We start from the raw sequence: 222306 nt of genomic DNA on the forward strand, positions 1-222306 counted from the left end.
GTTCGCCTTCGTGGTTGCCGCCGCGGACGTACTCCGCGTAGGCGAGCAGTGCGCCACAGGCTCGAATCTCGGTCTCGCTCGCGAGCAAGGCGTCGGGGTTTCGAACGTATCTCGAGAGGGTGTCACCCGCGCGCTCACGGTCGAACGCGGCCGCGTCGAACGGCGTCACCATACAGTGCTTGTCGAAGACGTCGGCCGGTGCGTCCGGACCCACGACTGCCTCCGACGGCTCGAAGCGGCTAATCTCGTCGGCGATGGCGTCGCTCGAGTCCGAACTCGTCGCCAGAAAGTCGCCCGTCGAGACGTCGAGTAAGGCGAGTGCGAGTTCGTCAGTGTCGCGTCCACGAGCCAGCGCCGCGACGAAGTTGTTGTCATCGTTGGCGAGCAGTTCGTCCTCGGTGAGCGTCCCGGGCGTGATGACGCGCGTGACGGCGCGCTCGACGACTCCCGGTGACTCGCCGGGCGCTTCGACCTGATCCGCGACGGCAACCCGATACCCCGCCTCGAGCAGCGTCTCGATGTACGATTCGGCGTTGTCGATCGGAATCCCGGCCATCGGATACTCGCCGGTGGAGTCCTCGCGGCTGGTCAAGGCAATCTCGAGCAGCCGTGCGGTCCGTTCGGCGGCTCCACAGAACGTCTCGTAGAAGTCCCCCACCTGAAAGAGCACGATCGCGTCATCGTAGCGCGCACAGAGATCGTGATACTGCGCCATCATTGGCGTCAGCTCGTCGCGTTTCTCGGCCATCGCTGCAGGCGGGCCAAGCGCCGGATCCATATGGGGAACCCACCTTCGAACGCGGAAATAGCTTGCTGGATCGACCGCGGCTGGAGCCCCGGTGAAACTGTTCTAATTGTGTTATTGTCACGAAACGAGAAACATGTATTACGCTCGACTGCAGAAAGGGACCTGCGTAGTATGAGTTACCGTTCGTCGGCCACGAGCCGGATTGTCGTGTGCCTCGTGACTGTGCTGCTCGTCGGTGTCGGGATGGCAGGTGTCGTGACAGCGGCGACACCAGCTAACGGCTCGATAGCCCTAGAGACAGACACCGACTCGGTCGAGGACACAGTCGACGGACCGACTGGTGCGCTCGAGAACACGACGAACGACACGACTGCGGATCTCAAAGAGGCGGTCGATGAAACGAGTGGCGATCTCGAGAAGACGACAGACGGTCTCGAGGCCACAACCGACCGGACGACGGACACGCTCGAGAACACCACCAACACGACCGACACCCTCGATGGGACAGTCACTGAAACGACGAACACGGTCGAGAACACCACCAACACGACTGTTACTGGCCTCGAGCGCGACCGTGGAGCATCGACCACGATCGACGCGCCAGTTGTCGGACTCGAGGCCAGCGTCGACCGTTCGATGAGCGACACACCCGGGAGAGCGGATGCCGCCGAGGCTGCAGCCGACAATGGTGCTGACGGGATGCCAGCCGGTGGAACCACACCCGCGACGGATGCCGTCCTCGTCGGTCTATTGGGTGCGATCACCGCCGCTAGTGCTGGCGCTGGTGCCGGCGCGTCTGCAGGCGCCAGCACGTCGGCCGGAGCGGCTGGCGCTGGCGGTCTGAGCGGGCTGGTGGCCAACTGGCTCACTCACTCGAGTGGGCTCCGTCTGCTCCGGCGTGTCGGCTCGGTCGTTCCCTGGGAGCTCGCCCCCATCTTCAAATACAGCCGGTACGACGATTCGGACCCGCTCGAGAACGAGCATCGTCGAGCCGTCTACGAAACGATCGCATCCCAACCGGGTGTGTACCTCTCGCAGGTAAGCGACGACAGCGGCGTCGCCCTCTCGACGGTCCGCCATCACGTCCGTATCCTCGAAGCTGAGGGACTGGTCGCTACGGCCAAAGTACACGGCAAGCGCCGATACTATCTCGAGGCCGACGGCGAGAGAACAGTCACAACTCCTGATGGCACCGTCGGTGTCGAACTCCACGCTGCCCTCGCAGAACCCGCAAAGCGCGAGTTGCTCGAGACGCTCGCGGCCCTCGGCCCGGTCTCTAACGGCCGACTCGCCGACGAACTCGAGTGCGACCCGAGCACTGTCTCACACCACCTCGCTGCGCTCGCAGCCGACGACCTGATCGTCCGTGAGCAAGACGGACGATCGGTCAGCAACGACCTCACGCCCGATGTCGAGACGGTGGTTCGTGATCCAGAACACGCACTCGAGGACGACTCGGGTGGCACGTCGGAAGTGCCGGCAGACGACTGAGACAGGCATGGATGCTGCTGCTGTCGGTGTTCGTCGCGTCGAAAAAATCGGTGTCGTCGTTGTCTGCGCTTAGTCGTCCGTGGCGACGTCTTCTTCGTCGACGTCGACCGCGGTCGCTTCCTCTTCGGCGACTTCTTCGGGGTGTGCCTCGAGTGTCGTCTTCTGGATCTCGACGCGGCGCAGCGGGTAGATCGTCTTGGCTTCGCCGTAGATGCCCGAGGAGAGTCGTCCCTCGACAACGCTGTCGATGAGTTCCTCGAAGGAGCGCTCGGCGGCGGCCTCTTCGATCATCTGGACCATCGTCTCGCGGATGGCTTTCTCCTGGCTTGCGTCGGCCTTTTTCGTCGTGAAGGCGACGGGCTGGATCTGAACACGGTAGTCGTCCGTCGTCAGGACGGTGACGTAGGCTTCGATCTTCGAGGCACCGCGGCGGACCAGCGAGCGAAGGTAGTCACGGGTCAGGGAGTGTTCCTTGAACTCCGTGTAGGCGCTGTCGCTGCCGACGTCGGTGATTTTGAAGGTCAGCTTGGTGTTGTTCTCGCTGGCGTTGTTGTTCAGTTCGCCAAGCGTCGTTTCGATGGTTCGGTCGTAGACTTTCTCCGGTTCGTCAGCGGGGGTTTCGCCGAGTTCCTGCCGGTCGAACTGCTCCGGTGCCAGGACGGTGTACCACCGCTTTTCCTGTTTTGCGCGTGAAACTGATCGTTCACTCATTGTTTGGTAGTGTCTCTTGATCGCTGTCGGACACAGGGCCCGTGTCCGTCGGTTGGTCGTGCTGTCCCGCTCGCGTCTGCTCGATGACGTCGACTGCGACCTCGAGATTGACGACGTAGTCGTCGACCGTCGAGTGAAGTCCGCCAGTGGTCTCGCGGTCGATCCGCGTGACGACGGCCTCACCATCGTCGGAGACGACAGTCTCCATCTCGTCTGTGTTGTCCGGGTCTATTGCCCGCACAACGAGTTCCGGCTCGTCGTGAGCCGTTCGAATGGTCGCGTGTCGGCTCATCGTAACTCCCTCACTGCCTCGATGATCGTCGCGTTATCCCTGGCTGAATCGTACCGAAGGTAGCCACGCCGATGGCCGATATCGTACTCGGCCCTCGAGTCGCCCTCGTCGCCGAGTTCCCGGGCAACACCCTCGACAGTCGCGCCGAGCGGGTCGTCGCCCCGGGTCACGATCGCTGCCTCGTTGCTGTCGGCATCGGCCGACTGCTGCCGTCCCTCGCCGATCGCGAGGACGGTCGGCTCCGGCGAGCGACACGCTGCGGCGATCTGTGCGACTGCTTCGACTGGCCCGTCGTCGATCTCGACGACGAACAGTCCGTTATAACGACTCGTCGACGCCGTCTCGAGTGCCGTGTGAGCGCGACGGCCGTACTCGCGCCAGGCTGCAAGCGCCGGCTCGTGGACCTCGTGGCCCAGTGCGAGCGCAGCGCCCGTCCCTGGATCGGTCCGGGCCGTCGCCTCGAGCACGTCGGCGTAGCCGCCGACCGTCTCGAACGTGTGATCTGGCGTCGCATACGGGCGAAGCGCCCGCTGGACCGTCTCTGCGGTCGCTGCAGTCGCCGCTTCAGCACCGACGACGTCGAGTGCGACACTCGAGCCAATCGCTCGATGGTCGTCGGCCGTGAGCGTCTCGGGAGCGTCGAGGTCGATGCCGAGTCGCGAAAGCGCGTCGCGCGTCGCGTCTGGAGTACCCGACCACGATGCGTGCAACCGCGTCGTGTGGGCGAGCCCGTCGACTGGGTCTGCGGTCGGAACTGCAACCCCTGGTCGGCGGGACACGAGCCCGCGCTCTTGGGCGGTCTCGAGCACCCATTCGCTCTCGCCGGCACCCGGCTCGATATCGGCGGCGACGAGGCCGGCGAGTGCAAGCACGGGCTCCGGATCGGTCCCGAGTTCGCGAACACAGTCGAGTGCCGCGAGCGTGGCTGGTCGGTCGGCCGTCTCGAGTCGCGTCACGTCCGTATCGATCGCACCGATTGCGATCGTGACGTCGTCTGCTGTCGGCGTTCGGTCGCGAACGCGTGCCGTCCGCGCCGCGACGGTCCGGTCAACGCTCACCTGAAACGGCGTCCCGTGCTCGGCCAGTGCCCTCGTGAGGAGGCCACTCGCCGCGAGCGCGTCGCCGTCGGCTCGCGCGACGATGTGGACGAAGCCCGCGCTCTCGAGTGTCCTCGAGACGGGGGCAGACGCCGATTCGACGGACCGACCTTCGGTTGCCATGGAGCGAGTGCTTACTCTTCGATGAGTTCGACGGCGACGTCGTAGGAGTACGTGAAGTCAGGCTCGATCTCGTCACCACGGTAGTAGTCGACGAGGCGGCGAACCTTCGATTCCGTGTTCTGCAGGGCGCGTTTGTTCTGGTAGTCCTGCTGGTTCTGCTGGATGTGCTCGCGCAGGCGCACGGCACGTTCCATCAGGTTGTAGAGGTCCTCGGGAATGTCCGACTTCGCGTCGTTCTCCTCGAGAATCTCGGTGAGCTTCTTGCCGGTCGCCAGCTTGACGTCCGGAATCGGCGTGCCCGTGACACCTTCGTCACGCAGCTTCATGCCGATCTGGCTTGGCTCGTAGCCCTGCTCTGCTAGTTCGACGACTCGGTCTTCGATCTTGTCCGAGTCGACGTCGCTCCACTCCGGCGGTTCGTCTGCCGCTGGCTTGTCCGATCCGGACGAGCCACGACGGCGGGTGTGCATTCGTGCCATTGGTCGAGGATAGGAACCGCACTGACCGCTCCGTACGCAACAGTCGGGTCGGCCGACTGCCGGTGCACTTCCGCAATCCCAAGCCATCCGAAACAGTGGATGGCACAGTCGGATTTGCGGCCGTGCGCTTCCCATGCCTGCTTTCCGTCGAACGGACTAAAGGGTTTCTAGACCGGGCTCGCGACCACGACTCTGCCGTCGACAGCTCTCGGCTGGACGCTCGCGTTCGGTTCCAGCTGGCCTGTGGCCTCGCGTCGTTTCGGCGATGACCGCCGATCGTCTCGTATGTGTGGTAACGACAGGGTTGGCTCGAGCGTTTCGAGGGGTTTATCTATTCCCCGGAGAAACGATTGAATGCGAACGAGGGCTCGTAGATCAGGGGTAGATCACTCCCTTGGCATGGGAGAGGCCCCGGGTTCAAATCCCGGCGAGTCCACTTCTCTCCGCTCGCTTCACTTGCTCCGATCAGTAAACTCGCCGAACATCGCAAAAGTGGTTGCTCAATCCCGGCGAGTCCACCATTCTTGTAGCGCGAACAACCCAGTAAGCACTGCTTTTCCGATTCGGTAGTGGCCTGTTTCGACGTATTCAGTGAGTCGAATGGTCACGCTACTCGAGTCTCGAGCCAGCTGCAGTTGATCTGTACGAGTGTTTCGACACCCTGATCGGAGACCACATCGCACGGATGCTGACCGGCAGCTCGTGGCGATGCACCGCAACGGTTCGGGCGACGTCGAACGGGTACTCGAGGCAGCTCTGGATTCGAGCTCGGTGTCTCCGGCGGCGGTGATGGAGACGATTCCGACTGTGGCCGACCGCGAGCAAAAATCGTGATCGGGCTAACAGTAGTACACCCAGAAGGAATGTTCATCCGTACATTCGACTTTCGTGTACTCACCAAATGCAGCGACATACGGGCTCACTTTCAGTTCCACGTCCGCTCCAGGGACGGTGAGACTGATGGTCTCTCCACATTTCGGGCACGCAACGTCCTGTGTCTCTGTTAGTTGTGTCATGGTTCCACTGCTGGGGCTGGTTTGTCGGCACGCATCGAGATGCCCATCAGACGGTATTTCTGACAGGCGTTCACCGCCTGGTCCGAAATGGACTCGTGGTTCTCGATGCCTACGCCGCGGGTGATGTGCTGGTCGAGACTCATTGGTCTGTCATTCCCCATCAACGGTTGCTACGAGAAGGTGGGTAAGGTAGCTATCTGATGACAGTTCAGCAGTTGCTGCCGTTCGTGCACCTGTTGCACACGTGTCACCAGCTGATCGATGGCTCGTGCGTGAGACCAACCGTACCGAGAGCCAAGATCCAGATCGAAAGTGAGGACCCGACCAGTGTAAGCCGACACGAACATCGCCGGAAGTCAGTCCACGATGCGGGCTGCTGTGAGTGGGCGAGCGTCGTCCCGGCCGGACGAACACTCCGATTTGGCCCACGCTCGAGTGACCGGCATGGCGGTCACGACTACCACTTGAACCGCCCCGCTATCGGCGTCGTAGCCACTGATTACGATCCGGTCGTCCAGCAGGTCGACGCTGTACGGCGGCCGCTTGGTGTGGGCCGAGATGGAGAAGGGGCACTCGAGAGCCCCGGAAAATGGTCCTGATTGATCGCGTGACTGTCTTTCACGACGCATTGTGATATCGATGAGTGCCGTCTGCATCCCTGCGTTGATCGACACGCAGCCCCGGTGGCGTCGCCTGTGTGGAGTTTCCATGGACGATTGGCCTGTGATCCGACCAGTCGGACGCCTTCCTCCGTCGAGGTCCGCCTATCGCAAGCGTGGATCACAAAACAGCTGTTGACAGGCCGCGAGCGCTCACTCGTCGTCTCGAGTCGCTTGCGCCCGCTCCCGTGCTGTTTCGATCTGTTCGTCCAGTTTCTTCGCGACAGTGTATTTGAATTCGTCGGGCATCTGGCCGTACTCGACGTCGACGGTCACCATCGCATCGCAGTCGTCGACGATTTCCGGAGCCCACTTCCCACGTGCGAGTTTCGACTCCTCCGTGACGACTGCGGTGCCGTCCTCGAGATCGATGAAGGCGGTCACTGTGTTCCAGATCTTGGGGTTGCTCGTGGTTGCCTCATCAAACAATCCCTCGAGTCGTGATTCTTTGATCGGCTCGGCTGCGACCTCATCGCGCAACTCCTCGAGGGCGTCGGCAAGCGCCTCGTACTCGGCTGCGGTCCCCTCGGAATCGTCGAGAATCATCGACGCCACCCCGCGTCGTTGGTGCTGGTCTGCATCTGTGTGAGACGGTTGTGGCTGGATCCCCAAGACTCCCGCCTTTCGGTCGACAGCCGCGCGTGACCGATTGGACAGTCACTGCACACCGCATCCCACGACAGCGATGGTCTGTTACTCGGTTCAGTTGGCACTCGTCTGCGTGCCGGAAGACAAGACGAGCGTCACGCCGTACAACATATCGTATTCCATGAACGTAAATCGTGTCACACAGAACTTCCCTCAGAACAGAATTTATTGAAACGAACCGGTCAGGTACACCGTACGCAAACGACGCGTGTACCGCCGGGTAAGTAGTGACAACGTAGTTAATAGTGGTCCGCCCAACGAGAGAGAATATACTCGCAGCCACGACAACAGAGTTCGTCATGAATCCATCTCACTCGAGGTCGACTCGAACGGTAGCGGCACAGCACGGGCAAGATTGCCTGATCGTCGATGTGGTCGAGGCGTTGGCCGAGGCAGATCGGCTTGACCCCTACGAGGTCGAGTACACCCTCTATGAGTACATCAACCCGGAGGTCCTGACACAGTTAGCTGGTGACGAAGGTAACACATGGGAGTTTACCTTTGACGTCGCCGACCACGAGGTGACGATCACAAGCGATGGCCAGCTGTTTGTCGACGGTGTTCTCTGTCGAACCGACCTGACACTGCATCAGTCGACGGCGACGTGCACCTGCGGCTAACACGGCAACCCGGCGCAGGCGGTGAGTCAGACGGCGACTCACAGCAGCAGCGACAGGACTGCGAGGATGAGAAAGAGCACCACCAGCCACTTGGCGATGGACATGGTGACACCCGCGACGTTGGTCGCGCCGAGTGCGCCGGCGATGATTGCGATCACGAAGAACGCTATTGCGAGTTCTAACATAGCTACTGTAAGACGCGTTCGACGGAAGTGAATTCGGCCTGAATACGCCAAATTGGATGCGTATTGGTCCGACCGCGGTGTTGTCACATCTGGTTCGATGGCGACACGCAACGCAGGACTGTCGTGTGAACAGGGCTGTTCAACCGCTGGTTGTCACCATATGGGCGCTGCCGGAGTGCACACACGACCGTGGAGAACACCGTCGGAACTCTCTGCGGGTAACGCGAAGGCGAGAACCAACTGCGTGTTCACCTGCTGTGACGCCCGTTGTCTGTCGGCTGTGGCTCGTCACTCACTGAGATGTGATCGGTACCCTTTCGGTTCGAATCCACGCCGACAGATAACTCGTTTCCGGCCGACAGAGATCGCACTGATCTGTCCGTCGTCTTCCATCCGGTTGATGACCTCCGCCAGGTGCTCGTCCGACCAGCCAGTTGCTTCTCGAACAGTCGACTGATCGACACGGCCGCCACGTTTGACCAACAGCCTGAGAATTTTGTCCTCGTCCGGCAGGTCCTGTTCATCGACACCGTACTCGATCTCCTCTGCATAACTCAGTGTTTCGTCACCAGTTTCGTCGTCTGACTTCTCGGCCGTGGACTCGTCGTCCGCCGCTTCGTCCGTCGAATCCGACGACCAGAGAGACGAAAGCCGGGCCCAGAGTGCATTGAATACCATTGTTGATCACTTTCCGTCGAAACGATCGCTACTCGAACGCGTCTCTACGTTAATTTCGTGTTTCATATATTATCTATCCCTGTCGCTGGCGGTTACGGTATGAGTATCGTAATGCTTCTGTCGGCGAATAGCGACGGCCTTGCGACCCGCAAGTCAGTTATCACATCACCGATTCGACACACGCGGTGAGTCGGTATCGCGCTCACGATCGATCACGAATCTGATCGACGTCCTCGTCGACGATAGACGTGTCTTTTTGTGTGGTAACGACGACGTCGCTGTCGACTCGACCGCTGAAGACGCCGTGGACACCGGTCGCAGGTGTAACTGCCTCGAGGTGGTCGCCAATCGCCGACAGGCGCGCGTACTGGCGCCTCTCGGTCTGCTCGAGAGACCCACACGACACGCAGTGTTCGAGTTCGACGCTCGTCATAGCTGAGGATTCACCATCCCAATACAAATCAGTTCGGTCGCGAATTCCGTTCTCGTGTCGGTGAACAAGCAGCTTAGTGCTCGACGGCCGCCGGATACGTTTCTGCGAGTGCAGTCAGTGCCTCGTGATGGTTCGTCGAGTGGGGTGCTGTAAGCGGAGAGACGCTGATCCGTCCCTCGACGACGGCCCGACGATCAGTCCCGTCGGGGTCGGGCAGCGTTTCGGGATCCATCTGTTCCCAGACGCGGTCCTTGAGATGCACCCGATTCCCGTCGCGTTCGGCGTCCATCTCGTACCGTTTCGAGGGTCGCGTAACCTCGAAGGGAGCGGGCTCGCCGTCGGCAAGCGGGACGTTGACGTTGAGATACGCGGCATGGTCGAAGACGCCAGCTCCGAGGGCGTGGTCGACGAGGTAGCTCGTCACGCGAGTGGCTTCGGCATAATCGTCGACGTCGAGATCGATATCGCGCAGCGACGTCCCGGGGGCGGGAACGTACATCGAGGTGGCGATGGCAGGGACGTCGAAAAAGGCAGCCTCGACGGCGGCGCTGATCGTCCCCGACCGGCCAAGGACGTACTCGCCCAGATTCGCCCCCTTGTTACAGCCCGCGACGACGATATCCGGAACCGGGCCGAGTTCGGCCAACCCAGCGACGACGCAGTCGGCGGGTGTCCCATGGACGGCATACCCCAGCTCGTGGTCGCTGACGTCGACCTCGTGTGAGATCGAGCGCCCGCAAGCGCTGTGGTCGTTTGCGGGAGCGACGACGGTTACGTTGGCGTGTTCAGAGAGCACATCGTGTAGCGCCCGGATGCCGGTACTGTCGATCCCGTCGTCGTTCGTCAGCAGGATCTCGAGGGGGTCGCTCATATCACCGGGTTGGTGTCTAGTGCGAAAAGCCCACCGCTTTTGGGAGTCAGCGGTCCGAAAACTGGGCCGTGATCGTCGAACGACGTCGGCAATGTGACGACCGGGTGAGTTGAGGTGGCGTCAGCCGAGCTGGTCGACGATCGTGTTCTCGTCGACGACCAGATTGTACGCCCCCTCGTCGTCGTTCCAGAGGGCGAGAATCTGTTCGAACGAACAGAGGTCGCCGTAATCGGCCTCGAGGAGCGGTCGATTGAGCTCGGTTTCGTTCGTCAGCACGGCGTAGTGGTCGATCGCCTCGCTCCCGTCGCTGATCTTGAACAGTGGGTTCGATCTGCTGGACCGCCCGCTGTAGTCGTCATCGCTCTCGCTTAGCGAGCGACTGAGCTTCGCCGCGACGATGTCGATCCGGTTGGTGACGTGGCGTTCCATCTCGGCCATCGTCGCCCAGTCGCTGGTCTCGAGTGCGACATCGAACCGTCGCTGGCCATCGAGACGTAACTGCGAGTACGAGAACTGGACGTCGACGTTGACGAACTCGCCGGGGGCGTGCTCGTCGTCGCTTTCTGGCGTCGCCGCGTCGAGTTTGCGCTGGAAGCGCGGCACCTCGAGGTCGGGTCTGACGTCGAACGACCAGCCACGATCTGAGGGGCGCTCGTTCGGCCAGAGGCGGACGGTTGGTCCGTAGACGGTCACGCGGCCGTGTCGGCCATCAGCGCTGTCCCCATCGGCGAGTCCCAGTTCGTCGGGCTCCCACAGCCGCTCGTCCTCGAGATCGCGTTCGACCGCACGAAGCCCGACGCTGGTGTTTTTATCGGCGGGAGCCATCGCGAGGGCCGTCCCGTCCGGGGCGAGCAGTTCGAGCGCCGAGCGAAGCACGGCCGTCGGGTCGTCGACCTCGCTCAACACGTTACAGGCGAGGATGAGGTCGAAGCCGTCGTCGGGAGCCGTTGGATCGAAGCCGTCGCTGTTGTCGTCGGTGACGGCAGCCGGATCGAACGCTTCTGCGGTCGTCCGGTGGATCGTCGAGTGAACGTTTTGTCCTGTCTCGTCGAGGAGTTCCTCAAGGATGTCCGCGGCGGCGCTGGGTTCGACGGCGTGGTACTCGAGCAAGGAGTCGTCGGGGAGATATTCACAGAGCCCGAGCGCTGGCCCGCCGACGCCAGCGCCGATGTCGAGGACGCGCATGCTGCGATCTAACAGCCCGCGCTCGGCGAGGTCGTCCAGTGCGTACTGGACGGCGGCGTAGTAGCCCGGCAGGTGGTAGATCGCGTAGCCCGCAGCGACGTCGTCGTCGTACTCGACCGGTCGTCCCTCGAGGTAGTGAGATTTGAATCGGCGGACGGTCGACCGTAGGAGGTCGCCGGTTGCGTCTTCGTGCCAGTTGACGCCGTAGCGGTCGGCCAACAGGTCATCGAGTCGGCGTTCGTACGATGTGGGGAGCTGTGTGACTGGCCCGTGCCGCGGCGACACCGGCTCGTCCGAAACGGGGACGAACGTGCCGTCGTCGCGCTCGAGCAAGCCGAGATCGACCGCCATCTCTCGGAGATGCTGGCGAACGACTGCCGGGTGAGGCGAGCCCTCGATGTAGTCACAGATCTCCTCGGGATCGATCGGTCTGACGTTGCGGAGATATTTAGCGTTCGAGCGGACGGCGTCGCGGTGATCACTCATTCAGTAGGTCCTCCATCTGTCTCGTCGGCAACGGGTTCTCGGTCCATGGTGTCGGCGTCGCAACGGGTCCCAACGCGGTCGCTCTCGCAGTCGTCAGCGGTGTGGTCCTCGCCGTGCCACTGTTGGGCAGCGTCTCGGTACAGCGACTCGAGTGTCGCCGGGTCGGCGTCGGCGATCGCCGATGCGGCGTCGGCGACCCTGTCGGCTCCATCGAACGTCTGCTGGATATCAGCGTAGACACGCGGCGTCCCGCCGGTTACTTGCTTGGTCAGCTGCCGGAGTCCCTGATAAATCGGTGTCTCGAATCCGTCCGGCACCGACTCGGCAGCGAGAGCAAACGAGAGCACGGCTGCGTGGGTTGCCGCTTGCACCGTCTCCATCGCCTCGTCGTGTTCGGTTGCCGTCGTCTCGAGTGGGTCGTTGCCACGCGCGACGAGCGACTCGAGCAGCGCATCGATCGCTGGGCCTGGCTTGTCGCTGGCGACCGCGATCGATCCGGGGGCCCGCTCGGGGGCAAACAGCGGGTGAAAACTCGCTCGCTCGAGGTCGGGTGCGTGGGTCGCCATCGCCTCGAGCGGTGGTTCCATCACGCCCGAGACGTCGACGATTGCGCGTTCGGCCCGGCCAGCGTGGTCGGCGATCGCGTCGACGACGTGACCCATCGGGACAGCGATACAGACGACGTCGTAGCTCTCAGTTCCATCGAGAGCGGTGGTTTCGGCGTCGTCCCCAACTGCACCGGCGGCTGCGACGGCAGCGTCTTCGTCCACGTCGGCGAACGTGACCGTGGCGTCCGTGGCCTGCCCGAACCACGTCCCCATCTCGCCCGCGCCGACGATCAGTACGTCCATCGACGCCACCTACCTCCCGACGTTGCAAAAGCCGTTCGATCGATCGTCTCGCGGGACCGTCTGCTTGCTCGAGCCGTTGGCGACGAGGCAAACACCTCTCTCGAATGCGAACGATCGTGGTTATTGATATCATCACCCAATATCTAAGTCACTAGTCTGCATACGAGCCGTATGGGAGCGACCGAACGGCCAACGTTTACATCAGACGCCAAGCGGCGTCTCTATGAGTACGTCGAGCGCAACGGGACCGTCAAGCGACACAAGCTCCTGGACGTCGTGTCGCTCTCGTCAGACGAGTTCCAGACACATCTCGAGGGGTTGAAAGCTGACGGCTATCTGCAAGAAGAGGGCGGAACGCTTCAGATCGCACTCGAGTTCGGGGCGGTGACGAAACACGAACGGGACGGTGTCGAGTTCGTCATCCGGCCGGGCCGACAGTCCGACTTCGACGGGCTCATCGAGACGATCCGGGACGTCACGTCGGAGGAGACGTACGTCGTCGCAGAGACCATCGCCGAGGAACTGCTCTATGAAGACACCGTCACGAGACACAACACCGTCAAATCCAGAGTGTTCTTCGTCGCGACGATTGACGGGGAGGTCGTCGGCTGGACCCATCTCGATCTGCCACAGATCGAACAGATGCACGGCACTGCCCAGCAGACAGTCGGCGTCCGCGAGGCCCACCGCGGCCACGGGATCGGCAGCAAACTCCTGAGTCGCGGCCTCGAGTGGGCCGAAGCCAACGGCTACCGGAAACTGTACAACAGCGTGCCGATCACCAACGATCGTGCCCTCGAGTTTCTGACCCATCACGGCTGGGATACCGAAGCGATCCGCCGAGATCACTACGCAATCGACGGCGAACTCGTCGATGAAGTGATGATGGCCCGCGAACTCTAACACACACCGCCACACGTCGCCGTTTGCCAACGCCGGCAAGCGACACAGGCTGGGCCGAACTACTTGGGAGGGGAGCCCTGAGTAGCAGCTATGACACGGATCGGGATCGTCGGTGCTGGTGTCGCCGCCGCGGCCGCAGCGGACACGATCGAAACGACACACGAAGACGCGTCGATCACAGTCTTCGAGAAATCTCGCGGCCTCTGTGGTCGCGCGGCCACGCGACGCCGTGACGGCATCAGGTACGACTACGGCGCGAACTACGTCAAAGACGCCGACGAGCGCGTGGTCGAGTTGCTCACGGAGACGCTCGAGACCGATGGGCTCGTCGATATCACGGAGCCGGTCTGGACGTTCGACAGCGAGGGCAGCGTTTCTGAGGGCCGGGCTGCAGACGAGCACAAGTGGACCTACCGCACGGGGTTGACCCAGCTCGCAAAACGGCTTTTCGGCCGCACCAACGCGACGATCCATCGCGAGACACGCATCGAGACGCTCCGGCGAGACGACGAGATGTGGCATCTCGAGGACACTGATGGCGACCAGTGGGGTCCCTTCGACATCGTGCTCTTGAACCCGCCAGCGCCACAGACAGCCGACCTGTTGCGGTCGGCCGAGTGGGACAGTGACCGACGCGGGCCGCTGCTCGAGGCCGTCGACGCCGTCCCCTACCGAACGATCTGGACCGGCGTTTTGCACTACCCGTTCGATCTCGAGGTGCCCTACTATGGACTGGTGAACACGGACAAAGAACACGAGATCGGCTGGATCTCACGCGAGGAGTGCAAGCCGGGCCACGTCCCCGACGGCCAGTCCCTGCTGATCGTCCAGGCCAACCACGAGTGGTCCGTCGACCACTACGACACAGACCCCGAGGCGAACCTCGAGGAACTGGCGTCGCTGACTGCGGCTGTATTCGACGACGAGCGCCTGCTCGAGCCGGATTGGACGGACCATCAGGGCTGGCGCTACGCTCAGCCCGAGGCCGCAGTCGACCGGGAGCCGCTCCGGGAAGCCGAAGCCGAGGGGCTGTACTGTCTCGGCGACTGGGTCGCCGGCGAGGCGCGAGTTCACGCTGCGTTGCGCAATGGGCTCGAGGTCGGCGATCGCGTTGTGAGTGATGAGTAAGACGTGGACTGTCACGTTGGGCGACGACGAGCCACTGGCTCGCACACACCGGAACCACTGATTGCCACGTCCTCCCCAACCGATTCGCGCTCCGCTGTCGCTCGCTCATCCCTCGCACAGTGTCGGACCACGATTCGCTCGTCGCTCACCGTGGTCCAGCGCGCGCCACCGCAGCAGTCAACGTCGAACCCGCTTCGTACTCGGTAGTTGGCTCGAGGCCCGCGCTACTCAGCAGTTGGCTCGAGGCCCACGCTACTCGGTAGTTGGCTCGAGGTCCACGCGGTAGTCGGTCAGATTCTCGTAGCCGTCCTCAGTGACGACGACCAGATCCTCGATCCGGACACCGCCAACGTCGGGGTCGTAGAGGCCGGGTTCGATCGTGATCACGTGGCCGGCTTTGAGTTCCCCTCCAGCGGGCGAGACGCTCGGAGCCTCGTGAATATCGAGGCCGACGCCGTGGCCCGTGCCGTGGATGAAGCCAGTCTCGGCGCTGGGATCGCTCCGGAGGGTGTCGTAGCCGGCGTCTTCGATTACATCACAGACGACGTCGTGGACGTCTGCGCCGGTGACACCCGCCTCGACGGCCTCGAGGGCGGCCTCGTAAGCCGTTTTGGTCACCTCATACCGTCGTCGGGCCTCCTCGCCCGGGTCGCCGCGGGCGAAGGTGCGGGTCATATCCGCGAAGTAGCCAGTCTCTTTGTCCCGCGGGAAGATGTCGACGACGATCAGTTCGTCGGCCTCGAGCGGCCCACTCCCTCGGTTGTGCGGGTCTGCGCCGTCGGCGCCGCAGGCGACGATGGTGTCGTCGAGGCTACAGCCCTGGCGAAGCAGTGTCACCTCGATTTCGGTCTTGACACGCTCGCTGGTGAGTGGCTCGCCGTCGTGGACGAGCACGCCGTCCTCGATGTCGGCAGTCGCGATCAGTGCCTCGGCGGTCGCCATCGCGGCCTCGTTGGCACGCTGGCTTGCCTGGATCTGCTCGCGTTCCCACTCGGTTTTCGTCGCCCGAACGCCTTCGATGATCCCCTCGGGTTCGACCGTGACCTCGAGGCCCTGTGCTCGCAGCCCGTCCGCGGTTCCCGTCGGGAACGATCGCGGGACAGCGAGCGAGTCGACGCCGTGGTCGGCACAGAACGCTGCGACCATGCGACATTTCCCTTCGTAGGGGCCGTGGTCGGCGACGAGTTGCTGGTAGTCGTAGGCCGACCGGCGCGTCACCGAGTCGGCGCTCGCGTCTGCCTTCGCACGACCGTACTCAAGACCGGAGACGAGCAGGTGGACGCCCTCGGCCGTGACGAGCGTCTGGTAGGGATCCGGTGCGGTGAAGCCGGAGACGTACCGCTGGTCCGAGTCGGTCCCGTCGGCGTCGATACTGTACCCGTCGATGGCTTCGGCCTCGAGATACTCGCGCAGCGACGAGAGGTCGACGTCTACGTTCATGGGCGGGTGTCTAACGGGCGGCCACATATACTGTTCGCTGTCGTCGGTCACAGAGCCCAGTTCGAGGGCGGACACCATGGTTCGATTCAAACCCATATTCTTATCAACAAATGCGATTATCTGGCGTACATGAACCGTCGACGGGTCCTCGCAGCAGGGGCCGTGGCTGCACTGGCTGGCTGTGTGAGCTACACTGCCGATGGCGATGACTCACCCAGCAGCGATGAACTCGTTCAGGACGCAATCGAGACACGAAAGCGGATGACTGACCTCACAGCCCGTCGGACGATGACGGTCGAAACGCCCGACAAGACGACTGAACGGACGGAGGCCGTCGCACGGCAGCCGCCGGCCAAACAGCGAATCGAGGTGCTCGAGTCGACCGATCCGAGCGTCCCGAGTGGCTCGGTCACGGTGACGAATCGCGCGGAAACGTGGGAGTACAATCCCGAGACTGAGACGGTCGACAAACAGTATCACCCGAACAAGGTCGACACCGATCGAACGCGACTCGTCCTCGAGGCCGTCCTCGAGAACAACCGACTCGGATACGAGGGCACGGCGACTGTCGATGGACGCGACGCACATATTATCGAAACGAAGCCGCCGGTCGACGATATCGGGCCGACGATCGACCTCGTCGTCGGGGACACGACGTTCGTCGTGCCGCTGCGAGCGACGGGGGATCTCGAGGAACTCGACGTCTCCCGGACCATCTGGATTGACGACGAGTATCGGTATCCGATCAAGGAGGAAAACACGATCAGCGACGACGGCGAGACGCGCCACCGCGTTGCCGTCACCTACGAGGAGTTAGCGATCGATACGGGACTCGAGCCGGAAACGTTCACCTACGAGCCGCCGGCGGACGCGACCGTCGTCACCGACGGCCCCGAACCCGAGGGGGTCTTCGAGACTCGCGCGGCTGCCGAGAAGATCCTTCCGTACAGCCTGCCGGAGCCGGACGTGCCGGATTCCTATGTGCTCGACCGAATCACCGTCGTCAAAAAAGGCGAGGGATTCGGGACCACCACGACGCTGTGGTATAACGACCCGAACGTAATCGCTCGCGAACTGTTCGTCGTCGTTCGTACCGTCCAGCGGTTCAACCCGGACGCCCTCGAGGAGACCGAGATCGACGGCCGAACGGCCTACCGTCGAGACGGACGAATCCAGAGCGTCTTCTGGGCCTGTGAGGAGCTGAACTACGAGGTCTCGAGTCTGACCGACGACACACCGTTGCTCGAGATCGCGGCCTCGATCGGCTGTCCGTAAGCGCCTGATCGGTCCGCAACGAGTGTGCGGATCGGTACCGGTAAGGCAGGCCCATCCCACAGACAGAGCATGAACGTCACGATCACACCCTCGAGCCTGCAGGGTACGGCACAGGCACCGCCATCGAAGAGCTACACCCACCGAGCGATCCTCGCGTCGGGGTATGCGGGCCAGACGACAGTCCGCGACGCACTCTGGAGTGCCGACACGCAAGCGACCGCGCGGGCCGTCGATCTCTTTGGTGGGTCCGTTTCGCGGGCCGACGACGGCACGCTCGAAATTGAGGGCTTCGACGGCCAGCCCGACATCCCCGCGGACGTCATCAACTGCGACAACAGCGGGACGACGATGCGGCTGGTCACGGCCGCCGCCGCCCTCGCCGACGGCACCACCGTCCTCACGGGCGACGAGTCGCTGCGCTCGCGTCCACAGGGTCCGCTGCTCGAGGCGATCGCCGACCTCGGTGGCGAGGCGAAAAGCACGCGCGGGAACGGCCAGGCCCCGCTGGTCGTCACCGGCCCCATCGCCGGCGGCGAGGTCGCGATTCCGGGCGACGTCTCCTCGCAGTACATCACTGCCCTGTTGATGGCCGGCGCCGTCACCGACGACGGGATCGATGTCGTCCTCGAGACCGAACTCAAGTCCGCGCCGTACGTCGACATCACGCTCGAGGTGCTCGAGGCCTTCGGCGTCGACGCACGCCAGACGGCCGACGGGTTCTCGGTCGAGGGCGGCCAGTCATACGATCCGGTGGGCGGCGAGTACGCCGTTCCCGGCGACTTCTCGTCGATCTCCTACCCGCTCGCCGCGGGGGCGATCGCCAGCGAGGACGGCATCCGCATCGAGGGTGCCAACCCGAGCGCACAGGGTGATACGGCCATCGTCGACATCGTCGACCGGATGGGAGCTGACGTCGACTGGGACCGCGAGGCGGGGACCATCGACGTCTCGAGTGCCCCGCTGTCGGGGATCGAGGTTTCCGTCGAAGACACGCCGGACCTGCTGCCGACGATCGCAACCCTCGGGGCCGTCGCCGACGGTGACACCCACATCACGAACGCCGAACACGTCCGCTACAAGGAGACCGATCGCGTGAGCGCGATGGCCGAGGAGTTGGGCACAATGGGCGTCGCGACGACCGAAGAGCACGACTCGCTGACGATCCACGGCAGCGACTCGACGCTCGAGGGTGCGACCGTCTCCGGCCGGGCCGACCACCGGATCATCATGGCACTCGCGCTCGCGGGGCTCGTCGCCGACGGCGAGACCACCGTCGAAGGCGCTGACCACGTCGACGTCTCGTTCCCCGGCTTCTTCGGCCTGCTCGAGGCGCTTGGGTGTTCGCTCGAGCGCCAGTCCTGACTCTTCCGTTCGCTCGAGTCGCGATTCAGTAGGTACGTGTGTCAACTGAGTGTTAAAGCTTATTTTACTATTAAATCAACCAATATTATGACCGACGTGAATAGAGTTCAGTTAGTTGTAGTCTTCGGAATTGCTCTCCTTGGTATCGGGTTGGTCTTTAATCCGTTTTATTTGTATCCGAACGGCGGGGGTGAGTGGGAGAGGACGTATCACGTTACGCCGATAGAAAACGAAACGATGGCCTCCCAAGCGCTAGGTCTCTCCGGAGAGGTGCTGGGATGTCCGAGTGACCGACCGTGTGTGTTAGAGCAGCAGATTCTTGAGGACGGTTCCGTGGAATCCGACGTTCCAGTGTACGGAGACGAGTCGCCGTGGTACACCGTCGTACGAACCGCGAACGGAACGTACGTTCCGGAGCGGGGAGTGGAGGAGAACGAAACCGTGCTAACGCTAGAAGAGGTTACTCCGATGGAAGCCGTCGAAGAAATTGCCGTCCCTACCGATGAACGACCGGAAGAAGTCCGCGAAGCCGTTACAACCGGATCGGTCACCGTCTACAGTGAGACGGTTGAAACGTTCGAACGAAATGAGGTACTCGAGCACGACGGAGAATACTATTACCAGACGCGAACAAGGGGCAGCTCGCACTGGACGGGCGATGGCAGCCTCGCTCAAGTCAGAGCCCTCCTCTTTCTCATCGGGGGCGGATTAGTCGCCTATGCCGGGTGGCGGTTCAAAGAACTGTCTGACTGATAAGAGGCGATTCTTGATTGATAACTATGGTTCCTGAACTTTTGTTATTTTCACACGTTAATATAAATAAAGAGGTCGTATTACCAATAGCTGCTAACAGTGGTCGGCCTCGGATTCGGTTGTCGCCTCAAAGCCGTCCTCGAGGACGAACAGCTCCGTTGCCGGACAGGGGTCATCGAACGATTCGGCCTCGATGTCGGGGGCGTCGACGGCCGTGTCGTCGACGGTGACGGTCACGTCGAACTCGTTTCGCCCGTGGAGGAAGACGGCGACGTGGGCCTCGGGGGCGAGGTCATAAGAGCCGCCGGTGGAGATCGAGCCGTCGGTGGAATCGATCTCGAGGCTGACGGCGTGGCGCTCGTCATCCAGATTCCAGAGTCGGACGCGATGGGGTGGATCGTCGCTCGACTGCGTGCCGATGACCGAGCGTCCGACCGGGTCGTCCGGGTCGGCGGGCGGTTCGACGGTCGTCTCGCCGGTTCCGTCGCCGGTAGTCTCGGACTCCCGATCGCCGTCAGTTCGGTCGTCACCCGTTCCGTCGGCGGCGTTCTGTTCGTCCGACGACTCGTCGAGGGAGAAACAGCCCGCGAACGCGATAGTGATACTCGAGACACCGACGCCAGCGAGCAACGATCGACGGTTCATGTTGTGCCCCGTCAGACAGGGGTCAGCATAAAGGACGTTGGGCAGGCCAATGCCGGTGTGGGAAGTGCCCGTGGGCGCTCGAGTGTGTACCGTGGTGTCCGACAGTATGAATCCTGCACCGCTAAGTGTCCCCGTCACTGAGAGTGCCGTAATGAACGGCAACCGCTTCGGTCGCCTCTTCCAGGTGACCACGTTCGGCGAGAGCCACGGGGAGGCGATGGGCTGTACAATCTCGGGCTGTCCCGCCGGCCTCGAGTTGACAGAAGAAGACATTCAGAAAGACCTCGATCGGCGCAAGCCGGGTCAGTCGATGATCACGACCAGCCGCGGCGAACCCGACGACGTCTCGATCAAATCGGGGATTCAGGACGGCTACACGACGGGGACGCCGATCGGATTAGTTATCCAGAACAAAGACGCCCGCTCGGGCAAGTACGAGCCTTTTATCACCGCGCCGCGACCGAGCCACGGCGACTTCACGTACTCGGCCAAGTTCGGGACGCGAAACTGGGGCGGCGGCGGTCGCTCCTCCGCACGTGAGACGGTCAACTGGGTCGCCGCAGGTGCGATCGCGAAGAAACTCCTCGAGCGAGAGGGGATCGAACTCAAGGCCCACGTCAACCAGATCGGCGACGTCGAGGCCCCTGACGTGAGCTTCGAGGAGATGCTCGAGCACTCGGAAGAAAACGACGTCCGATGTGCCCACCCCGAATCAGCCGCGGAGATGCAGAACCTGATCGCGGAGTATCAGGAGGAAGGCGATTCCATCGGTGGCAGCATCGAGTTCGAGGCTCGAGGCGTTCCCGTCGGCCTCGGGGCACCGCGCTTTGACTCGCTTTCCGCACGACTCGGGCAGGCGATGATGGCCGTTCCGGCGGCGACCGCCTTCGAGTTCGGCATCGGCACGGAGGCTGCCGAGTGGACCGGCAAGGAGCGAAACGACGACTGGGAGTTCGACGACGAGGGCAACCCCGTCCCGGTCGAGAACGACCACGGCGGCATTCAGGGCGGCATCTCGAGCGGCGAGCCGATATACGGCGAAGTCACGCTCCATGCACCCACCTCGATCCCGAAGACCCAGCAGACGGCCGACTGGGAAACGGGCGAACTCAAAGAGGAGAAAGTCATCGGTCGCCACGATCCCGTGCTCCCGCCACGAGGCGTCCCCGTCGTCGAGGCGATGCTTGCGCTCACCCTCGTCGACTTCATGCTGCTGTCGGGACGACTTAACCCCGACCGCGTCGACGGCCAGCCCGGCACGTACGACACGGACTACCACCCGAGCAACCCGCGAAACGAGTGAACGGCCGCGCCAACACGACACGCAGCAGGGGTCGGTGGCCTGACAGCTAGTCGTACCGTGTCCGTGTCGCGGCGCTGTTAGGCTTCTCGAGCGACCACGTCTTTCAGTTCTCTTCTCCCGGTCGCTCATTTTCACGACGAACGTTTTGGATAGAGATACAATTTCGTTGTACCACGGTGTGGTAATTGGTAGCATTTATATTAGGGATTGTGGTACGGTATTATGCATCATGGCCGATTTCGACTTAGCAAGCCAGGAGGGCCGACTCGAGGCGCTGCGACGGATGGTAACCATCCGGGCGTTCGACGAGGAGGCGGGGGATCGATTCGCAGACGGCGAGATACCGGGGTTCGTCCACCTGTATATCGGCGAGGAGGCGGTCGGGGTCGGCACCTGTGCCGCCCTCGATCCGGACGACTACATCGCGAGCACTCATCGCGGCCACGGCCACTGTATCGCGAAAGGGCTTGATCCGCAGTATATGATGGCCGAGCTCTATGGCAAGGCCGATGGCTACTGTAACGGTAAGGGTGGCTCGATGCACATCGCAGACGTCGACGCTGGGATGCTCGGCGCGAACGGCATCGTCGGCGCGGGGCCACCGATGGCGACTGGCGCGGCGCTGTCGATCGACTATCAGGACCGCGACCAGATCGCGGTCGGCTTCCTTGGCGACGGGGCCGTCGCGCAGGGACAGGTCCACGAGGCGATCAACATCGCGGCGACGTGGGACCTGCCTGCCGTCTTCGTCATCGAGAACAACCACTACGGCGAGGGGACGCCAGTTGAGGACCAGCACAACCTCGACAACCTGAGCGACACGGCACAGGCCTACGACATTCCCGGGCTGACCGTCGACGGGATGGATATTACCGCCGTCGCCGAAGCCGTCTCGGAGGCTCGAGACCGCGCCAGAGCCGGCGACGGGCCGACGATCGTCGAGGCCGAGACCTACCGCTACCGCGGCCACTACGAAGGCGACGAAGAACCGTACCGCGACGACGCGGAGATCGAACGCTGGCAAGAGCGCGACCCGATAGAGTCGTTCAGAGATCGACTGATCGACCGCGGCGAACTCACCGGCGAGGAGTTCGACGAGTTGCAGGCCGACATCGAGGCCGAAATCGATGCCGCGATCGAGTTCGCCCAGGACGCTCCAGCGCCAGAACCGCACGAGGCCTACGAAGACATGTTCGCGGAAATGCCACCGGAGATCGAACGCTTTGCCAGCGCCGCCCGCACGGACGGCGGCCGGCCAGGAGGTGACCGATAATGACTGCACAGGTAGAATCCGAACTCGAGACTGAAACCGAGGAACTGACCGTCAGAGAAGCGATCCGACAGGCGATGCGCGAGGAACTCGAGCGCGACGAGGACGTTTTCCTCATCGGCGAGGATATCGGCGTCTTCGGCGGCGTGCTCGAGGTCACGGGCGATCTCTACGAGGATTTCGGCTCGGAGCGGATCAAGGACACGCCGATCAGCGAAGCCGGCTTCATGGGGGCAGCGACGGGTGCGGCGGCAACCGGCACGCGGCCGGTCGTCGAACTCATGTTCTCGGACTTCGCCGGCGTTGCGATGGAACAGATTATGAACCAGATGGCGAAGATGCGGTATATGTTCGGCGGCAAAGCGGAGATGCCGGTCACCGTCCGCACCACCGAAGGCGGCGGCATGGGTGCAGCGAGCCAGCACTCGGGGACGGTCCACTCCTGGATCGCTCACTTCCCCGGCCTGAAAGCCGTCGCCCCCGGCACTGCGGCCTCGGCAAAGGGCCTGACGAAAGCCGCCATCCGCTCGGACGACCCCGTCTTCGTCTTCGAAAATAAGATGATCTACGAGCAACGAGGCGCGGTGCCGACCGACGAGGACTTCACCATCCCGATCGGCGAGGCCGCCATCGAACGCGAGGGTGAGGACGTCACCGTCGTCGCGACCCAACGGCTCGTCGGCGAGTCGCTCGAGACGGCCGAAAACATGGCTGACGACACGAGCGTCGAAGTGATCGATCCACGGTCGCTGTACCCGCTCGACATCGACACCATCGTCGAGAGCGTAAAAAAGACCGGCCGACTCATCGTCGCCGACGAGAGCCCGCTGTCCTACGGCACCCACGCTGAAATCGTCGCTCGCGTCCAAGAGGAGGCTTTCTTCAGCCTCGACGCACCGATCCAGCGCGTCGGCACGCCCGACACGCACATCCCGTTCAGTCCACCACTCGAGCAGGAAGTGCTGCCTTCCGGCGACGACGTCCGTGAGGCGATCCGGCGGGTGACATAGCCATCGTGAGCCGCGTCGGACTGATCGTCAACCCCGCTGCGGGCCGCGACATCCGGCGGCTCACCGGTGGCGCGAGCGTCGTCGACAACTACGCGAAGCGTCGGGTTGCGACCTGTGTCCTCGAGGGGCTGACAGCGGTTTCCGAGCCGCCGGACGCGCTGGTTATGCCCGACAGACGAGGAATCTCCGACCACGTCCTCGAGGAGGCTCCCGACGACCTCACTGTCGAGACACTCGAGATGCTCGTCGAGAGCACCGCAGCCGACACACGCCGGGCAGCCACCCGGTTTCGCGAGGATGATGTCGACGTCGTCGTCGCGCTCGGCGGTGACGGAACGACTCGCGATGTCGCCTGCGAGATCGGTGACGTGCCCGTCGTCGCCGTCTCGACCGGAACGAACAACGTCGTGCCGACGGCCGTCGACGGCACCGTCGCGGGCGTCGCTGCGGCACTCCTCGCGACGGGTGCAGTCCCGGCGGCCGACGCGACCACGCGCCACGGGATGATCGAGGCCCGCGCGGAGACCGCAGGCGGCACACAGCGGCTCTCGGCGCTCGCGGCCGCCGAGGTGTCCACACAGTCGTTCATCGGAACGCGGGCGCTGCTCGATCCCAGTGATCTCCGCGGTGGCGTCGTCTCGAGGGCTCATCCGGCCGATATCGGCCTCGCCGCCATCGCAGGGGCCGTCGAGTGCCTCGAGCCGACCGAACCGGGCGGTGTCGCCGTTCGATTAACTGAGCCCGACGACGCCGCGCGGACCGTCCGTGCAGTGCTCGCTCCGGGGGTCACTGCGACCGTCGGCATCGAGTCACTCGAGCGACTCGAGTGGAACGAGCCCGCCGCGTTCGACGTTCCCGACGGCGTCGTCGGGGCCGACGGCGAGCGCGAACTCGAACTCACCGAGACAACGGTCGAACTCACGCCCGTCCCCGACGGCCCGCGACTCGTCGACGTCGATGCGACGCTTTCAGCCGGTGTCGAGGGCGGCGCACTCGAGCACGCCGGTCGGCTGCAGTCGACCGAGGACTGATCGCTGACCGAACGGTTCACTCGCTCGAGAGTACTGGAAACACTATTTTGCCCGGTGTGGACAGCCAACTATGGTTGGCAATTCCATACCACAGTTAGACGTCGAGATCCCAGAGCTCTCACAGGTCGCGTTTGTCGTCGAAGACCTCGAGGATGGGATGGATCGTTTCGAGGGACTGCTCGGAGTCGGCCCGTGGCAGGTGTACCGGTTCGAGCCGCCGGCGCTGACCGACCGCTCCTTCCGCGGGGAGTCCCACGAGTACTCGATGCGGCTGGCGCTGGCCCAACTCGGCGAGACGATGCTCGAGTTGATCGAACCCCTCGAGGGACCGAGCATCTACACCGAACACCTCGACGAGCATGGCGAGGGCTTACATCACGTCGCCTGCTTCGCGTTCGACGATCCACACGCCGTCGTCGAGACGTTCGAAGACGCCGGCATGCCCGTGATCCAGAGCGGCAACTTCGACGGCGTCGAGTACTGGTACTTCGACACCGCCGACGAACTCAACGGGACGATCTTCGAAACCGCGGCGAACGTCGATTCGATTCCCGAGCCGGAGATGACCTACCCCGAGTGAGCGGACGACGGCGTCAGACTCGCTCCCAGCTGATCTCGACCTCGAGGTCGTCTCTGACCACCTGCGAGACGTGACAGCCCCGTTCGCCGATATCGACGAGTCGGTCGAGCGTGTCGTCGTCAGCGTCGGACTCGAGGCTGACCGTCGCCTCGAGCTGTTCGATCGAGCCGTGTTCGGGCTCGGCGGTCGTCGTGACGTCGATCCCGTCGATCGGTGTGTCGCGTTTGCCGGCCTGGAAGCGGATGCTCAGTGAGAGACAGGCAGCGAGCGAGCCGAGGAAGACGTCGACCGGCGTTGGCCCCGTTTCGGTGCCGCCGGCTTCCTCGGGTTCGTCGTATCCCCACTCGAACGAGCCAGCCTCGATCGTGCCGGCCATGCCCTCGGGGTTGTGTGCCGTGACCGTACGCTCGGGCATCTCCGTTTGTGCGCTGACTCCTGCGTCGGCACTGATTTCATCGGGCAGCAGCGCCCACGGCTCCTCGAGGTGTTCGACGAGGCTCTCGAGGAAGCGGGCGGCGTCAGCCCCGTCGACGATGCGGTGGTCGAAAGAGAGATCGAGTGGAAGTTGTCGTCGCCACTCCACCTCGTCGTTCGACCCACGTGTGGGGGCCTCCGAAATCGCGTTGACGCCGAGGATAGCGACCTGCGGCGGGTTGATAACCGGGTCGAACGACTCCACGCCGAGGACGCCGAGGTTCGTCACGGTGAAGGTCCCCCCCTGCAGGTCGTCCATCGTGTACTCGCCCTCGAGGGCCGAGCCAACGAGGTCGCGCCGTTCGTCGGCGATCGTCTCGAGCGACTTGCTCCCGACGTCGCCCAACACGGGCGCGATCAGCCCGTGTTCGACGTCGACGGCGAGGCCGACGTTGTGTTCGGCCCAGAGCGTGTGGACTTCGTCCTCGAACGTCGCGTTGAATTCGGGATGGTCCTCGAGCGTCGCCGAAATGGCGAGTACGAGCAGGTCCTGAATCGAGACGTCGGTCTCGAGGGCGTCGTCCGCGGCGTCGGTGGCGTCGAACAGCGCCTCGGCATCTGCCTTGCGGTGGACCGTCACGTGAACGGCTTCCCGATAGCTCTCTCCGAGGCGGGCGGCGATCGTTTGGCGCATCCCGCTGAAGGGGCGTGTTTCGACCGGCGTTCGATCGCCGCTGCCGGCCGCATCTTCCACATCGTCTTCAGTAATTGAGCCCTGATACCCGGTCCCTTCGACGGCTGCGAGATCCACACCGAGTTCCTCGGCGCGCTTGCGTGCTCGCGGCGAGGCGTTGACGTCCGCCTCGGCGGCCCCACCCGATTCGGCGGCCGCTTCGACGTCGTCTTCGGTAATCGAGCCCTGATACCCCGTTCCCTCGACGGTCGAGAGGTCGACCTCGAGTTCGGCGGCGCGCTCGCGGGCCCGCGGCGAGGCCTGAACCTCCCCGTCGGCCGTGTCCGTCGCGGCTGCCGTCTCGCTCACTGCACCGCTGTCGGCGCTTTCGGTCGCCGTATCGTCGGCTGCTGGCTCCTCGGCCGCCGAGTCACCCGTCGCCTCCTCGATGTCGGCCGACGCCTCCGCCTCGAGGTCGCCGATATCGGCGTCTTCGGGCGCGACGATTCCGATCGGCGTGCCGGGTGGAACTGTCCCACCCTCCTCGAGATACGTCTCCCTAAGGACGCCGTTCTCTCGCGCCTCGACCTCGGCGATGCTCTTTTCGGATTCGACTTCCGCGATCACCTCACCCTCCTCGACGGTCGCGCCCGCGTCGATCCGCCACTCGAGCAGTTCGCCTCGCTCCATCTCCAATCCCAGCTTTGGCATCCTGACGATATAAGCCATGAAATACCATACCATAACAGTCACATAAAGCGTGCCGGTAGCTCCGTGTCGTGAGACAGTCCGGGCGGCGCTGGTCAAACTGGCCAGTATGGACCCGACACTCGGTTATCGAATACGCATGATTCTGCATGATCTTTTCATAAGGTTCACGCAGTCGTGCCGGGTACTGGATGATTGTTCATTCTTCACGATAGATATATGGTAATGTATAGCAAAGGCTTTAGGTTCAGTAGGGCAAAATTCCGGTACGGTTGGCCCACAGGCCACTGATTTACCTATGAGCGACGACGAACTCATCTGGCGAATCGCAGGCGGTTCCGGAGACGGAATCGACTCGACGAGCCAGAACTTCGCAAAAGCGCTGATGCGCTCGGGGCTCGACATCTTTACTCACCGCCACTATCCGTCGCGGATCCGCGGTGGCCACACGTACGTCGAGATTCGGGCCGCAGACCACGAGGTACAGTCACGCGGGGACGGCTACAACTTCCTGCTCTCGCTGGGCGACTCCTTCGCCCGCAACCCGCAGGAAGAGGCCTATTACGGCAACGAAGAGATCAAGCCGCTCTCGGAGAACCTCGACGAACTCCGAGAGGGCGGGATCATCGTCTACGACGAGGGCCTCATCAGCGAGGACGACGTCGAGGCGATCAACCTCGAGGAGCGTGCCGAGGAGAACAACTGGCACGTCTTCCCGGTCGACCTTCGTGGCCTCGCCAAAGAACACGGCCGCGAAGTCATGCGTAACACCGCTGGAGTCGGTGTCACGGCCGCACTGCTCGACATGGAACTCGAGCACATCGAGAATCTGATGTCGGACGCGATGAGCGAAGACATCCTCGAGTCGAACCTCGAGATTCTCCACGAGGCCTACGAGATGACCAAGGAGGAGTACGACTTCGAGCACGAGCTGCGTGCCCCCGAAGGCTCCCACGAGACCGAACAGGCGCTGCTGTCGGGCTCGAACGCGATCGCCTACGGTGCGATCGACGGCGGCTGTCGGTTCATCTCCGGCTACCCGATGACGCCGTGGACGGACGTCTTCACCATCCTCAGCCAGAACTTCCCCGACATGGGCGGGATCTCCGAACAGGTCGAAGACGAGATCGCGGCCGCCGCACTGGCCGTCGGTGCCAGCCACGCTGGCGTCAAGGCCATGTCCGGCTCTTCCGGCGGTGGCTTCGCGCTGATGTCCGAGCCGCTCGGCCTCGCCGAGATGACCGAGACGCCGCTCGTGCTCGTCGAGTCGATGCGTGCCGGTCCCTCGACCGGGATGCCGACCAAGCCCGAACAGGGCGACCTCGAGTTCGTGCTCTACACGAGCCAGGGCGACTCCTCGCGCGTCGTCTTCGCACCCGGCACCATCGAGGAGGCCTACGAGCAGACACGACTCGCCTTCGACATCGCCTGGGAGTACCAGATCCCGACGATCATCATCTACGACCAGAAGCTCTCCGGCGAGAACACGAACGTCGACGTCGAGTTCTTCGACCGCGAGCCCGAACCCGGACTGGGCACGACGCTGACCGAGGACGAACTCCTCGAGGCCGCCCACGACGCCTCCGGCAAGTTCGAACGCTTCGGCTACGATGACAACGAGAAGAACGTGAGTAAACGGTCGCTGCCCGGCCAGAAGGGCGGGCGCTACCTTGCGACCGGGAACGAACACTCGCCCGTTGGCCACATCAGCGAAGATGCGGACAACCGGGTCTACCAGATGACGCGCCGTATCGAGAAACTCGACACCATCCGCGAGGAACTCGACGAGGAACATCCCTCGAACCAGACCTACTACGGCGACGAGACGGCCGACTACGGCATCATCACGTGGGGCTCGAGCCACGGTGCCGTCGCAGAAGCCGTCGAGCGCCTGAACGATGACGGTCACTCGGTCAAAGGTATCACCGTCTCCGACATGATGCCGTTCCCCGAGCAAGAGATGACCGAATTCCTCGAGAGCGTCGACGAGGCGATGGTCGTCGAGATGAACGCCACGGCCCAGTTCCGCGGCCTCATCCAGAAGGAACTCGGCCGCTTCGGCGAGAAACTGACCAGCCTCCTCAAGTACAACGGCAACCCGTTCGAACCTGCCGAGGTCGTCGAGGGGTACGAGGTCAACGTCGCCGAGGAGGAGCGTGAACCGACTGCACAGGTCCGAATCGAACCCGCAGCAGGTGACTAACCATGAGTGCATTCAACGCAATCGGAGAGGAGCGAGAGATCGACCGGGACGAGTTCACTCCCGGTGTCGAACCACAGCCGACCTGGTGTCCGGGCTGTGGTGACTTCGGCGTCCTGAAGTCGCTGAAGCAGGCCCTCCCGGAAGTCGGTAAGACGCCGGAGGAAGTGCTGACGGTGACCGGGATCGGCTGTTCGGGCAAGCTGAACAGCTATCTCGACACGTACGGGTTCCACACCATCCACGGCCGTTCGCTGCCCGTGGCCCGTGCCGCCAAACTCGCCAACCCCGAACTCGAGGTCATCGCCGCTGGCGGTGACGGTGACGGGTACGGCATCGGTGGCAACCACTGGATCCACACGGCCCGTGAGAACCACGATATGACCTACATCGTGTTCAACAACGAGATCTTCGGCCTGACGAAGGGCCAGACCTCGCCAACGAGCCCGAAAGGCCACAAGTCGAAGACCCAGCCATCCGGCAGCGCGAAGACGCCGCTTCGTCCACTGTCGATGTCGCTGAACGCCGGTGCGAGCTACGTCGCCCGCACCGCCGCGGTCAACCCGAACCAGGCCAAAGAGATCATCAAGGAAGCCATCGAACACGACGGCTTCGCCCACGTCGACTTCCTGACCCAGTGTCCAACCTGGAACAAGGACGCCCGAGAGTACGTTCCGTACATCGACGTCCAGGAGTCCGACGACTACGACTTCGACATTACGGACCGTCGTGAGGCCGCTGAGATGATGCGCGAGACCGAGGACGTCCTCAACGAGGGCACCGTCCTGACCGGCCGGTACTACGTCGACGAGGACCGTCCGTCCTACACCGAAGAGAAGAAGGCCATCGGCGAACTGCCCGACCAGCCACTCGCTGAGCGCTACTTCGACGACGACGCCGAGTGGGAGCGCAGCTACGACCTGCTCGACCGTCACAAGTAACCGTCGGCAGTACCCTCACTGGAGGTTCCATTTTTCGCGATGTTGGCTGCTCGAGCGAGCAGAGAGTGACAACTGAGATAGTCGTGTCCAGCAGCCTTGATCGGGTGCTTCCCACGGCGACAGCTGCAGGCGACGGTACGGATCGGTGGTGCTTATGCAACTCCTCGTTGCAAAGCGAACCATGACGGAGCGGACCTCCCCACGACGTATCAAGACATACATCCGAAATCGGCTGTTGTTGCTGGGAGTGTTCACCGTTCTTATCGTGCTCTTTCGCTGGATCGACGTGTTTGGCTGGATTCCCTCGGTCGGCTGGATTGGGTCCTCCCACTGGCGAGAGTTCGGTGTCCTGCTTATCGCCGCGCTAACGACCCTCGTATGGATTATCGCCGGCGCGTTCGGTCTCATCCGACTCTATTACTGGATGCAGGAAAACTAGTGTGACCAGCAGTCCACCGCGACAGTCAACACTCGAAGCCAAGCGACTCACCAACGACAATCGCATCCTCCGCGTCACCGACAGCGTCGCTGACGAACACCGAGTAGTACAGCCCGTCACACGACCACTGCAGTTCCGTCCCCTGCTCGGTGGCCTCGAGCGTGCCCGTCGTCTCACCGACGCTGACCGAGTCGCCGTCGGTCGCGAACGCTCGAGGCCCGTCGCTCGTCGTCACGGCGACCGACTCGCCAGCCTCGCTGCGATAGAACAGTGACACCTGTCTGCGGTCTTTGTCGTGGAACTCGTAGCTGCTCGCGCCGTCGAAGGAAACGGCGTCCGGCAGCGCGTCGGCTGACGGCTCGGCGACCGCGAACGGCGCTGCCGCCTCGGCGTCGGCGACCGTGTCGTACTGGTCGATCGTTGGGAAGACGAACTCGGTTTCGTCGGTGTCGTTGTCCGCGGCCGTCGGTGGCTCGAACAGGTCGTCTGCGAGGCCGCCGTTGATCGAGAGATTTCGATACGTCGTCGTCAGTTCGATGCCGTCGCCAGCGATGGTGTGTTTGACGGGGAACAGCGTCTCCTGCTCGAGCCAGAGTTCGACTCGGTCGGCGCTTCGCTCGTCGGGGTCGGCTTCGGTTGTCTCGAGTGGGAAGACGTACTCCGTCTGGGCGACCTGAACGCCAACTGAGCGCTCGATCGTTTCGTTCGCTGGTGGCTCGAACTCGACGCGATAAGCGTCCTGACCGTCGAACTGCACCTCCTCGAGAGCGGTCACGTCGTAGGCGTCGAGGTATCGGTCGGGCTGAGCGGAGAGCCCCTCGAGCAACGATTTCGCGTTCGGATCGCGTTCGTAGCTGCGGATGGCGTCGCGCTCGAGGTCGTGAATGTATCGGTCGGTGCCATCGCTGACGATGACTTGCTCGCTGCCGTTTGTGGTGGTCTCGATCCGACTGGTGCCGTCCGCACGGAGCCAGACCGTTTCGGTACGCTGGCTCGTCTCCCCGTCGATCGTTTCGCTGATTTCGACGGTTGCTGAGAGCTCGTCCGGCGGCTCGGTGTCGTTGAGTTGATCCTCGAGGGAGTCCTGTGAGAGACCGGCGTCCGGAACGGCAACACAGCCGGCGAGCACTACAGTGAGGAACAACGCAGCGGCGACGCGGAGAGGAACGTGATCGGGAGCGGAGACGCGCATATCAGTAACAAGCACAGTCAATCCCTATTATGTCATCGGCTCGAGATCGACAGGCCGATCACGCCAACGAGCGCCTCAGCCGTCGTACTCGCCGCGGTAGCCGACACCACGTGCGAACAGTTTCGTCAGGTAACTCAAGACGAGCAGCGAGACGAGCAGCCCACCGAGCGCAAAGGGGTGAAAGCCGTAGATCATCTCACGGATTGCATAAACGACGACGAGCACACCCATGAGCAAAGCGGTGCCGCCAGCCCACCGGGAGACGTACGCCGGATCAACCGATTCGTCGTAGTTGGCGTGGAGGTCAGCGCGTCCGCGGATGGCGATCACGTAGCCGAGATACAAGATTGCGAGGCCACAGAGCAACCAGACGGTCCCGCTGATGATGTTCGCATCGACCATGTCGTTCTCCCGAAACTGGGGTCACTGAGCGAATAAGTCCGACGGTCTCGCAAGCGCGAACTCGAGCAGATGCACAGACCGCTTGATCCCGGCGTATCCCGGCGCTTCCGTCGGGTTACCGGTCGTTTTCGTATACAAAAGATATTTTTCCGTCCGAGCAAAAGAGAGTAGCATGAGTACACAGGCGACAGAAGATCGCATCCTCGAGGTGCTCGAGGAGGATGCCCAGGCGTCTTACGCCGAGATCGCCGATCGGGCGAATGTCTCGAAACCAACAGTTCGAAAGTATATCAATCAACTCGAAGATGAAGGCGTTATCGTGGGCTACTCGGCGGATATCGATCCGAAAAAGCTCTCGAGCAAGACGATCGCGCTGGTCGGCTTCGACGTCGCAAGCGAACGCTACGTCGAGGCGACGAAAACGCTCAGAGCGCTCGATGAGGTCGAAGCGCTGTACAGTTCCAGCGGCGATCACATGTTGATGGCAGAGGTTCGCGCCGAAGACGGCGACGAGCTGGGCGAGATCATCTCGGAGACGCTGCTCGAGATCGAGGGAATCACGGCCGCGCATCCCTCGTTCTTACAGGAGCGGCTGAAGTGAGCCCGATCGAAAAGCGTTGATCGCGAAACGGCTGGATTCTGAGACCGTGTATGGCAGTCCCGTTTTGACGCCAGCCGCCGTAACGATGGGTAATGGCAACGTACGAACGCCGGACAACAGTCGATGCGCCGCTCGAAGACGTCTGGCAGTTTCACTCGCGGATCAGTGGCCTCGAGGCATTGACGCCGGATTGGATGGGGTTGCGCGTCGAGTCGGTGATCGGCCCTGACGGAACACTGGATCCGGATCTGCTCGAGGAGGGAGCCGAAATCTCGCTCTCGATGCGGCCGTTTGGCGTCGGTCCACGCCAGTACTGGACATCGCTGATCACGGAGCGCGAGCGAGCCGACGGGAGTGCGTTCTTTCGCGATGAGATGGTTCACGGCCCGTTCGACCACTGGGAGCACACACACTCGTTTTACGCCGACGGCGATCAGACGCTCCTTCAGGATCGCGTCGAGTACGAACTGCCACGTGGCGGGCTCGAGGGAGTCACCTGTGTCGGCGACGGGATTACAGCGGCCTCGAAGCTCGGCTTCGAAACCATGTTCCGGACGCGCCATCGGATGACGAAAGCGCGCCTCGAGTAGCCGATACTGCCGGCCAACACGATTCATGCACTGTTCGCGTCTCACGGCTTGTTGCCTTTGGCGACGACTGGGCGCGTTCGGCCGTTCACTGACTGCTGTCTGGCAGTATGAACCACGTTCGTTTTGCCGATCGCGCCAGTACGAATAGCTATGGCGAAACTCGATGGACGACCCATCGGACGGCGGGGCCTCCTTGGCACGCTTGTGGCAGGCACAGCAGCCGGTGTTGCGGGCTGTCTGAACGGGGATAGTGACGATGGCGATGACCATGTCGACGGCGAAACCGCTGACATCTCCTATGACCCAAACATTGACGAGCACCCGGGCGACGATCCGATCGAGTTCGAGTCGTCCCACAGCTGTGCCATCTGTAACATGGCGACGACCGACTACCCTCGGTGGCAGAGCCAGCTCGCACACGAAGACGGGACAGGCGCTGTCTTCGATACACCGGGGTGTCTATTTGCCTACCTCGTCGCAACGTCGTCTGACTCGTCGGTCGCTGGGGCGTGGGCCACGGAACACGAGACGACAGAACTCGTCGACGCGACCGATGCACACTTCGTCCTCGTCACTGACGCGGACGCGGCCGACGATCCCATGGAGATCAACCCGCGCGTGTTCGCTGACCACGACGACGCCGTCGCCTACCTCGAGGAGTGGGATGCAGAGGACCTGACCGAAGACGACATCGTCGGCCTCGAGGACGTCGACCTCGAGATCGCGTCGATCTATCGCGGCAACCGGCTCTGAGGCGGGCCGTCGGGTGGTTGTTGCTGAACTCGTCTCACAGAGGCCTTTCGCAAGGGGTTTGAGTCGCTCCATCGTGTGCTGGTGACGTGTACGCGTCCGATCTCGAGGTAACGCCGGCTGTCGCCCTTGCCGGTGCGGTGTTTGCGGCGAGTACCAGCGCGATCTTGGTTCGCTGGAGCACTGCCCCGAGTTCGGTCGCGGCCTTCTACCGAGTGCTGTTTACGACGGCGATCGTCGCCCCTGTCGCGTTGCTATGGTATCGTGAGGAGTTTGCCCGCCTCTCGCGGCGTGATCTCGGCGTTGCAGTCGTGGCCGGTGTCGCGCTGGCGATTCATTTTGCCTCGTGGTTCGAAAGTCTCAATCATACGAGCGTCGCGGCGAGTGTGACCATCGTCCAGTCCCAACCCATCTTCGTCGCACTTGGAGCCGGCCTCGTCCTCGGCGAACGGATCAGCCGCGAGACCGTGGTGGGGATCACCGTCGCGATCGGCGGCGCAGCCGCGATGTCGCTCGGTGATGCCGGTCAGGCACCCATCTCCGATGCAACCCTGTACGGGAACGCGCTGGCCCTGCTCGGCGCGATCACCGTCGCGGGCTACGTGCTTGCCGGCCGGTCGATTCGCCAGCGTGTTTCGCTGTTTCCCTACGTGACTGTCGTCTACACCGCCTGTGCGCTGACGCTGTTCGTCCTCGTCGGCACGCAGGGCCACGCGTACGTCGCCTACCCGGCTCGTGAGTGGCTGCTCTTTCTCGGGATGGCGATCGGCCCCGGCGTTTTCGGCCACACCGTCGTCAACTGGGTGTTGAAACACCTCGAGTCGGTCGTGGTCAGCGTCGCCTGGCTGGGCGAACCCGTTGGCGCGACGCTACTCGCGCTCGTCTTGCTCGCGGAGGTACCAGACACAGTGACGGTGGTCGGTGGATTGGTCGTCCTCACGGGCATCTACGTAACGACGATCGAGCGAGAACGACGCAGGCCGACAGATTGATACGGTCTGCTGTACCGATGTACCGCCACACACCAGCGGCGGGTCGGTGATCGGAGGACGTGACGACAGCAGTCCGTATGATCCGACGACTGGTGTCAGGAGCCGCTACCCGAGCGCGTCGAGAGATGTGCTTTGCCGGCCGCAGTGATCGCGTACACGCCGCTCGAAACCTGGCGAACGTAGCCGTCCGCGTGCAGTTCGCGACACGCCGTTCGCACCGTCAGTGGATGAACTCCGAGCGCTGCCGCCAGCGATGAGGTGTCGACTGGCCCACGCTCATCGAGGATGGACAGGAGTTTTTGGCTCGAGCACGAGCACATCGTGGGAGCAAATAACACGATAACAGTTGGCGTAATGCTTTCGGTGGAGACGACTCCGAAACCGTGGCGTCGTGACTCTGCAATACGACACCGTACTGTCCAGTAAGGATCCGTTCTTTACCACGCAACATGTACAAACTGATATGAAAACCCGTGAGTCGACACTGCATAGGCGACTATGTTGCGTGTGCACAGGAAACATACTACGGCAGCCGTTCGATGGGCTATGAGACGGCGTGAACTCCTCGCTGCGACAGCGGGCATATCGGTGCTGGCGGGCTGTCTCGACGATGGATCGGAGCCCGCTGACCAGCTGGACGACACCGACGAGAGCGACCCACCGTTCGAGATCCGGACCGTCGATGCGCCCGGAAGCGAGGCAGGGACAGTCCAGATCCCACAGGCGGGACGGGTCATGCTGCTCAACTTCACCCGAACGCGCTGTCCGACCAGCGAGGGGTTGTTGTCGGCTGTCGGGGATGCAAGAGATGACCTCCGAAGAGCCGACGTCGACGTTATCTCTGTCACCGACGGGAGCGCTGGCCCCCAACCGTCACCGGCGGAACTGGCCGATTGGTGGCGCGAACACGACGGAAGTTGGACGATCGGAATCGACGAAGACGGGTTGCTCAACGACTATTACGAGATCCGTGGCTTTCCAGTCGTCATGGCTATCGATGGCGCTGGCGAGGTTCACTGGCGCAACGACGGCCCGACGGCAGCAAACAACATGGTATCCGGCGTCCGGACGGCACTCGAGGCACAGGAGACAGAACGGCTACTGCTGTGACGATGGCGACAGCTCACGCCCCGTGAGCTTCGGATACGACTGTGCACCACCGCTTGAGTTCCGTGCTACGAGCGTCGCGACCGCAGCGGTTCCGCCGATAACTGGCCGTCGTCGCTCTTCGTAGGAGAGAATCGTCAGGTCGAGACACGCCCGAAGGAGGTCGTTCGATCGGTACCGATACCGATCACTCGAGGGGCCGACCTCGAGGGGGTCGCTCGATCGCAGATGGTGTTCGTAAACGAGCACACCGCCCGGTGTAAGCGCCTCCTTGAGCGCCGGCAGATGCTCGAGTGCAGCGAAGAAACTCACCGTAATCACGTCATACTCGCCGACGGGCCAGTCGAACTCGTCCAGGTCCGCTCGCATCCAGTCCACCTCGACACCGCGCTCATCGGCACGGCGTCGTGCCTGCTCGAGGGCAACGTCTGAGATGTCGATCGCGTCGACGTCGTAGCCATGCTCGGCGAGAAAGAGCGCGTTTCGCCCGTTGCCAGTCGCGACATCCAGCGCACGGCCATCTGGCAGGGTCGGGAGTCGTCGCTTGAGTTCCGGGATCGGGTCGTCGGGGAGTTCGAAGTCGACACCGCTGTACTTCTCGTTCCATCGGTCGCGGTCGTCGGCCATAGCGGTATGCACGGGCGAGACCTATTTGATCATTGGCACCTCGAGACGCGCTCCCAACATCGTCCTCTGTGGTTCAGACGTCGCATTCGTTCGTCCATTCCACGAATGAACCAGTGAACCCTTTGGCGTTGAGGACGTCTCTCTCTGTATGCAACGTCTCTCGCCACACTGGCCTGAAACAGGCTGTCGATGGGCAGCGGTGGTGATCCGATGAACCGGCGTGAACTCATCGCCGGAATCGGCAGTCTTGGCGTTCTCGGCGGTGCCGGTGCCGTCCTCTGGAACGGGCTCCCGTCGTTCGGGGACAACAGCCCGGGGTCAGCCGACGACGAGAGCACTGGCGACCCACTCGAGGTCGAAACGATCGATGCGCAGGGAAGTGAGGCGGGCTCGATCACTGTCCCAGACGACTCGGTTATGGCCATTATGTTCTTCTCGACTGGCTGTGGCAGCTGTCAGACGCAGATGCAAGAACTCGGCCCGGCTCGCGAGGAGCTCGCCGACCAGTATGGCGATGCCGTCCGGGTCATGTCGGTCACCTACCAGACGCCCGAAACGAAACCCGAAGACGAACTCCGCGAGTGGTGGACTACCCACGACGGGGACTGGCACATCGGCTACGACTCGGGACTTGCCACTTCGTACAACGTCGTTGGCTTTCCCGTGACGATCGTCGTCGATACGAACGGCGAAAAACAGTGGGAGGAAAACGGCGTCCAGAGCGCCGATCAGATCGTCGGGGCCGTCGAATCCGTCCTCGAGGCGGAGGCGGAAGCCGAAGCTGAGGCGGCTGACGAAGACCCGGACACCGACTCTGACGAGACGGGTGACGGGACTGCAGCCACGATTACGAGCGCGTAGGAACGCCCTCGAACGGAGCCGACTCAGGCTTTTGCCTGCCAGGTTCGGATTCGATCGGCGCTGACGCCGTCGACGTCGTCGGCGACGGCGTCGGGATCAGCCTCGCTCAGATCGTCGATACTCTCGATGCCTGCGTTCGCGAGCTTTTCGACCGTTTTGGCACCGACTCCATCGAGTGCCTCGAGATCGGAGCCAGTCTCGCTCTCACGGGCCTGGAACTCCTGGTAGTTACAGATCGGACAGCCCAGCTCCCATGGTTCGTCGCCGCTGTGGATGACGAGCTCCGGGAGTCCGTGTTCTTCGCAGTGGTCGTCTGTGACCTCGATATCGCCGCGTCGGGGCAGCGGTAGCGAGTACTCACAGTCGGGATACCGTGTACAGCCGACGAGACGCGAGCCACTCTGGAGAGTCTTGATGGCGAGTTCCCCACCGTGCTCGTCACCACAGTCGGGACAGTCGCCCAGAATCGGCCCTTCGCCGGCATCTTCGGCTTTACAGAGCGGACAGCCGTGAACGAACGTCTGGCGACCGGCGAGCATCTTGATCTCGTTTAGCCCATGCTCCTCACACTCGCGTTCCATGATCAGTGGCTTACCAGTCGACGGCAGCGGCAGCGTGTACTCACAGTCTGGGTAGCCATCACAGCCGATGAAATGCGAGCCGTGGCGGCTCCGCCGGACGAGCAGGTCCTCGCCACACTCCGGGCAGGGACCCAGTCGCTTGTCGTCTTTGAGCGACTTGCGAAGATGGTCGCCGATATCTTCCCGTGACTCCGCGAGATTCGCGAAGATCTCTTCTAACATCTCGCGGGACTCGTCGGTGACGTCGTCCAGCGTCGCTTCGCCCTGTGCGATGGCATCCATATCCCGCTCGAGTTGGGCGGTCATCCCTTCGCTGACGACCCGGTCGGCGTACTCCTCTGCGGCCTCGACGACGGCCATCGCGAGCCGAGTCGGCCGTGGTGGATCGCTTTCGACGTAGCCGCGGTCGTACAGCTTTTCGAGAATGTCGTGGCGGGTCGACTTCGTGCCCACGCCGAGGTCTTCCATCGTCTCGATGAGCCGCGACTGGCCATATCTGCGGGGTGGCTGGGTCTCTTTTTGCTCGAGTTCGACGCCAGAAAGCGACAGCTCTTCGCCCTCGTCGACGTCGGGCACGAAGTTCTCCGTGGTGCTGAAGTAGGGATAGACGTCGTGATAGCCCGGTTCGACGAGGCGCTTGCCGTTTGCCTTGAGTCGGTCGTCGTCGACCTCGGCGACGACCTTGAGGTGTTCCCAGACGGCTGCGTCGGCGACCGTCGCGAAAAAGCGCCGGACGACGAGTTCGAAAATCTCCCACTCGTCATCTGAGACATCGCCTCGAGTTGGAATCTCGCCGGTCGGATGGATCGGTGGGTGGTCGGTCGTCTCCTCGTCGCCCTCAGTGGGGACGATCTCGTCGGCCTCAAGCAACGACTCGGCTGACTCGCCGAGCGTCGAGTGGCCGACGAAGTCATCAAGCAACTCCTCGGGCTCGAGATCGTCGGGGTAGACGGTGTTGTCTGTTCGGGGATAGGTAACATACCCTGCCGTGTAGAGCTCCTCGGCGATCGACATCGCCCGTTTTGCTGTGTAGCCGATCGAACTCGCCGCGCGGATGAACTGGGTCGTGTTGAACGGCGTCGGTGGCGTGTCGGTTCGTGTTCGGCGGGTAACGTCGACGACCGTCGCGCTGTCGTGACTCGAGAGCGTTTCGTAGACCTCGTCGGCGACGGCTTCCTCCCAGACGCGTTCCGCTTCGTTGTCGTCCTCGTCGCGATAGAAGTACTGGGCTTCGAAGGCGTCGGTGTCGTCGTCTTTCTCGAGGTCGGCAAACAGCTCCCAGTAGGATTCGGGATCGAACGCCTCGATTTCGCGTTCGCGGTCGACGATCAGCTTGAGCGTCGGCGACTGAACCCGGCCGACCGAGATGAAGTCGTTGCCGAGCTGGCCGGCAGATAGCGAGAGAAAACGGGTGAGCGACGCGCCCCAAATGAGGTCGATAATCTGACGAGCCTCGCCCGCGGCCGCCAGATCGAAATCGAGTTCGTCTGGTTCATCGAATGCGCTTTGAACCTCGTTTTCCGTAATCGAGGAGAACCGAACGCGCTGGATCGGGACGTCCTCGTTGACGTCGCGGACGATTTCATAGGCCTCCTTGCCGATGAGTTCACCCTCACGGTCGTAGTCCGTCGCGATCGTGACCCGTGTGGCCTTTCGTGAGAGAATTCGCAGCGTCGCGACGATGTTCTCTTTCGTCGCCGTCTTCTCGACGTCCGCGTCGATGAGTTCGGCGGGTTCGACGTCTCGCCAGTCGGAGTACTCCGACGGGAAGTCGACGCCGACGACGTGGCCCGACAGCCCCACACAGCGCTTGCCACCCCACTCGTAGACGTTGACGCCGTTCTCACGGCTCGAGTCGTACGTGCCGCCGCTCAAAATGTCGGCGATCCGCCGTGCGGCGTTGTCTTTCTCCGTAATAATCAGTTCCACGGCGGCTCACCTCCGATATCGGTCGGTCCCCTCGGCTGTGGGCGAGTAGTCTGCATCGTCGGCGGCTACGGCTGAAGTTCTGATAACGCTTTCGCCAAAACCCGCCGACAGCGCAGGTATGCGCGTACTCGAGCGGTCGCGCGTGTGCGAGATGGTGTGGCTGGTGGCTAGCTGTGAGAGTCGCGGTGCCGGCAACGGGCCCGGGGAGCCAAGCGCTTTTCACGGAACCGGGACTCACTCGTAGCAGACACACCGTGGGAGAGACGGAGACGGACCGCAAGCGCGTCGATATGACCACGGGGGCGATCCCCCCGAAACTGCTGGCGCTGGCCTGGCCGCTGGTTCTGGGCAACCTCCTCCAGACGTTCTACAACCTCGCCGATATGTTCTGGGTCGGTCGCGTGAGCAGCGAGGCCGTCGCTGCCGTCTCCCTGATGTTTCCCCTCTCGTGGATGTTCGTCTCGACGGCGATCGGCATCACCGCCGCGACGATCGCCTTAGTCTCCCAGTACGTCGGCTCCGATGACGACCGGCTTGCCGACAAAGTCGTCGGCCAGACGATCTTGCTTACGGTTGCCGTCTCGACGGTCCTTGCGGCGCTCGGGCTCGCCGTTCGGCGGCCGCTGCTCACCCTCATCGGCGCGCGCGATCAGGTGTTCGTCGAGGCGCTTGCCTACATCGAGGTGATCTTCCTCGCGCTGCCGCTTACCTTCCTGTTCTTTGCGTTTCGCTCGTCGCTGCAAGGCGCTGGCGACACGAAAACGGCGATGTGGCTCGTGGTCGTCTCGGCAGGTATCAACGTCGTTCTCGATCCCTTTTTCATCCTCGGCTGGGGGCCGTTCCCCGAGATGGGGACCCGCGGTGCCGCCGTCGCGACGTTCATTGCTCGTGGCGTCGCCACCGTTGCCGGCGTCTACATCCTGCTCGACGGCCGGTTCGGTGTTCGGCTGCGCCTCGAGGACCTCACGCCTGATCCGACAATCCTCCGGCGGTTGGTCGACATCGGTACGCCCTCGACGATCGACGGCTGGGCGCGCAGTTTCGCATCGGTTGCGATGGCCGGCTTCGTTGCCCGGTTCGGTGCAGCACCCACAGCGGCGTACGGGATCGGTGTGCGGCTGATGTCGGTCACGTGGGCCGTCTCGGGTGCCGTCGGAAACGCGACGGCGACCGGCGTTGGCCAAAACCTCGGCGCGAAGACACCCGACCGTGCCGCTGCTGTCACGCGAACGGCGACCGCGGGGACGATGGTCCTGATCGGTGCCGTCGTCGTCGTGCTCCTTGCGTTCCCCGCACAGGCAATACGAATCTTCGTCGACGACCCCGACGTGATCGCCGAAGGCGTCGTCTTCCTGCGAATTATGGCTCCCTTCTGGGCGCTGTTTGCCGGCGTGATGGTCATTCAGGGGGCGTTCCGCGGCGCTGGCAACACGAAAGAGGCGATGGTCCTCTCCTTTCTCTCGCGGTGGGTCTTCCGGGTTCCCGTCGCGCTCGTGCTCGCTTTCGCCTGGAGCGTGACGATACCCGTTCTCGGCCTCGAGATCGCCGCTCTCGACTGGGGAGTCAACGGGATCTGGTGGGCCTACGCGTTCGGAATGGCTGCTTCCTTCATCGTCGCCGTCGGCTGGTTCCGGCTGGGGACGTGGACCGAGAGCGTCATCGACGACGACGCGGAGTCGGACGCCAGTTCGTCATCTCACCCTCGAGGCGAGCAGGCGGTGGACGACGGCGACGTGGAATCGATCAATGACTGATCAGCGACCCGGAAGCCACTTTTGCAGCGTCGGGCTGAACTCCGCGGCCATCTGGGCATCGGCGTCGGTAAAAGCATCCGTCGCGATCAGCGTCAGCAGATAGGTGCCGACGACGACGACTGGGAGCACCCCGGCTGTGATCGTGTCTGACTCGAAGAGATAGACGACGGGCACGCCGGCGATGGTCGCGGGAACGCCGGCACCGACGATTTTGGCGAAATCCCGCGTGAAGGGGTGAATGCCGTCGAGATAGTAGATTTCGACGAGGGTCAGGCCGCCAACGAGAAAGAGCGCCGTCGCTGACCCGACCGCGGCCCCTTCGATGCCGATGATCGGGACGAGCGCGAGCGAGACGAGAAAGTTCGCGCCGAAGAGGACGAGTGTGTTGGCGAAGACGATCCGCGAGTAGCCCAACCCCTGGAGCAGTGAGCCGTCGGGGCCGCCGAAGGTGACATTAAACAGGAAGGCCCCCGCGAGCAGGATGACGACGGTGCTCGCTTCGGCGTACTGGGGCGTGTAGAGGACGGCGAGATACGAACTCGCACCGAGCGAGAGGAAAATCGCAATTGGGAGTGTGATCGCGGCGATCCAGCGAGCCATGATTCGGAAGCGCTGTTCGACGAGGTCGATATCGTCTCTGGTTTCGGCGATCAACGGCTTGAACACGGGCGACAGCGAGTTGAAGATGATCATCAATCCCGAGCCGAGCATGTAGCCGACGCGGTAGATCCCGACGTTATCTGACTCGAGGAAGTAGCCAAGGACGAAGTAGTCGACGTGGCCCATCAGCACGAAGACGACGCTGGTCATCGCCAACGGGAGCGAGTACGTGACCAGTGGCCCTGGCGCGACGAGTTCGATCTCGGCCGACAACAGGTTCCATGCCTTGTAGGTGAAGACGGCTGCGCCGACCGTGATCGCGACGAACAGGCCGACGACGTAGCCGCCGATCAGTCCGAGCAGTCCGAAGCCGGCAAGCAAGAGCCCCGCAGTGACGACAAATCGGACGATGGGCCGAACCAGATCGCGCATCAGCACCCGGTACTGGAGTTTCTTGATGCTGTAGTAGGAGGTCAACAGGACGTTGTAGATCGCAAGCATCGGAATCGTGACCGAGAGGAACAACAGCGCGACCCGCATCGATGGCTCCTGAAAGAGTTCGCTGATCGACGCCGCGCTGAACGCGAGTGCAAACGCAACCAGCGACGACGTGACCAGCACGGTCGCCGTCACCTGAACGATCACGCCCTTTGCCTTCCCGCGTTCGTCGTCGGCCAAATACTGCGGCACGAAGTAGTCGATCGCCAGCGGCAAGCCGAGGTTCGCAAACACCTGCAGAAACAGAATCACGGACGTCGCCAGCACGAACAGGCCATACACCGAGGGGCTGACGAACCGGGTCATTAACATGACGATCGCAAACCCCAACACCCCTTTGACAACGTTCCCGGCGAACGTGATGCTTCCCTGCTTTGCGAGCGTTGACACCCCTTCGTCGTGGTCTGGGTCGGCGTCCGAGTCGTGTGGCCCGTGAGCAGAACCAGCGTCTGGATCGATCATCGCAGCTCGTGTCTCCGTATGCCTGCCCGGTCGTTCACGTCAGTCAACGGCGTCACCTGCTTACACAGATTCACCCACCCACGCGACTGATTCCATCGAGTCGAGACGATGCTCGGTGCCATCAGACCCCCGTTGCTGGCTCGAGTTCGTACGTCGAGACGTCGGCTGCGTCCTCGCCGAAGCGAGGGAACTCGACGTCGAATGCCCACTGCTCTCTCGAGTCGTCTTCGACGGTGGCGCTCTCGATGACGGTCTCGAGTTCCTCGCCGTCCGCGTCGAAAAACGTGGCCCGAATCTCGATATACGAAAGTGTCCGATCACCAACGTTCCTGACGGCACCCCAGACGACCACCCGCTCGTCTTCAGTGCCGGGGTTTTCACGCACGAGATCGTCCCAGACAATCTCGACGTCGCCAGGTTCGGTGATCTCCTCGCCGTTATCCTCGAGGAAGTCGAGACAGCCAGAGACCGGAACGAGGACGGCACACGCGAGAAACGCACGACGATGCATCTGGCTACTGTAGACGAGGGCGAGTCTTCAGCGTTCGGGTCGTCGCGACTCTGACTTCGTCTGTCGTCTCGCCGTGCCAGCCGATCGCCAAGGTAGGTTCATGTCAGCCTATCGCCTCGACAGACTTTTCACTACCCAGTCGTACCACCTAGTTGTATGAGCGAGTTTGAACAGTTCAGTCAGGTCGGTGAAGCAGATGTTACGCGTGCAATTGGACAGGAGTGGACCGAGGAGTTCATGGACTTCTCGGACTCGGACGTCATCATCGTCGGCGGCGGCCCGTCCGGGCTCACGGCCGCCAAAGAACTCTCAGAACGTGGCGTGAAGACGATGGTCGTCGAGAAGAACAACTATCTCGGCGGCGGGTTCTGGCTCGGTGGGTTCCTGATGAACAAAGTCACGGTTCGCGATCCCGCCCAGAAGGTCTTGGACGAACTCGAGGTGAGCTACAAACAGTCCCAGGACAGTGAAGGACTGTACGTCGCCAACGGCCCCGAGGCCTGTTCCGGGCTGATCAAGGCCGCCTGTGATGCGGGCGCGAAGATGCAGAACATGACCGAATTCACGGATATCGTTATCCGGGAGAACCACCGCGTCGGTGGCATCGTCATGAACTGGACGCCAGTCCACGCCCTGCCCCGCGAAATCACGTGTGTCGATCCGATCGCCGTCGAAGCGGATCTGGTGATCGACGCGACGGGCCACGACGCGATGGCCGTGAAGAAACTCGACGAACGCGGTGTCCTCGACGCACCGGGTATCGCCGACGCCGAAGCGAACGCGACAGGGATGGACCAGACAGGCGACGACAGCTACGGCGCACCCGGCCACGACTCGCCCGGCCACGACTCGATGTGGGTCGGCAAAAGCGAGGACGCCGTCGTCGAACACACCGGGCTCGTCCACGAGGGCCTGATCGCGACCGGGATGGCCACCGCGACGACCTACGGGCTGCCGCGGATGGGGCCGACGTTCGGTGCCATGCTCGTCTCCGGGAAACGTGCGGCACAGGTTGCGCTGGACGAACTCGAGGTCGACGCCGACCCAGTCGAACTGACCTCGCGTGCAGCGCCCGCTGACGACTGACGAACAATGGTCGACAGCGTCGTCCTGTATCGTGCTCCCTCGACCGTCGTCGACGTCGACGAGCTCGGCGCATGGCTCGAGGCCCGGATCGATGCCGAAGTCGTGGTTCGAGACCGGTTTCTCGACGTCCATCGCACTGACGACCTCGCCGAGCGATTCGCCGAGGCACGCGTCACCTCGCCGTACGACCGCGAGACGGGCAACACGATGCTCGGGACGATTCGCTACGAGGAGCGCGCCCTCGAGCAACCCGAGCGTGAGGGCGGGGTGCTCTACGACGGCATCCAGATGCAGCGAGCGCTCAACGCCGCCCTCCCTGCCGACGAGCGCGGTCTCGAGACGCTGCACGTCCCAATCCTCGACCGAGCGATTGGCACGTGGGGCGACCACGACGGGCGCTGGCACAAGCGCGTGAACGTTCTCGGTCAGCCCGCGCTCGTCTCGGTGCCAGGGCTGTACGAAGCGCCTGCCAAGCCCGAGGCCTACTACAAAGAAAAGCAGCGCCACGCCCTGCTGTCGGGCGACGCGCCGCCGCGGGAAGTACTCGAGAATCAGGTCGAGGGCGACTTTCTCGTCGAGAACGATCCTCGGTCGACGGACGCGCTGAAAGGCTACGTGTTACAGCCCGCCCACTACCTCGAGACCGGCGAGGCGTTTTGTGACCGAGAGGAGTGTCGTTTGTTCAACGCCCACTACCACGAGGATCTCATCGAGGCCCAGTTGCGCGACCCGCCGTTCTGTGCGGCCCACGCGCGCCTGTACGGTGACTCGTGAGGGTGGCGGTCTGAACGCAGCCGTTCGAAATCGAAACCGGTGCCCTCTTTTTCCCGACTCGTGTGTGACAACACACAATGAGTGAACCGTTTACCGTCGACGTTCCCGTCCGGTTCCGAGACCTCGACCCCCTGAATCACGTCAATCACGCCGTCTACGCGAGCTACCTCGAGACCGCTCGCGTCGACTACTTAGCGGACGTGGTCGGGATGTCCGGCGACGACCTCTCGTTTGTCGTCGCAAATCTCGAGATCGGGTACAAACGGCCGATCGTCGCCGGTGACGACCCCACGGTCGCGCTCTGGGTGTCCAGACTCGGCGACTCGAGTTGCACGATGGAGTACGAGATCCGCGTCGACGGCGACGTCGTCGCGACGGCCGAGACGACGATGGTTCATATCGATTCCGAGACGAAACAGCCGTCGACGATTCCCAGCGAGGTTCGAGAGCCGGTGCTCGAGTACGAGGACATAGCGGAACAGCCGTCGACACAGTCCTGAAGGTCGGCCGTCGATTACGACGCCTCGAGTCGGCCACCAGTCAACCGAACGACCCCAAAGACGTGTGTCTCGTCGGCGACAGCCACAGACCGCTCGCGGAGGCGGGCGTGTGCCGTGTCGATCTTTTTGTCGAGTCGCAGATGTGGCTCGTTCTCGTAGCGCAGTTTCGTCGTCGGCGGCGTCGAGAGCACGACGATCGCTCGAAAAACGGCGTTGACCGGCGGCGCGTACCACGCCTCGCTGCGGGCGGCGTTGGCGAGGACGACGTGGCCCTCGGGGCCGACGAGTTCACACCAGTCGTCGACCGCACCCGCGGGGTCGGCGAGCATCCCGACGACGAACGTCGCGAGAACGGCGTCGACAGACGCCTCGTCGTCGATACCCTCCAGTGGCGGCCGCGTGGCGTCACCTCGGACGACGTGGACGTTGTCGTACTCGCTCGTCAGCGCGCGAGCTCGCGTAAGAACTGGCCCCGTAAAATCGATCCCGATAACGGTTCCCTCGGGGCCGACCTGCTCGCGCAAATAGGGCAGGTTCGCGCCCGTCCCACACCCCATCTCGACGACGGTGTCGCCGGACTCGAGTTGACAGGCAGCGGCCGCTCGCCGCCGCAGCGCCGGAATGCCGGGCGTTCGACGTGCGATGACGTCGTAGAGGCGCGCCCAGCGGCCGTAAAACGCCTGTGCATCCTCGGGCTCCATACGCGCCTCGAGTGTCGAGCGAAGCGAATCCATCTCAGATCAGCGAGCGAATCGTCTCCGCAACCGACTCCGCGTCCGGCCCCAGCACGTAAATCAGCGGCTCGATCCCCATCCCGCCGGTCTGGTAGAGCACGGTCGCGTCCGGTTCGTCTTCGATCGCCGCCCCGACGCTCGAGGCAACGTCGCCCTCCTCGTCGAACTCAGCGGTGACGTGGCCGCGTTCGGCCAGCGTATCGAGCAGTTCTGGATCGTACGTGACGTTGATCGCCGCCGCCGCAGCCGCGCCGTGGCGACGTGCAGCGAGCAACACTGTTGCGACGTGTTCGGAGACGCCGAACTCGGGATCTGCCGGCACCGTTGCCTGCCCTTTGACATCGAAGATCCGTCCCGGGACACCGGCGACGTCGTCGATATCGTCGACGTCATCTGCGTCGGGCGTACACGCGACCAGATTCGAGCCAACTGCCGGGATCAGCCTCGTAAAACCGCTCGCGTTCTCGAGACTGCGCAGGCCTCGCCGGAGCGAGGAGAGCACGCGCTCGCTGGTTCGCAACTCGCTGTCAGGGTCGTGGACGCGGAAACTCGAGCCGTAGTCGGCGAGTTCCGGAACGGCGTCTTCATGCAGCTGTGCTAAGAGGTCTCCGCCGGCCTCGAGGTCCCGAATCAGGACTTCGATCTCGATCAGTGCCTGCACGGGGGTGATGTCGCCGTCTGCGAGTCCGTCGGCGAGTTCGGCAACGAGGGCTTTGACGCGCTCGTCGGCGGCGATGCGATCGTTCGTGGTAACGTCGCCGTGAGCGTACTTCGAGACGGCGCTCTGGCTGATTCCGAGCATCCCGGCGACCTCACTCTGGGTCAGGCCACGCTCGCGGAGCGCACCGGCGAGCAACGACCGAACAGTCGGTAAGAACTCCTCGACGACGATCTCTTCGACGAATTGCATCTGTTTGGTGTCGGTATGACCGCCCACCGGATAACTGTGGCCCTCGTCGCTGAGCGCCGTTCTCGGCGCGTGCTGTTCGAGGGTGTTCGACACGGACAACTCATCGGCCTCAACTCTGAGGCCGTGATACGAACGTCTGCGTTCCGTGGCGGGAAAACGCCCCGAGCGCACGAACGGAGACGGGTTTATGCCGTCCTCGAGCCTGTTCGAGTTGCTGATTCGCAGTACGCATACCGGCTGTACGTCAGCGACGGTACTAATCCGTTCGCGCTGACAGTGACCAGCGCTTACTCGTTTCGCTCGAGTTGGTCGCCGCCGAACTCGTCGTCGCTCTGGATACGTGAGGCCTGCGGGCCGTCCTGGTCCTGATACTTCGAGCCGCGGTCGCTGCCGTAGGGGCGTTCGGCTTCGGTCTTCAGCTCGGTAAACGTTAGCTGAGAGATGCGCATGCCGGGCGTGAGCGCGACGGGTGCACTGCCGAGGTTCGAAAGCTCGAGGGTGATCTGGCCGCGATAACCGGGATCACAGAGGCCGGCTGTGGCGTGGACGACGATAGCGAGTCGACCAAGCGACGAGCGCCCTTCGACGTGGGCGATCAGATCCGCCGGGATCTCGACGCGTTCGTGGGTCGTCCCCAGCACGAAATCGCCGGGATGGAGAATGAAATCATCGCCGTCTTCGACGATCGTCTCGGTCACGTACTCGCCGACCTCGCGCTCGGAGGTGGGGTGGATACAGGGGATGTTCGTTCGCTGGAACTCGAGGAACTTCTGGCCAAGCCGGAGGTCGACGCTTGCGGGCTGAATCTGGAGTTCGGGATCGTCGAGGGGGTCGACGACGAGGTCGCCCTCCTCGAGCCGTCGCAGAATGTCTGCATCGGAGAGGATCATATCCGACGAGTCGAACGGTGGGTGTGTAAACCGTTCGATCCAGCTTACTCGAGTGCGGCGTCGATCTCGACCATCGGATTCGTCTCGGTGAGGTCGATCTGGTCACCGTCGACGAAGACGGCTGGTGTCCCCTCGACACCGTTGGAGCTGCCGTAGGATTTGTCGTCTTCGAGCAGCGATCGGTGGCTCTCCTCCTCGGCTGCCTCGCGGGCCGCGGCACCGTCGAGATCCAGGTCGTTAGCGACCGTTTCGACTGCATCGTAGGAGTACGAGCCTAGATAGTCGTAGATGTCTGCCGCAAACGCCCAGAACGCGTCGTTGCCCTCGGTCTCGTAGATCTCGCGTGCTGCACAGGGGATCGCCCACGACCAGGTATCATCGAGGAAGGGATAGTCCCGGTGTTCGTATCTGATCTGCCCGGTTTCGATATACGCGTCATTGATGTCCGGGAAAACCTCCTCTTTGAAGTGCCGACAGCTCGGACAGGAGAAATCCTCGTAGACGGTCACCGTCACGTCGGCGTCGGGATCGCCCAGGACGGGTGGCTCCGGTGGATCCTCACTACCGAGACAGCCCGCAACTCCGGCTCCGATGCTGACAGCCGCGGCCGTGCCGAGAACCGTCCGTCGCGTGAGTTTCATGTCGCTAGCTATCGATTCGGCGTAGAAATACGTACCGCCATCCACTCGGCGATCGTCCGGTCGATGACTGGTAGACTAGCACGTTGACAGCGTTACTGACAGTCACGACGTCTCTGCCTCGAGCGCGGTTCATCGCCGTCCGCTGGCGCTAAACGCCGAGGCTAACCACGAAGAGGCCGGCACAGAGGCCGGCCGTGAGCACTGCAACCGACGTCGCAGTCGATCGCGTGAGGCCGAATTCGTGGTGGAGCCCGACTCGCCAAATAGTGGCTGCCCACCCGCAGGCAAGCAGGATGAACACGATCGAGAGCACGTACTCGATCCCGGCTGGAACGAACAGCGGCTCGAGGTCCAACAGCACAGCGCCATACAGCAGCAGGATCCAGAGGACTCGGGCAGCCAGTGCCGGAACGAGCGCCCACGCCCCGAGAATCAGGCTGGATACCGGACTGTCGATTCCACTTGTCAGATAGCCAAGGACGTACAGAATCGTCGACGGAAGCAGCCAGTACAGCAGCGTCGTCCGGAGGCTACTGATGGCCAGCGACTGCAGTCCCACCGCGACGCCGAACTCGTCCAGCACCCGCGCCGGAAGACCGATCGCGACGAGCCCGGCCCAGAACGCGACCACGAGTACAACGGCTCGGCCCGGCGAGAACGCGTCGCCTCGAGCGAAGTACGTGTCAGGGGCGACGAGCGGGGTGCGTGCCATATTTCACACCAAACAAGGCAGTGGTAAAACACATTCGGCCCGCGCTGTCGCTTTCGCTGTGGCTATAGGGGACGACGTTCTCCGATTCGGTATGAAACAGGCCATCGTCGCTCGCACCGACATCGGCATGGGACAGGGAAAGCTCGCCGCACAGGTCGCACACGCGTCGCTGTCGGCCTACGAGAAAGCAGACAGCCAGCTTCAGAGCCAGTGGAAAAGCGGCGGCCAGAAGAAAGTCGTCCTGAAAGGTGAGAGTGAGCGGCAACTGCACGAACTCGCCGCAATCGCCGACAGCAACGGGATTCCACACGCCATCGTCAGAGATGCCGGCCACACCCAACTCGAGCCCGGCACTGTCACCACGCTGGCCGTCGGCCCGGCGGCTGACGACCGCGTCGACAGCGTCACCGGCGACCTGTCGCTGTTCTGAACAGCGCTGCCAGCGCTGTCGACCGATGCCGCCGGACGCCGACACTGTACTGTTTTCGTACTGTCACCACCAGTAGATACTTCTCGCCAAGACAACAAGTTACAGCCACAATGTCTGTGCTCTCAACAGAAGACGAAGGCAAGTTCCTGATGGATATCCGTGGCGAACAGATCGGGATCGTCACCGAAGTCGACCCGATCGAACAGATCGCCTACGTCGATCCCGAACCGACGCTCACGAACGCGTGGCTCCAGAGTCTCGGTCGTGGCGATGCCGGCGAAGACGACCTCGAGATCCCTGCTGAGAACATCGAGACGATCACCGACTCGGAGATTCGCGTCGACGCAGACCTCAGCAGCGACGCCTGAGTTCGGAGTGACTCGTTCGTGTAGAAGCGTTCTGACTCGAGGAGCGCCACTCTGAGAACGAACCGATTTATCCCCGGCAGCCAAAGCGCAGCCAAGCATATGCGCCCGGCACATCCCACAGAGCAGGCCGTCGGTATGGAGCACTACGTCAGCGACACCGACGGTATCGGTGGCCACCTTCGCGAGGACGACGAGCACTTCCGCGTGCGCGAACTCGAGCGGTTTTCGACCGAGCCGGTCGACGCGAGCCTCGACGCCTACCCGCATCTCGTCTTCCGGGTGACGCTGTCGGGATGGGACACCAACGATTTCGCGAGCCGACTGTCGGACGCACTCGGCATCTCTCGAGAGCGCGTCAACTGGGCCGGGACGAAAGACAAGTACGCAGTGACGACGCAGCTGTTTTCGGTGTACGGAGCCGAGCCTGCGGACCTCCCGGACGTCAACGGGGCCGAAATCGACGTGCTCGGCCGGGCCGGCCGCTCCCTCGAGTTCGGTGATCTGGCGGGCAACGCCTTCGAACTCGTCGTCAGCGATCCCGATCAGCCCGAAAACGTGGCCCCAATCACGGACGAACTCCACGCCTTCGGCGGCCTCGAGGACGCTGCCACCGAGGGCACCGTCGTCGGCGTCCCCAACTTCTTCGGCCAGCAGCGCTTTGGCAGCCGCCGGCCGGTCACGCACAAAGTCGGCCTCGAGATTGCTCGTGGCGACTGGGAGGGGGCGGTGATGGCGTATCTCGGCAACCCCACGGATGCAGAGCCCGAGGGAACCCAAGACGCCCGCGCGTTCGTGCACGAAACCCGCGACTGGCAGGAGGCCCTCGAGCGCTTCCCAAATCGCTTGCGCTACGAGCGCTCGATGCTCCACGGGATCACCGAATGCGACGGCGAGCCAGGTCCCGAAGACTTCCGCGCTGCCCTCGAGCGCGTCCCCTCGAATCTCCAGCGGCTGTTCGTCCACGCCGCCCAGTCGTATGCGTTCAACCTGATGCTCAGCGAGCGTCTCGAGCGCGGGCTGCCGTTCGACCGGCCCGTCGAAGGCGACGTCGCCTGTTTTGCCGACACCGACGCGCCCGACGGGCTCGAGTTACCCGACACGGACCGCCTCCAGCGCGTCGACGAGCGCCGCGTGCGATCCGTGACTCGCCACTGCGAGCGCGGCCGTGCGTTCGTCACCGCCCCGCTCGTGGGCACTGACACCGACCTCGCAGACGGCGAACAGGGCGAGATCGAACGTGCTGTCCTCGATGATCTCGGCCTCGAGCCCGCCGATTTCGACCTCCCCGGCGAGTTCTACTCGAGTGGCACCCGGCGGGCAATCCTCGTCCGGACACCGCTCAAGTACGAGACCGACCCGCTCACGCTCGAGTTTTCGCTGCCGAAGGGGTCGTACGCGACGGTCGTTCTGCGGGAGTACCTGAAGGTCGATCCGGTCGATCTGGGCTGATCGCTCGAGACGGAACGGACGGATGCACAGTATAATAGCCACTGCAAGTCAATGCACACCTGATCGCACGACGGCTGTGCGATCAGTGTGTAACTAGTTGCAGTTGTTACTATAACGCCGACAACAGATCATGATTGGAACGGATCAGGAGACCGACCTCGTCGACTGGCAGAAAACGGAGCGTGATGGGACGACGGTGTACGAACTCGAGTACAGCGCACCAGTCTCGGAACCGACAGGTCGGCCACGGACGCTGTTCGGGGCCACCAGCGGCGGCACGGTCCCAGCCGCCGAGCAGTCCGTGCAGTTGCCCGATGGTGAGCGGATTCCCGTGACCGACGTGACGTTCGAGGCCGAGGGAACCACGCTGTGGATTCGGCTCCAAGAGCCGTCACTGCTGGCCCGACTCCGGCGAGCGCTTCCGTGGTGGACTCGAGCGTGAGACGGTCTGCTGTCCCGATCACCAGCGCAGGATCGGTGATCGACGGTCACTGCCTCCAGCAGTCCGTATGAGCGGTTCCGCCGAACGGGGCCAGTCGACGGCGGATTCAGTTCAGCCCCGATCGGAGCACGGTACCGAAGCCGGCAGCCCCGATACAGAACGCAATGAGGCCGCCGATTCCCGTCAGCGTGAGCACGCCGTTGAGTCCCGCAGCGACGAGCAGGGGTTTCAGCCAGCTGTCTCCGCGGCCGATGAGTCGCTCAGCGATCGCGAGGTAGGCGATCACCGACCCAATCGCCCACAACAGGTACACGACGAGCAACAGCGGGAGGGCAACGAGGATTCCGATAATGGTGATGAAGAAGACGAACGCTATGATCAGCACGGCAACCAGCGCGATGATGCCGTACACGAACGAGCCGACGGGTTCGTCAAGCACGTCACCCATCATCCGCTCGGTGTACTCGGGGACGACCGCGATCATGATCGCGCCGACGATCAGCGTCGTGAGGAACGCGCCGACGGCACCCCCGGCGAGATTGTCGGCCGTTCCGATGCCGATATCGACACCAGGACCGGCCTGTGCGACGAGCAGTGCTGTCAGTGTGGACTGTGCGAGGACACTCATGAATACGAACAACTCACCGCAGGAAGTTAAACGACTACGTTGATGATCGCCCTCGAGAACCAGTCGACGCGGTCGTGCTCACGAAGCATCGGCTGCTCGTGGCCTCGAGGATATCGCATCCTGTTCGGCGTATAAATCGGTCGTCACCGAGAGATCGCGATACGGCTCCGTGGGACGAGACTCGCAGAGAGGAGTCGTCAGGAAACTAACAGTGTCGAATAGATACTCGTATCCAGCCCCGTCCCTAACACGGACTGTATGGACGAGCAGCCGGACATTCTCCTGACGAACGACGACGGGATCGACGCGCCGGGCATTCGCGCGCTGTATGATGCGCTCACCGAGGTCGGCTCAGTCACCGTTATCGCCCCGGATCGAAACCAGAGCGCCGTCGGCCGGTCGCTGTCATACGGTCGTACGAGCGACGAGGCGGACGATCCGGACGGGTTCACGCTCGATCTCGAGGAGAGTTCCTTTACCTCGCCAGTTCCCCACACCGACCACGAACTGGGCTACGCCGTCAACGGCACCCCCTGTGACTGTGCTATCGTCGGCGTCAACGCCCTCGAGTCGTCCCCTGATCTCGTCGTCTCGGGCTGTAACGCCGGGGCGAACCTCGGGGCCTACGTCTTCTCGCGGTCGGGGACCGTCAGTGCCGCGATGGAGGCCGCATTTCTCGGCACCCCGTCGATCGCGGTCTCGATGGACACACTCGGCATGGAAAGCGACCTCGAGCCCGCGGATTTCGAACACGCCGGCGAGATCGCTGCGACGCTGGCACGGGATACACACGAGACGGGCCTGTTCGATCGGATCGACTACCTGAACGTCAACGTTCCGCGGCCGGATCTGGAGGGCAACGGCGTCGCGTTGACGCGCCCGACCGAAATCTACGAAATGGACGCTACCTTCGAGGACGGCGGCTTCCAGTTGACCAACCGGCTCTGGCAGCAGATGGCCAACCGGGACATCCCCGATCCCGAGGACACCGACCGCCACGCACTGCTCGAGGGCCAGGTCTCGGTGTCACCGATGCGAGTCCCCTACGATGTCGTCGAAACCGATGCCGTGCAGACCATCCTCGAACGGGTGCTCTGACAGTCGTCTCGAGACGATCGAAAACACGTCAATTTTACACGCCCCGCACGAACTGGCAGTATGGAGTGTCGCCACTGTGCCTCGCCGCTCGAGAAACCCGGCGACTACTGTCTGGTCTGTCGGGAGCGAAACACCGACGCGGTCGTTCTCGAGGCGGGGCGCGAGCGGGCGACGATGACGATGCTCGCGGGCGACGATGACGACGATCCGACGACGGCCACGCTCGACGATCCGGTGCTTGGTGAGACGACGATCACGACGACGCCCGAAGACGGCGAGAACGAGATCGTCGAACTGCGAAACTTCGCGGGCCGAATCGGTGACGAAATCCGGCGTAAACGACCCGAAGAGGTGTATGCGGGCGGCGAGCGGGACGTTATCCGGGCCGTCCGTGAGGATATCCACTTTCCGTGCTATCGCGTCGACGACGCAGCGCCCGTCGAGGCGGTCCTCGAGCGCCGTGGCAATCGCGCCCTCGACGTCGTCCAGACGCCGCCAGCCGAAAAGATCGGCGGCAGCCACACCACCCTCATCGGCGGTCGCACGGGGATGCGGGCGATCCACACCGTCGCGGACCACCCCCACGTCAAGAAGGTCATTCCAGGGCCGATCGACGCCGGTGGGAAGGGGTCCCAATCAGGGCTTCGAGCGAAGGTAACCCGCGCCGACGACGGCGGCAACGTTCGCATGCTCTTGCGAGACGGCTCGAGCGTGCAGGAAAACCGCGTCGTGACGACCGCCCGCGACCGGGAGATGGGCGAGATGATTCGGGACGATTTGAACGAGGTCCTGACCGACGCTGAGTTTCAGTAGTTGACGGCCGTCTCAAGAGACAGTCGCCGCTGACGGCCCACTCGCTCGAGGGAGTGGCGTCGATTACGGCGACTCGTCGTCGGGAGATTCGTCTGCCGGTTCGTCGGCGGGTTCGGCAGGTGGTTCTGCGGGCGGCTCTGCTGGGGGATCAGCCGGTGGGTCCTCGGGCGGTCCTGGTTCTTCCGGTGGCTCTCCTGGCGTGTCCTCAGGCGGTCCTGGTTCTTCCGGTGGCTCCCCGGGTGGGTCCTCAGGCGGTTCTTCGGGCGTGTCTTCAGGCGGTCCTGGCTCTTCTGGTGGGTCCTCAGGCGGTTCCTCCTCGGGTGGTTCGGTCACCGTGACCTGAACCGATGCAGTGTCGTCGTCGGTTCGAACGGTCGCGGTTCGGTCGCCGACATCCGCCGGGGTCGTCTGATAGGTCAGCGAAACCGACTCTGTTTGGTCCGGTTCGAGCGAGACCGACTGACTGTCAACACCTTGTTGCTGGTCGAGATCCAGCTCCACACCCGTCTCGCCAGCTTCGCCGCCGACGTTCGTCAGGTCGGCAGCTACCTCGAGTGTGTCCCCAGCTTCGATCGAGTCGGGTGCGCTGACGCTCGATATCTCGATCGTTGCCGGCTCGAGCGGTTCCTCGACGGTCACCTGTGTCGTCGCCTCGTCGTCCTCGCTGCGGACCGTTACCTCGAGGTCGCCGACGTCTTCGGGCTGGGTCTGGTACGACAGTGTCTCGGTGTCACTCTCTCCATCCTCGAGGTCGACCTGCGTGGTGTCCACGACCTGCCCACCGATCTCGAGTGAGAGTTCCTGAGACCCCGCCGAGCCGCCGACGTTGTCGACGTTGGCCGTCACCTCGAGCGTCTCACCGGCCACCACGGGGTCGGTTGCCTCGAGGATGGAGACCGAAAACTCCGGCTCCAGATCGAGATAGTCGCCGGCGGGCTCCGTTTCGGCCCGCAGCGTTTCGTCGTAGAGATACGACGAGAGGTCGACCTCCCAGACGAGTCGCTCGTCGTCGGTCTCGGGCGTCCACTCGGCAGTGAACGTGTGGGACCCAGGCTCGAGCGTGGGCGGTTCGTCCGGGGTCGTCCCGGCGACGAACGCGCCGCCGAAGAGGTCGAGATCGTTTGGGTTCTCGTAGCCGAACGTCACCACCAGGCTGTCGTCTTCCTCGGGCGTGACGTCCTCGAGGTCGATTGTCGGCTGCTCGGGCCGTCGTTCGTCGACGCAGTCGTTCGGGTTGCTCTCGCGGATTTCATCCGGGCCAAACCAGTTGACGATGATCGTTCCGATGGTCGACCCGAAGCCGTCATCCGGGAGTCCGACGACGACTTCGTCGTTGGTTTCGTCGACGACGCCATCACCCTCACCGATCTCGAATCGGATCGTTCCGGAAAACGGGGCGTCGATTTCGTCGCCGACCGTGATCCCGTGATGAGCGTTCCCGACACCTGCCGAGTCGATGAACAGTGTTTCGACGGTCAGATCGTCGCCGTCGTCGAACGCGCCGGAGACGGTGGCCTGTGTACAGTCGGCGAACTCGATCTCGAGTTCGTCGTCATCTTCGTCATCGGTACCGTAGACGAGAACCGTGCGTTCGTCCGAGGCGACGGGGCTCTCGACGCGAACTGGGAACTCCTGGTCGTCCTCGACGAGCGCCGTCTCGAACGCCATCGTAACCGTCTCGCTGTCGCCTGGCTCGAGTTGCACCGAGTCGGTGTCCACAACGGTCGGATCGTGGCCGACGACGAACTCGAGGTCCTGTGTGACGGCGACCGCGCTCGCGTTTTCGATCTCGGCGGTCGCTTCGAGGACGTCACCGGCGTCGACGGGATCGTTCGTCTCGGTGATCGTCACGGTTACGTCGACCTCGTCCGTCCCGATCACTTCGACGTCACGGACGGCTGCGTCGTCGTCGCTTTCGACCCGGATGGGGAACGTCTGGGTTCGCCGGACGGGTGCCGTTTCGAACTCGAGGTCGACTGTCTCGGTGTCGCCGCCGGCAACGGTTACCGACTGGCTGTCGACGAGTTCGGGGTCGTGACCGACGATCAGTTCGATCTCCTGGGTCGTCTCCGACTCGGCGGTGTTCTCGAGCGTGGCCGTCACCTCGAGGACGTCGCCGGTCGCAACCGGGTCGTTCGTCTCGAGGCTCGTCACCGAAAGCGGTGGCTCATCAACGTAGACGAACACCGGGACCTCGTCCGAATCGCCCTCGGTTTCGATCCGAACTGGAAAGCGCTGGGCAGTCTCGACGACGGCGGTCTCATAGCCCATCGTGATCGTCTCGCTGTCACCCGGCTCGAGTGAGACGTCGACCGTCTCGACCACCGTCGGATCGTGGCCGACAGTCAGCTGTACCTCTCGGGTTAGCCCTGTGCCGTGGGTGTTCTCGACGTCGGCAGTCACCTCGAGAAACTCGCCTGTCTGGACCGGCGAATTCGTCTCGGTGATCGTTACGTCCAGCCCGACGTCGTCGGTGCCGATCACCTCGACGGTTTGTTCGTCGGTGCTGTCTTCGGCTTCGACCCGCACAGGGAACGACTGGGTTTGTCTGACGACCGCCGTTTCGAACTCGAGATCGATCGTTTCGGTCTCGCCAGCGCCGACAGTCACCGACTGGCTGTCGACGAGTTCGGGGTCGTGGCCGACGATGAGTTCGACATCCTGTGTCAGTTCAGAGTCAGTCGTGTTCTCGAATGTCGCCGTGACCTCGAGAACATCGCCAGCGTCGACGGGATCGTTCGTCTCGGTGATCGTCACGGCCAGCTCCGCGTCAGGTTCGCCGACGTCGTCGATCACCCACGGGCTCTCGGACGTGATTGTTCCGTGTTCGTCGATCACCCAGACAATGATCGGACAGCCGTGACAGCTGCTCTCGAGGGTAAGCGTCGCGGTGTCTCCGCTGCCGCTTACCGCCGTTTCGCCGAGAATGACGTCTGCATGCCCGAGCCACCAGACGACGCGGTCAAGCGCGCCGTCGGGATGGGCGACGTCCAGTTCGAGGTCGATTGGGTCGTCGGGGTCGACCGCGATCGAGTCGTCGGCCGGCTGTTGCCCCTCGATAGTCGGCGCTGCGGATCCGGTTTCCTCCACGGTGACCGTCCACATCGCTCGAGTGCGGTCGTCGTCGCCGACGGCGGCGGCGACCTCGTAGGTGCCAGCATCGTCGAACGTCGTCTTCCAGTAGTCGGCCCCTTGATTGCCGTAGTACGCGCTGTGCCAGGGTCCCATCGACCAGCCGGCGTACGCTCCGTCGACAAACCACTGCGTTTGACCACCGTACTCTCCCAACGCATCCGATTCAACCTCGAAGAGCACTGTGGTTCCTGGCTGAACGGTGAGCTCGCGGTCCGGCCGCGTCTGTGTCGCGTCGAGTTCGTCGACCTCGAGGACGTCGACCGTCTGCTCGGCCGCGTCGCCATCGACCTCGAACCGGACCGTGACCGTCTCGTCCTGCTCGACCGGAGACGTCCGGAAACTGACGTAGTCGAGCGTTCGGCTCTCCCCGGGATCGACCGGCGTCTCGATCGTCGATCGATGCTCACCCTCGTAGAACGCGTCGACGACGGCTCGAACCGGCGTGGTGCCGGTGTTTTCGACTTCGACCGTTACCTCGAGCAGCGACCCACCGTCGACGGGCGCGTTCGTCTCGAGGATTCGGACCTCGGTAGCGCCGTCGTCTTGGACGGCACGGCCCCGTCTGATCAGCCCCCGTTCGATCGCTTCCACACTCCCCGTAAGCGTCGCCGCCAGACCGCCACCGGCAGCGAGATAGCTGCGTCGCCGCATGATATCAGTTACCACGACAAATGATATAACCCATTGTGGGGGTTCTCCTGACCGTTATTTTTTGCGACGAGATGAGCACGAAACCGACAGGCGAACGGACCGTCAGACGACCGCGCTTGCCACGAGCGACTGCAGTCGTGATCGGTGTCACCCCCACTGATCGAGTGAAACGGTGCGAATACTGTCAGTATCCGATGGAAGTGACACTGTCTGCTGGTTGTCAGTCCCTTATCCGGACAGCCGTAATGAGATATAATTAGCCATGCTCGAGCGACCAGATGCCGTCCTGGCTGCGATTCCGCTGCTTGCGGTAAGTGGACTCGTCGTTCGATCAGCGATCGCGATGACGGGCGTCGCGACGGGGCTTCTTGCGATCCCACTTGCACCCATCGGCTATCTCGCTGCCCTCGTGTTCGTCTTTCGGGAGCTACTTACCGGACCAGTCGCAACGGCAGCGGCCGAAACCTGAGATGTGTTCGCTGGCGGCCCCGCCGCGACTCAACAGGTTTAAGAATCCGCTGGGGATAGCTAGTCCTACTATGGCCAAGAAAGGAATAGTCGGTAGCGCGGGCCGCTTTGGCGCACGCTACGGTCGCGTTGCCCGACGTCGCGTCAGTGAGATCGAAGACGACATGCAAAACGCCGAGGTCGACGGCGACTCCGTCACCCGTGTCGGCACCGGTATCTGGAAGAACGAAGAGACCGGCGAAGTCTTTACTGGCGGTGCCTACCGCCCGGAGACGCCTGCCGGCCGCACTGTCAAGCGTTCGATCCGCGCCGCACTGGCAGAAGACGAATAACGACCACGGATACTGATTCAGTATGAGTTACAAATGCTCTCGCTGTAAGCGCGACGTCCAGATCGACGAGTACGGCGGCGTTCGCTGCCCCTACTGTGGTCACCGCGTGCTCCTGAAAGAGCGCAGTCGCGACGTCAAGGAAGTCGGCGTTCAGTAACCGCGCGTGTCTTCTCACGACGCGACCCTCGAGTTCGAGTATGAGACGCCGTCTCGTGCTCAACTCGTCGCCGAAAGCGTCAGCCGCGAGATCGGCGAGATCGACGACGACCGCTCCCAGACAACCATCGAGCACCAGCAGTCGGTCGTCCGAATCGAGATCGCCGCCGCGGACGTAATCGCCCTGCGAGCAGCACTCAACACCTGGTTTTCGCTCGTCGATGTCGCCGAACGGACGGCTACTATCGGCGAACGCACACTCGAGTCGTCGTAAGCAGAGTGGCGACTCGAGTCACGCTGTGTGACCAACCCAAATCGCAGTCACACCGCACAGACCGGCTCTGGGTGCCGAACTGTGATTGTTCTGCGCTCGCCGGACAGGACGGTCGCGACAGTCGTTATACTGACACCTGAACCGATGGACACACATCGCACAGTCGTCGTGCGATGCGATGTGCAGTGACGTTCAGTGGGTACTCTCACATGTGCTATCAGCCACCACAGCACGGCCGCGACGCCAACATCTGAATACGCAGTTGGGGTGTGCTTGCTGGGGCGCGCTGATCGACGACAAAGCTTGGCTTTATCCGTCCGGAGGGCGACGGTCGAGATATGCAAGGTAATCTACCGCCGGAAGCACAGGAGAAAATCGAACAGCTGCAGGACCTTCAGGAGACCGCACAGACGGTCGCCGTCCAGAAACAGGAAGCCGAATCGAGCCTCACCGAGGCCGAAAACGCTCTTGACGAGCTCGAGACCATCGACGAGGAGACGCCAATGTACCGGAAGGTCGGCGAACTGCTCGTCGAGACGGAGTACGACGAGGCCGAAGACGACCTCGAGGACAAGGTCGACTCCCTCGAGATCCGCCTCGAGACCCTCGAGAAACAGGAAGAGCGCGTTCAGGACCAGTTCGAAAGCCTTCAGGGCGAGCTCGAAGAGCTCCTCGGTGGCGGCATGGGCGGCGGCCCAAGCCCAGCAGGCGGCCCAGGCGCTGGCGGCGCATAAATGCCGACTGACGAGCCGACGGCCGACGACGTCGTCCAGACGGCGTCGGACGCTGCGGAAGGCTACGTCTTCTCGCAGTACAAACAGTCGGCCGTACGCGATCTCGACGTCACTGTAACGTTCGAGGACGGCGTCCTCGAGGTCGACGTCTATCTCAACGTACCCGGTGACGAGGAGACGGCCGATACCGAACAAGTCGCCGACAACGCCGCACTCGCGGCGCGGGAAGCGGTCGACGAACTGTTCGGCGAATAAGCGAGTGGTCGGTCGACGGCCACACATGCCGTTTTCGACACAGCACTGAACCAAGAGCGCGCCGCTTGTGGAGCCGAACGGACTCGCTGCGGTGCCGTTGAAAGACAGTTCGAGAGCGACTGCACCGAGAGCGGTGTCGCCGGTTACAGCCGAACCGATCGCATCGCCGCCGTGCGATGGACCCGTACAGTGAGTTGCAACGGCGACTGGAGCCCGCAGGTAAACTCAGCGCGTCGGGGCCAGCAACTCGATCGGATGCGGAACGTCGCGCTCGAGCAGCGTCTCGAGTTGGTCGCCACAGGACGTCCCGGAGGCGACGACGGTCGCTGCCGTCTCGAACTCCTGGGCCAGTCGGTCGCCGACGTCCATACTTAGCTCGTAGTACTCCTGTTTGTATCCGAACGAGCCGGCCATCCCACAGCACTCCACACTCGAGGTCCGTGGGTCGTAGCCACAGCGCTCGAGCAGCGCTGTCGTCGGGGCCTCGAGGCCGAGCGTTCGCTGCTGGCAGTGGGAGTGGTAGGCGATCGACACAGCTTGCTCGTCGGTCCCGCCATCGGCGGTCGCAAGCGCGTCCGGGTCGGCGCCGTGCTCGAGGAGGCCGTAGACGTAGTGACACACCTCGTAGCTGTTGTCCCGGAGACGCTCGAACGAGCGGTTGGGCAGCAAGCGTTCGTACTCGCGGTGGAACGCCGCCAGATCGGACGGCTCGATGACAACGAGATCCCGGCCGGCATCGAGATCCTCAACGACGGCGCCGTAGAGGCGACTGGCCTGTCGATCTGCCGTGGCGATCATCCCCTGTGAGAGCGGCGCGCGGCCGCTTTCAGGGAGATCGGGGACGCTGACCGGAACGCCGAGTGCCTCGAGTGTCCTGACCGCGGCTTTCCCGCGGTCGGTATCGACGTGATTCGTGTAGACATCGGGGTAAAGGACGGCCTCGCGGTCGATCGCTGTCTCGCTGGCTTCGGACGCGGCGCGTTCTGCGCGGCGTCTCGAGGTCGCCACGCCGCCTCGGTTCTCGAACCAGTCGACGAGCGTCTCGCGCTGGAAGCTCGGCAGGTCGCGACGCTGGTCAATGCCGAGGGTGGACTCGAGTACTCTGCGAGCAGGGCCAGTCTGGGCCAGCCAGTTCGAGACGGGTGCCGTCGTGGAGCCGAGTTTCGCGACCGTGTCGATGTTTCCGAAGAACCGCTTGCCGAGGTCGAGGCCACCAGTCTCGGCGTCAGGTGTGAGACCATCGACGAGGAAGTCGTACGACTCGCCATTGCCCTCGCGATTGATGCGATCCCTGACGACGGTGTTGATCCACGGGATATCGATTTTCACCGGACAGGCGTTGACACACTGTGAACAGCCCGTACAGAGGTCGTTGAACTCAGCGGCGCTCTCCTGACCGTGGACGCCGGCTTCCCAGCCAGTGGCGATGCCGCCCGAATACGTCTCGCCGCCGAAGGCGTGACCGCCGACGGCCTGGAAGTTCGAACACGAGTTCGAACAGGCACCACACCGAATACAGTACAGCGTCTCGCGGAGCAGGTCGTCCTCGCGCATGTCCATGCGGCCGTTGTCGAGCAAGACGAGGTGGAACTCGCGGTCGGGCTCGGTGCCTGCCGAGGTATTTGCGTCCGCGTTCGCGCCCGCGAGGGGCTGGTCTGGGGCGTCGAAATCCAGTGTCGGCGACGCAGTCGGCGGCGTCAGCATCGTCACGTACTGGGAGATGGACTGGCCCGTCGCGCTCTTTGCGATCAGGTCGACGAACGGCTCGAGGTCCCGAACCGACGGAATCAGCTTCTCCACGCCGGCGATGGCGACGTGGGTGTCGGGTGTGACGGCACACTTGCGGGCGTTGCCCTCGTTCGTGACGAGCGCCATCGTCCCGGTTTCGGCGACGACGAAGTTCGCGCCCGTGATCCCCACGTCGGCCTCACGGATGCGTTCGCCCAGATAGTCGCGAGCGAACTGGGTGAGTTCTTCGGCCGTTTCGAACGGTTCGTCGGGGTCGAAGCGCTCGGTGAACAACTCGGCGATCTCCGGCTGGCTGATATGCATCGCCGGCCCGACGATGTGAGAGGGCGTGTCGTCTGCGACCTGCAACACCCACTCGCCGAGATCCGTCTCGTAGACGTCGGTGCCGTTGGTCTCGAGTGCCTCGTTGAGGTCGATCTCTTCGGTGGTCATCGACTTCGATTTGACGACGGATGGCTGCTCACCGGTGGCCGAATCCGACCGTTCGGCGACGACATCCGAAACGTAGGCGTTCGCGTCCGCAGCGTCGTCGGCGACGTAGACCGTCCCGCCGTTTGCTTCGACTGCGTCCCGAACCGTCTCGAGCAACTCGGGGAGTCGATCGATCGCATCCTCTTTGATCGATCGTGCATCGGCCCGCAGCGTCTCGATATCGTCCGTCTCGGCGTAGGTCTGTGCCTGACGCGCGCTCATCGCGCTCGAGTGGGCGTGGACAGCCTCACCTTCGGTCTCGAGGAGCTGTCGGATGCGGGCGGCCATCTCGCTTTTAGAGCCGGGCTGGTGGGTTCGCTCTGCCATCGTGCTCACCGATCCTCCAGAACGATCACGCTGACTGTCCCGGGGCCGTGGACACCATGGACGAGGTCACCCATGTCCGCCGTTGCGCTCCGGCCAGTCGCGAAGACGATACTCTTCCGGTCGGCAAAACAGTCCTCGAGGCGGTCGAATCCGGCTCCGAGATCCGCCACGACGTCACTTGCGGCGACGACCGCGACGTGCTGATTGGGGTAGAGACTGACCGGTTCGTCGCCCGCAGCCCGTGATTCGATGGCGACGGTGCCGTACTCGGCGATCCCGAACGTGGCAGGCGTAACGCCGGTCCGCGCGTCCTCGAGCTCACCGGCCGTCGGCCGCGTCGTCACCGACTCCGGCTGTGAGACGCCGTCGAACGGGAGGGGGACACCGACAGCAGGTGCCTCGAGGACGGCTGCGATTCGCTCAGTCGCATCGACTGCCGGCACTCGTTCGACGCCGACCTCGAGAGACTCGAGGGCGCGTTCGAACCGGCCGACGGTATCGATTGTCATCAGATACCACATTCGAACCGATGATAAATAGACTGGCGGTCGCCGACACTGACTGACTCGGGCAAATCGATACGCGCCGCTCGGGTCGAATGATCGCGTAGAAAACAGTCGTTATCGGCGGTGGCTACGCGCTGTCAGTCACTGCATCGCTTTGACCCAGCCGGGAACGGACGCCATGCCGTCTTTGTCCTCCCAGCCGTGTTCGCGGAGATACGTCTCGAGGTCCGTAAACTCGAAACCGAGCTGCGCCTCGAGCGCGTCGATATCGGCGCTGTAGCCGACCTCGTTGAACCACTCGCACATCACGGTGAACTCCTCGCCGAAGCTGTCGTAGGCGTCCTCGATCGGGACGTAGACCGGCTCGACATCGACACCGGTGACGTTCGAGAGCGTCTTGGCAGTCTCGGCAAGGGTTAACTCGTCGCCGGCGAGTTCGACGTGCTCGCCAACGAACGCGTCGGGGTTTTCGAACGCGACCGTAGCCGCGCGGCCGACGTCGTCAACGTCGATCATCTGGAGGGCAACGCCGTCCGCGAGTGGCAGCGCGAGCTGGCCGTCCTCGACGATATCCGCAGCGAACGCCTCGAGATTCTGGAAGAAGAACACGGGCTGGAGGACGGTCATCGGTAACTCGAGCCGTTGGGCGTACTGGTCGATCTCGTCGGCCGAATCGAAGTGGGGGACGCCGGTGTCTTTCTCGTGGCTCCCGACGCCGCTGAAGACGAACTGGTCGACGCTCGCCTCGCTTGCGACGTCGGCGATGTTCTTCCCCTGCTGGACCTGCGTCTCGTAGCCTTGGGTCCAGAAGTTGGTGACGGCGAAGACGGCGTCGACGTCGGCGACGTGCGGTTCCAGGGACGATTTGTCGTTCAGGTCTCCTTCGACCACTGTCACGCCCTGGTCGGCCAGTTCCTGTGCGCGGTCGCCCGAGGCGTCACGGGTCAGCCCGGAGACGTCGAAGTCGGTGTCGGCCTCGAGGAGGTGTTCGACGACCGATCCGCCCTGATTGCCGGTCGCACCGGTAACGAGGACGCTCGTGGTCATCTCAGTCCACCTCGCCGAAGCACGTGGCAGTGAGTGGAGACGAGACGACCGTGGTTGGAACGGGACGTGAAACTGGTTTCATTACGTTATCTGATTCGCCTTGAAACCTACATATACGCTTGGCGACATGAACGATACTAGCTTACACCGATGTTACCACATTTCCCTGAGAATACACGTTGGTAATGATTGCAGCTGTGGCTACGCTGGTGGACGATCCACTGATACGGTCTGCTGTCCGTCGGTTCCGGCGCAACCGGGAACCGTCCTGCGGTCGCGCCGGTACATCGGTACAGCAGACCGTATGAAAACAGAAAAATCGGTCGCGAGTGAGTCGCTACTGTTCGCAGATCTCGAGGAAGTTCTCGAAGATCTCGTCGCCTTCTTCCGTGTGGGCGACCTCCGGGTGCCACTGGACGCCGTAGAGATCACGGTCGGTATCGCTCATTGCTTCGACACCGCAGACGTCGCTTTTGGCCGTGAGTTCGAAGCCGTCAGGCAGTTCCTTAACCTCGTCAGCGTGGCTCGCCCAGACGCGGGTTTCGGGGTAGAGCGAGCCCGTCAGTGGGTCATCTCCGTCGAGAATGTCGACGTTGACGTCGGCGTAACCGCCGTACTCCCCGCTGCCGACACGGCCACCCAGTTCTTCGGCGATCAGTTGCATTCCCAGACAGATCCCGAGGACTGGCACGTCCGCCTCGAGGTAGTCTGCGGATTTCCCGATTCGGTCCATATCCGGGCCACCGGAGAGGACGACGCCATCAGCGTCGACGTCCTCGGGGGGTGTCTCGTTGTCGAGCAGCTCCGTTTCGACGCCGAGGTCGCGAAGCGCGCGGCGCTCTAAGTGGGTGAACTGACCGTGGTTGTCCACCACGACGATCTTCGTCATTGACTGGCCATAGCCAGTCACCCGGTAAAAACGGTCCGGAACGTGTTCTGGGGGAGAGAGTGACTTGAACCGGTCCGATCAGCGCACGCTTGTTGGCTCTGTAGCCAACAAATTTATTCTGTACACCAATCCCACATACTACTTCAGTTTCTCACCCATCTGCTCTAAAATTCTGGTTTCTTCAATCATTTTCACGAGGTATACCAAAACGTTCATACATGCACCAGCAGTATTCGTAGGTATGACACTCGAGGCCGAGTCGGTGGGCAGTCAGCCGGACAACGACGGCACTGTCGTCACGGCAATCGATGAGATCGATGGTCGATCGCACCTCGTTATCGCCGATATTACGCGAGATGATGTCTGGCTCTCGATACCGGAGCGAGCAGCTGTTTCGCTCGAGACGTGGCGATAGAGAGGCAGGTCAGTGTCGTCGTCTCTGGTTCCGGTACGTTTATACTCGTTTCACCGGAGCATACACGTATGACAGTCGATCTCAGTGAGTTCAAGCATTCGTCGTGGATCACTGCGGGCGGAACAGTGGTCGGATATCTGTTGATTCTTGCCGTACTGACGGTGGCACTGTTTATTGTTCCGTGGCTGGTCTTCGCGGCGCTATAGCGCCTCAAAACGAGTCGCACGCTCTGTTGTTCTCGAGTCGTACCGTCTGATCGAGCTATCGCTCGCTCTCGACGGTGAGAGAACAGAAAAAAACGGCCAGTTCAGGCGAAGGTTTTCGAGACGTCTTCGGTTTCATCCGAGTCAGCCTGGACTTTCTCCCAGGCGTTACGGAAGTCTTCCATACGGATCTCGGTTCGCTCGTCGCGGATGGCGAACATCCCGGCTTCCGTACAGACGGCCTTGACGTCGGCACCGGAGGCCTCTTCGGCTTCTGCAGCCAGTTCCGCGAAGTCAACGTCGTCAGCGACGTTCATCCCACGGGTATGGATCTCGAAGATGATTTTGCGGCCTTCCTGGTTGGGCTTTGGCACCTCGATGAGGCGGTCGAAGCGGCCAGGACGGAGGATCGCGCGATCGAGCATATCGAAGCGGTTCGTCGCGGCAATAATGCGGATCTCACCGCGTTCCTCGAAGCCGTCCATCTCGCTCAGAAGCTGCATCATCGTCCGCTGGACCTCGGCGTCGCCCGACGTTTTCGACTCCGTTCGCTTGGCAGCGATGGCGTCGATCTCGTCGATGAAGATCACGGCGGGTTCGTGCTCGCGGGCGACCTTGAACAGGTCGCGGACGAGCTTTGCACCCTCGCCGATGAATTTGTGGACCAGTTCCGAGCCGGCCATCTTGATGAAGGTGGCGTCGGTCTGGTTGGCGACGGCTTTTGCGAGCATCGTCTTCCCGGTGCCCGGCGGCCCGTAGAGCAAGACGCCGCTCGGTGGGTCGATCCCGACATCGTCGAACATCTCGGGCTTCTCGAGGGGCATCTCGACGGTCTCGCGGACCTCTTGCATCTGCTCTTCGAGCCCACCGATATCCTCGTAGCTGACTTCCGGGCTCTCGGTGACTTCCATCACGCGGGCACGCACGTCAGTCTCGCTCGAGAGACTCTTCACGATAGACAGCGAGTTGTTGACGGCGACCCGGGCGTCTGGGTCGATTTCGTTACGGAGTTCGTCGGTGACCTCCGTCAGCGCCTCCTGGTTGTTGCCGTGCTGTTTGATAATGACGCCTTCGTCCGTGATCTCCTGGACGGTGGCGACGAACAGCGGTGACTGCTTGAGTTTCTTGTTCTCGTGTGTGAGTCGCTCGAGTTTCTGCTGGTACTTGTTATTCTCGGCGTTGGCATCGAGGAGCTTGTCCCGCATCTCCTCGTTTTGCGCCTCGAGGATCTCCAGCCGTTCCTCGAGCGCCTGGATCTTCTCCTGTTGGGACGCCTCGTCCTCGTCGTATGGGAGGTCGACGTCGTCCACAGTGTCGCTCATCACCCGTCTCTTGGGTGTTGCTTCATAAGAGGCTTCGGGTAGGTGTACTCGACCTCAAAATATAACTATCGAGCATTTATTGAAACAGAAAATATTATTACCTTGTATCCGAAACGGGAGGATGATGAGTGCTTCAGAGTCGTTGCGACACGAGGCCGAACCGAGGGGGACGTGGGATGACGTCAGAGAGCTACCACCGAGTGCGAAACTCGTCGCGAAGGTCCTCGAGTACAACGACACGATGACCCAACAGCAGATCGCCGACGAGACGCTCCTGCCGTCTCGAACCGTTCGATACGCACTGAACCGCCTCGACGAGGAAAACGTCATCGACTCTCGATTTTCCTTTTCCGACGCTCGTAAGCGACTGTACAGTCTCGACATCCAGGAGTAACGCGCGTTCTGTCCGAGACAGCTGCCCCCCGTTTCACACTCAAGTCTGTCGTTCGTTCACTTTCACTTCAGTTACAGAATCCCTTTAGGACGCGCTTGCCAAACACGTGGCAATGACGCGGGTACTACATACGGGCGATACCCACATCGGGTACCAGCAGTACAACTCGCCCGATCGACGCCAGGACTTTCTCGAGGCGTTTCGTGACGTGGTCAACGATGCGGTCGCCGACGACGTCGACGCCGTGATCCACGCCGGCGACCTCTTTCACGACCGCCGTCCGGGACTGGTTGATTTGCAGGGCACCGTCGAAATCCTGCGAACACTCGCTGACGCCGACATTCCCTTTCTCGCCGTCGTCGGCAACCACGAGGGCAAACGCGACGCCCAGTGGCTCGATCTCTTCGCCGATCTCGGTCTCGCGACGCGACTCGGTGCCGAACCCGAACTCGTCGACGACGTCGCCGTCTACGGACTGGATTTCGTTCCCCGATCGCGACGGGACGACCTCGAGTACGAGTTCGCCCCCGTGCCCGAGGCAGCCGACCACGCGGCGCTGGTGAGCCACGGCCTGTTCGAACCGTTCGCCCACGCCGACTGGGACACCGAGCGACTGCTTACCGAATCGACGGTCGAGTTCGACGCCGTCCTGCTCGGAGACAACCACAAACCCGACACCGCGGAACTGCACGACACATGGATCACCTACTGTGGCTCGACCGAACGTGCAAGCGCAAGCGAACGCGAAGACCGAGGCTACAACCTCGTCGACTTTACCGACGACGCCGTCTCGATCAGCCGCCGTGGTCTCACTGAGACCCGCGAATTCGTCTTCGTTGATGTCGACCTCGAAGACGGTGAAGGCGTCGACCGCGTTCAAGAACGCGTTCGTGAGTACGACCTCGAGGACGCCGTCGTCATCGTGACGATCGACGGTGAGGGGCGACCGATTACGCCAGCGACAGTCGAGACGGCGGCCATCGACCGCGGGGCACTCATCGCCCGCGTCAACGACCGGCGAGAGCTGCCTGACGATGACGAGGAGCTATCGGTCCGCTTTGCCGACCCCGACGCCGCCGTTCGTGACCGTGTCCGTGAACTGGGGCTCAGCGACGCCGCCCTCGAACTCGACGAAACCGTTCGAAACGACGAGCTCGTGGATTCGAACGTCCGCGAAACCGTCGAACGACGCGTCAGGGAAATTCTCGAAGCGGACACAGCCGCGTTCGACCCTGCTCCCGAGCGCGAGCGCGACGACGAGGACGTGACGACGGTTGCAGACCAGCTTGCCGACGGCGACGAAGACAGCGCGGAGACGACCACGCCAGAGGATGAGGCAAGCGACGAGCCCACAGACACCGCCTCGCTGGGTGATTTCGCATGAGAGTCGACCGTATCCGGCTGCTGAACTTCAAATGCTACGACGAAGCCGAACTCGGGCTCGAGCGCGGTGTGACCGTCGTCCACGGCGTCAACGGCAGCGGGAAGTCGACGCTGCTCGAGGCCGTGTTCTTCGCGCTGTACGGCTCGAAGGCACTGGATGATCGCACCTTAGACGACGTGATCACGACCGGCGAAGACGAAAGCGAGGTCGAACTCTGGTTCACGCACGACGGTCGTGAGTACCACATCGAGCGCCACCTCAAACTCAGAGGTGATCGTGCGACAACGGCGAAATGCGTCCTCGAGACACCGACTGAGACGATCGAGGGTGCACGCGACGTTCGCCGCGAGGTGACCGAACTGCTCCGGATGGACGCCGACGCGTTCGTCAACTGCGCCTACGTCCGCCAGGGCGAGGTCAACAAGCTGATCCACGCCTCGCCGAGCGATCGCCAGGACATGATCGACGACCTCCTCCAGCTTGGCGCACTCGAGGCCTACCGCGAACGGGCCAGCGACGCTCGTCTCGGCGTCAAGACGGTCCTCGACGGCCAGCAGGAGGTCCTCGAGGATCTCCGCAAACAGGTCGAGCAGAAAGAAGGGAAGGAGCTTCACGAGCGCCTGAACGGCCTCGAATCCCGTCAAAACGACGTTCGCGAGGATATCGATCACTTCGAAACGCAGCGTGAGCAGGCACGAACCACCCTCGAGCGCGCCGAAGACGTCCTCGAGCGCCACGCAGAAACGCGCGAGGAGGTCGCGACGCTCGAGGACGAGATCGAGGAGCTGCGCTCGAAAATTTCCGAGACCGAGCGCAAACGCGAGAACGCAAAAGACGAGATTCGAGACCTCGAGGACCGACGCGAGGAACTCGCCGCGGAACGCGATGAGCTGCTGGCCGAGACCGATCTCGAGAGCCCCGACAACGACGCCGTCAACGCCCGTCTCGAGACACTCGAGGCACGCGACGATGAGCTCCGGGATGCGCTCGAGGAGGTTCGGGTGGCGATCACGGAGACCACGAGCGAGATCGAACGTCGCCGCGAGACGGCCGCCGACCTCGAGCCCAAAGCCGAGGCTGCCCGCAAGCAAGCCGACGAGATCGATGCCAAACTCGAGACCGACGCGGATGCGATCGAGGACCGTGAAGCGAAGGTGGCGGATCTCGAGGCACAGATCACCGCTGCACGCGAGCGATTTACCGATGCGCCAGTCGACTTCGGTGACGCCACTGCCCATCGCGACTCGCTCGACACACAACGGGCGCAGCTGACCGACGAGATCGGTGACGTCACCGCCGATATCAGGACGGTCGAGAACGCGATCGAGGAGGGCGAGCGGCTGCTCGAGGAGGGGAAGTGCCCCGAATGTGGCCAGCCCGTCGAGGACTCACCACACGTCGACGTGCTGGACGACAAACGCGAGGAACTCGCGGAACTTAACGATCGACGCGAGGCCCTTGAGGCCGACCGCGACGACCTCGACGACCGACTCGAGCGCGCCGAGGAACTTTGCGAGGCCGAACGACAGGTCGATCGACTCGAGGAGAACCGGAACAACATCGAGCAACTGCTTGCGGAGAAACGCGAGACGCTCGCGGAGCGACGCGACCAGCGCGAGCAGCTACGCGAAGACGCCGAGGAGCACGAGGCCGACGCCGAATCGAAACGCGCCACCGCTGACGATCTCGAGGACGAAGTCGCCGACCACCGAGCCGAACTCGGCGCGATCAACACCGAACGCAGTGAGATCAAGGACGCGCTCGAGTCACTCCAGCGTCTCGCCGACATCGGCGATGAACGTGCCGACCTCGAAACCGAAATCGACACGCTGCGTGAGCGCCGTCGGGACTGGCAGACCATGAACGACGAGCGCCGCGAGGCGCTCTCGAGCAAACGCGACCGCAAGCGCGACCTCGAGTCGGAGTTCGACGATGAACGCGTTGTGAGCGCCCGTGAAAACAAACAAAACGCCGAGAACTACCTCGAGAAAGTCGACGCGAAACTCGAGGAACTCGAGGAGAAACACGCCAACCTCCAGAACGCGATTGGGGCCGCCGAACGGGAACTCGAGGAACTCGAGGAACTTCGTGAGCGTCTCGACGCCGTCGAGACACGTTGTGAGCGCCTCGAGTCGCTGTACGACGAAGCCGAGACGCTACAGGCGACGTATGGCGACCTGCGGGCGGAACTCCGCCAACAAAACGTCGAGACGTTAGAGCGGCTGCTCAACGAGACGTTCGAGCTGGTCTACCAGAACGACTCCTACGCGGCGATCGACCTCGACGGCGAGTATCGGCTGACCGTCTACCAGAAAGACGGCGAAACGCTCGAGCCCGAACAGCTCTCGGGTGGCGAACGGGCGCTGTTCAATCTCAGTCTGCGGTGTGCGATCTATCGGCTACTCGCCGAAGGGGTCGAGGGAACGGCCCCGCTGCCGCCGCTGATTCTGGACGAGCCGACGGTCTTCCTCGATTCGGGCCACGTCACGCAACTGGTCTCGCTGGTCGAATCGATGCGCGACCTCGGCGTCGAACAGATCGTCGTCGTGAGCCACGACGAGGAACTCGTCGGGGCGGCGGACTCGCTCGTCCGTATCGAAAAGGATTCGACGTCGAACCGCTCGCGACTCGAGCGCGGTGAGCCACCCGAGGGAGAGCTGCTCGCATCCGACTGACCGAGACACTGCGAGAGGAAGGGGTGAGTGTTAGAGATCCGTATCAACTGTTGTCAGCAGTCTTGCTGGAGTGTGTTTCGGTCGTCGTTGATTCGCAACCGTCACCCATCGAAATTCGTTCGAGCGCTGTCGCACATGTGTCTGTAGTCCGATACCCACGTTCGCCGCCAACTTCGACCGTTTCGAGCAGGCCAGCAGCCGACAGCACCGTGAGTCGGCCGTGGAGATCACTCTCACAGAAGTCGTACGCGTCGAGCAGTGTTCGGATCCCAAGCGGGCCGCGGTCCTCGAGCTCGACCAGCAGGCCAAGTGTCGCCTCGTCGTGAACGTTCGTCAGGAGCGTCCGAACCGGCTCGGAGACGGTACGGGCAGCCGTCTCGAGAGCGGACTCGTCGACGGCCTCGAGACGGTCGTTCTGGATGTAACACTCGTTGCCGTTCTGTGGATCCCGAACGAGACTTGCACGTTCGGAGCGTTTAAGAAGCAGATATCGTTTGCCGGTGTCGTCGTGAACGGTTTTCATGATCAGGTATGATCGTCCGGTGGCGGACGTTGGGTGACCGCCATTGAAGTAGTTTCGCCTGCACCCTATTCCATCGGTTCCGTGGGACGGTCGGCATCGTCGTCATCCGCTGGCGCAGTGGCGTCGTTCGTTCGTTGGAACACCCGATAACGATGAAACGCGAATCCTGTGAGGACGAGGCCGGCGGCCACCAGATAGGTGCTATACGTGACTTCGCTCTCGAAAATAAAAAAGAGGAGTCCGAGTGCAAAGGCCAAGACCGCTGCGTTAACGACGAGCACCAGCGCCCAGAACTGTGTCAGCAGGTCGCTGTCGACATCGGTCTCGGAACCCGATAGGCCGGAGACGGTTTCATCTTCTTCGAACTCCGATCTGAGATCCGACCGCAGATCTGACCCTGCGTCTTCGGTCGAAACCCGAGGAATGGTAATGGAGTCACTGTCGGGGTCTCTGAACTCCGCTTCAGGATCGTACTCGTCGGGTTCGTTCTCGGTCCGGTCGGATACCACAGGTGAACGGAGGACAACGATCCAAAAAAACGTTCGCGTTCGACCGTCTCGGCTGACTATCCCACACTGCTCGCTACTGTGTCTCGACGCAATCACACCCATCCGGCAGGGTGCGCTGGAATGGACGCCAGCTGACGGCGTCAGGCGACTTCTGCCAAAGAGAACGTCTGGGAGGTCTCGACCCACGCGAGCGGATTCTCGGCGTCGTAAAAGACGACACCATCATCCGTTTCATAGGACTCGACCGTCGCGGTGCCCGCTGGTTCACTACGTGGCTCGCTTCGATCCGTCGTGTCGTCGTTGACGTGGGTGGACACTTCAATCACCTATACTCGTGGTATGTGTTACCACATTATATGTCTTGCTGCACCTGCAATACTCAGACAGACCTGAGGAGTCGACCGAATTGTGGGGGTTTTTATCCAGTCACTGCCAACTCCGACACCATGACTGAGGCGGGCCAAACCGGACTCTCGGAGTTTTCTCAAGAGCCCGACGAGCGACCGGACGAAGAGGCAGTTGCCGTCGCAGGCAACGGTGGATCGAACGCTGGTGAGGTGATCGACGTCATCGAGGAAACGCTCCCCGAAGCCGACGGCGACCTCGAGCTAGCCGTGATGCAGGTCGACTACACCATCGCCGGCTACGGCGACGAGGAACGACCGATCATGCACGTCTTCGGACGGACAGCCGACGGCAGCTTAGAACACATCCAGATCGTCGGCTTTCAGCCGTACTTCTACGCGCCGACGGATTCACTCGAGCGCCCGCCCGAAGAGCAGTACGACCGGCTCACTGGCAGCCGCGACGTCGATGCAGACGGCGAGCCGTATGAGAGTATTCGTGGCGAGAAACTGACCAAAATTTTCGGCCAGACGCCGCGGGACGTCGGGCAAGTGCGTGATGAGTTCCAGCATTTCGAAGCCGACATTCTCTTTCCGAACCGGTTTCTGATCGACAAAGACGTCCGCAGCGGCATTCGCGTGCCCGAACGCCGGGCCGAGGACGGCTCGTTAGTCGTCCCCCACGACGAGGTCGAAGCCACGGACGTCGACGCCGATCCGCGCGTCTGTACGTTCGACATCGAGGTCGACGACCGCTCGGGTTTCCCCGAGGACGGCGAGGAGCCGATCGTCTGTCTCACCAGCCACGACTCCTACCGCGACGAGTACATCATGTGGCTCTACGAGGCCCCGATCGGCGACGGCCCGATCCCCGACGCGATCACCGACTACGAGCCAATCGAGGGCGAACTCGAGCACGAAGTCCGGAGCTTCACGGAGGAAGAAGCGATGCTCGAGGCCTTCGTCGACTACGTCCGAGACACCGATCCCGACGTCCTGACGGGCTGGAACTTCGAGGACTTCGACGCACCGTACTTCCTCGACCGCCTCGAGGAACTACAGGGCCCCCACCACGAGTACGATCTCGAGATCGATCGCCTCTCTCGTGTCGACGAGGTCTGGCGCAGCAACTGGGGTGGCCCCGATATCAAAGGCCGGGTCGTCTTCGACCTGCTGTATGGCTACCAGCGGATGGTGTTCTCAGAACTCGATTCCTACCGGCTGGACGCCGTCGGCGAGGCCGAACTTGGCGTCGGCAAGGAACGCTACGCCGGCGACATTGGCGACCTCTGGGAGGACGACCCCACCCAACTGCTCGCGTACAACCTTCGGGACGTCGAACTCTGTGTCGAACTCGACCGCCAACAGGAGATCATCCCGTTCTGGGACGAAGTGCGCTCTTTTGTCGGCTGTAAACTCGAGGACGCCCCCACACCCGGCGACGCAGTCGACATGTACGTCCTCCACGAAGCCCACGGCCGCTTCGCGCTGCCCTCGAAGGGGCAACAAGAGGCCGGCGAGGAGTACGAGGGTGGTGCGGTGTTCGACCCGATTACGGGCGTCAAAGAGAACGTCACCGTCCTCGACTTGAAGTCGCTGTACCCGATGTGTATGACGACGGTCAACGCCTCGCCGGAGACGAAAGTCGATCCTGACGAGTACGATGGAGAGACCTACGTCGCACCCACCAAACCCGAACCGATCCACTTCCGCAAGGAGCCCGACGGCGTCATGCGCGAGATGATCACCGAACTGCTCGCCGAGCGCGAGGAGAAGAAATCGCTGCGAAACGAGTACGAACCCGGTTCGCTCGAGTACGAGCAGTACGACCGCCAGCAGGGTGCAGTAAAGGTCATCATGAATTCGCTTTATGGTGTGTCAGGGTGGGAACGGTTTCGGCTATATGACAAGGAAGCAGCAGCCGCAATCACTGCTACTGGGCGCGAAGTCATCGAATTCACGGAAACTGCCGCAAACGAGATTGATTATCAGGTCGCGTATGGTGACACCGATTCGGTCATGCTCGAGCTCGGTCCTGATGTCCCGAAAGAAGACGCCCTCGAGCAATCCTTTGAGATCGAGGAGTACATCAACAGCCGGTACGACGACTTCGCTCGAGAAGACCTAAACGCCGAAGCGCATCGGTTCCAGATCGAGTTCGAGAAACTGTACCGACGATTCTTCCAGGCGGGCAAGAAGAAACGCTACGCCGGCCATATCACCTGGAAAGAGGGCAAAGACGTCGATATGATCGATATCGTCGGCTTCGAGTACCAGCGCTCGGACATCGCCCCGATCACCAAGGAAGTCCAGCACAAGGTCATCGAGATGATCGTCAAGGATGGTGACGTCGAGGGGGCAAAGGAGTACGTCAACGGCGTTATCGAGGACGTCCGTACGGGCGACATCTCGCTCGAGGAGATCGCTATCCCGGGCGGAATCGGCAAGCGACTCGACAACTACGATACCGACACGGCACAGGTTCGTGGCGCGAAGTACGCGAACCTGCTGCTCGGCACGAACTTCCAGCGTGGCAGCAAGCCCAAACGACTGTATCTGGATCGTGTCGATCCGCGCTTTTTTGAGCGACTCGAGGCTGAAGAAGGGTTCGATGCCCGCACCGATCCGCTCTACGGCGCGTTCAAGCGCGACCCCGACGTGATCTGTTTCGAGTACGACGACCAGATTCCCGACGCGTTCGAGGTCGATTACGACACGATGCTCGAGAAAACGCTGAAAGGACCCATCGAACGCATTCTCGAGGCACTCGGTGTCTCGTGGGAAGAGGTCAAAAGCGGCCAAGAACAGAAAGGCCTGGACAGCTTTATGTAATCGAACCGGATTTCGGAACGCAGAGACCACCGACGACGACCCATTTCTACGCTGCAACTGTCGCGCTACAGGAATCCCCCAATACGACGGGTTCTACCTACCTATCGCGGTCAAAATACGCCGAAACGCAGCTTCAGTTTTCGTTTTATTAAATAATCTTCTCCAATCGGGATCGTATCCAACCGGATACGAAACCGTTATGAGTCATACGACCCACGGTTTAGGTGACAGAGTACTATGGCACGTCTCGAACTAAACAACCTGCACGCGGAAGTAGCAGAAGGCGACGAGAAGATCCTCGAGGGCGTTAATCTCGAGGTTAAGTCGGGAGAAATTCACGCGCTGATGGGGCCAAACGGCTCCGGGAAGTCAACAACTGCGAAGGTCATCGCTGGCCACCCTGCCTACGAGGTCACTGAGGGTGAGGTCCTGCTCCATCTCGAGGAGGGCGAGTTCGGCGAGGAGATCGAGATTGACGAAGACCAGCGAACCTGGAACCTGCTCGACCTCGAGCCAAACGAGCGTGCCGCGCTCGGGATCTTCCTTGGCTTCCAGTACCCAGCCGAGATCGATGGCGTCACGATGACGAACTTCCTCCGCACGGCGCTCAACGCCAAGATCGAAGAGCGCGAAGAGCTCTTCGAAGGCGAGGATGACGACGCAGATGAGGAAGCGGACGAAGGCTTCGAAACCTCGCCGATGGAAGGCCCCGCAGATGAGGGCGAAGTCGGCGTCGCCGAGTTCCAGCAGATCCTCCAAGAGAAGATGGAAGCGCTCGACATGGATGAGCGATTCGCCCAGCGGTATCTCAACGCTGGCTTCTCTGGCGGTGAGAAGAAACAGAACGAGGTTCTGCAGGCCGCCATCCTCGAGCCGTCGATCGCCGTCCTCGACGAGATCGACTCCGGACTCGACATCGACCGTCTGCAGGATGTCTCCGATGGTATCAACGCGCTGCGCGACGAGCAGGGCACCGGCATTCTTCAGATTACCCACTACCAGCGAATCCTCGACTACGTCGAGCCCGACCACGTCCACGTCATGCTCGACGGCCAGATCGCCAAAAGCGGCGACGCTTCGCTCGCGGCGGAACTCGAGGACAAGGGGTACGACTGGGTCCGCGAAGAAGTCTACGGCACCGCGTAACCGACTTCGGCTAGAACAACGGTAATAACCCTACAGCCGTAACCATATACACAATCAAATTATGAGTTCCGAACAAGATCACCTCAAAGAAACTGACACTGAAGCGCGGTTCGAGTTCAAAAAGGAAGAACGCTCGGCCGTCAAATCGGACAAGGGCCTCACCGAAGAGGTCGTTCGACTGATCAGTGACGACAAAGACGAGCCAGACTGGATGCTCGAGCGCCGCCTGCGCGCGCTCAAGCAGTACCAGAACATGCCGTTGCCGACGGACTGGCCCGGCCAGCCGGATCTGACCGAACTGGACATCGAAGAGATCGTCCCGTATATCCGCCCGGACGTCGACAAGCGTGAAGGCGTCGACGACTGGACGGAGCTGCCAGACGAGATCAAAGACACCTTCGACAAACTGGGCATTCCGGAAGCCGAGAAGAACGCGCTCTCGGGCGTCGGTGCACAGTACGAGTCGGAGGTCGTCTACCAGAACATGCAAGAGCAGTGGGAGGAGAAAGGCGTCATCTTCATGAACATGGACCGCGCGGTCCAGGAGCATCCCGAGCTCGTCAAGGAGTACTTCATGACGACCTGTGTCCCCCCAAGCGACAACAAGTTCGCCGCACTGCACGGTGCCGTTTGGTCCGGCGGCTCGTTCGTCTACGTCCCAGAGGGCGTCACGGTCGAGATGCCGGTCCAGGCGTACTTCCGGATGAACTCGGAAGGGATGGGCCAGTTCGAGCACACGCTGATCATCGCCGAAGAAGGGTCGGAAGTCCACTACATCGAGGGCTGTTCGGCACCGAAATACGGTGCACACAACCTCCACTCCGGCGGCGTCGAGGTCTTCGTCAAAGAAGACGCTCACGTTCAGTACTCGACGGTGCAGAACTGGTCGAAGAACACGTTCAACCTCAACACCAAACGCGCGATCTGTGAGGCAAACGGGACGATGGAGTGGATCTCGGGCAGCATGGGTTCAAAAGCAACCATGCTCTACCCATGTACGATCCTCAAGGGTCGTGGCTCGACGGACACCCACATTACCATCGCCTTCGCTGGCGAGGGCCAGAACATCGACACCGGCGCGAAGGTCTACCACAACGCGCCCGACACGAGCTCGACCATCGAGTCCAAGTCGATCGCGAAAGACGGCGGCCGCACCAACTACCGCGGGCTCGTCCACATCGCCGACGGTGCCGAGAACTCCTCGACTGCGGTGGAGTGTGACGCGCTGATGTTCGACAACGAGTCCACCTCGGACACCATGCCGTACATGGAGATCGAAGAGTCGAAAGTCGACGTCGCCCACGAGGCGACCGTCGGCAAGATCGGTGACGAGGACATCTTCTACCTCCAGAGCCGCGGGCTGGACGACGACGACGCCAAGAAGATGATCGTCGCCGGCTTCATCGAACCGATCACCGAAGAACTGCCGATCGAGTACGCCGTCGAACTCAACCGTCTCATCGAACTCGAGATGGAGGGAAGCCTCGGATAACACATGAGCGCAGGAACACAGGCACACGCCAATCTAACCGACGAACAGGTACGCGAAATTAGTGGGAACCTCGACGAGCCCGAGTGGCTCTTAGAGATCCGTCTCGAGGCCCTCGAGGCCCTCGAGGAGCTCGATATGCCTGACGTCATCCGGACGCCGGGCCGAGACTGGACGAACCTCCACGAACTCGACTTCGAGTCGCTCGTGGACCCGCTGAACGCGGCCGAGAACAAAGACCAGGTCGGTCCCGACACGGTCGAGGTCCTGTCGTGGGCCGAAGCGGTCGACGAGCACGAGGCGCTCCTCGAGGAGCACTTCGGCTCGATCGTCGATCCCCAGGAGAACTACCTGACGGCGCTGTCGACGGCGCTGTTTAGCACGGGAACGGTCGTCTACGTCCCAGAGGGCGTCGATGCCGAGGACGTGACGATCCGGACCGAGCAGAACTCCCGCTCGCTGTTCAACTACACGCTCGTCGTCACCGAAGAATCGTCCTCGGTGACGATCTTAGAGCGCCAGTCCACTGGCGAGGAAGCCGAGGAGCAGTACTACAGCGGCATCGTCGAAGTCGCCGCCGGCGAGAACAGCTACGTCCAGTACGGCAGCCTCCAGAACCTCTCGGAGGACGCCTACAACTTCACCGTCAAGCGTGGTGTGACGGACACGTACGCGACGATCGACTGGATCGAGGGCAACCTCGGGACCAAGCTGACGAAGACCGAGGTCTCGACGGAGCTCAACGGTGACTCCTCGGAGACCCAGATCGTCGGTGCGTTCTACGGTCATAACGACCAGCACTTCGACCTCGATATCAAGGTTTGGCACCGTGCCGAGCACACGACTGCCGACCTCGTCACCCGCGGCGTCACCGACGACGTCGCCCGCTCGGTGTACGAGGGCGTCCAGGACGTCGGCCGAGATGCCTGGGACACCAGCTCCTACCAGCGCGAGAACACGCTGATGCTCTCCGACGAGAGTGAGGCCGACGCCTCACCGAAGCTGATCATCAACAACCACGACACCGAGGCCAGCCATTCCGCGACGGTCGGTCAGATCGATGCCGAGGATCTGCTGTACATGACCTCCCGCGGTGTCGACCCCCGTGCCGCACGCAACATGCTCGTCGAAGGTTTCTTCGTGCCCGTTCTCGAGGAAATCGACGTCGACGAACTGCGCGAGGACTTGGAAGACCTCGTTGCTGCGCGTCTTCGCAAGCGAGCGTAGTCGGCGGATGTGCGTAGCGAGCGAGTGAACGGCTCGTGGGGTCGTCGATCCCACGGTGTCTTCGCAAGCGAGCGTAGTCGGCGACGTTTGCCGGCAGTTCATCTCGAAGCACTGCTTTCGAGCGAGAAACGACGCGAGCCGCGAGTAACGGACGCTTCTTTCTGACCGAATGCTGCTACTGTTCGAGTTCACCCTGGCATAGGCGACCGGCTGCATCTCGATCATCGTCAGCCGACGCTGTCTGTCCAACGTCGTCGCTATGTCTGACGACGACTTTTGTATGATGATCTGGTACTCTGGACTGATGCGAGCCCTCTCCGTCGAACTCGAGGACGATCTCGTCGACGTACTCGAGGCCGAGCGAGAACTGTTCGGCTTCGAAAGCCGTCAGGCGTACGTTCGCTGGATCATCGAGCACCGCGGCTCGATCGAGGCCGAACAGACGCCTGATCACGACGGCGATCGAGACCGGGTCCTGGCAGAACACGGCGATCGACTCAGCCGACTCGAGGAGCGTGTGGCGGCGATCTCGTCACCGGCCGATCGAGATGGGGTGCAGGCGACTGGCAGAACGGAATCGGACGACGAAACAGTAACAAAAGCCGACACGAGCAACTCGGACAGAGACACAAACGCAAGCGACGAGCACCGCGACTGCCAACGCCAGCACGACGTGGCATCGAAAACGACGCCACAGACACCCGAATCGGTGCTCGAGGTCCGTGGCTCACCCCGAACGGTTCGACACGGCCCCAGTTCGACGGATCAACAAGACGATACGAGCACGAACACTGCAACGGGTGACCAGCCCCCCTCGAGTTCGGATGACGGGACAGACGACGGTTCGGCGGCGGAGTTCGAGCGAACAGCCACTACCACCTCGACGCTGTCACCGGAACGCGTCGCACGCATTCCGGAGGACCCGGTGATGGAAGATGCCGGTGTGCTTGGCACCGTCGAGTCCGAGCGACTCGACGAACTCTCTCGACGAGCGGTTGCAACGACACGCAAGCGTCTGAACCGGGAGATCCAGACGGGCCTCGAGTACACCGCTTCGACACAGCTCGCTGGGGGTGGGATCCGTCCCGGCGAAGATCTCGCCGACCTCGAGGCGCTATCGATTCCGGGCCGTTCAGCCGAGATACTCGAGCAACGTCGCCGCGCTGTCGGTCGAGCGCTCGCGTACGTGCGAGACGAAGGATCGGCGCGCCGATCTGACTTCGTCGAGGCGCTCTATTCGGAGTGTTCGGCTGGCTACGAGACGGCAGATGGCTGGTGGCGCTGTATCAAGGCAGGGCTGAAACAGGTCGATTGCGTCGATGGTGGTGAAGGCACACGCGTCTGGCGGTACCGGCGGTGATTTATCAAGGCAGCAGACCGTGTTCGACACGGACGACCTCTCTCGAGTCGGAGAAGGCCCGAATGAGTGCCGGCAGACCCGGACGAAGACACCGAGTAGGGACGGTTAAGTATCAGCGGCCCGGACAACGTGATATGAGTTTGGGACAGCGCGTCTCGAGCGACAACCAACTGACCCGACTCCTCCAGATTGGGGTCGTCCTGGAGGAACTCGTCGAGTCACGTGCCGCCCACCATCTCGACTCGCTCCCCCCGGAAGAGCGGGCCGCAGTCGATGAGGCGGTCCGAGAGTTGCTCATCGAGGCCGCAGCGGAGTCGGCCGACCATCGCGAGCGACTCGAGACGCTGATCGAGGACCTCGAGGCCGAGACGGTCCCCTACGAGGAAATCAACACGCTGGTCGATGCCCGATATGGGCCACCAGAGGACACCGATGGCGTCCTCTATGATCAGCTGGCAAACGAGGAGACAGCGTACAAGTTCTATGACGATTTGATCGAAGCGATCGAGGCCTCCGACACCGAGTTCGCCATCGATCGTGATCGACTCCTCGAGACCCTCTCTGGAATTCGAGAAGAGGAACGTGAGGGTGTCGAAGAAGTGACCAAGATCATGGAGCAACGAGCATGAGCGTGCGGCTGACAGAGGCGGCTGTTGCACCGATCGCGGTGCGCCGAACGATACCGCAGCGGACACGCTTCTGTATGGACGCCCGGATGCTGTCGCCCCGGCGAACGATTACCGCGACAGGCGGTCTCAACGGAGGGACACAATGAACACCGCAGATCAGTATCTCAAGGCGATCTACCTCGCACAGCGAATTGAAGAGGGCCCCGCATCGACCGGTACGCTCGCGGACTTACTCGAGGTCAGTCCAGCCAGTGTCAACGAAATGATCGGCAAACTCGAGGATCGAGGGTTTGTCGACCACGAGAAGTACAAGGGTGCGAGCCTGACTGACGAGGGGATCGAACGCGCACACAACGCCCTCCAGACGTACTGTATCATCGAACGCTTCCTCGCGAACGTCCTCGAGGTTGATGAGTTCCGCGAGGAAGCCCGCGCGTTGGAGAGCGTTATTGATGATACTGTCGCGGAACGCCTCGACACGATTATCGACCGGCCCTGTGACTGCCCGGACTGTTTCGACCCCGAACTGGACTACTGTGAACGGCTCGAGGTCAGTCCTGACGGGCGTGCAGACTGAGTCGCTGCCGATCGTCCACGCGCTGAACACGCTGCTCTCTTTGGCTTGTGCCTCGAGCGAATTTATGACTGACCGAACCGCACGTATCTATGGCCAACGAGCGCTGCAATCGCGAGTGCAGCGACGACGGTGAGACTAACCTCGAACGGGAGTGTCCACAGCCCGCTGTCGCCATCCCAGTCGGCGTCGAAGACGGCTGCATAGTAGGCTGCGATCGCCGTGCTGTGGACTGCGAGGAGAATCTCCCGGTTGTTCTCGAACGCGTTTTCGTTCCAGTTGGCGCTTCCGACGACGGAAACCTCCCGATCGATCACCACGCCTTTGGCATGGATCTTCTCGAACTGGTCGGTTTCCTCGACGAGTCTGGCCTCGAGCGGGAGCGATTCGTCGGCAGCCAGCTGTTGGAGCTCCTGTGCGAGCGCTTCGTTCTCGGCTTCGTGGTACCACGTCGAATCAAAGAGGATCTCGACGTCGACACCACGACGAGCAGCGTCGATCGTTGCCTCGAGAACGGCGACGTCGTCACCGATACTGGCCTGCTTGACAAGGATTTCGTCGTCGGCTTCGGCCAGTAGCTCAATCAGTCGCCGCTCGGCGTTGTCCGGCGCAACGAGGAGTTCGACTGTATCGACAGGGGCTGTCGTCGGCTTGTGTTCGGTTGGTAGTGAACGAGTTGCCGTCCCGTCGCTGTCATCGTCGACGAACGAAGTCGTTGCCCGGTGGCTCGAAGCGGACTCGGTGTCCCATCCCTCATGGTCGGCTCGAAAGACCGTCGCGAGATCAGCCGCGAGACGCTCGTTTTCGAGTCGGATACCCCAGCCGCGACTCGAGGCGCCGCCGATACCCGAGGGCTTCCAGTTCTCGCTCGTGACGAGGACCGTGTCGTCGGCAACGGCGTACTTCGGGTGATGGTACCGGTACCGAGCACCCTCGCCACCGGTGACGCGGACGTCGACACCGCCAGCCTCGAGTGTCTCGAGGACTGGTTCGGTCGCCTGTGGCGTGCCCCCAACGGGGCCAGACTCGAGGAGGACCGCGACGTCGACGCCGCGGTCGACCGCCGCGACGAGTTCGTCTGCAATCTCACTCGAGGTGAACGTATAGCCCGCAAGCAGCAGTCGATCGTCGGCTTCCGCGAGCGTCTCACGTGGGAGGCCGGGCGCGTCGGGAAGGACAAACGCCGTCGCCGAATCGGCATCGACACTCGACACCGGGAGACAGGTCGCGTCTCGAGGGTGCCAGTTGCCGTCGGCTGGGTCGGGTGGCTGTGAGTCAGCAGCGACCGCGCCGCCGTCGGCCCGGTACCACCGCTCGGCTGTCGGTGCGCGGTCGTACGAAACCGCGTCGACTGTTGTCGTTCCGTTTCGAAGCGTGAGGTCGTCGCCGTCGACGGCGAGGCGGAGTGTGCCGTCGAACGCGAGCACAGGGTGGTCAGTGAGCCCATCGGTCGCGTCCGGATCGGCACTCAGTGCGATGGGTCCAGAGACGGTTTGGTTGGGAAGGGCAGCGGTCGTGTGTCCATCGGTGATCGTCCAGTTTTCGAGTGACGTCGCTTCGGGCGTCTCGAGGACGAGATACTCGCCGACGTTGCCATGGGTGGTTGGATTGGGATAGAGTTCGACGATTCGGGGACCAACAGCGGTGGAGTTCGTCGCTGTTGTCGTCCCGTTTGGCGTGCTTGTCGGCTCGGCTACGCTGGGCGGACAAGATCGGTTGGTTTCGAGTGTGTGGGTTGGTTCGGTCGACGAGTGCTCGTTCGTCGCGGGCTCGGCCGCCGTGAACCCGACTCCCGCAGTCACGGTGATGACGAGTCCGATGGCACCGACCGCGGCGAGAACGACGTAGGCGAGCCGTCGGCGCTCCATTGGGCCGTCTGGTCGCTCTTTCTGTTATAAACCCTTGGCTCAGCGGCGGATGGTGAGCGCTGTCCGTCAAACGGATACGCGAAAAACCGAGTCGATTCCGACCGTTAGGCTGCCGGCTCGAGAGAGACCTTTTCGGCTTCGACCTGGACGAGGTACGCGCGGTCGTCGCTGTAGTCGGCGACGACCTCGAGGGCCTCGGCCGTGCCGATCGTGTTGAGTGCCCAGGCAGCGCTGGCGCGAACACGGTCTTCGTCGTCGTCGGCCAGCACGTCGGCGAGTGGCTCGATGGCACGGGTGTCGCCGATCAGGCCGAGTGCGCGAGCGGCCCAGCTCCGGACGTCCGGATTCTCGTCGACCAGCTGGTTGGCGATTGGCTGAACCGCCTCCTCGGACCCGACCTCACCGAGCGCTCTGAACGCTGGCTGCTGGAGGTTCGGGTTTGAATCGACGTAATCGAGCAGCGTTTCGACGACCTCGTCGTCGTCGACGCCGATCTTGCCGAGGATGCTCATTGCGGCCGTATCTCGGCGGTTAGCCTTCTGAAGCATTGGCTCGATCGCTTCTTCGGGACCCATTCGCTCGAGCGCCTCGAGACAGTGTTCCTCCATGAAGTCGGAGTCGAACGTCTCCAGGGCGAGCAGGATCATCTCGACGTTGCCACGCTTTTCGTGGACTTTCAGCGCGTGCCACTCCGGTGGGAAGTCTTTGATGTGGTCGAGTACGTCGTAAAAGCCCTCTCTGCGCATCTGTTCGCGGACCTTGAGGTCGGTCCACTCGGTGGCGTCGTCGATGTCAGACTGGAGGTCGTCACAACACTCAAGCAGGCCGGCGATCGTCTCGGCGTCGTCGTCGGCATCGAGTGCGGCGGCCTCGACGGCGTCGACCGCATCCTCGAGCGTCGCCTCGAGCTGGTCAGGGACATTGTCGCCGTCGGCGGCTCGTGTCACGTCACTCCCGAGCAGGTCATTGAACGTCTCGAGGAAGTCGTCGACAGCTGCGAGCAGCTCCTCGTCACCCTCTTCTGTCCAGCGGGTGCCGGTGATCGTGCCGCTGGCACTGTTGAGCTCGCTGACGACGTCTTCGCCGTAGGGACCGCGCTGGTCCTCGAGGTCGGACTCGAGATCCGAAACGTCGCTGTCGATATCGTCGTAGCGCTCTTGTAGAACTTCTTCGGGCGCTGGCTCCTCGTCTTCCTCGTCTTCTTCGTCGTCGGTTTCGGGTGGCTCCGGAATCTCGAGCTCGTCGAACGCGTCGCGGAACGTCTCGAGATCGGCTTCGACGACGTCCAGATCGTCTTCGGTGTCGGCTGCCTCGAGGTCCGCGTCGAGGCCTTCGACATCGTTTTCGAAGGACGCGAGCTCGTCGCGAATCGCCTCGAGGTCGACTGGTTCCTGTTCCTCCTCGGCGTCCGCTCCGTTGTCATCTGCTGACTCGTCGTCGCTCATGACATCACCCGGGTGCTGAAACGACGTCGACGCGTAGCGGTGTGCATACATTACGGTCGTGTCAGGACCGTCCTAAGCGTTTCCATGCAGTTCGGGTGTGTCCGGCTGTGTGTCCTCACGCCAGTAGAGCCACGGACTGAGTGTCATGTAGGCGATCCCAAGCGTCAGCAGAGCGTACGGAAACGTTCGACCGGCAAACGACGGGATGAGGATCGCGAGTGCGTGGACGACGCCCATGATCGCGGCGTCGCGGGCGAAGAGGTCAGGGTATCGGATTCGCGAGACCATCAGATAACAGAACGCGCCCGTGACCGCGAGGACGAGCCACGGCTCGGTTTCGCCCGCGAGGATTGCCGCGCCGAGAATCGTCGCCGCGAGTGTCGTCTGGACGCCTTCGGTACAGCTCCCGCTGACGTCGTACGCGGTGTACATGCCAAGCCGGGTGACGGCCATGGCGACGAACAGCCCACAGATCGCAGTGACCAGCAGTAGCTCGGTCGTCACCGCATCGAAGCCGATGTTGAAGCCGTCGGTAATGACGACGAAGGCGAGGACGGCAGGGGCGACGGCGAAGGAGGCGACGTCGGCAAGCGAGTCGAGGTAGGGGCCGGCGTCGGTGCCGCCGTACCGCCGCGCGAGTATCCCGTCTAACCCGTCTGCAATCGCGGCAAGCAAGATCAGTCGCGCGGCAAGATCGATGTCGACAAAGGCGATGACGACGGCCACAAACCCCAGTGCAGCGTTGGCGATCGTCACCGCGTCGGCGACACCCAGTCGCCCGACAAACCGGGGGAGCATACTCGCGGATTCGACGTGCAGCTACCTTACGTGTTTTCGTTTGCGAACGCAATCGCTCGAGTTGGGGTGGCGTTCGACGATCGAACCGGGGCCGTTATATCGCGACTCTCCTAACGCGTTCACATGAACAGGCGCGTCTATCTTGCCGCCGTCGGGACCGCGGTCTCCGCCGGCCTTGCGGGCTGTTCGGCCGTTCGTAGCGCCTTCGAAGACGAGCCGTGTGGTGGCGGCGAGTGTACGATCGGCATGAGCCGAAACGAGTTCCTGCCCGACGAGTACGAAGCAGACGTCGGTGAGACCGTCGTCTGGAAGAACACGAGCGGAGCCGACCACACCGTCACTGCCCTCGAAGACAGTATGCCAGACGAAGCGGAGTACTTTGCAACTGGTGACTACGAGGACGAGGAGACGGCACGAAACGCCTGGCACGACAGCACCGGCGGTCGGCTCGGCACGCGCGAGACGTTCGCACACACCTTCGAGGTGCCCGGAACGTACACCTACATCTGCGAACCACACGTCAAAGGCGGCATGATCGGGCAGATTATCGTCTCCGAGTGAGTGTCACAGCTCGATTTTCGCGAGCGTACCGATGCCGACCATCGAGTAATCAGTCCCTTCTGTCCTAACTTTCGTTGCTGGTAATGACCTCGGGTAACAGCCGCTGACTCGAGTGCAAACCACCGCAGTCTGTCGATGAGTATTATTCCTTTTTCGAGTATATTTCCATATGTATATGATTTGAGACAGTTAGTTGCTGGATAACAAATCAGCCGTTTAGGCCGGCTTCAGGGCATAAAATGCCGTATGTCATCTGGTCACTGGGTAGGATATGACATACGGCGGTCAGAATCCTCCATGTTTATACATCGGGCTAACGGTGGTCTATGTATATGTCCGAAACCGGGGCTGAGACCCGTCCGCTGGTCCGGCAGCTTCCCGATCCAAAGACAGCGTCGAACGTCCGGTACAATCCATCGCTTGCAGAACTTCGAGAACTTGCGGCCGACGACGAGACGACGACCGAGTTCGGTTCGCCGTCGTACGTCAGCGAGTATCGCTCGCGGAGTTCTGATCGGACGAAAAACACCATCGATCACGAGTTTTCCGACCACGATCACGAACTTGTCGACGACGCAATCGAGCTCGCCGGCGATCGTGAACTGGTCTGTGTCGACCGTCTGATGGGCCGTCATCCGGAGGCGTCCTTCTGTTGCCGTCTGTTCGTCCCTGTCGAGCACGCCCGGATCGCGCTGGCGTGGGCGAACCTGTTCGAACCGACTGACGGTCGCGAACCCGATCTGTACACGGTCCAACTGCCCGACTACGACGAAACGGCAATCCGCATCCTGCCCGATGAAAGCTTCACTGCGGTGTTAGGTAGCGACTACACCGGTGAGGCCAAGAAGTCGTTCCTCCGGCTGTTTATGCGCCGGATCAAAGAGCAGGGCGGGCTCGGCCTTCACGCCGGCAGCAAGCGCGTTCGCGTCCGCGATGACGACGACGAACTGCGTACTGTCGGGCAGGTGTTCATGGGGCTTTCGGCGACCGGAAAATCGACGCTGACGTCTCACGGCTGCTGGCTCGAGGAGCCTGAAGACGCCACCATGCTTCAGGACGACGTCTGTGGCCTCCTGCCGGACGGCTCGGTCCCCGGCAGCGAGGGCAAGGGGCTGTTCATCAAAACGATCGGCCTCGGCGAAGACGAACAGCCTGAACTCTACGAGGCTGCAACCGACGAGTCGGCAATCCTCGAGAACGTCGCCGTCGACGACGATGGGACGGTCCACTTCGAGGAAGACCGCTACACTGCAAACTCCCGCGCGATCATCCAGCGCGATCAACTCGAGAGCGCCGACGAAGAGATCGATCTCGAGCGGATGGATCAGGTCTTTTTCATCACGCGAAACCCGCTGATGCCGCCGGTCGCGAAGCTCAACGACGAGCAGGCAGCCGTCGCCTTCATGCTCGGTGAGTCGATCGAGACCAGCGCTGGCGATCCGTCTCGAGCGGGCGAGTCGATCCGTGTCGTTGGCACGAACCCCTTCATCATGGGTCCTGAGGGCGAGGAAGGAAACATCTTCCAGGATCTTATCGATGAGCTCAACGCCGAGTGTTTCGTCATCAACACGGGCTATCTCGGCGCGAAATCCAAAGATATCGGCGTCACTGAATCCGTCACGGTGCTGACCGAAACTGCACGCGGGACGATCGAATGGACCGACGACGACCGAACTGGGCTGACGATTCCCGAATCCGTTCCCGGACTGGACATCGAGGAGTACTACGTCCCCGACCACGTCGAGGACTACGACGATGCGGTTGCAGAGCTGCGCGACGAGCGACGTGCGTATCTCGAGCAGTTCGACGAACTCCGCGACGAGATCAAAGACGCCGTCTACTGATCGACACAGCGAGTTCGTGTCGCGGACGATCCCTGTTTTGACGTGTTGACCGTCTCTTTCGGAGGATATGTGGCGTTGCCGAACAGGAATACTGTTATATGAGTGCAGTTCTCACCTCCAGTAATGAGTCCACAGGTACGAACGCCGACGGCCCGCGTTTGCGAACGGTGTGGTCGAGCAGAACAGTGGGATAGCGACCTCGAGGCCTGGCAACTCGCCCGTGAAGATGGCGAGAAGCAGGTCGGAAACCCACACTGTCTTCACGAGTGGGATATCAACGGAACGTTCAATCCAGTCGCTGAAAGCGACGGCTGATCACACGAGTAGCGGCCGACGAGAGACAGCAGATCAACCACCCGACAGCTGTCTTTGCCGCACGCGATGGGAGCGACGCGCGGATCTTTTTTGCAGTGTCGTGCGTATTCAGCAGTATGCCAACCGTCTATATTACGGTCCCACCGGCTGCTGCCGACGAAATCGCGGAAACACTGGTCGAGGAGCGGCTTGCGGCCTGTGTCAACAGTGTCTCGACGACCTCGACCTATCGCTGGGAGGGCGAGATCCACCACGACGACGAGATCGTCTTGCTCGCAAAGACGACGGATGACGCCTACGGCGAACTGGTCGACCGCGTCCAGACGCTCCATCCACACGACGTTCCGTGTATCGAGCGATTCGACGAAGCCGACGTCCTCGAGTCGTTCGCACAGTGGCGAGCAGAAAGCATCGACTGATCGCCTGTCCGTCCCCACACACCGACCGCCACGGTACGCCGTCACAGGCGGTGACTGCCCGAAAAAGCAACCCTTAAAACTCGCGCACGGGTTATCACGGATATGGCTGGAACCATCGAAGTGCTCGTTCCGGGTGGCCAGGCCAACCCTGGCCCACCGCTCGGTCCCGAGCTCGGACCGACCCCCGTCGACGTGCAGGCAGTCGTACAGGAGATCAACGACCAGACGGCCGCGTTCGACGGCACAGAAGTGCCCGTCACCGTCGAATACGACGACGACGGCTCGTTCGACATCGACGTCGGTGTCCCACCGACGGCCGCACTCGTCAAAGACGAGGCTGGATTCGAGACTGGCAGTGGCGAACCACAGAAGGACTTCGTCGCTGACCTCTCGGTCGACCAGGTCAAAAAGATCGCCGAGCAGAAACACCCAGACCTGCTGGCCTACGATACGATCAACGCAGCAAAAGAAGTCGTTGGCACCTGCGCCTCGATGGGTGTTACCATCGAAGGCAACGACGCTCGAGACTTCAAGCAAAAAGTCGACAGCGGCGAGTACGACGACGTGCTCGCGGCAGACGCGTAATCGGTTCGGACGTCGACGCCGGACGAGACCGTTTTTTGACGTCAACCGTCGAGCCGCCGGTCTGTGCTCCCTTTGAGACGGACCCCTGTCCGTCAGTTGTGACCTAACCCGGCGCTTTCGGTCGCGTGCAACCGATAGCGGAGGCCGTCTCACGACAGGCAGTGGCTACGCAGCCGTCACTGCATGATCGATGTCGCAGGGACTGTTCACTCGGCCTGGTTCTGGGGGCGTCAGATCTTGTTTGCGGGCGGGACGGTTCGCTCGTCAGGACTGGTCGAGCTACCGGACCCGAACAAGACGCGGACACCAGCGCCGACACCAAGTGCCCCAGCAAGAACGGCAGCGGCGACGGTTGCAGCTATCGAGAAGCCAACGAGACCGCTAAGAACGCTCCCAGCGATAACGCCAGCCCACAGCCGGTCGACGCCCACACGAGCTGCGATAGAGTGGCCAATCGCGACGATACCGAGTACTGTCAGTATCGGGATTACGGTGAGACCGATGACAACCAGAACAATGCCGAAGAACGTCCCGAGACTCGTCCCGATGATGAGATACCCCGTCGCAGTGACGCCAGCAAGAACGAGCAGGCTTGGCAGTCCGATGCAGAGCGAGATGACTGGGCTCCGTCGCGATTTCGTCACCGTTCTCGGACCGTACCCCTGAAGCAATCCGAGAACGACCAGAGCGACGACGAACGTCGCGACGAACTGTACACCCGCCCGCTCGAGCGCGCCGAGTGAGTGGTACGTCTCACCGTCGATTCCACTGAGCACGAGCGGTCCGACCGACTCGAGTGTCATCGGAACGATGGTCGTATATAAATCTAACGGCCACATAGTTCAAATCTATACCTTCATGTTCAATAATATTTTCGGTTCTTAGAGTCATTCTTATGCGCGATCAGCGCAACGGACAGCGTCTCGAGTGTAGAGCCAGAGATGTGTCTCTCGGTAGCAGTCATCGACCGTGTCGTTCGGTGTCAGCGCCCGCTCCGGAGTGTCGCTGCAGGACAGTTCGACGGGTTTAAGTTCGACATGCCACTTCGTTCAACAGAGACAGGCATTGCCTGTTTCACTGACCCGTAGGAGCATTCCTGCGTACTACGGAGGTGAACGATGGCAGATTCGGATATTAAAACCGCAGTGGCTCGCGCACTCGAGGAGTCGCCCGATCGGAACTTCACCGAAACGGTAGATCTCGCGATTAACTTGCGCGACCTTGACCTGAACGAACCGTCGAACCGTGTTGATGAGTCTATCGTCCTGCCGTCCGGAACCGGCCAGGAGACAATCATTGTCGTTATCGCTGAGGGCGAAACCGCTGTCCGCGCCGAAGAGGCTGCGGACGACGTGCTCTCGGTCGACGATGTGGCCGATCTGGACGATGACGAAGCCAAGGATATGGCTGACGAGACGGACTTCTTCATCGCTGAAGAAGCGATGATGCAAGATATCGCCCGGCACCTGGGTACCATTCTCGGTCCTCGAGGGAAGATGCCGGACCCGCTCTCGCCCGACGACGACGTCGTCGAGACTGTCAACCGGCTCAAAAACACCGTGCAGCTTCGCTCCGGCGACCGACGAACGTTCCACACGCTCGTTGGTGCCGAAGACATGGATGCCGAGGACATCTCGGACAACATCGACGTTATCTTGCGTCGCCTGCACGCTGACCTCGAGAAGGGGCCCCAGAACATCGACGCCGTCTACGTGAAGACGACGATGGGGCCGTCCGTGGAGGTGGCCTAGAATGAGCGCACAGGCTGAACGCAAAACCGAGAACCTTCCCCAGTGGAAGAAAGAAGAAGTCGACGAGCTCACGTCGCTCATCGACAGCTACGAGAGCGTCGGTATCGTCGGCATCGCTGGCATTCCGAGCAAGCAGCTCCAGGACATGCGCCGAGACCTGCATGGCACTGCTGAGTTGCGCGTCAGCCGCAACACCCTGCAGGTCCGTGCCTTAGAAGAGACTGGACTGGACGACCTCGTCACCCACATCGAAGGGCAGGTCGGCCTGATCGCGACGGACGACAACCCGTTTGCCCTCTACAAGGAACTCGAGGCGTCGAAGACGCCCGCTCCGATTAACGAGGGCGAAGTCGCCCCGAACGACATCGTCATCCCCGAGGGTGACACCGGTGTCGATCCGGGGCCGTTCGTCGGCGAACTCCAGAGCATCGGTGCAAACGCACGCATCGAAGAGGGTTCGATCCAGGTCATGGAGGACTCGACGGTCTTAGAGGCCGGCGAGCAAGTCTCCGCGGACCTGTCGAACGTCCTCAGCGAGCTTGGGATCGAACCCAAGGAAGTCGGGCTCGACCTGCAGGCAGTCGTTGCCGAAGGCGTGCTCTTCGACCCAGAGGACCTCGACATCGACATCGAGGCCTACGAGAGCGACGTGGCGACGGCCGCCGCTCGCGCTCGAAACCTCTCGGTCAATGCGAGCTACCCGACCGAAGCAACTGCACCAACGCTCATCGCCAAAGCCACGGGCGAGGCCAAGAGCCTCGGCCTGCAGGCGGCGATCGAGGACGAAGCCCTAATGCCCGACCTCGTCTCCAAGGCCGACGCACAGCTGCGTGCGCTTGCGGCCCAGATCGACGACGAGGACGCCCTGCCTGAGGAACTGCAGGGCGTCGAGGCCCCTGCCGCACCGGCAGCGGCCGACGAGGGCGAGGACGAATCGGCAGACGACCACGACGACGCTGAGGCCGACGACGCCGACACCGACGATGACGATGACGACCAAGACGGTGGCGGTGGCGAAGGACTCGGCGCAATGTTCGGATAATCAACGGAGGATTTACCAATGGAATACGTATACGCTGCACTCATCCTGAACGAAACGGACGAAGAGCTCAACGAAGACAACATCACTGGCGTGCTCGACGCTGCTGGCGTCGACGTCGAAGAATCCCGAGTCAAGGCGCTTGTCGCCGCACTCGAGGACGTCGACATCGACGAGGCAGTCTCGGAAGCCGCTGCCGTCCCCGCTGCAGGTGCCGCCGCAGGCGGCGCAGCCGCAGGGGCTGCAGACGACGGTGAGGAAGCCGAAGAAACCAGCGACGTCCCAGACACGACGGACGAAGACGAAGACGACGACGAAGACGACGACGCCGGTGGCGAGGGCCTCGGCGAACTCTTCGGCTAAGTCGCGACGCGACGACACAGTTCAATCCTGATTTTTTTGGCCCAGCGTCCGTAGCGGTCGCTGTCAAGAGTTGAACCCGAAACGAGTGCCATCTGAGTGTCACGAAATGCCACGAGACAGCCGCTAGCGGAACAGGTAGTCCATGACCAGTCGCTTGAGGAGCCCGTCCTGACGACCCTCGTGGGTCTGAACCATCACCGCGGTGCAGTCGACGGAGTCGATCAACTGGTTTCCGGGGCGACCGAGGAGACGGCCGCTGATGCCCGTTCGGTCGGCACCGATGACGAGCAGGTCGGCAGGGCGGGCAAAGCGAGCCAGTCCTGCTACCGCGTCGTCGGCCTCGACGATCGTCGATCGCGTGGGAACGGTACAGATCGAGATCAGTTCGTCGTGATACTCCTCCATCGTCCGTCGCTGTCTGTCGGGTGGATCAGCGGGGATCGCTTGCAGGAGGTTGATCTCGGCACCCGTCTCCTCGGCGATCGCGTCGGCCAGGAGTAGTTTGAGCGGGTCGTAGGGACCGCGGTTCGCGACGACGGCAATCTCGTCGGCCTCGTCGAACTCGTCGTCATCGACCAACATGACGTCACAGGGAGCGTTCTCGAGGATCCACTCGGTTTCGCCGCCAAAGAGGCGGCTGTGGAACTCGGCGACGTTTCGCTCGAGGACGAGGAGATCGCAGTTCTCGTAGGTGGCGAAGTCGACGATCGCGCGTCGGTGGTCTTCGCTATCGATTTCGCGATACTCGATGCGTGTCGGTAGCTGCTCGAGAGGGGCGTCCGTCTCCGAGGGAGGGAGGTCGACGCCGCCGGACGTTCGAGCGGGTGGGTCGAGTTCATCCGTCGGGAACCACGACGGCGCGTCCTCGGGATCCGACGGAAACCACTCGGGAAGGTCTCGGTCGACGATTTCGGGATGTCGCTCGGCGAAGACCCGGTGTGGGACGTCGACGAACTCGACGACGGAGACGGCAGTGGTTCGGACTCGACCCAGGTCCGTCGCCATTCGGAGCATATCTCGTTTGGCGTCGGTGGAGGTCTCCTCGGTGATCGCGACGAGCGCGTCGTACTCGGCGTCGCTCTCGAACAGTGCTCGAGTTCGCTCGACCGCGGATGCACCGATGTTCCGTCGGACGGCGTCACGAGCGGCACCTTCACGATCGACGTTGTGGCGCGCATAGACGAGGTAGTAGGCGATCGAGACAACGGTAATGAAAATCGCACCGGCAAGCGGGACCAGTCCCACTTGCGTGAGGACTACGAGCCCGCTTCCCATCCCGAATAGCTGTATCCAGGGGTACCACGGGCAGACGAAGGCGGGGTCGTATTCGTCGACAGCCCCTTCGCGAAAGCCGATTACGGTGAGATTCACCAGAATGAACACGATGATCTGGAACGCGCTGCCGAACTTGGCGACCTGGTCGATCGGCAGGAAGGTGATCATCACGACGATCACGGCGCCGGACAACGAGACAGCAAGCGCTGGTGTGTTGAACCGGGCGCTGATCCGCTCGAACTGGGGCGGGGCGAGTCCGTCTCGAGCCATCGCGAAGGGAAAGCGCGAGGCCGAGAGCAGTCCGGCGTTCGCCGTCGACGCGAGAGCTAAAAGCGCAGCGATGACGACGGCAGTCACGCCGATCGTCCCGAGCGTTGCCTCGGCGGCCAGTGCCATGATCGGTCCCTCACCGTCGCTTTCGAGTTGGCCGGCCTCGATCGCACCGGTGACGTCAACGATGCCAATCGCAACGTACACGACAAGCACGTAGAGCACGGTGGTAATCGCGAGCGAGCCGATCATCGCCCGCGGAATCGTTTTCCCCGGGTCTTTGACCTCTTCAGCGACGGCAGCGATTTTGATCACGCCTGCATAGGAAATGAATACGAGTGCGGTCGCGGCGAGAAAGCCGCCACTTCCGACGTCGAAGGAGCCGGCAGTTCGCTCGGGGGCGCCGCCACCGACACCGCTCACGACGAACCAGGCCATCACGAGGAGCATCAGGCCGACGATGACGAACTGCAGACTGCCGGTGCTTTTCGTACTGACGACGTTGATGGCGGTGAAAAACAGGGCGAGTCCGACCGCAAGCGGGAGGATGTAGTTGCCCAGCTCCGGTGCGACGAACACGAGATACGGCACGCCGCCGATGAGCGCAAGCGCTCCCTTGAACGAGAGCATGAACCAGTTGCCGACTCCGGCAATCGTGCCCAGCAGCGGCCCCATTCCGCGTTCGACGTAGACGTACGAACCGCCGTCTTCCGGCATGGCCGTCGCCATTTCGGAGGCGCTAAGTGCCGCCGGCAGGACGAGAATCCCCGCGAGGAGAAACGCACCGACAACGGCCGGCCCGTCGACAGTGACGTAGGCAACACCGGGAAGAATGAAGATGCCGGAGCCGACCATCGCACCGATCGCAACAGCCATCGTCGCTGGCAGACCGAGGTCACGGTTGAGTTCGGTCGTCACGGATCGATCACCCACTTCGTGTCGCGACTGTGAGTACGATCGTTGATCTGTTCAGGGATATCGTGAAACGGAGGCACGTGCTGTATGTGCGAACTGAGTGTGTAAGGGACTCACACCTTACTGTGTTAACATATTCACGGTCGGTGATCAGTCGGGGCAACCAGCCGGAGAAAACGCGCCTCGAGCGAGTGCAAACGGCCCTGTTTCGGGGAGAGAACAGTCAGCGCGGGATACAATCAGGCGTCGTTAGCTGAGAGATTCGGTGAGAACGCTGAGAAGGAAAACGGCGATTGCACAGCAGAACGCAATGCCGCTGGCCACGACGACTGGGACCGCGACAACCGCCTGCGAGTGATACGGGTCGACACCGGCGGCGACGAGCGTTTCTACGGTCTCGACACCGGCGTAGCCGACGCTCGCGAGGACGAGCGTGGCGACGACTCCGAGGAAGCCGCTCCCGAAGCCGATCCCGGAAAAGAGCCCCTCGATTCCGACCAGCGACCACGCCTGCTGCTCGGTGATGCGATCGAGCCGATCGCGGTACGTGGCGGTGGCGGCGAGGCCGACGCTCGCCACGACCAGACAGCAGACGCTAAACAGCACCAACGCCGTAAGCGCAACGCGCGAAGAGATCGGATCGACCCCGAGATGCTGCTGGCGGACGGCAGGCGGCAGAAAGAACAGGATTGGAAGCAACGTCGACGACGCGAACAGGAGGTAGCTACAGCGGCGGATTTTCTGCGGGATCGACCACCCACTCAGTAGCCCGCGGCGGGCGCGGAGAAACTCGTACTCCGATCCCTCCAGAACGAGTTGCGTGTACTTGTCATGATCGTGCATGCGGCCTGAGCGGCCGATGGATAGTGCCGATTATAGCCTTTTTGGATCGGCGACAACCGACCTGGCGTCGGTCGAGCGAAAACAGACGAAGAGGAGATGATGCGTGACGAAGGCGGTGTTCGCGAGGAGGACAGACAGTAGTTGAGAGCAGATCTCACAGCGAGGACGGGCCATGACAGGGACGCACGACTCGAAAAATGGAAGCGACGCGATCGCGGAGCGGGTTCAGGTCCGGATACGGACCGCTGTACGTCCGTTCGGCCCAACCGTGGCGTCACGGTTGGGCTGACAGATCGGTACAGCAGACCGGCTCAGTCGTCTGCAGGCGTTCCGGCTCCCGATTCCGGCCCTGCACCAATGCTGAACGTCGACGGCTGCTTTGCGATCACCGCTTCGTTCGCGGCGACCCAGCGCAGCAGGAGGAACGCGAAGACGTACTTTGCACCGATGTCGAGGAAGCTGTAGCCCCACGACGTGATCGCCACGTCGAGGATTGCCAGCCCTTCCGCGCCGAGCGCCCAGAAGATCGGGTAACCGAACCAGAGCACCACCGTCAGGATCTTCAGCAGGTTGAAGATCTCGGCGGTGTTCGCAGCCTCGGCATCTTTGGGCCACTCGACCAGCAGGACGTAGAGCACGACGATGAAGAACGTACAGCTGATGAAGTACCAGAACCACCGAATGGCGTAGGAAGACGTGGTCATCGCGGCCGCAAGGCCGGTCACGCACATCGCGATGTCAGCGGTGATGATCGTAAAGAGCTTCGTCAGGTTCGTCCCTGCGAGCAATCCGAGTGCAAGCAGGATCATCGGGGTCGAGAGCGTCCACGTGAGATACCGTCCCCACATCGTGAGTACCTCCTCACCCGCCAGGGCGTGTCCGCTCGGCATCTCCAGGAAACTTATGGTCAGCCCGGAGGCGAGTCCGGTGTAGCTGGCAATCGAGACCAGCGGCACCATCAGCGTCGCTACCCAGATGAGCTGGGCTCGTGGGTCTTTGACGTTCCGACCCATATAGACGAACAGGAGGATCGCGATCCCCGCGAGGGCAATGTTGGCCCAGAACGAAGCGTTCAGGAGCGTATCGTCCTGTACGCTCTCGTAAATCTCCGTCTGGGTCATCTCGAGCGGGACAAGCTGTGCGTACGTTGCCATCTCTGCCGCGATCGTTTCAATCATGCTACAACAATACTGACGACCCGACGGTGGATAATAGTAAATCCATACTAGTAAGGGACCGCTCAAGCGGTGGCAGCGGCCTCAATCGCTGCCGATAATACCAGAGAACAAGACATTTCACATCTCCTCTCCGTGCGTGTCTCCGGACCAGTGATAGCAAATTTCTCGAAAACACCACCAGGATTCGTGACGTCGGGAAAGACACTCCTGAGACACCGTCGAACGGATCCCCAGCGATGCTGTCTCCATACAGGGAGGGCTAACTAGTATGGTATCCGTTTGTTAGGTCTCCATCACCTACGATAAGTATATGAGTAACCAGTTGGTCGGAGCCGGGGGAGTCGGTGTTAGGCCTGACGTCACGGCACCGAACGAATATCACTCCGACCGATCTGCAGCCGACACGAACACCGCGTTCGCCCCCACTGTATGAGCGTCGCACTGACCTATCTGGGCGTCCACGCGGTGTTCGTCCTTCCGCCGATCATCGTCCTCGGTTGGCTCGGCCTGCGCCGAGACGGGTTCTGGTGGAATAGACGGGCTGCCAGCGGGCTCGCGATCATGCTCGTCCTCGCGGTGACCTACACGACTCCTTGGGACAACCTGTTGATCGCGGAGGGGGTCTGGTGGTACGGAGACGGAGCCGTGGTGGCGACCATCTGGCACGCCCCGGTCGGGGAGTACCTCTTTTTTATCTTACAGCCGATTCTGACCGCACTCTGGCTCTTTCACGTCCTCCAGATACCTGATCGCTCGCTGTGGATCCCCTGGAAACACCGCCTCCTCGGTGCTATCGCGGGACTAGCTGTGGGCGGACTCGGCTGGATCCTTCTCGGGACGACGTCGACGTTCTATCTCGGCGCGATCTTGCTCTGGGCCGGTCCGATTCTCGCGATCCAGTGGGCGTTCGGACTCACGGCGCTGTGGGACGTCCGCCGAAGGACGCTGCTCGCCATCGCCGTGCCGACGCTGTACCTCTGGATCGTCGATCGGATCGCAATCGGGCTCGGCGTCTGGGTCATTTCCGACACGCATACCACGGGCCTGACGCTTCTCGGGCTCCCGATCGAGGAGGCGCTGTTCTTCCTCGTGACAAACGTCTTCCTCGTTCAGGGGCTCGTCTTGTACGTGTGGACGCTCGATCGACTCGACAGCGACACGACCATTCAGGACGTCCGGAGCCGTCTCGCAGACCGGAGCGATGCCGGATAACACGACGACGCTCGAGCGGGCGACTGGTCCAGTGACGTGGTCCCAGGCTCGAGACTGGGCCAGCGTGGTAAGCCTCGCAGCCGGCGCGATGACGGTTCTCGCCGGACTCGCGATCGTCGCGGTAGCCGGCTCGCTTCCGCTCTGGGTCCAGTTCCTGCCCCTTCTCGTGAGCGTGCTTGTGCTCGGGCTCCCCCACGGAGCAGTCGACCACCTCGTGCTTCCGCGAGCCCGTGACGAGCCGGTTACTCGTCGATCGCTCGCAGCGATCGGCCTGTTGTATCTCACGGTTGGCGGGGCCTACGCCGTCGTCTGGGTGTTCGCTCCGGCGACCGCGTTCGTCCTGTTTATTCTCCTCACCCTGTTTCACTGGGGACAGGGCGATGTCTACGCGATGATCGAGTTGATCGGCGTCGACTACCTCCAAGGTCGGGGCTCACGTTCGCTTACCATCCTCGTTCGGGGCGGACTCCCCATGATCGTCCCGCTAATCGCCTTTCCGGAGCAGTACGCGCTCGTCGCGGAAACGCTCGTCGGACTGTTCGACCCTGCCGCCGCGACGGCGCTCGAGCCGGCGTTTCAACCGGGAGTCCGCCTCGCCGTCGGCCTCGGGTTCGCGCTCGCGATCGTCGCCGCACTCGGGCGTGGGCTCGCCCACTCGGGAGTGTCGGCCCCGTGGCTGATCGACGCCGGAGAAACCCTTGGGCTCGTTGCCCTGTTCGCCTTTGTGCCGCCGATTCTCGCGATCGGGCTCTACTTCTGTCTGTGGCACAGTCTCCGGCACATCCTTCGAACGATGCTCATCGACGACCGAGCCGTGGCGGCGCTGTCTCGCGGTGCAGTGGGCAACGCGAGCCGTCGGTTCATCAGGGACGCAGCCCCGCTAACCGGCGGTGCGATCGTCGTTCTCGCCACGATTGCGCTGCTGGTTCCGCAGACGCCCGCCACCGTCCCGCAGGTCGCGGGGCTGTACCTCGTCACCATCGCAGTCCTGACGGCCCCACACGTCGTCGTGGTCTCGCTGCTCGATCGAGAGCAGCGGTTCTGGTCCCCTGAAACCGCGTAACTGGTCACGACCGACCCCGCTTCGGGTTTAAATCCGATGGGGCAGCCAGATCGATCGATGGCTACGCCCGGAGTCGAGTTCGTCACCGATCCCGCCACGACGCTGCAGTTGCTGGCCTGGGTTCTCGGCGGTGTGGTGCTTGGCAGCCTGAGCGGCCTGGTTCCCGGCCTCCACGCGAACAACTTCGCGCTCTTGCTCGCCGGCTTCGCGCCGTCGATTCCCGGCCCACCGCTGTTCGTCGGCTGTGCGATGCTTGCGGCCGGCGTCGTCCACACCTTTCTGAACGCTGTCCCCGCGATGGCACTCGGTGTCCCCGACGCCGAGATGGCCGTCACTGCGTTGCCGGCCCACCGGATGGTTCTCGAGGGACGGGGCTACGAAGCGATTCGACTCTCCGCGCTCGGCAGTATCCTCGCTGTCCTCGCAGCCGTTCCGCTGGCGTTACCGATCACGTGGGGTGTGACAGCTGCGTATCCGACGATTCGGGACCATCTAGCGCTCCTGCTGGCGATGGTCGTCGTCGCACTGGTCGCCTCCGAACGGACGTGGCGTGGCCGCGTTGGTGCCATCGTTTCGTTCGCCCTCGCCGCTGTTCTGGGACTGCTCACGCTTGATTTCTCGCCGGACGCGCCGCTCGAGGCCGGCGGGATGCTTGCACCCCTGTTTGCCGGGCTGTTCGGTGCGCCGGTGTTGATCGATGCGATCCGTGGAAGCGGAATCCCGCCACAGCATGGCGATGCCATCGCGATGTCCCACCCGCTCGTCGGGGCAACGGCGATCGCCGGTGCACTTGCGGGTGCCGTCGTCGGCTACATTCCCGGGATTTCGGCGGCGATCGCTGCCGTCGCGGTCCTGCTGTTCGTGCCCGGGCGCTCCGGCGACAGGGGCTATATCGTTGCGACGAGTGGCGTCGATACGGCGAACACGATTTTCGCACTATTTGCGCTGGTCGCGATCGGCCAGCCCCGAACCGGCGTGATGGTCGCCTTCGAAAGCGTCGACGCCCCGCTCGAGCTCCCGATCCTGCTTGCCGGTGTCGTGCTTGCGGGACTGCTCGGCTTCGTGCTCGTGATCGTCGTCGGAGACGCGTATCTCGAGGCTGTCGGCCGGATCGCCTACTGGAAGATTTCGGTCGCTGTCCTCGCACTCCTGTTAGCCCTCTCGTATCTGTTTACCGGTGTCGTCGGGATCGTGGTCTTCTGCGTCGCAGCCGCGATCGGGATGGTCCCGATCCGCTTCCGTGCGCGACGGGTTCATCTGATGGGCGTGTTGATCGGCCCGTTGCTGGTCGGCTTCTAACGCCGTACAGAGCCTGCTAGCGGCGTGTGCCAACACGCCAGCGCTGGCTGCTCGAGAGTTCGGCTCGACGGTGTAGATTCAGGGCTGACTCGAGTCTCGCGCGGCCGCCACGAGGGTCTCGACGCGCTCGCGTGAGACCGGATTTGTCGTTTCCCCGCCCGCTTTGAGCGCCGTGCCGACAATGACGCCGTCAGCGCCCGCCTCGAGGCAGTCGCCGACCGTCTCGTTCGTGACGCCGCTGCCGACGAAGACGAGGTTTCGTTCCCGTGTCGGTGCTTGGTCTGCCAGGACGTCCGCAACTCGTTCGACGTCCTCGAGTGCAGTCTCGACACCGGTGCCGGGTCCCGAGACGATCACGCCGTCAGCCATGCCGCGTTCGACTGTCTCGAGTGCGGCCTGCTCGAGATCCCTCTCGCCAACCGGCGTCGCGTGTTTGACGTGAACGTCCGCGAGGATGGCGACATCGGCCTCGAGCCGATTGCGAAGCCGGAGCGTCTCGTGGGCCTGTCCCTCGAGGAGACCCTGATCGGTCGCCGCAGTACCGATGTGGACGTTCACCCGGATAAAGTCGGCCGCAGTGGCAGCGGCGATCGACAGCGCCGCGTCGGCGTCGTTTCTGAGCACGTTGATGCCGAGCGGGATATCAACGGTTCGCTGCAGCGCCGACGCCAGCGCGGTCATATCTGCGACGGCGTGGTTCGGAACGGCTTCGGGATAAAACGGTGTGTCGCCGAAGTTCTCGAGCACGATGCCGTCGACTCCGCCCGCCTCGAGTCGGCGGGCGTCCTCGAGTGCGCGGGTGCGGATGGCGTCACGGTCGCCGTCGAACCCCGGCGCGCCGGGAAGGGGTGGGAGGTGGACCATCCCGAGAACGGGTCGATCGGCGTCGAAGCGATCGCGGAGGGGTGTCGGTGTGGACATAGCGGTGGTGTGGGCTCGAGGGCCAAAAGTCCGCACGACAAGTGACCAGACGATATCGGTTCCTCAGGCAGTCGACGGCTGGCTGTCGAAAAACCGGGTTCGTGCGACCAACAGATACGCAAGGACGACGAGCGGGACAGCGACGAGTGGCACGTGGCTGAGACCAAAGACAGTCGCCCCGAGTGCCAGATTGAGCAGCAATAGCGCGTACAGTACGACAGCTGCGATCCACCCCATCACCGACCCTCGCCAGAGCAGGTAGGCGACAGCGAGCCCCGCGATGCCCGTGTAAAACGCGGGTGATGTCTCGGAGAGACTCGCTACGACTCGCTCGAGGCCGTACAGCACCGTCAGCAAAACGACAGCGAGCACGCCGGGAGGGCGGGTGAGCACGGATTTTTCGTCCATAGCGAGAGATACAACCGAGCGCAGATAAGTATGTATTCCAACGTAAAAGAGGTTGATCTCTAAAACAAATCTATAGAAACAACCTTATTCGTCGTGGACCAAGTCTGTGGCGATGCCAGAACCGTCCCGGCGTTCGGTCCTCCAAGCACTCGGCGGTGTGGGCCTCGGTGTCGCAGCCTCGAGACAGCCACACTGGCCAGGCTTTTTCGGCGGGTATATTGAGGCAGCGCCGCTCGAACCCGACGAGCACGACGATCAGCTTCCGCCGGATGAGTTCGTGACTCCCCACGATGATGACCAGCTCGTCGACCTCGACTCGCTCCACGCAGCATTGGAACGGCCCGACGAGCACGTCACCCTCTCGCGGCGAGAGTTTGGCACCGCGTTCGCTGCCCTCGAGGAACTTCCAGTGTTCGACCCCGACCGTCACGAGGGACACGACCATCCGGCAGTCGTTCGCGGGCTCTACGTCCGTGATCTCGAGTATACGTACCGGGTTCAACTCGTTCCCTGGTGTAGTGACGCGTGGTGGATTCAGACGCGGGGAACGCCCGAAGGATGGGCAAGCTGTCACCGGCGATAGTCGAGCCTCGAGGCGGCAAGGCCGGCCCCGTCCACGACCGTTTTCCCGTCGCCATCGAAACACACGCGCGATGACCGATTTGTTTACGCCACTCGAGTTGCGCGACCTCGAGGTACCGAACCGGATCGCCGTCTCACCGATGTGCCAGTACTCCTGTGAGCCTGATGGGCTCCCGACGGAGTGGCACCGCGTCCACCTCGGGAGCCGCGCCGTCGGCGGTGCCGGTATCGTCATGACCGAAGCCACCGCCGTCGAACCGCGCGGGCGAATCACGCCTCACGATCTGGGCATCTGGAGCGACGAGCACGCTGACGCGCTCGAGCCGATCACCGCGTTCATCCGCGAGCAGGGTGGGGTGCCGGGGATTCAACTGGCTCACGCGGGTCACAAGGCGAGCAAGTGCCGGCCGTGGGACGGGAACCTCCCGATTCAGCCCGACGAGACCGACCCCGACGGCGCATCGGGCTGGGAGGTGCTCTCGCCGTCGCCCGACGCGTACCCACCGTTCGACGGCGACCGACCCGCAATGAAACGAGCCGACGCGGACGACATTCAGGGTGTCATCGACGCCTACCAGGCCGCAGCCGAGCGATCGCTCGCAGCTGGTTTCGAAATCGCCGAGGTCCACGCGGCCCACGGCTACCTGCTCCACGAGTTCCTCTCACCCGTGACGAACCGCCGTGAGGACGAGTACGGCGGGAGCTTCGAAAATCGCACTCGACTGCTCCGAGAAGTCGTCGACGCGGTCCGAGATGTCTGGCCCGAGGACAAGCCCGTTTTCGTCCGTATTTCGGGTACTGACTGGCTCGAGGGACAGGACGCGTGGGATCTTGACCAGTCCGTTCGACTGGCCGACGACCTCGCCGACCGTGGCGTCGATCTGATCGACGTCAGTTCGGGCGGGCTCCACCCCGATCAAGACGTTCCCGGCGGGCCGAACTTCCAGGTGCCACTCGCCGAAGCGGTCCGCGAGGGTGCAGATATCACCGTCGGTGCAGTCGGCGGCGTCACCGAACCCGAGCAGGCAGATGCGCTCGTCCGCAACAGCCGCGCCGACGTCGTTCTCGTCGGCCGGGAGTTCCTCCGCTATCCGTACTTCGGGCTCCGAGCGTCCGACGACCTCGAGGATGATCCGATGGCGTGGCCGGAGCAGTACCGACGGGCGGTTCAGTAACGCACTGACTGCTGGGCGACCCTCTCAGTCGTCGGTCCACTTGATCGAACAGCCTTGCGAGGGCTGCCACTCGAGGTCGACCGACTCGCCTGCGAGCACCGCCTCGATCGCCTCCCGAACGTGGAACCGCGTCGGCTCGTCGTCGGGACTGAGCGCATCGTCGAGGCGGCCCTGGTAGACCAGCTGAAATCCATCCTCGGTGTTTTCGAACAGGAACGGATCCGGCGTACAGACCGCGCCGTACGCTCGACCGACCTCCTGGCTGGCGTCGCGCAGGTAGGCATCGTACTGGATCGTGCCGTCGTCGACGTACTCACGCATTGCCTCGAGGGAGTCGTCGGGGTACTCCTCGGCGTCGTTGGGGTTGATGCCGACGACGGCAACGTCGTCGTACTCGTCGGCCAACTCGTTTAACAGATCGAACTTCGCTTTCGCGTACGGGCAGTGGTTGCATGTGAAGACGACCAGCAGTGCCCCGGCGTCGGCGAACGACTCGAGGGTGTAGGTCTCGCCGTCTGCCCCCTCGAGTTCGAACGCGGGGGCTGCGTCGCCAGCCGCGAGTTCGGAGTCGGATTCTTTGAGTACCATGGTCGTCGGTTCCGGACCTGCGGTCTTAAGCACCTCGCTGGGCTGTGGATTCAAGCAACAGGCTGTGCCAGCGGACGGTCAACACGACCCACATATTTGTACCCCCCGTGAGATCGATATCATATGCAAACGCTCGAGGTCACGGACGACCAGTATGCTGCTATCCAGTCGCTTCGCGAAGCGATCTCCGAAGACGTCGTCGGCGAGTACGGCTTCGTCCGCGAACGCGACGCTGTCCAGTTTCTGCTCGACAATCTCGACGATGACGCGGCTGTGTCCGTCGAGGCGACAGTCGAGTCCTCGGCGACCGACGACGTCGCTGCTTCCGTCGGGGCCGCAATCGAGGGAGAGACGGATCCACACGCCCTCGAGGAAGTCTCCTACGTCGAAGACGAGTCCGTCACGGACGACGCCGAAGTCGAAGCCGACCCGGACCCCGACCCCGAGACTGGCAGTGATTCGATGGGCGAGTTGAAAGGCGACTCGAGTGATAGCGAAGCCGACGCCGAGGAGCGTGACGACGAGAGCGATGCTAGGAACGAACCCGACTCCGATACCGACGGCGATGAGATCGGTGTCGATGCGTCCGGCGGTGCCAGCGGTGATGCCGACGATGACGATATGTTAGACGAGATGATGAGCCTCCTCGAGACCCACGACGACAAGTGGGGCGAGGCCACGTCGGCGGACTACCGCTACAGCGTCGAGTTACCCGACGGCACGACGGAACAGGTCCAGACGAAAGACGACGTGCGGGCGCTGTTGTTCAAAAACTACCGGTAGGCTGTCGGTGTGCGATCCGGATCGCACGCGAGCCCAACTGTTCAGGGACGATCGAACAACGGTAGAACTTTACTCACGCTTGCATTTCTGGGAGATATGAGCGAACGCGAGGTACTCGAGTTGCTTCGTGAGAACGCGCGCTATTCGACGGCGGATATCGCGCGAATGACCGGCCTCAACGAGTCTGAGGTCGAGACCACGATCGAGGAACTCGAGGCAGCAGGTGTGGTTCGTGGATATCAAGCGGTCGTCGACTGGGATAAACTGGAAGACGAACGCGTCCGAGCCGAAGTCGAGTTGAACGTCACGCTCGACCGCGAGACGGGCTACGACGACATCGCAGAGCGCCTCGCACGGTTTCCCCAGGTCAAAGCCTTACGGCTGGTCAGCGGCGACTACGACTTCGATATGGAAGTCGAGGGCGACTCCATCCGCGAGGTTTCTCAGTTTATCAGTGAGAAGGTCGCACCCGTCCCCGAGATCACCCAGACGGTCACACACTACGTGATGACTTCCTACAAAGAAAACGGGATCGAGCTCGGTGACGGCGAAGACGACGAGCGGCTGTCGTTCTCACCCTAATCATGACGTTCGAACTGTCCGAACGCGTCCAGACGGTGCCGCCGTCGGGGATCCGACGGTTCTTCGAGATCGCCGAGGAACGCGACGACGTCATCTCGCTTGGAGTCGGTGAGCCCGACTTCTCGACGCCGTGGGCGGCCCGCGACGCCGCGATCACCTCTCTGGAGCAGGGCAAGACGTCCTATACCGCGAACCGGGGGATGCGCGAACTCCGCGAGTCGATCGCCGACTACGTCGCTGACCGCTTCGAACTCGGCTACGATCCCGACAAGGAGATCATCGTCACCGCCGGGGCGAGCGAAGCCGTCGACCTCGCCTTCCGGGCGTTCGTCGATCCTGGCGACACGGTCGCGATCGCCCAGCCATCTTACATCTCCTACGAGCCCGGCGTCATCTTCGCCGGCGGCGAGGTGTTGTCCGTGCCGACGACGGAAGAAGACGAGTTCCGACTCACCGTCGAGGGCCTCGAGCAAGCGGGCGCGGACGAGGCCGACATGCTCGTGCTCTGTTACCCCAACAACCCGACGGGCGCGATCATGACCGAGGCTGACCTCGAGCCGATCGCGGAGTTCGCCCGCGAGCACGATCTGATGGTCCTCTCCGACGAGATCTACGCCGAACTCACCTACGACGGAAACGAGCACACCTCGATCGCGACCCTCGAGGGAATGCGCGAGCGAACCATCGTCTTCAACGGCTTCTCGAAGGCCCACGCGATGACCGGGCTGCGGCTGGGGTATGCACTCGGCCCCGCCGAGGCCATCAACGCGATGAACAAGATCCACCAGTACACGATGCTGTCCGCGCCGACGACGGCCCAACACGCTGCCCTCGAGGCGCTTGATTCCTGTGACAACGACGTCCGGGACATGGTCAACGAGTACGACCGCCGTCGCCAGTTCGTCCTCTCGCGGTTCCGCGAGATCGGCATGGACGTCTTCGAGGCCAAAGGGGCGTTCTACTGTTTCCCCGAAGTGCCCGAGGGCTTCACGGCAGAGGAGTTCGCTGAAGGCGTCCTCCGCGAACAGGGCGTCGCAGTCGTCCCCGGCGACGTCTTCGGCGCGGGTGGCGAGGGCCACCTGCGGATCTCCTATGCGACCGGGCTCGACGATCTCCGGAAGGCCTTAGCCCGGATCGAAGCGTTCGTCGAGGAACACGCGTAGTCACCCCTCAAGGCGGTGACGACGCGACATTTTGACCGATCTCACGCGTCTGGATAGTGCTGGCACCAGGGCCGGGCGCGCTCGAGTGCCCTTGCAGCAGCGAGCACGTCCGACTCGGCGTAGCGGCGGCCGACGACCTGCAGCCCGACCGGGAGCCCGTCGTCGGTGAGGCCGGCAGGAACCGACGCGGCCGGGTGGCCCGTGAGATTGAACACCCACGTGAGCATCGCGTCAGTCGGAATGCCGGCGACCTCGTAGCCGTCGATCTGCGTCGGGTAGCGATCGCGCAGGTGTTTGCCGTACGGAGGGACAGTCAGTGTCGGCGTCACGAGGACGTCCGCGCCCTCGAGTGCCGCCTCGATCGCGTCGTAGGCCTCGACCCGCGGCCCGTTCGCGAGTCGTTCCTCGAGCGGGTCCAGATCGGTACCCAGCGAAATCGTCGAACGGACTGTCTCCTCGACGTCGGCCGTCTCGAAGTCGATGCCGTACTGTTCTTCGACCCGGGTCGCGACCGCCGCGAAGTAGCCGCCGACCTGCGTGTAGTAGGCCCGGCGAAGCACGTCGACGTCGGGGAGCGAGACGTCGACAGTGTCGACCGCCGCGCCGGCAGCCGCGAGGTCATCGACGGCCGCCCCAACCGTCTCGCGGACGACGGGAGCAACGGGCTGGAGATTCAGATCCGGACTGTACGCGACCGAGAGGTCGTCTGTCGGTCGCTCGAGCGCCTCGAGGACGTCGTCGTCACCACGGGGGACGCTCAGTGGATCGCGATGATCCGGCCCGGCCATGATCTCGAAGCCGAGCGCAACGTCCACGGCGCTGCGGGCGATGGGGCCGCCGACCATGAACGGCGAGTGACTGTCGAACGAGTCGAGCCGTGAGTTCGAGGGGATGCGTCCGAACGAGGGTTTGAGTCCGATGACGTTACAACACGACGCCGGAACCCGCAGCGAGCCGCCGATATCCGAGCCGGTCGCGAGTCTGGCGAGGCCGGCGGCGACTGCCGCTGCCGACCCGCCGGAAGAGCCACCCGCCGACCGCTCTCTGTCGAACGGGGTCGCCGTCGCGCCGATGAGTCGGTTATCGGTCTTGATCGTGTGGGCGAGCGCCGGTGTGTTGGTCGTGCCGACGATCACCGCGCCGGCGGCCTCGAGCCGTTCGACGGTGATCGAATCCGCCGTCGCGACGTTTTCAGAGAGGGCAGCGAGGCCGAGCGTGTTTCGGACGCCAGCCTTGCGATCCCGGAGGTCTTTGATTGCGACTGGGACGCCGTGAAGCGGGCCGAGATCCTCGCCGGCGGCGGCCGCACGGTCAGCTTCGCGGGCCCGTTCCCGGGCCGACTCCTCGAGCACGGTCACGTAGGCGTTCAGCTCCTCGGTAGCCCCGATTCGCTCGAGCACGTCGTCGACGACGGCTTCCGACGACAGCTCGCCGTTCCTGATCGCCGCCGCGAGATCACGGAGAGAGGTAGTGATAGTATCAGCCATGATGAGTGTGACCATGGCCGTCGAAATAAATCCACGGACAGCGACGTAACTGGCTACAGACCCAGACGCTCAGACGACGTTTCGTTCCCCTCGAGCCAACGACGTCTCGAAGCGGTCGCTCGAGAGCGCCGTGGGATCGACCAGCGACAGTTCGCCGTCGGTAACGAGTTCGGCGACGAGCGTCCCGGTTGCGGGAGCGTGCTGAAAGCCGTGGCCCGAGAAGCCGGCCGCAGTGACGAAGCCGGGGACCGTCTCCTCGACGATCGCGGTTTCGTCCGGTGTCACCGCATACAGGCCCGCCCAGCCGCGCTTGATCGCCGACTCGGGGCCGAAGTAGGTCGTCCAGTCGGCAACGGTCTCGAGAGCCTCGACGGCCCAGGGGAACGCCATCGATCTGTCGTAGCCGTCGGGATCACAGGCAGGATCGGCGTCGCCGACGTGGCCGCCGACCAGCGCGTCGCCGTCGCGATCCGGCCGGAAGTACGTGCCGCTCTCGAGGTCGATCGTCAGTGGATCGGTCTCGGGAACAGGCTGACCGGGCTCGACGACAGCGATCTGACGGCGTTTCGGGGTGATCGGTAGCTCGCAGTCGGCCATCGCCGCAACCTCGCCGGCCCACGGCCCCGCGGCGTTAACCACGAATTCGGCCTTGAGCCGGCCGTCAGGCGTCTCGACACCGGTTACCCGACCGGCGTCCGTTCGGAGCACGTCCACCACCGGCGTCTGTGTCCGGACGTCGACGCCCTCGTCGGCCGCTGCCTGCGCATAGCCCTGCAACGCGAGGTGTGGGTCGGCGACGCCGTCCGTTGGAGAGTACGTCGCTGCGACGAACTGCTCGTGGTCGACTCCGGGGCAGTGGTCCTGTATCGCGTCGGGTTCGAGCAGCTCGCTTGGAACGCCGCGGTCGTTTTGCATGGCGACTGCCTCCTCGAACCGCGTCGCCGCCGCCTCGCTCCGGGCGAGAAAGAGATAGCCGATTTGTCGGTAGTCGATGTCGATGCCAAAGCGCTCGTCGAACGTGTCCCAGACGCGCATGCTCTCGAGGGATAGCTCGACGTTGACCGGCGTCGAAAACTGTGCGCGAATGCCGCCCGCAGCCCGTTCTGTGCTCCCCGAACCGAGCGAACGCTGCTCGCAGACGACGACGTCGACGCCGCGGGTGGCGAGTTCGTACGCAGTTGTCATCCCGACGACGCCGCCGCCGATCACGACTACTGTCATATGATGACGAATCACATGTTCGTGGATAAGCGTTCGGTCGACTCTCGAACGCGGCGGACAGCCGGACGACGTCTAAAATGACTTCTCGAGCGCCGATCGATCCGCAACGGGACCGGTTCGATCGGTCGAAGATGGTCAGACGACTAAAGTAGCCGACCGAGTATGTGCGCGTATGGTTCGCGTGCTCTCTGATGCGGATGTCGCGTCGGTACTCGATCTCGAGGCGCTGCTCCCGATCGTCGCCGACGCTTTCGAGAAACAACGAGCGGGCGCGGTCGAGCGCCCTGAACGACCCCACTACCCGATCGGGGCGGGTCTCGACCCCGACACACCTGACGAGCCGACTGGCACCGGGCTCTGTATGCCCGCCTATATCCACGGCAACGCCTACGTCGCGACGAAGCTCGTCACCGTCTGCGAGGACAACCCCGAGCGCGGGCTGCCGACGGTCACGGCACAGCTGACGCTTGCCGACGCTGAAACCGGCCAGCCAGTCAGCTATCTCGCGGGCAACCGGATCACCAGTGCCCGAACGGGCTGTATCGGTGGGCTCGCTGCCCGCGAACTCGCCGTCGACGGGCCGCTCGAGTTGGCAGTGATCGGCGCGGGCACGCAAGCGCGTTGGCAGACGCGAGCGATCGCCGCCGCCGTCGGCGTCGGCCGACTCGACTCGATCCGCGTTTACTCGCCCAGTGACTCCCGACTCGAGTGTGCTCGTGACCTCGAATCGGACCTCAGTGTCGACGTGACGCCAGTCTCGAGTCCACGCGAGGCCGTGACGAACGCCTCGGTCGTCGTCACGACGACAACGAGCACTGAACCCGTGTTCCCGGGCGAGGCCCTCGCTGACGGGGCGCTCGTGGTTGCCGTCGGGGCGTACACGGCCGAGATGCGTGAGCTGGACGATACGACGATCGAACGCGCGTCTCACATTGTCGCCGACGTTCCGGAAGAGGCCAGCGAGACCGGTGATCTTCGAGGCCACGACGACCTCGACATTCGCTCGTTCGGCGACGTGTTGGCTACCGGCGACGGCCGTCAGTCGCCGGACGAAATCGTCGTCCTCGCAAGTGTCGGGAGCGCGGTTTTAGACGCTGCAACTGCCGAGTTCCTCTTCGATCGAGCCGAAGACGCCGACCTCGGCACGACGGTACCGATATGAACGTCATGGGCTCAAACACCATCGCGAACTGATGAGTGGTGTTGCGTACCATAGCGGCTCCCGGCCACGACACTGAAATAGCCACTCCGCAAAGTGGGGTCCGAGTAGCTGCCGATGAGTGATCTGACAGTGCGACCCCACAGCCACCATCTCGGAGGGGGTGTCCAACGGGTGCCAAACGGCGACGGAGGGCGAGACCGATGACGATTCGCTCAATTCCTGTTGCCGATCGTGTCACCGACGCCTTCTTCGCACTCGATACGGACTTTCGCTTTACCTATCTCAACGAGCGCGCCGAAACCCTGCTGAAACGCCCTCGCAAGGAGCTGATCGGCCGCGTGATGTGGGATGAGTTCCCACAGACTGTCGAAACTCAGTTCCCCGACGGGTTCCATCGCGCGATGGACGAACAGATCACCGTCTCGTTCGAGGTGTACCATGCCCAACTCGAGACGTGGTTCGAGGCCCGCGCGTATCCGTCAGAAACCGGCCTCTCGGTCTACATGCGCGACGTCACCGAGCGAAAATCACAGGAGACGACGATCGCCCAGCACGCCGCCGTCGTCGAGGCGGTCTACGACGCGATCCTCACGCTTGACCGCAACCGCGAGCTCGTCACCGTCAACAGCGCCATCGAGGAACTTCTTGGCACTGATCGCTCGGACCTCATCGGCGAACACGTCGAAACGCTGACCCAGCAAGCGGGGATCTCAGACGATGATGCCGTCGAGATCGGTCGTGCGATCACCGACGTCGACGTCGGCAACGCCGACAGACGCCAACTCGAGGTAGCGTTTACTGCTGCTGATGGGAGCGACCGAGTCGGCGAGTTTCGGTTCGTCCCGATCGAAGACGACCACGCGACCGTCGCGGCCGTTATCCGAGATGTCACCGACCGCCACGAGTACGAACGCGTCGTCACGTCGCTGCACGAAGTCACCCGGTGGCTTCTCGAGTCGGACGACCCCGAAGAGATCTGTGCAGTCGCAGTCCACGCCGGCAGCGACCTGCTCGGTCTCCCGATCAGCGGCGTCTGGTTGCTCGACGACGAGCAGGGGTATCTCGATCCCGTTGCCGGAACCGCTGGCGCACACGACGAGTTCGGTGGGCTTCCGCGGTTCTACCCCGGTGAGGGACTCGTCTGGGACGTTTTCGAAGGCGGCTCAGTGGAGCGCTTCGACGACCTCGAGTCGATTACGGAGCTCTACAACCCTGAGACGACGCTTCGATCGGAGATCATCGCTCCCATCGGAACCCATGGTGTCCTCATGACTGGGGCGCTCGAGGCCAATCAGTTCGACGAGACCGACGTCGACCTCGTCTCGATGCTCGTCGAGAACACGCGTGCAGCGCTCGACCGAGCCAATCGTGAACAGGTCCTTCGGAACCGAACAGCCGAACTCGAGCGCCAGACCGAACGGCTCGAGTCGGTTGCCGAGATCCTCTCAACCGACCTGAAACAGCAGCTGTCTACCGTCGCAAACGCACTCGAAGACGATGCCGATGAGTGGGAGTTCCCGCTCGCAGAGGATTCGGTCGAAACCACGCTCGATCGCGCTGAACGGCTCGTCGACGACGTCCGCGAGTTCGCCCGAAACGCCTCGGCCGTCGGCCCCCGGTGTCGGATCGATCTCGAGGAAGCAATCGAGTGCGCACTCGAGCAGTCACAACTGGACAGCGCCCACATCGTCGTCGAACGGCCAGCAACGCTTCGGGCCGACGCAGACCGATTTTCCCATCTCCTCGAGACAGTGTTCGACGATGTGGCGGCTCGCGCCGACGGCGAGGTGACGATTCAGGTGGGGCTTCTTGGCGTCGACGAGACAGCGTGCTCCCGTGGTGTGTTCATACGGGACGATGCGACCGAGATTCCGCCGACGGCTCACGAGCCACCGGCCGAGTCGACGACCGGAGGCGCAGTCAGTGCGCCAGCCAGTTCTATCGACGGGCTGGGGCTTACTCTTGCCAGAGCGATCGCCGAGGCCCACGACTGGACGTTGACCGTCGATACCGGCGAGAATGGTGAGACACGGTTCGAGATCCGTGACGTGACGACCCTCGAAACGCAGTCCTGAATCGTACTACGGTGTGGGCTCGCACGTGAGGTCCTGATAGAGTCGCCGATAACAGCCCTGGTCGAACAGCTCCGTCATCGTCTCCTCGACACGAACACGACACACTGCGAGTTGGTCCTGAAGACGCGCGTACTCGTCGCTCGATTTGCGTTCGGCAGCGGTTTTCTCGGCATCGAACAGGGCCTTTGTCGAGGCGAGTGCGAAAAACTGCTGGAGCTGTTCGTCGTAACTCGAGCGCAAGACTAGTTGCTCGACAATCCGGCGCAGTTCGTCTTTCGAGACCGGTTTGACGAGGTAGTCGTCGACCGCCGCCTCGATGATGTCGAACGTCGGTTCGACAGCGGTGATCATCGCGACACGACACTCGAGGTCGCGCTCTTGAAGCATCGCCAAAAGCGCCTCACCGGATACCCCGGGGGTCCGCCGGTCAAAGAGAACGACGTCGACCGTCCCGTCGATTACAGCTCGCGCCGTTTCGCCATCGGACGCCATCTCGACGTCGTACGTCTCCCCGAGCCAGGTCGTATACAGGCTCGCGAGGTCGGGTTCATTTTCGACGATCACGACGGACGTCGTATCAACAGTCATTCTACAGTCATCCCCAAAAGAGTGGTTCGATTCTTGAATGTGACTGATAGTATATCAAAATATCGGGCATCGGAAACTGCCGATCCGAGCAGCGCTTACTCGAGGCCGTTTTCGATGGTCGAGCGATGGTCGTCGATCGTCGCGGCGTCCGTCGTGATCGTCTCCGATCCAACGTCGATCGTCAACTCGCCGTCGTCGGTTGCCGTCCCGAGTTCGACGACGGGGGCGACGCCGTCGAACGCGTCTGTGACCGTTTCGGGCGATTCGGTCTGAATCAGGACTCGGCCCGGCTGTTCGTGGAAGAGGACAGCCGATTCGTCTCCAGCGTCGGGGACGGGAAGCGAGACCTCGAGACCGGCTTTCTCGGTGACCATCTCGGCAAGCGAGACGGCGAGCCCACCGTGGCTGATGTCGTGAACCGCAAGCGTCGACTCGTCGTTCGCCACATCGGCGAGTGTCTCGACGACGGCTGCGGGATCGGCCGGCAGTTCGGGGAACCCGTCACTGCCGTCGAACTGGGCGAGATACTCCGAGCCACCGAGTCGAAGGTCGCCGGCCTCGAGGCCGACGTCGCCGACGAGCAACAGCGTGCCTTCCGATTCGACCGACAGCGGCGGGGCGTCGTAGCCGTCTTTCGTCCCGACCATCGCCAGCGTCGGCGTCGGCGGGATCGGGCCAGCTACGGAGTCGTTGTACAGCGAGACGTTCCCGCCGACGACCGGCGCCGAGAGCGTCGAACACATGTCCGCGAGCCCGTCGACGGCACCCTTGAAGCCACCGTACACATCGGGTTTCTCGGGGTTGCCGCCGTTGAGACAGTCGACTGCGGCAAGCGGTGTTGCACCTTTGGCTGCGATGTTCGTCGCGTTCTCGAGGGCAATCGCTTTGGCTCCCTCGTAGGGCGCGACGGCAGTCCAGTTCGGTGCCGCGCCGGAGGAGATAGCCAGCCCTTGCTCGGCTTCTCTGACGGCGATAATCGCCGCGTCGTCGCCCGGCCCGACGCTCGTGCGGACACCGACTTCGTGGTCGTACTGTCGGTAGACCCACCGTTTCGAGGCCGTGTTCGGACTCGAGACGACTGCGTCGAACGCCTCCTCGAGGTCGACTGCGGGCAGTTCGGTCTCGGGCTGGTCGACGGGTTCGCTCTCGAGGTCGTTCATCGGCGCGCCCTCGCCGAGGAAGTAGGCGTCGACGTCGACGACCGTCTCGCCCTCGAACGTGCAGGTGTAGTTCTCTGCGGTGACCTCACCGATAACCGAACAGCCGAGATCGAAGCGCTCGGCGATCTCGCGGACACGGTCGACGTTGTCAGGGTCGACCTCGTAACACATCCGCTCTTGAGATTCAGCCAGCAGGATCTCTAAGGCGTTCATATTCGGCTCGCGCTGGTGGACGCGCTCGAGTTCGATGTGTGCGCCGAGGCCGCCTTTGGCGACCAGTTCGCTCGAGGCACCGCCGAGGCCGGCGGCACCGAGGTCGCGTGCGGATTCGATTAGCTGCTCTTCGACGAGCTGTTCGTTGGCCTCGATCAGAAGCTTCTCGGCGTAGGGGTCGCCGACCTGGACGGCCGGTCGATCTTCGGTTTCGGCGTCCTCCGCTAAGTCCTCGCTGGCGAAACTCGCACCGCCAAGGCCGTCACGACCGGTGCCGTTGCCGACGAGCACCAGCTTGTTGCCGGGCTCTTGGGCGACGGCGGTGACGAGGCGTTCATCGTCAGTGAGGCCGACGCAGGCGACGTTTACCAGCGGGTTGCCCTCGTAGTCGGGGTGGAAATCGACGCTGCCCGCGACCGTGGGGACGCCGATACAGTTGCCGTAGTGGCTGATCCCTTCGACAACGCCTTCGAAGAGGTATTTCGAGTGTTCGTCGTCGAACTCGCCGAAGTACAGCGAGTCCGCGAGCGCGATCGGATAGGCACCCATCGAGAGGGTGTCTCGGACGATCCCGCCGACACCCGTCGCAGCCCCATCGAACGGATCGACGTAGGAAGGGTGGTTGTGGCTCTCGATCCCCATCGTGATGTAGGTGCTCGAGCCGTCCTCGTCCTCGTTTCCGGGCAAGGCAACGACCGCTGCGTCGTCACCCGGCCCGATGACGACCTGGTCGCCCTCGCTGTCGAACGCGGAGAGCAGCGGTCTCGAGGAGCGGTACGCGCAGTGTTCACTCCAGAGGTTCTCGAACAGCGCCGCCTCTGCCGGCGTCGGCTCTCGCCCCAGCTCAGAAACGACGAGCTTGTGGTCCGAATCGGCAAGACTCATTCATGTCGGTGATGGAAGTCGGGTAGTAAAGGGGTTTCTATATACACGTTCGTGTATCGTTTCTGCAACTGTGTGGTGTGAAGTAGCAAGCCATTGCTCACACGTCGCTCGTGAGTGAGTCAGTCAACTGTCTCGAGGCCGACGACTGCTGGGACGAACCGCTGTGGACCAACTGGAAAACGACTGGCGACGAAACCGGTGGTGGCAACTCGCGTTCGCTCGGCGCAGACGGTCTGTGGTCACTGTTTTCCGGCACACCCGCGACCCGCCATGTGGGTGCACCAGAACTGACCGACAGTCCGCCGTCTCAGTGCTCGAGTTCGGCGTCCTCGAGCCACGAGCCAGCCCAGCACTCGATTTCATCGAAAACCGGCTCTAAGGACTCTCCTTTCGCGGTCAGGCTGTAGTAGGTGGCGATCGGGGCGTCTTCCTCGATGCGACGTTCGACAAAGCCCATCTCCCCGAGATCGTCGAGCACGCGCGAAAGCGTGCGCGCGTTTGCCCCAGTCGAGCGCTTGAGTTCGTTAAATCGCTGCTCGCCAGCCAGCAGTTCGTGGAGGACGGCCAGTCGCCACTGTGAACCGATCTGCTCGAGCGATTCGATGACGGGACAGGCGGCGTTCTCGTCTCGGGATTCAGTTTGTGGAGAGGACATTGAGACGTTCTATCGTGACTACGTCGTGGCCGTCTTTAGTGGTTCGGGTCCGAACCAGCTAACATGGCGTTAGCAGGACACACTGAACGGCGCGTTCAGTCGGCGTCGAGGACTGACTCGAGTCTCTCGAGTGCCCGAAGCGAGATCGGCGCGGAGCCGACAGCGTGCACCGGGAGTTCGAAGACGACCCGACACCGATCCGCAGTGAGTGCGTCGACTCGGTGGGTCGCAGCAGGAACACCAGCGAGACACCAACTCCATCGGCGATCCGAGTCCGAGTAGTCGGAGATCCGAAATGGGACCCACACGCCGGACACCAGCACGTGACCAGTCGTCCCGAGTTGTATCCGACGCTCAGTCGCCTCGACGCCAGTCACGAGCGGTGCCCAGTCTGGCCATCGAGCGGTGTCGACGAGGAGCTCCCAGGCGTCAGCTGCGGGGACAGAAAGCACGTGTGAAGCCTCGAGACGGCGACCGTCCCGCGTGTGTGCGGTCTGGAGGCGAGTCATGTGTACCGACTGGTACGTCGGCCGCAGACATGGAGGTTTGCACCGCCACGGATACTGTCTCGTCTGGCGGCCCGCTCGTCGACGCGTCCACGACGCATACTGTTTTTTGACCGGCGCGCATCCGTCCGGTATGGAGTATACGACACTCGGTTCGACCGGGATGGAAGTCAGCCGGCTCTGTCTGGGCTGTATGAGCTTTGGCTCGAGTGACTGGCGCGGGTGGGTGTTAGAAGACGAGGAGAGCAAAGCCATCATCGAGCGGGCGATCGATCTCGGAATCAACTTCTTCGATACGGCGAATATGTACTCGAAAGGCGAGTCCGAGCGGATTCTCGGCGAGGCACTCGAGGGCTACCGCGAGCAGTCGGTCGTCGCGACGAAAGGCTACTTTCAGATGCGCGAGGACGACCCAAACTCGGGCGGACTCTCCCGAAAGGCGATCGAACAGGAACTCGACGCCAGCCGCGATCGGTTAGGGATGGATACCATCGATCTCTACCAGATCCATCGCTGGGACGACGACACGCCGATCGAGACAACGCTTCGGGCGCTCGACGACGCTGTTCGGCGGGGCCACGTTCGCTACATCGGTGCCTCGTCGATGTGGGCCCACCAGTTCGCCGACTCACTTTACACGAGCGACCGGCTGGGACTCGAGCGATTCGTCACGATGCAAAACCACTACAACCTCGTCTATCGGGAAGAAGAACGCGAGATGTTACCGCTCTGTGAAAACGAAGACATCGGCGTCATGCCGTGGTCGCCGCTGGCGCGTGGCTATCTCACCCGACCGCACGCGAAGATCGACGCGACAAAACGCGGCGAAACGGAAGAACACATGTACGACCATCCGTACCGCGATGGCGGCGGCCAAGAGATCAACGAACGTGTCGCCGAAATCGCCGCTGATAAGGGCGTAACGATGGCCCAGATCTCGCTTGCGTGGCTGTTGCACAAAGAGTGGGTCGACGCACCCATCATCGGCACGACGAGCATCGAACATCTCGAGCAGGCCGTCGCCGCCCTCGAACTCTCGCTGTCGTCGTCGGAGATCGCCTACCTCGAGGAGCCCTACGAGCCGGTGGCGGTTTCTGGCCACGACTGAGACGGACTGCTGTCGGCAGTGACCACCGATCACCGACCCTGCTGCTGGTGCTCGGGACAGCACACCGTATGACTGGCCCGCTTCTCGAGGACTGGATCTCCATTGAAAACGGAAACCCGAAACGCGTGCTCGAGTGACGACACTGCTTCGGGTTTTCCAATGTGATATTTGTCATTTGTAAACTGATTATGGTTACACGAGTCAATCATATTGGGAAAGAGTAATTAGAGTTCGTTACAACAGGTCGACCAGCGACGACCGGGCCGCCGTCCATGCAACCGAGACGTCGGGCGTCCGGTCAGCGAAGCCACCCCAGCATAATGCCACACACGAAATTCGATTCGACATCGTCGACCGCAGAGGGAACGAAAGCGCAGTCCACGAGCGAGCGAACTGACCAGTCTACCGAGACAACCACGACCTGCCCCGAGTGCGACGGCCGGCTGATCGTTCGGAACGATCAGACACACTGTGAGGACTGTGGGCTCGTCGTCGACGAGGACCGCATCGACCACGGCCCGGAGTGGCGGGCGTTCAACGCCACTGAGAAGAACGAAAAGTCCCGGGTTGGTGCGCCGACGACGAACATGCTGCACGATCGCGGTCTGTCGACGACGATCGACTGGAAAAACAAAGACGGCTACGGGAGCACCCTCTCAGCCCGAAAGCGACAGCAGTTTCAACGGCTCCGAACCTGGGACGAACGGTTCCGAACGCGTGATGCCACCGAACGGAACCTGAAACACGCCCTCGGTGAGATCGACCGGATGGGCTCAGCACTCGGGATCCCGGACGCCACCTTAGAAACCGCGAGTGTCATCTATCGCCGCGCACTCGAGGAAGACCTGTTACCCGGCCGATCGATCGAAGGGATGGCGACAGCCGCGCTCAACGCTGCCGTTCGACAGACAGGCGTCCCGCGGTCGATCGATGAACTCGCAACCGTCAGCCGGATCGACTACCTCGAGGCAGCCCGCGCGTACCGATATCTCGTCAGAGAACTCGAACTCCCAATGGCACCGCCGGACCCGCTCGAGTATCTCCCGCGGTACGCGTCGGCACTCGAGATCACAGCTGAGACGGAACGGCGCGCCCATGACCTCCTCGAAGGCGGAATGGAGGCAGGGCTCCACAGTGGGAAACATCCCGTTGGTCTCGCCGCTGCTGCGATCTATGCGGGGAGCCGACTGACAGGGGAAACGCTCACACAAGACGACGTCTCGGATGCGATCGACGTCAGCAAGGTGACGATCCGGAACCGCTACCAGGAACTGCTCGAACACGAGATCACAACGTCCGACTCCACTGCTGCGGACTGATGTGACAGCAGACCAAACGTGTCGCTCGCAGATCATGGGCTGTCGGTCCACAAGCACCGACTGGGTCCACAAAAGCTGAGGCGGTTTGCCACCCCGAACAGCACACCGTGACGAGCGAGTCGGCGTGGGCGAGACGGCCCTCGAGACCGCTCACGGTGTAGTTCGCAGTGTTCGCGCTCGTGGTGATCAGGAAAACCGAGAGGCAATATCCGCTTCGGTGATGATACCGACTGTTTCGCCGGCTTCAGTGATCATCACGGCCTTGTAGTGCTCGAGCAGGTTACTGATCTCGTCCAGGGTCGCGTCTTTCGAGACCGTTGGAAAGCTTTCGCTCATGTGTTCTTCGATGGACTCGTCTCGCACTTCGGAGTCGAGATGGACGAGGTCGCTCTGGCTGATCGAGCCGACGGGGATCCCATCCTGAATCACGGCCAGCTGCGAGTAGGCTTCCTCTTCCATCTTTCGGGCGGCTTCCTTGACGGGGTCGTCGGGCGAGACGTTGACGACGGCTTCGTTCATCAGGTCGTCAGCGCGGACGACGTCGCTCTCGGCTTTCTCGAGTGCGTTGACGATTCGACGAAGCGTCGAGAGTCGTGGGTCGACGTCTCCGCCTTCGATCCGGGCGATCAACGGCTGTGAGACGTCGGCTTTGTCCGCAAGTTCACTCTGGGTGAGCCCGAGTTCGGTTCGGCGCTGGCGGAGATCCGCGGACGTCGGGAGTTCCATACGGTTGGATAACTGCGGGTTATAGAAAATCCTTTGGGTCAGACCCAAATTCGCTGCCGTCCGCGACACGCGGGCGTGCGTGCCTGCGATGGAACCACTCAGTCTTCGTCGGGAACTTCGATAACCTCGACGACCGACAGCGGAACGTCCCGCAGTGCGCCGCCGACTTCGCTCTTTGCGATCCGGGAGGCGTGTTCCTCGCCGTCGGCGTTGAAGACCTCCATCTCGAGGCCAAGTCCGACGAGTGCGGTGTCGGCCGCAATAAACGCCGAGTCGAACGGCTCGCCACAGGCCGGACAGCCTGTTGCACCGACCTCGACTTCGACGTAGTCCATATCTTCGCTGTTGAGTCGTTTCCCGGCTTCGCTGACGGCGACGCCGATCGCGTCGTCGATCTGCTCGACGTCACGAACCAGCCATGCCGCTTCCATCGCGACGATGTAATTGGTCATATGTCGTCGTCGGCCCGGGGGACCACCTGTCTTGCGATTCGTCTCGAGCAGCGATTCCACCCCATGATAGCGATGCCGTTACTGTCGTGTATCGAGTCCATCGACAGCCGACGCTGAAAGCCGACACTGACGTGAACGAGCACACTGTGCCAGTCGCGTTCGACGCGCTCGCGGTGCGCACGTGAGCCGGATAATGCTCATACGTTATGAGAATTGTGCGAGTCGATTGTCACCTGCTTAGTCGGATCTTGACTCGAGTCCGCCTCGAGTTTCCGAAACTGAAAGTAGATCTTAATCGCATGACTGCGTCGACCCGATTCAGCAGCATTGATCGGTATGCTCTGCGCGAGTCAGTAATGTTTATATATACCCCTCGACTGGGCCACAGTGAACGTCGATGATATCCCGCGTGTACCACGCGACCCTGTTCGCACTGTACCAGCTGTGCATTGTGATCGGTATCGCCGCAATGCCACTCGCAATCGCCGCCCGCCAAGCTGGAGTTACCCTGCCGATCCACCGCATCCTCGCAACCATCGAGGAAGCCTACGAAGCAAACAGCGAACAGATGGAGTAATCACGCCGGGACACAGGTCGGAACGACGCCGCGATTTTTCTCGTCGATTGACGCCGAGAGCGAGCGGGCTGCCGATCTGGCCGCCGAAGAAAACCGGAAACCCCCGTGGTGACCGCCGGTGTTTTATACCGTGCCGGTCGTAACGTTCGGTCAATGCGAGCACCTCAACATAACTCGGATTTTTCCCGCACCGTCGACCAGTTGGCCGACGACCCGAACCCCTACGAGCCCGAAATCGGTTCGATGCCGAAAAACGATCTCTCGCGTGCTGATCTGGACAACGTGAACAAGACCGGCACGACGACGATCGGCATTTCGACCGCCGACGGCGTCGTCATCGCGACGGACATGCGCGCCAGCCTCGGCGGCCGCTTCGTCTCGAACAAGAACGTCCAGAAGGTCGAACAGATCCACCCGACCGCTGCGCTCACGCTCGTCGGCAGCGTCGGTGGCGCCCAGTCGTTCATCTCGAGTCTCCGTGCCGAGGTCAACCTCTATGAGGCCCGCCGCGGAGAAGGCATGAGTATCGACGCGCTGGCGACGCTTGCAGGCAACTTCGCCCGCGGTGGCCCGTTCTTCGCTATCCACCCGATTCTGGGCGGCGTCGACGACGAGGGCAGCCACGTCTACAGCATCGACCCCGCTGGCGGCGTCATGGAAGACGACTACACCGTCACCGGTTCCGGGATGCAACTCGCCTACGGTCACTTAGAGCAGGCCTACGAAGACGACATGTCCAACGAGGAGGCAAAAACGGTCGCCGCCCGCGGCATCAAATCCGCCGTCGAGCGTGACACCGGCTCCGGGAACGGTGTTTTCCTCTGTGAGATTACCGACGAAGGCGTCGACATCCACGGTCACCACGACTTCGACGAAGTGCTGTAACTCGGCTCCAACCGATCGATTTTTGCGTTCCTGTACCAGCCCAGCGTCTGCGCTCCATCACGAGAGTCTCTCTTCTCGGTGTCAGGAGAGCGAAAACAGATGACTGGTAAAGCGGCCCAAAAACAGCCGTCAGACGCGACCACGTGAGTCGTTACGCTCAGTCCAACTGTGTTGCTTGCTCGAGTTGTGCCTCGGAAACGTTGGCCTGCTCGAGTTGAACTGCCTGTCCCGTCTCGCCCGAGCGGTAGATGGCATCGATCACACGCTGGACTGTCAGTGCCTCTTCGACGGTGTTCGTCTCAGGAGTGTCACCCGTGGCGACAGCCTCGAGGAACTGCTCGTCCTGTGCCGTGTAGCCGGTCAGTGACGAGTCGCCGGTGAGCGTGACGTCAGCGTAGTGGTCACAGCCAGCCGTCCCCGTCTCTAAGATCTCGAGGTTCGTATCGCCGATGTCGAACTGGGCGCCACCCTCGGTGCCGCGGATCCGAAAGTCCATGCTCTCTTCGCGGTTGGTCGCCCACGCGGCCTCGAGTGAGATCGTCTGGCCATCGGCGGTGCGGATGAAGGCGCTGACGGAGTCGTCGACCTCGTAGGTCTCGGCTTCCGCGTCCCAGTTGTCGCCGAATCCGTCAGGGTCGGCGTACCCCTCGTCGCGTCCGAACGTCGTTCTGGTGGTGCCGGAAACCTCCGTGATCTCTGGGAAATCGAGCGCGTAGAGGGCGAGATCGAGTGCGTGGACACCGATGTCGAGCAGTGCGCCACCGCCAGCGAGTTCGGGGTCGGTAAACCACGAGCCGGGGCCGGGGACTCCACGTCGTCGGACGTAGTTTGCTTCGACGTGGGTGAGCGTGCCGAACCGTCCGCGGGCGTGGTGTTCGTCAAACATCGCCATCGACGCAGCGTGACGATTATGAAAGCCGACCATACAGATGCCGTCCGCGCTGGCTGCCGTCTGCACGATTCGTTCGGCACTCTCTAGGGAGTGAGCGAGGGGTTTCTCGACGAGGACGTCACAGCCAGCCTCGAGTGCATCGACGGTGATCGGTTCGTGAAATCGGTTTGGCGTCGTGACGATGACGGCATCGACATCGTCGTCGGCGACGAGTCCCTCGTGTGTTTCATAGGCCGTCGCACCGAACTCGTCGGCAAAGCGCTGGCGTTGCTCTTCGACGAGGTCGGCACCGGCGACGACGGTCGCGCCGAGATCCGTGATGCTGCGTGCATGGAGATGCCCCATCCCTCCAAGGCCGACGATCCCGACACCGATTCCGGCCCGGTTCGCGTTCATCGAGAAATCACCGATTGTTGATTGACCACCGCGAATGTGTCATAAGAAACTATCGTTTGCGTGCGATCCCAGTCCATACGGAGAGGGAGTCGGCGATCGAAATAAGAGTTATGACTGATTAATCTGCACTATTGGCCAGGAGTTTTCACCATGACGACTCATAGTGGATGTATTTAACTCATTAGTTGCTGTAATTGTATATTTTAAACTGATATTCACGGTTGATTACCAGCCGGGCTAAGCGGCTAGCCGTCGACAATGGGGCTAATGGCGACAGTCACGATCTGGAACGAGTTCCGTCATGAACGCGAGGACGAGGATGTCGCGGCAGTCTACCCGGATGGCATTCACAAAACAATCGCAGATGGACTTTCCAACGACAAGGAGATCGATCACCACGTTCGTACGGCGACGCTCGAGGAACCCGACCACGGCCTCACCGAGGACATCCTTGAGGAGACGGACGTCTTGCTGTGGTGGGGCCACGAGGCCCATGACGAGGTCGATGATACCGTCGTCGACCGCGTGCACGAACGGGTGCTCGAGGGGATGGGGTTGATCGTCTTGCACTCGGGCCACTACTCGAAGCCGTTTAAACGGCTCATGGGAACCACCTGTAGCTTACAGTACCGCGAGGACGGCGCGACCGAACGGCTCTGGGTCGTCGATCCCGGGCATCCGATCGCCGACGGACTGGACGAGTCGTTCGAGTTGCCCCAAACCGAGATGTACGGCGAGCCGTTCGACGTCCCCGAACCCGACCGGCTGGTGTTCGTCAGCTGGTTCGAAGGCGGGGAGGTGTTTCGCAGCGGCTGTTGTTACAGACGCGGCAGCGGCCGAATCTTTTATTTCCGGCCGGGCCACGAGACGTATCCGATTTATGAGGACGACAACGTCAAGCGAGTGCTTTCTAACGCCGTCGACTGGGCGAGCCCGACCGACGGCTCGCCGCGAACGTTCGGCGAACGAGAGTGACGACGGCAATGTGGTGATTACCCACTTCGCTGCGTGTCGACCAGTTCGACGACCACCTCGAGGTCGACCCCAGCCGCTGCCTCGAGTCGCTCGCGCACCTCGTCGGCGAACCCGGACGGTTCCCGTTCGCCCGGTGGCCGCTCGACGAGGACGGTGACCGACGGCTGCTCGCCGGTGTAGACGTCTACGAGTTCGTAGGCGACGTCGCTCTCTCGGAACTGCAGGTCGTCGAACGCAGGGTCGTCGCTCATCGCCTCGAGTTCGGTCTTGACGTCGTGTTCGACGGCGGCAGTCTGGTAGGTGCCGTACGTGACACCGCCGAGAACGACTGACAGCAGCGCAATCGCGACGAGGAGCACGACGATCCGCGAGCGCAGCTGTCCGTAGGCACGCTGGATACGATCAGATCGGTCCGGACGGTAGCCCGAAACCCACAACAGGATCAGTGCGGTGAGGTTGATCGACAGGAGGTTCACGAGAGCGAGCGTGCCCGCGGTGACGACTACCATCGGATGCCCCCAGGCGATACCAAGTCCAGCGGTGGCCGCGGGCGGGACGAGTGCAACGGCGATCGCGACGCCGACGAGCACTGACCCGACGTTGCGGGTGAGACTGACGACCCCGGCCACGCCGGAGCCGAGTGCGAGAAAGAGCGCGAGCACGTTCGGCGTGATCCGTTCGGTGATCTGCGGAACGGTCGTGATGTCGAACCCGGGCGGGAGCAACACCGTTCCCCTGAGCGTCCAGCCAATCGCCGCCGCCGTGGCAACCGAGACGACGAGCCCGGCGACCTGCAAGCCGACACCGCGCGTCGCGAGCCCGTTGTCGTCGACGACGACGCCGACGCTTGCCGCCAGTGCCGGCCCCATCAACGGGGCCACGACCATCGCCCCGATGATCGTCGCCGCAGAATCGAGCAACAACCCGGCCGTCGCGATTGCCGTGCTCACCACGAGCAAAATGAAGTACGTCGATGCGGCAGGCGCGAGATCCGCCGCCCGTGCCTGCAGTTCCGCTCGAGAGATCCTGGTCCCGGCGAACTGGCCGGTCAACTCGTCCGTTCGGTTCGAGACGACCGTCTCCGTAGCCGTGACAACCGTGTACGAATCCTCATCGAGGCCGGCGGTTCGAAGCGACGAGAGAAACGGCTCGACAGCGGCTGGCGGCACGGGAACCGAGACAAGCGCCTCGAACTCCCCGCGACTCGTTTCCTCGGTGACGGCGTAATCGAGGCCCATCGCCGTTGCCGTTTCGAGGACGAGATCGAGTTCGTCCTGTGGGACGAACACCTGTACGAGACGCATACGCCTGCTACGACGGATGCGGACATATAGTAACAACTGAACCGATTGACACACGCATCGCACAGCGGTCGTGCGATGCGGTGTGCACTGACGTGCAGTGGCTACTATAGGCTGTCGCCACCAATAAAAGAGTGTCAGGACTCCGTGTCAGTGCTTTCGGCCACAGGATTGTGCCGATGGCCGCATCGTTCGTCGAGCCGTCACCAGCAGCGAGAAGTGAGCGCGTCTCCGCCGGAGCACGCACAGACGCGACGCTATCAGAACTCGTGGTGACCTTCGTCCGTGATGACACCCTCGAGCAGCGAGGTCGGTGTCGCGTCGTAGGCTGGGTTTTCGACGGCGAAGCCGTCGGCTGGTTCGGGCATGACCTCACTCCCTGTCCGGTACTCGTTTTCGAAGACGAATCCTTCGGTGACGATTTTCGACGCCGATCCGAGGACGGTCACCGGGACGTCGAGTTGGCTCGCCGTCGCCGCAATCGGGAACGTGCCGACACGGTTGTACAGCGTTTCGTCGACGATACAGTCCATGCCGACGACGACCCGATCACACTCCTCGAGATAGACGCCGTGTGCGCTGTCGGTGATGAGCGTGGTGTCGACGGCGTCGATTTCGGCTAACGCTCGCGCCGTCTTGCGACCGATGTAGCGCGGGCGAGCCTCCGTAACGTAGACCTCGAAGGACTTGCCATCTTCGACCGCTTGCTCGATCGCCTCGAGCACCGTCGAGGAGTAGTCGTGTGTCAACAGCGTCGCGCCGTCCTCGAGATGTTCGACGGCGTTTTCAGCCGCGAGTCGCTTGCCGGATTCGACCCGTGAGATGACCGTGTCAATCGTCTTTTGTGTGCGCTCTTTCGCCGCGTCGACGCTCTCTACGTCTGCATCGCTCACGTCGCTGACGACCTCTCGCACTGCGTTCTGCAGTGACGCATGCGAGGGGTTCGCTCGCCGCAACACCGTCCCGTTGCGCTCGAGCGCTCGAACGTACTCTTCGACGGTAGCAAACTCCCGATCGAGCAAATCCTCGAGCGCCCGTGTCGCGTTTACGGCCACTACTGAGGAGCTGTGCGTCTGCATTTCTTGGATCTCCTCGACCGTCTCGTCGATCATACCTGCATGGATTCCCGTGACCGCAAAAGGTGTTCCGGGTATCGTCAGCGACCACTGTCGACGATCGCTTGCAAACGGTTCATACGAACTGCTGTACCGGTGTCCCGGCGCGACTGCAGAACGGGTCGGGGTCGCGCCGGCACTGACGGACAACGGTTCGTCTCACACAAACGGGCGTGTTTACGGAGACGAGCCACGACACCGGAGGCCTCGTCGGGAACCACACCCGGTTTCGCGTCTCCCGACAAGAGCCGCTGCTCCGCGCTCGCCTCTCGAACGCTGGTCTGCATCCAGCTCCGTTCTACTGTCGCCAGTACGGAGTAGGATCAGTGATCAGTTCGAATAGCATCACGTTGTACAGATCAACGATATCCGTGTGTTACAATCACAACCCCTGTACGGTCAGTATACTATCCGCTCAAACGGATACCGTGGCAGACTCACGGTCTCTTGGCAACTAGTTCGACACATCGTCGTCAACCCCCTCGAGCAGACGGACCCGTTCACGCGTTGTTCCCGTTCGGTCAGATTACTTCGATTGACTGTCACAGGAGCGATCGACGGGCTGTGCTATTCCACATATAACAAATCGTCAGTGTGGGTTCAAACTGTGACGTACCGATGGACCGACGAAGCTATCTTGCATCAGGATTGTTGGTTGCCCTCGCTGGCTGCACAGAACTCGGCAGCACAGACGAAGCAGATGCCGAAGACGACCCAGGCGAGGCCAACGACGACGATCACGAATCGAACGGTGACGACACCGACAGCGAAACCTCCGGACTGACTGGCACGTTCGACGACTTCGAAGACCTCAGCGAGTGGGAAGCGTTCCAGGACATTGGCTCGATCGAAGCCGATACTGACCGCTCCTACAGTGGCTCACAGTCGGCACACCTCGAGCCCGATGAGGAAGGTCAGGTCCGTGTTCGCCGAAGCCTCGACGAGCCGATCGACGTCTCGGACGTCGTTCCTGGAATCGCCATGACTGCCGAAGATCGGAGTATCGTGCGAATCCAGCTTCAGGACGAAGACGGCGACTACATCGAGTACAGCCAGCAGGTGCTCGGCGATATGCCACTGGCTCGGAAGAACTTCGGTGTTACTCGCATTCGGGGCGATCCCGACCTGAGCGAGGTCATCGTGTTGCAGGTCATCTGCTGGTTCGGTGATGACAGCGACGGGGAGCTGTGGATCGATGACTTCCATTTCGTCCCCGACACCGACTCGGGGAAAGTCATGCTCCAGTTCCACGGCGGGTACGAAACACACTACACGGAGGCGCTGCCGCTCCTCGAGGAGTACGATCTTACGGGGACGACGTTCGTCCCGACAGACCGAATCCGTGCCGACGTCGCCGTCGAGGGAGACCGACTCACCCGTGATCAGGTTGGCGAACTCGCCGACGCTGGCTGGACGATTGGCAGCCAGTCGGCCAGTGGGTCCCAGCTCGGCGACACCGAATCGTACGGCGACGACCTCGAGTCGAACATCACCGATCCGATCGACTGGCTCGAAGACGAGGGGTACGACGACGGCGCTCGATTCTTTGCGTTCCCCGGCTCGACGTACACCGAACAACCGTACGAGCTCGTCCAGGAGAACTACGACCTCGCGTTCGCCGGAAATGCCCCTGCGCAGGGGTATGCGGGGAATCCGCATCTCTGTTCACTGGCCACCAGCCCCGACCCTGGCGAGGCAACGGAACTGCTTGACTGGACTGCCGAGTGGGGTGGAATCACGAGCATCGCGTTCTATCAGATCGACGATGAGAGTGTGCTCACCGCACTCGAAGAGACTGTGTCCTACCTGAGCGAACTCGAGGAAGCGGGTGACCTAGAGGTGATCACGCCCGCGGAGATGGCCGACAACTACGTCTACTCCGAGTAACGCGCCGAGAGCCTCGCGCCACCCCGGCGAACGATATACGGTCTCGAGGCACCTAGGGTCGGTGATGACCGTTTCCGTCCGATACACCTGCCCCCACTGTGACGCTGTCGTGACCCTCGAGCGACCGCCAGATCTCGCCGATCGGTCGGTCACGAAACTCACCCAGCCGGGCTGGGAGTATGCGACACCTGACGACGACGAGCGCGAGTCAGCTGATGGTATCGCCTTCGTCTGTGGCGACGACGACGTCACCGACCGCGAGGGCACCCCCATCGAGGGCTGTGGCCGCCCGTTTTACCTCAACTTCGTCCGCTTCGAGCAGGGCGTCGAACTCGAGCCGGACCCGGCGACCTACGGCGGCCCGCGCTTCGATTTTAACCGGTAACGGTTTCGAGCACGATCTCCCGCGAACACAACCCTTTTCGACAGCGGGGCCTACCTCCGGACATGGACGAAGCCGCCGTTCGCGACCGCCTCCGGACGGTCGACGATCCGGAACTCGGCGACGATATCGTGTCGCTCGGACTGGTCAACGACATCACCGTCGACGGCGAGCAGGTCGACATCGATCTCGCACTCGGTGCGCCGTACTCGCCGACAGAGAGTTCGATCGCCAGTGAGATCCGTGAACTGCTCGTCGAGGACGGCCTCGAGCCCGACCTCTCGGCCAGTATTCCAGACCGAGACGACTTCGACAGCGAGGAGCAAGTCCTCCCGAACGTCAAGAACGTCATCGCCGTCTCCTCCGGGAAAGGAGGGGTGGGCAAATCGACTGTTGCGGTCAACCTCGCTGCCGGTCTCTCACAGCTGGGGGCCCGCGTCGGCCTGTTCGACGCCGACGTCTACGGGCCGAACGTGCCGCGAATGGTCGATGCCGACGAACCGCCGATGGCGACCGAAGACGAAACGCTCGTGCCCCCCGAAAAGTACGGCGTGAAGCTGATGAGCATGGCCTTCCTGACCGGAAAAGACGACCCCGTCATCTGGCGTGGGCCGATGGTCCACAAGGTCATCACGCAGCTCACCGAGGACGTCGAGTGGGGCCATCTCGACTATCTCATCGTCGACCTCCCGCCGGGCACGGGCGACACCCAGCTGACGATGCTCCAGACGATGCCCGTCACGGGCGCTGTGATCGTCACGACGCCCCAAGACGTCGCCCTGGACGACGCGCGAAAGGGTCTCGAGATGTTCGCCGAACACGACACCATCGTTCTCGGTATCGCGGAGAACATGTCGACGTTTGCCTGTCCCGACTGTGGCGGCGAGCACGATATTTTCGATGCCGGTGGCGGCGAGCGGTTCGCCGACGAACACGAGATGCCGTTTCTCGGCTCGATTCCGCTCGACCCCGTCGTCCGCGAGGGTGGCGATGGCGGCGAGCCGACTGTCTTACGAGACGACAACGATACTGCCGACGCCTTCCGGACGATCACCCAAAACGTCGCGAACAACACCGGGATCGTCCACCGACGCAACGTCTCTCAGACGAGACGCAACGAAGCCGTCTCGAGCGATCGATGACCACGGACGGCAACAGCGACGCTGCTGACGGGGCAAAAGAATCAGACTCCAGCCCACCGTTGGACGCCGATTCCGAACGGGTCGCGCAGTTGCGTGCCGTCGCCGACGACATCCGTGGCGACACCAGTGAGAGCAAACAGCTCGCAAACATCCTCTATCGAACCAGCGATCTCTACGACCCCGACGAGGAGACCACGCCCGAAGAGATCGTCCGAAATGTCAAATTCATCCTCGAGGTCACCGAACGCGGCGGCCTCGATCGCTGATTCCGCCAGTTGGCCGTCAGTTTCCCCAGGTGGACGACGCTCATGGGCGTCTCAGTCCCCGCCACACGAACGGGGCGGCTGCCTCAGCCGCGTCATTTTTGCGAGCGCGCTGCTACACTCGAATGTGGACGCAAATCAGCGAACTCGAGCAAACCCCTACGGCATGGACGAGTCGTGTCGGAACTGTCCGGCACTCTGTGAGACACGGACGCAAGTCGTCCACGGCTACGGCGACGTCGGTGCGGACTTCCTGTTCGTCGGCGAGCGACCGACTGAAAGCGCAGACGACGTCGGCGTTCCGTTTGCAGCTCTCCCTGGCAGCGAGGCGACAGCCGACGACACGGGAACAACTCTTCGACGACTCCTCGAGCGACTCGGCCTCTGTGATTCGACCTCGCCGATCGACCAGCCCATCCTCGAGAACGCCTATCTGACACACCTCACCCGCTGTCGCGACTCCGACCGAACGCCGACTGACGGGGAAGTCGGCAACTGCGAGCCGTTCCTCAACGCCGAAATTCGGTCGATCAATCCACACATTCTCATCCCTGTCGGGGAACGAGCGTTGCAGGGACTCGGTGACGAGTATACGACGACACCCACCGACGAACTCGCGTTGCCGGACGACCACGGGCGGCGAATCCGTGGCCGCGGCTTCGAGCTCGTGCCGATGATCGAGCCACATGAGCAGTCTGCCGAGCAAACGCAGGCGTGGCTCGAGGCGTTCGTCGAACTGATGGCGTCGGATTATCGCCAGACGAAAGGACAGCGGAGTCGATAGGAACGGACGAACCGTGACGAACGGTCGCAAAAAGCGGTGGCCGGTTACCAGTACGGCCCCTCGCGCCACTGTTTTGATCGGGCACCGAGAGCGATCAACGCGCCGACGACAACGACGGTGACCGCCAACACGGCGACCGTTGGTGCAAGATACGCGCTGGTTGACTCGAGTACGACACCGTCGACGAAGCCCCAGCCGCCAAGCACTGCTAGCCCGGCGACGACCAGTGCTCCGAGGAGCCCGACCGAGCCGGGTACTGTTCGTGATACTGTGTGGTCCTCCATAATCGACTGCAGACACCGCAGTAGTATAATTCGTCCGGCGAGGCGGCTGGTCGAACATTCCGGTGGCGCTATCGCGCCGCCAGAAGCGCCGCGTTCAAGAGTCACGCAGCCCGAACACAGCACATGATCGTCGTCGTTCCGGTCGACCCACCTCGAGACGGACTCGCGTTGTCGTCGCTCACCGAGCAAACGCCTCTCACCGCTGCCGAAGCGGTCACGCTCTACGAGGCCGCCGTCATCGACGTCTGTCGAGCCGTCGATGCCAGCGGCGGCGAGTTGCTCGTCAACTACCGTGATGAGACGACCCTCCCCGACGAGTTCGCCGGCGGCGACCCAGAAGCCGAGGTTCGTGCGCTCGTTACCGACGCGCTTGGTGCTCTCGAGACGGAGTCCAACGACGGCCCACACAGCGACGAGCGTGTTCGATTCGAGAAACAGGTCGGCTCGAGTCGCAGCGCTCGAATCGGCAACACCGTCACCCACTTACTCGAACGCGAAGACGCGAGTAGCGTCGGCGTCCTCGAGCCGACGGCTGCGCTGATCGGTCGAACCCAGATCGACGGCGCGGCGATGTCGATCCGACGCCACGACGTCGTCCTCGGCCCATCTTCGGGCGGGCAGACGTACCTTGCAGCGTTTAGCGAGCCGATCGACTTCACTGACGCCTACACGGCACCCGAACTGGCGACGCTGGCAACCCGCACAGACGAAGCTGGACTCGGAGTCGGTTTTGCCCCGATGCTCCCAACCATCGCAACGCCGGCTGGCCTGCGATCAACGCTTGGGCTCCTCGAGGCACGCCGAATCGCCGGCACACCGGGCGCTGAGGCAACGGCAGCTGTCGTTGACGACCTCGGGCTGACGGTTGGGGAGGATGGTGCACTCGAGCGATCGTAACCGACAACCCTTTTTGACCGGACGGAAAAGTAAGCAGTGAGGTGGGGTGGCAGAGCGGCCTAACGCGGTTGCCTTGAGAGCAACTGGCTGACAAGCCTCATGGGTTCAAATCCCATCCCCACCGTTGCTGTCGCGAACAAATCCGTGAGCGACAGCACCGGCAGTGGGATTTGAATGAGGGAAGTCGCAGCCCGGGAAGCGAACGAAGTGAGCGACCCGGAACGTCTTCACGTGGTTCAAATCCCATCCCCTCCGTTTTTGTCGTGAATAATTGTGATGCTATGGGTTTGATTAGTCGTCCGTTCTCTCCAGTTCTAAGTCTACAACGACATCATTGTTCTCTTCAGTACCATCACACAGCAGTTTCAGGTCGGCGTTGTCTTCCAGTGTAGCGTGCCACGTCACATTCGCCGAATTGACGCCGCCCCGGCGACTGGTGGCTTCAGTCGCGTAGTAGGATTTCAGACAGCACAAAAAGACGACTCGAGAAGCAAGCCGTCGGACCGCGGTTACTGGTAGGAGAGTTCGAGGGTGCGAGCGCGTTCGAGTAAGTCCGCGTCGTAGTACTCTTCAGTCTGCTCGGGTCGGGTGTCGTCGATCGCTCGGACCTGCAAGATCGTGTTGCGGAAGACCTTGAACGTGGCTTCGTCGACCATCTGGCCGTCGAGGGTCACTGCGCCAGTCCCCTCAGCTTTGGCTTCGTTGAAGCGCTCGATCTTGCTCACGTCACGCTCGAGTTCCTCGGGCGTGGGCATGTGGACGGTGTTGGCCTGAATCGTCTGTTTCGGATACAGCGACCACGAGCCGTCGAGGCCGAGGTGGGCTTCGTGTTCGACCTGGTCGGCGTAGGCGTCGGCGTTGTAGTAGGTCAGACCAGCGCGCTCTTTGAACAGGTCGTCGAACGGGCCGCCGATCGAGAGGAGGCCGCCAGCGCTGGCTTCGTTCGAGAGCGCCTCGAGCAGGCCGTCCCAGCGTGGCCGACCGTCGCCGAGGTCTCGAGCGCCGAGTTCGGCGGCGTAGTCGACGGGACCGAAGACGAGCGCGGTGAGCCGGGACTCCTCGCCGAACTTGGCAATCTCGCGCAGATCCGAGCGAGCGCGGCCGGTTTCGATGATGATCGAGAGCTTGATCGAGCCGTCGGCGTAGCCGTGTTCGGCCTCGGCTTCCGCGACGACTTCAGCGGCTCGTTTGACGTCCTCGACGCGGCCGACCTTGGGGACGACGACGCCGTCGAGCTCGTCGCCAATCTCGCCGACGAGCTGATCGATCTGTTCGCGACCGCGGTCACGGAAGGAGGCGTCCTCGTAGCTCCACTCGACGCGGGGCCAGATCTCGCCGGGGAAGTCGTACTCGGGAACGAGCTCGATCGTGTTCTCGAGCCCTTCGTCTTTCATATTCGGCGCGGTGCCGTCTTCCATGTCGGGGACGAGCCAGTCGGGAGCCTGGAACCCCTCAGCTTCGAGGCCCGAGCGGAGGTATTTCGCCGAGTCGTCTTTTGGAACGGCGGCCGGTGCAGTCTGGAACGTTCGGCAGAGTCGGATGTCGTCAGTCATGTCTGTGAGTTCGTAGTTGTCTGCGTGCGATTATGATATTCGATCGTGTTAGTTAGAACGTTTTTGGATTTCCGCCGTGCGTGTCCCCGAGTAGACAGGCTCGTCGTCCTGATTGAACGCGATGTGTTCGAAGGTGACGGTGCCTGCCTGCTCGCTCGAGGCGTCGTCTTCGGCCGAGAGCACACGCGTAAAGGCGTAGACGGTGTCGCCGACGGCGACGAACGTGTGGAACGATTCGTCGTCGAAGCCGACCTCGCGCCAGGTCTGCTCGTCCGAGCGAGCGTGACCCAGCGCCGTCGAGCGGGTGACATCGCCATAGGTGACGATGTCGCCGGATGGCGAGTCGCTCATCACGTCGACGTTGTGGTGTTGTTTTGCCGTGTTGAGCGTCGACAGTGGAAGCTGGGCGACGGTGACGTCGTCCTGTGTGCGGCCGCGTTCGTGGCGGTAGGCGACGGCTGCGTTTTCGCCGTCGGCTTCCTCGAGTGCGGCCTGGAAGTCCTCGAAGTAGCCTCCATCTGGCGTGATGAACTCCTCGGGGAGGTCGGGGCCGTCGTCGGCTTCGGCAGCTGCCGCGCCACTTCCGTCGGTCGCAACGGGCTCGCGACGTGGGATCATGTTCGTCCGTTCGTACGAGCACAGCACCTCGCCGGTCTCGGCGTCTTTGCCGCGAGTGCGCCAACTAACGATGCCGTACTCGGGACGGGAACTCGAGGTCGCCGTGTTGACGACTTCGCTTTCGACGTGGAGTTCGGTACCCGCATACACCGGCGCTTCAGGGAAGCGGACGTCCGTTCGGCCGAGGAAGTAGCCGCCTTTCTCACTCAGGTCCTCGACGGTGATGCCCAGCGTCGCCGCCGTCAGGTAGTCCGGATGGATCGGTGGCTCGTCGTAGCCACGGGCCTCGGCCGCATCGGTTCGCCAGTAGGCTGGGTCGTGGTTGAGCGTCTGGCCCATCCACTGTTCGTTGCCAAACCGGGTGAGCGTGAGTCCAGGGTCGTGCTCGATGACGTCGCCTTCCGCGAAGTCCTCGAAGCAGTTGCCCTTCTCTTTGGTTTCGACCTGTTCGAGTGCCTGTGCAAACGTGTCGGGATCGGTCCAATCAGTCATCTGCAGTAATCTCGTCAGTCTCGGTCTGTTGGTCTCGCTCGCGGCGTGCGATCGTCCGTCGCATCTCGTTTTCGACGATCATGTAGCCCTCGTCGAAGCCCATACCGGGCTTTGCGAGTGTCTGTGCGGCGTTCGTCGCGAGGGCGACGTGGGCACAGGCACGCGCAGAGGTTTCCGTCTCGTTGCAGGTCCCGCCGAGATAGGCACGGGTGTCGGTCCCCTCACAGTAGCGAACTGCCTGTCCGCTCCGGTGAATGCCACCAAGGTCGGGAGTTTTGATCTGCACGAGGTCGGCTGCGCCGGCGTCGACGAACGCTTGGACGTCCTCGAAGGTGTTACACCACTCGTCGGCGACGATGTCGACGTCGACACCGGCCGCCTCGAGTCCCTGGCGAAGCTCGACCATCGCGGCGATCTGATCTTCTCGGTTGCCGACGTCCATCGGCCCCTCGATCTGAAGCGGGTACGGCGCGGCGGCCTCCTCTAAGGCGGCGAAGTAGTCGACCACTTCGTCGCGGTCGTAGGGACCGCCGAAGATCTCACCGATCATGCCGTAGACGTCGATGTGGAATCGGGGGTCGTAGTCATCGGGGCCGAGCTCCTGAGATCGCTCGACGAGCCACTCGACGTACTCGAGTAAGGTCTCGCCGTTTTCGCCGATTTTCTCGACGCTGTTGATGAGCGCGTGGGGCAGGACTGGAACGCCCTTGACGAACATCTTCTCGGTGTTGTTGTAGCGGTCGTCACCGGACTGGCCGAAGACGGGCACCGGCTCGGTTGCCGGCTCCGTACCAAGTGCATCGGCCATCACGTCTGTCTGCGTGGTCTGTTCGGCTTCGGCGGCTGCGGCGAGCAGCGCCTGGGAAACACCGTATCGGATCGCCGTGTGCAGACGGTCGCCCTCGACTTCCATCTCCTCGAGCGTCTCAGCGTTGTCGAGGAAGTCGGTCGCATCGCGGCCGACGAGTTCGTCGGCAACAGGGCCCTCGATAACGGGGGCGTACTCCTCGGCTTTGAACAGCGGATCACGCCCGCCGGCACCGGAGTACTGGACGGCGGCACAGTCACCGCGGACGACGGTGCCGTCCTCGAGTTCAATGTCGACGATGATCGACTCGCCGGCTTGTCGAATCTCGTCGAAGCCCTCGGTGACGGGCTCGCCCACGTAGGTGAAGCCGTCGTGTTCGGCACCTTGCTTGATCGCGCGCTGGTCGTCGAAAAAGAACCCGGAGTAGCCGGGTGTTGCGTATATGCCTGTAATATTCATAGTTTCACGTCGCCCTGCGGGCGACCGATGAGTTTGCCGTCGCTGATCGCGTCGACGTCGTCTGCAACCATCCGGAACGACTGTTTGCGGCCTTCAGTGTCAGCACGTTGGGAGAGTCGCGCCTTGTGGATCTCTTTGATATCGTCGTCCATCGCGAGGTCGGCCCACTCGAAGATGCGGACGCGACCGTCGTCGTCTCGGGCCGGTAACACAGCCCCTTTCGCACTGTCGCTGGGTGCGAAGGGAACGTCGAGGGCACCGGAGTCGAACGCCTTGAGCGTCCCCTGAACGACGTCGCCGTCGCCGTGTTCGAAGACGGTGTCCATCAGACACCGGGTCTCGCGCTCGATGAGGTCCTGTTCCTCTGCGATGCCATCGATGTCGATCTTCTGTTCGATGGCCATATCGATGACCTGGCGTGTGGTGCGCAGGCCGGCGGAGTTCGCCTCCATCGTCGGAACCCCTTGGAACTCCTGTGGGGATTTCGTGATGACCTTATCTGGCTTGGCGATCGCGGCGGTCATCCCGCCGAAGCTGATGACTCCGTTGGCGCGGGCTTCGTCCGGCGGGAACCCGCCCATCCACTCGTGGAAGACAGTGGTGACGACGACTTCGTCGGGCAGATACTCGTTGCCCAGCTTTTTCAGCGCGTTCAGGGCGGCGACGTCTTGGACGACGTTACCGACCTGTCCGTAGCCGAGCGTGATCGAGCGCACGCCCTGTGTCGCTGCGAGCTTGCCTTCGATCAGCATGACCGCGATTGCGATCGATGGTGGGACAAGCGTCCCTGTGAGAGGACCGAACGGCTCGCGGTTGATCCGCACGCCGCGTTCGGTGTAGGCCCCGGCTAGCCGGTCGACGAACTGCCAGCGCTCGATCGTTTCCTCGAGCCCATGGCGTTTCGTGTACGGAATGTTGTAGGAAATCGGGCCGCCTTCGAAGCTCTGGAAGCCACCTGCGAAGGTGATCGCCGCCAGCAGCCGGGCGTCCGGGGTGCCGTGGCGAACTTCGATCGGCGCGTCGACCGCGTCGATCAGCTTCCGACAGCCATCGACGCCATGGTTGACGGCCGGGAAGCCGTTCAACGTGTCGTCGCCCGTCTCGCGGGCTTTCTCTAAGCCCTGCTGGGCTTTCTCGTACTCGTTGTCTCGCGTGTACGAGTCGATCGTCGTCGGGAGGAGGTCTGCCTGTCCCTCTTCGTGAAGATATCTCAGGAGCTCGATCTGGTCGTCGAGCCGGGGAACGCCGGCTCGAGGCTGCAAGAGCGGCTTGTCAGCCGACTCGAGGACATCCGCGAATCGCTTGTGGTCGGGCAGCGACTCGTGGTATGCGATGGCGTCCTCGAAGTCGACGTCGTCGCCGGTGTGCCAATTAGACCGGATCTCCTCGTCAATACGCCGTAGCTCGTCGGAGGGAATACGTTCGTCTCGTATCATCTAGGAACTGATAGTGGCGCGTTCCGACTCAGTCGGTGTAATCTGCAGGTCCTGGCGAAGCGCTTCGATCGCGTCTTCGGAATCTGTCTCGGAGTCGAAAACACGGTCGAATCCAAGCTCCCGGAACGTCTTTCGGGTTTGCTCGAAATCGTCCTGACCGACGGCGAGGTTGCCACCGATGTAGGTGACTGCGTCGACGCCTGCTTCCTCCAAGACGTGATGGAATCCCTGACAGTCCTGCTCGGCGTGGCCGTAGAGCGAGGAGACCAAGACGGCATCTGCGTCGTGGTCTACAGCTGCCTCGGCGAACTCCTGCTGGGAGGTCTGGACACCGAGGTTAACAACGTCAAAGCCTGCTGCACTGAAGGCCTGCTCTAGGATTGTGATTCCAACGACGTGGGCATCGGAACCAATCACGCCGAGGACGACCGTTTGGGACATCGTATGCAGAACCATGAGGAACACCACTATAAACCTAATGATCTTCCATGATCATACTCCTTAAACATCCTAACAGCGTCCCTATGTTACGATCTAACAAAGTTCATGATCAATAGTAAGGGTTTAGGTGCTGGTATCGCAAGGACTCGTACATGGGAGCGCTTTCGAACCTCCGTGTGCTCGATCTGACCCAGGTGCTTGCTGGGCCGTACTGTACGATGTTACTCGCGGACATGGGTGCAGACGTGGTCAAGATCGAACGACCGGGCGGCGACCTTATCCGCTCGAATCCGCCGTTCGTCGACGACCCCGAAGCGGAAGCCTACGGTGGGTACTTCCAGAGTGTCAACCGCGGAAAAAAGAGCATCGAGCTCAACTTCGGTGACGACGAGGACCGCGAGGATTTCCTCTCGCTCGTCGAAGAGGCCGACATTGTCGTCGAAAACTATCGTGCGGGGACGATGGAGAAGTACGATCTCGGCTACGAAACGCTCACCGAGTACAATCCAGAGCTCATCTACTCCTCGATCCGTGGCTTCGGTGACCCACGCACGGGCGAAACACACCGCCAGGGACAGCCCTCGTTCGACCTCATTGCGCAAGCACTCGGCGGCGTCATGGAGATTACTGGACAGGAAGACGGCCCACCGACGAAAACCGGACCCGGCGTCGGTGACCTCTTTACTGCGGCGCTAAACTGCGTCGGCATTCTCGCGGCGGTCAACCACCGCGAACAGACTGGCGAAGGCCAGTACGTCGACACCGGCATGTACGACTCGATGCTGAGTTTCACCGAACGCGCGATTTACCAGCAGTCCTACGCTGGTACCCCTCCGACTCGACAGGGCAACTCCCACCCCACCCTGTTCCCCTACGATGCCTTCGAGACGGACGACGGCTACACTGTCATCGCCGCCTTCGGCACCAACCACTGGGAGGAAGTGTGTGCGGCGATGGGACGCGAAGACCTTGCCGAGGAGTACCCAACCGCGGCTGACCGCCTCGAGAATCGCGACGCGCTGCGCGAAGAAATGGCCGCATGGACGGCCGAATTGACCAACGACGAACTCATCGACACACTCGAGGGCCGAGTTCCCGTTGCGCCGGTCCAGACGACCGAGGAGATCTTCGAGGATCCGCACGTTCACGCGCGTGACATGCTCGTTCCGGTCGAACAACCCGGTGCTGACCGTGACGTCGAGATTGCCGGCAATCCGATCAAGATGTCCAAGACGACGCCCAAACCACGCGGCCGCGCGCCGCTGCTCGACGAACACCGCGAGGAAGTGCTCGGCGACGAAGCCGAAACGACAGCCGACGACTGAGAGACGGTCCAGCTGGGCGGATCAGTAGACCGCCGAACACGTTTTCTGGTGGGCAATTGCCACGGCGCTTGAGCAGTCCAGTCTGACCAGTGACCTCTGTAGGTGACAGTTCGAGGCGGACTCGAGGAACTCGTGATCGACGAACGTGCTGACGAACGGATGGACAGACTGAGGAGGAAATCGCTCTCGACGGGTGAACTGCTGAGAATCGTACCCGATCACACGACCACGAAAACCCACTTGCAGCGGCCCGCTCTGTCAGCCAGAACCAAGAGGCGAAAACAGCACGTTCGTAATCTCGACAACCGCACTCCACGTCGCTGGTAGCCAGTTGGATTCGACTAACGACATCCAGAGCGGACTCGTCTACGAGGACTCGAGTATATCGGGTGGGGCATGACAGCCACAGGGCGACGCAATGGCTTCATCCGGCCCGATCACGGTCACCATCGACAGCAGCGAGCCACAGACCGAACAGCGAGGCCGCGACGAGTCGGCCGACTCATCGTCGTCGCTGGCCTCGAGATCGGTGGTCACCTCCATCGATCCCACTGTTTGAGGCGGCTCATCGGTAGACGTTTGGGGCAAACAGACCGTCGCGCGGGATGGGAGACTCCCGCTGAGGAGGATCCAATCATGATATGTCTCGTACACAGTCAGCGATGGCCGTCGACTCGAGACGGCCGATAATCGCTTCGTTGGGCGTTGAACTACCCACACCGGGTGGAACACACGTGCGGACGTGTGTGCCTTTGGGCGCAGGGTTTCGTTCGCTATATTCGTTTACAGCGACATATATCTGACGGTGATTATTATAAGCAACTGAATGACACCCTCGAGCTAGCTCTCAGATGACCGACACGGACATGATGCTCGAGATTCCAGACGAAAGCCACTCCTCGTCGGAACCGCATCCGAACATCGTTCCCGCTGTTGTCCACCAGCCCGATGTTATCGCATTATTAACCATTATATCAATATCGTAATGCTTTAGCCAGATCAGATGGAAGGCGTTCGTATGACTCGACAACGAGTTACGGAAGAGCCACAGCCAGTGAGGAAATGGAACGACGTGTTCACAGCCATCTCGGCCGAGCCACGCCGTCAACTCGTCGCCTCACTGCTGGACCAACCGACAGCTCAGTCCGTTTCGTTGCCGGACGGCGCGACCCCAGCGACGTCGTTCGGTGATCGTGACACACTTCGACAAGAGCTCCACCATCGTCATCTACCACTGCTAGCAGACATGGGATTTATCGAGTGGGACACTGACCCGCTGGTTGCCTCTCGAGGCCCACGATTCGAGGACGTCGCCGTCGTGTGCAAGTCCTTACACGCCAACGCAAGCGAGATCCCTGAGTCGTTGCTCGAGGGAAGCCACTGGCTTGAGTGAGAGTCACAGCAAACGAAACAGCGCACGTTCTGGTGGCTTTGGAACGATGGTGGATGTGCTACTGACAGCACGTGTCCCCGGTAAAATGAACCCGCACTCGAGTCACAGCCTGCGGCGATTCACCGGGCCGAAAATCCTACTCCGCCTCAGTCTCGTCCGAAAGCTGGCCGGCAGCACACGCTTGTAGCACCTGCCGCACGTGAAAGTCCTTTTCCGCAGGGTCAGTTTCCGCTAGCGCTTGCTCGAGATGTGCCGTGCATTCGGGACTGAGTTGCCTGTTTGAGGTCATCTCGTCCGGTCATATCGCATCGAATGTAAAAAAGATAGTCCCGTCAAGTACCGGATCGACCCCCGGCATCTCGAAGCGATATAGTAGCCACTGCACGTCACTGCACATCTGATCGCACGATGGCTGTGCGATCAGCGTGTACATAGTTGCAGTTGTTACTATCGCTGACCGACTGCGACCACCCACCCACACGGCTGCGGTCAGAAACCGACCCAGTCAGGCGACCGCGCCGTACCGAGGCGACGATGGAGAGTAACCCTTTTGCGGGACCCCTACACACGTTCCCATATGGACTGGCCACACGATCCCGACGGAGAGCAAGGGAGCGAAGGAATGCGAAAGTTCGACATGCGGATCATCGCTGACAAAGTCGACGAGGAGGAGGACTTCCCGCTCAACCGTGACGAGTTCGTTGCCGAGCACGGCGACGACCCGATCCGGATCAACCACGAGACGGTCGTGCCGATGAGCGACATCTTCGAATACATCGATGACGAGGAGTTCGAGACGATCCTCGACATGCACAAAGCAGTCGGCGCCGCAATGCGGGCCGGTGACTTCTGGGACTACCACCCACAGGGTGCAGACCCGGAGAAGAAACACGCCTAACTGTCGGCTCGAGCCGATCGACTGTCGCGTTTTCGACTCCCATCACGAATCTGGATTACGTATCACTTATACGACGCCGTTCGAAAGAATCGATCACCGTGACTAATACGCAGGTGACGCTCTTTCAGATCGACAACTACGGGCCGTGGACGGTGACACCGGAGCCACGCAGGGAGGCAGACCTCCAGACGCTGCAATCCCGGCTCTATGCCGACATCTCCCAGTTCGTCGGCAACCGTGACGGCTACGTCTTTTTCACCCGTTTCGATAACATGGTCGCCGTCACGAACGGCTGCTCGTTCGAAGATCACGAACTCCTTCAGGAGTCCGTCGGCAACCGCTACCCCGTGACACTCAGCCTCGGTGTCGCGACCGGTACGAACCCGGTTCAGGCACTTGCAGACGCAACAACACGTATTCAGGACGCCGGTAGCGCACAGGACAAAGACCGACGAGAGTGTCTCGAGGGACGGGTCATCGATGACGTCCACCGAACCGACGAAGACGTCCAGATCGCGCATTTCGACGTCGTCAACGCGACTGGCCAGTACACTGATGAGCTCAACGCCTTCGATACGTTCATCGAGATCGAGCAGGGGTATGCGGAGCTCATGCGCCACATGCGCTACGCCCACAACAGCCTCTCCTTTTTCGTTGGCGGCGACAACATCATCGTCGTCTGCCCGGATCTCGAAGAAGCCGACTACGAGGAGGCGATTACCCATGTCGAAGAAGCAGTCGATGTCGAGTTGCAGGTCGGCGTCGGGCGTGGAAAGAGCGCACACGATGCTGGCTTCGCAGCGAAACACGCGCTCGAAACGTGCCGTGCCGACGGCACCCGCGTCGAACTCGAGTGGTAGGCTGCTCGAGACGGTGAGTCACGGATCTTCGTGGCGAATTTGCTTAAGTGTAGTGGAGGTAGCTTTTAGCCCATCTATGGGTATTGTTCACATATGGAATCGGAACTGTCCGTCAGGGATATCCTGGCGACTGAATACGTCGGTGTGAGCGAGTCAGACTCCGTCCGCGGCGCAGTTGCGCTCATGCGCGAGGAACGCGCGAGTTGCGTGCTCGTCGTCCGCGGGAGCGAACCAGTTGGTATTATGACCGAATGGGATGTCCTCGGTGTCGTCGGCGACGGCCACGAGCCCGATGAGACGACCGTCGGTGACGTGATGACCTCGCCAGTCATCACGTTCGGTCCGGATCGGTCGCTCACCGATGTTGCCAGCACGATGGCTCGTGAAGACATCCGCAACGTCGTGGTTGAAGACGACAGCGGCGTGGTGGGGCTAGTGACTCAACGAGACGTCATCGCCGCTGCGGGATCGTTCCAGGCGACGATGACGCCGCCACGGTCAGGCAATCCGACACTCGAGGAGGAACGGCCGATCGACGAGCGTTCCCCCCAGTCGACCACTCTTGCCGGCTCCGACCACGAGTCACCGGTGCGTTCCAACGGCGACGAGTACTCGACGCAGGGTGTCTGTGAGGCCTGTGGCTCGCTTGCGGACTCGCTGTGGGATGCGAACGGACAGTTAGTCTGTACGGACTGTCGAGCGGTTTGAACGCCCCTGTTGACCCGCTCGAGCCAACGGTGGCACTGGCTACCGCTGGCTGTGCCGACAGACTCCTGTGCTATGCTAACAGTCATCGACATCGATCTCTCCGATAGAAAGACCTTTCGGGGGCCGCGGTGGACTGGTCGATAATGACCGATACCCTCGACGACCTCGACGTCGAAGGGACCACCGTCGGCGTCCGCATCGACGTCAATAGCCCTATTGGTGACGACGGCATGCTCGCCGACGATGCCCGACTACGCGCCCACGTTGACACCCTTTCGGAACTGATCGAGCGAGGCGGCCGAGTTGCCGTCCTTGCCCACCAGGGTCGTCCCGGTGGTGATGAGTTCGTCTCACTCGAGTCACACGCCGACCGACTCTCTGAACTGCTCTCTCATCCCGTCGACTACGTGGATGCCACGTTCAGCAACGCTGCCCGCGAGGCCGTCAACGCGCTCGAAAACGGCGACTGCATCGTCCTCGAAAACACGCGTTTTTACAGCGAGGAGTATATGGAGTTCGAACCAGAACGGGCCGCTCGAACCCATCTCGTACAGGGACTGGCCCCGGTACTTGACGCCTACGTCAACGACGCCTTCGCGGCGGCACATCGATCACAGCCGTCGCTCGTCGGCTTTCCGACCGTTTTGCCCGGCTACGCCGGCCGCGTGATGGAGTCCGAACTCGACACCCTCGGCTCGATCGAAGAGACACCTGAACCACGCATCTACGTCCTCGGTGGCGCGAAAGTTCCCGATTCGATCGACGTCGCCTGGAGCGTCTTGGAGAAGGGGCTGGCCGATCACGTCCTCACTGCCGGCGTCGTCGGCAACGTCTTTCTCATCGCCGACGGGGTCGACCTCGGCGACGCGAGTTCTGACTTCATCTACGATCAGGGCTACTGGGACGAGATCGATCGCGCCGCTGACTTGCTCGATGCCTACGGCGAACGGGTTGCACTCCCGCGTGACGTTGCCGTCGAACGCGACGGGCAGCGACACGAAATCGGCGTCAACGCCTTGCCACCACAGGACGGCGAGGCCGCGATGGACATCGGCAGTTCGACGCTTGCCTACTACGAGCGACTGCTCGAGGATGCGGGCACGGTGATCCTCAACGGGCCGGCCGGCGTCTTCGAGGACAAGGCTTTCGAGACTGGAACACGGGAACTCTACAACGCGGCGACAGACGTCGAGATGAGTATCGTCGGCGGCGGCGATACGGCCTCGGCGCTGCGCCAACTCGGTGTCGGGGGCTTTTCGCACGTTAGCACCGGTGGTGGTGCCGCGTTGCGAATGCTCACTGCGGAACCGCTCCCTGCCGTGACGGCACTCGAAAATGGACCCACACAGCAACAGCCAGCCGACGATTGAACGCGCGTCTCAAGACGATATCGAAGCAGTCACGACGCTCTGGGTCCAGCTTGCCCGTGACCAGCGCACCTACGACTCGTCCGTTCGGGCTGTTGCCAACCGAGAGACGATGCGCGAGACGCTCGCGGCCCACCAGATCAACGACGGCCTGCTTGTTGCTCGTCTCGGTGGCAATGTTGTCGGCTTTGCGTCGTTTGCCGTTGAACACGGCTCGCTCGAGCTCGATGCCAGCCGTGGCCACCTGTCGAATCTCTACGTCGACCCTGCTTTTCGCAACCACGGGATCGGCACCGCGTTGCTCGAGGCCGTCGAGGACTCGCTGGCCGACCAGGGCATAGACATCCTTCTCCTCGAGGTGATGGCCGATAATGAGGCTGCACGGCGATTTTACGCCCGAAAAGGGTACGACGATTTCCGAGTCACAATGCAGCGCTCACTCGAGGGCGAGGACTCATCGGAAAACGATACACATTCAAAGGAGGACCGCTAATCGGAAACTGCGCCAGGGGAGCATGGGTGGTTCATGCACTCGACTTGTAATCGAGACTCCCAGGGTTCAAATCCCTGCCCTGGCTTTTCGATTCGCGACCGACGCAACCGACGCAACCGACATTCTGACGATTCTCTCTACTTGTTCGACGCGCAAGCAGCCGTAACCGAGTGCAAACCGGAGACGTTTCGACTGCACCGCGTAGCTGTCCACGACCACCAAGAGTGTCATCGCTGGCGAGCGGTTTGGATGGGGTTGAGACGCGCTGTTGTGCTGTGTGACCGGCGTGGTCACAGGACGGTTCGTGATTGTGTCGGCGCTGGCTGGTCGTCGCCGTCTAAAAGACGAGGGGCGATGTCTCAGAGTGAGAACTCCATTCGTGGCAGCGACTGGTGTTCTGCCCCCGTCCTCAGCACGAACGTGATAGACCCTGATAATTCCATATCCAAAGCATGTTGGGTCGGTCGTTCGATAGAACCAGAGACACGTTGCAAGGGGGACCCTCGAGACGAGTTAGAAGGATTCGGTCTCGAGACCAGCGCCATCAGGGTCGATGCCGGGATCCACGAACTCCCACAGCGGTTCGGCGGTGAACGTTCCATCAGCCGTGATTACCCAGGGAATGAGCTGACAGGTGTGACAGCGGCCGCTGTCGACGGAGAGCGTTGCTGTATCTGACGCGCCCGAGACGTCACTCACGCCGAGGATTCGATCCGCCTGCGTGAGCCACCAGACGACACGCTCGAGGTTTCCGTCCGGGTCGCTGACGTCGATCTCGAGAGTCGTTCCCTCGGGACTGATCTCGAGGGAGCCAGGGGCTGGTCGCGCGGTGTCGATGGTTGGGTCTTCGAGCCCTGTCGGCGTGACGGTGACCGTCCAACTGGCTCGGTACTGCTCGCCGTCGACGTCGACGCCAGCGACCACCTCGTAGGTATCATCACGCTTGTCGTGTCCGTCACTCTCGAACGTCTCCTGCCAGTAGTGGGCTGCCTGTTCGACGTAATAAACTCCCTGCCATGGATCTGCCAGCGTGTCGCCAACGTTCTCGCCGTCGATCCACCAGGTGGTCGTCTGAACGGCATCGGGGTCGACAGCACCGACTTCGAAGTGGACCGTTGTCTCCGGCTGGACGGCTGGTTCGGGGTCGGGAAACTGCAGTTCGGGGTCCAGTTCGTCGGTCGCACGAATTCCAACGGTGCGTTCGTCTGTCTCGCCGTTGGCGTCGGCCCGAACCGTCACCTCGTCGGCTTCCGGGACGGGTTCGGTCCGGTAGCTCGCGGGAAACGGTCGCTCGGTCTCGCCGGGGCCGACGGTGAGTGTCACGTTCCCTGCGGGCTCGCCATCGACGGTGTACTCGATGGTCGGACGGATCGACTGATCGGTCGGGTTCTCGACCTCGACGGTCCACTCGAGCAATGCACCTCCCGTAACAGTCTCCGGAATTTCGACGATACGGACGGCGACTGGGGTGTCCTCGTGGTCAGCTGTCGTGTCACTGTCGGTGGTCATATCACTGTCGGCTGCAGTGGTGTCGGCTGGGTCACTGGCAACTGTTTGCTTCCCGATGTGTGCTGCTGGGACGATACTCCCAGCCACAACCGTTTTCAAAATCGTTCGTCTGTTCACAGATCTGCCCTCATATCGGTTCCCAACCCGAAATCACAGCATAAGTGCGTGCCACCGTTGTACAATCAAATCGGACATTTGAATCATGTGATCACTCCTGTATCTTCGATGGTGGAGCCTACTGGACTGTTGTCCGTGCGTAACACTGGGGACGACAGGCAGTTGTTCGACGGCGCAGTCGATGGCTGATTCAGACGAGACAGCCGAGAAAACGGAGCGGAGAGCGGTTTTTGGTCAGCCTACACGTCATCTCTCGATTCGGGCCTCTCCCGAGAGCGCGTCGACGTGGACCTGCACTGTCTCCGAATCGGTCTCCAGAGAAACGGTCCAGACGGCACTGATTCGATGTGGCTTCTCGAGCAGCGTGACGTCGTCCGCCTCGAGTCCCTCGACATCGGCTGTCAGGGTCGTTCGAGCGATCCGTTCGGCGTCCTCGGCGTCGTCGATCTGGATCTCGTCGGTCAGGCGCACGGTCACGACGGGGACGTCGGCCATGCGGACGACGCGTTCGGTGACGCTGCCGACCAGGAGCCGATCGAGCCCCGTCCGGCCCTGTGTCCCCATGATGATCATGTCAATATCGTGGTCATCGGCGTACTCGAGGATCTCCTCGTGTGGGACGCCCTGCTCGACCGCCGTTACGGCCTCGGCACCGTCCCGGGACGCTTCGGCCTCGATTCGATCGACAGCGCGATGGGCAGCGGGTGTCGCTGCATCGCTCTGGAGCGTTCCGAGCGGCCCTTCAGGCACGATCGAAAGTACGTGAATCGTCGCATCGAAGCGATCTGCGATCGTCAGGCCATGAGTGATCGACTGACGAGTGCCATCGCTCCCGTCCGTCGGAATGAGAACATCCTGATACATTACGACGACGTTCGGTACACAGACATAAATACACCGTCGGCTGTTGCTGTTGGTCGCTCGAGCGGAGAGCGCGAGGGCGGACGGCACCCCCGACTTACTCGGGACGAGCAGGCCGAGCGCCAGTCGACAGCAGCGTCGATATTCGTGCGTTCTCTTTGATTCGCAAGCCGCCGTCGGCGACCGTTAGTGGGATCAACGGCAGATGTGTGGTGACCAGTACCGAGGGGTGTGAGCCGCCACGAGCCAGCAGTTCGTTCCGCGGCTGGAGCTGCAGCGGTTCCTCGAGGCCGGTCAGAAACTCGTTGTGTTGGATGACGTACTGGCCGCCCTCGAGGTCCCACCAGCCGAACTCGTCGTCGGGCTGTCGGAGGTCGGTCGCCACTGGCTCGAGATCGGCATCCTCGAGTTCGTCGCCCCCGAAGTCCAGCTGGCCGGGGGCAGCGACCTCGTAAACTGCGCTGACGGTCAGATCGATGCCGTGTTCGTGGACCTGTTCCGGTTCGTAAACGAGGTTATCGACGACCTCGGCGAGGGGGTTTTCGACAGACATTTCGGTTGTCCTGACGGTTCCGAACGGGAAAAACGTGTCCTCGAGTAGCGGCGTGAAGCCTTGGTTCGAGCCGTGGCCACGATCGGATTCGACTGAACAGATACACATATGCATTGGCGAACCGACGGGATGAACGATGCCACAGCTCGAGTCCATCCGTGTCTATCCGATCAAATCCCTCGACGGGGTGTCGATCACCGAGGCCGAGATCGTCACAAACGGCGGGCTGTCGTGGGATCGGCGGTATGCGATCGTCGAACAGTCACCGGATGCGATGGCAGCGACCGAGCCGAACGACCGGTATGTCAACGCCAAGCGAGAGCGTCGACTCCATACACTCGAGGCGACCTACGACTTCGAACGGGAGACCGTCACGGTGGGTGAGCACGGTCACGACGAGCGACAGACGTTCCACCTCGAACTCGACCGGGACTGTTTCACGGCATGGCTGTCAGACTACGTCGGCTACCCGGTCGAACTCGTCCGCAACGACGAGGGCGGGTTCCCGGACGATACGGATGCCTCGGGGCCGACGGTGATCAGTACGGGCACACTCGAGGCCGTCGCCTCGTGGTACGACGGGATCGACGCTGGCGAGATGTGTCGTCGGCTGCGGCCGAATCTCATCCTCGATGCGCCCGCGTTCTGGGAGGACCGACTCTACGACGCTCCCGGACGGGTCGTCCCGTTCGATATCGGGTCGACCACGCTCCAGGGCGTCAACCCGTGCCAGCGGTGTGTCGTCCCGACGCGGGATCCTGAGACAGGCGAACCGACCGAGGGCTTTCAGGAAACGTTCGTCGAACGTCGGGAGGCGACCCTGCCCGAGTGGGCCAGCGAGGCGTGGTTCGATCACTACTTCCGGCTGATGGTCAACACACGCGTTCCCGACGACTCCCTCGGGGCGATACTCGCACTCGATGAGTCGGTCACTGTCGGGGACTCGGTGACGGCACACTCGGCGGAGTGACCGAGAACTCGGTTCCGCTGTCAGACGAGCTGCGGTCCCGACGTCCCGGTGCACCCGCGACCGCCCTGCAGGCACACTGGGACTGATTGCAGCAGTCCGTATCAGTCTGCCTCGAGCAGCCACCGATAGCGCGGATGAAGCCACGACCAGTCCTGCTCGACGATCCAGTCGCGAAGCTGTCTTCGGTTAGTGATTCCCGGGACAGTGTCGGCCAGTTCTGATGGCGACCCTCCTGTGACTGGCTTGTATGCGATCGATCGTGTGGCTGTACAGTAAAACGAGGCCCGCGTACAGTCGTTTTGGAGCCCGACCAGATAGCGATTGATCTGATCCTCTCCGAGGAGATACGCACTCACTCGACCGGCGTCAAGGTCGTCGCCATCCTGACGGACAGCCAGAATCGCTGACTCGAGATCTCTCTCGAGCTGGCGCTCGTGTTCCATATGCCACGGTCAGTTCCGATGGCAAAAAAGGAGTTGCTGGCAGGTGAACGGTCCACAGACCCGGACTGTCTCATGCTGTCGGCCGTACCCGTATGGTGTACGTCATGCGGGTGGGCCAGAACTAATTCCCAGCCGACAGGAACAGCTCACGGCTGGTTTTCAGTTCTGGTATTCGAGGCCAAAACGCAAAGAGGACTGTCCGATTTGCCGTTGCCATGGAATACGGTCTCGATATCGGACCAGAGGCGATCCGAGCGGCTGCCGACGCGTCAAACGGGGTGGCGATCGAATCGGTTCGTCCGATCGTCGTTCCAGCCGACGAGGAGAAAGCCGAGTCAGCAGGGACGGGTGATGAACTGTTCGTCGAGCAGGACGAGACGCTGTATGCGGTCGGGCCGACTGCAAAAACCCTCGCCGATGCCGAGGGTGAGATGCCTGCAACACTGTTCGCAAACGGTGTCCTGACGGAAGCTGGGTACGCTGGGCCGGCACTCGAGACACTCGTTGACGATGTCCTCGAAGTCGACGATGCAGTCGATGGGCGGCTCTGTTATACGACTCCGGGACCGCTGGTCGACGCGGACGATCCGACCGACACGCATCGCGATACTGTCGCGTCGATCCTTGCCGACCGCGGAATCGATGTCACACCGATCAGCAGCGGGTTTGCCGTCGTCTACGACCAGTTCACTGACGACAACTACACTGGACTCGGCATCCGTCTCGGCCCGCAGACCACGAGTGTCACACTCGCATACTACGGCGTGCCTGCACTGGCGTTCTCACTTGCAAAAGGGAGTGCGTGGGTCGTCGAACAGGCAGCCGCCGAGACAGGGCACGAGCCAGCACAGGTCGAAGCCACGCTCGAGCAGTTTGCCCTCGATCCCGACGCGGCAGCGGGCGAAATCGAGGCTGCGCTTGCCGCGGCCTTCGACGCGTTGATCGGTGACCTCGCAGCAGCGCTCGAGACAGAAGCCAGCGAGAACGATGTCCAGCAAGGGCTGGCCGTCCCGGTCGCACTCGCTGGGTCGGGCGTAGTCGATGGACTCGAGTATCTCCTTGGCGGTCGGTTCGATACGGCACCGCTGCCGTTTTCGATCCGTGGCGTGCGACTCGCCGACGATCCAGCGACAAGCGCTGCCAGAGGTGCACTCGCAGCCGCCAAAGACGGTGTCGACGCCCACGAGGCTGTGACGTGGTCGCCAGCCGACGTGAACGACACCGGTGGCGACGTCTCCACGGCGATACCCGCACCGACCGGCGAGACGACGCTGTCGTTCGACGATCCACTCGACGGCGGCACCGACACGGAGCGCGCTCAAGCGGATGCCGCGATCGATCAGCTGTTCGCCCGTCTGGCCGACCGAGACGATGAGATCCAGTCGGTTCGAGCCGACCTCGAGACAGTGTTCGACGATCTCGAGTCGATCGAAGCGGAGACGGCCAGCGCCGAGACGGTCGACGCTCTCGAGGACGACGTCGATTCTCTCGAGTCGGCGCTGACAGACGATTTCGACACGCTCGAGTCGACGATCGAAACCCTCGAGACAACAACCGCGGACGAACGGGCAGCGCTCGACGATCGAATCGGCGACCTCACGGCCGATCTCGAGGCAGTTGCTGAGCGCACTGACACGCTCGGGGACCAGTTCGAACGGCTGCAGGCGTCGGTGGAGACACTCGAAGAAACAACTGCGTCAGCGACTGCCCTCGAAGCGGTCTCGGAAACGGTTTCGGAACTCGAGGCCGAACTCGACACTGTCGACCGGCACGGAATCCGAATCGACGGCCTCGCCGGCCGACTCGAGGAGCAGGCACTCCGGATTGGCGACGTCTCGGATCGATTCACAGCCCACGCAGAGCGAGCTGATGAGGAACGTACACAACTCGAACACGATCTCGAGTCGATCAACTCAACACTCGAAGACGAACTCGAGGCCGTCGATAGCGGCCTCGAGACCATCGATGAACGGGTCACCGAACTCGGTGCCGACCTCGAGACGACGACCATGGCTCTCGAGGCCGTCGAAGAACGACTCACATCGACGGATGACAACGTCACGGCGCTGACAGACGAGCTGACTGCGGTCCACGACTCGCTTCGCGACCGCACTGCCGATCTCGAGACCCGTCTCGAGACCACACAGGAGACGGTCGGTGCCCTCGAGACGACGGCAGCTGACAGCGATCGGGTGACTGCTATCGAAGACGAACTCGCGACCCTCGAGACGGAACTGGACGGTCTCGCGCAGATGCTGTCGGCTGTCTCGGAGACCGTGACTGGACTCGAGGAACGAACGGCACCTGCAGAGGCGGTCGACGCTCTCGCTGCTGATCTCGACGCGGTCGACAGTGACCTCGGCGATCTCGCTGCTGCTGTGGAGACACTCGAAACGGATCTTACCGACCGTCTCAGCTCGCTCGAGGACGGCGTCGACGAGTCTATCACCGGCCTCCAGACGGCGATCGACGAGGAGAGTGACGCGCTCCAAACACGGCTCGAAGACGGTACAGCGCGTTCAGCTGCTCTCGAAACTCGCCTCGAGGGCGTTGCCGAAACGCTCGATGCGGTCGAGACCGACGTCGAGCAGGCTACCGAGTCAGTGAACCAACTCGACACCCGTCTCGAGACGCTCAGTGGTTCGATGGCCTCCGAAGACACCGTTGGAGCGCTCGAGGAAACGATCGAATCGGTCGCAGCCGACCTCGAAGCGGTCTCAGACGACTTCGACACCCGTCTCGAGAGCGTCGATGACCACCTCGAGGACCTCACGGGGAAACATGACAGCCTCGACGACCGGACGAGCGATCACGCGAACCGACTCGAGGCCCAACGCGAGACCATCGACGAGCAAGAGAGGCGACTCAAGACGGCGCTGACCGAGGTCGACGATCTCAGGGAACTGCTCGAGGATGGCGCTGACGAGCCGGTCGAGACCCAGCTGTCGACGCTCGAAACACGTGTCGACGCCATCGAATCAGGGCTGGAGACCGACCGGGATGACGAACTCGAGGCAATCCAAACAGCCCTCGAGACACTCCAGGATCGACTGCAGCGGCGAGAACAGGATGCGACAGACGAGACGCAGGCTGTCGTCACTCCGCTCGTCGCTGGCGGAGGCGGTGCCGGCGTCGTCGCTGGCAGTTCGCTCGTTCTCACCGGTGCTGGGGCTGTCGGTGCGGGTGCAGTCCTGCTCGGACTCGTCCTCATCGGCACTGCGGTCGCACTCGAACGCTGACCGACGCTGTGGCTGCTGTTAGCTGCCCTCTCCCTCGCTCCCGAGAGCGCTGTCGGCGCTCCGGCTCGGCGCGTCGCCGACTCGACTACTCACGGATCAGCTCGACGTTTCGCATCTCGCCCCCGCATCGACGACAGGTGCTGAGGAGTGCATCCATGACCGTCTCTCGACGGCCACAGCCGACACACTCGTACTCGAGTGGTTCAGTAACAGACATGAGGGTATCTATGTAATGAGGTGTGTTAACTCTTTTCGTGGTAAACTGGGGAACAGCGGGTTCGCGATGCCAGCTTACGCACACACTACTCGAGCAGCCAGAGCAGCGTTGCGAGTCCCGTGGCAGTGATGAGCGACGCTGCGAGCAGCCAGAACGCGGGCTGGAAGCCGGCAGTTTCCGAGAGCGTGCCGACGATCGCGGGTGCGACCGCACCGGCAGCCATCAACATCGTGCGGACTACTCCGAGGCCACCGCCAGCGACGTCGTCGGGGATCGTAGACATCAGGTATGCACCCCGTACAGGTCGAAAGCCGTGCGAACCCACCCCGACGGCAACGAGTGCAGCGCCGAGGACAACCGGACCGGCGGTTCCAGTCAAGGAGATGAACGCAACCAGTGCAACGGACGCGAGACCGAGCATCGCGACGATGATCGGGAGCCGGCCGATCCGATCGCTGAGGTCGCCGGTGGCGAGCTGGACCAGGCTCGCAAGAAAGAGCGCGCTGTAGAGCAGTCCTGCGGCTGCGTTCGTCAGCCCGGCCTCCTGTGTCAGATACAGCGGTGCAAACGCCACGAACCCGTTGTAGGTAAACGAAAACAGGATCGTCAGGAGTGCAAACACAGAAAATCGCCAGTCTCGAAAGAGCGTTGCATACTGGCTGACGCCGGCAGCTGACGCCGCAGTCGGCGCAGCGTCACCTTCGGACTCAGTTGGCATCCGTCGTGGGACCCGAACCCGGAACAGCACAGCAAGGCCGACTCCGGCGAGTCCGGCGAGCAGGAAGATGAGCCGCCAGCTCTCACCGAACGCGAACGAAAGTCCCGCAACGGCGACGACTGCAGCGGGTGCAAACACGCCGCCGAAGGCACCGAACGTATCGAGGACCCCAAGCGCTCGGCCCGTCCGAGACGGGTAGGCTCGAGACAGCAACCGGACGGCGACGGTCTTGTGAGCGCCAGTTCCAGCACCCATGACGAGCATCGCCCCGACGAGGACGAGAAACGGGGAGTCGACGACCAGCGCGAGCGATGCGACCGCTGCGACGAGTGCACCAGTGGTAATGACGACGACCGATCCGAGTCGGTCTGCGAGCACGCCGGAGGGAAACTGCATGGCAGCGTAGACGAGCATGAAGCCGGTGAACGCCATCCCCAGAACCGCGTTTGACACGCCGTAGCTCGCCTGAAACGGGTCAAACAGCGGCGGAAAAGCGTACCGAAGAAACTTCCCGAGAAACCAGATCGCTGCCGTCACCACGAGGACGTCGTAGTGGGCGAGCCGGCCGGCCACCCCTCGACTCGTGTCGTTCACGTTCAACAGTAGATCGGTGGGGGAACGAGTACGCTCCGATTCAGCGACTCGAGTCTCGCCTTCGGTCGACAGCGTGGACTCGATCCGTCGCTGCCCTGCCGCCTGTGACACTGCCCTGAGCGGTCGACAGCCGCGCTCTCGGGAGCGAGATCAAGAGAGAGCACGGCGAATAATAATGGTATTAAATACCATATACAGGTACTAGTTCTTAACCGAGTACACTTATATGAATTCTTCTGCCAAGAACGGATAGCATGGCAGTGAACACCACCGCAGACTGGAACGATCCAATCAGCTGTCCGTTCTGTGGCGACGAACTCGAGTCACCCGGTGCCGGATTCGTCGATCATATCGATGGCAACGCAGACTGTGAGGACGGGTTCGAGCAGTGGCGATCGAACATCGCTAGCGATCTCGCCGGTGAGTGGTCCGGGTAGGGACGTTGCATCCAGCCCGGCGGCGACAACTGCTGCGTGCTGACCGCTTTTTGTTCACCGTCCTCGAGGACGGATACACCACCAGCGCTCAGCCGTACCGCTTCACACGTGGATGGCGTGTTGGAACCGAAAGCGACAGCGACTTCAGCCATCGACAACGGGTGATACTGCCAGACAACCGTCAGTACCCGCCCGATCGCGCCTCACGGCTCGTCGCCGACGGCGACGATCGTTCACGTACGATCGGTTCGTGAATATAGTATGTCGGTTCGGCTGGCGCCCCATGTCGCCCCATACTGAACATCTGTCCAATACATTAGGATACATCTGCTTCTCTATCGAGATAAGTGCGCTAGAAGAATACCAACGCAACCGTTTTTGTGGCATGAGTTAACAACCCACTATGACTCAGATCGACCCGTACACGCCGTCCCGACCGTACTACGAATGCACCGTCTGTGGGTTTCGAGACGTGGGCGATTCAAACTAGGTAGCGAGGCGGATTCCCCGCCCCACCGTGGGCGGGGTTGAAGCCGACACCCAACCCTGCCTTTTATAAATCAATAGCACTTTATTGAACATGTGGCGTCGGACGAGTACCACCGTCGAACACTCATCACTCGCCTCACCCTCCGTAATGACGAGGATGAGCAACTGCTCCTTGACACAATCGAAGAGTGGCTCGACGGCTGCAACATCGCAAGTACCCTCGCGTGGAACACTTGCCACACCAAGTCCGACGTGCGACAACTCGCCAAACAACAAATCAAGCAGGAAACCAAGTTAGGCGACCAGCACGCCACGCTCGCCTGCCACGAAGTCGCAGGCGCAATCAAATCCTGCATCGAATGTCGCAAAAACGGAAAGAAAGCCTCACAACCACAGTTCACAAGCCGGTCGATGACATTCGACCGCCGCACACTCACCGTCTTCCCCGACCAAGAAATGGTCACACTCACCACGCTCGGAGACCATAGTCGCGTCCACGCTGACTTGTCTCTTCCCGAAGCCGAAGATGGATACCAGCGTGAGTATCTTGATAGTGATGAGTGGGAGTACACAGAATCCACACTCCACTATCGAGACGGTGGTTGGTACATTCATCTTGGCTATCGAACACCAAAAGAAGACGACGATTCCGAGTCACCGACCGAGAACGGAACGGTTCTCGGTGTTGATCTCGGCGTCAACCAAATCGCTGTGACGAGTACAGCTCGCTTCTTCGACGCAGATGAACTCAACCACTACCGCCGCGAGTTCGAGAAAACACGTGGCAGTCTCCAGCAGACCGGGACGCAATCTGCACACCGAACCATCGAATCCCTATCCGGCAGGGAAGAACGATACGTGAAACACGTTTTGCACAACGTGGCGAACGGTATCATAGAAGAAGCACTCGAACACGACTGCGACGGTATCGTGTTCGAGGAGTTGGACGGGATTCGAGAGGACTTGCCAGAAGCGGCGTGGCATTCGGAGTGGGCGTTCCGCAAGCTGAAGGACTTCGTGGAGTACAAGGCGGAGTTTGAGGGCTTGTTCGTGGATACGACGAATCCTCGAAATACGTCGAAGCGGTGTAACGAGTGTGGGTTCACGCACGACGATAACCGGCACGCTGGACAGTTCGAGTGCCAGTCGTGTGGGAGGACGAATCACGCGGATTACAATGCGGCGAAGAACGTTGCGGAGTTGTATCTCCGGCGGGGCCATCAGTCGTCCGGTCGGAGGAGCGTCAGTCAATACGCTCTGAAGTCAGGAGCGAGGACGCCGAGTTAGCCAGATACACTGGCTCCCCCACTCTTGGGGTAGAGGCCGAGTTCACTGACAAGCCCCGCGCCACCGTGCGCGGGGCAGTTGACTCGCGTTCTGTCCGGACTGTGGTGGCCGCACGCAGAATATCGCAGTCCCTCGAGAGTAGTCGCCTGTCAACAGAAGTTCTCCCACCGCCGGCTCCCATCAGTACCGGAGCGACCGCGTCCGTCGGATGGGTCTAAAACCTGTTTCAGTCGAGTGACTCAGTCGAAATCCGGCAGATCCTCCGGCGGTTCGTACTCGGCCTCCCAGTCGATATACTCGTCTTTGAGTATTTCCGAGACGATCTGTCCGAACTCGGTTAGTTCGGCGTTGATCGAGGAGACAGTTCCCCACGTGTCGAGGTCGGGATGGTACTCCCGCGCCTGCCAGTCTTCAGGGATGCCGGGAGCGTGATAGCCGACGCGGTCAGCGAAGTCGTCCCAGAAGAAGTCAAACCCCGCGAAAAGATCAAGGTCGCGGGCAATCTCGTACGCCCGTTCCTCGAGATCAGTATCCACAAGCCACGCTTCGAATGCCTCCTCCCAGGCACCCTCCTCGAGAAACTCCTGCAGTTCCTCGCGGCGGTAGTCGATGTCGGCTCCGTCTGCACTGATCGTTGCGTCCTCGTACTCGTTCGGATCGACGTACTCCAGTTCCGGCGGCTCGGGGGGTTCGACCTCGAGTGTCATAGACGGGGGTACGGACGGTTTGCGGATAAGAATTCCCTCCCCGGAACGACGCGTTTTCGAGCGACCGACCAGCAGCCACCGTCCCGCCCCCGGCGAATGTAGCCGATCCCCACAGTTATTCCGACACAGTCCCAACACGTCAGTATGGGCAGCGAGCGCGGCGGAACGAACTACAGCCTCACGGAGATTTTCGCGATCAAGTTCGTCCTTGCCGATATTCTAATCATCGCTGTGTTACTGTTTGCCGGCCCGCTGTATGCCCTCGCGATCACGGCGCTGCTCGTGGTGAGTGTCTTTCTCGTCTGGTATCTCACCCAGCGCGTTGGTCCTGTCGGCACCGACACGGCCGACTCGAGTCGATCGGACCGCGAACGCGACCCCGTCACGAAACTCCAGGGTCGGTATGCAGCCGGCGAACTGTCCGACGCCGAGTTCGAAGCCAAACTCGAGCGGCTGATCGACGCCAACGAGCGGGCCGACGCCGCCGGCATCGAGACGGCGGACCTCGAACTCGAACGCTCGGAGTGACCGTGGATCCCCACGGCTGATTTCCCCGAACCCAACACTCAATCGACAGCCAGCCCTAGCAGTATACAATGACGAGCTACGAGGCGGCGATCCTCGACGTCGACGGCACCATCGTTCGAGGCGAGGAGCTGCTCCCGAACGTAACCGACGGCCTCTCTGCCCTCGATGACGCCGGCATCGATCGACTGCTGTTCTCGAACAATCCGACCCGTGGAAGCGACCACTACGGCGAGAAGCTCGAGCCACACGGAATCGCGATCGATTCCGACAGCGTCCTTACCTCAGCGACGGTCTCGGCGACGTATCTCGCAACGACCCATCCCGACGAGCGCGTGTATCTCGTCGGTAGCGAGCGACTCGAGACGATCCTCGCGGACGCGGCCGTCGGACTCACCGACGACCCCGAGCGCGCCGACGTCGTCCTTGGGTCGTTCGACAAAGCGTTCTCCTACAGTGCGCTCTGGGAGGCGTTGCGTGCACTCGATGATGACGTGCCGTTTTATGGAACCGACCCCGATGCGACGATTCCGGTCGATGGGGGGTTGATCCCCGGCACTGGGGCGATCCTCGCTGCAATGGAGGCCGTTGCCGGCCGAGAGCCCGACGCGATCCTCGGCAAACCGTCCACGATCGCCGCCACGGCCGCAATGGACCGTCTCGAGGCGGCGCCCGAACAGACGCTGGTCGTCGGTGATCGCCTCAACACCGATATCGAACTGGGGAACCGAGCCGGCATGACGACCGCACTCGTTCGGACTGGCGTGACGGATCAGACGACACTCGAGACGTCGCCGATACAGCCGGACTACGTTCTCGACTCGCTTGCCGACATCGAGACGCTGCTGTAAGCGAGCCAATCGATCGTTTGCGACTGGCGGACAGGCGTGGGAGCGCTGCACAATGTGGGTCTGAGAGACATACTTATCTGTGACAGTCTTGATAGTCGTCATATGGACTTTGCGGACACGAAATCCCACGTCAAACACGTACTGCTTCGAGCGCGATACGCAGCGATCGGTGCCGCAGTCGGGGCCGCGGTCGGTGCCGTCTTCAGTCGAAACGCCGCGAGCACTGGCGGTGCGATCGGTGCGCTGGTCGGTGCGACGGTCGCAGATACGCGCGATACTGCGAGCACGTTCCTCGAGGACGCCAAGGAGAAAGAGTTCGGCCCGCTGTCGAACGGCGACGACGAGCAGAACTGACAGCGTCGGGACCAGCACCATCCGCCACCGGTGGTGTCAACAGTCGCCAGAAGACGAAAGACGGCGTGACCGTGGCCGACTCGTACTCGAATCAGCGGCCGACGATCTGTCCGTCTTACTTCTTTTTAGTCCGATACTGGTAAAAGTCCACGTCGAGTTGAATCGTTAATGAGCGATGCAGGCGACGCCGGCGTGCCAGAGCCCCCGAAGCCGCCAACAGACGAACAGGGGTCCGTCCACGTTCTCGGGACGGCACACGTCTCGCAGGCGAGCGTCGATGATGTACACGAAACGATCGATCGGGAAGACCCGGATGTCGTCGCCGTCGAACTCGACGAGGGTCGGTACCGACAGATGCAAGGCGGGACGCCGGACGACATCGAAGCCAAAGACCTCCTCTCAGGCAACACCGTCTTCCAGTTTCTGGCCTACTGGATGCTGTCGTACGTCCAGTCACGCCTCGGCGAGCGGTTCGACATCGAGCCCGGGGCGGACATGCGGGCCGCCATCGAGGCCGCCGAGCGCAACGAAAGCGGTGTTGCACTCGTCGACCGAGATATTCAGGTCACGATTCAGCGGTTCTGGCGTCGGCTGTCGATTGGCGAGAAGCTGAAGATGGTCGGCGGACTCGCCCTCGGCATTACTGATCCCCGAACTATCGGGCTCACCTTCGGTGCCGTTGGCGGGCTCTTGGTCGGCTTCGTCTTTGCTGCCTTCCTCGCACCGCTGCTTGGGCTCGGCGATCTCCTGTTGCTTGGTGTCACCGGCTCGACGACGCTTCAGTACGTGGGCGCGACCGTGGGAGGGGCCATCGGCGGTGCGTTCGTCGGGTTGCTCTTTCTCCCCTCGCTTGAGACGAGCAGCGGGTCGGCTGGCGGGCTTCTCGACGGGCTTTCGATACGGATCCTCGCAGGCGTCGGTCTCGGGATCAGCGCCTGCCTGGCACTGGTCGCAACTGGAACCTTCATTGGACCGTTTTCAGCAGGCGCGTTCGAAAGCGCCGGCATCTACGGGATCCGCGGGACAGTTGGTATCCTCGCCGGGCTCGGCGTCGGTGTCGCCATCGGTGGCCTCCTCGGCCTCGTTCTCGATGCCGGCAGTAGCGACGTCGAAGACGTCGACGAGATCGACATCGAAGAGATGACCGACGGCGACGTTGTCGCCGCGATGATGGAGGAGTTTCGCCGGTTTAGTCCCCGCGGCGCAAACGCCTTGATCGACGAACGTGACGCCTATATCGCGAATCACCTCCACGAGCTTCGCGACCAGGGGTACGACGTCGTCGCTGTCGTCGGTGCCGGCCACAAAGCTGGGATCGAACGCCATCTCGCGAATCCATCACAGATTCCCTCCCTCGAGTCGCTTTCGGGGACTGCGTCCAAGCGACGATTCTCGCCGCTGAAGATCGCCGGCTATCTGGTGATGATTGGCTTCCTCGGCTTTTTCTTCCTGCTGATTATGGCGGGCGTGCAGGATACGTTCTTGCTCAAGCTGTTTGGAGCCTGGTTTCTGTTCAACGGGTTCTTTGCGTTTACACTCGCCAGACTCGCTGGAGCACGCTGGACCAGTGCCGGCGTCGGCGGCTCGATTGCGTGGCTAACCAGCATCAATCCACTGCTGGCCCCCGGCTGGTTCGCTGGCTACGTCGAACTCAAACACCGGCCAGTCAACATTCGAGATATCCAGACGCTCAACGAAATCGTCGGTGACTCCGAGCGGCCGGTGAGCGACGCCATGAGCGACATGTTCGATGTCCCGCTGTTCCGGCTCATCATGATCGTTGCGTTAACCAACATCGGGAGTCTGATCGCGACCCTGCTGTTCCCGATCGCGGTGTTGCCGTGGCTCGCTCCCGAAATCGGCGGCGTCGACGCTCTCTTTGGTGAGCTTCTCACCGGTGCTGAAAACACCCTCGAGTTGCTCAGAGGGTTGTTGACATGAGCGTGCGAACACGCCGGCAGCCGGAGCCGGAACTCTCCTTCAGCGACAAGGAGCTGTTCGACCTCGCGCTGGCCTGGATTACACTGAGTGTCGCGTTCGCGCTATTGCTGGCGCCGATTCACCGTTCACCGGTCACTGTCGGTTACTTCGGTGCAATGGTCGGACTGAGTTTCGTCACCGTCGGCGTCGCCTTTCTGTTGCACGAACTCGCTCACAAAGTGGTCGCGATCGAGTACGGCCAGGTCGCAGAGTTCCGTGCAGACTACCAGATGCTGTTTCTCGCGGTCATGAGCGCACTCATTGGCTTTCTCTTTGCCGCACCAGGGGCTGTCTACCACCGGGGCCGGATCACGACGAAACAGAACGGGCACGTCGCGCTCGCAGGACCCATTACAAACCACCTGCTCGCAGTGCTGTTTTTCCCCCTCATGCTGTTTCCCGGCATTATCGGGACTGTTGGTCACCTCGGCGTGCTCATCAATCTCGTCCTTGCCGCGTTCAACATGATCCCGTTTGGCCCCCTCGACGGGAAAACGGTCCTCGAGTGGAGCAAGCCAGTGTTCGGCGTCGTGTTCGGCCTGAGTCTGGTGTTCGTCGTCGGCTTCTATCTGACGTTTGGGTTGTTCTGAGACACGCTCGAGGAGCCGACGGCCGACCATGCAACCGGTGATCTTTTGCTCACCCCGAGAGGTCGTTCAGACATGACCGATCCAGCGGACGACGATGCTGCAACGGAACAGCTCACCTACGCCGACACCGGCGTCGACATCGAAGCCAGCGAAGACGCGACTGCAGCGCTGCTCGAGGCCTTTGGCAGCGATCTAACGACCGAGTACGCGGGCCTGCTCGACATCGGCGATCGCTATCTCGCCCTCGCGACTGATGGCGTCGGCACGAAGCTCATGGTCGCCGAAGCCATCGAAGACTTCTCGACGATCGGCATCGACTGCATCGCGATGAACGTCAACGACCTCGTCGCCGCGGGCGTCGAACCCGTTGCGTTCGTTGATTACCTCGCGATCGACGAACCCGACGACGACCTCACCAACGAGATCGGCGAAGGGCTCGCCGTCGGCCTTGAGGAATCCGGCATGACGCTCCTCGGTGGCGAGACGGCCGTCATGCCCGACGTCATTACGGGCTTCGACCTCGCTGGCACCTGTGCCGGCCTCGCCGGCAAAGACGAGATTCTCGAGGGAGAGGCACAGGTCGGTGACGTCCTCGTCGGCTTTGCCTCGAATGGCATCCACTCGAACGGGCTCACGCTCGCTCGCGAGGCAGTCACGCGCGACCACGAGTACACCGACGCGTTCCCCCACGACGACGAGCGGACGATCGGCGAGGAACTGCTCCGACCGACGCGGCTCTACACGTCTCTGCTCGAGCCAATGCGTGAACACGGTGTTCGTGCGGCGGCCCACATCACGGGTGGTGGCTGGACGAACCTGCTCCGGATGGGCGACTACGAGTACGTGATCGAGGATCCGTTCCCGGCCCAGCCGGTCTTCGAGTTCGTGCAGGCTGAAGGGAAGGTGACGGACGAGGAGATGCACCGAACGTTCAACATGGGCACTGGCTTTGTCGTCGCCGTTCCCGAAGACCGTGCCGAGGCGCTCGTCGCCGACACCGACGGGCAGATCATCGGCCACGTCGAAGCGGGCAACTCGGTCGAGATCCGCGGGCTCTCGCTGAGCTAAGCCTGCGCATACGACGATCGGATAAAACCGTTTCCGGCGCTGGCGAGGCCCAGTTATGTCCAGCTGCAACCGAAACGGGCCGTTCGTCCCCGCTATCGAATTGTCTCTTCTTCGACACCCTCGTACTCGAGGATACCGCAAACGCAGTCACAACAGCCAGTGCGACGAACACAGCAGCGAGGGGAGAGACAGCAAGAAGCCGCGGAGTGCGCTGCCGTTCTCGCTTAGAGGTGCGGTCAACCGTCAAGCGACCGTATGACTGCTGTCAGGAGTCATCTCCAGTCTGTGAAAGTGTAAAAGCAGTTGGAACGGACTCGAGACGCCGATCCTCACTTCGGACGGACTGCTGTCCGTCAGTTCCGACGCGACCGCGTGCAGCCTTGCGATTGTGCTGGGAAAGCGGGACGGCAGACCGTGTTAGACCGCCTGGACGGGTGTCTCGGTGAGACGGATGACCCGGTCGGTGACGCTCCCGAGTGGCGTTGTCCGGTCGTTGGTCGCTCCCCGCCGGCCCATCACGATCAGGTCGGCGTCGTTTCGTTCCGCATGGGTCGTAATCTTCTCCCACGGAAGCCCTCGGCAACACTCACAATCGACCTCGAGGCCGAGTTCATCGGCACGTGCTTTGATCTCGTTGAGCATCTCGGTGGCGTCGTCCTCGATTTTTTCGTGTTCGGCCTCGACGCTTCCAAGCGCCGGCGGTCGTCCGTGGCGACGTTCATCGACGACGTAGAGACATACGACTTTTGCGTCGTACTGGTCGGCGAGGTTGAGGCCCTGTTCGACACCACGGGCTGCCTGTTCGCTGCCGTCGGTCGGAATGAGGATTGTATCGTACACCATTGATCACCTACATAGTAGTTAGTGACATCACATAGTAAAACTACTACCAGTTCTCATCTCATAGAAACAAGAATCTAGGCTCACGCCACCACTTCCGACGGACTCGCAGGCCACCGTGGGACAGAGTGCCACTCGAGGGGCGCATTTTCTCAACCCGACGCTTCGGTGGTGTCAGTCGCTGCGCGGGTCGTCTCGTACTCATCGTCGCTGTATGCGATCACACGCACGTCCTCGAGTGACGCTGGCTCGTATGCGTCGATCGTTTCGCCGATAATCTCGGCACCGTCGGCGAGGTCGAAGCCGGCGACGCCACAGCCAAGCGCTGGGATCACGAGCGATTGACAGCCGAGTTCGTCAGCTGTCTCGAGCGTGTTCTGGGTCGCATCGCGGATGCTCTCAGCGGTCGCCTGGCCGTCGCCGTAGTGAGGCATTGCAGCCGCATGGATGACGTAGTCGGCGTCGAGGTCGTAAGCGTCGGTGACCGCGACTGCACCGAGTTCGATCGGTCCGTTCTCCATGGCCTCCTCGTTGATCTCGTCGCCTGCGCGCCGCCGAAGTGCGCCAGCAACACCAGACCCCATCCGGAGACTCGTGCCGGCGGCGTTGACGAGGACATCAGCTGACTGTGCAGCGATATCTCCCTGAATGACGTCGAACTGCATACGTGGGGGTACGAGAGCGATCGATTTCAAGCTGGGCCGTGAAATCGTCTGCGCGTCGGTCCCACCGGGAAGTTAGGCCAACCAAAACCTTTTTAGATTTAGGCTCGCCTAACTCCTCCTAATGGACGCACCCGTCCGCAGAGAAGATACCGAATCCGACGAGACAGCCGAGGAGCCGACGGCGATCGTGACCAGTCACGAAACCCGACCCGGCAAAGTCGTCTTTACCGAACGCGACAACACTGACGGCTGGATCGCAGCCGATTGCGTTGTCGACCTCGAGCGCTGAGCCGTTTCATCAATCGAGAACAGCTACTCGACGCGTGAGACTCCCTACAGCGGACGGTTTCTGGCGCTGGTGGAACGCCTGTGGATCCGTGTTCGATTTGCCGTTCGGTCAGTGACTGCATTCACGTGCAACGTTCTCGAATCGCGCATCCAAACGAGAGTCCCGTCGTCTGTGGATTCATGCGATGAGAGTGTCGTAGAATAGTTCTCGCATACCCACACCTGTGACGACCCACCAACAGTACAAACAGCGTGCAATATCCAGAGCAAGCAGTTACCGACGCACCGCCGATCTGTCCGAAATACGCCCTGTTGAATATGGAGGGGCTATACACCATTTTTAGTGTAGGAGTTCCTCAATACAAACCTGATGGCAGTTCATCCGTCTCGGGCTGAAACATTCTCGACAATTGTTATTATCGTTCTCACCATCTTCTCGAGTATCCTCGGTCTCTTTCGGGATGGACACTATGCAGACGCCACAGACCATCTCGCACGTATTTATGCACAAGACGCTGTCTTGGTCGTCATCGGCGTTCCGGTGCTCGCCATTGGACTCTGGTTTGCCATACGTGGCTCTCCCCGGGGGCGAATTGTCTGGCTTGGATCGCTTACGTTCATGACGTACATGTGGACACACTACGCGTTCGTCATCGCGTACAACGATTTCTTTCTTGGATACGTCGCATTGTTCGGAGTCTCTATTTTCACGCTGATCAGCGGCCTCGTACGAACTGACCCGATGATATTCTTCGAGCAGTTGCACGACACTGTCTCGACGTGGATTTATGTGGGCTTCCTTGGTGTTTCGGCTGCAGGACTAGCGTTCATGTGGCTGTTCGACATCGTTCCGGCACTTCTCACTGGGGAGCTTCCCTCTGCAATCGCACAACTCGGACCGGAAGCTTCCCATACCTACGTCATCGACCTCGGTATTCTCGTCCCTTGCCTTGCAATCGCTGCTGTCTGGCTGTGGCAACAACGCCCGTGGGGATACGTCCTTACCGGTGTGTTGCTTGTGTTTGCCGCACTCGTTGCACCAGCCCTCACTGCAATTACGGCCATCGATCTGATGGGAGGTGTGGAGATATCGGTGCCAATTCTCGTTGGGACGATACTCCCACCGCTTATCGGACTGGTTTTTGCAGGCTCATTCCTCAGCAAGTTGAACTCAGAGGCTTACATGTGACATCTGCCAACCTGTAGCGGCTGATTCGGTAATCCGACCGAAATAAAACCCGTGCGAGATGCGCGCTATGGATTCAGCACGGTCGCTGAATCCGATCACTCATAACGCATTTCAACAGAGCCTAAGCACTACCCATTCAGCACGATTTTCCGAATTGATCACCGAACAAGGGTTTCAATCGGTCTGTTGCTACGACCCCTAAACCTACTGTACAGTTGTTTCGATAGCTTCCAGTTCATTTTTCCGGAATGACGACGGTGCCGCCTTCGGATTATTCTCCTCTAAAGCGCCGGTTTTCCACAAGATTCCGGCCCGCATTTCCGCTTTCGGAGGCAGACGCCCGCTCGTATCAATCTCATACTCCACCGCATCACAAATTGCGGCCAAGTCCTCTTTCGTGAACGCTGCCGATCCCTCTCGCTCAAATCGCCCGACAGCGACTCTGATTTCATTTCGGAGTTCATCAACGGTTTGTGCCATACCTGTCACGACACGCACCTGCGTTGTCTTTGTTCCGGTCAAACTCTGTTACAAACGATAGCCACGGAACCAGATAGAACGTTCAGCCGTTGTTAAATCAAAGCGACAGCTGTGAGTCGAGTCTCCGCTGGCACGTCTCTCCAAATCACGGAAAAACAACCCGTGAGCGGTCGCCGTCTGACTCGTTACTTCGTGGCCTCTTCGAGCACCAGCGTGTCGTCTTCGAGGTAGTGCTCGAAGTGGTGGCCGTCTTCCTCGAGTGTCACGAGGATCTCACGCAGGATTTCGACGGTGGCGTAGTCGCCGAGGTTTTCGGCGAGTTCGATGCTGTTGCGCATCGACTCGATGATGTCGCCGTACATCTCGAGGTCGTTTTCGAACATCGTGCGGACATCGTAGACGTCCTCGCCCTCGAACTCAACGGTCGCTCGTCGCTCCTGAGCGGTCGGCCCGGAGACGGGGACGCCGCCGAGAGCCTGCGTGCGCTCTGCGATGATGTCTGCGCCTTCCTCGACGTGTTCGTAAGCCTCTTCGAGGAACTCGTGAAGCGGCAGGAACTCTGCCCCCTCGACGACCCAGTGGTGCTTTTTGAGCTGGTGATACAGCACGTATGCGTTTGCTAGTTCCGTGTTCAGCGCATCGACGATCTGTTCGGCTTTCTCCTGCTCGAGTCGAAGGCTGTTCTCTTCGACGGAGTCGGCCTGTTGGCGGACGGTCTTCTGGGTGCTCATCGTACGTTATCGATACACTCGCATTACACTTAAACGTTATCCATGACAGAATAATTTTTCTGTATACAGAAACTGCCCTTCGTAGCTAAGAATACTATGTTGCTCATTGTGTAAGGGAAACGGGTTTCGGAGTGGCAGTATACACTCGTTTGTATTTTTTCAAGTATGAGTAAACATTTTTAGTATGGAGGTCCAAGGAGTGAGTATGGCAACGAGAGTCGCACAGCGGAGAGAGCGGATCTACGTCGATGGGGAGTGGCTCGAAACCGAGAGTGTCATCTCAGTCTCGGACCTCGCAGACGGCGGTTCCTTCGCACAGGTCGCCGCCGCGGATCCAGCCACGGCACATGCTGCACTCAAGGCGGCCCACGAGATCAAACCGGAACTGCGCGAGACGACAGTCGTCGAGCGTGCGAAGTGGTGTGAGACGATCGCGGAGGGCCTTCGCGAGCGCGAAGAGGAACTCGCAGAGATCATCGTTCGCGAGGCTGGCAAGCCGATCTCGTCGGCCCGCGGCGAGGTCGAACAGGCTGCGACGCGGTTTGACCGTGCAGCCGAAGAGGCGCGCAACATCGTCAGCAAAGGCGAGTATCGCGAAGGCTCGACCGAGGGCCACGAGGGCTGGCAAGCGATCGTCAAACACGAGCCGATCGGTGCAGTGCTCTGTATCACGCCGTATAATTACCCGCTGGCGACGACGGCATTACAGGTTGCCCCTGCACTTGCCGCTGGGAACAGCGTCCTGCTCAAGCCCGCGAGCAAGACGCCCATCTCGGCAGCGGTCCTCGCCGACGTCATCGCCGACGTCGACGGCATTCCGGACGGCGCGTTCAACTTCGTCCCCGGCGAGGCAAGCGAGATTGGTGATCTCCTCTCGGGCGATGACCGCATCAACGCGATCGCCATGACCGGCTCTTCGGGTGCCGGCAAACACGTCGCCCGCGAAAGCGGCATGGTCAACCTGCATATGGAACTCGGCGGCAACGCCCCCGCGATCGTCTTCGACGACGCCGACCTCGCCGACGTCGCAGGCAACTGCGCGAAGGGATCGTTCAAGTACGCCGGGCAGCGTTGCTCAGCCATCTCGCGCGTGCTCGCTCACGAGGACGTCCACGACGAACTCGTCGATCTAATCGACGGGCAGATGGACGCCTGGCAAGCCGGCGATCTCTTCGACGAGGACACCGCGCTCGGCCCGCTTATCTCCGAAGACCAGGCCGACTGGGTCGAGGAACTCGTCGAGGACGCCGTCGAGAAAGGCGCCGAAATCGTCCGTGGTGGCGAACGCCGCGCCCCCGAGGGTGTCCCGGACGATCTCGGAGATCAGTTCTTCGAGCCGACGCTGCTCGCGAACGTCCCACACGACGCCCGCATCGTCGACGAAGAGCAGTTCGGCCCCGTTGCTGCCATCACGACGTTCGCGGACGAGGACGAAGCCCTCGAGATCGCCAACGGCTCCGACCTCGCACTCGACGCGGCAGTCTTTACGAGCGACTACAAGCGTGCGATGCGGCTAGCCAACCGTATCGACGCGGGCGCGGTCCGGATCAACGGCGCACCAAGCCACGGGCTTGGCGACGTCCCCTTCGGCGGCAACAAAGACTCCGGCATCGGCCGCGAAGGGCTCGACGCTTCGATCCACGAGATGATGCGAAAGAAGAGCATCGTCCTGTAACCGCCCCCACTCGAACCCGCTCTCCCCGTTGGACGCGCGGCTTTGCACCTCCGCTCTCTCGAGGAGCGACCAGCTCTCTCCATCGTGCTGTTCGTTGCATGGTGCTGCCCATGCCGATGACCTATAGTAGCCACTGAAAGTCAATGTACACCTGATCGCACGATGGCTGTGCGATCAGTGTTAAATCGTTGCAGTTGTTACTATACCCGTCCGTGACGTCGTGACTGCGCTGACATCGAACGAGACGATACACAGCAAACAGACACTCAGCGCTTCTGTCACTGATTCTTACAATCCCGTGTCGCATAGCACGACCGATGAGTAGGGAATCCGAGGTTCTGTCGAGCGGTCTCACAAGCCGATTCCGTGGAAGGGGACAACGACGAAGCCACAAGCACCGCGAGGGCGACATTTGGGTTCGAGCGACGAAATGAGAACCGCGGCTGGGGCAGACTCGAGTACGTCGGCGGCGGACGAGGACGAACCGGATGTGCTGACGCGTGAGAATCTGGGGCTGCTGGTGGGGCCGCTCGCCTTCGTGATCGTCTACGTGGGAACGCCGTTTGCCATTCCGAGTGACGCGAACGCGGTGTTAGCCGGGACGCTCTGGATCGCGATCTGGTGGATGACGGAAGCAGTCCCGATCCCGGTGACGAGTCTGCTTCCGGTCGCGTTGTTTCCGCTCACTGACGTTGGGACCGTCGCGGATGCCACCACGCCGTATGCTGACCCGATCATCTTCTTGCTCCTCGGTGGGTTCCTGCTTGCGCTCGCTATCGAGTACTGGGATCTCCATCGGCGTATCGCACTGACGATCGTGAATCTCGTCGGTGCTAGCCCCGGACGGTTGCTGTTCGGTTTCATGCTTGCAACGGCCGTGCTCTCGATGTGGATCTCGAACACGGCGACGGCCATGATGATGGTCCCGATCGGGACGGCAGTTGTTACGCAGTACGTCACGATACAGGAGCCGGACGGGGGCGGGCAGGCGGAAACAGCGGACGACGACACAACAGCCGAGCACCGCGACAACCCGAATCAGGAGGCGACGATGGCGACAGCAGAGTCGGTCCCAGATCCCGAGGACCTCCCCCGATCACGGTTCGGGATCGCGTTGCTGCTCGGTATCGCCTACGGCGCCTCGATCGGCGGGGCAGCGACGATCATCGGCAGTCCACCCAACGCCGTCTTCGCTGGCGTGGCCGGCGCGAGTCTCGGCGTTGACATCGGGTTTTTCGACTGGATGCTGTTTGCGCTCCCCGCTTCGGCGATCCTTCTAGTGGCGACCTGGTATCTGTTGCTGGTGTTGCTCCGGCCAGAACGCGTCCCCGAATCCGGGATCGAGGACGTCGTCCAGGCCGAACTCGAGGCGATGGGAGCACTCGGACGCGGCGAGCGCCGCGTTCTGTCCGTCTTCGCGATCGTCGCTGGCGGCTGGATCCTTCGGCCGTTCCTCCTGGAACCGATCGTGCCGGCACTGACCGACGAGACGATTGCCATCATCGGGGCGATCCTGTTATTCGTCGTTCCAGTCAATCTTCGGGAACGGGAGTTCTTGCTCGAGTGGGAGGCGGTTGCAGATCTTCCGTGGGGAGTCCTGTTACTGCTCGGTGCCGGGTTTTCGATCGCGAACGCGTTCCAGCTGAGTGGCCTTGACGAACTGATCGCCAACGCGTTAGCCGTCTTCGCCGACGTGCGGCTGATCGTGTTGCTGCTCATCATCGCAGGGGTCGTCGTCTTTCTGACCGAGATCAACTCGAATACGGCGACCGCAACGGTGTTCATACCGATCATGATCGGACTCGGCGCAACGCTCGGGATCGACCCACTCGGGCTAATGGCGCTCACTGCGCTTTCGGCGTCGTTCGCGTTCATGCTCCCGGTCGCGACACCACCGAACGCGATCGTGTTCGGAGCCGGCTACTTGACCATCCCGGATATGGTGCGAATCGGGATCTGGCTGAATCTCTTGGGAATCGGCGTCACCGCACTGCTGACCTTTCTCTGGTTTCCGTTCGTGTTCGGCTAGGCGTCTCTGGAATCGCCGAAGAACGATCGAATGCGACGTGCTGTCCGTAGATTCGTCCGGACCGCTGTCAGTCATGCCGGTGCACCCGCGACCCGACCGGGAGGTTGGGACCGCAGACCGTATCAAGACGGCTCAGTCGAGTTCAAGTGGGTCGATCCTCGCCCGCCCGCTCGAGCCAGACAGTCTTCATCTGGCTTGACTCCTCGAGTCCCTCTTCATCGGTTTCCCGGCCGAGACGGGAGGATAACCACCCTGCCGACACGGGGGCCGTCGAGTCGACGCTCGAGGGTATCGAAAAGCCGTAATCGAGAGTCGGGGCGAAAAAGCAACACGGGTGTTGCAAGCCGACGGCCTATTTTGGTTCGGTCCCCTTCGTTTTCTATGTCCAGCGACCTTCGGGGCGGCCTTTCGTTCGGGAAGACGGTCGTCGATGGGATTCAGGAGAGGAACGTCCCGTTCATGGCTGCGAGCATCGCCTACCAGGCGTTTATTTCGCTGATTCCGTTGCTCGTGCTCGTCTTTTTTCTCGTCACACTCGTTCCCGACGAGGAGTTCGCGACGCAAGTTACCGAGACGACAGCGGGCTTTCTCCCTGAGAGCGGCCAGTTGCTTGTCGAAGAATCGCTCGAGGATTCGCCTGCAACAGCGGGCTCGACGATAATCGGGGTCATCGTTCTCGTCTGGGGGTCGCTGAAGATATTTAGAGGACTGGATACCGCCTTCTCGGAGATTTACGGGACGACCGGCAAGAACTCCTTCGTTGAACAGCTCCGTGACGCGTTGCTCGTCTTCGGTGCACTCGGCGGCGCGCTGATCGCGGCAGCCGGCATGGGTATCGTGTTCGCGTTCCTGCCGAACATCCCCGGCTTCGGCGTGTTGCAGTCGCTCCTGCTCGTCGTCGTCCTCACGGCCGCGTTCTATCCGATGTACTACTACTTTCCCGACGCCGAAGGGATCTCCAAACGCGAGGTCATCCCCGGTGTCGTCGTCGCAGCCGTCGGTTGGATGGCACTGCAGTCGCTCTTTCGCGTCTACGTCGCGTTCGCCGCCGACGAGGGAGGCGGAGCAGTCGGAGCCATCCTCCTGTTGTTGACGTGGCTGTACTTCGGCGGCCTGATCCTGCTCGCGGGGGCGGTCGTCAACGCGGTTGGGACCGGGTATCTCGAGCCCACCGACGATGCCGAGGCGGACGACGATTCGATCGCCAACACCGACCGTGACGCGTTCGTCGACGACCGGACGCGGGAACGTGAGCGTCTCACCGAGCGTGCCGACAGGCTCGAGCGTGAACGCGATAAACTCCAACTCGACCTGCACGCCCAGCGCGAACGCCGCTATCAGCTCGAGGACCGAGTGACGGCTCTGGAGGAGACCGCTAGCACACTCGAGGCCGAAAACGAGCGGTTGCAGAACGAACTCGAGGCCCAGACGCGACAGGAACCGGCGTGGCGACAGTTCGTGCAAGCGGTGCTCAATCGCGTACAGACGTTCAAGATCGCAGTTATCAAACGAAACTGACGGTGCTCTCGATGGAGGTGGCCTCGAGGGGGAGTCAGTGCGCCCGGTGACGGAGCCGGGACAGCTTAGTAACTCCCGCCCGGACGCACAGTCGTGTCGCGCCCGGTACGAGACGCTCGACGACGGATCGAAAACGAACATCCCGAGATCATCGAGGGAATCTCTCACTGTGCAGATCACGTCGCCGAGCCCTGGGACACTGCCCGGACCACCGATAGCGATGCGGTTTCCAAACGGCTTCGGTCGACACTCGAGGCGACGGGCCTGCTCGAGCAGCTGCCACTGGTGCTCGCCGACGTCGTCGCGGCGATGGGGTATGAGTTGCGCGCCCAGCCAGTCCCAGCGCCGCCGTACGTCGTCGTCACGAGTCGCGGCCCGATACTGCGAGCGACGATCGAACCGGGGCGGCTCGTCGTTCGGTTCGACGCCTTCGAGGTCGTCCGTGATGACGACCTCGAGCAGCCGCCGGCGTATCGACGACGAGATGGCATCTACCTCGACATCTCGCTCGAATGAGACGGATCGTTACAGTGGGTTGCCCGTGATCGCTCGGATGGGGGAGCCATCAGCGGTCACGAATTACAACGAATCGTCTGAACCCTTTTGCCGTCGCGGGCAAAACGTGCGCTCGATGCATCCACGCGCAACGACCTTCGTCGAACGGGCTCGAGCCGAGTGCGGGTTCGAGCCCGCGGTCGAGGAGTTTCCTGACGGGACGAAGACGGCGACCGATGCGGCCGACGCAGTCGGCTGTGCGGTCGGCCAGATCGCCAGCTCCCTAGTCTTCGACGTCGCCGGCTCGCTGGTCGTCTCGGTCACCAGCGGCGCGAACCGGGTCGACGAGGCCGCGCTCGCCGAGGCGGTCGACGCCGCCCCCGACGACGTCTCGATGGCCGACCCTGACCGGATTCGCGACCAACTCGGCTGGTCGATCGGTGGCGTCCCACCGTTCTGTTACGAGCGCACCGTTCCGGTCGTCGTCGACGAGACGCTGCTCGAGTTCGAGACGGTCTGGACAGCGGCGGGAACGCCACAGGCCGTCTTTCCGATCGATCCGGACCGACTCCTCGAGTACGCGGACGCGACGCCGGCTGCGGTCGCGGAGTAGTTCCCGCCGCGGATCACGGAACGGAGCGTGGTCAAATAGTAAGACGGTCCAGACTGATCGCAAATCATACTAACTAATCAGGTATCGTTGCTTCCAGTTAATAGAATCGTCACCTTCATTACTAACTGGTCAAAAGAGTGTGATGGTGATTATACGTGAGTGACAAACCCCGATACGCATCCCGACGGAAGCTGCTTGCGGCGACCGGTTCGCTGACCGCGCTCGGACTCGCTGGCTGTCTCGGCGACGAAGAGGGTGACGAGCCCGAACCCGACGACGACGACGACGACCACGACGACGACCACGATCACGATCACGATCACGACGACGAGGTCGCCGACGAGTACTTCGACGAGCTCGGCGTCGCCGACGAAGGATTCACCATCCTCGACCGGGCACACGACCCCCACGAGGAGGCCGCGTACGTCCACGGCGACCACTGGCACGGCTCCCTCCCGTCGATTCCGGTCGACGACAACGTCTCGATCGGTGCCGAGGTCGAACTCGAGGACGGCGACGAACTCGAACTCGGCGACGAGTACGAACTTCGCGTTGCCGTGGCTCCCGACCAGCCCGAGGACGTCGTCGGCATCGACGAGGACGACTACCACGGCGATCACGTCCACATCCACGGTGAGCAAGAGGGCATCACCGAGGTCGTCTTCATCATCTGGCACGACGACCACGCTGACTACCAGAGTCCGCCGATCACGGCTCAGGTCGTCGAGGAGGACGACGATCACGACGACGAGTACGTCAGCGAGTTCCAGCTCCTCGACCGCGCGCACGACCCACACGAGGAGATCTCCTACGTCCACGACGACCACTGGCACGGCGAGGACGACTTCCCGACGATCCCGGTCGGCGACAACGTCTCGATCGGCGCCGAACTCGAGGACGCCGACGGCGACGAGATCGTTCTCGGCTCCGAGTACGAACTCGGCGTCGAACTCGCCGACGACGCCGAGGAGGGCATCGTCGAGATCGACGAGGACGAAGACTACCACGGCGACCACGTCCACATCCACGGCGAGTCCGCCGGGGAAACCGAGGTCGTCTTCACGCTCATCCACGACGATCACGTCGACTACGAGACGCCGGCGCTCACCGTCACTGTCGGCGACGACTGAGGCGGATCGCTGGCGGTTGGTTCCGGCGTGACCACGACCACGATCACGACGACGACACGTTCGCGTTCTTCAGCGACGTTGTCGGTTCGATTGAGGTCTCCGACGGCCACGTCGAGTACGAAACGGATGACGTCGACGAATGTGATGAGATCGAGGAGTACGCTATCGTCGAACTCCACGACGGGCGTGCAGTGCCCCGACTCACCGGCGAGTAACGCTCTGTCGATCTTCGCCTTTCAGTCTCGCTCTCGAGCGGCGACTTGCTAACGACTGAAACGCCGGCACCATGCCTTATTAAACCGCCTCGTTGATATAATAATACTTTTAACCGCGTACCGCCACCTACTGGTATGAATCTGACACGGCGGTCAGTGCTTGCGGGTACTGGTGCCGTCTCGCTCGGTGCGGTCGCCGGCTGTCTGAGCGAGCCCGATGAGACAGGCAACGAGGGCGGCTACGCCGCCTTCTTTACCCTCTGGGATTGGGCGAATCAGGTCGCCGACGGCGAACTCGAGTTCGAGAACCCGGTCCCGGCCGGCGAGATGGGACACGGCTGGGAGCCCGACTTTGACCTCACCGCAGACGTCGCCTCGGGTGAAGTGTTCATTTACATGGACACACCCGAATTCTCGTGGGCTCAGGACATCGTCTCCGGCCTCGAGCGCGACTACGACGACAGCGTCACCGTGATCGATGCGATGAGCGGGATGGGTCCACACCTCATTCCGTTTGGCGGCGCAGACGACGAGGATGACGAGGACGATGGGCTTCCAGAGACAGACTACGACCACGAGTTTGACCCCGACGATATCGTCAGAGAGCGATTCGACTTCTATGATCTGCGCACGGAAGACCAACTCGGCTACTGGCACATCGACCACTGGCATGGTGGAGTTCCAGAGGTGCCGGTCGATGGCAGCGTGCCGATCGGAGCCGTGTTCCGTGATTCGGACGATCGGATCGTTCCGCTCGGCGAAAACGAGGCGTTCCAGTTCGACGCGCGACTGGCCGACGGCGCTCAGGAGGACGTCATCGAAATCACGTCCTACGGCGACTACGTCGAGCTGACGGGCCTCGAGACAGGAAACACAGCGATCATTTTCGAGCTTCGTCACGAAGGGGACCTCGTCTACGACACCGACGAGGGCCCGATGACCGTCGATGTGGTCGATGGAGAGGGGGCAAGCGAGTTCCACGACCCACACGTCTGGGTCGATCCAGTCCTCGCACAGGACGCTGTTTCGAACATCGCCAACGGTCTTGCCGAAATCGATCCAGACAACGCCGACCTGTTCGAGGAGAACGCCGAGGCGTACAACGAGCGACTCGCCGAGGTCGACCGGCAGTTCGAGCAGCTCGTCGAGGACGCAGACCGCGAGATCGTCGTCTTCGTCGGCCACGACTCCTATCAGTACATCGCCCGGCGATACGGTATCGAGTTCCACACGCCAACCGGTGCGACACCTGACGCCAGTGAGGATTTCGCTGCTGTTGCGAACTTGATCGATATCGTCGACGAACACGACATCGACACCATCCTCTACGATCCGTTCGAGTCCAGCGATCCAGACGACATGGACGACCTCCCGAGCGACGCCGAACAGCTCCTCGAGGGAAGTTCAGCGACTGACGCAGAACCGCTTAGCCCGGTCGAGGGAACGACGGGTGAATGGAACGAGGACGACTGGGGATGGGTCGAACAGATGGAAGAGATCAATCTCCCCTCGTTGCGAAAGGCGCTCGATGCCGAGTGAGTCCATGCCAGAACCGACCACGTCGGTATCGGCCGAGAGCCCGCCGCAAGATGGAAGAATTAAACGTTCGGACGCTCGACGCTCAACGGAGAAGACAGTGACACCGATCGTCGACGTACAGGACGTGACGTTCGCCTACGGCGAGAAAGTCGCCGTCGAAGACATCTCGCTGACGATCGAGCAGGGGGACTTTCTCGGATTGATCGGCCCAAACGGGTCGGGCAAGACGACGCTGTTGCACCTTATGCTCGGTCTCCAGCGTCCCGATAGCGGCACGGTCGAACTGTTCGGCCAGCCCATCGAGGAGTTCGAGGCAGGCGAGCGGATCGGCTACGTCTCCCAGCGCTCGACCGATCGGGGTGAGACGATGCCCGTGACCGTCCGGGAGGTCGTTCTCATGGGTCGGTTCGCCCATGCCGGGCGCTCGAGGCTCACCGAGGAGGATCACGAAATCGTCGATGAGGCCCTCGAAACGGTCGAGGTCAGTGATCTGGCCGATCGACAGATCAACCAGCTCTCAGGTGGCCAACGCCAGCGGGCCTTTATTGCCCGTGCGCTCGCCTCCGAGGCGGATCTGCTCGCACTCGACGAACCAACAGTCGGCGTCGACGCGGAGTCGCGCGATCAGTTCTACGGACTGCTCGACGAACTCAACCAACAAGGGATCACGATTATTCTCATCGAACACGACATCGACATCCTCACCAAACACGTCAACAAGATCGCCTGTATCAACAAGGAGCTCTACCACCACGGAAAGACCGTCTCGTTCCTCGAGAGCGATGCACTCGCAAAGGCCTACGGCGCGGCCCATGGCGTCGTCGAGCACGATCACCAATGAGCCACGACACGAACAATCCAGCTGAGGCCACGGACGCCGCCGGCGAGAGCGTAGGTGTTCGTGCGCGTCTCCACGCGGTTGGCCCCTCGAGGACGCAGCTCGAACTCGGCGGAATCGCCGCGACCGCGCTGCTCGCGATGGCGATGATTGCGTTTATCACCCTCGACTGGCTTCGTGGCGCGCCCGCTTGGCTCGGCGTCGCGCCCCATGCGGAGTTCCTGTTCAGCCAGTTCCTCATCGTCGGGATGTGGATGGATTTCTATCTCGGAACGAACATCTTCCAGCATCCGTTTATGTGGCGGGCGATCGCGACAGGTGTCCTGATCGGCATCGTCGCCCCGCTCGTCGGGACGTACCTGGTCCATCGGCAGATGGCACTCATCGGCGAGACGCTTGCCCACACCGCCTTTGCGGGCGTCGCCGTCGGTTTGATCTTCGTGGCGTTCGCCGAGGGGACGGTGTTGCTCGCACACGTCAGCAATAGCGGCGCGTTGATCCTCATCGCGATGGTCGTCAGCGCGCTGGGCGCGATCGGCCTCCAGTGGCTGACCGCGAAGACGAACACCTACGGTGACGTGCCGATCGCAATCGTCCTCAGTGGCAGTTTCGCCGTCGGAACCCTCCTCATCAGCTGGGGCCGTGAACGTGTCTCGATGGCGATCGACATTGAGGGCTTCCTCTTTGGAAGCCTAACCATCGTCACCGTCGAAGGGGCCCGGATGGTTGCGTTCCTCACCATCGTCGTCGTCGCCGTGATCGTCTTGACCTACAAGCAGCTGCTGTTCATCACGTTCGACGAACAGGCGGCCCGTGTCGCACGTCTCAACGTCGATGGCTACAACACCCTGTTGATCGTCATGACGGCGGTCGTCGTCGTCGGCGCGATGCAGATCCTCGGCGTGATCCTCGTCGCCGCGATGCTCGTCTTGCCGGTGGCCACGGCCTCCCAGATCGCCAGAAGCTTCCGTGAAACGCTGTATCTCTCCGTGCTGTTCGGACAGGCCGCAGTAATCGGTGGGCTGGCGTTTGCGATCTGGGCGAGTCTTCCACCGGGTGGCTCGATCGTCGTCGTCGCCATCGGCTTCTACCTGCTTGCGATCGTCCTCTCGGATCGCTCCGGGATGTCGATCTCGATGCACTGAGTCCGTCGGTCGCTATCGCCTCCCGATTGTCTCGAGGATTGCGCGCCGACGTGACGGATCGTGCCCAGCAAACGAGAGGAGGCCACGGCTTTAATTCCTCTCGCGTCGACCCAGCGAACGATGGGACGGTTATCCGCGTTATTCGACCCCGAGACCGTCGCCGTAGTTGGCGCGACCGACCGCGACGGTGCTGTCGGCCGTGCGATCGTCGAGAACCTCCGTGACGAGTTCGTCGGGGAGGTCGTGCCGATCAATCCGAAACGCGACGAGATTCTCGGGCTCGAGTGTTATTCAGCTGTGTCGAGTGCGCCGCCGATCGATCTGGCGGTCGTCGTCGTCCCGCCCGATATCGTGATCGAGTCGATCCAGGATATCGCCGAGGCGGGGACGAAAAACGTCGTCGTCATCACTGCCGGCTTCTCGGAGACTGGCAGTGAAGGTGCCAAACGCGAGCGCCGACTGCGCGAGATTGCCACAGAGTACGATCTCAACGTCGTCGGGCCCAACAGTCTCGGGATTATGTCCACGCCGAACGATATGAACGCCTCCTTTGGCCCCGAAACCGCGCTCGAGGGCTCGATCTCATTTATGAGCCAGTCGGGAGCGTTCATCACGGCCGTCCTGGACTGGGCCAACGAACAGGAGATCGGCTTTCAGGACGTCGTCTCGCTCGGGAACAAGGCGGTGCTCGACGAGACGGACTTCATCCGCGAGTGGGGTGCCGATGCAGAGACGGACGTCATCATCGGCTATCTCGAGGGGATCGACAACGGCGACGAATTCATCCGGGCGGCCCGTGACGTGACCGACGAGACGCCGATCGTCCTCGTCAAATCCGGTCGTACGGATGCCGGCGCACAGGCAGCTTCCTCACATACTGGCGCGATCGCTGGCAGCGAGCGGGCCTACAAAGCCGGCCTCGAGCAGGCGGGCGTGATCCGTGCTAACTCCGTCCAGGAGCTGTTCGACTACGCACGGGCGCTTTCGGGGCTGTCAGAACCGGATTCGGACGGCGTTGCGGTCGTCACGAACGCAGGTGGCCCCGGCGTGTTGACGACTGATGCAGTCGGTGACGTGCGTCTCGAGATGGCCGACTTCACCGACGAAACGATCGATGCGTTGAGCGAGGCGATGCCCGATGAAGCCAACATCTACAACCCGATCGACGCCATCGGCGATGCCGACGCCGATCGTTTTGGCGAGGCGCTCGATATCGCACTCGCGGATCCGAACGTCGGCAGCGCAGTCGTGGTTAGCGCGCCGACGGCAGTCCTCGAGTACGACACACTTGCCGAGACGGTCATCGAGAAACGCGCCGAACACGAGACGCCCGTCGTCACCTGTCTGATGGGTGGACAGCGAGCACGTGCTGCCGAAGAAGTCTTGCGCGAGTTCGGGATCCCGAACTACTTCGATCCCGCCCGAGCAGTCGCCGGGCTTGATGCGCTGGCCCGGTACCGCAACATTCGCGACCAGACGGTCGACGAGCCCGAACGGTTCGACGTCGATCACGAACGCGCCCGCGAGATTCTCGAGCGCGCAGCCGACCGTGACGACAACCGACTAGGCGTCGAGTCGATGGACCTCCTCGAGGCGTACGGCATCCCAACCCCAGATGGCGAGATCGTCGACGATCCAGAGCGTGCGTGCGAGGTCGCCGAGCGGATCGACGGCGACGTCGTGATGAAGATCGTCAGCCCCGATATCTCGCACAAATCCGATATCGGTGGCGTGAAAGTCGGCGTCGCCGACGCGGACGTCTACGATGCCTACGAAGATCTCGTCGCTCGAGCGCGCAACTACCAGCCCGACGCGACGATCCTCGGCGTGCAGGTCCAGGAGCTGGTCGATCTCGACGTCGCCACCGAGACGATCGTCGGGATGAACCGCGATCCGCAGTTCGGCCCGCTCTTGTTGTTCGGTCTCGGCGGCATCTTCGTCGAAATTCTCGAGGATACGTCGGTACGTGTGGCCCCAATCGGCGAACGCGACGCTCGAGAGATGATCGACGAGATTCGAGCAGCACCGCTGTTGCGCGGCGCTCGAGGACGAGAGCCCGCGGATATCGAGGAGGTTATCGAGACGATCCAGCGACTCTCACAGCTGGTGACTGACTTCCCGGCAATCCTCGAACTCGACATCAACCCGCTCGTTGCCGGCCCCGATGGCGTACAGGCGATCGACCTTCGACTCACCGTCGACACGGAGACCCTATGACCAACACTGAACCCACGGCGACCGACCAGACCGACAGCGAACCGACCGACGACAGCACCGACACGATCCTCGTTAGCTCACTCGAGACCAGCACCGGCAAGACGGCTATCACGCTCGCACTCGCCCGGCTTGCACAGCGCGAGGGCGACAGCGTCGGCTACATGAAGCCAAAAGGAACCAGCCTCCAGAGCAATGTCGGGAAGACCCTGGATGAGGATCCGCTGCTCGCTCGCGAACTGCTCGACCTCGACGCGGAGATGCACGACTTAGAACCAGTTGTCTACTCGCCGACGTTCATCGAGCAGGCGATTCGCGGGCGCGAGGACCCAGCAGAGCTCCGAGAGCGCGTTTCGGAGGCGTTCGAAACGCTCGCAGACGGCACTGATCGACTGTTCCTTGAGGGCGGCGGCGAGTACGACATCGGCGGCATCGTCGATCTCACGGATGTTGACATCGCAGCGCTGTTGGACGCGCGTGTTGTCCTCGTCGCATCCTATACCGTCCCCGGCGACGTCGACGACGTGTTGGCCGCGGCCGACGCCTTCGGCGACCGCCTCGCCGGCGTGATCTTCAACGACGTCCCAGACGCTGCATACGATCCGCTCGAGACCGATGTCGTCCCCTTCCTCGAGGGGCGAGGGATTCCGGTCTTCGGTGTCGTGCCGAGCGAGCAGGTACTCTCGGGCGTGACAGTTGACGAACTGGCAGCGGAGCTGGGGGCATCGATGCTCGTCGACGCTGGCGCGGACGCGTACATCGAGCGGTTTACTGTCGGTGCGATGGGCGGCGATAGCGCCCTGCGCCATTTCCGCCGGACGAAAGACGCCGCCGTGATCACCGGGGGCGATCGCGCCGAGATCCACCGGGCCGCACTCGAGGCACCCGGCATTCGGTGTCTCATCCTGACTGGCGGCCACCGGCCGTCGGGAACGATTATCGGGCAGGCAACAGAACGCGGAACACCGATTCTGACGGTGCAGACGGACACGCTGACGACCGTCGAACGTGCCGAAGACGTCGTCCGAAGTGGGCGTACGCGCAACGTTGAAACTGTCGACCGGATGGAACAGCTCCTCGGTGACCACGCAGCCATCGATTCGATTCTAGCCGCCGACAGCGATCGCCAACAGTAACCCGTTTGAGAGAGCCATCGCAACCAGTCGTCAAATGTGGTAGACAGGAGCGTGCGGTGGTGACGGCCGCCATCAGCATCGAACGCTGTCGAGAACAGACAGCTGGTTCTCGATTCATTCCAGCACGCCAGTACCACAGCGTCGACAGGTATCTCGACAACACGTTCGGTTTCAGTCTGCAATGACTGTCATGTCTGACCAAGAATTAAGAGTCCGCCCTGCATGAGGCCAGACATGGACGATACTCCTCAAGAGATCACCTCTCTCGTCGGACGCGAGGTTTACTCAAACAACGGCGTCTTCGTCGGCGAAGTCGAGGACCTGCGGCTGAACGTCGACGGCGAAGCGGTGACCGGACTCGCACTCGGAAACCTGAACACCGAGCTGTTTGCAGACGCCGCCCACGGCGGACAGGGCATCATCGTTCCCTACCGGTGGGTCCGATCCGTTGGCGACGTGATCCTGATCAACGACGTCGTCGAGCGTGTCCGCCAACCCGACGATGAAGAAGACGAACTGATCGCGTAGTGGCGCGCTAGTCCCTTCCCAAGCGTCGACTGATGAGTCGAACCGACACCCACCAACTGGTTCGACTCATCAGTTCAGGCTTGGGAAGCCACTAGTTCCCGTTTGACCCTTCGCTGCCATCGACGCCCATCGCGTCGAACAGCGTCCGCTTGACCGCCTCTTCAGTCAACTCGAGCAGTGTATCCCGGGTATCCTCCGAAATCTCGATGCCAGTGAAAATGCCGAGTGGGATCTCTGCACTGGCCTGTGTCGAGTGGCCTGCTGTCTCGCCCATCTCACCGTAGGCGTCCTCGAGCACTTTGCCGATGTTGATGCGGATGTCCTTCGAGCGCCCGGCGAGGAAGATGGTCTCATCGGCGATGCCGAAGACGGCAGTCGTCGTGACGCCCTCGAGATTGAGCAGGTGGCTCGCGGCCTGTGTCAGCGCCTCCCGATCGCGGACCAGGCCCGCGTTGGAGACGAGGTGACTCCCCTGAACGTCGCGGTTGGCGATCGCTTCGGCGAGCACGTCGAGCGTCTCGGGTGACATCGATGGCGACTCGACTTGTTCTAGGGTGTCGTGGTTTGCAAAGGGATACAGATAGGCCGCGGCGGTGAGATCGGCGGGGGTTGTGTCGCGTTTGAAATCCAGCGTCTCTGCACGGATGCCATACAGCAGTGCCGTCGCGACTTCCTCGGAGACGTTCATGTCGAACTCTTGAATGTATTTCGTCATGATCGTCGACGTCGAGGACATGTTGGGGCGGATGTCGACGAACTCGGGTTCGAACTCCACGTCGGATTCGTGGTGGTCGATCACGATGTCAACGGGGAGTTCCATCTCCGACGAGGTCGCGTGATCCACGAGCGCGACCGTATCGTACACCGATCGATCCTCGACTTCGTCCCACTGGACCAGATCGATCCCCAGCAGATTGACGAACGCGCGATTCTCCTGATGGCCGACATCGCCCAGATAGATGATATCCGATTCGATTCCGAGATGGTCGGCAATCGCCTGAAGCGCCGCCGCACTCGCGATCGAGTCCGGGTCCGGACTGTCCTGGGTGACGATCGCCAGCCGCTCGTCGGTCTCCTCTAACAACTGGGCGAGTTTGCCCGCGTTGTACTCGAGTTCGCCCGACTCGAGGGCGCGAAGCGCCGATTCGGCGATCACCGACGACGGGTTGATGACGATGTCCGCGCCGAGTTCCTCGAGTTCGTCGCCGGAGACGGGATCGCTCGCGCGGGCGACGACGAACTGGGTGTTGTCAGCGGTGCGGATGTGTTCGACGGCGCGTTTGTTCGATTCGACATCCGAGGCAAGGATGAGGACGACATCGCGGTCAGCGACGAGCTCAGCAGCCTCGGGCTCGCGGATGTCTGCGGTACGGGCGTCCAAGTCCTGATCGCGAAGTGACTCAACGCGGCTCTCGTCGCGGTCGATGATGCGGACGTCTTTGCCTTGTTCGACGAGCTCCTCCGCGACGGCGTAGCCAACGCTACCACAGCCCAAAATCGCGTAGTCAGAGATCGACGAGATCGTAACCCCCGTACTCATTGACCGAGTGGTCGGCCCGACCACACTTAACGCTCCCGAAGATTGTTACATCGCAACAGACGGTCTAGGTGACGAGAAAGACGTTCCAGATGTAGTAACGCCTGGTTCTCTCTGCCACAACGCCGCCCAAGGGAAACGTATTTTAGGTCCCATCCGAAAGTCGAAGGTACAGGGCCGGTAGCTCAGTCCGGCAGAGCGTCTGACTCTTAATCAGACGGTCGCGTGTTCAAATCGCGCCCGGCCCGCTTTTTCGACGAACAAATTCGTGAGCAGCAGGTCGCGAATCCGAAGCGATTTGAAGTAGACGAGTCACAGCCCGTAAGCGAGCACAGCGAGCGAACTGGAACGTCTCGGCGTCGTTCACGATCGTGCCCGGCCCGCTTTTGCGATACGCAAACCCGCGAGCAGCAGCGATCCAGCTCAACCTCCTTGGAGGACGATGAGCCGCCGAGTTATAAGACCGCCCACACCGTACGTCTCGAGCGAGTATGACTGTCACCTACGAGGGAATCACGTTCGAGCGACTCGGCCACGCAAGCAAGCGACTCGAGACCGACGACGGGCGCGTCATCTACGTTGATCCGTGGAGTGACGTCCTCGAGGGCGAGCCGGGCGACGGCGATGTCGTCTTTATCACCCACGACGATTTCGATCACTACGATCCGGACGGGATCGAAGCCGTTGCGGGGCCGGACGCCACGGTCGCGGTCTACGAGGCCGTCGACACCGACGAGCTCGCGTTCGACGTCGTCGACCTGCCCCTCGAGGGCGAGACGACCGTCGACGGGATCGACGTGCAGACGGTGCCCGCCTACAATGATCCAGAGGGCGACCATGTCGACGACGACGGGAACCCGTTCCATGCTGAGGGAGAAGTGATCGGCCTCGTCCTCGAACTGTCGGGGACGACCGTCTTTTTCCCGTCCGACTCGGACGCACTCGAGCACCACGAGACGATCACCGCGGACGTCCTTATCCCACCGATCGGCGGCCACTTTACGATGGATCGCCACGAGGCCGCGGACCTCGCTCGACACATCGAGCCTGAGCTCGTGTTGCCCGAACACTACGATACGTTCGAGCCGATCGAAACCGACGCCGAAGCCTTCGCCGAGGAACTCGAGGCCGATGGGATTCGCGTCGAGCTGTTCTGAGGGCGACTGCTGCGTTACGGCATCGACCCCGAGGCTGTTGACCGTTCATGGACACACGATTGTCGTCTCCCACGGTGGGCGTGTCTGTGTCCAGCCCTGATACTGTTGGACAGCAGTCAGTGACACGTCGGTCGCGAATTCGCGGCCGTTACCCTTGAGGACGGCCGTAGTAGCGCGATCGGGCGTTGAATAGTGCTGTCCGACAGCATGAAACGCAACTGACCCAACGCGTCTTCGGCCCGGTCCTCGGCCGAGCTGAGCCTGGTCGAACAGCTCTTGTATCCACTGCGTGAAGCCAACCATAATGAATCGAGAATCGACGCTCCGGGTTGTCTGTCTCGCCGGCTCGAGCGATTCGGGAAAAACCACGCTCGTCGAGCAACTTGTCCCGAAACTCGCCGAGTACGGACGCGTCGCAACGGTCAAATCGATCCACCATGATATCGAGATCGATACGCCGGGAACCGATACCCATCGCCACCGAACGGCGGGTGCTGAAACCGTCGTCGGCATTACTCCCGAGCTGACCTTCGATATCAGCACGCACGGAAAACGGGATCCACCGCCAGCACTCGACGGTGACCGGCTGCTCGAGTCCGACGACCACGAACTGCAGGCGCTTGCGAGCACACTCGCTCGACTCGAGCGACGGGGGTATGCGTTCGTCGTCGTCGAGGGCTTCACAAAAGCTCCACTGCCGACGATTCTCGTCGGTGACCGCGATCCGGCTGCAGTCGGCGGCGAGATCGTCGGCCGCGGAACGGACAGTCTCGACGAACTCTTGGAGACGATCCGGACACTCGAGCCACAGACGACCCTCGAGTGAGCCACCACGAATCAGATCGGACCGACGGATTCGGCTGACCAGGACATGATCGCGCTCTAATATCAGATGTTGAAGCCAGCTGATTTGCCGTCTCAGCACTCCTCGGAGCGGTGTTCTCGTCTACGTCGTCATCTCGTCGGGGGCTATCGAGACGGCCGTCGACATCGCACGAGCCGTCCGCTCAGGCAGCTGTTCGAGGCACGCGACTCGAGGAAGCCGTCCGGACGAGAGCATGATCGACCCGGACGACGACTCCGTGAAATTGACAGCAGCCGTGTCATTCGCTACTGTCGTTGCTAATCTCTTTGGAAATGGGGTTATCTGGATCCCGCTTGTACCACTGTTTGAACTCATGACCTCAATCGCAGACATCGAGATTCCGGCCGACGGAACCGGAACTGGCGAACTGTTCGAAGCAGCCCCGTCGCTGACCTGTGAAATGGAGCGGGTGATCGCCTCGAGTGGACACGGACTGTGGCTCTCAGGGCCATCACAGGACACGATCGAAACCGCGATGGACGACGCGAGTGCCATCGGCGCGTATTCGGTAATCAGCAGCGAAGACGACAACGATCGGTGGTTGTACGACATCGAGTTCGAACCCGACACCATCGATCTCTTCGAGGTCGTCCTCGAGGAGGGTGGAACCGTACTGAGTGCCTCGGCCTCGAGCAACACGTGGTTGCTGAGCATTCGGTTCGCTGATCGTGAAAGTGTCAGTTCGCTTTACGACCGGCTCGACAACGACAGTCTTACCCCAACGGTCGTCCGGCTGTTCGATCTGGCCGAAGAAACCAACTCGCAGTGTGGGCTCACCCCTCGACAGTACGAAACGCTCGTCGCAGCGATCGACCACGGCTACTTCGAGATCCCGCGCGAAGTATCGATGCAAGAGCTCTCCAAAGAACTGGATATCTCCCATCAGGCCCTCTCGGAGCGGCTTCGTCGGGCCTATCGCGCCCTCGTCACATCGGAACTAAACGTCTCCGAAGACGAAACTGTCGCGCCGCCGATGCCGTCGGACTGAGGCGAACGCGGCCGTTGGCCACCAGTCGAATCGAGGCCATCACACGGCAGCTCGTGACGGTTCAGGCTCCGTCCTCAGTTTCGCCCCCACTCGATGTTTTCGTGACAGCTCCTTCCCTCCTGACATCAGCCCCTGGAGTGGCTTCACTGACGAACGGCTGCTCGGTCGGGAGTCAACGAGTACCATTATGTGTGCTGACAGTAATCAGATATTCGTGAACGTCGACATCGAAGACGGAGTCTGTCAGATCGCATTTGACCGACCGGGCGCGCTCAACGCGCTGACGAAAGACACCGCTGTCGCGCTGGCTGAGACGATCGAAGACGCCTCAGTCGAGGAGTATCACGCGATCGTTATCTCCGGTGAGGGCGATGCCTTCAGCGCCGGCGGCGATCTGCAGGCGCTGTCACAGGCGCCTGAATCAACACGAGAGGCGTATGAATCGATCACCGACACGTTCGGCCGCGTCGTCGAGGCAATGCTCGAGTGTTCCGTTCCGATCGTCGCGAAGGTCAACGGGGACGCCATCGGCGCTGGGTTGGCAATCGTCGCCCTCGCGGACATCGCCTACGCTGCCGAGGACGCGACGTTTTCCTGTGCGTTCGTCCGCGTTGGGCTGATCCCGGACACCGGTGGCACGTTCATGCTGCCACAGATCATCGGCCTGCGCGCCGCAAAGCAACTCGCCTTTACCGGCGAGTTCTTCGGTGCCGAGCGGGCGGCCGACCTCGAGTTAGTCAACGACGCGGTCCCTGCCGCAGAACTCGACGACCGGGTCGAGGAAACCGTCGCCCAACTGCGCAAGCGGCCAACGGAGATCATCGGCCTCATGAAGCAGGCCATGCACGAGAACATGAGCCGCCACTGGTCGGAGGCCATCGACTACGAGAACCTGTTGCAGGTACAGGCACGAACCTCCGACGACCACGAGGAGGGCGTTAACGCCTTCCTCGAGGGACGAGATCCGGAGTTCAACACGTAATCGGCCAGGCTGCACAAGCGGACACGTCCTTACTCGAACCGAAAGCAAGCCACCGCAAGCACCACCATCTTCCTTTTCTTCGGCGTTATCTGTACTGCAATGTCTCCAGAGTTCACTGACGACGACATCGGAAAGACTGTGGTCAACGCAAACGGCGAGGAGGTCGGTATCGTCGCGGACGTCGAACACGGGACGGCCCACGTCCAGCCGGATCCAGGAGTGACAGATACAATCAAGGCGAAACTCGGCTGGGGCGGTACCGACGAGGACGCATACCCACTTCAGGAGGGCTCGGTAGCGCAGGTGACGGATGATCAGATCCATCTCGAGAGCGACCTCTCTGGAAGCGGTGGTGGTGCAATCAGCGCCGGTGATTCCGCCGGGAGAGAAACAGACACTCGAACGGAGAGGGACCGCGACACAGAGATGCACGATGATGATCTCATTGGCGACGACGATGAGGGGCTTACCGACGACGATGACGATCTCATTGGCGACGACGACGATGACAACCTGATCGGAGACGATGATGAGGGACTCACCGACGACGATGACGACCTGATTGGTGACGATGATGAGGGACTTACCGACGATGATGACGACCTGATCGGCGACGACGATGAGGGGCTTACCGACGACGATGACGATCTCATTGGCGACGACGACGATGACAACCTGATCGGAGACGATGATGAGGGGCTTACCGACGACGATGACGACCTGATTGGTGACGATGATGAGGGGCTTACCGACGATGATGACGATCTCATTGGCGACGATGATCAGGGACTCACCGACGACGATGACGACCTGGTCGGCGACGATACCCGGTGAACCGACACGGAACTCGAGTACACGGCTCCTGAGACGTGTTCTCTGTAAGCCGAATCAGGGTCAAATGGTTCGAGACGCCAAGGCGTCTCGCCAGTCACAGACGTTCCGTATCGATCGACAACCTGTTCTCGAAAATAGAGATTCCGCTACGCTGAACGGTTCTCGTCCTCGAGTTCGTTATCGGGCGGTCGACGATCGTACTCGGACGAGGCGTCCTTGTCTTCTCGTGGCATCTCGTCCTGTTCGGCGTCGTGGTCAGCACCCCGTTCGGAGCCGCCGGACTGTTTGATTTCCGTGGAGCGTCGAGGACCAGTGGATTCGCTGCGGCCACCTCGTTCCTGTCTCATTGACTGCTGGTGTCGATGCTGATGACGGTCGTTGCGTTCGCTGTCGATCCGCTGTGTGGACCCGTCCTGTGGACGGCTTCGGTCGGAACGTGGCTGTTCAGACTGTCGCCGCTGAGGTGGTTGACTGAACTCTCGACCCCGGTTTCGCTGTTCCTGCTGTCGTCCACTCGGTGACTGATCGGTTCTCTGCTGATGCTGTCGTGGAGGTCGTTCTCTCTGTCGAGGCGGCCGCCGACCTTGCTGTGTCTCGTGGCCAGTCTGTTCACGCTGTGAACTACGATCCGACCGAGGATGCTGGGGCTGGGGCCAAGACTGTCTCTCCGTCGCCGTTTGCCGATGCCGTTGTTGAGGAGGTGAACCGGACGGCTCTCCGCCGTATGAGTCTGCCTGCGTGACCCACTCGCCGGTCTGTGCGGGCAGTGGCTGCTGTTGGGTCTGGTTGCTCATCTGCCGGGTCGGCTGTTGCTGGTCTCGCATCCGTTGGGCATCCAGCTGCTTACGGGGCTGTTGGCCCGTCATCTGCTGGCCGCCAACCGACTGCATCTGTGATCCCGACTGGCCATCCTGCCGTGTTGACTGCGGTTGCGATGTTGCGCGTAGTCCCTTCTCGAGGGCCTGTTCCATCCCCGGCATGACGGTCTCGAGGCCCTCCAGATAGCGCTCTATCATCGACTGTGTGAGTTGCTGGCCCAGCATGCCCTGTAGCATCGACCTCGTCATTTCGAACCCCTGCTTTTGGGCCGTCTCCTGCCATCGCATCGCACTCAGAGTCATCTGTGCCATGTTTCGCTGCAGCTCCATCGCCTGCTCGATCGCTTCCTGGCCCTGATTCATCGTCGTCTGTTGAATTTCTTCGGTCGGCGCTTGCTGTGATTGCTGGTGATCTGTCATTCAACTCACTCGAGGATGGACTGATCCTCGTTCGTCACGCACGGGGGCAAAGAGTGGTATAAAGACCCCTGTCAGTTCCGTTTGGAAGGCCACACCCAACGTCTGAAACAACAACACACATTCAATCGGCTTCGAGAAGCAACGGCCAGCACAACGCTGTTTGCGTGCGCTTGTCTCCGACCGATCAGCGTGTTTCTAGCGGAAGAACTGAAACGGGTTGCACACTGATCGCACGACAACTGTGCGATCGGGTGCGCACTGACGGTCAGCGGCTACTATCGGTGACAATCGACTCTTCATCGAACACCAACTGGAGTAACCAGTTCTTGGAACACCACCGTGCGGCGTCTCAAGCGTCTGTGTCGGGATCGCCGTGTGTTACACCATCTCGTTCGTCGGCCCGCATGCGCCGCAGTGCTCCCCGTGCGTTGCTCGCCTCATAACCAAAGAACACGTCGTTCCCGTAGGCTTCGGCGACCTCAGTGGCGTGGACCAGGTTGTCGATATCGATGTTTATCGCGTACAACTCGATATTAAACGGTGTCTCGAGTGCGCTTTCGAATCCCTTCGCGATCGTCTCGAGCCAGTACGTCGTCTCGTAGGCCATATCGTACAGCGGCACGACGAACTCGTCGACGTGTTCTTCGACGGCCTCGAGGTCGATGCCGGCGCGCTCATAGAGATGGCCGGGATAGGGGTCGGGATAGAGCGTCATGTAGACGCGGCCGGGGATGCGGTCAGCGGCTTCCTCGACGAACTCAGTGATGACGCTGGCGCGCCACTCGAATCGGTCCTCGTACTCGCTGGCCTTGAACGACTCCTCACAGACGCCACACCGACAGTACTCCGGTCGTGGGAACCCGATGTCGTCGAGTCGAACGTCCTCGTTGGCCTCGACGCAGTCGTCGATGATCTCGAACAGACCTTCACGATAATCTGCTCGGCTCGGACAGATGTAGGCCCAGTCGAAGTATTTCCGGTCCCGCGTGGCCGGGCGGCCAAAATCGTCGACGGCGACGAGCGACGGATCAGCGTCCGCGGCGGCGTTGTCGCCGAAACAGGACACCATGTTCACGCCGTCTTCGATCGGTTCGGTAGACCGGCCGGTCACGTCTTTGACTTCGTAAAACCCGCGGTCGAACTCCGGCCACCGGACTTCTTCAGCGTTTCGCGTGACGACACCGTACATAGGCTACACTACGGTGGCACCGCCGTAAGCCGTTCGGAATCGTGACGGGTGCTATCGATGCGACCGACACCCGCTGTCCACCGCATCGCACGACGGGCACACGTACGTCTGGATTACTGTCGGGACGCGACTGTGTTCGGTGTCGGTCCAATTCACGAGCGACTGCGAAAACGGCATAGAACTGTCGATGATCGCTCCAAAACGTGTCTGTCTCGGTGGCCGGCGGTCGGTTGCGAACGGACCCGGCCACGCGGTCAGAACTGTCGTGCCACGGATCGTGGCTGACGAGACGTTATTCGACTGGTTCGTACTCGATCTCTTCGATATCGACGTCGGAAGAGCCGCCAGAGACGACTTTCCAGAGGACAGCGATAACGAACAGGGCAACCAGGATTTTGACTGTACGTGACATGTACGTTCGACTGGTGGGCCGGTGCACACTTAGATATTCTGGATGGTTCTCTGGGAGCGAACAGCAGACGGGCCATGACAGTTCAAGCACCCGAACAACGGCCTCTCGAGGGAACGCCGTAGCCGAAATCAAGCGTCGTCGGTGACGGCTGACAGCCACGTCGGCCGCAGTCAGGTGTCGATCAGCGACGGAATCTCGTCCCTGACGATCGTCCCGCAGTAGGCACACCGGACACCATCGTCGAGCACCTCGAACCGGGAGGCGACCGGTTCGTCGCCGGTCGAGATACACGCCATGTTCGGACACGAAAGGACGCCTTCGACGACATCCGGCCGTTCGACACGGTGTTTCTCGACCACTTCGTAGTCGCGGACGATGTTGATCGTTGCATCCGGGGCGATCAACGAGAGCACGTCGACTTCGTCCTGACTCAGTTCGCGGCCCTCGACTTTGACAATGTCCTTGCGGGCAAAGCGATCCGACGGGACGTTCATTCCGACCGAGACCTCCTCGCCATCGCTGCCGTCGATGCCGAGGATCGCCAGTACGTTCAGCGCCTGCCCGCCACGCACGTGGTCGATGACGGTCCCGCTGCTGATCTTGCTCACTCGCAGTTCGTGGTCGTCGTGGCCGTCGTGGTGGTCGTGGTCGTCACTCATCAGTCTCACCTCGAGTGTGGTTTTCCAGCAGCAAATCAAGCAACGCCATCCGGACCGGGATGCCGTTGTGAGCCTGCTCGAAGTAGGCCGCGTGGTCGGTGTCGTCGATCTCCGGGGCAATCTCGTCGACGCGTGGCAGCGGATGCATCACGGTCAGCTCGTCGCGTGCGTCCTCGAGCGTCTCGAGGTCGATCTGATACTCGCCGGCGATCTTCTGATACTCGTTTTCGTCAGGGAACCGCTCGCGCTGGATTCGGGTCACGTACAGCACGTCGAGCGAGGGGAGGACCTCCTCGAGCGAATCGTGTTCGCGGACCTGTGTCCCGTTGCCCTCCTGATGGAGGTCGTAGACGACCTCGCGTGGCAGCTGGAGACTCTCTGGACTGATGAAGTGCTGACGGGTATCGAAGTTCGTCAGCGCGTAGGCAAGCGAGTGGACGGTACGGCCGTATTTCAGGTCCCCCATGATTCCGATAGTGAGATCGTCCAGCCCGGCGTTCTCTCGGATCGTATACAGGTCGAGCAGCGTCTGCGTCGGATGGTGGCCTGCCCCGTCGCCGGCGTTCAACAGCGGGACGTCGACGAACTCACTGGCCATGGTGGCCGACCCCTGTTTTGGGTGGCGCAAGACGAGCGCGTCGGCGTAGCCTTCCGTGACACGGACGGTGTCAGCGAGCGTCTCACCTTTCTTGACGCTCGAGGACTCGATCGAGCCCATGTCGACGACGCTGCCGCCGAGGCGTTTCATCGCGGTCTCGAAGCTCATTTTCGTTCGCGTACTCGGCTCGAAAAACAGGAGGCCAAGTACCGAGTTCGCGTGGCGATCGGCGACGGCCGACGGGTCGGCATCGATCTCGGCCGCTCTGTCGAGGACGGTCTCGATGTCCGCCCGTGAGAGTTGTTTGCTCGTGATGAGGTGGTCGTGGCGCATTCGTTCGTGTTGGCTCTTGCCGAGCCCTTGAATCTCTCCATTCGAACTCGCCACGACTCGAGTGACACGTGATGGCAACGACACGGAGCGGGTTCCGGTACCACCATTGGTGTCGGTCGAACCCATCGTTGTCTGCACACAGTATTCTTAAATAACCGATTCAACATGAAACCAAAGAGTTATTCGGGCGCTGCAGTAACTGGTCACAATTGAATGGTCGGGCGGCTAGATACCGGAATCGACGTGCTGGATCGGAAACTCGACGGCGGGTTGCCACCGGGATGTATCGTCGCCTACAGCGCCGATCCAGCCAGCCAGTCCGAGCTCCTCTTATATGAGCTCACGGCCGCTCGCGGCACGCTGTATCTCACGACCGAACGCTCCGACGACGCCGTCCATCACGCCATCGATGTCTCCCCATCGGTCGTCGGCAGTCCGACCGTCCGACAGGTCACCAGCGATGATCCACTCGAGGAAGCAACCCGGCTCATCGGCGCGTTGCCCGACGGGGCGAACCTGATCATCGACACGATGGATGTCTTGGAGCGAACCGACAGGGACGACTACATCGACTTCTGTAACGAGCTCAAATCCCAGATGCTCGAGACCGGCTCGATCGCGGTGTTACACTGTCTGAAAAGCGACCACACGCCGGCCAACCGAACTCGAACCATCCACGCGGCCGACGCCGTCTTCGATCTCCGGACGAAGATCGCCGGCAGCGAACTCGAGAACCATCTCACGATCCCGAAGTTCCGCGGTGGCGGCCAGCCGACTGAGGCGATCAAACTCGAGCTCACGGAAGAGGTGGCGATCGACACGAGTCGGGATATCGCCTAGTCTGGGGTCGGCTACAGCAGCTGTCTTGCTATCGAGCGCGATCGTGTCGACGACTGCTGGTGCTCGTCGCTGGTTATCGAACGGAGAAGAACGGAACCGGAGTTACTCGTCTGCGCCTTCGAGTTCGTCGACGATCTCGTCAGCATCGATGTCGGCGTCCTCGAGCGCTGCCTCGATGTCCTCGTCGCCCATGCCACCCATGCCGCCCATCATGCCGCCCATACCGCCCATGCCCATCCCGTCGATGGTCTCCTGGACGATGACGCGGTCGACACCGATCTGGTCGATGATCTGCTGGCCGATCTGCTGTTTGCCCATCATCCACTGCTGGTTCATGGTCATCTGGGGCGTGGCCTCGAGGTAGACCGTCTCCTTCTCGACGGTTTCGGTCTCGAACTCTGGCTCTGCGTCCTCGTCGTCCTCATCGGGCTCGACGGGGACCTCCTCTTCGACCTCGTCCGTCTCGATCCAGAGGTCGGGCTCCATCCCGAGGTACATCTCGAACAGGCCGGCGGCCTGCTGTTCGCGGTCGTCGACCTCGTCGAGGATTTCGTACTCGTACTCGACATCCTCGCCCGCAAGCGGGTGGTTGAAGTCGACGCGAGCGCGGCCGCCGATGATCGTGCTGATGTAGCCCTGCTGGCCGTCAACCTGCACGTTCGCACCGGGGTAGCGGTCGTCCTCGTCGATCTTCTCGGCGCTGACGGTCTGAACATCGTCGGCATCGTACTCGCCGAAGGCCTCTTCGGCGGGGATCGTTACGGTGCCGGAGTCGCCGACCTCGCTGCCGACGAGTGCCTCTTCGACGCCGTCGAAGATGTGGCCCTCGCCCAGCACGATCGTTCGTGGCTTGAACTCCTGGCCCTGGTCGTCGACACCCTCTTCCTCGGCGACGTCGGGGTCGGTCGTGTCGACCAGCTGGTCGCCGTCGGCGGTGTATGCGGTGTAGTCAATCTCGACGAAAGCGCCGTTCTGAAGCCCCTCGGCTTCCTCGGCGTCTTCGTCGGCTGCTGCTTCTTCGACGTCATCGGCCTGCTCCTCGAGCTCGGCCTCCTGATCCTCGGTCATACGTTGTACGTCCCGCCGTCTACATTTAAGGTCGACGTTTTTGCCCCGGAACGACCGATACTTACGACCGCTTCCCGTGGCCTCGGCCATGTACGAAGTCGAAACGAAGGTTCCTGCCGATCTCGCAGCCGTTCGAACACAACTCGACGAACTGGGCGCAACTCGAGAGCGGACCGTTGTGCAGGCGGATACGTACTACGACGCCCCCCATCGCGAGTTCGTTGAAACCGACGAAGCACTGCGGATCCGCCGGGAGTCGACCCCCGAAGCGGGCACCGACGAGACGTGTGTCACCTACAAGGGACCCCTGCTGGACGGCGAATCCAAGAGCCGCGAAGAGTTCGAGACCGCAGTCGGCGATGGCGAGACGATGGACGCCATCCTGACGAATCTGGGCTTTGCGCCCGCCGCGACGGTCCGCAAAGAACGCGAACGGTTCGCGCTCGAGGGGTATACGATCACGCTCGATGCCGTCGACGACGTTGGCGAGTACGTCGAAGTCGAAACCGACGTCGAAGCCGAATCAGACCTCGAAGCTGCCCGCGAAGGAGCCTACGACGTTCTCGAGCAACTCGGTCTCGAGCCGGACGACCAGCTTCGGACATCGTACCTGGGGCTGTTACTCGAGTCCTGAGTGGCGCGTCCACACCGTAGGCGTATTACTTGTAAGCATTTTTCACACCTATTCTGTTTCCGCAAGTTATAGAACCACGGTCCGCCAATTCCCGGTAATGAGTGAGCGGAACATCCGAGTCGAGCCGATCGACCGACAGGCAGTCGAAGACCAGGAAGTAGAGATCGTCGAGCGAAAGGGGATCGGCCACCCCGACTCGATCAGCGACGGAGTCGCCGAGGCCGTCGCCGGGGCGCTGGCCCGGGAGTATCTCGACCGCATCGGCAAAGTGCTTCACTTCAACACCGACGAGACCCAACTCGTCGCGGGCGAAGCCGCACCCGCCTTCGGCGGCGGCGAGGTCGTCGACCCCATCTATCTGCTGATCGTCGGCCGCGCGACCAAACATTACGACGGCCAGACCATCCCCGCCGAAACCATCGCGCTGCGAGCCGCCCGTGAGTACCTCGAGTCCGAGATTCCACAGCTCACCGTCGGCGAGGATATCGTCGTCGACATCAGACTCGGCGAAGGCAGCGGCGATCTACAGGACGTCTTCGGTGAGGATGAGGTAAGCGTCCCGATGGCCAACGACACGAGTTTCGGCGTCGGCCACGCCCCACTGACCGAGACCGAACAGATCGTCCTCGAGGCCGAGCGTCGACTCAACGGTGAGTTCGCCGACGAGAACCCATACGTCGGAACGGACATCAAAATCATGGGCAAACGTGAGGGCGACGAGATCGACGTCACCGTCGCGGCGGCGATGGTCGACGAACACATTGCCGACCTCGATGCGTACGCCGAGGCCGTCGAGTCCGTTCGCGAGTTTGTCGCCGAGGTGGCAAGCGAACACACCGACCGCGACGTCACCGTCCACGTCAACACAGCCGACGACTACGAGGAGGGCTCGATCTATCTGACCGTCACCGGCACCTCCGCCGAACAGGGCGACGACGGCTCCGTCGGTCGAGGCAACCGCGCGAACGGCCTCATCACGCCCAACCGCTCGATGTCGATGGAAGCGACGAGCGGGAAAAACCCCGTCAACCACATCGGCAAGATCTACAACCTGCTCTCGACCGAAATCGCCGAGGAAGTCGTCAGCGAGGTCGACGGCATTCGTGACCTGCGCGTGCGCCTGCTCTCCCAGATCGGTCGCCCGATCGACCAGCCTCACGTCGCTGACGTCCACGTCGTCACCGAAGCGGGCGTCGAACTCAGCGACGTCGAAGCCGACATCGAAGCGATCGTCGACGCGGAACTCGCAAACGTCACCGACATCACTCGTCGCGTGATCGACGGCGAACTGACGACGTTCTGAGAACGGCCTGATCGACGGGATTCGTTTTTCCGCGAGCTAGAGCAGCCAGTCGTATCCCTCGAGGACGGCTCGTTTGCCGCCAGTATCGATGATCTCGCCGTGACCGGGAACGACCCGATCGAACTCCCACGCGAGGACGTCCTGAATCGATCGGCGAAACGACGCCTCGTTTGCGATCGTGAGTCGGAACTCGAGCGGCGGCCCGACCTGCTTGTACACTCCCAGTGCGCGAGCCACGAGCCGGGTCGTGAGCGGACTCTCCTCGCCGATATGGAAGCCGACGTCGCCGAGGATCACCGTTCGGCTCGGGCGATGGACGTAGGCGAGTTCGGTGAGCCACCGGTGGCCGACGATCGCAACCTGATCGATGTCGGGAGCCCACCGCGGATCGGGCGTGTCGCCCAACAGCTGATCGAATTGGAGATCAGGTCGCCGCGCAGGGAGTCCGGGTGCAGCCAGCAGTTCGGCGTCGGGGTAGGTGGCCCGGTACTGCTCCATGTAGAGATGCCCGTGGAGTTTGCTCGCCGGTGCGACAAAGCGCACGTCGCCGAGATCGTCCAGTGCCGTTTTCAGTTCCGGGGTCAGTTCGGCCGGCGACTGGACGAAGAGCCCGCCACTCGAGAGTCGAATCACGGTCATGATACGGCCGATCTCGAGGCCGAGAAACCGGAGCGGTTCCTCATACGTCCAGCATCGGTCGCCTCGCTGCTCGAGCATAGGTAGTTACCCCGTCACCACGGACGGAAATATGTGTTCGCCGGCTCGCTCGAGGTGTACAACAGGCGAGAGGGAGGACAGCCATAGCGGTCGATGCACGCGTTCCAGATCACGGATTGCGGTCGGGACGTTCGATGACCTTCGCGACGGTGAGAATGGCGTCCATCTCGGGGGGTGTGCCGGTGACTTCAACGACTCCCTCTTCCGGCTCGTACTCGATGTATTCTGCTTCGGACGCTTTTGGCAGATCTGTATGACGGAGGCTACATTCAACGCGTTCGAACAGTTCGTCCGGAATCGATGCTCGGACGCCATCCGTCTCCCACTCAGCAACTTTCTCAGCGACTTCATCTATCGGAACTGGCCCATCTTGTTGCTCGAGATAATACAACGCGTACCGTCGCCGTTCTTTGCTTAGAAGCTCGAATACTTGGTCTAACGACACCACGTGGATTACTATGCGTCTACATATGATAACGCTTGTCGCGGGTAACTGTCTCAACCAGTACGCAGCCGATCGAGGCTGGCCTGCGGCGTGGGAGTTCCACGTTCGAGTACGGTTTCGAGGCGGGAGCGGCGTGTCGTGACCGAGTGATCACCGCTTTCGATAGGCCCTTTATTCCACGCCTGTCAGAGACGCCTAACGGGTTTCAACCGAAACAGCGCTCGAGAGCGATTGCCAGTGTCCCTGCCATCAGCCAGTTCGAACCGGATCGTCCTCGCCGTCGTCGCGAGTACCTTCTTTGTCGGCTTCGGCGGTGGCGTCATCTTCCCGATCTTGCCGAATCTGGGCGAGGTGCTCGGTATCTCGGCGTTCATGGTCGGACTCATCCTGAGCGCGAACCGATTTACCCGACTCGTCGCCAACGCGCCAGCCGGCGTCCTCATCGATCGCATCGGCACCCGAACACCGTTCATCGCCGGGTTAGCGATCGAGGCCGTCGCGACGTTCATGTACGTCGTCGCGATCATCTCGCCGCTGCCCGAGTTCTGGTTTCTGATCGCTCGGATTCTCTGGGGGATCGGCAGCGCACTCGTCTTCGCGACCGCGTACACGATCACGGCCGATGTCAGCGAAGCCGACTCGAGGGGGACCAGTATGGGCATCGTTCGCGCCGGCATCACGTTCGGCTTTCCCGCGGGACTCGTCCTCGGTGGCGTCGTCAGTGACCTCTGGGGGAACGTCGAGGCGTTCGTCCTCGCGGCTGCGTTCGCCGGCCTCGCGAGTGTCATCGCCTATCTGATCGTCCCCGAAACCCACGTCGAAGACGAACAGGAGTCAGTCAAGCCGTGGGATCTCGAGACGAGCGTCCCGGCCCTGACGATCGGACTCGTCAACTTCGGGCTCTACTTCGCATACATCGGCGTGCTCTTTTCGACGCTCGTGCTCTTACTTGGCGAGCGTTCGATCACGGTTTTCGGCCTCGATGCACAGGGCTCCTCGGGAATGTTGATGGCTATTACGGTGCTTTCGGGTTCGGTATTTACCCTCGGTGGCGGCGCGTTAAGCGATGCTGTCGGCGCGCGCGTTCCCGTCATGCTCGTCTTTCTGGTGACCTCGTGTGTCGGCTTTGCCATGTTGGCCTTTGGCTCGAGGTTCGAGGTTCTGGTGTTGGCGTGTCTCCTGATCGGAGCCGGACAGGGCGGCGTCGGTGGCCCGCTAACGGCGCTGCTTGCAGATCTCACGCCCGAAGAACGCATCGGTCGGGCGATGGGGACGAACAACGTCCTCGGCGATGTCGGCGGTGGTCTCGGACCGCTCGTCTCGCTGCCGCTGATCGACGTCATCGGATTCGAGGCCATCTATGCGATCAGCGCCATCGTGCCGATGCTCGCCGGAATCGTCCTCGTTGCCGGAATATACGCCCACACAGGACGTCTGAGTCCGACGGTCAGTGAGTCGATCAACTAACCGTGGTGGGTGTTCACACGCGGTTCTCGGACGCTCGCCTCGTAATCCCCTTATAGCCCCGATCATCTATGCCAGTTCATGCACCCGCCGGGAGCCGATACCGTCCTCATCCGCCACGGGGACGTCAACACGAAAAGTAATGCGGTCAAGCGGTACATGGGGGAGTTGCTCGTCGAGAACATCGAAGCGCTCCTCGAGGACCGCTCGATCCCCGGCGATGTCGAAAAGGGCTGGAACCGGCCGCTGATATACACGACCGAAGCCGCCGTTGAGGACGCGACTGCGGCCGCAGCGGACGCGTTCGGCGTCGTCTCCGCGAGCCCCGCACTGGTCGTCAGCACCGAAAAAGCGCGGATCATCGAGGCCCTCGTCGAAACCGCACAGGAACAGTACGACGGCGGGACGTTCGCCGTCGATGCACGCCGAGCGGACAAGACGCTCCCCTACGACAGCGAGGACCTCGCTCGAGAGGCTGGCAGCGCAATCTGGGACGCCGTCGAAGACGAGTTCGAGCCCGAGGTCGACCTCGACGACCCCGACCTCACCTTCGGCGTCGAAGTCAGATCAGAGGTCGCATACATCTACCTCGAGCACGTCTCCGGGCCGGGCGGCCTCCCGCTTGGCGCACAGGAGCCAGTAATCGCGCTGATCAGCGGCGGTATCGACTCACCCGTCGCAGCCTACGAGATGATGCGACGTGGCTGTCCCGTCATCCCAGCCTACGTCAATCTCGGCGATTACGGCGGCATCGACCACGAGGCCCGCGCGATGGAGACCGTGCGAAAACTCTCGCGGCACGCGCCCAACTACGATCTACAGGTCTACAAGATCCCTGGCGGCGAGACGGTCGACCTGCTAGTCGAGGAGATGAATCAGGGACGCATGCTCTCGCTGCGGCGCTTTTTTTACCGGGCCGCCGAAACGCTCGCCGAGCGCGTCAACGCCAACGGGATCGTCACCGGCGAGGCAGTCGGCCAGAAATCGAGTCAAACCGTCCGCAATCTCGGCGTCACCAGCAGGGCAACCCGGCTGCCGGTCCACCGGCCGCTGCTCACCTGGGACAAACAGGATATCGTCGCCAAAGCCCGCGAGATCGGCACGTTCACCGACTCGACGATCAACGCCGGCTGCAACCGCGTCGCCCCCGACCGCGTCGAAACCAACGCCCGACTCGAGCCGCTGCTTTCGGCCGAGCCTGACGACCTGCTCGAGCGCGCTGCAGACGCAGCGAAGAACGCGACCCTGATCGAGCCCTGATCCGTAACCGACATTACACAGACGCACCGACCACAGACTAGAATCGTGACTCGCGTCTGTCTCATCGGGAACGACGACTGCAATCTCCAGTATGAACTCCTCTCCCGGGAGACGTCCCGCGAGGCCCTTGCAACGTACGATCTCACGCGCCCATTCGAGAACACAATCGCTCTCAGAACAGTCAGCGTCGGCGCTGCCGTCTCACTGTTGAACGACTTAAACTGGTATCTCACCCGCTTTGTCGATGAGGCTCTCGTCCAGGAACCAAGCATCAGTGACGACGAGTGGCTCTCACGGTCACTCGCCGAGCAACTCCGGAACGGGGCCGTCGAGCCGGACGAGACGGCCGAGTTCTGCAAGATCTACGGCCTCGAGCGCGTGGCCGACACCGACACCGACAGTGAAGACGACCCGGAATCAGCTGCGACCGACGGGGATGACTCGAGCGAAACCGAGCCGCCCTCGAGACTCGTCGAACCGCTGTACGTGCGCCGAACTGCGGGCGAACTCCCCGACTACGATCTCAGAGACGTCGACGAGACGCTCGTCGTTCGGCTTACTGAAGCCGAACACTCGCCCTGAAAACCACACAGTCGAGTGGATGCGAGGTCAGGCTGTCTCGTGGGCAGTGCCGTCGTCGCGCTCGCTCGCGGTGTCGGCAGCAATCGCTATGCTGTGTTCCTGACCATCACTGTCGACGATCGTCACCGCTGCGCTGGGTACTGGTTCGCCGTCGAACGTGGCCCGGACGAGCTGGCCAACGGTGATCAGCTGTGTGCCACCGAACCCGTCTGACCCCGACGAAATCTCGCGGACTGCTGCCGCAACGACGAGCTCTGGCTCGCTGTCGTCCTCGTGTGCGACTGTAACTGTCTCGAGGGCCAGTTCGTAATCGAGACGAGGCGCGTCGGCCTCGAGTGCGAGCAGGGCACTCTCCTCGAAGTCAGTGTCGTCGACGAACTCGGTCGGCTGCTCATCGTCGAACTCACGAGCGTCGAGCCACCGTTCAGCGCGGGTCGAGCTACTGAGAAGCGTCGCATCCGGCTCCGTCGGAACGTCGGCGTGACTGAACGAGACGGTGTCGTACGTGTCGTCTTCATCGCTCGCTGTGTCTTCGGAAGCGGTCTCATCGTCGCCGTCGGTGTCGGTCCCATTGTCGTCCGACGAGGCGAGGTCGGCGTCGTCGAGACAGCCAGCGGCGACGACAAGGAGGCCCGCAGTGCCACACAGGAGCGTTCGTCTGGAGGGATCAGTCATTACTTGAGAGAAACACGACGGCAGATAAAAGGGATTTGTAAGCTGAAAGGCTGATTTCCGCTTCGTGGGTTTCAGAGACGCTCCAACTAACGTGGGGCGCGCTGTTTCGTCAGTCGAACAGCCCGGTCGAGAGATAGCGCTCGCCGCTGTCCCAGAAGACCGTCACGACGAGCGGACAGTCGTCGGCCGTCTCGCCGCCGTCAGCCTCGGGCGTCGTCGGCTCGTCGAACGCGCTCGAGAGTTCGGGACAGGTCTGGTCAGGGTCGGCGAGTTCGCGGGCGATTCGCTGTGAGACGAGACTCGTCGCCCCACTCGACTGGCCGACGAGGACACCTTCCTCGCGGGCGAGGCGTCGACACTCGTCTTCGGCATTCTCGAGGCGAGCCGTCTCGACGCGGTCGATCAGATCGAGATCCAGGTTGTCGCTGACGAAGCCGGGACCCATCCCCTGGAAGTCGTCGTCGCCGGCCTCGCCCGTCGAGAGGACGGCGTTGCGCTCGGGTTCGACGGCGATAATCTCCATCTCGGGGAACGCCTCACGGAGCCGACGGCCGGTGCCCGAGAGCGTCCCGCCGGTGCCGACACCGGCGACGAAAGCGTCGATTTCGCGGTCGCCGACCTGCTCTACGATCTCCTCACCAGTCGTCTTGTAATGTGCCTCGGGGTTGGCCGGGTTCTCGAACTGGCCGAGCTGGGTTGCGCCCTCTGCCTCGAGTTCGTCGGCACGCTCACGGGCAGCTGTCATGTCGCCGTCGACCAACTCGAGGTCGGCTCCGTAGGCGGCCATGATCTGGCGGCGTTCTTTGGACTTGCTCGCTGGCATGACGATCGTCAGGTCGTACTCTCGAGCAGCACAGACCAGCGCGAGACCGATCCCCGTATTGCCGCTGGTGGGTTCGACGAGCCAGTCGCCGGGTTCGATCACGCCGTCGCGTTCGGCCGACCGAATCATCTCGAGGGCTGGGCGGTCTTTCGCCGAGCCGCCGGGGTTGAAGGATTCGACCTTCGCAGCGACGGTCACGCCCTCCGGCGAATCGACCCGGACGAGCGGCGAGCCGATCGTGTCCAGAATGCTTCCCTTCATTACGGATCGCTAAACAGTCGAGACGTATACTGTTTGCTGTACCGGGTGCGATACCGTTAGCTTGCCAGCAGTTATTTATTGAAGATACCTTATCAATCATAATGTCTTGGAGAACAGTACCAGAAGCGCCCCCCGGAGAGATACACAGTGAGAGTAAAACTAATTTGATATTTCATACCTCTCTAAGTGGCCACCACGTATTTATCATCTACATCATAGTAACCAGCATGAATAGTTCTCAGCAGTTCGGGTCCGTGGGGTATAGTAGTGGGGTCGACGCGACGGAACTCGTCGATCGAATCGGGCTCTCCGAGAACGAGATTGAGTGGCGAAAACAGTTCATTGAGTTCTCAGACGAGGACGTCGAGCGGTTACGCCGCTACGAGGAGACGTTCACCCGGCACGGCGACGACGTTGCGGATATGTTTTATGGAAAAATCGAGGAGAATCCACAGGTACTCGAGATCCTCGAGCGCTCACCACGGAGCATCGAACAGCTCAAATGGTCCCAACAGATGTACCTGGTGACGCTTGCAACGGGGACGTTCGATCAGGAGTATTTCCAAAACCGGGCGCGGATCGGGAAGCTCCACGACATGCTCGAGATGCCGGTGAAACATTACATCGGCCAGTACGGTATCTACTACAATCTCCTGTTGCCGATCATCTCCGAACAGATCCAGGACGATATTTCCGCGGCGATCCGTGACGCGATCGAGCGTCAATCAGAGCTTCGAGACGACGAGGACGACAGCGGCGGCCGACTATCGTCGCTGCTCGGCCGCGGCGGCGACGATGAGGGCGAAGACGAGGCGTTTGACACCACGATTTCGGAACTCGAGGACGAACTCTCGGTTCGGATCGACGAGCGCATTGACGAACTGCACTCACTGTTGAAGATTATCAACCTGGACATGCAGGTCGCGATCGATACGTACATTGACTCCTACGCCGACGTCGAGGGGCTGTTAGACCACCAGCAAGACGTCACGAGTAGAGTGTCCCACGCGCTGCAAGATATTTCACTGGCGGGCGAAGCAGTTGCGACGAGCGTCGACGACATCAGCGAGTCGGTCACTGCACAGTCCCAACAGACGAGCCAGGCGTCGACGGAGATGCAAAACATCAGCGCGTCGATCGAGGAGCTGTCGACGACAACCGATACGATCGCTGGCCGTGACGACGAACTGCTCGACGCCGTCGAAAGCAGCGAGGACCACTGCGAACAGGCAACGGAGTCGGTGGTCGAACTGCGCGAGTCCGAAGCCGACATTCGCGAGGAGGTCGACGCGTTCAAATCGATCGTCGCCGAGATCGAGACGCTCAACGACGAGATCGCCGACACCGCAGAGAAGACGCGGATGGTCGCTGTCAACGCGAACGTCGAATCCAAGCGATCGGGGGAGACTGGGAACTTCAACGTCGTCGCCGACCAGTTCCAAGAGCTCTCCGAGCAGATGACACGCCGAACGAAACAGATAGACGAACGGGTCGAAACGCTCCGCGAGCGGGCCGAAGAAACGCTCAGTTCGATCGAGACGAACCAACAACGGGTCGACACCAGCCAGCAGGAACTGTCGGAACTGACCGACGACCTCGACGACGTCCGTGAGAGCACGAGCGAGTTCATGCTCGACGTCGACGAACTCTCGTCGCTGATCGATGCCCAGGCCTCGAGTACACAGGAGATGACGACCCGAATCGAGACGATCGACGACGAAGCACAGTCGATCAACAACGACGTCGAGACCGTCACCGGCGAGATCGAAGAGCAGTTCTCGAAAGTGGAGATGATCGAAAGCGTCCTGACGGAACTCACTGAAGAAAGCCAACAGCAGACGGCTCGCTACGACCAGCGGACGGCATACAGTAACAACTGAACCGATTCACGCCAGATCGCACGAAAGCGCTGCGATAAGATTGGAGTGATGTAACTATCGGACTCGAGACCCCATCAAACACTGTGGAAACAGGACGGTTAAGCCGCCGGACACGCTACCGGCGGGTATGAGTCTCGAGACCATGCAACCAAATCCGACGTGGGACGCCGCGTCCTACGAAGCGGCTGTCGACACGCTCACAGCGCACAACGACGAACTGGTGTACAAAGTCTGGGGTGGCGACTGGTGTAAGGACTGCCGGAAACTGCTGCCCGATCTGGGCGCGGCACTACAAGCTGCCGGCGTTCCCGACGACCGAATCGAGGAGATCGCCCTCGATCAGGACAAGCAGGGTCCCGGTGTCGAAGAGTACGACATCGAGTACATTCCGACGGTCGTCGTCGAAACCGACGATAGCGAGGAAGTCGTCCGATTTGTCGAGTCGGAGGACCTGCCGCCGGCCATCTGGCTCGCCGAGCAACTCGACGACGCGCTGTAACCGGCCCGAAACGGTTTCGACGCGGATTTTTCGACGCCGATGTGTCGGCGTTAGAACGGACTTTCAGGTCCGTCGCTTGTCGTCTCGTCAGCCGTGGTTGCGCTCGTGTTCCCACCCAGCCACTCGAGGGCGTCCTCGACATCGCGGGTCGGCGGCGAACACGTCCGGCCACGACAGACGTATAGCGTCGGTTCGCCGTCACGCGCCTCACGGCCGGCCCAGATCGCCGGCGCGTCCGCGAGCCCTAACTGCTCGAGCCACGCCTCGAGTCCGTCCGCAGTCGGTGGCCGGCGTGCGAACAGCCGGTCGGGATGGTACGTCTCAGCGAAGCGGTCGCGCCATGTGTCGGGCAGTTCGTCGGCGGCGACGGTTATCTCGAGGGCACCCGACTCGAGCCGATCAGCGGCCAGACAGAGCGAGGCGTGCTGGAGCGGGTTCGCCTCGATGCGGTTGGCGTGGGTCTCGAGGACGGTCGACGCGATTGCCTCGAATGCCTCGCTGTCGCCGGCAAAGCCGTCAAGGGCGAGCAGTGTTTCGACGGCGACGCCGGCTGCCGAGGGCGTCGACTGATCGTTCAATTCCTGTGGCCGCGTGACCAGCGACTCGCCGCTTTCGGGGGTGAAGTACAGCGTCCCGGCCTCGGCGTCCCAGAACTCCGCTTCGATAGTGCGAGCTAACTCGAGTGCAAAGGCGAGGTGGTCGACCTCGCCGGTGGCCTCATAACAGCCCACCGCAGCGCGCGCGAGGAACGCGTAGTCCTCGAGATAGCCATCGACGGCGACATCCTCATCCTTATACCGTCGCGACAGTCGCTTTTCGTCGGCGTCCCAGAGTCGGTCCCGGACGAACTCGAGGGCGTCGACAGCGGTCTCGGCATATTCGTCCTCGCCCAGCACCAGCGCTGCCTCGGCGTAGGTCGCGATCATCAGGCCGTTCCAGCTTGCGAGGACCTTCTCGTCGCGGTTCGGTCGCGGCCGCTGCTCGCGGGCCTCGAATAGCCGTTCGCGAGCGGCCTCGAGTCGCGTTTCGACATCCGATTCCTCGAGGTCGAACTCTTCGGCGAGACTCGAGATCGATTGCACGCGATTCGGCTGATTCTGCCCTTCGAAGTTGCCAGACTCGGTGATGTCGTAGCGCGCACAGAAGAGGTCGGCGTCAGTTTCGTCTTCGAGCACCTCGCTGACCTCCTCGGGCGTCCAGACGAAAAAGGCACCTTCCTCTCGCTCGCCTGTCTCCGGATCCTCGCTCTGGGCGTCGAGCGTGCTGAAGAAGCCGCCCTCGTCGTGGGTCAGTTCCCGCTCGACGAACTCGAGGGTCTCGGCGACGGTCTCGGCGTAGCGTTCATCGCCCGTGAGCTGGTAGCCTGCAAGCAGGGCGCGGGGGATCTCGGCGTTGTCGTACAGCATCTTCTCGAAGTGGGGGACCGTCCAGTCCCGGTCGACGCAGTACCTGTGAAAACCGCCGCCGACGTGGTCGTAGAGGCCGCCATCGATCATCGCGTCGAGAGATTCCTCGAGCACCTCGAGATACTCCGCCCGACCCATTCGGTCGAACGCGCGGGCGAGCACTCGGAGTCTGGAGGGCTGTGGGAACTTCGGCCCGCCGGAGCCGAAGCCACCGTACTGGCGGTCGGCGCTGCGCACGGCCGTGTCGGCTGCCGCCTCGAGGGCGTCGCTCGAGGGGGGCTCGGCGGCCGCAACAGTGTCTGGCGTCTCCTCGAGTTGGTCCGTCGCTGCGTCGGTCCACTGCTGGGCGCGGTTTTCGACCTCGTCGCGATCCGTCTCCCACGTCTCGGCGAGACGCTCGAGGATATCAAGGAAGCCGGGCTGGCCGCGTTTCGATTCCTTGGGAAAGTAAGTCCCGATGTGGAACGGTTTGCCCTCGGGCGTGAGCCACGCCGAGAGCGGCCAGCCGCCCCGGCTGGTGACGAGCTGGCAGACGGTCATGTAGATGCTGTCGACGTCGGGACGCTCCTCGCGGTCGACTTTGATCGGGACGAAGTTCTCGTTGAGCATGTCGGCGACCTCATCGTCGGCGAAACTCTCATCTTCCATGACGTGACACCAGTGACACGCCGAGTAGCCGATCGAGAGGAAAATCGGCACATCGTGTTCTCGTGCCGTCTCGAGGGCCTGTTCGTCCCACGGCTGCCAGTTGACGGGGTTGTCCGCGTGCTGGCGCAGATACGGGCTCTCCTCCTCGTCGAGGCGGTTTCGCTCGGTTGGCTGGTCCATACCCTCGGCTACGGTTGGCAATAATAAAAGTCCGGCGTATATTAATAGGAACGGCCGTTCCGGACACGAAACCAGTCGAGTCGGCGGCGACAGTGTCGGCCGCCGAAACCGATGGTTCGTTACTGCGTCTCTTCCTGGAGCAGTTTGCGGAGCACGAGGTGGAGCACGCCACCGTTCTCGACGTACTCGACAGCCATCGGCGTGTCGACCTGTGCGGTCACGTCGAACTCGGTGGTCTCGCCGTCGTCGTCCTCGGCGGTGACCGTCAACACGGCGTTTGGCTCGAGGCCGTCCTCGAGACCCTCGATGGAGTAGTGCTCGTCGCCCTCGAGGCCGAGTTCTTCCCAGCCCTCGCCGGCTTCGAACTGCAGGGGCAGGACGCCCATGCCGATGAGGTTGTCACGGTAGATGCGCTCGTAGCTCTTGCCGATGGTCGCGCGGATACCGAGCAGGTCGGTTCCTTTCGCGGCCCAGTCACGGCTCGAGCCGGTTCCGAGCTCTTCGCCGGCCATGACGATCAGCGGCGTCTCCTCCTCGCGGTAGCGCTCGGAGGCTTCGAAGACGGTGGTCTCCTCGCCGGTTGGGTGGTGGACCGTGTAGCCACCTTCCTTGCCGTCAAGCAGCTCGTTTTTGATGCGGACGTTCGCGAAGGTGCCACGCATCATGACTTCGTGGTTTCCACGACGGGAGCCGTACGTGTTGAACTCGTACGGTTCGACGCCACGCTCTTTGAGCCACTGCCCGGCAGGCAGGTCCTCGCTGAACGGTCCAGCGGGGCTGATGTGGTCGGTCGTGACGGTGTCACCGAGGGTCAACAGCGCGCGTGCGCCCTCGACGTTGTCGACGCCGGGTTCCTCGAGCGGGAAGTCCTGGAAGAACGGCGGCTCGCGGATGTACGTCGACTCTGGGTCCCAGTCGTAGACCTCGCCGGTTGGGGCGTCGAGCGATTCCCAGCGCTCGTCGCCGTCGTAGATGCTCGAGTATTTCTCCTCGAACATATCAGGGGAGACACTCTCGTGGATCGTCTGTCGGACTTCCTCGGTGTCCGGCCAGATGTCCTCGAGGAAGACTGGCTCGCCCTCGTCGTTCGTGCCGATTGGCTCCTCTTCGAGGTCGATGTCCATGCGACCTGCGAGGCCGTAGGCGACGACCAGCGGCGGGCTGGCGAGGTAGTTGGCCTTGATTTTCGGGTGGATACGGGCTTCGAAGTTCCGGTTGCCCGAGAGGACGCTCGTCGTCCAGAGGTCGTGCTCGTCGATGGCTGCCTCGACTGGCTCCGGCAGTGGGCCGGCGTTCCCGATACAGGTCGTACAGCCGTAGCCGACGACGTGGTAGCCGAGTTCTTCGAGGTCATCGAGGAGTTCCGCACGCTCGAGATACTCCGTGACGACGCGGCTGCCGGGTGCGAGGCTGGTCTTGACGTACTCGGGCACTTCGAGACCCTGCTCGGCGGCGTTGCGCGCGAGCAGACCGGCCGCGACCATCACGGACGGGTTCGAGGTGTTCGTACAGGACGTGATCGCGCTGACGAGGATGTCGCCGTGGCCGATCTCGATCTCGGTGCCGTCCTCGAGTTCGACGGGGACCTTCTCGTCGAGCGATGGGGTCTGCTCGGCGACGAGGCCGCCGTCGCTTTCAGCAGCGCCCGATGGGAGGACACCCTCTTCCTCGAGCAGCGTTGGGAAGTGTTCGTCCAGATCGCCCATTGGGATACGGGCGTGGGGCTTCTTGTGGCCGGCAAGGCTTGGTTCGACTTCGCTGAGGTCGAAGTCGACGACCTCGGTGAACTCTGGGTCCTGCTTGCCGAAGAGGCCCTGTGCCTCGAGGTACTCGCGAACGAGATCGATGTGATCCTCGTCGCGGCCCGTGAGTTCGAGGTACTCGAGGGTCTTCTCGTCGACGGGGAACATACTGATCGTCGAGCCCTGTTCGGGGGCCATGTTCGAGATGGTCGCACGGTCTGCGACCGACAGCTCGGCAACGCCGGGGCCGAAGAACTCGACGAACTTGTCGACGACGCCGACCTGGCGGAGCTTTTCGGTGATGTGGAGCACGAGGTCAGTCGCGGTTGCGCCCTCTGGGAGTTCACCCGACAGGCGGACACCGACGACTTCCGGCAGGCTCATGTTGATCGGCTGGCCGAGCAGTGCGGCCTCGGCTTCGATGCCACCGACACCCCAGCCGACGACACCGATGCCGCCGATCATTGGGGTGTGGCTGTCCGTGCCAACGAGCGTGTCGGGGACGAGCCACTGCTCGCCGTCGACTTCGCGCTCGTGGACGACGCGGCCGAGGTGCTCGAGGTTGACCTGGTGGACAATCCCGGTTCCTGGGGGCACCACGTTGAACTCGTCGAACGCCTGCTGGGCCCACTTGATCGCGCGATAGCGCTCTTCGTTGCGCTCGTACTCGATCTCGACGTTTTTCTCGTAGGCGTCGGAGGTGCCGAAGTGGTCGACCTGCACACTGTGGTCGATCACGAGGTCACAGGGGACTTCAGGCTCGACGACCGTCGGGTCGACGCCCTTGCGGTCGGCGGCCGAGCGAAGTGCTGCGAGGTCGACGACTGCGGGCACACCCGTCAGGTCCTGCAAGACGACACGCGACACCGTAAACGGAACCTCGGCGTCCGGCACATCAGGTTCCCACGACGCCGCTGCGCGGATCGAGTCGGCGTCGATCTGGTCGCCGTCGGCGTTTCGAAGCACCGACTCGAGCAGAATCCGGATGCTCACCGGCAGTTTCTCGAGGTCACAGAGGCCCTCCTCCTCGAGGACCGTCAGGTCGGCCATCTTGTACGTCTCGCCATCGTGTTCGAATTCCCGGATCGCATCCGAGAACGAATCGGTTGCCATAGGTGACTTTCGAACCGGGGGGTTTTCAATCTCCCGAGAATCTGCTGTAGAATCATTATATACCATTCACCATCCCCATATGTTAGAGTGGCACGAATCGGCACTCAGGTCGCCAAAATGCGTGTCCTGATACCACACCACTTTCGTGATTGTCGGACGGTGATTTTCAGCCAGCAGTTGGAGCCGAATCGGAGAGAGCGCTGTCGCCCACTCGCTGTGTCCGGCACCTGAAACACAGCCCGCTGCCCGTCACAGTCCCCAGTTCGGTCACTCGTGGCGGGCGTACTCCACGAACGCGAACCCATCGCGTTCGTCACGCGAAACCACCCGAAACGACTCCCGGTCCCAGTCAGGAAACACGGTGTCGCCGTCGGGTTCTTCGTGAACCTCGGTGACGATCAGTCGGTCGAGGGCGGGCAAGAACTGTTCGTAGACGGTCGCGCCGCCGGCGATGAACACGCGGTCAGTGTCGTCGTGGCGCTCGCGGGCCGCCCGGTCGGCCGCCTCGAGTGCGCCCTCGAGGCTGTTCGCGACGATAGCGTTCTCGGGCGTCTCGAGGTCTCGACTCGTCAGGACGATCGTCGTCCGCCCCGGCAGCGGTTCGCCAAGCGCCTCGAGAATCCCCTCGTAGGTGACCCGGCCCATGATGACCGGGTGGTTCATCGTCGTCTCCTTGAAGTACTGCAGATCTGCAGGGATATGCCAGGGCATGTCGCCGTCTTTCCCGATGACGTCGTTGTCCGCGACGGCGACGATACCGACGAGTTCGCGGTCGGTCTCGAGGTCGTCCCCGCTCATTCGGCCACCGAAAACGTGAGTCCGTCGTGGCAGTCGTAGTCCCGCAACTCGACGTCCTCGTAGGCCAGGTCGTCGATAGATGCGTCACCGATCTCGAGCGTTGGGCGCGCGAGTGGCTCTCGAGACAGTTGCTCGAGCAGACCGGGGACGTGATCGAGTCGCTCGTCACCCTCGGCTTCGGCTGGCGCGTTGGTCTCGAGCCACTCGCGGACGGCGAGATAGTCTGCACGCTCGTCGACGTCGGCCAGACGAGACTGCAGCGCCTCGAGGTTGTCGGCGTACCACTCCCCGCGCGCGCCGCGGCCGCAGTAGATGTGGGCGTCGACGACCGTGTGGGCAAAGGTTCCGGGTTCGAAGCCCGTCTGCTGGGCGACGACCTTCGTCAGGAGCGCGTAGGCCGCGATATTGAACGGAATCCCCAGTGCGGTATCACCGGAGCGCTGGGTGAGATGGCAGTTCAGCCGGTCGCCCTGAACGTTGAAGACGAACGAGTAGTGACACGGCGGCAGCGTCGAGACGGCCGCGTTGGCAGGATGCCAGGCGTTGACAACGAGTCGACGCGAGTTCGGACTGTCCGAGAGGGTGTCGACGACGTACTGGAGCTGGTCGAACGTCTTCCGCCCGTCTGCCTCTTCGGTAACCCAGCGGTGGGCCTCGTCAGGCCACGTTTCGCCCTCGAGTTGTGCGTCGCCGTCGGGAATCGGATACCGCCGCCAGAACCGGCCGTAGGCGGTGTCGAGTCGCCCCTCTTCGTCGGCCCACGCGTCCCAGATCTTGGTCTCTTCGCGGAGGTTTGTGACGTGTTCCTCGCCGGAGAGATACCAGCACACCTCGTGCAGCATTGAGTTCCAGCGGTAGCCGTCCATCTGTTTGGTCGTCAGCAGGGGGTACCCCTCCTGGAGATCGACCTCGTAGTGCTCGCTGAACGACGAAATCGTGTCGACGCCGGTCCGATTTGGCTTGTAGGTACCATCGGACAGGACCGTGTCGACTAACTCGAGGTACTGTTGCATTGTCGCTGCATTCGTATTCCGCAACTAAAACCCACCAGTCTTAACGTTTCAATCTGCCTTCGTATCGACCGGTCGCACTTTCATCACGCTGTCCAGACCGTCTTTGACCCTTGCGCCTCCCGACGACGAGTACGGCAGGGATCGACGAACCCCGCCGCGTAATTCGTTCGCTCGGCCGCGTTCGGGTCAGGTTGTGGCTGTGTCTCGCAGCCGCCATACGTCGAACAGACCGCGGAAGAACAGCACAAAAAATCCGACCAACAATAGGACGGCGAGACTGGCTCCGACGAGGCGAGGAACGGCGACGAGCGTTCCGTCCCGGAGAGCGATGACGAGCCGAACCCCCGCCCAGCAGCAAAACGCGGCAGCGATGTACTGCCAGCTACGGTTCGTCTCGGTAATCTCTCGAAGGGTCACGAGGAGAGCCAGACCGAACAGCGGGATGGTGAGATTGACGACGTTCGAAACCCCGCCGAACCACTCGAGCATCGGCATCAACTGATCGCTCCACGATCAATACTCTTCTGACATCTCGAGTGCTCACCCGTCCGAATCAGCGTCGAAATCGGCGTCGACGGGGAGCACTCGCTCGGTGATCGAGAGATCGCCATACGTCGCGTACACCCAGCCACAGACCAGCACAACGCCGAGGAGCAACCTGACGGTCCACAGCTCGACGGTCACGAGGAGCGACGGGGTTCCGACCCACTCGGCGACGACGACCGACGGCAGCGTTAGTTCGGGAGCAGCGGCGAGCGGTTGCTGCTCGAGGCTGAGGGCGGCGATGCCGCCGAAGTGGACACCGATCGGCAACCCCAGTCGACCGGTGAGGACGTAGGCCGTTGCGAACAGAATCCCGCCGATCGCGCTCGTAACGATGGCCGCGAGACCGCCGCCGAGAACGTGGAGCGCACCGAACACGGGGAGGCTGACCGCGACTGCGACGACGACCGTCGCCGTCGCGCCAATCGATCGCGAGCCGAAGCGAGCGTACAGTCCCGCAGCCGCGTTCGGGATGAGGATCGCGCGAAAAACTACTTCTTCGAACACGTTGTTGACAAGGAGAAATCCCAGCACCACTACGAGGACGAGCCCACCAAGCGCCGCTGAGTCGACGCCGACACCCGTCACCGATACGCTGAGCGTTAGATCACCTCGAGCAGCCTGATACCCGACCGCTCCTGCACTGGCGGCGACGCCAATGAGAATGCCCGCGGCGAAGTCGGCGATCCACCCGCGGGAGCGGGCGAAGCCGTAACTCGAGACGGGTCGGCGGTCGAGCCGCGAAGCGACGAGCAATCCCGCAACCGCCGAGAGCGCGATCGTGATCGACAACCCAACAAAAAAGCCCGCTGTCGCGACGACTGCCGAGGTTTCGCCCGCCTCCATCCAGCCCTCGAGAACCGATGTGACGACGGTCTCGAGCAACACGTGACCGGCAACGTAGAGCGCGATAGCGACGATGAGCGGGGCGAGTACTCGCCACGTCGTGCGCAGGCGGGTATCGCTCAAGCCGTACAGAAGCGTGTCGCTGGCGGATCGATTCGATTCCCTGTCGACAGTCGATTCAGCCATGGGAACGAATACCATCCCCACTGTCAAAGACCGTCCATCGCGGCTTCAGAAGGTGAATTCACGCTTACGAATCCGCTCCGTCTCCGTCAGTCTTGTCGGCGAAGTCAGCCAACGCGGCCGCTACTGACTCGAGTGCAATCACGGTTCCATCGTGATTGCATAGAGGATACAGCAAAACGCGAAGACGTTCGTGACCTGGTAGGTGGTCACGATCCAGAACTGCGAAATCTCGACGAGTCGCGTGACGACCGTCATCGCGAGTTCGGGGACGATGATCGCGGCGAATCCGAGCGCGAGGAACAACATCGGTCGGCTCTGATTCCGTCGATAGCCCTGAAACGCGAGGTAAATGATGGCGAGACCGAGAATGGTCAAGATGATAAAGAGGCTTCCCTGTACGATCGCTTCGATGGACGGGTCGATAGGTGGGATCATGCTCACATCTCCTCTATTAGTCTGGTGAATCGGTCGGCGGCCGTGTCCGTGCGTTCGATACTCAGCTCGAATCCGTCGTCGGTGAGATCGACGGTCAGGCGACGCACGTTCGTCCGGTACACCTTGTAGTGGTTTCCGTCGCGCTCTGGCACCGTCGATGCCACGACGAGGTCGTGCTCGCGAAGCGTCTCGAGGCGCCGGTAGATCGTCACCGCCGAGACGTCACACCGGTCGGCGAGGGCGTTCGCCGACAGCGATTCCGTGCGGGCGTGAACGAGGATAGAACGGGCGACGGAATCTTCTAGAACGCCTCCGATCGTTTCGACATCGCAGTCCTCGCCCATAGTTGACACATCGTTTGCGTGTTCGTAAGGTAAAACCCGCAGCTTCAGGATTTGAAGTCGCGAACGTCAGTAACGAATTCGGCTCGCATCGGAACCCAGCACTTGGAACCAGGATTACTCCGCACTCGGATACGCCAGTCGCCAGAGTCCCCACGCCGGAACCAGCGCGAACGGAAGGATGTACACGCCCTGAATGACCGTCCCAACCGACGGCGTGGCCGCGACCGCTAGCACGAACCCGAGGACGGCACACCCGGCGAGGGCGACCGCAGCCCCAGCCAGCCGTCGATCGATCGGTTCCAATTCTGTCGATCGAACGAGCAAATCGAACGTCGTTGCGAACGCCTCGCCGTCCGAGACAGGCCCGATATCGCGTTCGAACTCGTCGTCGCCCCAACCGACCGTCGCGGCGAACGTTCGGGTGTCAAGCAGGTGATCCGGAAGATTATCGCGGACGACCGTGACGTCCCGAACCTCGTGGAGCGGGACCGACCACTGCGGTTCGTCGACCCACGTATCGTACGCGACGAGTCGGTCCTCGTCCCGGTCGTCGTCCTCGTACCGCCGATACTCGAGCGGGCCGTATCTGAGGACGAACTTCAGAAACTCCACTGCGGGTTGCAACAGGAGCAAAGAGCCGAATGCGACAGCAGTCGCGACCACGACGGATAAGGGCGTGCCGTCGCCGGTAAAAACTGCGAGCAGGACGACCCACGAAATGACGATCCAGGGGGCGAAAAAGAGGCTCCTGAACAGCGTGTGCTGGACGGCAGTGTAGCGCACGGCGGTGTTGTCGGTCGAAAACCGAGCGGTGGGCTCGCCGTCGGGGACGATCGGCGGCTCCGTTGGCTCCGTCGGATCGTCGGGACCGGCGAGCCAGCCGAGAATGCGGTTCGGGCCGCCGTCCCTGTGGGCGGCGCGAAAGGAAGCCCACTCGACGAGTACCTTGGCGGCGACGAAGCCGACGAGCAGCGCCACTCCGCTGACGTCCTCCGGTATCGTGACCAGCATGAGGACGAACACGACGAAAAGCGTCTGTCCGACGTGTGTCTCGGCGACCTCGTAGGCGGAGACCGCCTCGTAGCGGCCGCCACGAATATAGTCGAACCAGCCGTCAGCCGCGCTAGCGGCCACCAGCGCGAGGATGCTCACCAAAACCTCGGGTCGCGTAAGGACGTCCGCGACGGGAATCGCTGTCGAGAGGATGCTCCCGACGGCGACTGCGACCCACGCGAACCCGGTGAAGACGGTGCTAACGAACGGGACGTTCCGCGGATAGATCGGCGGAAGCCACGGAACCAGTTGCGCGCTGCCGCGTCGCTCCTTCAGTTCGTCCGCGACGGTCGGGTCCTTGTGGTCGTTCTCGTCGGTTTCGACTTTCGACGGCTGCTGGGCGAACAGTGCCTTCGCCGCCGCCAGTGGGAACGACAGGAACACCTCGAGCGCGTAGACCATCGCCAGCGTCGCCGCGTCCCACCCGAACGCGAGGACGCCCACGAGCGGAAGCAGGTTCGCAAGCAGGATCGGGACGAACCCCGCCCGGGGATGGGTGGACTCGAGGGTGGATGGTGCACTCATCGCCTGTAGCCGTCGACATCGTTGCCGGATTTGATAACTTTTCTGAACTGTCTATCGGCCTCAGACGACGATTTCAATGGCTCGACTCTCGAGCACGTCGAGGGGAATCTGGTTTCCCTGCGCGAGAATATGCCGAGACCGGCTGTCGACTGGCCGGTGATCGGCACGCGTTCGTACTCGAGTTCCGCAAGCGGTTCGAGCGAGAGTGGTTCGGCAAGGTGTAGCGACTGGCTACTCCGAAGCCGATGTCATGTCAGGACAGGCCGCAGCCTCGAGCCCATCTTCGAGCGACGCCGGCTCGCCCTCGAGTCGGTACGTGAAAGTGTACGCGGCACTGCCACCGGAGCCGTGAACGACCGCGACGGTACCGGTGCGTTCGTCGCCGTTGCAGTCTGCGGCGTCGATCCCGTCGGGAAATGCGAACGGGGCGTACGTCGTCTCGAACATCCTCGTTTCCTCCGGCGGAATGACCAGATCGGATCTCCATTCGGACAGCGGTCGATTCGCCGCGGCGCCGACGACGCCCGGGCCGAGCACGGACGAGTGATCGAACGAGTCGCTCTGGGGATCGAGCGTCGGGTTCGGAACGTCGCCGTAGATACCGACGAATCCGACGAGCACCGGAGCCGATGTCTGACTCTCGATCTCGAGGCGCGCGCGGCCGTCCGGAAGCGCCTCGACAGTGTGGACGTACGCGTGAACCGGCTGTCCGACACCCAGTCGTGCTGATCCTCGGTCTGTTTCGGCGTTCACGCGAAGCGAATGCGAGACGCGCGACTCGAGGCGGTCGGGAAAGACGACCGGGAACCGGACGGAATCACCTGGGTGGTCGACGGTTTCGTACTCCTCGTCGCTGCTCGAGTCGGCAAGCATCGCTCGATTCACATCGACATCGTCGTGGAACTCGACGACGAGGTCACGGTTCTCGTACCGGTAGCCGTCGAACACTTCGTTCGAATCTAGCCGTGTCGTCGAAAACGGAACCGATTCAGCACAGCCGGCAGAAAGCAGGATTCCGCCGGTCGCAAGGGTCTGGAGAAACGAGCGGCGTTGCATATTCCGAAAGTTGACAGTCGAAAGACGTGTACGTTCCGGTAACACGCTCAGAAGAGCGATCGTCGGAGTACACACGGCCGTGCATACTTTCCCTCGAGGAAAGAGCAACGCTTACAGGTTCGTGCGTTCCGCTATCGACCATGCGAGAGACCGTACTCCTGATCGGCGGCGGTGGCCGCGAACACGCCATCGCTCGCGCACTCGAGGACAGTGAGGCCGACCTCTATGCCTGTGCCGGCAACAAAAACCCGGGTATCGCCCGGATCGCGGCCGGGTTCGAAACGCTCGAGACGACCGACCCGGACGCGGTCGTCGACTACGCCGAAGCCGTCGAGGCGACGATTGCCGTCGTCGGCCCCGAGGCACCGCTCGACGCTGGCGTCGCAGACGCACTCGAGGACGCGGGCATCTACGCGTTCGGGCCGAAAGCCGACGACGCCCGCATCGAGACGGACAAGGCGTTCCAGCGCCGCTTTATGGCCGAAAACAACATCCCCGGCTGTCCGGATTTCGAAACGTTCGACGATATGGACGCCGCCTGCGAGTTCATCGACGAGTACGACGGCGACCTCGCGATCAAGCCCGCCGGCCTCACGGGCGGCAAGGGCGTCAAGGTCATCGGTGATCAGGTCACGCCCGAGGAAGGGAAAGCATACATCCGCGACTCCGATTACGATCGGATCGTCTTAGAGGAACGCCTGATCGGCGAGGAAGTGACGATTCAGGCCTTCGTCGCCAACGGCGCGTTCGAGACGGCTCCCGCAGTGCAGGATCACAAGCGTGCTTACGAGGGCGACGAGGGACCGAACACGGGCGGGATGGGCAGCTACTCCGACGCGACCCCGTCCCTGCCCTTTATGACCGACGACGAGTACGAGGAAGCCGTCGAGGTCATCGAGGCCACCGTCGACGCCCTCGAGGACTACCGTGGCATCCTCTACGGTCAGTTCATGCTCACGAGCGAGGGGCCGAAGGTCATCGAGTTCAACGCCCGCTTTGGCGACCCCGAAGCGATGAACACGCTGCCCGTCCTCGAGACGGAGTTCCTCGACGTGCTCACGGCTGCGCGTGACGGCGAGGCCCCGCCGGAACTCGAGTTTGCCTCCCAGGCGACGGTCTGTAAGTACGCCGTGCCAGAGGGCTACCCGACGGACCCCGAAGCCGGGGCGAAAGTCCAGGTTGATGAAGAGAGCGCGGGCGACGCCCTGCTGTACTACGCCAGCGTCGACGAGCGCGACGACGGCATTTATACGACGACCTCCCGTTCGTTCGCCGTCGTCGGTGTCGCTGACTCGATCAGCGAAGCCGAAGAGATCGCCGAGGACGCACTCGCCGTCGCCGGCGACGAAGGCCTACACATGCGCCACGACATCGGCAAAGCCGACCTCGTTCAGCGCCGGATCGACCACATGAACGAACTTCGCGGCGAGTAACGGCTGCAACTGCGTTTTTGGAACCTGTTCCCAGTGTGTGAGACCGAGCGCACGTTTTCATCGACTCGACGAGACAGCGGTGTAGCATGGTCGCCACGGAAAGTCCGACGGCCCGAACACGAGTGCAACGGACCATCGAGCGCTCGCAGCCGTGGGCCTTTCCGACGCTGTATCTGGGCTGGGCGTACCTGTGCTGGCTCCCGATCGTCGCCTCTGGCGAGTCAGTCTGGTCGCTCCCGAACGCTGGCCTGTTTCTCGTCGGTGGGCTGAGTCCGCTGCTCGCTGGACTTGGCCTGCTGTGGCTCGAGGACGGCCGTGCAGGCCTCGCTGCGCTCTGGCGGCGGCTGATCGACCGCGACCGCATCGCGTCCCGCTGGTGGCTGGTAATCGCCTGCTTCTATCCGGCGTTCAACTTGGCCGTCGCCGGCGTCGCGCTCGTGATGGGGGTCTCGTCGCCGCCGCTCGAGGTCATCACAGTTAGTCGACTGCTCGATCCGACAGCGGTCGTCCTGCTCGTTGCCGTTGCGCTCGTGTTCCCGACGATCGAGGAGATCGGCCTTCGTGGCTACTGGTTCGATCAGCTACAGGCGCGCTGGAGCGCGCTCGGGGCGAGTCTGATTCTCGGGAGCGTGTGGGCGGCGTGGCATGTGCCGCTCGTCTACATGGCTGGCTACTACGAGGGGACGACCTTCGATCCCGAGCTGTGGTGGTGGCTCCCGAGTATCGTCCTCACCGCGATCATCGGCACGTGGGTCTACAACAACACGGAGCGGAGCGTCCTCGCCGTGATCGGACTTCACTTCGCCGGCAATCTCACCGGCGAGACGCTCGGCTTCAGTCCGGAGCTGTATCCGTACGCCCATCTCGGGACGCTCCTCGTGGCAATCGTGCTGGTGGTTGGGTGGAGCCCAGCATCGCTTCGTGGCTGGGGACAACCGCGTCCCGTCGAGACGGACGGCGAGAGGGACGCGTCGACCGGTCGTTCTCGTGCTCACTCCGAGTGATCCGAGGCGCTCGAGTCGTCTGTCTCGCCCGTGAACTCGTCCGTTACCTCGCCTACCGACGACGAGACATCGGTTTCGTCGACGGCCGAGCGTAGCTGTCCCTCGTCGATCACATCGTCGAGTGTCTGCACGTCTGTCATCGCCTCCAACCCCTCTTGTTCGACCGCGTTCGTGAGCGACTCGGCATCGATGGCTGACTCGAGCGTGTCTTCGTCGGCGTTCGTCGCCGACCGAAGCGCTCGCCGGACAGCGACGTACCCTACCAGTGCGACTCCACCTGATGCAATCGCGCCCGGAACGCCGTAGCGTTTGTAACCAAACGTCACTGCTTTCTTGCCGATCGAAAGTGCCCCAATCATCGTCTCTTGGTTTGGCTCGGCCGGGAAAAGAGGGTGGGGCTTTCGTACGACGACAGTCAGAAATCCGACGGCGTAACGGCCTCGATCGATTCGATGAGCAGTTCCACGCCGAGGCTGATCTCTCGCTCGGTGACGTCGAGCGGCGGCAACAGTCGCAGCGTTTTGTATCCACAGCCAAGCGTCAACAGGCCCCGCGAGAACGCTGCCTCGAGGACGGCATCGCGGCGTGCTTTGGTGTCGAACTCGACGGCGAGCATCAGTCCACGACCGCGGACGTCGACGATGGGCTCGAGGTCACGTTCCTCGAGGCGGTCACGGAGGTGCCGGCCGCGAAGCCGAACGTTCTCGAGAAGGCCCTGTTCGTGGATGATATCGATCGTGAGCACGCCCTGCATCGCGGCGATCAGGTCGCCAGCGCCCCACGTCGAGGAGAGCCGCCCCGTTTCTTCGGGGAACAGATCCGAGCGGCCGATCGTCGCACCGACACGTAGCCCCTTCGCACTGGTGATGACATCGGGTGTGAGATCGAGGTGGTCGATCGCCCATAGCTCGCCCGTACGGCCGATTCC

226 protein-coding genes and 4 tRNA genes (2 of these 230 cut by a window edge) are annotated in these 222306 nt (G+C 62.1%); 129 read left to right on the forward strand and 101 right to left on the reverse strand.

The genetic code is table 11. From position 1 onward, the window contains the following. Positions 1-778, reverse strand: the beginning of a protein-coding gene (gene mutS, locus ACERJA_RS10270; RefSeq protein WP_373608095.1) for a DNA mismatch repair protein MutS. 1922 nt of this gene lie to the left of the window's left edge; only the first 778 of its 2700 coding nucleotides appear in the window; it begins with the start codon at positions 776-778; the stop codon falls past the left edge of the window. 186 nt (positions 779-964) lie between these two features. On the opposite strand from mutS, the gene ACERJA_RS10275 reads away from it, so the two are divergent. After that, on the forward strand, positions 965-2239 hold the full coding sequence (locus ACERJA_RS10275; RefSeq protein ID WP_373608097.1) for a winged helix-turn-helix transcriptional regulator: 1275 nt from the start codon (positions 965-967) through the stop codon (positions 2237-2239). Between the two features lie 69 nt (positions 2240-2308). Here the strand turns inward: ACERJA_RS10275 and ACERJA_RS10280 are convergent, their stop codons facing one another. The 4 genes from ACERJA_RS10280 to ACERJA_RS10295 are packed head-to-tail and all read right to left on the reverse strand — an operon-like array spanning position 2309 to position 4941. Beyond that, complete coding sequence (locus ACERJA_RS10280; RefSeq protein WP_373608098.1) at positions 2309-2950, reverse strand: 30S ribosomal protein S3ae; 642 nt, start codon at positions 2948-2950, stop codon at positions 2309-2311. Next, positions 2943-3242, reverse strand: a complete 300-nt coding sequence (locus ACERJA_RS10285; protein WP_373608099.1) for a KEOPS complex subunit Pcc1 — start codon at positions 3240-3242, stop codon at positions 2943-2945. Before ACERJA_RS10285 ends, ACERJA_RS10280 begins: the two co-directional genes overlap by 8 nt. Further along, positions 3239-4462 (reverse strand): exonuclease, encoded by a 1224-nt coding sequence (locus tag ACERJA_RS10290; RefSeq protein WP_373608100.1) that lies wholly within the window; start codon positions 4460-4462, stop codon positions 3239-3241. The genes ACERJA_RS10285 and ACERJA_RS10290 overlap by 4 nt, the downstream gene beginning before the upstream one ends. An 11-nt stretch (positions 4463-4473) precedes the next feature. Continuing rightward, complete coding sequence (locus ACERJA_RS10295; protein ID WP_006064386.1) at positions 4474-4941, reverse strand: 30S ribosomal protein S15; 468 nt, start codon at positions 4939-4941, stop codon at positions 4474-4476. 364 nt (positions 4942-5305) lie between these two features. On the opposite strand from ACERJA_RS10295, the gene ACERJA_RS10300 reads away from it, so the two are divergent. Continuing rightward, a tRNA-Ala gene (locus tag ACERJA_RS10300) sits at positions 5306-5377 on the forward strand. A 936-nt stretch (positions 5378-6313) separates the two neighbouring features. Here the strand turns inward: ACERJA_RS10300 and ACERJA_RS10305 are convergent. Together ACERJA_RS10305 and ACERJA_RS10310 are read right to left on the reverse strand one after the other, a co-directional pair. After that, complete coding sequence (locus tag ACERJA_RS10305; protein ID WP_373608101.1) at positions 6314-6631, reverse strand: hypothetical protein; 318 nt, start codon at positions 6629-6631, stop codon at positions 6314-6316. A 138-nt stretch (positions 6632-6769) separates the two neighbouring features. Further along, complete coding sequence (locus ACERJA_RS10310; RefSeq protein WP_373608103.1) at positions 6770-7162, reverse strand: hypothetical protein; 393 nt, start codon at positions 7160-7162, stop codon at positions 6770-6772. A 401-nt stretch (positions 7163-7563) separates the two neighbouring features. Here ACERJA_RS10310 and ACERJA_RS10315 point away from each other — a divergent pair, with 401 nt between their 5' ends. Beyond that, positions 7564-7884 (forward strand): HalOD1 output domain-containing protein, encoded by a 321-nt coding sequence (locus ACERJA_RS10315; RefSeq protein ID WP_373608104.1) that lies wholly within the window; start codon positions 7564-7566, stop codon positions 7882-7884. 38 nt (positions 7885-7922) lie between these two features. Here ACERJA_RS10315 and ACERJA_RS10320 read toward each other — a convergent pair whose 3' ends face one another. From ACERJA_RS10320 to ACERJA_RS10345, 6 genes are all read right to left on the reverse strand, one after another. Next, positions 7923-8069, reverse strand: coding sequence for a DUF1328 domain-containing protein (locus ACERJA_RS10320; RefSeq protein WP_373608105.1), 147 nt, complete (start codon positions 8067-8069; stop codon positions 7923-7925). A 288-nt stretch (positions 8070-8357) separates the two neighbouring features. Then, positions 8358-8747 carry a hypothetical protein gene (locus tag ACERJA_RS10325; protein ID WP_373608106.1) on the reverse strand — a complete coding sequence of 130 codons (390 nt, stop codon included), beginning with the start codon at positions 8745-8747 and terminating at the stop codon, positions 8358-8360. Between the two features lie 202 nt (positions 8748-8949). Beyond that, positions 8950-9180: a selenoprotein gene (locus ACERJA_RS10330; RefSeq protein WP_373608107.1), complete on the reverse strand. Its 231-nt coding sequence runs from the start codon at positions 9178-9180 to the stop codon at positions 8950-8952. Positions 9181-9253: 73 nt separating this feature from the next. After that, positions 9254-10051, reverse strand: coding sequence for a 5'/3'-nucleotidase SurE (surE, locus tag ACERJA_RS10335; protein ID WP_373608108.1), 798 nt, complete (start codon positions 10049-10051; stop codon positions 9254-9256). Positions 10052-10171: 120 nt separating this feature from the next. Next, on the reverse strand, positions 10172-11722 hold the full coding sequence (locus ACERJA_RS10340) for a small ribosomal subunit Rsm22 family protein (protein ID WP_373608109.1): 1551 nt from the start codon (positions 11720-11722) through the stop codon (positions 10172-10174). Next, positions 11719-12573, reverse strand: a complete 855-nt coding sequence (locus ACERJA_RS10345) for a prephenate dehydrogenase/arogenate dehydrogenase family protein (RefSeq protein WP_373608110.1) — start codon at positions 12571-12573, stop codon at positions 11719-11721. Before ACERJA_RS10345 ends, ACERJA_RS10340 begins: the two co-directional genes overlap by 4 nt. A 171-nt stretch (positions 12574-12744) precedes the next feature. Here ACERJA_RS10345 and ACERJA_RS10350 point away from each other — a divergent pair, with 171 nt between their 5' ends. Next, positions 12745-13476, forward strand: coding sequence for an N-acetyltransferase family protein (locus tag ACERJA_RS10350; RefSeq protein WP_373608111.1), 732 nt, complete (start codon positions 12745-12747; stop codon positions 13474-13476). Between the two features lie 90 nt (positions 13477-13566). After that, positions 13567-14604, forward strand: coding sequence for an NAD(P)/FAD-dependent oxidoreductase (locus ACERJA_RS10355; protein WP_373608112.1), 1038 nt, complete (start codon positions 13567-13569; stop codon positions 14602-14604). Positions 14605-14856: 252 nt separating this feature from the next. On the opposite strand, the gene ACERJA_RS10360 is transcribed toward ACERJA_RS10355, so the two are convergent. After that, positions 14857-16044, reverse strand: coding sequence for a M24 family metallopeptidase (locus ACERJA_RS10360; RefSeq protein ID WP_373608113.1), 1188 nt, complete (start codon positions 16042-16044; stop codon positions 14857-14859). A gap of 129 nt (positions 16045-16173) precedes the next feature. On the opposite strand from ACERJA_RS10360, the gene ACERJA_RS10365 reads away from it, so the two are divergent. From ACERJA_RS10365 to ACERJA_RS10375, 3 genes are all read left to right on the forward strand, one after another. After that, entirely contained in the window at positions 16174-17319 is a 1146-nt protein-coding gene (locus ACERJA_RS10365; RefSeq protein WP_373608114.1) for an outer membrane lipoprotein carrier protein LolA, read from the forward strand. Positions 17320-17388: 69 nt separating this feature from the next. Further along, positions 17389-18681, forward strand: coding sequence for a 3-phosphoshikimate 1-carboxyvinyltransferase (gene aroA, locus ACERJA_RS10370; RefSeq protein ID WP_373608115.1), 1293 nt, complete (start codon positions 17389-17391; stop codon positions 18679-18681). An 87-nt stretch (positions 18682-18768) separates the two neighbouring features. Then, on the forward strand, positions 18769-19434 hold the full coding sequence (locus ACERJA_RS10375; RefSeq protein ID WP_373608116.1) for a hypothetical protein: 666 nt from the start codon (positions 18769-18771) through the stop codon (positions 19432-19434). A 93-nt stretch (positions 19435-19527) separates the two neighbouring features. Here the strand turns inward: ACERJA_RS10375 and ACERJA_RS10380 are convergent, their stop codons facing one another. After that, a complete protein-coding gene (locus tag ACERJA_RS10380; protein WP_373608117.1) occupies positions 19528-20079 on the reverse strand; it encodes a hypothetical protein in 552 nt (183 codons plus the stop codon). 151 nt (positions 20080-20230) lie between these two features. Here ACERJA_RS10380 and aroC point away from each other — a divergent pair, with 151 nt between their 5' ends. From aroC to ACERJA_RS10405, 5 genes are all read left to right on the forward strand, one after another. Beyond that, entirely contained in the window at positions 20231-21382 is a 1152-nt protein-coding gene (gene aroC / locus ACERJA_RS10385; RefSeq protein ID WP_373608477.1) for a chorismate synthase, read from the forward strand. A 229-nt stretch (positions 21383-21611) separates the two neighbouring features. Beyond that, positions 21612-22655, forward strand: a complete 1044-nt coding sequence (locus tag ACERJA_RS10390) for a thiamine pyrophosphate-dependent dehydrogenase E1 component subunit alpha (RefSeq protein WP_373608118.1) — start codon at positions 21612-21614, stop codon at positions 22653-22655. Then, positions 22655-23662: an alpha-ketoacid dehydrogenase subunit beta gene (locus ACERJA_RS10395; protein ID WP_136350869.1), complete on the forward strand. Its 1008-nt coding sequence runs from the start codon at positions 22655-22657 to the stop codon at positions 23660-23662. Before ACERJA_RS10390 ends, ACERJA_RS10395 begins: the two co-directional genes overlap by 1 nt. A gap of 5 nt (positions 23663-23667) precedes the next feature. Continuing rightward, on the forward strand, positions 23668-24693 hold the full coding sequence (locus ACERJA_RS10400; protein WP_373608119.1) for an NAD(+)/NADH kinase: 1026 nt from the start codon (positions 23668-23670) through the stop codon (positions 24691-24693). 70 nt (positions 24694-24763) lie between these two features. Further along, positions 24764-25273 (forward strand): VOC family protein, encoded by a 510-nt coding sequence (locus ACERJA_RS10405; protein WP_373608120.1) that lies wholly within the window; start codon positions 24764-24766, stop codon positions 25271-25273. A 13-nt stretch (positions 25274-25286) separates the two neighbouring features. On the opposite strand, the gene ACERJA_RS10410 is transcribed toward ACERJA_RS10405, so the two are convergent. Then, positions 25287-27089 carry a 2-oxo acid dehydrogenase subunit E2 gene (locus tag ACERJA_RS10410; RefSeq protein ID WP_373608121.1) on the reverse strand — a complete coding sequence of 601 codons (1803 nt, stop codon included), beginning with the start codon at positions 27087-27089 and terminating at the stop codon, positions 25287-25289. A gap of 277 nt (positions 27090-27366) precedes the next feature. On the opposite strand from ACERJA_RS10410, the gene ACERJA_RS10415 reads away from it, so the two are divergent. The 3 genes from ACERJA_RS10415 (at position 27367) to ACERJA_RS10425 (ending at position 30648) form a co-directional block, all read left to right on the forward strand. Continuing rightward, entirely contained in the window at positions 27367-29271 is a 1905-nt protein-coding gene (locus ACERJA_RS10415; protein ID WP_373608122.1) for a 2-oxoacid:acceptor oxidoreductase subunit alpha, read from the forward strand. Between the two features lie 2 nt (positions 29272-29273). Then, a complete protein-coding gene (locus ACERJA_RS10420; protein ID WP_006064409.1) occupies positions 29274-30209 on the forward strand; it encodes a thiamine pyrophosphate-dependent enzyme in 936 nt (311 codons plus the stop codon). A 154-nt stretch (positions 30210-30363) separates the two neighbouring features. Continuing rightward, entirely contained in the window at positions 30364-30648 is a 285-nt protein-coding gene (locus ACERJA_RS10425; protein WP_373608123.1) for a hypothetical protein, read from the forward strand. A 25-nt stretch (positions 30649-30673) separates the two neighbouring features. Here ACERJA_RS10425 and ACERJA_RS10430 read toward each other — a convergent pair whose 3' ends face one another. Both ACERJA_RS10430 and ACERJA_RS10435 read right to left on the reverse strand, forming a co-directional pair. Further along, on the reverse strand, positions 30674-31840 hold the full coding sequence (locus ACERJA_RS10430; protein WP_373608124.1) for an outer membrane lipoprotein carrier protein LolA: 1167 nt from the start codon (positions 31838-31840) through the stop codon (positions 30674-30676). A gap of 75 nt (positions 31841-31915) precedes the next feature. After that, positions 31916-32242, reverse strand: coding sequence for a hypothetical protein (locus tag ACERJA_RS10435; protein WP_373608125.1), 327 nt, complete (start codon positions 32240-32242; stop codon positions 31916-31918). A gap of 172 nt (positions 32243-32414) precedes the next feature. On the opposite strand from ACERJA_RS10435, the gene lrpA1 reads away from it, so the two are divergent. The 4 genes from lrpA1 (at position 32415) to ACERJA_RS10455 (ending at position 35175) form a co-directional block, all read left to right on the forward strand. Beyond that, positions 32415-32843, forward strand: coding sequence for an HTH-type transcriptional regulator LrpA1 (gene lrpA1, locus ACERJA_RS10440; protein WP_373608126.1), 429 nt, complete (start codon positions 32415-32417; stop codon positions 32841-32843). Between the two features lie 92 nt (positions 32844-32935). Continuing rightward, entirely contained in the window at positions 32936-33433 is a 498-nt protein-coding gene (locus ACERJA_RS10445; RefSeq protein ID WP_373608127.1) for an SRPBCC family protein, read from the forward strand. 150 nt (positions 33434-33583) lie between these two features. Then, positions 33584-34186: a nitrous oxide reductase accessory protein NosL gene (locus ACERJA_RS10450; RefSeq protein WP_373608128.1), complete on the forward strand. Its 603-nt coding sequence runs from the start codon at positions 33584-33586 to the stop codon at positions 34184-34186. Positions 34187-34272: 86 nt separating this feature from the next. Next, on the forward strand, positions 34273-35175 hold the full coding sequence (locus tag ACERJA_RS10455) for a DMT family transporter (protein WP_373608129.1): 903 nt from the start codon (positions 34273-34275) through the stop codon (positions 35173-35175). A gap of 95 nt (positions 35176-35270) precedes the next feature. On the opposite strand, the gene ACERJA_RS10460 is transcribed toward ACERJA_RS10455, so the two are convergent. Further along, positions 35271-35495: a MarR family transcriptional regulator gene (locus ACERJA_RS10460; protein WP_373608130.1), complete on the reverse strand. Its 225-nt coding sequence runs from the start codon at positions 35493-35495 to the stop codon at positions 35271-35273. 226 nt (positions 35496-35721) lie between these two features. Between ACERJA_RS10460 and ACERJA_RS10465 the strand changes: the two genes are divergently transcribed. Beyond that, positions 35722-36285 carry a TlpA family protein disulfide reductase gene (locus ACERJA_RS10465; RefSeq protein WP_373608131.1) on the forward strand — a complete coding sequence of 188 codons (564 nt, stop codon included), beginning with the start codon at positions 35722-35724 and terminating at the stop codon, positions 36283-36285. Here the strand turns inward: ACERJA_RS10465 and ACERJA_RS10470 are convergent. Continuing rightward, entirely contained in the window at positions 36274-36909 is a 636-nt protein-coding gene (locus ACERJA_RS10470) for a class I SAM-dependent methyltransferase (protein WP_373608132.1), read from the reverse strand. The genes ACERJA_RS10465 and ACERJA_RS10470 overlap by 12 nt on opposite strands. A gap of 210 nt (positions 36910-37119) precedes the next feature. Between ACERJA_RS10470 and ACERJA_RS10475 the strand changes: the two genes are divergently transcribed. Further along, positions 37120-37770 (forward strand): TlpA disulfide reductase family protein, encoded by a 651-nt coding sequence (locus ACERJA_RS10475; RefSeq protein WP_049889600.1) that lies wholly within the window; start codon positions 37120-37122, stop codon positions 37768-37770. A 23-nt stretch (positions 37771-37793) separates the two neighbouring features. Here ACERJA_RS10475 and ACERJA_RS10480 read toward each other — a convergent pair whose 3' ends face one another. Beyond that, entirely contained in the window at positions 37794-40280 is a 2487-nt protein-coding gene (locus ACERJA_RS10480; protein WP_373608133.1) for a DNA topoisomerase I, read from the reverse strand. Between the two features lie 290 nt (positions 40281-40570). On the opposite strand from ACERJA_RS10480, the gene ACERJA_RS10485 reads away from it, so the two are divergent. Continuing rightward, positions 40571-42034 carry an MATE family efflux transporter gene (locus tag ACERJA_RS10485; protein ID WP_373608478.1) on the forward strand — a complete coding sequence of 488 codons (1464 nt, stop codon included), beginning with the start codon at positions 40571-40573 and terminating at the stop codon, positions 42032-42034. On the opposite strand, the gene ACERJA_RS10490 is transcribed toward ACERJA_RS10485, so the two are convergent. Beyond that, entirely contained in the window at positions 42035-43594 is a 1560-nt protein-coding gene (locus ACERJA_RS10490) for a flippase (protein ID WP_373608134.1), read from the reverse strand. It lies immediately after the preceding gene. 121 nt (positions 43595-43715) lie between these two features. Then, entirely contained in the window at positions 43716-44105 is a 390-nt protein-coding gene (locus ACERJA_RS10495) for an FxLYD domain-containing protein (RefSeq protein WP_373608136.1), read from the reverse strand. Positions 44106-44261: 156 nt separating this feature from the next. On the opposite strand from ACERJA_RS10495, the gene ACERJA_RS10500 reads away from it, so the two are divergent. The 3 genes from ACERJA_RS10500 (at position 44262) to ACERJA_RS10510 (ending at position 46465) form a co-directional block, all read left to right on the forward strand. Next, the gene (locus ACERJA_RS10500) at positions 44262-45191 is read left to right on the forward strand and encodes a sulfide-dependent adenosine diphosphate thiazole synthase (RefSeq protein WP_006064425.1); all 930 of its coding nucleotides are present in this window, start codon (positions 44262-44264) and stop codon (positions 45189-45191) included. Between the two features lie 6 nt (positions 45192-45197). Continuing rightward, a complete protein-coding gene (locus tag ACERJA_RS10505; RefSeq protein ID WP_373608138.1) occupies positions 45198-45965 on the forward strand; it encodes a DUF6775 family putative metallopeptidase in 768 nt (255 codons plus the stop codon). A gap of 77 nt (positions 45966-46042) precedes the next feature. Next, positions 46043-46465: an acyl-CoA thioesterase gene (locus ACERJA_RS10510; protein ID WP_373608139.1), complete on the forward strand. Its 423-nt coding sequence runs from the start codon at positions 46043-46045 to the stop codon at positions 46463-46465. Positions 46466-46479: 14 nt separating this feature from the next. Here the strand turns inward: ACERJA_RS10510 and ACERJA_RS10515 are convergent, their stop codons facing one another. From ACERJA_RS10515 to ACERJA_RS10535, 5 genes are all read right to left on the reverse strand, one after another. Beyond that, the gene (locus ACERJA_RS10515; RefSeq protein ID WP_373608140.1) at positions 46480-47199 is read right to left on the reverse strand and encodes a class I SAM-dependent methyltransferase; all 720 of its coding nucleotides are present in this window, start codon (positions 47197-47199) and stop codon (positions 46480-46482) included. 1 nt (position 47200) lies between these two features. Beyond that, positions 47201-48109 (reverse strand): thiamine-phosphate synthase family protein, encoded by a 909-nt coding sequence (locus ACERJA_RS10520; RefSeq protein WP_373608142.1) that lies wholly within the window; start codon positions 48107-48109, stop codon positions 47201-47203. Positions 48110-48396: 287 nt separating this feature from the next. Next, the gene (dcd, locus tag ACERJA_RS10525) at positions 48397-48999 is read right to left on the reverse strand and encodes a dCTP deaminase (RefSeq protein WP_373608143.1); all 603 of its coding nucleotides are present in this window, start codon (positions 48997-48999) and stop codon (positions 48397-48399) included. Between the two features lie 44 nt (positions 49000-49043). Further along, positions 49044-49640, reverse strand: coding sequence for a thioredoxin domain-containing protein (locus tag ACERJA_RS10530; RefSeq protein WP_373608144.1), 597 nt, complete (start codon positions 49638-49640; stop codon positions 49044-49046). Positions 49641-49788: 148 nt separating this feature from the next. Further along, entirely contained in the window at positions 49789-50352 is a 564-nt protein-coding gene (locus tag ACERJA_RS10535) for a hypothetical protein (RefSeq protein WP_373608145.1), read from the reverse strand. A 91-nt stretch (positions 50353-50443) separates the two neighbouring features. Here ACERJA_RS10535 and pth2 point away from each other — a divergent pair, with 91 nt between their 5' ends. The 4 genes from pth2 to ACERJA_RS10555 all read left to right on the forward strand — a co-directional run bounded on the left by pth2 (position 50444) and on the right by ACERJA_RS10555 (position 53041). Next, positions 50444-50782 carry a peptidyl-tRNA hydrolase Pth2 gene (pth2, locus tag ACERJA_RS10540; RefSeq protein WP_006064430.1) on the forward strand — a complete coding sequence of 113 codons (339 nt, stop codon included), beginning with the start codon at positions 50444-50446 and terminating at the stop codon, positions 50780-50782. 110 nt (positions 50783-50892) lie between these two features. Continuing rightward, positions 50893-51150 carry a hypothetical protein gene (locus tag ACERJA_RS10545; RefSeq protein ID WP_373608146.1) on the forward strand — a complete coding sequence of 86 codons (258 nt, stop codon included), beginning with the start codon at positions 50893-50895 and terminating at the stop codon, positions 51148-51150. Between the two features lie 99 nt (positions 51151-51249). After that, positions 51250-52599, forward strand: a complete 1350-nt coding sequence (gene truD / locus ACERJA_RS10550; RefSeq protein WP_373608147.1) for a tRNA pseudouridine(13) synthase TruD — start codon at positions 51250-51252, stop codon at positions 52597-52599. A 130-nt stretch (positions 52600-52729) separates the two neighbouring features. Beyond that, complete coding sequence (locus ACERJA_RS10555; RefSeq protein WP_373608148.1) at positions 52730-53041, forward strand: hypothetical protein; 312 nt, start codon at positions 52730-52732, stop codon at positions 53039-53041. Positions 53042-53147: 106 nt separating this feature from the next. Here the strand turns inward: ACERJA_RS10555 and ACERJA_RS10560 are convergent, their stop codons facing one another. Next, positions 53148-53669 carry a hypothetical protein gene (locus ACERJA_RS10560; protein WP_373608149.1) on the reverse strand — a complete coding sequence of 174 codons (522 nt, stop codon included), beginning with the start codon at positions 53667-53669 and terminating at the stop codon, positions 53148-53150. A 258-nt stretch (positions 53670-53927) separates the two neighbouring features. Between ACERJA_RS10560 and surE (ACERJA_RS10565) the strand changes: the two genes are divergently transcribed. Next, positions 53928-54767: a 5'/3'-nucleotidase SurE gene (gene surE / locus ACERJA_RS10565; protein ID WP_136350871.1), complete on the forward strand. Its 840-nt coding sequence runs from the start codon at positions 53928-53930 to the stop codon at positions 54765-54767. A gap of 60 nt (positions 54768-54827) precedes the next feature. Further along, positions 54828-55580, forward strand: coding sequence for a DUF2103 domain-containing protein (locus ACERJA_RS10570; protein WP_373608150.1), 753 nt, complete (start codon positions 54828-54830; stop codon positions 55578-55580). Positions 55581-55643: 63 nt separating this feature from the next. Here ACERJA_RS10570 and ACERJA_RS10575 read toward each other — a convergent pair whose 3' ends face one another. After that, positions 55644-59366: a CARDB domain-containing protein gene (locus ACERJA_RS10575; RefSeq protein WP_373608152.1), complete on the reverse strand. Its 3723-nt coding sequence runs from the start codon at positions 59364-59366 to the stop codon at positions 55644-55646. 262 nt (positions 59367-59628) lie between these two features. Between ACERJA_RS10575 and ACERJA_RS10580 the strand changes: the two genes are divergently transcribed. From ACERJA_RS10580 to ACERJA_RS10605, 6 genes are all read left to right on the forward strand, one after another. Further along, positions 59629-59835, forward strand: a complete 207-nt coding sequence (locus ACERJA_RS10580; RefSeq protein ID WP_373608153.1) for a hypothetical protein — start codon at positions 59629-59631, stop codon at positions 59833-59835. 70 nt (positions 59836-59905) lie between these two features. Continuing rightward, on the forward strand, positions 59906-60166 hold the full coding sequence (locus tag ACERJA_RS10585) for a 50S ribosomal protein L37ae (RefSeq protein WP_152942379.1): 261 nt from the start codon (positions 59906-59908) through the stop codon (positions 60164-60166). A gap of 22 nt (positions 60167-60188) precedes the next feature. Then, positions 60189-60323: a DNA-directed RNA polymerase subunit P gene (locus ACERJA_RS10590; RefSeq protein ID WP_006064440.1), complete on the forward strand. Its 135-nt coding sequence runs from the start codon at positions 60189-60191 to the stop codon at positions 60321-60323. Positions 60324-60329: 6 nt separating this feature from the next. After that, positions 60330-60596: a KEOPS complex subunit Pcc1 gene (locus ACERJA_RS10595; RefSeq protein ID WP_006064441.1), complete on the forward strand. Its 267-nt coding sequence runs from the start codon at positions 60330-60332 to the stop codon at positions 60594-60596. A gap of 338 nt (positions 60597-60934) precedes the next feature. Continuing rightward, positions 60935-61330 carry a prefoldin subunit beta gene (locus ACERJA_RS10600; RefSeq protein ID WP_006064442.1) on the forward strand — a complete coding sequence of 132 codons (396 nt, stop codon included), beginning with the start codon at positions 60935-60937 and terminating at the stop codon, positions 61328-61330. Then, positions 61331-61585: a DUF3194 domain-containing protein gene (locus ACERJA_RS10605; RefSeq protein WP_373608154.1), complete on the forward strand. Its 255-nt coding sequence runs from the start codon at positions 61331-61333 to the stop codon at positions 61583-61585. 225 nt (positions 61586-61810) lie between these two features. Here the strand turns inward: ACERJA_RS10605 and ACERJA_RS10610 are convergent, their stop codons facing one another. The 4 genes from ACERJA_RS10610 to ACERJA_RS10625 all read right to left on the reverse strand — a co-directional run bounded on the left by ACERJA_RS10610 (position 61811) and on the right by ACERJA_RS10625 (position 66574). Then, positions 61811-64132, reverse strand: a complete 2322-nt coding sequence (locus tag ACERJA_RS10610) for an LUD domain-containing protein (RefSeq protein WP_373608156.1) — start codon at positions 64130-64132, stop codon at positions 61811-61813. Between the two features lie 5 nt (positions 64133-64137). Further along, positions 64138-64641, reverse strand: a complete 504-nt coding sequence (locus tag ACERJA_RS10615; protein ID WP_373608158.1) for an LUD domain-containing protein — start codon at positions 64639-64641, stop codon at positions 64138-64140. Between the two features lie 138 nt (positions 64642-64779). Continuing rightward, positions 64780-65685 (reverse strand): NmrA/HSCARG family protein, encoded by a 906-nt coding sequence (locus ACERJA_RS10620; RefSeq protein WP_373608159.1) that lies wholly within the window; start codon positions 65683-65685, stop codon positions 64780-64782. 337 nt (positions 65686-66022) lie between these two features. Next, entirely contained in the window at positions 66023-66574 is a 552-nt protein-coding gene (locus tag ACERJA_RS10625) for a GMP synthase subunit A (RefSeq protein WP_373608160.1), read from the reverse strand. Between the two features lie 241 nt (positions 66575-66815). Here ACERJA_RS10625 and ACERJA_RS10630 point away from each other — a divergent pair, with 241 nt between their 5' ends. Then, positions 66816-66989, forward strand: coding sequence for a hypothetical protein (locus tag ACERJA_RS10630; protein ID WP_373608162.1), 174 nt, complete (start codon positions 66816-66818; stop codon positions 66987-66989). A 68-nt stretch (positions 66990-67057) separates the two neighbouring features. After that, positions 67058-67195, forward strand: a complete 138-nt coding sequence (locus ACERJA_RS10635; RefSeq protein WP_373608163.1) for a hypothetical protein — start codon at positions 67058-67060, stop codon at positions 67193-67195. A gap of 101 nt (positions 67196-67296) precedes the next feature. Here the strand turns inward: ACERJA_RS10635 and ACERJA_RS10640 are convergent, their stop codons facing one another. Then, positions 67297-68514: a proteasome-activating nucleotidase gene (locus ACERJA_RS10640; RefSeq protein ID WP_373608164.1), complete on the reverse strand. Its 1218-nt coding sequence runs from the start codon at positions 68512-68514 to the stop codon at positions 67297-67299. Positions 68515-68638: 124 nt separating this feature from the next. On the opposite strand from ACERJA_RS10640, the gene ACERJA_RS10645 reads away from it, so the two are divergent. The 3 genes from ACERJA_RS10645 (at position 68639) to rad50 (ending at position 72967) form a co-directional block, all read left to right on the forward strand. After that, positions 68639-68908, forward strand: coding sequence for a MarR family transcriptional regulator (locus tag ACERJA_RS10645; RefSeq protein ID WP_373608165.1), 270 nt, complete (start codon positions 68639-68641; stop codon positions 68906-68908). Between the two features lie 112 nt (positions 68909-69020). Further along, a complete protein-coding gene (gene mre11 / locus ACERJA_RS10650; protein WP_373608166.1) occupies positions 69021-70292 on the forward strand; it encodes a DNA double-strand break repair protein Mre11 in 1272 nt (423 codons plus the stop codon). Further along, the gene (gene rad50, locus ACERJA_RS10655; protein ID WP_373608167.1) at positions 70289-72967 is read left to right on the forward strand and encodes a DNA double-strand break repair ATPase Rad50; all 2679 of its coding nucleotides are present in this window, start codon (positions 70289-70291) and stop codon (positions 72965-72967) included. Before mre11 ends, rad50 begins: the two co-directional genes overlap by 4 nt. 43 nt (positions 72968-73010) lie before the next feature. Here the strand turns inward: rad50 and ACERJA_RS10660 are convergent, their stop codons facing one another. The 3 genes from ACERJA_RS10660 to ACERJA_RS10670 all read right to left on the reverse strand — a co-directional run bounded on the left by ACERJA_RS10660 (position 73011) and on the right by ACERJA_RS10670 (position 74325). Continuing rightward, complete coding sequence (locus ACERJA_RS10660; protein ID WP_373608168.1) at positions 73011-73490, reverse strand: hypothetical protein; 480 nt, start codon at positions 73488-73490, stop codon at positions 73011-73013. A 65-nt stretch (positions 73491-73555) separates the two neighbouring features. Further along, entirely contained in the window at positions 73556-73999 is a 444-nt protein-coding gene (locus tag ACERJA_RS10665; RefSeq protein ID WP_373608169.1) for a hypothetical protein, read from the reverse strand. Between the two features lie 140 nt (positions 74000-74139). Further along, positions 74140-74325 (reverse strand): hypothetical protein, encoded by a 186-nt coding sequence (locus tag ACERJA_RS10670; RefSeq protein WP_006064456.1) that lies wholly within the window; start codon positions 74323-74325, stop codon positions 74140-74142. Between the two features lie 120 nt (positions 74326-74445). Between ACERJA_RS10670 and ACERJA_RS10675 the strand changes: the two genes are divergently transcribed. The 7 genes from ACERJA_RS10675 (at position 74446) to ACERJA_RS10705 (ending at position 83603) form a co-directional block, all read left to right on the forward strand. Beyond that, positions 74446-77175, forward strand: a complete 2730-nt coding sequence (locus tag ACERJA_RS10675) for a DNA-directed DNA polymerase (RefSeq protein WP_373608170.1) — start codon at positions 74446-74448, stop codon at positions 77173-77175. Positions 77176-77412: 237 nt separating this feature from the next. Continuing rightward, complete coding sequence (locus ACERJA_RS10680; protein WP_373608171.1) at positions 77413-78321, forward strand: ABC transporter ATP-binding protein; 909 nt, start codon at positions 77413-77415, stop codon at positions 78319-78321. 61 nt (positions 78322-78382) lie between these two features. Continuing rightward, the gene (gene sufB / locus ACERJA_RS10685; protein ID WP_373608172.1) at positions 78383-79813 is read left to right on the forward strand and encodes a Fe-S cluster assembly protein SufB; all 1431 of its coding nucleotides are present in this window, start codon (positions 78383-78385) and stop codon (positions 79811-79813) included. Positions 79814-79816: 3 nt separating this feature from the next. Further along, a complete protein-coding gene (sufD, locus tag ACERJA_RS10690) occupies positions 79817-81037 on the forward strand; it encodes a Fe-S cluster assembly protein SufD (protein WP_373608174.1) in 1221 nt (406 codons plus the stop codon). A gap of 304 nt (positions 81038-81341) precedes the next feature. Next, complete coding sequence (locus tag ACERJA_RS10695; RefSeq protein WP_373608175.1) at positions 81342-82397, forward strand: hypothetical protein; 1056 nt, start codon at positions 81342-81344, stop codon at positions 82395-82397. A gap of 134 nt (positions 82398-82531) precedes the next feature. After that, complete coding sequence (locus tag ACERJA_RS10700) at positions 82532-83026, forward strand: hypothetical protein (protein WP_006064464.1); 495 nt, start codon at positions 82532-82534, stop codon at positions 83024-83026. 142 nt (positions 83027-83168) lie between these two features. Then, a complete protein-coding gene (locus tag ACERJA_RS10705) occupies positions 83169-83603 on the forward strand; it encodes a metal-dependent transcriptional regulator (RefSeq protein ID WP_006064465.1) in 435 nt (144 codons plus the stop codon). A 62-nt stretch (positions 83604-83665) separates the two neighbouring features. On the opposite strand, the gene ACERJA_RS10710 is transcribed toward ACERJA_RS10705, so the two are convergent. The 3 genes from ACERJA_RS10710 to ACERJA_RS10720 all read right to left on the reverse strand — a co-directional run bounded on the left by ACERJA_RS10710 (position 83666) and on the right by ACERJA_RS10720 (position 87711). Continuing rightward, positions 83666-85468: a phosphatidylserine/phosphatidylglycerophosphate/cardiolipin synthase family protein gene (locus ACERJA_RS10710; protein ID WP_373608176.1), complete on the reverse strand. Its 1803-nt coding sequence runs from the start codon at positions 85466-85468 to the stop codon at positions 83666-83668. A gap of 104 nt (positions 85469-85572) precedes the next feature. Continuing rightward, positions 85573-86913: a HEAT repeat domain-containing protein gene (locus ACERJA_RS10715; RefSeq protein ID WP_373608177.1), complete on the reverse strand. Its 1341-nt coding sequence runs from the start codon at positions 86911-86913 to the stop codon at positions 85573-85575. Positions 86914-86985: 72 nt separating this feature from the next. Next, the gene (locus ACERJA_RS10720) at positions 86986-87711 is read right to left on the reverse strand and encodes a protein sorting system archaetidylserine synthase (RefSeq protein WP_373608178.1); all 726 of its coding nucleotides are present in this window, start codon (positions 87709-87711) and stop codon (positions 86986-86988) included. Positions 87712-87834: 123 nt separating this feature from the next. Here ACERJA_RS10720 and ACERJA_RS10725 point away from each other — a divergent pair, with 123 nt between their 5' ends. The 5 genes from ACERJA_RS10725 (at position 87835) to ACERJA_RS10745 (ending at position 91435) form a co-directional block, all read left to right on the forward strand. Beyond that, complete coding sequence (locus ACERJA_RS10725; protein ID WP_373608179.1) at positions 87835-88272, forward strand: plastocyanin/azurin family copper-binding protein; 438 nt, start codon at positions 87835-87837, stop codon at positions 88270-88272. Positions 88273-88604: 332 nt separating this feature from the next. Further along, positions 88605-90116, forward strand: a complete 1512-nt coding sequence (locus tag ACERJA_RS10730; RefSeq protein ID WP_373608180.1) for a phosphoenolpyruvate carboxykinase (ATP) — start codon at positions 88605-88607, stop codon at positions 90114-90116. A gap of 123 nt (positions 90117-90239) precedes the next feature. Then, positions 90240-90431 carry an HEWD family protein gene (locus tag ACERJA_RS10735; RefSeq protein WP_006064470.1) on the forward strand — a complete coding sequence of 64 codons (192 nt, stop codon included), beginning with the start codon at positions 90240-90242 and terminating at the stop codon, positions 90429-90431. Between the two features lie 116 nt (positions 90432-90547). Further along, the gene (gene cutA / locus ACERJA_RS10740) at positions 90548-90850 is read left to right on the forward strand and encodes a divalent-cation tolerance protein CutA (protein WP_006064471.1); all 303 of its coding nucleotides are present in this window, start codon (positions 90548-90550) and stop codon (positions 90848-90850) included. Positions 90851-90952: 102 nt separating this feature from the next. Next, a complete protein-coding gene (locus tag ACERJA_RS10745; RefSeq protein ID WP_006064472.1) occupies positions 90953-91435 on the forward strand; it encodes a 50S ribosomal protein L11 in 483 nt (160 codons plus the stop codon). 230 nt (positions 91436-91665) lie between these two features. Here the strand turns inward: ACERJA_RS10745 and ACERJA_RS10750 are convergent, their stop codons facing one another. Further along, entirely contained in the window at positions 91666-92274 is a 609-nt protein-coding gene (locus ACERJA_RS10750) for a hypothetical protein (RefSeq protein WP_049889608.1), read from the reverse strand. A 279-nt stretch (positions 92275-92553) separates the two neighbouring features. Between ACERJA_RS10750 and ACERJA_RS10755 the strand changes: the two genes are divergently transcribed. Genes ACERJA_RS10755 through rpl12p form a run of 3 tightly spaced genes read left to right on the forward strand, consistent with a single transcriptional unit; the run spans position 92554 to position 94588 of the window. Beyond that, positions 92554-93186, forward strand: coding sequence for a 50S ribosomal protein L1 (locus tag ACERJA_RS10755; protein ID WP_006064474.1), 633 nt, complete (start codon positions 92554-92556; stop codon positions 93184-93186). Position 93187: 1 nt separating this feature from the next. Then, positions 93188-94228 carry a 50S ribosomal protein L10 gene (locus ACERJA_RS10760; RefSeq protein ID WP_373608181.1) on the forward strand — a complete coding sequence of 347 codons (1041 nt, stop codon included), beginning with the start codon at positions 93188-93190 and terminating at the stop codon, positions 94226-94228. Positions 94229-94246: 18 nt separating this feature from the next. Beyond that, the gene (gene rpl12p / locus ACERJA_RS10765) at positions 94247-94588 is read left to right on the forward strand and encodes a 50S ribosomal protein P1 (RefSeq protein WP_006064476.1); all 342 of its coding nucleotides are present in this window, start codon (positions 94247-94249) and stop codon (positions 94586-94588) included. 123 nt (positions 94589-94711) lie between these two features. Here rpl12p and ACERJA_RS10770 read toward each other — a convergent pair whose 3' ends face one another. From ACERJA_RS10770 to ACERJA_RS10780, 3 genes are all read right to left on the reverse strand, one after another. Beyond that, positions 94712-97051: an amino acid permease gene (locus ACERJA_RS10770; RefSeq protein WP_373608182.1), complete on the reverse strand. Its 2340-nt coding sequence runs from the start codon at positions 97049-97051 to the stop codon at positions 94712-94714. A 246-nt stretch (positions 97052-97297) separates the two neighbouring features. Continuing rightward, a complete protein-coding gene (locus ACERJA_RS10775) occupies positions 97298-97891 on the reverse strand; it encodes a hypothetical protein (protein ID WP_006064477.1) in 594 nt (197 codons plus the stop codon). A 311-nt stretch (positions 97892-98202) separates the two neighbouring features. After that, positions 98203-99069 (reverse strand): bacteriorhodopsin, encoded by an 867-nt coding sequence (locus tag ACERJA_RS10780; protein ID WP_373608183.1) that lies wholly within the window; start codon positions 99067-99069, stop codon positions 98203-98205. 429 nt (positions 99070-99498) lie between these two features. On the opposite strand from ACERJA_RS10780, the gene ACERJA_RS10785 reads away from it, so the two are divergent. Genes ACERJA_RS10785 through ACERJA_RS10795 form a run of 3 tightly spaced genes read left to right on the forward strand, consistent with a single transcriptional unit; the run spans position 99499 to position 102643 of the window. Continuing rightward, positions 99499-100281, forward strand: a complete 783-nt coding sequence (locus tag ACERJA_RS10785; protein WP_006064479.1) for a lycopene cyclase domain-containing protein — start codon at positions 99499-99501, stop codon at positions 100279-100281. Next, positions 100271-101344 carry a Brp/Blh family beta-carotene 15,15'-dioxygenase gene (locus ACERJA_RS10790; RefSeq protein ID WP_373608184.1) on the forward strand — a complete coding sequence of 358 codons (1074 nt, stop codon included), beginning with the start codon at positions 100271-100273 and terminating at the stop codon, positions 101342-101344. Before ACERJA_RS10785 ends, ACERJA_RS10790 begins: the two co-directional genes overlap by 11 nt. Positions 101345-101401: 57 nt before the next feature. Then, on the forward strand, positions 101402-102643 hold the full coding sequence (locus ACERJA_RS10795; protein ID WP_373608186.1) for a tripartite tricarboxylate transporter permease: 1242 nt from the start codon (positions 101402-101404) through the stop codon (positions 102641-102643). A 78-nt stretch (positions 102644-102721) separates the two neighbouring features. Here ACERJA_RS10795 and ACERJA_RS10800 read toward each other — a convergent pair whose 3' ends face one another. Both ACERJA_RS10800 and ACERJA_RS10805 read right to left on the reverse strand, forming a co-directional pair. Next, entirely contained in the window at positions 102722-103564 is an 843-nt protein-coding gene (locus ACERJA_RS10800; RefSeq protein ID WP_373608187.1) for a BtpA/SgcQ family protein, read from the reverse strand. A gap of 63 nt (positions 103565-103627) precedes the next feature. After that, the gene (locus tag ACERJA_RS10805) at positions 103628-103972 is read right to left on the reverse strand and encodes a hypothetical protein (protein ID WP_373608188.1); all 345 of its coding nucleotides are present in this window, start codon (positions 103970-103972) and stop codon (positions 103628-103630) included. A gap of 112 nt (positions 103973-104084) precedes the next feature. On the opposite strand from ACERJA_RS10805, the gene ACERJA_RS10810 reads away from it, so the two are divergent. Both ACERJA_RS10810 and ACERJA_RS10815 read left to right on the forward strand, forming a co-directional pair. Beyond that, a complete protein-coding gene (locus tag ACERJA_RS10810) occupies positions 104085-104555 on the forward strand; it encodes a hypothetical protein (protein WP_373608189.1) in 471 nt (156 codons plus the stop codon). 70 nt (positions 104556-104625) lie between these two features. Continuing rightward, entirely contained in the window at positions 104626-105729 is a 1104-nt protein-coding gene (locus ACERJA_RS10815; protein WP_373608190.1) for an NADH:flavin oxidoreductase/NADH oxidase, read from the forward strand. Between the two features lie 24 nt (positions 105730-105753). On the opposite strand, the gene ACERJA_RS10820 is transcribed toward ACERJA_RS10815, so the two are convergent. Next, positions 105754-106317 (reverse strand): thioredoxin family protein, encoded by a 564-nt coding sequence (locus ACERJA_RS10820; RefSeq protein WP_373608192.1) that lies wholly within the window; start codon positions 106315-106317, stop codon positions 105754-105756. 123 nt (positions 106318-106440) lie between these two features. On the opposite strand from ACERJA_RS10820, the gene ACERJA_RS10825 reads away from it, so the two are divergent. The 3 genes from ACERJA_RS10825 (at position 106441) to ACERJA_RS10835 (ending at position 108845) form a co-directional block, all read left to right on the forward strand. Beyond that, positions 106441-107100, forward strand: coding sequence for a hypothetical protein (locus tag ACERJA_RS10825; RefSeq protein ID WP_373608193.1), 660 nt, complete (start codon positions 106441-106443; stop codon positions 107098-107100). A 96-nt stretch (positions 107101-107196) separates the two neighbouring features. After that, positions 107197-107682 (forward strand): Lrp/AsnC family transcriptional regulator, encoded by a 486-nt coding sequence (locus tag ACERJA_RS10830; RefSeq protein WP_006064486.1) that lies wholly within the window; start codon positions 107197-107199, stop codon positions 107680-107682. Between the two features lie 2 nt (positions 107683-107684). Next, the gene (locus ACERJA_RS10835; protein ID WP_373608194.1) at positions 107685-108845 is read left to right on the forward strand and encodes a pyridoxal phosphate-dependent aminotransferase; all 1161 of its coding nucleotides are present in this window, start codon (positions 107685-107687) and stop codon (positions 108843-108845) included. A gap of 41 nt (positions 108846-108886) precedes the next feature. Here ACERJA_RS10835 and ACERJA_RS10840 read toward each other — a convergent pair whose 3' ends face one another. Further along, positions 108887-110332: an amidase gene (locus ACERJA_RS10840; protein WP_373608195.1), complete on the reverse strand. Its 1446-nt coding sequence runs from the start codon at positions 110330-110332 to the stop codon at positions 108887-108889. 69 nt (positions 110333-110401) lie between these two features. After that, complete coding sequence (locus ACERJA_RS10845) at positions 110402-111553, reverse strand: NAD(P)/FAD-dependent oxidoreductase (protein ID WP_373608196.1); 1152 nt, start codon at positions 111551-111553, stop codon at positions 110402-110404. A 172-nt stretch (positions 111554-111725) separates the two neighbouring features. Here ACERJA_RS10845 and ACERJA_RS10850 point away from each other — a divergent pair, with 172 nt between their 5' ends. Further along, the gene (locus ACERJA_RS10850; protein ID WP_373608197.1) at positions 111726-112715 is read left to right on the forward strand and encodes an ornithine cyclodeaminase family protein; all 990 of its coding nucleotides are present in this window, start codon (positions 111726-111728) and stop codon (positions 112713-112715) included. A 200-nt stretch (positions 112716-112915) separates the two neighbouring features. After that, positions 112916-114790 carry a PAS domain-containing protein gene (locus ACERJA_RS10855; RefSeq protein ID WP_373608199.1) on the forward strand — a complete coding sequence of 625 codons (1875 nt, stop codon included), beginning with the start codon at positions 112916-112918 and terminating at the stop codon, positions 114788-114790. A 6-nt stretch (positions 114791-114796) separates the two neighbouring features. On the opposite strand, the gene ACERJA_RS10860 is transcribed toward ACERJA_RS10855, so the two are convergent. From ACERJA_RS10860 to ACERJA_RS10875, 4 genes are all read right to left on the reverse strand, one after another. Beyond that, positions 114797-115378 (reverse strand): HalX domain-containing protein, encoded by a 582-nt coding sequence (locus ACERJA_RS10860; protein ID WP_373608200.1) that lies wholly within the window; start codon positions 115376-115378, stop codon positions 114797-114799. 95 nt (positions 115379-115473) lie between these two features. Next, the gene (gene purL / locus ACERJA_RS10865) at positions 115474-117636 is read right to left on the reverse strand and encodes a phosphoribosylformylglycinamidine synthase subunit PurL (RefSeq protein WP_373608201.1); all 2163 of its coding nucleotides are present in this window, start codon (positions 117634-117636) and stop codon (positions 115474-115476) included. Between the two features lie 307 nt (positions 117637-117943). Then, a complete protein-coding gene (locus tag ACERJA_RS10870; protein ID WP_373608203.1) occupies positions 117944-118291 on the reverse strand; it encodes a winged helix-turn-helix transcriptional regulator in 348 nt (115 codons plus the stop codon). 95 nt (positions 118292-118386) lie between these two features. Beyond that, positions 118387-118800, reverse strand: coding sequence for an SRPBCC family protein (locus tag ACERJA_RS10875; RefSeq protein WP_373608204.1), 414 nt, complete (start codon positions 118798-118800; stop codon positions 118387-118389). A 130-nt stretch (positions 118801-118930) separates the two neighbouring features. Here ACERJA_RS10875 and ACERJA_RS10880 point away from each other — a divergent pair, with 130 nt between their 5' ends. Together ACERJA_RS10880 and ACERJA_RS10885 are read left to right on the forward strand one after the other, a co-directional pair. Continuing rightward, positions 118931-119905 (forward strand): aldo/keto reductase, encoded by a 975-nt coding sequence (locus ACERJA_RS10880; protein WP_373608206.1) that lies wholly within the window; start codon positions 118931-118933, stop codon positions 119903-119905. 320 nt (positions 119906-120225) lie between these two features. Then, the gene (locus ACERJA_RS10885) at positions 120226-121224 is read left to right on the forward strand and encodes a transcription initiation factor IIB family protein (protein ID WP_373608208.1); all 999 of its coding nucleotides are present in this window, start codon (positions 120226-120228) and stop codon (positions 121222-121224) included. Between the two features lie 186 nt (positions 121225-121410). On the opposite strand, the gene ACERJA_RS10890 is transcribed toward ACERJA_RS10885, so the two are convergent. Next, on the reverse strand, positions 121411-121950 hold the full coding sequence (locus ACERJA_RS10890; protein ID WP_006064498.1) for a CBS domain-containing protein: 540 nt from the start codon (positions 121948-121950) through the stop codon (positions 121411-121413). A gap of 98 nt (positions 121951-122048) precedes the next feature. After that, positions 122049-122402 carry a DUF555 domain-containing protein gene (locus ACERJA_RS10895; RefSeq protein ID WP_006064499.1) on the reverse strand — a complete coding sequence of 118 codons (354 nt, stop codon included), beginning with the start codon at positions 122400-122402 and terminating at the stop codon, positions 122049-122051. A gap of 397 nt (positions 122403-122799) precedes the next feature. Here ACERJA_RS10895 and ACERJA_RS10900 point away from each other — a divergent pair, with 397 nt between their 5' ends. Next, entirely contained in the window at positions 122800-122979 is a 180-nt protein-coding gene (locus tag ACERJA_RS10900) for a hypothetical protein (RefSeq protein WP_373608209.1), read from the forward strand. A 153-nt stretch (positions 122980-123132) separates the two neighbouring features. Beyond that, positions 123133-123864, forward strand: a complete 732-nt coding sequence (gene psmB, locus ACERJA_RS10905; RefSeq protein WP_373608211.1) for an archaeal proteasome endopeptidase complex subunit beta — start codon at positions 123133-123135, stop codon at positions 123862-123864. Positions 123865-124021: 157 nt separating this feature from the next. Here psmB and ACERJA_RS10910 read toward each other — a convergent pair whose 3' ends face one another. After that, positions 124022-125152 carry a Gfo/Idh/MocA family protein gene (locus tag ACERJA_RS10910; RefSeq protein ID WP_373608212.1) on the reverse strand — a complete coding sequence of 377 codons (1131 nt, stop codon included), beginning with the start codon at positions 125150-125152 and terminating at the stop codon, positions 124022-124024. A 267-nt stretch (positions 125153-125419) separates the two neighbouring features. Here ACERJA_RS10910 and ACERJA_RS10915 point away from each other — a divergent pair, with 267 nt between their 5' ends. Further along, on the forward strand, positions 125420-126127 hold the full coding sequence (locus ACERJA_RS10915; RefSeq protein ID WP_373608213.1) for a ThuA domain-containing protein: 708 nt from the start codon (positions 125420-125422) through the stop codon (positions 126125-126127). A gap of 17 nt (positions 126128-126144) precedes the next feature. On the opposite strand, the gene ACERJA_RS10920 is transcribed toward ACERJA_RS10915, so the two are convergent. Together ACERJA_RS10920 and ACERJA_RS10925 are read right to left on the reverse strand one after the other, a co-directional pair. Then, complete coding sequence (locus ACERJA_RS10920; protein WP_373608214.1) at positions 126145-127431, reverse strand: TIGR00341 family protein; 1287 nt, start codon at positions 127429-127431, stop codon at positions 126145-126147. A gap of 257 nt (positions 127432-127688) precedes the next feature. Continuing rightward, the gene (locus ACERJA_RS10925) at positions 127689-128540 is read right to left on the reverse strand and encodes a translation initiation factor eIF-2B (RefSeq protein ID WP_373608215.1); all 852 of its coding nucleotides are present in this window, start codon (positions 128538-128540) and stop codon (positions 127689-127691) included. A gap of 621 nt (positions 128541-129161) precedes the next feature. On the opposite strand from ACERJA_RS10925, the gene ACERJA_RS10930 reads away from it, so the two are divergent. From ACERJA_RS10930 to ACERJA_RS10950, 5 genes are all read left to right on the forward strand, one after another. Next, a complete protein-coding gene (locus tag ACERJA_RS10930) occupies positions 129162-130430 on the forward strand; it encodes a polysaccharide deacetylase family protein (RefSeq protein ID WP_373608216.1) in 1269 nt (422 codons plus the stop codon). Between the two features lie 64 nt (positions 130431-130494). Next, entirely contained in the window at positions 130495-130815 is a 321-nt protein-coding gene (locus ACERJA_RS10935; RefSeq protein ID WP_373608217.1) for a hypothetical protein, read from the forward strand. A 62-nt stretch (positions 130816-130877) separates the two neighbouring features. After that, complete coding sequence (locus ACERJA_RS10940; RefSeq protein WP_373608218.1) at positions 130878-131954, forward strand: Mrp/NBP35 family ATP-binding protein; 1077 nt, start codon at positions 130878-130880, stop codon at positions 131952-131954. Then, positions 131951-132220, forward strand: a complete 270-nt coding sequence (locus tag ACERJA_RS10945) for a hypothetical protein (protein ID WP_373608220.1) — start codon at positions 131951-131953, stop codon at positions 132218-132220. The genes ACERJA_RS10940 and ACERJA_RS10945 overlap by 4 nt, the downstream gene beginning before the upstream one ends. Before the next feature lie 124 nt (positions 132221-132344). After that, positions 132345-133001: a uracil-DNA glycosylase family protein gene (locus tag ACERJA_RS10950; RefSeq protein ID WP_136350876.1), complete on the forward strand. Its 657-nt coding sequence runs from the start codon at positions 132345-132347 to the stop codon at positions 132999-133001. Positions 133002-133045: 44 nt separating this feature from the next. Here the strand turns inward: ACERJA_RS10950 and ACERJA_RS10955 are convergent, their stop codons facing one another. Beyond that, a complete protein-coding gene (locus tag ACERJA_RS10955; RefSeq protein WP_373608221.1) occupies positions 133046-133285 on the reverse strand; it encodes a hypothetical protein in 240 nt (79 codons plus the stop codon). A gap of 123 nt (positions 133286-133408) precedes the next feature. On the opposite strand from ACERJA_RS10955, the gene ACERJA_RS10960 reads away from it, so the two are divergent. Both ACERJA_RS10960 and ACERJA_RS10965 read left to right on the forward strand, forming a co-directional pair. Then, a complete protein-coding gene (locus ACERJA_RS10960; RefSeq protein ID WP_373608222.1) occupies positions 133409-134182 on the forward strand; it encodes a hypothetical protein in 774 nt (257 codons plus the stop codon). A gap of 40 nt (positions 134183-134222) precedes the next feature. Next, positions 134223-134306 (forward strand) — tRNA-Ser (locus tag ACERJA_RS10965). A 385-nt stretch (positions 134307-134691) separates the two neighbouring features. Here ACERJA_RS10965 and citE read toward each other — a convergent pair. The 5 genes from citE to glmS are packed head-to-tail and all read right to left on the reverse strand — an operon-like array spanning position 134692 to position 140004. Continuing rightward, the gene (citE, locus tag ACERJA_RS10970; protein ID WP_006064515.1) at positions 134692-135735 is read right to left on the reverse strand and encodes an L-malyl-CoA/beta-methylmalyl-CoA lyase; all 1044 of its coding nucleotides are present in this window, start codon (positions 135733-135735) and stop codon (positions 134692-134694) included. Positions 135736-135783: 48 nt separating this feature from the next. Beyond that, a complete protein-coding gene (mch, locus tag ACERJA_RS10975) occupies positions 135784-136845 on the reverse strand; it encodes a 2-methylfumaryl-CoA hydratase (RefSeq protein ID WP_373608223.1) in 1062 nt (353 codons plus the stop codon). Beyond that, complete coding sequence (locus ACERJA_RS10980; RefSeq protein WP_373608224.1) at positions 136838-138112, reverse strand: methylaspartate ammonia-lyase; 1275 nt, start codon at positions 138110-138112, stop codon at positions 136838-136840. Before ACERJA_RS10980 ends, mch begins: the two co-directional genes overlap by 8 nt. Next, complete coding sequence (locus ACERJA_RS10985) at positions 138109-139548, reverse strand: methylaspartate mutase subunit E (RefSeq protein WP_373608226.1); 1440 nt, start codon at positions 139546-139548, stop codon at positions 138109-138111. Before ACERJA_RS10985 ends, ACERJA_RS10980 begins: the two co-directional genes overlap by 4 nt. Further along, positions 139549-140004: a methylaspartate mutase subunit S gene (glmS, locus tag ACERJA_RS10990; RefSeq protein ID WP_006064519.1), complete on the reverse strand. Its 456-nt coding sequence runs from the start codon at positions 140002-140004 to the stop codon at positions 139549-139551. Positions 140005-140141: 137 nt separating this feature from the next. On the opposite strand from glmS, the gene mct reads away from it, so the two are divergent. Further along, the gene (mct, locus tag ACERJA_RS10995; RefSeq protein ID WP_006064520.1) at positions 140142-141314 is read left to right on the forward strand and encodes a succinyl-CoA:mesaconate CoA-transferase; all 1173 of its coding nucleotides are present in this window, start codon (positions 140142-140144) and stop codon (positions 141312-141314) included. A gap of 366 nt (positions 141315-141680) precedes the next feature. Here mct and ACERJA_RS11000 read toward each other — a convergent pair whose 3' ends face one another. Beyond that, a complete protein-coding gene (locus tag ACERJA_RS11000) occupies positions 141681-141857 on the reverse strand; it encodes a hypothetical protein (protein ID WP_006064521.1) in 177 nt (58 codons plus the stop codon). Positions 141858-142332: 475 nt separating this feature from the next. On the opposite strand from ACERJA_RS11000, the gene ACERJA_RS11005 reads away from it, so the two are divergent. After that, entirely contained in the window at positions 142333-142707 is a 375-nt protein-coding gene (locus tag ACERJA_RS11005) for a hypothetical protein (protein ID WP_049889613.1), read from the forward strand. A 136-nt stretch (positions 142708-142843) separates the two neighbouring features. Here ACERJA_RS11005 and ACERJA_RS11010 read toward each other — a convergent pair whose 3' ends face one another. Continuing rightward, on the reverse strand, positions 142844-142996 hold the full coding sequence (locus ACERJA_RS11010; protein WP_006064523.1) for a hypothetical protein: 153 nt from the start codon (positions 142994-142996) through the stop codon (positions 142844-142846). Positions 142997-143284: 288 nt separating this feature from the next. Between ACERJA_RS11010 and ACERJA_RS11015 the strand changes: the two genes are divergently transcribed. The 6 genes from ACERJA_RS11015 (at position 143285) to ACERJA_RS11040 (ending at position 147118) form a co-directional block, all read left to right on the forward strand. Beyond that, positions 143285-143605, forward strand: a complete 321-nt coding sequence (locus ACERJA_RS11015; protein ID WP_006064524.1) for a DUF5785 family protein — start codon at positions 143285-143287, stop codon at positions 143603-143605. Positions 143606-143703: 98 nt separating this feature from the next. After that, positions 143704-144465 carry a GTP cyclohydrolase III gene (locus tag ACERJA_RS11020; protein ID WP_006064525.1) on the forward strand — a complete coding sequence of 254 codons (762 nt, stop codon included), beginning with the start codon at positions 143704-143706 and terminating at the stop codon, positions 144463-144465. A gap of 93 nt (positions 144466-144558) precedes the next feature. Next, positions 144559-145173 (forward strand): cyclic nucleotide-binding/CBS domain-containing protein, encoded by a 615-nt coding sequence (locus ACERJA_RS11025; protein ID WP_006064526.1) that lies wholly within the window; start codon positions 144559-144561, stop codon positions 145171-145173. Positions 145174-145316: 143 nt separating this feature from the next. Further along, positions 145317-146543, forward strand: coding sequence for a phosphoglycerate kinase (pgk, locus tag ACERJA_RS11030; RefSeq protein WP_373608227.1), 1227 nt, complete (start codon positions 145317-145319; stop codon positions 146541-146543). Further along, positions 146509-147033 carry an N-acetyltransferase family protein gene (locus tag ACERJA_RS11035; RefSeq protein WP_373608228.1) on the forward strand — a complete coding sequence of 175 codons (525 nt, stop codon included), beginning with the start codon at positions 146509-146511 and terminating at the stop codon, positions 147031-147033. The genes pgk and ACERJA_RS11035 overlap by 35 nt, the downstream gene beginning before the upstream one ends. An 11-nt stretch (positions 147034-147044) precedes the next feature. Next, positions 147045-147118 (forward strand) — tRNA-Thr (locus tag ACERJA_RS11040). Positions 147119-147546: 428 nt separating this feature from the next. Here the strand turns inward: ACERJA_RS11040 and ACERJA_RS11045 are convergent. From ACERJA_RS11045 to ACERJA_RS11055, 3 genes are all read right to left on the reverse strand, one after another. Beyond that, the gene (locus tag ACERJA_RS11045; RefSeq protein ID WP_373608229.1) at positions 147547-148542 is read right to left on the reverse strand and encodes a hypothetical protein; all 996 of its coding nucleotides are present in this window, start codon (positions 148540-148542) and stop codon (positions 147547-147549) included. 363 nt (positions 148543-148905) lie between these two features. After that, complete coding sequence (locus tag ACERJA_RS11050) at positions 148906-149523, reverse strand: universal stress protein (protein ID WP_373608230.1); 618 nt, start codon at positions 149521-149523, stop codon at positions 148906-148908. A gap of 94 nt (positions 149524-149617) precedes the next feature. Beyond that, positions 149618-150073, reverse strand: a complete 456-nt coding sequence (locus ACERJA_RS11055) for a dCTP deaminase (RefSeq protein WP_049889614.1) — start codon at positions 150071-150073, stop codon at positions 149618-149620. A gap of 136 nt (positions 150074-150209) precedes the next feature. Between ACERJA_RS11055 and ACERJA_RS11060 the strand changes: the two genes are divergently transcribed. Further along, on the forward strand, positions 150210-151043 hold the full coding sequence (locus ACERJA_RS11060; protein ID WP_373608231.1) for an MOSC domain-containing protein: 834 nt from the start codon (positions 150210-150212) through the stop codon (positions 151041-151043). A gap of 101 nt (positions 151044-151144) precedes the next feature. Here the strand turns inward: ACERJA_RS11060 and ACERJA_RS11065 are convergent, their stop codons facing one another. After that, positions 151145-151486: a hypothetical protein gene (locus ACERJA_RS11065; protein WP_373608233.1), complete on the reverse strand. Its 342-nt coding sequence runs from the start codon at positions 151484-151486 to the stop codon at positions 151145-151147. A 215-nt stretch (positions 151487-151701) separates the two neighbouring features. On the opposite strand from ACERJA_RS11065, the gene ACERJA_RS11070 reads away from it, so the two are divergent. Continuing rightward, positions 151702-154725, forward strand: a complete 3024-nt coding sequence (locus tag ACERJA_RS11070; protein ID WP_373608234.1) for a chromosome segregation ATPase — start codon at positions 151702-151704, stop codon at positions 154723-154725. Between the two features lie 85 nt (positions 154726-154810). Here the strand turns inward: ACERJA_RS11070 and ACERJA_RS11075 are convergent, their stop codons facing one another. Further along, positions 154811-154942, reverse strand: coding sequence for a rubrerythrin-like domain-containing protein (locus tag ACERJA_RS11075; RefSeq protein ID WP_373608235.1), 132 nt, complete (start codon positions 154940-154942; stop codon positions 154811-154813). Between the two features lie 85 nt (positions 154943-155027). Continuing rightward, complete coding sequence (locus ACERJA_RS11080; protein ID WP_373608236.1) at positions 155028-156254, reverse strand: MFS transporter; 1227 nt, start codon at positions 156252-156254, stop codon at positions 155028-155030. 254 nt (positions 156255-156508) lie between these two features. On the opposite strand from ACERJA_RS11080, the gene ACERJA_RS11085 reads away from it, so the two are divergent. Together ACERJA_RS11085 and ACERJA_RS11090 are read left to right on the forward strand one after the other, a co-directional pair. After that, positions 156509-156691: a hypothetical protein gene (locus ACERJA_RS11085; protein WP_373608237.1), complete on the forward strand. Its 183-nt coding sequence runs from the start codon at positions 156509-156511 to the stop codon at positions 156689-156691. Positions 156692-157273: 582 nt separating this feature from the next. After that, complete coding sequence (locus ACERJA_RS11090) at positions 157274-158467, forward strand: RNA-guided endonuclease InsQ/TnpB family protein (RefSeq protein ID WP_373608238.1); 1194 nt, start codon at positions 157274-157276, stop codon at positions 158465-158467. Positions 158468-158706: 239 nt separating this feature from the next. Here the strand turns inward: ACERJA_RS11090 and ACERJA_RS11095 are convergent, their stop codons facing one another. Beyond that, a complete protein-coding gene (locus ACERJA_RS11095; RefSeq protein WP_373608240.1) occupies positions 158707-159174 on the reverse strand; it encodes a hypothetical protein in 468 nt (155 codons plus the stop codon). 144 nt (positions 159175-159318) lie between these two features. Between ACERJA_RS11095 and ACERJA_RS11100 the strand changes: the two genes are divergently transcribed. The 6 genes from ACERJA_RS11100 (at position 159319) to purM (ending at position 164542) form a co-directional block, all read left to right on the forward strand. Further along, a complete protein-coding gene (locus ACERJA_RS11100) occupies positions 159319-159702 on the forward strand; it encodes an SHOCT domain-containing protein (RefSeq protein WP_373608241.1) in 384 nt (127 codons plus the stop codon). A 68-nt stretch (positions 159703-159770) separates the two neighbouring features. Next, positions 159771-160550, forward strand: a complete 780-nt coding sequence (locus ACERJA_RS11105; RefSeq protein WP_373608243.1) for an HAD-IIA family hydrolase — start codon at positions 159771-159773, stop codon at positions 160548-160550. A 102-nt stretch (positions 160551-160652) separates the two neighbouring features. Further along, entirely contained in the window at positions 160653-160904 is a 252-nt protein-coding gene (locus tag ACERJA_RS11110; protein ID WP_373608244.1) for a glycine zipper 2TM domain-containing protein, read from the forward strand. Between the two features lie 168 nt (positions 160905-161072). Then, a complete protein-coding gene (locus ACERJA_RS11115; protein ID WP_373608245.1) occupies positions 161073-162845 on the forward strand; it encodes a TraB/GumN family protein in 1773 nt (590 codons plus the stop codon). Then, positions 162842-163474 (forward strand): metalloprotease, encoded by a 633-nt coding sequence (locus ACERJA_RS11120; RefSeq protein ID WP_373608246.1) that lies wholly within the window; start codon positions 162842-162844, stop codon positions 163472-163474. The genes ACERJA_RS11115 and ACERJA_RS11120 overlap by 4 nt, the downstream gene beginning before the upstream one ends. A 72-nt stretch (positions 163475-163546) precedes the next feature. Continuing rightward, positions 163547-164542: a phosphoribosylformylglycinamidine cyclo-ligase gene (gene purM / locus ACERJA_RS11125; RefSeq protein WP_373608248.1), complete on the forward strand. Its 996-nt coding sequence runs from the start codon at positions 163547-163549 to the stop codon at positions 164540-164542. Positions 164543-164959: 417 nt separating this feature from the next. Here the strand turns inward: purM and ACERJA_RS11130 are convergent, their stop codons facing one another. Continuing rightward, positions 164960-165382 carry a universal stress protein gene (locus ACERJA_RS11130; protein ID WP_373608480.1) on the reverse strand — a complete coding sequence of 141 codons (423 nt, stop codon included), beginning with the start codon at positions 165380-165382 and terminating at the stop codon, positions 164960-164962. A 152-nt stretch (positions 165383-165534) separates the two neighbouring features. Continuing rightward, the gene (locus ACERJA_RS11135) at positions 165535-166047 is read right to left on the reverse strand and encodes a macro domain-containing protein (protein WP_373608250.1); all 513 of its coding nucleotides are present in this window, start codon (positions 166045-166047) and stop codon (positions 165535-165537) included. Between the two features lie 121 nt (positions 166048-166168). Between ACERJA_RS11135 and ACERJA_RS11140 the strand changes: the two genes are divergently transcribed. Together ACERJA_RS11140 and ACERJA_RS11145 are read left to right on the forward strand one after the other, a co-directional pair. Then, entirely contained in the window at positions 166169-166336 is a 168-nt protein-coding gene (locus ACERJA_RS11140) for a hypothetical protein (RefSeq protein WP_006064548.1), read from the forward strand. 369 nt (positions 166337-166705) lie between these two features. Continuing rightward, entirely contained in the window at positions 166706-167524 is an 819-nt protein-coding gene (locus ACERJA_RS11145; protein WP_373608251.1) for a hypothetical protein, read from the forward strand. 204 nt (positions 167525-167728) lie between these two features. Here ACERJA_RS11145 and ACERJA_RS11150 read toward each other — a convergent pair whose 3' ends face one another. Beyond that, positions 167729-168004 (reverse strand): hypothetical protein, encoded by a 276-nt coding sequence (locus tag ACERJA_RS11150; protein ID WP_373608252.1) that lies wholly within the window; start codon positions 168002-168004, stop codon positions 167729-167731. Between the two features lie 185 nt (positions 168005-168189). Next, a complete protein-coding gene (gene dpsA / locus ACERJA_RS11155) occupies positions 168190-168735 on the reverse strand; it encodes a DNA starvation/stationary phase protection protein DpsA (RefSeq protein WP_373608253.1) in 546 nt (181 codons plus the stop codon). A gap of 205 nt (positions 168736-168940) precedes the next feature. On the opposite strand from dpsA, the gene ACERJA_RS11160 reads away from it, so the two are divergent. From ACERJA_RS11160 to ACERJA_RS11190, 7 genes are all read left to right on the forward strand, one after another. Beyond that, a complete protein-coding gene (locus ACERJA_RS11160; RefSeq protein ID WP_373608254.1) occupies positions 168941-170410 on the forward strand; it encodes an aldehyde dehydrogenase in 1470 nt (489 codons plus the stop codon). Between the two features lie 430 nt (positions 170411-170840). After that, on the forward strand, positions 170841-172439 hold the full coding sequence (locus tag ACERJA_RS11165) for a DASS family sodium-coupled anion symporter (protein ID WP_373608255.1): 1599 nt from the start codon (positions 170841-170843) through the stop codon (positions 172437-172439). 146 nt (positions 172440-172585) lie between these two features. Then, a complete protein-coding gene (locus ACERJA_RS11170; RefSeq protein WP_373608256.1) occupies positions 172586-172744 on the forward strand; it encodes a hypothetical protein in 159 nt (52 codons plus the stop codon). Positions 172745-172820: 76 nt separating this feature from the next. After that, complete coding sequence (locus ACERJA_RS11175; RefSeq protein ID WP_373608257.1) at positions 172821-173957, forward strand: YhjD/YihY/BrkB family envelope integrity protein; 1137 nt, start codon at positions 172821-172823, stop codon at positions 173955-173957. Between the two features lie 93 nt (positions 173958-174050). After that, a complete protein-coding gene (locus tag ACERJA_RS11180; RefSeq protein WP_373608258.1) occupies positions 174051-174473 on the forward strand; it encodes a hypothetical protein in 423 nt (140 codons plus the stop codon). Between the two features lie 115 nt (positions 174474-174588). Further along, positions 174589-175065 (forward strand): YbaK/EbsC family protein, encoded by a 477-nt coding sequence (locus ACERJA_RS11185; protein WP_373608259.1) that lies wholly within the window; start codon positions 174589-174591, stop codon positions 175063-175065. Positions 175066-175220: 155 nt separating this feature from the next. Then, on the forward strand, positions 175221-176195 hold the full coding sequence (locus tag ACERJA_RS11190; protein ID WP_373608260.1) for a hypothetical protein: 975 nt from the start codon (positions 175221-175223) through the stop codon (positions 176193-176195). On the opposite strand, the gene ACERJA_RS11195 is transcribed toward ACERJA_RS11190, so the two are convergent. Further along, positions 176153-176374 carry a hypothetical protein gene (locus tag ACERJA_RS11195; RefSeq protein ID WP_373608261.1) on the reverse strand — a complete coding sequence of 74 codons (222 nt, stop codon included), beginning with the start codon at positions 176372-176374 and terminating at the stop codon, positions 176153-176155. The genes ACERJA_RS11190 and ACERJA_RS11195 overlap by 43 nt on opposite strands. Before the next feature lie 171 nt (positions 176375-176545). Here ACERJA_RS11195 and ACERJA_RS11200 point away from each other — a divergent pair, with 171 nt between their 5' ends. The 6 genes from ACERJA_RS11200 to ACERJA_RS11225 all read left to right on the forward strand — a co-directional run bounded on the left by ACERJA_RS11200 (position 176546) and on the right by ACERJA_RS11225 (position 183810). Further along, the gene (locus ACERJA_RS11200) at positions 176546-177949 is read left to right on the forward strand and encodes a metal ABC transporter substrate-binding protein (RefSeq protein ID WP_373608262.1); all 1404 of its coding nucleotides are present in this window, start codon (positions 176546-176548) and stop codon (positions 177947-177949) included. Between the two features lie 97 nt (positions 177950-178046). Continuing rightward, a complete protein-coding gene (locus ACERJA_RS11205) occupies positions 178047-178790 on the forward strand; it encodes a metal ABC transporter ATP-binding protein (RefSeq protein ID WP_006065528.1) in 744 nt (247 codons plus the stop codon). Next, a complete protein-coding gene (locus tag ACERJA_RS11210) occupies positions 178787-179932 on the forward strand; it encodes a metal ABC transporter permease (protein ID WP_373608263.1) in 1146 nt (381 codons plus the stop codon). Before ACERJA_RS11205 ends, ACERJA_RS11210 begins: the two co-directional genes overlap by 4 nt. 120 nt (positions 179933-180052) lie before the next feature. Further along, entirely contained in the window at positions 180053-182149 is a 2097-nt protein-coding gene (locus tag ACERJA_RS11215) for an acetate--CoA ligase family protein (protein ID WP_373608264.1), read from the forward strand. Further along, positions 182146-183282 carry a phosphotransacetylase family protein gene (locus ACERJA_RS11220; RefSeq protein WP_373608265.1) on the forward strand — a complete coding sequence of 379 codons (1137 nt, stop codon included), beginning with the start codon at positions 182146-182148 and terminating at the stop codon, positions 183280-183282. The genes ACERJA_RS11215 and ACERJA_RS11220 overlap by 4 nt, the downstream gene beginning before the upstream one ends. Before the next feature lie 234 nt (positions 183283-183516). Continuing rightward, positions 183517-183810 carry a PRC-barrel domain-containing protein gene (locus ACERJA_RS11225; protein WP_006065532.1) on the forward strand — a complete coding sequence of 98 codons (294 nt, stop codon included), beginning with the start codon at positions 183517-183519 and terminating at the stop codon, positions 183808-183810. 91 nt (positions 183811-183901) lie between these two features. Here the strand turns inward: ACERJA_RS11225 and ACERJA_RS11230 are convergent, their stop codons facing one another. Continuing rightward, complete coding sequence (locus ACERJA_RS11230) at positions 183902-185350, reverse strand: DHH family phosphoesterase (protein WP_373608266.1); 1449 nt, start codon at positions 185348-185350, stop codon at positions 183902-183904. 171 nt (positions 185351-185521) lie between these two features. On the opposite strand from ACERJA_RS11230, the gene ACERJA_RS11235 reads away from it, so the two are divergent. The 6 genes from ACERJA_RS11235 (at position 185522) to ACERJA_RS11260 (ending at position 190173) form a co-directional block, all read left to right on the forward strand. Further along, positions 185522-185595 (forward strand) — tRNA-Lys (locus ACERJA_RS11235). A gap of 243 nt (positions 185596-185838) precedes the next feature. After that, on the forward strand, positions 185839-186504 hold the full coding sequence (locus ACERJA_RS11240; protein ID WP_373608267.1) for an MBL fold metallo-hydrolase: 666 nt from the start codon (positions 185839-185841) through the stop codon (positions 186502-186504). A 304-nt stretch (positions 186505-186808) separates the two neighbouring features. Next, positions 186809-187330 (forward strand): molybdopterin-guanine dinucleotide biosynthesis protein B, encoded by a 522-nt coding sequence (gene mobB / locus ACERJA_RS11245; protein ID WP_373608268.1) that lies wholly within the window; start codon positions 186809-186811, stop codon positions 187328-187330. 352 nt (positions 187331-187682) lie between these two features. Next, positions 187683-188357 (forward strand): helix-turn-helix domain-containing protein, encoded by a 675-nt coding sequence (locus ACERJA_RS11250; protein WP_373608269.1) that lies wholly within the window; start codon positions 187683-187685, stop codon positions 188355-188357. 214 nt (positions 188358-188571) lie between these two features. Then, positions 188572-189339 (forward strand): enoyl-CoA hydratase/isomerase family protein, encoded by a 768-nt coding sequence (locus ACERJA_RS11255; protein WP_373608271.1) that lies wholly within the window; start codon positions 188572-188574, stop codon positions 189337-189339. A gap of 99 nt (positions 189340-189438) precedes the next feature. Then, positions 189439-190173: a hypothetical protein gene (locus ACERJA_RS11260; protein WP_373608272.1), complete on the forward strand. Its 735-nt coding sequence runs from the start codon at positions 189439-189441 to the stop codon at positions 190171-190173. 146 nt (positions 190174-190319) lie between these two features. Here the strand turns inward: ACERJA_RS11260 and ACERJA_RS11265 are convergent, their stop codons facing one another. From ACERJA_RS11265 to pyrB, 4 genes are all read right to left on the reverse strand, one after another. Beyond that, the gene (locus tag ACERJA_RS11265) at positions 190320-191411 is read right to left on the reverse strand and encodes a hypothetical protein (protein ID WP_373608274.1); all 1092 of its coding nucleotides are present in this window, start codon (positions 191409-191411) and stop codon (positions 190320-190322) included. A 349-nt stretch (positions 191412-191760) separates the two neighbouring features. Then, entirely contained in the window at positions 191761-192600 is an 840-nt protein-coding gene (locus ACERJA_RS11270; RefSeq protein WP_373608275.1) for a hypothetical protein, read from the reverse strand. A gap of 582 nt (positions 192601-193182) precedes the next feature. After that, positions 193183-193671, reverse strand: coding sequence for an aspartate carbamoyltransferase regulatory subunit (gene pyrI, locus ACERJA_RS11275; RefSeq protein ID WP_006065561.1), 489 nt, complete (start codon positions 193669-193671; stop codon positions 193183-193185). Then, positions 193664-194602: an aspartate carbamoyltransferase gene (gene pyrB, locus ACERJA_RS11280; RefSeq protein WP_373608482.1), complete on the reverse strand. Its 939-nt coding sequence runs from the start codon at positions 194600-194602 to the stop codon at positions 193664-193666. The genes pyrI and pyrB overlap by 8 nt, the downstream gene beginning before the upstream one ends. A gap of 213 nt (positions 194603-194815) precedes the next feature. Between pyrB and ACERJA_RS11285 the strand changes: the two genes are divergently transcribed. Next, positions 194816-195442: an RAD55 family ATPase gene (locus ACERJA_RS11285; RefSeq protein WP_373608276.1), complete on the forward strand. Its 627-nt coding sequence runs from the start codon at positions 194816-194818 to the stop codon at positions 195440-195442. A gap of 102 nt (positions 195443-195544) precedes the next feature. Here ACERJA_RS11285 and ACERJA_RS11290 read toward each other — a convergent pair whose 3' ends face one another. Next, positions 195545-196510 carry a peptidylprolyl isomerase gene (locus ACERJA_RS11290; protein WP_373608277.1) on the reverse strand — a complete coding sequence of 322 codons (966 nt, stop codon included), beginning with the start codon at positions 196508-196510 and terminating at the stop codon, positions 195545-195547. Between the two features lie 88 nt (positions 196511-196598). Here ACERJA_RS11290 and cyaB point away from each other — a divergent pair, with 88 nt between their 5' ends. Both cyaB and ACERJA_RS11300 read left to right on the forward strand, forming a co-directional pair. Beyond that, positions 196599-197144, forward strand: coding sequence for a class IV adenylate cyclase (gene cyaB / locus ACERJA_RS11295; protein ID WP_006065565.1), 546 nt, complete (start codon positions 196599-196601; stop codon positions 197142-197144). 97 nt (positions 197145-197241) lie between these two features. After that, the gene (locus ACERJA_RS11300; RefSeq protein WP_373608278.1) at positions 197242-198447 is read left to right on the forward strand and encodes a methionine adenosyltransferase; all 1206 of its coding nucleotides are present in this window, start codon (positions 197242-197244) and stop codon (positions 198445-198447) included. Between the two features lie 36 nt (positions 198448-198483). Here ACERJA_RS11300 and ACERJA_RS11305 read toward each other — a convergent pair whose 3' ends face one another. Both ACERJA_RS11305 and ACERJA_RS11310 read right to left on the reverse strand, forming a co-directional pair. After that, positions 198484-199164, reverse strand: coding sequence for a DUF4336 domain-containing protein (locus tag ACERJA_RS11305; RefSeq protein ID WP_373608279.1), 681 nt, complete (start codon positions 199162-199164; stop codon positions 198484-198486). A 109-nt stretch (positions 199165-199273) separates the two neighbouring features. Next, complete coding sequence (locus tag ACERJA_RS11310) at positions 199274-199612, reverse strand: hypothetical protein (RefSeq protein ID WP_373608280.1); 339 nt, start codon at positions 199610-199612, stop codon at positions 199274-199276. A 234-nt stretch (positions 199613-199846) separates the two neighbouring features. Between ACERJA_RS11310 and ACERJA_RS11315 the strand changes: the two genes are divergently transcribed. The 3 genes from ACERJA_RS11315 (at position 199847) to ACERJA_RS11325 (ending at position 202915) form a co-directional block, all read left to right on the forward strand. Continuing rightward, positions 199847-201076 carry an MFS transporter gene (locus ACERJA_RS11315; RefSeq protein ID WP_373608281.1) on the forward strand — a complete coding sequence of 410 codons (1230 nt, stop codon included), beginning with the start codon at positions 199847-199849 and terminating at the stop codon, positions 201074-201076. Between the two features lie 78 nt (positions 201077-201154). Beyond that, positions 201155-202333: a tRNA sulfurtransferase gene (locus tag ACERJA_RS11320; RefSeq protein WP_373608282.1), complete on the forward strand. Its 1179-nt coding sequence runs from the start codon at positions 201155-201157 to the stop codon at positions 202331-202333. A 45-nt stretch (positions 202334-202378) separates the two neighbouring features. Then, entirely contained in the window at positions 202379-202915 is a 537-nt protein-coding gene (locus tag ACERJA_RS11325; RefSeq protein ID WP_373608283.1) for a DUF5804 family protein, read from the forward strand. 27 nt (positions 202916-202942) lie between these two features. Here ACERJA_RS11325 and ACERJA_RS11330 read toward each other — a convergent pair whose 3' ends face one another. Further along, a complete protein-coding gene (locus ACERJA_RS11330) occupies positions 202943-203590 on the reverse strand; it encodes a hypothetical protein (protein ID WP_373608284.1) in 648 nt (215 codons plus the stop codon). 109 nt (positions 203591-203699) lie between these two features. Next, positions 203700-204674: a PLP-dependent cysteine synthase family protein gene (locus ACERJA_RS11335; RefSeq protein WP_373608286.1), complete on the reverse strand. Its 975-nt coding sequence runs from the start codon at positions 204672-204674 to the stop codon at positions 203700-203702. A gap of 227 nt (positions 204675-204901) precedes the next feature. Here ACERJA_RS11335 and ACERJA_RS11340 point away from each other — a divergent pair, with 227 nt between their 5' ends. Beyond that, positions 204902-206554 (forward strand): protoglobin domain-containing protein, encoded by a 1653-nt coding sequence (locus ACERJA_RS11340; protein ID WP_373608287.1) that lies wholly within the window; start codon positions 204902-204904, stop codon positions 206552-206554. A gap of 127 nt (positions 206555-206681) precedes the next feature. After that, positions 206682-207053 (forward strand): thioredoxin family protein, encoded by a 372-nt coding sequence (locus ACERJA_RS11345; protein WP_006065575.1) that lies wholly within the window; start codon positions 206682-206684, stop codon positions 207051-207053. Positions 207054-207103: 50 nt separating this feature from the next. Here the strand turns inward: ACERJA_RS11345 and ACERJA_RS11350 are convergent, their stop codons facing one another. The 10 genes from ACERJA_RS11350 to ACERJA_RS11395 form a co-directional block, all read right to left on the reverse strand. Then, complete coding sequence (locus ACERJA_RS11350; protein ID WP_373608288.1) at positions 207104-209287, reverse strand: thioredoxin domain-containing protein; 2184 nt, start codon at positions 209285-209287, stop codon at positions 207104-207106. A gap of 119 nt (positions 209288-209406) precedes the next feature. After that, positions 209407-212142, reverse strand: coding sequence for an aconitate hydratase AcnA (gene acnA, locus ACERJA_RS11355; RefSeq protein ID WP_373608289.1), 2736 nt, complete (start codon positions 212140-212142; stop codon positions 209407-209409). Positions 212143-212409: 267 nt separating this feature from the next. Continuing rightward, positions 212410-212940, reverse strand: coding sequence for a dihydrofolate reductase (locus ACERJA_RS11360; protein ID WP_373608290.1), 531 nt, complete (start codon positions 212938-212940; stop codon positions 212410-212412). After that, entirely contained in the window at positions 212937-213953 is a 1017-nt protein-coding gene (gene thyA / locus ACERJA_RS11365) for a thymidylate synthase (protein ID WP_373608292.1), read from the reverse strand. Before thyA ends, ACERJA_RS11360 begins: the two co-directional genes overlap by 4 nt. A 186-nt stretch (positions 213954-214139) precedes the next feature. Continuing rightward, on the reverse strand, positions 214140-214442 hold the full coding sequence (locus tag ACERJA_RS11370) for a hypothetical protein (RefSeq protein WP_373608293.1): 303 nt from the start codon (positions 214440-214442) through the stop codon (positions 214140-214142). 51 nt (positions 214443-214493) lie between these two features. Continuing rightward, positions 214494-215528 carry a type II CAAX prenyl endopeptidase Rce1 family protein gene (locus ACERJA_RS11375; protein WP_373608294.1) on the reverse strand — a complete coding sequence of 345 codons (1035 nt, stop codon included), beginning with the start codon at positions 215526-215528 and terminating at the stop codon, positions 214494-214496. 138 nt (positions 215529-215666) lie between these two features. Next, on the reverse strand, positions 215667-215963 hold the full coding sequence (locus ACERJA_RS11380; protein WP_373608296.1) for a hypothetical protein: 297 nt from the start codon (positions 215961-215963) through the stop codon (positions 215667-215669). Between the two features lie 2 nt (positions 215964-215965). Next, positions 215966-216307 (reverse strand): helix-turn-helix domain-containing protein, encoded by a 342-nt coding sequence (locus ACERJA_RS11385; RefSeq protein WP_373608297.1) that lies wholly within the window; start codon positions 216305-216307, stop codon positions 215966-215968. A gap of 114 nt (positions 216308-216421) precedes the next feature. Then, a complete protein-coding gene (locus ACERJA_RS11390; RefSeq protein ID WP_373608298.1) occupies positions 216422-217885 on the reverse strand; it encodes a DUF6498-containing protein in 1464 nt (487 codons plus the stop codon). A 231-nt stretch (positions 217886-218116) separates the two neighbouring features. Beyond that, on the reverse strand, positions 218117-218941 hold the full coding sequence (locus ACERJA_RS11395; protein ID WP_373608299.1) for a hypothetical protein: 825 nt from the start codon (positions 218939-218941) through the stop codon (positions 218117-218119). A 140-nt stretch (positions 218942-219081) separates the two neighbouring features. Here ACERJA_RS11395 and purD point away from each other — a divergent pair, with 140 nt between their 5' ends. Further along, positions 219082-220374 carry a phosphoribosylamine--glycine ligase gene (gene purD / locus ACERJA_RS11400; protein ID WP_373608301.1) on the forward strand — a complete coding sequence of 431 codons (1293 nt, stop codon included), beginning with the start codon at positions 219082-219084 and terminating at the stop codon, positions 220372-220374. Between the two features lie 86 nt (positions 220375-220460). Next, the gene (locus ACERJA_RS11405) at positions 220461-221378 is read left to right on the forward strand and encodes a lysostaphin resistance A-like protein (protein ID WP_373608302.1); all 918 of its coding nucleotides are present in this window, start codon (positions 220461-220463) and stop codon (positions 221376-221378) included. On the opposite strand, the gene ACERJA_RS11410 is transcribed toward ACERJA_RS11405, so the two are convergent. Together ACERJA_RS11410 and ACERJA_RS11415 are read right to left on the reverse strand one after the other, a co-directional pair. Further along, the gene (locus ACERJA_RS11410; protein ID WP_373608303.1) at positions 221366-221737 is read right to left on the reverse strand and encodes a hypothetical protein; all 372 of its coding nucleotides are present in this window, start codon (positions 221735-221737) and stop codon (positions 221366-221368) included. The genes ACERJA_RS11405 and ACERJA_RS11410 overlap by 13 nt on opposite strands. A gap of 56 nt (positions 221738-221793) precedes the next feature. Then, positions 221794-222306 carry the final stretch of an aminotransferase class III-fold pyridoxal phosphate-dependent enzyme gene (locus ACERJA_RS11415; RefSeq protein ID WP_373608305.1) on the reverse strand. It continues 831 nt past the right edge of the window, so the window shows 513 of its 1344 coding nt (coding positions 832-1344); its start codon lies beyond the right edge, outside the window; the stop codon is at positions 221794-221796.

The organism is Natronorubrum sp. A-ect3 (assembly GCF_041821125.1).
Lineage (GTDB): Archaea > Halobacteriota > Halobacteria > Halobacteriales > Natrialbaceae > Natronorubrum > Natronorubrum bangense.

What these genes read in the sequence shown, in the direction of transcription:
- ACERJA_RS11200 (WP_373608262.1), top strand. Translation starts at nt 176,546, where the DNA reads ATGAATCTGACACGGCGGTCAGTGCTTGCGGGTACTGGTGCCGTCTCG.
- ACERJA_RS10900 (WP_373608209.1), top strand. Translation starts at nt 122,800, where the DNA reads ATGATATCCCGCGTGTACCACGCGACCCTGTTCGCACTGTACCAGCTG.
- ACERJA_RS10325 (WP_373608106.1), bottom strand. Translation starts at nt 8,747, where the DNA reads ATGGTATTCAATGCACTCTGGGCCCGGCTTTCGTCTCTCTGGTCGTCG.
- ACERJA_RS11230 (WP_373608266.1), bottom strand. Translation starts at nt 185,350, where the DNA reads ATGAGTACGGGGGTTACGATCTCGTCGATCTCTGACTACGCGATTTTG.
- ACERJA_RS10435 (WP_373608125.1), bottom strand. Translation starts at nt 32,242, where the DNA reads ATGGTCGATGCGAACATCATCAGCGGGACCGTCTGGTTGCTCTGTGGC.
- ACERJA_RS11050 (WP_373608230.1), bottom strand. Translation starts at nt 149,523, where the DNA reads ATGTATCAGGATGTTCTCATTCCGACGGACGGGAGCGATGGCACTCGT.
- ACERJA_RS11015 (WP_006064524.1), top strand. Translation starts at nt 143,285, where the DNA reads ATGGACTGGCCACACGATCCCGACGGAGAGCAAGGGAGCGAAGGAATG.
- ACERJA_RS10600 (WP_006064442.1), top strand. Translation starts at nt 60,935, where the DNA reads ATGCAAGGTAATCTACCGCCGGAAGCACAGGAGAAAATCGAACAGCTG.
- ACERJA_RS10675 (WP_373608170.1), top strand. Translation starts at nt 74,446, where the DNA reads ATGACTGAGGCGGGCCAAACCGGACTCTCGGAGTTTTCTCAAGAGCCC.
- ACERJA_RS10545 (WP_373608146.1), top strand. Translation starts at nt 50,893, where the DNA reads ATGTCTGTGCTCTCAACAGAAGACGAAGGCAAGTTCCTGATGGATATC.
- ACERJA_RS10840 (WP_373608195.1), bottom strand. Translation starts at nt 110,332, where the DNA reads ATGGCTGATACTATCACTACCTCTCTCCGTGATCTCGCGGCGGCGATC.
- dpsA (WP_373608253.1), bottom strand. Translation starts at nt 168,735, where the DNA reads ATGAGCACCCAGAAGACCGTCCGCCAACAGGCCGACTCCGTCGAAGAG.
- ACERJA_RS10895 (WP_006064499.1), bottom strand. Translation starts at nt 122,402, where the DNA reads ATGACCAATTACATCGTCGCGATGGAAGCGGCATGGCTGGTTCGTGAC.
- ACERJA_RS10310 (WP_373608103.1), bottom strand. Translation starts at nt 7,162, where the DNA reads ATGATTCTCGACGATTCCGAGGGGACCGCAGCCGAGTACGAGGCGCTT.
- ACERJA_RS11135 (WP_373608250.1), bottom strand. Translation starts at nt 166,047, where the DNA reads ATGCAGTTCGACGTCATTCAGGGAGATATCGCTGCACAGTCAGCTGAT.
- purM (WP_373608248.1), top strand. Translation starts at nt 163,547, where the DNA reads ATGACCGATCCAGCGGACGACGATGCTGCAACGGAACAGCTCACCTAC.
- cyaB (WP_006065565.1), top strand. Translation starts at nt 196,599, where the DNA reads ATGTACGAAGTCGAAACGAAGGTTCCTGCCGATCTCGCAGCCGTTCGA.
- ACERJA_RS10810 (WP_373608189.1), top strand. Translation starts at nt 104,085, where the DNA reads ATGCCAGAACCGTCCCGGCGTTCGGTCCTCCAAGCACTCGGCGGTGTG.
- ACERJA_RS11005 (WP_049889613.1), top strand. Translation starts at nt 142,333, where the DNA reads ATGACTCGACAACGAGTTACGGAAGAGCCACAGCCAGTGAGGAAATGG.
- purL (WP_373608201.1), bottom strand. Translation starts at nt 117,636, where the DNA reads ATGAGTCTTGCCGATTCGGACCACAAGCTCGTCGTTTCTGAGCTGGGG.
- ACERJA_RS11055 (WP_049889614.1), bottom strand. Translation starts at nt 150,073, where the DNA reads ATGTCTGTCGAAAACCCCCTCGCCGAGGTCGTCGATAACCTCGTTTAC.
- ACERJA_RS10590 (WP_006064440.1), top strand. Translation starts at nt 60,189, where the DNA reads ATGAGTTACAAATGCTCTCGCTGTAAGCGCGACGTCCAGATCGACGAG.
- sufB (WP_373608172.1), top strand. Translation starts at nt 78,383, where the DNA reads ATGAGTTCCGAACAAGATCACCTCAAAGAAACTGACACTGAAGCGCGG.
- rpl12p (WP_006064476.1), top strand. Translation starts at nt 94,247, where the DNA reads ATGGAATACGTATACGCTGCACTCATCCTGAACGAAACGGACGAAGAG.
- lrpA1 (WP_373608126.1), top strand. Translation starts at nt 32,415, where the DNA reads ATGAGTACACAGGCGACAGAAGATCGCATCCTCGAGGTGCTCGAGGAG.
- ACERJA_RS10510 (WP_373608139.1), top strand. Translation starts at nt 46,043, where the DNA reads ATGAGTGAACCGTTTACCGTCGACGTTCCCGTCCGGTTCCGAGACCTC.
- pth2 (WP_006064430.1), top strand. Translation starts at nt 50,444, where the DNA reads ATGAAACAGGCCATCGTCGCTCGCACCGACATCGGCATGGGACAGGGA.
- ACERJA_RS10980 (WP_373608224.1), bottom strand. Translation starts at nt 138,112, where the DNA reads ATGAATATTACAGGCATATACGCAACACCCGGCTACTCCGGGTTCTTT.
- ACERJA_RS10915 (WP_373608213.1), top strand. Translation starts at nt 125,420, where the DNA reads ATGGCGACAGTCACGATCTGGAACGAGTTCCGTCATGAACGCGAGGAC.
- ACERJA_RS10380 (WP_373608117.1), bottom strand. Translation starts at nt 20,079, where the DNA reads ATGAACCGTCGATCGTTGCTCGCTGGCGTCGGTGTCTCGAGTATCACT.
- ACERJA_RS10625 (WP_373608160.1), bottom strand. Translation starts at nt 66,574, where the DNA reads ATGACGAAGATCGTCGTGGTGGACAACCACGGTCAGTTCACCCACTTA.
- ACERJA_RS10355 (WP_373608112.1), top strand. Translation starts at nt 13,567, where the DNA reads ATGACACGGATCGGGATCGTCGGTGCTGGTGTCGCCGCCGCGGCCGCA.
- ACERJA_RS11330 (WP_373608284.1), bottom strand. Translation starts at nt 203,590, where the DNA reads ATGACTGATCCCTCCAGACGAACGCTCCTGTGTGGCACTGCGGGCCTC.
- acnA (WP_373608289.1), bottom strand. Translation starts at nt 212,142, where the DNA reads ATGGCAACCGATTCGTTCTCGGATGCGATCCGGGAATTCGAACACGAT.
- ACERJA_RS10515 (WP_373608140.1), bottom strand. Translation starts at nt 47,199, where the DNA reads ATGGATTCGCTTCGCTCGACACTCGAGGCGCGTATGGAGCCCGAGGAT.
- ACERJA_RS10350 (WP_373608111.1), top strand. Translation starts at nt 12,745, where the DNA reads ATGGGAGCGACCGAACGGCCAACGTTTACATCAGACGCCAAGCGGCGT.
- ACERJA_RS10730 (WP_373608180.1), top strand. Translation starts at nt 88,605, where the DNA reads ATGTCCGAAACCGGGGCTGAGACCCGTCCGCTGGTCCGGCAGCTTCCC.
- ACERJA_RS10880 (WP_373608206.1), top strand. Translation starts at nt 118,931, where the DNA reads ATGGAGTATACGACACTCGGTTCGACCGGGATGGAAGTCAGCCGGCTC.
- ACERJA_RS11065 (WP_373608233.1), bottom strand. Translation starts at nt 151,486, where the DNA reads ATGGAACACGAGCGCCAGCTCGAGAGAGATCTCGAGTCAGCGATTCTG.
- ACERJA_RS11215 (WP_373608264.1), top strand. Translation starts at nt 180,053, where the DNA reads ATGGGACGGTTATCCGCGTTATTCGACCCCGAGACCGTCGCCGTAGTT.
- ACERJA_RS11360 (WP_373608290.1), bottom strand. Translation starts at nt 212,940, where the DNA reads ATGAGCGGGGACGACCTCGAGACCGACCGCGAACTCGTCGGTATCGTC.
- ACERJA_RS11405 (WP_373608302.1), top strand. Translation starts at nt 220,461, where the DNA reads ATGGTCGCCACGGAAAGTCCGACGGCCCGAACACGAGTGCAACGGACC.
- ACERJA_RS11000 (WP_006064521.1), bottom strand. Translation starts at nt 141,857, where the DNA reads ATGGAGGTGACCACCGATCTCGAGGCCAGCGACGACGATGAGTCGGCC.
- ACERJA_RS11185 (WP_373608259.1), top strand. Translation starts at nt 174,589, where the DNA reads ATGCATCCACGCGCAACGACCTTCGTCGAACGGGCTCGAGCCGAGTGC.
- ACERJA_RS10940 (WP_373608218.1), top strand. Translation starts at nt 130,878, where the DNA reads ATGGACGAAGCCGCCGTTCGCGACCGCCTCCGGACGGTCGACGATCCG.
- ACERJA_RS10505 (WP_373608138.1), top strand. Translation starts at nt 45,198, where the DNA reads ATGGTCGACAGCGTCGTCCTGTATCGTGCTCCCTCGACCGTCGTCGAC.
- ACERJA_RS11320 (WP_373608282.1), top strand. Translation starts at nt 201,155, where the DNA reads ATGCACCCGCCGGGAGCCGATACCGTCCTCATCCGCCACGGGGACGTC.
- ACERJA_RS10890 (WP_006064498.1), bottom strand. Translation starts at nt 121,950, where the DNA reads ATGGAACTCCCGACGTCCGCGGATCTCCGCCAGCGCCGAACCGAACTC.
- ACERJA_RS11370 (WP_373608293.1), bottom strand. Translation starts at nt 214,442, where the DNA reads ATGCTCGAGTGGTTCGGCGGGGTTTCGAACGTCGTCAATCTCACCATC.
- truD (WP_373608147.1), top strand. Translation starts at nt 51,250, where the DNA reads ATGCGCCCGGCACATCCCACAGAGCAGGCCGTCGGTATGGAGCACTAC.
- ACERJA_RS10680 (WP_373608171.1), top strand. Translation starts at nt 77,413, where the DNA reads ATGGCACGTCTCGAACTAAACAACCTGCACGCGGAAGTAGCAGAAGGC.
- ACERJA_RS10585 (WP_152942379.1), top strand. Translation starts at nt 59,906, where the DNA reads ATGGCCAAGAAAGGAATAGTCGGTAGCGCGGGCCGCTTTGGCGCACGC.
- ACERJA_RS11305 (WP_373608279.1), bottom strand. Translation starts at nt 199,164, where the DNA reads ATGCTCGAGCAGCGAGGCGACCGATGCTGGACGTATGAGGAACCGCTC.
- pgk (WP_373608227.1), top strand. Translation starts at nt 145,317, where the DNA reads ATGACCGATACCCTCGACGACCTCGACGTCGAAGGGACCACCGTCGGC.
- mobB (WP_373608268.1), top strand. Translation starts at nt 186,809, where the DNA reads ATGAATCGAGAATCGACGCTCCGGGTTGTCTGTCTCGCCGGCTCGAGC.
- ACERJA_RS11250 (WP_373608269.1), top strand. Translation starts at nt 187,683, where the DNA reads ATGACCTCAATCGCAGACATCGAGATTCCGGCCGACGGAACCGGAACT.
- ACERJA_RS11165 (WP_373608255.1), top strand. Translation starts at nt 170,841, where the DNA reads ATGAGAACCGCGGCTGGGGCAGACTCGAGTACGTCGGCGGCGGACGAG.
- sufD (WP_373608174.1), top strand. Translation starts at nt 79,817, where the DNA reads ATGAGCGCAGGAACACAGGCACACGCCAATCTAACCGACGAACAGGTA.
- ACERJA_RS10645 (WP_373608165.1), top strand. Translation starts at nt 68,639, where the DNA reads ATGAGTGCTTCAGAGTCGTTGCGACACGAGGCCGAACCGAGGGGGACG.
- ACERJA_RS11300 (WP_373608278.1), top strand. Translation starts at nt 197,242, where the DNA reads ATGAGTGAGCGGAACATCCGAGTCGAGCCGATCGACCGACAGGCAGTC.
- ACERJA_RS10780 (WP_373608183.1), bottom strand. Translation starts at nt 99,069, where the DNA reads ATGATTGAAACGATCGCGGCAGAGATGGCAACGTACGCACAGCTTGTC.
- ACERJA_RS10795 (WP_373608186.1), top strand. Translation starts at nt 101,402, where the DNA reads ATGGCTACGCCCGGAGTCGAGTTCGTCACCGATCCCGCCACGACGCTG.
- ACERJA_RS10830 (WP_006064486.1), top strand. Translation starts at nt 107,197, where the DNA reads ATGAGCGAACGCGAGGTACTCGAGTTGCTTCGTGAGAACGCGCGCTAT.
- ACERJA_RS11285 (WP_373608276.1), top strand. Translation starts at nt 194,816, where the DNA reads ATGGTCGGGCGGCTAGATACCGGAATCGACGTGCTGGATCGGAAACTC.
- surE (WP_136350871.1), top strand. Translation starts at nt 53,928, where the DNA reads ATGGACGAGCAGCCGGACATTCTCCTGACGAACGACGACGGGATCGAC.
- ACERJA_RS10315 (WP_373608104.1), top strand. Translation starts at nt 7,564, where the DNA reads ATGAATCCATCTCACTCGAGGTCGACTCGAACGGTAGCGGCACAGCAC.
- ACERJA_RS11045 (WP_373608229.1), bottom strand. Translation starts at nt 148,542, where the DNA reads ATGACCACCGACAGTGACACGACAGCTGACCACGAGGACACCCCAGTC.
- ACERJA_RS11120 (WP_373608246.1), top strand. Translation starts at nt 162,842, where the DNA reads ATGAGCGTGCGAACACGCCGGCAGCCGGAGCCGGAACTCTCCTTCAGC.
- ACERJA_RS10535 (WP_373608145.1), bottom strand. Translation starts at nt 50,352, where the DNA reads ATGGCACGCACCCCGCTCGTCGCCCCTGACACGTACTTCGCTCGAGGC.
- ACERJA_RS10365 (WP_373608114.1), top strand. Translation starts at nt 16,174, where the DNA reads ATGAACCGTCGACGGGTCCTCGCAGCAGGGGCCGTGGCTGCACTGGCT.
- ACERJA_RS10465 (WP_373608131.1), top strand. Translation starts at nt 35,722, where the DNA reads ATGAGACGGCGTGAACTCCTCGCTGCGACAGCGGGCATATCGGTGCTG.
- ACERJA_RS10925 (WP_373608215.1), bottom strand. Translation starts at nt 128,540, where the DNA reads ATGATCGACGAGACGGTCGAGGAGATCCAAGAAATGCAGACGCACAGC.
- ACERJA_RS11140 (WP_006064548.1), top strand. Translation starts at nt 166,169, where the DNA reads ATGGACGCACCCGTCCGCAGAGAAGATACCGAATCCGACGAGACAGCC.
- ACERJA_RS10785 (WP_006064479.1), top strand. Translation starts at nt 99,499, where the DNA reads ATGAGCGTCGCACTGACCTATCTGGGCGTCCACGCGGTGTTCGTCCTT.
- ACERJA_RS10620 (WP_373608159.1), bottom strand. Translation starts at nt 65,685, where the DNA reads ATGACCACGAGCGTCCTCGTTACCGGTGCGACCGGCAATCAGGGCGGA.
- psmB (WP_373608211.1), top strand. Translation starts at nt 123,133, where the DNA reads ATGCGAGCACCTCAACATAACTCGGATTTTTCCCGCACCGTCGACCAG.
- ACERJA_RS10635 (WP_373608163.1), top strand. Translation starts at nt 67,058, where the DNA reads ATGACAGTCGATCTCAGTGAGTTCAAGCATTCGTCGTGGATCACTGCG.
- ACERJA_RS10340 (WP_373608109.1), bottom strand. Translation starts at nt 11,722, where the DNA reads ATGAGTGATCACCGCGACGCCGTCCGCTCGAACGCTAAATATCTCCGC.
- ACERJA_RS10850 (WP_373608197.1), top strand. Translation starts at nt 111,726, where the DNA reads ATGGTTCGCGTGCTCTCTGATGCGGATGTCGCGTCGGTACTCGATCTC.
- ACERJA_RS10935 (WP_373608217.1), top strand. Translation starts at nt 130,495, where the DNA reads ATGACCGTTTCCGTCCGATACACCTGCCCCCACTGTGACGCTGTCGTG.
- ACERJA_RS10640 (WP_373608164.1), bottom strand. Translation starts at nt 68,514, where the DNA reads ATGAGCGACACTGTGGACGACGTCGACCTCCCATACGACGAGGACGAG.
- ACERJA_RS10555 (WP_373608148.1), top strand. Translation starts at nt 52,730, where the DNA reads ATGATTGGAACGGATCAGGAGACCGACCTCGTCGACTGGCAGAAAACG.
- dcd (WP_373608143.1), bottom strand. Translation starts at nt 48,999, where the DNA reads ATGATCCTCTCCGATGCAGACATTCTGCGACGGCTCGAGGAGGGCGAC.
- ACERJA_RS10500 (WP_006064425.1), top strand. Translation starts at nt 44,262, where the DNA reads ATGAGCGAGTTTGAACAGTTCAGTCAGGTCGGTGAAGCAGATGTTACG.
- ACERJA_RS10430 (WP_373608124.1), bottom strand. Translation starts at nt 31,840, where the DNA reads ATGCGCGTCTCCGCTCCCGATCACGTTCCTCTCCGCGTCGCCGCTGCG.
- ACERJA_RS11095 (WP_373608240.1), bottom strand. Translation starts at nt 159,174, where the DNA reads ATGACACTCGAGGTCGAACCCCCCGAGCCGCCGGAACTGGAGTACGTC.
- ACERJA_RS11075 (WP_373608235.1), bottom strand. Translation starts at nt 154,942, where the DNA reads ATGTCTGTTACTGAACCACTCGAGTACGAGTGTGTCGGCTGTGGCCGT.
- ACERJA_RS11340 (WP_373608287.1), top strand. Translation starts at nt 204,902, where the DNA reads ATGAATAGTTCTCAGCAGTTCGGGTCCGTGGGGTATAGTAGTGGGGTC.
- ACERJA_RS10700 (WP_006064464.1), top strand. Translation starts at nt 82,532, where the DNA reads ATGAGTTTGGGACAGCGCGTCTCGAGCGACAACCAACTGACCCGACTC.
- ACERJA_RS10870 (WP_373608203.1), bottom strand. Translation starts at nt 118,291, where the DNA reads ATGTCCTCTCCACAAACTGAATCCCGAGACGAGAACGCCGCCTGTCCC.
- ACERJA_RS10695 (WP_373608175.1), top strand. Translation starts at nt 81,342, where the DNA reads ATGCGAGCCCTCTCCGTCGAACTCGAGGACGATCTCGTCGACGTACTC.
- ACERJA_RS10560 (WP_373608149.1), bottom strand. Translation starts at nt 53,669, where the DNA reads ATGAGTGTCCTCGCACAGTCCACACTGACAGCACTGCTCGTCGCACAG.
- ACERJA_RS10875 (WP_373608204.1), bottom strand. Translation starts at nt 118,800, where the DNA reads ATGACTCGCCTCCAGACCGCACACACGCGGGACGGTCGCCGTCTCGAG.
- ACERJA_RS10755 (WP_006064474.1), top strand. Translation starts at nt 92,554, where the DNA reads ATGGCAGATTCGGATATTAAAACCGCAGTGGCTCGCGCACTCGAGGAG.
- ACERJA_RS11345 (WP_006065575.1), top strand. Translation starts at nt 206,682, where the DNA reads ATGAGTCTCGAGACCATGCAACCAAATCCGACGTGGGACGCCGCGTCC.
- ACERJA_RS10790 (WP_373608184.1), top strand. Translation starts at nt 100,271, where the DNA reads ATGCCGGATAACACGACGACGCTCGAGCGGGCGACTGGTCCAGTGACG.
- ACERJA_RS11375 (WP_373608294.1), bottom strand. Translation starts at nt 215,528, where the DNA reads ATGGCTGAATCGACTGTCGACAGGGAATCGAATCGATCCGCCAGCGAC.
- ACERJA_RS10885 (WP_373608208.1), top strand. Translation starts at nt 120,226, where the DNA reads ATGCCACACACGAAATTCGATTCGACATCGTCGACCGCAGAGGGAACG.
- ACERJA_RS10405 (WP_373608120.1), top strand. Translation starts at nt 24,764, where the DNA reads ATGGTTGGCAATTCCATACCACAGTTAGACGTCGAGATCCCAGAGCTC.
- pyrI (WP_006065561.1), bottom strand. Translation starts at nt 193,671, where the DNA reads ATGAGTGACGACCACGACCACCACGACGGCCACGACGACCACGAACTG.
- ACERJA_RS10750 (WP_049889608.1), bottom strand. Translation starts at nt 92,274, where the DNA reads ATGTGGCCGTTAGATTTATATACGACCATCGTTCCGATGACACTCGAG.
- ACERJA_RS10855 (WP_373608199.1), top strand. Translation starts at nt 112,916, where the DNA reads ATGACGATTCGCTCAATTCCTGTTGCCGATCGTGTCACCGACGCCTTC.
- ACERJA_RS10410 (WP_373608121.1), bottom strand. Translation starts at nt 27,089, where the DNA reads ATGGCTTATATCGTCAGGATGCCAAAGCTGGGATTGGAGATGGAGCGA.
- ACERJA_RS10530 (WP_373608144.1), bottom strand. Translation starts at nt 49,640, where the DNA reads ATGAAACTCACGCGACGGACGGTTCTCGGCACGGCCGCGGCTGTCAGC.
- ACERJA_RS10320 (WP_373608105.1), bottom strand. Translation starts at nt 8,069, where the DNA reads ATGTTAGAACTCGCAATAGCGTTCTTCGTGATCGCAATCATCGCCGGC.
- ACERJA_RS10345 (WP_373608110.1), bottom strand. Translation starts at nt 12,573, where the DNA reads ATGGACGTACTGATCGTCGGCGCGGGCGAGATGGGGACGTGGTTCGGG.
- ACERJA_RS10490 (WP_373608134.1), bottom strand. Translation starts at nt 43,594, where the DNA reads ATGATCGATCCAGACGCTGGTTCTGCTCACGGGCCACACGACTCGGAC.
- ACERJA_RS10775 (WP_006064477.1), bottom strand. Translation starts at nt 97,891, where the DNA reads ATGCACGATCATGACAAGTACACGCAACTCGTTCTGGAGGGATCGGAG.
- pyrB (WP_373608482.1), bottom strand. Translation starts at nt 194,602, where the DNA reads ATGCGCCACGACCACCTCATCACGAGCAAACAACTCTCACGGGCGGAC.
- ACERJA_RS10290 (WP_373608100.1), bottom strand. Translation starts at nt 4,462, where the DNA reads ATGGCAACCGAAGGTCGGTCCGTCGAATCGGCGTCTGCCCCCGTCTCG.
- ACERJA_RS10920 (WP_373608214.1), bottom strand. Translation starts at nt 127,431, where the DNA reads ATGCGTCTCGTACAGGTGTTCGTCCCACAGGACGAACTCGATCTCGTC.
- ACERJA_RS10475 (WP_049889600.1), top strand. Translation starts at nt 37,120, where the DNA reads ATGAACCGGCGTGAACTCATCGCCGGAATCGGCAGTCTTGGCGTTCTC.
- ACERJA_RS11085 (WP_373608237.1), top strand. Translation starts at nt 156,509, where the DNA reads ATGGCAGTGAACACCACCGCAGACTGGAACGATCCAATCAGCTGTCCG.
- ACERJA_RS10425 (WP_373608123.1), top strand. Translation starts at nt 30,364, where the DNA reads ATGCAACTCCTCGTTGCAAAGCGAACCATGACGGAGCGGACCTCCCCA.
- ACERJA_RS11260 (WP_373608272.1), top strand. Translation starts at nt 189,439, where the DNA reads ATGTCTCCAGAGTTCACTGACGACGACATCGGAAAGACTGTGGTCAAC.
- ACERJA_RS10955 (WP_373608221.1), bottom strand. Translation starts at nt 133,285, where the DNA reads ATGGAGGACCACACAGTATCACGAACAGTACCCGGCTCGGTCGGGCTC.
- rad50 (WP_373608167.1), top strand. Translation starts at nt 70,289, where the DNA reads ATGAGAGTCGACCGTATCCGGCTGCTGAACTTCAAATGCTACGACGAA.
- ACERJA_RS10460 (WP_373608130.1), bottom strand. Translation starts at nt 35,495, where the DNA reads ATGTGCTCGTGCTCGAGCCAAAAACTCCTGTCCATCCTCGATGAGCGT.
- ACERJA_RS11385 (WP_373608297.1), bottom strand. Translation starts at nt 216,307, where the DNA reads ATGGGCGAGGACTGCGATGTCGAAACGATCGGAGGCGTTCTAGAAGAT.
- ACERJA_RS10945 (WP_373608220.1), top strand. Translation starts at nt 131,951, where the DNA reads ATGACCACGGACGGCAACAGCGACGCTGCTGACGGGGCAAAAGAATCA.
- ACERJA_RS11025 (WP_006064526.1), top strand. Translation starts at nt 144,559, where the DNA reads ATGGAATCGGAACTGTCCGTCAGGGATATCCTGGCGACTGAATACGTC.
- ACERJA_RS10295 (WP_006064386.1), bottom strand. Translation starts at nt 4,941, where the DNA reads ATGGCACGAATGCACACCCGCCGTCGTGGCTCGTCCGGATCGGACAAG.
- mct (WP_006064520.1), top strand. Translation starts at nt 140,142, where the DNA reads ATGGGAGCGCTTTCGAACCTCCGTGTGCTCGATCTGACCCAGGTGCTT.
- ACERJA_RS11395 (WP_373608299.1), bottom strand. Translation starts at nt 218,941, where the DNA reads ATGCAACGCCGCTCGTTTCTCCAGACCCTTGCGACCGGCGGAATCCTG.
- ACERJA_RS11380 (WP_373608296.1), bottom strand. Translation starts at nt 215,963, where the DNA reads ATGATCCCACCTATCGACCCGTCCATCGAAGCGATCGTACAGGGAAGC.
- ACERJA_RS11290 (WP_373608277.1), bottom strand. Translation starts at nt 196,510, where the DNA reads ATGACCGAGGATCAGGAGGCCGAGCTCGAGGAGCAGGCCGATGACGTC.
- ACERJA_RS10375 (WP_373608116.1), top strand. Translation starts at nt 18,769, where the DNA reads ATGACCGACGTGAATAGAGTTCAGTTAGTTGTAGTCTTCGGAATTGCT.
- ACERJA_RS10360 (WP_373608113.1), bottom strand. Translation starts at nt 16,044, where the DNA reads ATGAACGTAGACGTCGACCTCTCGTCGCTGCGCGAGTATCTCGAGGCC.
- cutA (WP_006064471.1), top strand. Translation starts at nt 90,548, where the DNA reads ATGCCAACCGTCTATATTACGGTCCCACCGGCTGCTGCCGACGAAATC.
- ACERJA_RS10485 (WP_373608478.1), top strand. Translation starts at nt 40,571, where the DNA reads ATGACCACGGGGGCGATCCCCCCGAAACTGCTGGCGCTGGCCTGGCCG.
- ACERJA_RS10580 (WP_373608153.1), top strand. Translation starts at nt 59,629, where the DNA reads ATGCTCGAGCGACCAGATGCCGTCCTGGCTGCGATTCCGCTGCTTGCG.
- ACERJA_RS10520 (WP_373608142.1), bottom strand. Translation starts at nt 48,109, where the DNA reads ATGCAATTCGTCGAAGAGATCGTCGTCGAGGAGTTCTTACCGACTGTT.
- ACERJA_RS11160 (WP_373608254.1), top strand. Translation starts at nt 168,941, where the DNA reads ATGGCAACGAGAGTCGCACAGCGGAGAGAGCGGATCTACGTCGATGGG.
- ACERJA_RS10800 (WP_373608187.1), bottom strand. Translation starts at nt 103,564, where the DNA reads ATGTCCACACCGACACCCCTCCGCGATCGCTTCGACGCCGATCGACCC.
- ACERJA_RS11115 (WP_373608245.1), top strand. Translation starts at nt 161,073, where the DNA reads ATGAGCGATGCAGGCGACGCCGGCGTGCCAGAGCCCCCGAAGCCGCCA.
- ACERJA_RS11240 (WP_373608267.1), top strand. Translation starts at nt 185,839, where the DNA reads ATGACTGTCACCTACGAGGGAATCACGTTCGAGCGACTCGGCCACGCA.
- purD (WP_373608301.1), top strand. Translation starts at nt 219,082, where the DNA reads ATGCGAGAGACCGTACTCCTGATCGGCGGCGGTGGCCGCGAACACGCC.
- ACERJA_RS10280 (WP_373608098.1), bottom strand. Translation starts at nt 2,950, where the DNA reads ATGAGTGAACGATCAGTTTCACGCGCAAAACAGGAAAAGCGGTGGTAC.
- ACERJA_RS10820 (WP_373608192.1), bottom strand. Translation starts at nt 106,317, where the DNA reads ATGGTACTCAAAGAATCCGACTCCGAACTCGCGGCTGGCGACGCAGCC.
- ACERJA_RS10575 (WP_373608152.1), bottom strand. Translation starts at nt 59,366, where the DNA reads ATGCGGCGACGCAGCTATCTCGCTGCCGGTGGCGGTCTGGCGGCGACG.
- ACERJA_RS11270 (WP_373608275.1), bottom strand. Translation starts at nt 192,600, where the DNA reads ATGTACGGTGTCGTCACGCGAAACGCTGAAGAAGTCCGGTGGCCGGAG.
- ACERJA_RS11265 (WP_373608274.1), bottom strand. Translation starts at nt 191,411, where the DNA reads ATGACAGATCACCAGCAATCACAGCAAGCGCCGACCGAAGAAATTCAA.
- ACERJA_RS10860 (WP_373608200.1), bottom strand. Translation starts at nt 115,378, where the DNA reads ATGACTGTTGATACGACGTCCGTCGTGATCGTCGAAAATGAACCCGAC.
- ACERJA_RS10445 (WP_373608127.1), top strand. Translation starts at nt 32,936, where the DNA reads ATGGCAACGTACGAACGCCGGACAACAGTCGATGCGCCGCTCGAAGAC.
- ACERJA_RS10495 (WP_373608136.1), bottom strand. Translation starts at nt 44,105, where the DNA reads ATGCATCGTCGTGCGTTTCTCGCGTGTGCCGTCCTCGTTCCGGTCTCT.
- mre11 (WP_373608166.1), top strand. Translation starts at nt 69,021, where the DNA reads ATGACGCGGGTACTACATACGGGCGATACCCACATCGGGTACCAGCAG.
- ACERJA_RS11175 (WP_373608257.1), top strand. Translation starts at nt 172,821, where the DNA reads ATGTCCAGCGACCTTCGGGGCGGCCTTTCGTTCGGGAAGACGGTCGTC.
- ACERJA_RS11335 (WP_373608286.1), bottom strand. Translation starts at nt 204,674, where the DNA reads ATGAAGGGAAGCATTCTGGACACGATCGGCTCGCCGCTCGTCCGGGTC.
- ACERJA_RS10715 (WP_373608177.1), bottom strand. Translation starts at nt 86,913, where the DNA reads ATGAGCGACGACGAGTCAGCAGATGACAACGGAGCGGACGCCGAGGAG.
- ACERJA_RS10605 (WP_373608154.1), top strand. Translation starts at nt 61,331, where the DNA reads ATGCCGACTGACGAGCCGACGGCCGACGACGTCGTCCAGACGGCGTCG.
- ACERJA_RS10470 (WP_373608132.1), bottom strand. Translation starts at nt 36,909, where the DNA reads ATGGCCGACGACCGCGACCGATGGAACGAGAAGTACAGCGGTGTCGAC.
- ACERJA_RS10805 (WP_373608188.1), bottom strand. Translation starts at nt 103,972, where the DNA reads ATGGACGAAAAATCCGTGCTCACCCGCCCTCCCGGCGTGCTCGCTGTC.
- ACERJA_RS10960 (WP_373608222.1), top strand. Translation starts at nt 133,409, where the DNA reads ATGATCGTCGTCGTTCCGGTCGACCCACCTCGAGACGGACTCGCGTTG.
- ACERJA_RS10450 (WP_373608128.1), top strand. Translation starts at nt 33,584, where the DNA reads ATGGCGAAACTCGATGGACGACCCATCGGACGGCGGGGCCTCCTTGGC.
- ACERJA_RS10420 (WP_006064409.1), top strand. Translation starts at nt 29,274, where the DNA reads ATGAGTGCATTCAACGCAATCGGAGAGGAGCGAGAGATCGACCGGGAC.
- ACERJA_RS11210 (WP_373608263.1), top strand. Translation starts at nt 178,787, where the DNA reads ATGAGCCACGACACGAACAATCCAGCTGAGGCCACGGACGCCGCCGGC.
- ACERJA_RS10705 (WP_006064465.1), top strand. Translation starts at nt 83,169, where the DNA reads ATGAACACCGCAGATCAGTATCTCAAGGCGATCTACCTCGCACAGCGA.
- ACERJA_RS10415 (WP_373608122.1), top strand. Translation starts at nt 27,367, where the DNA reads ATGAGCGACGACGAACTCATCTGGCGAATCGCAGGCGGTTCCGGAGAC.
- mch (WP_373608223.1), bottom strand. Translation starts at nt 136,845, where the DNA reads ATGACTGATTGGACCGATCCCGACACGTTTGCACAGGCACTCGAACAG.
- ACERJA_RS11105 (WP_373608243.1), top strand. Translation starts at nt 159,771, where the DNA reads ATGACGAGCTACGAGGCGGCGATCCTCGACGTCGACGGCACCATCGTT.
- ACERJA_RS10845 (WP_373608196.1), bottom strand. Translation starts at nt 111,553, where the DNA reads ATGACAGTAGTCGTGATCGGCGGCGGCGTCGTCGGGATGACAACTGCG.
- ACERJA_RS10835 (WP_373608194.1), top strand. Translation starts at nt 107,685, where the DNA reads ATGACGTTCGAACTGTCCGAACGCGTCCAGACGGTGCCGCCGTCGGGG.
- ACERJA_RS10630 (WP_373608162.1), top strand. Translation starts at nt 66,816, where the DNA reads ATGACACTCGAGGCCGAGTCGGTGGGCAGTCAGCCGGACAACGACGGC.
- ACERJA_RS10720 (WP_373608178.1), bottom strand. Translation starts at nt 87,711, where the DNA reads ATGCTCCCCCGGTTTGTCGGGCGACTGGGTGTCGCCGACGCGGTGACG.
- aroC (WP_373608477.1), top strand. Translation starts at nt 20,231, where the DNA reads ATGAACGGCAACCGCTTCGGTCGCCTCTTCCAGGTGACCACGTTCGGC.
- ACERJA_RS10660 (WP_373608168.1), bottom strand. Translation starts at nt 73,490, where the DNA reads ATGAAAACCGTTCACGACGACACCGGCAAACGATATCTGCTTCTTAAA.
- ACERJA_RS11060 (WP_373608231.1), top strand. Translation starts at nt 150,210, where the DNA reads ATGCCACAGCTCGAGTCCATCCGTGTCTATCCGATCAAATCCCTCGAC.
- ACERJA_RS11110 (WP_373608244.1), top strand. Translation starts at nt 160,653, where the DNA reads ATGGACTTTGCGGACACGAAATCCCACGTCAAACACGTACTGCTTCGA.
- glmS (WP_006064519.1), bottom strand. Translation starts at nt 140,004, where the DNA reads ATGGTTCTGCATACGATGTCCCAAACGGTCGTCCTCGGCGTGATTGGT.
- ACERJA_RS10710 (WP_373608176.1), bottom strand. Translation starts at nt 85,468, where the DNA reads ATGGAGCGCCGACGGCTCGCCTACGTCGTTCTCGCCGCGGTCGGTGCC.
- ACERJA_RS11350 (WP_373608288.1), bottom strand. Translation starts at nt 209,287, where the DNA reads ATGGACCAGCCAACCGAGCGAAACCGCCTCGACGAGGAGGAGAGCCCG.
- ACERJA_RS10285 (WP_373608099.1), bottom strand. Translation starts at nt 3,242, where the DNA reads ATGAGCCGACACGCGACCATTCGAACGGCTCACGACGAGCCGGAACTC.
- ACERJA_RS10735 (WP_006064470.1), top strand. Translation starts at nt 90,240, where the DNA reads ATGAGTCCACAGGTACGAACGCCGACGGCCCGCGTTTGCGAACGGTGT.
- ACERJA_RS11010 (WP_006064523.1), bottom strand. Translation starts at nt 142,996, where the DNA reads ATGACCTCAAACAGGCAACTCAGTCCCGAATGCACGGCACATCTCGAG.
- ACERJA_RS11145 (WP_373608251.1), top strand. Translation starts at nt 166,706, where the DNA reads ATGGCAGTTCATCCGTCTCGGGCTGAAACATTCTCGACAATTGTTATT.
- ACERJA_RS11220 (WP_373608265.1), top strand. Translation starts at nt 182,146, where the DNA reads ATGACCAACACTGAACCCACGGCGACCGACCAGACCGACAGCGAACCG.
- ACERJA_RS11150 (WP_373608252.1), bottom strand. Translation starts at nt 168,004, where the DNA reads ATGGCACAAACCGTTGATGAACTCCGAAATGAAATCAGAGTCGCTGTC.
- citE (WP_006064515.1), bottom strand. Translation starts at nt 135,735, where the DNA reads ATGACTGACGACATCCGACTCTGCCGAACGTTCCAGACTGCACCGGCC.
- thyA (WP_373608292.1), bottom strand. Translation starts at nt 213,953, where the DNA reads ATGCAACAGTACCTCGAGTTAGTCGACACGGTCCTGTCCGATGGTACC.
- surE (WP_373608108.1), bottom strand. Translation starts at nt 10,051, where the DNA reads ATGAGCGACCCCCTCGAGATCCTGCTGACGAACGACGACGGGATCGAC.
- ACERJA_RS10985 (WP_373608226.1), bottom strand. Translation starts at nt 139,548, where the DNA reads ATGATACGAGACGAACGTATTCCCTCCGACGAGCTACGGCGTATTGAC.
- ACERJA_RS10390 (WP_373608118.1), top strand. Translation starts at nt 21,612, where the DNA reads ATGGCCGATTTCGACTTAGCAAGCCAGGAGGGCCGACTCGAGGCGCTG.
- ACERJA_RS11410 (WP_373608303.1), bottom strand. Translation starts at nt 221,737, where the DNA reads ATGATTGGGGCACTTTCGATCGGCAAGAAAGCAGTGACGTTTGGTTAC.
- ACERJA_RS10745 (WP_006064472.1), top strand. Translation starts at nt 90,953, where the DNA reads ATGGCTGGAACCATCGAAGTGCTCGTTCCGGGTGGCCAGGCCAACCCT.
- ACERJA_RS11070 (WP_373608234.1), top strand. Translation starts at nt 151,702, where the DNA reads ATGGAATACGGTCTCGATATCGGACCAGAGGCGATCCGAGCGGCTGCC.
- ACERJA_RS11100 (WP_373608241.1), top strand. Translation starts at nt 159,319, where the DNA reads ATGGGCAGCGAGCGCGGCGGAACGAACTACAGCCTCACGGAGATTTTC.
- ACERJA_RS11225 (WP_006065532.1), top strand. Translation starts at nt 183,517, where the DNA reads ATGGACGATACTCCTCAAGAGATCACCTCTCTCGTCGGACGCGAGGTT.
- ACERJA_RS11390 (WP_373608298.1), bottom strand. Translation starts at nt 217,885, where the DNA reads ATGAGTGCACCATCCACCCTCGAGTCCACCCATCCCCGGGCGGGGTTC.
- ACERJA_RS10825 (WP_373608193.1), top strand. Translation starts at nt 106,441, where the DNA reads ATGCAAACGCTCGAGGTCACGGACGACCAGTATGCTGCTATCCAGTCG.
- ACERJA_RS10910 (WP_373608212.1), bottom strand. Translation starts at nt 125,152, where the DNA reads ATGAACGCGAACCGGGCCGGAATCGGTGTCGGGATCGTCGGCCTTGGA.
- ACERJA_RS10610 (WP_373608156.1), bottom strand. Translation starts at nt 64,132, where the DNA reads ATGGCAGAGCGAACCCACCAGCCCGGCTCTAAAAGCGAGATGGCCGCC.
- ACERJA_RS10930 (WP_373608216.1), top strand. Translation starts at nt 129,162, where the DNA reads ATGGACCGACGAAGCTATCTTGCATCAGGATTGTTGGTTGCCCTCGCT.
- ACERJA_RS10760 (WP_373608181.1), top strand. Translation starts at nt 93,188, where the DNA reads ATGAGCGCACAGGCTGAACGCAAAACCGAGAACCTTCCCCAGTGGAAG.
- ACERJA_RS10725 (WP_373608179.1), top strand. Translation starts at nt 87,835, where the DNA reads ATGAACAGGCGCGTCTATCTTGCCGCCGTCGGGACCGCGGTCTCCGCC.
- ACERJA_RS10395 (WP_136350869.1), top strand. Translation starts at nt 22,655, where the DNA reads ATGACTGCACAGGTAGAATCCGAACTCGAGACTGAAACCGAGGAACTG.
- ACERJA_RS10815 (WP_373608190.1), top strand. Translation starts at nt 104,626, where the DNA reads ATGACCGATTTGTTTACGCCACTCGAGTTGCGCGACCTCGAGGTACCG.
- aroA (WP_373608115.1), top strand. Translation starts at nt 17,389, where the DNA reads ATGAACGTCACGATCACACCCTCGAGCCTGCAGGGTACGGCACAGGCA.
- ACERJA_RS10615 (WP_373608158.1), bottom strand. Translation starts at nt 64,641, where the DNA reads ATGACAATCGATACCGTCGGCCGGTTCGAACGCGCCCTCGAGTCTCTC.
- ACERJA_RS11035 (WP_373608228.1), top strand. Translation starts at nt 146,509, where the DNA reads ATGGACCCACACAGCAACAGCCAGCCGACGATTGAACGCGCGTCTCAA.
- ACERJA_RS10330 (WP_373608107.1), bottom strand. Translation starts at nt 9,180, where the DNA reads ATGACGAGCGTCGAACTCGAACACTGCGTGTCGTGTGGGTCTCTCGAG.
- ACERJA_RS10570 (WP_373608150.1), top strand. Translation starts at nt 54,828, where the DNA reads ATGGAGTGTCGCCACTGTGCCTCGCCGCTCGAGAAACCCGGCGACTAC.